Source organism: [Mycobacterium] stephanolepidis, from assembly GCF_002356335.1.
Taxonomy (GTDB): Bacteria; Actinomycetota; Actinomycetes; order Mycobacteriales; family Mycobacteriaceae; genus Mycobacterium; species Mycobacterium stephanolepidis.
The window spans coordinates 3,773,966-4,001,747 of the sequence record NZ_AP018165.1 but is presented as its reverse complement, the minus strand read 5'-3'; the positions used below and the strand labels follow the sequence as shown (position 1 = coordinate 4,001,747).

Below are 227,782 nucleotides of genomic sequence, written 5' to 3'. Positions count from 1 at the left end.
TGTTGATCTTGCTGCGCACCGTGAGCTCGGTGGTCTTTGACGAGGAGCAGCTCGATATGGCGGCCTCCTTCGCGGGGCAAGCGGCGCTGGCGCTGGAACAGGCCGAGGTCCGTCTGGCCAAACATGAACTCGACGTGCTGGCCGATCGCGATCGTATTGCCCGTGACTTGCACGATCACGTCATTCAGCGGTTGTTCGCGGTCGGCCTGGCGATGCAGAGCACGCATCGCCGATCTGCGGATCCGGCGGTGGCGGCTCGCCTCGCCGACCATATCGACCAGCTACACGAGGTGATTCAGGAGATCAGGACCGCAATCTTCGATTTGCACACCAACGACGAATCCTTGCGTGCCACATTGCGTTCCACCATCAACGAGCTCACTGCTGATTCCGGCCTGAGGGTATCGGTGCGCATGAGTGGGCCGCTGGACGTGGTGCCCGCGAGCACTTCCGGTGATGCCGAGGCGGTGGTGCGCGAGGCCGTGAGCAATGTGGTCCGGCATGCGCGCGCCAAGGAGTTGTCGGTGACGGTTTCGGTGGACGATGAGTTGGTCGTCCAGGTGGTGGATGACGGCATCGGGATCCCGGAGGTGGTTGCGCGCAGCGGCCTGAGCGGGCTTGCCAACCGGGCCGCGGAATCGGGTGGCACGTTCAGCGTCTCGGCGATGGACACCGGCGGCACTCGGTTGGTGTGGTCGGCTCCGCTGCCCTAGCTTTCGCACTCGGCTATCCGCCGGCGCAGGAATGCACGTCCTGGGTCGGAACCATTGGTGGACAACGCTGTTCGGTACCACTGTGCGGCGTCGGCGTTTCGTCCGGCGCGCCGAAGCAGATCGGCGCGGACGGTGGCCGCCAGATTCGATCGCGCCAAACGCGGATCGTGGGCCACCTTCTCCAGCGCGGCCAGTCCTGCGTCGGGGGTATCGCGCAGGCCGATCGCCAACGCCCGATTCACCAGTACCACCGGTGAACCCGTCATCTGGGCGAGCCGGTCGTAGGCCTGGCAGATGGCATGCCAATCGGTGTCTTCCCAGGAGGGTGCGGTGGCGTGCAGGGCGGCGATCACCGCTTGTGGAAGATAGGGGCCGGTCGAGCCGGCGGCCCGCCGCAACTGGCTCAATCCACGGGCGATGCGCTCGCCATCCCACCGGGTACGGTCCTGTTCGTCCAGGGGTACCAGCGCGCCATCGCGATCCATGCGTTCCAGGCGTCGTGAATCATGAAGCAGTACCAGTGCGGCCAGTGCGTTGGCCTCTCGTTCCTGCGGCATGAGCTTGCTCAGCTCGCCGGACAGGCGCACACCTTCGTCGCAGAGCTCGTCGCGAATCGCCGACGGGCCGCCCGTGGACCAGTAGCCCTCGGTGAAGACCGAATAGATGCAGCTGAGTACATGCGGGGTGCGTTCGGGCAACAGCTGGGCGGGCGGAACCCGCAGGGGAATGTTGGCCGTGCGAATCTTGGCCTTGGCGCGGGTAATTCGCTGACCAATCGCGGCCTCGCTGTGCAGGAGTGCGCGGGCGATCTCCGCGACCGTCAGACCCGACACCAGCCGCAGCGTGAGGGCCAGCTGGGAGACTCGTTCGAGCGCGGGATGAGCGCAGGTGAACATCATCCGCAGCTCGTCATCGGGCACGTGCTGGGGATCGGAGACGTCGGTGCGGGCGGTGATGTCGTCTACCACGGCGGCCAATTCCTTTCCCGGACGCAGCGTCTCGCGCCGTAATCGGTCGCGTGCCCTGTTCCGTGCGGCCGTGAGCAGCCACCCGCCGGGATTGTCGGGTACACCGTCGCGCGGCCAGGTGCGCACAGCATCGGTGCATGCTTCCTGAACGGCGTCCTCGGCGACGGTGAGGTCTCCCGACCACCGTGCGATGGCGGCGACCGTTGGCCCCCACTCCCGCCGAAAGACGCCGTCCAGGCCGGTCATTCGATGCTAGAAACCCGAGACGCCGGTGAGCTGCCGCAAGTGCACTGCCGACGCCGGCAGCTGCGAGGCCAACTGGATGGCTTGGTCGCGGTCATCGGTGGCGAGCACGTAGAAACCGTTTGCGATCTCGGTTCCCTCGACGTATGGGCCGTCTGTGAGCACAGTCTCTCCGTCGCGCACTCGGACCGTGGTGGCCGTGGACGGGGGATGCAGCGGTCCCGCGATCTTGATGTGCCCACTGGCCTTCTCACCGAACACCCCATGCTTGGCCGCCACTTCCTCCCATTCGGGGCTGCCCGGCACATGTGCGCGTTCTCCGGGCTCCAACAGCAGTGCGAGCCAACTTGTGGACCCCTGCCCTCCGAATTCCTGGGAGCAGTGCACCAGCGGCCACACCTCGACCGCGCCGCGCTTGGCCTCCGGGATGTCCCGGGCCAGGGCAAGGGCGTCATCGAGGTTGTCCGCCTCCAGTACGTAGTAGCCGTTCGCGACCTCGGCACCCTCGGCGAACGGACCGTCGGTGATGACGGGGGCATCGGGTCCGCCGGTGATCCGGACGCTGTCGGCTTCGGGATACAGCGCATCGCCCGCGCGGATGACTGATGCCGCCTTGGCCTGAAAGTTCAAGTAATCCGTCAGTTCCTGAGCAGCCTCGTCGGGGGTGCGTTCCTGCTGTGGACCTATGAGTAGCGCGAGGTAGTGCATGGTGGAGCCCTCCGTCGGTATCAGTGAGCGGAACTCTGCGATCCACTCTCTACCTGTATGACGAACCGCGCATCACCGATCAGACACCTCACGCGAAAAAATTCTGGATTCGGCGCAACGGTTAGGCGAAGACGGTCAGAGCTCCGGGGACCACATCGATATCGACCGGCAGGGGCGCCACCGGATCGCCATCGGCATACGCGGTGATATCGGCGGCGGATAGCCGGACTCGCCGTGACCGGAAGGTACTCACCTCGGGCAGGTCGACATGGGTGCCCTTGTAGACCGTGGGGGACAGCCGCAGCAAGCGCAGCCGCCCGCCCGCGGCCACCACCGTCACATCCAGCAGTCCGTCGTCCAGAACGGCATTGGGACAGATGCGCATTCCGCCGCCGTACGAGGTTCCGTTTCCGACCGCGACCAGGGTGACATCGGTCTCGATGACCTGATCATCCAGTTCGATGCGGAACGGTAACGGCCTCAGCTTCGCGGCCTCCAACGCCATCGCGATGTCATAACGGCGACGGCCACGGGGCCAGCTCATCCGATTGGCGCGATCATTGACCAACGAGTCGAATCCCGATGCCACCACGGTGGCGAACCAGGTTGTGTGTCCGTTGTATTGCACACGCCCGCAGTCGATCACCCGGGTGCTGCCGGTCGCGATCACGTCGGCTGCGGCAACCGGGTCGCCCAGTGGGATGTCCAACATGCGGGCGCAATCGTTTCCGGTGCCGATGGGGATTACGCCCAGCGCCACCGGGGTGGACGCGACCGCCTGCAGTGCGATGCTCACCAGACCGTCTCCGCCCGCGGCGACGATCCCGCGGGCACCCGTGCGGGCGGCTTCCCGGGCGAGTGCGTGCGATTCCGATGCCGACGACGCGGCGTGATGCGTGACCGTCAGCCCGCGCGCTCGCAGATGGGCGATGGCGGCTTCGGCTGCCTGCACTGCGCCGTGACCGGCTGCCGGATTCGTCAGGACGGTGAGGTGAGTCATCGGCATTACTCGCTAACAGGAATGAGCTTGCCAGGGTTGAGAATTCCCCGTGGATCGACGGTTCGCTTCACCGCCTGCAATATCTCGATACCGAGCTCACCGACCTCGTCGGCAAGCCACGGCTGATGATCGCGCCCTACTGCGTGATGGTGGGTGATGGTGCCGCCCGCGGCGACGATAGCGTCACCCGCAGCCTTCTTCGCCTTGCCCCATTGGGTCATCGGGTCCTCAGCGGCCGCGCACACCACGGTGAAGTAGAGCGAGGCGCCGGTGCGATAGGTATGCGAGATATGGCACAAAACCAATGGTGGGGTGCCTTGGGCGCCAAGGGCTTCGGCGAGTGCTGTGGTGACCGCCGTACGCAGGGTCGCGAGGTTGCGCCATGAGGTCGCGGTCTCCAACGTCTCCACCACCGCGCCGGCGTCGATGAGGGCATCGCGCAGGTACGGTGCATCGAAACGGCCGTGATCCCAGGCCTTGCCGGGCTCATCGCCGAGAGCGGTGCCACCGGCGGCGGTGAGAACGGCCGCTACCTCGGCCGAACGGGCCGCAACATGTCCGTGGGTGCCCTCCACCGTGGTGATGGCCAACACTCCGGTGGCGGGGTTCTTCCCGCCGATGTCCTTGGCCAGCGCGAGATTAAGCCCGCTTTCTGCCTCATCGGACAGCCGCAGCACGGTGGGTGCGGCATCGGACTGAACGAGCGTGCGCAGCGCCTGAGCCCCGGCATCGAAGGAAGGGAAGGACCAGCCCTGGTACCAGGTGTCCTCGGGGAGCCGGTGTACGCGCACCGTCACCTCGGTGATGATGCCGAGGGCCCCTTCCGATCCCAGGAAGAGCTGTCGCAGGTCGGGCCCGGCTGCCGACGCGGGCGCCTTGCCCAGGGCCAGATCACCACGCGGGGTGGCGATCCGGACCGCGTCCACCATCGCGTCGAAGCGCCCGTAACCGCTGGAGGCCTGCCCGGAGGATCGGGTGGCGGCGAAACCGCCGATGCTCGCGAACCGGAAACTCTGGGGGAAGTGCCCGAGTGAGAAGCCCTTGGCGCCAAGGAGTTCCTCGGCTTCGGGGCCCGTCGTTCCGGGCAGCAGCACGGCGGTTCCCGATTCCTCGTCGAGGGAGACCAGGCCGGACATTCTTCGCAGATCCACTGTGATGACTGCGGTGAATCCGCCGCGCTCGGGATCCAGCCCGCCGACCACGCTGGTGCCGCCGCCGAACGGTACGACCGCAATGGCCTGCTCGCCACACAGCGCGAGGAGTGCGGATACCTCCTCATGCGATGCCGGGTAGACGATGGCGTCGGGGGCTTCCTGGACATCGGTGGAGCGTCGGCGCAACAGGTCCGGGGTGCTCTTGCCGCCCGCATGTCGCAGCCGCGCGCCGTGATCGGTGCGCACATGCTCCGTGCCGAGCAGTTCGGACAGGGCGGCCAGTTGCTCTTCGGTGAGTGAGCTGGGGGACAGCGTGACACTCGACTCATCGCGGCTGGCCGGATCCCGTTCGGGAATGCCCAGCGCCGACGCCAAGAGCGCCTTCACCTGAGGTGAGAGAGTCTGTCGTTTTTCGGCCACGCCCCAGGCGTCCCACTCCATCATGCGTTACAGTATTACATAGGATGGCAAGTTGTAACGAAGATTTCTGGGAGAAGGTGAGGTGGCATGACGGTCGAGACGACTGACATCGCCGGGGTCGAGGAGATTCCGGCGGATGCCGTCACCGAACGCATCCTGGATGCCGCGTTGTCGTGCGTCACCGAGTTCGGGGTGCGCCGCACCACGCTGGTTGAGGTCGCCAAACGTGCTGGTGTCAGCCGTCCGTCGGTGTACCGGCGCTGGCCCGATGTGCGCTCCCTGGTCGCCGATCTGCTGACGCGGGAAATGGCGTCAATCCTGCCCGCGACCGGACAGGGGCACGCACGCGATCGCCTGGTCCAGTCGGTGACAGGTCTGGTCACCCAGGTACGCGAGCATTCGATTTTCGCGGCGATCCTGCGATCGGACCCCGAACTTCTGCTGACCTACATCGTGCGGCGATTGGGGACCAGCCAGCGTGCGCTCATCGGCTGGACCGCGATGCTCATCGCCGAGGGTCAGGGCGACGGATCGATTCGTGGCGGTACCCCGGAGCAGATGGCGGCGATGGTGCTGCTGATCGGCCAATCGGTTCTCCAGTCGGCGCGCATCGTCACCGACATCATGTCGCCGGACGAACTTGTACACGAATTGGCCACTGCCATCGACGGATATCTCAAGGCTTGATCTGCCCCCTAGGAGAATTCATGACAACCCAGCTCAACAGCACGCGACGCGGCGCCGATCTTGCGGCGCTGGCCGGTGGCGCTCCGGTTGACGTCCTCGTCATCGGCGGCGGTATCACCGGTGTCGGGGTGGCACTGGACGCAGCGAGCCGGGGCCTGCGGGTCACCCTGGTCGAAAAGCATGATCTGGCCTTCGGGACAAGCAGATTCAGTTCGAAGCTGGTCCACGGGGGATTGCGCTACCTTGCTTCGGGCCAGGTGGGTATTGCCCGGGAGAGCGCGATCGAGCGGCACATCCTGATGACGCGTACCGCCCCGCACCTCATTCACCCTCTCGCGCAGGTTGTTCCGTTACACCCGGCGGTGAGCATGTTCAGCCGGACGCTGGTGCGGGTGGGATTCGTGGCGGGGGATGGGCTACGCAAACTCGCGCACACCTCGGCCGACGTGCTGCCGCGCTCACGCGCCATCGACGCGGGCGAAGTGATCCGCCGTGCCCCAACTGTGCGGCGCAATGGGCTTCGCGGTGGCCTGATGGCATTCGACGGGCAGCTCGTCGACGATGCGCGGTTGGTGGTGTCGATCGCGCGCACCGCAGCCGGACTGGGCGCCCGGATCCTCACCCGTGTCTCCGCCGAGGAGGTCACCGGCGACGGTGCGGTGCTTCGCGACCGGCTGACCGGCAATACCACCCGGGTGCAGGCTGGTTTGGTTATCAACGCCGCCGGGGTATGGGCCGGCCAAGTCGATCATGACATCAAGCTGCGTCCTAGCCGCGGCACACACCTGGTCTTCCGGGCCGCCGGCTTCGGCGGACTTACCGCGGCCCTCACCGTTCCGGTGCCCGGGACGATCAACCGTTTCGTGTTCGCGCTACCCGCCATTCACGATCGGGTATACCTCGGCCTCACCGACGAACCGGCACCCGGCCCGGTACCGGATGTGGCCGAACCGTCGGCGGCCGAAGAGCAATTCCTCCTCGACACCGTGAACACGGTGCTGCAGACATCACTGTCCGAATCCGACGTGGCGGGGCGGTTCGCGGGGCTGCGGCCACTGCTTGACGGGGATGACTCCGCGACCGCCGACCTGTCCCGTAAGCACGCGGTCCGGGTATCGGATTCGGGTGTCGTCAGCGTGGTGGGCGGCAAGCTGACCACCTATCGCAAGATGGCCCAGGACGCGTTGGACGCGGGCCTGGAACGCCGGCCGCTTGCGGCTTCGGAGTGTGTGACACAGAACCTGGCGGTGGTCGATGACTGGCCGGGTTCTGTTGGTACGCCGTTGGTTAACGGTGTCGACATCACCCGCGAACAGGTTGAGTTCGCGCTCACCCATGAGGGTGCACTCGATACCGATGACATTCTTGATCGTCGCACCCGTATCGGGCTGGTGCCCGTCGACAAGGAGCTGGCGGTCGGCGCGGTCCAGGGACTCGTCGACTCCTACTTCTCGCAGGTGAACTGAACGACGTCGATCCAGCCTTCCCGGAAGGCATCGGCACAACCCGTGAGGTACTTGATGTACCTATCGTAAACCTCTTGTGACTGAAGGGAAATCGCTTCATCCTTATGCGCGACGAGGTTGTCGGCCCAGCAGTCCAGGGTGCGCGCATAGTGCGGTTGCAGGCACTGGTGGCGCGTTATGCGGAAGTCCGCGAGTGCGGCATGCTGATCCACCATCGGGACGGAAGGTAAACGGCCACCGGGAATATCTCGGTCATCATGAAGTGCATGAATCGGACCCGCGACATCAATAGCGGAATGCCCATCCGCTTCAATTCCTCGGGGTGATAGCTGACGATGGTGTGTAGCAACATCTTTCCGTCATCCGGCAGTATCTGATGGGCCATCGAGAAGAAGCTGTCGTACCGTTCGTGGCCGAAATGCTCGAAGGCGCCGATGCTGACTATTCGGTCTACGGCGCCGTCGAACTCCTCCCACCCGGCCAGTCGCACCTCGTGGGTACGCGAACTCTCGACGGAGTCGAGAAGGTTGGTGACATGCGTGAATTGATTTTTACTGAGGGTGAGGCCGATGACGTTGACGTCGTAGTGTTCGAGGGCGCGTCTCAGCGTGGCGCCCCATCCACAGCCCACGTCCAGCAGGGTCATCCCGGGTTCCAGGCCCAACTTTCCCAGTGCGAGGTCGATCTTGGCCTGCTGTGCCTGTTCGAGTGTCAGGGTCTCGGGCTCGAAGTGTATGCGCAGCTGTAGGTTCTGCTGGGGTCGAGGAACAGTGCGAAGAAGTCGTCGGATAGGTCGTAATGCGCTTGTACATCGGAGAACTTTGGAGTCAATTTCGACATAGGGCGACCTCCCATGAGGATGGCGCGATGCCCCGAACGGCGCGCGGCTGTTGATGGACGTTGGTGCTGGCTGATGTCCCGTGCCGAGGCTAGAGCAAGATTGTTGCAGGTACAAGGGATATGGGCATATTTAGCAAGGGGTTTGATCTGCGCGAGATCGTTCCCTACGGGTGCTAATTAGCGACCCGCCGCCTCAGATTCCGTCTCATCCTGCGCAGGTTCCGATCGGGCGAAGTTCTCGGTGAGCTTGGCGATGACGTGGCCCCATAGTGGTTCGGGCAGATCGTGGCCCATTCCTTCGATCAGTGCCAAACGTGCGCCGGGAATGGCCCGGGCGATGGCCCGCGCGCCCGAAGGACGCATCAGCTTGTCGGCCCTGCCGTGCAAAACCAGTGCGGGAGAGGTGATTCGGTTGTCGAAAGGCGCCAGGTTGCCGGTTCCCATGATGGCCGCGAACTGCCGGGCAAACCCCTTGGGGTAGTAGCTGCGGTCATAGTACTCGGCAGCGTGCAGATACGACTTCGATTGGGACTGCCGGTATTTCGGACTACCAATGGTCCGACCCACCCGCACGCTGTTGGCGATGATCTCCTCGCGGGTGGCGCCGGCCGGCGGGGGCGTCAGCAACGCCATCAGCTGACGTGGCCCGGGCGGGGGCAGGAAGGGCTGGTTGTTGCTCGACATGATGATGGTGACCGTTTGTGTCCGGTCGGGATGTTCGGCGGCGAAAACCTGGGCGATCATGCCGCCCATCGAGGCGCCCACGACGTGTGCCTGCTCGATGCCGAGATGATCGAGCAGACCGGCCGCGTCAGCCGCCATATCCTCCAGGGTGTAGGCGGTATCGGTGATCTTCACGCCGGCAAGGAATTTCGCCATGGTTGGCAGGAGTGCGCCGCCACCGGCGCGCACCCCGTCCAGCTTGGTGGACAGGCCGCAGTCGCGATTGTCGAAGCGGATGACGCGGTAACCCTGGCCGGCGAGCTGCTGGCAGAATTCGGTACGCCAGAACACCATCTGCGCGCCGATGCCCATGATGAGCAGTACCGCGGGGTCGGCCGGGTTGCCGAACTCCTCGAAACACAGTTCGATATCGCCGACCTTGGCGGTGCTGGCTGTCATCTCAGATATCTCCCTCGCGGTTGTGCTCACGGCTGATATCGACAATGAAATTGCCGAAGTAGCCCTTGAGTTCCGGGTCTTCCATCATCTGCCAGCGCGGCGCCAGCAGCTTCATGTACCGCTCGACGTACAGGAATTGCTTGCCGATGAGCACCAACTCACGGGGAAGCTTCACGTCGTATTGCTCGGCGAGCGCCGATAGCTGCTTGCCGATCTCCGAATATGACATGTCGCCAAGGGATTTCACCGTGAGCGGGGTCGTGAAGGCCTGGATATCCCGAGTGCCCTTGTCGGCGTCGCCGGGATTGCCGACGGCGCCCAGCAGCACCACGATCTTGCCCGCGGCGCGATGATCCTTCTTGACCAGTAGCGCGTGAATCAGCTCCCGCAACAGCCAGCGGGTCCGTGGGTCGATGAAGCCGACGATGCCGAAGTCCAGGAAGACGATCCGGCCCTCTTCGTCCACCAGAAGATTTCCCGCATGCAGGTCGCCATGGAACAAGCCCTGACGCAGTCCGGATTCGAACACCGAGAACAGCAGCGACTTCACCAGTTCGGTGCCGTCGAATCCCGCCTTGCGAATGGCCGGAGCATCGTCGATGCGGATGCCGTGCACCCGCTCCATGGTGAGCACTCTGGAGGTTGTGTAATGCCAGTGCACATCGGGCACGCGGATGTTCTTGCCGAGTGACGAGGTGTGCAGGTGCTCCACCCAGGTCTGCATGGCCTGGCCCTCGGCGAGGAAGTCCAGCTCCTCGGACAGGTTCCCAGAGAAATCGTCCACCACATCGCGGGCCGAAAGCATCCGGCCTACCTTGCCCAGTTCCAGTAGTGCCGCGCCGCGTTTCATGATCTGCAGGTCGGCGGCCACCCGGCGCCGGATTCCCGGACGTTGGATCTTGACCACCACGTCTTCGCCGGAATGCAATGTCGCGTAATGCACCTGGGCGATCGACGCGGATGCGAACGGCTCGGTGTCAAAGCTGGCGAAGAGCTTTTCGGGTTCATCTCCGAGCTCGGAGATGATGAGTTCACGGACCTGGACGGAGTCGGCGGGCGGCACGCGGTCCAGCAGCCCGCGGAATTCACGAGAGAGCGGCTCGCCGAACGCGCCAGGGCTGGACGCGATGATCTGGCCGAGCTTGACGTACGTGGGGCCGAGGTCGGAGAAGGTCTGGGGGAGCTCGGCGATGAGCTTCTGCTCGAGGCTGCCCTTTGTGGTGATCTTGCCCAGTACTCGTCCCGCGGTGCGGGCGACCTGCCAGCCGGTCGTGCCCAGTCGGGCGGCCTCGGAGAGCAACGCCACGCGCCCGAGCGGTGCAACCTGACGTCCACGGCCTTCACCTACGCTCCGGCCGGAACGTTCTTGGGCAGTCATGAAATGCAAGTGTGCCGCATCGGGCCCGTGCAGCCCTAGTCAGTCCTGCACGCGGTTCCCCGCGAGCGGGAGGCGCCCCGATCAAAAGTCGCCAACAACTCTGAGGTCACCGGCTCCCACACGGGCTCGGGCAGATCGTGGCCCATCCCTTCGATGAGCGCGAATCGCGAGTTCCGGATGTTCTTGGCCACCACCCGGCCGTTCTGATAGGGCACCAGCGGGTCGTTGCGGCCATGGATCACCACCGTCGGAGCGGCGATGGCTCGTGTGAAGCGCAGCAGACTGCCGGTGCCCAAAATGGCATCGAATTGGCGCACGGTGCCCACCTTGTAGTCACTGCGGGCCCGGTGGGCGAGGATGCGCTGCCGCAGCTCCTGGGGGGGGGGGGGGGGGGGGGGCAGGTTGTCGGGCCCGTTGTAGACGATGCCGTTGTTCACCTCGAACTCGAGCCATTCCTCGGCAGTCGCGTTCTTACCGGGGGCGATCATGGCGGTTTTGATCAATTCCCAGGATGGCAATCGGGAGAACGGGCGGCCGGTCGCCGAATAGATGATGCCGACGGAATTGACGCGCTCGGGGTAGGTGCCCGCGAAGACCTGCACGATCATGCCGCCCATCGAGGCGCCCGCGATATGCACTGTGTCCAGTTCAAGGTGGTCTATGAGGGTGCGGACATCCTCGGCCATGTCGATAAGGGTGTACGGCACCTCGCTGCCCAGGCCGAAGGCATAGCGCACCACCCGGCGCTGAACCGATCCCGGCGCTTTGTGGCCGTCGAGTTTCGTCGACAGCCCGCAGTCGCGATTGTCGAAGCGGATGACCCGATAGCCGCGGTCCAGGAGTTGCCGACAGAACCCGTCCGGCCACATCGGGAGCTGCGCCGCCACTCCCATCACCAGGATCACCGCCGGATCGGCGGGGTTCCCCAGGTCTTCGTAGAAGAGCTCGATATCGCCGTTACGTGCGACGCCGGATCGGGTGGGGACTTCGGAGGACAGCGGCACCATTCCTGGATACCACGCCGTTTTGGATGATCGCCCTCATCTGCGGTAATCTGGCCCAGCTCCACCGAAGACCGTCGGTCACCTCTCACGAGGTTGAAGGTCCAGGACTCGTCCTGGCGGCCCACGCAGGAGGACGAGGTTAAACCCGCGGACCAAAAGTCTGTGGATTTTCACGCCCCGACCTGTCTGCGTCGGGGCGTTCGTCATTTCCATTGCGTGCGAAATGCGGAAAGCCTTCTCGATCTCGGACCGTCTTGTCTTAGGTGCAGCGACCGAAACGAGATGAGGAGGCAATACATGGCCAAGACTGAAAAGGTCACCGCCGTTGCCGAGATCACCGAGCAGTTCAAGGATTCGACTGCGACCGTGATCACCGAGTACCGCGGCCTGTCGGTGTCCGCTCTGGCCACCCTGCGTCGCTCTCTCGGAGCTTCCGCCACCTACTCCGTCGCCAAGAACACGCTGGTCAAGCGTGCGGCTTCGGAAGCTGGCGTGGAGGGCCTGGACGAACTGTTCACCGGCCCAACGGCAATCGCGTTCATCAAGGGTGAGCCCGTGGACGCTGCGAAGGCCATCAAGACCTTCGCGAAAGATAACAAGGCCCTGATCATCAAGGGCGGCTACATGGATGGCCGCGCTTTGTCAGTCGCCGAGGTTGAGCGCATCGCCGATCTGGAATCGCGCGAGGTGCTGCTGGCCAAGCTGGCCGGCGCAATGAAGGGCAACCTGGCCAAGGCCGCCGGGCTGTTCAACGCCCCGGCGTCCCAGGTTGCACGCCTGGCCGCCGCCCTGCAGGAAAAGAAGGCCGGCGAAGAGGCAGCGTAGAAACGCCCCTTCGATCCGCCAGTACCAACCAAACCTGTTGTAAATCAAGGAAGGAACCAACATCATGGCAAAGCTGAGCACCGAGGAACTGATCGATGCTTTCAAGGAGCTGACGCTGCTTGAGCTGTCCGAGTTCGTCAAGACCTTCGAAGAGGTCTTCGAGGTCACCGCTGCCGCTCCGGTCGCCGTCGCCGCTGTCGGTGGCGCTGCCCCGGCCGCCGAGGCTGCCGAAGAGCAGAGCGAGTTCGACGTCATCCTGGAGAGCGCCGGCGACAAGAAGATCGGCGTTATCAAGGTTGTGCGCGAGATCGTCTCCGGCCTGGGTCTGAAGGAAGCCAAGGACCTGGTCGACAGCGCCCCCAAGCCGCTGCTCGAGAAGGTTGCCAAGGAGGCCGCCGAGGACGCCAAGGCCAAGCTCGAGGCCGCCGGCGCGACGATCACCGTCAAGTAGTTCGCAGTACGTTTCGAATCCCGGCCCCTGGGAGTCTTCGGACTTCCAGGGGCCGGTTTCGTTTTCAACCCGCACACTCGGGGTGTGGCCATCTACCTGCTGATCGCCCTGGGCGCTCTGTTGCTGCTCCTGATGGTGGTTCGTGCTCGGCGTCCACGTGCGCCGGAGGCGCCCGCACCCGCACCACGAACGACGGCGCGCACCGATGACCAACTGCGCAGGCAACTGCTGGCGCGTCTGGCCCGGGACATGCGCGCTCCAGCGGCACGGGCCGTCCGCACCGTGGCAGCGCTGCGGGACACCGCGGCGTCGTGTCCGGCGCCGCCCGCAATCCCGCCGCCCCTAGGGATCCGGACGAGGTGTCCTGGGCGCCCCTCTAGATCAGCGCGGCAATCCGGGTGGCGGCGGTAGCGGCGGAGCTGTTCACCTGTTCGGGGGAGTCGCCCAGTGCGATAAGCAGATCCGTGGTCATGGAGCCCAACACCGGGCCAACGGCCTCACCGTTCTCGCCCCAGAACCCGGCCAGTTCCAGCATGACGAACCCGTGCATGACGGTCCAGAACTTGGCGGCGGTCGCGGCGACCTTCGCGGCGTCGTCGGGGGAGCCGTCGATCCGGCCCGCGGCCATCGAACGTTGCACACTGCGATAGAGCTGCGTGGCGCTGGCGTGCTGTGGTGTCAGGTGCACGGTGTTGAACATGTTCCGGCTGGGCGCGTTGATGCCGTGTGCGCTGGTGACGCCGAACATCAGCCGGTACATGTGGGGGTGGTCGATGACGAACTGGCGGTAGACCATGCCCGTCACCATGAAATCGGCGATGGGGTCGTCAGTCTGGGGTACGTCGGCCTGTGCGCCGGAGAACTGACGTAGACCTTCCTCTGCCACCTCTGCGATGAGCTCGCGCATGCCGCCGAAGTAGGTGTAGACCGCCATGGTGGAGGTGCCGGCGGCAGCGGCGATCTTGCGTGTCTGCAGTGCATCGGGTCCTTGTTCGTTCAGAAGCCGTACGGCCGCTGCGACAAGATCGACCCGGGGATTGCGGGCGACTGCCCGGTCGTTTCCCTGACTGTTTCGCGGAATAGATGCGCTCATTGTCTTGCCATGTTCGCACAACGGGAGTAGGTTCACCATAACGGCGTAATAACGATGTTATGCCAGCCAGTCAGCCCTGGAGGACACGATGACCGCCACAGTCCAGCCCACCGCCACGGAGAGTGTGTATCTGACCGGAGTCTGGGAACCGGTTCAGCAGGAAGTCACCAGTACCGACCTGTTGGTCGAGGGGACAATTCCGGACTATTTGGACGGGCGCTACCTGCGCAACGGCCCCAACCCCGCCGCCGAGGTGGACCCCGCGACCTACCACCTGTTCAGCGGCGATGCGATGGTGCACGGCCTGTCGCTCCGGGATGGGAAGGCACAGTGGTACCGCAACCGCTGGGTGCGTACCGCGGCGGTACGCAAGGCTCTTGGTGAGCCCACGGTCGCCGTCGGCACCTCGGCCGGCACCTCGTTGATCGGACCCAATACCAATACGCTCAGTCACGCGGGTCGCACCCTGGCGTTGGTAGAGGGTGGTATCGCCAACTACGAGCTCAGCGACGAGCTCGACACGTTGGGGGCCTGTGACTTCCAGGGCACTCTGCACGGTGGCTACACCGCGCACCCGAAGATCGATCCCGACACCGGCGAAATGCATGCCGTGTCATACTCTTTCGCCCGCGGCAACACCGTTCAATACTCGGTCATCGATGCCTCGGGGCGGGCCCGCCGTACGGTCGACGTCAAGGTCCAGGGCTCCCCGATGATGCACGACTTCACGCTCACCGAGAAGTACGTCGTCTTCTATGACCTGCCGGTCACCCTCGATACCGCGATGATCACCAAATCGGTACCGATGCCGCCGATTCTGCGTAAGCCCGCCCAGCTGGTCATGCAATCTCTCATCGGCAAGATCAAGATCCCGGGCCCGATCGCGGCCAGGGCAAGTCAACTGTCCGGCAAGTCTCCTTCGATTCCCTACTCGTGGAATCCCAAGTACCCAGCCAGAATTGGTGTGATGCCGCGTGAGGGCGGCAATGCGGACGTGCGCTGGTTCGAGATCGAGCCGTGCTACGTATTCCACCCGCTCAACGGGTACTCCGAGATGCGTGACGGTCAGGAAGTTGTGGTGATTGATTTAGTCCGCTATGACTCCATGTTCTCCGCCGACGTACTCGGCCCCAGCGATGCACGTGGCCTGCTCGACCGCTGGGTCATCAACTTGACCAAGGGCACGGTCACCATGGAGCGCCGAGATGATCGCCATCTCGAGTTCCCCCGCATCAACGAGGAGCTGACCGGTAAGAAGCACCGCTATGGGTACCTGCCCTGCATCGCGGGGGCATTCGAGTCCGACGGCAAGGTAGACGGCAGCCTGGTCAAGTTCGATTACCAGACGGGTGCCGACAGCCGGACCACACTTGATTCGCTTGCGGTGGGTGAGATGTCGTTTGTGCCGAATCCTTCGGGAACCGCCGAGGACGACGGTGTGCTCGTCGGGTTTGGTCTGAGCGCCGGGACGTCTGAGGGCAAGTTCGTGGTCCTGGACGCACAGACGCTGGAACTCGCGGCGACGGTGGATCTGCCGCAGCGCGTTCCGGCGGGCTTCCACGGCAACTGGGCTCCCCGCTGACATCATGAACGGCCCGCTGCCGGAGTCGTTGCGCTACACGGACGGACGGTACGTCTTCGAGCGAAGGCCGGGGCTGGACACGACGAAGGCGCCGCTGGCTGAGCGCCGTCGTTTCGCCGGTGCGCTACATGCGATGCATCGGCCCTGGTTCGCGATCCGAGTGCCGCGCGGTGTCGGCGTACTGACCACCATCGGAAGAAAGTCGGGGAGCCCGCGCGTCACCTATGTCAAGGCGGTGCGCGACGGGAACAGGGCCTACTTGGCTGCGATTACCGGCCGGCACACCCTGTGGGTCAAGAACATTCAGGCCAACCCGTCGGTGAGCCTGCGGCTCACCGACGGGACATACACCGGTACGGCTCGAGCGATCGCGTCCGGCGATCCGACGTACGAGAAGGCTTGCGAGCGATTCTGTGGTGTCGTACACCCCTTCGACTACCTGGAGAATGTGTTTCACCGCAAGGGGTTGCCCTCGCACCGCAAGATTGTCGAATTGCATCGCGCCTGGTTCGAGGGTGGGACACCACTGGTCGTCGAACTCGACACACGAGTGTGACGGCGCCGGGAAATCGCCGCTGAATCCGCGTGACGGCGTCACACTCGTGACATGGAGATCACCTCGGCCATCAGTGCCATCCTCGGGGCGTTCGGGCTCTCGGGTGCTGCCGGACTGAACGCCTGGCTGCCGCTGCTCGCGGTGGGCGCCGCCGACCGGCTCGGGTGGATCGAACTCGGCCCGTCGTACGGCTGGCTGTCCTCCACCCCGGCGCTCATCGTCCTCGCGGTCATTTTTGTGCTCGATCTCATAGGAGACAAGATCCCGGCCCTGGACTCGGTCCTGCACGCGGTCGGCACGTTCATCGCGCCGGCATCGGGTGCCATTTTGTTCACCGCCGAGACAAGCCTTTCCTCGCACCTGCCCCCGGCAGTGGCCGCGATTCTTGGGGCCATCACCGCCGGCAGCGTCCACGCCGGCCGGACAGTCGCACGCCCTTTCGTCACCGGCACCACTGCGGGAGTGGGGAATCCACTGGTCTCGACCGCCGAGGACGGCACTTCGTTGGTCTTGACCGTCCTCGCGCTGGCGCTGCCGATTCTCGCGTTTGTCGTGGTGTTGGTGCTCATGGTCGCACTCGGTTCGTTGACCTTCCGGGCGATTCGGTGGGCACGCGGTAGGCGTAGAACCGACACCGCCGGCCCGTAGGTAGCCCTGGTGATAACGGCTATCGCAGGACGAATGTGGCTGGGGCTCATAGAGTGATGGGGACGAGAGAATGAAGGTGACATGAATCTGGCCGTACGGCACGTCTTTATCGCTTGCGCCGCACTACTCGTAGCGCGGCTGACCATGCTGGACCACGGTCTGGCGGCGGTGTGGGGAGTAGACCGGGGTGACGATGCCCTCGGCACGATCGAGTGGGCGACCGTCGCCGGTGACGTCGTGGCAGTGGTGACATTGCTCGTGTTCGCCCGATTGGGCAATCACATTCGCCCGACGACCTTCCTGGCCGCGGGCCTGGTGATTCTGGGCCTGTCGACAGCCGGATCGTTGATACCGGGGTCGGCGACGCTGCTTGCCTGGGTGATGCTGGTTTCGGCACTGGGTGCGGGTCTGACCATGGTGGCGTCCATGCTGATCGTCCTGCATTCGACCCCCAGAAAGGGCAGAGGTCTGTCCCTGGGCTTCTGGGTGGCGATGTACCCGGTGGCGATGCTGGCGGGCCAGGTCCTGGACATCAACTCGCCGCAGAACTGGCGCCCGATCACCTACGGAATTCTTGCGGCAACCGTCGTGGTGCTGATCGTGGTGCTCACCCAGCCGCACCGCGAGTTCGTCGGCACCTTCGATACCTTCGACCTTGTCGGAGCTCTGCTGTGGCTGGTCGGGGTGTCCGCGCTCGCCTGGCTGCTGATCGACGAGGCGTCGCCGGTGCGCGCGGTGATTCTCGCGATCATCGCGCTGGCGGCCTTCGGTGCGCTCTTCGCGCAGACTCGGCGCCGTGGGTCGGCGGCGTTGATCGCGGCCGAGGTGCTCACCCGCCCGGTGGTGCTGGCAGCACTGCTGGCGATCACCGTGCTCACGTTCCTGGTGCGGTTCGCCGACTTCGACCATGCGGCGATGTGGTGGTCGCTCGATCGTGAGCAGACGCCCTCGGATACGCCGGCGTTCGCACTCTTCGCCTCCGGACTGGTCCTGGCCCCGGCGGCCGGATATCTCATCGATACCGGCAAGCGCACCCTCGTCGCGGCTCTCGGTGTGGCGCTGCTGGCGGCCGGAGTGGTGGCGACCGTGATCGAACTGCGGTCCGTGACGACCGAGGGGGGATTGGTACTGGGACTGCTGCTGTCGGGGGCCGGTATCGCGACGCTGGCCGTCTACCTTTTCTACGCGGTCTTCCACGGGGTCTCGCCCGTGCAGCTGACCGTGGTCGGAGGCTTGGCCGTCACTGCGTCCGCGCTGGGGGTCGTCCTCGGTGAGTTCGTTCGGCAGCGTGCCGAGATCGATCTGCTGACCGGATATGGCCTCACGCATCCGAGCGTCTTCGCCGATATCGTCGGGTTGATCGTCGTGCTCATCGCGGTGCTGGCCGGGGCGCTGCTCATCGTGGAGCGTCGGCGCCATGGTGCGGCTGATAAGGAATCCGCGGACAAGTAGTAGGCAGGACCTCCGGGACGGACTTGCGCATGTTCGCGGGGCGGCGCGTACTAAACGTGTAGTGGCTGGTTATCACAGTTAGCCAGTCGACGGACTCGTATGGACGCAAACGCGATGCAGCTCCTGGGCATACGCTAAAGTGATCCGAACCACAGCCTGGCCGGGTTGGTGGCGAAGTGTGCGTGTCGCGGAAGGATCGCCTGGTGGGTGCAGAAGTCTCCGTTGAGGGTTTGACGAAGTCCTTTGGTTCACAACGAATCTGGGGGAACGTCAGCCTGTCCCTGCCGCCGGGTGAAGTGAGCGTGCTGCTGGGACCGTCCGGTACCGGCAAGTCGGTGTTCCTGAAGTCGCTGATCGGCCTGTTGCGCCCGGAAGAGGGCGCCATCTATATCGACGGCACCAACATCATGGAGTGCTCCTCCAAGGAGCTCTACGAAATCCGCAAGCTGTTCGGCGTGATGTTCCAGGACGGCGCGCTGTTCGGCTCCATGAACCTGTACGACAACACCGCCTTCCCCTTGCGTGAGCACACCAAGAAGAAGGAATCCGAGATCCGCGACATCGTCATGCAGAAGCTTGACGTGGTGGGTCTGACGGGCCACGAGACCAAGTTCCCGGGTGAAATCTCCGGTGGTATGCGTAAGCGTGCCGGCCTGGCCCGCTCGTTGGTGCTGGACCCGCAGATCATCCTCTGTGACGAGCCGGACTCCGGTCTGGACCCGGTGCGTACCGCCTACCTGAGCCAGCTGCTCATCGACATCAACGCGCAGATCGACGCCACGATCCTGATCGTGACGCACAACATCAACATCGCCCGTACGGTGCCAGACAACATGGGCATGCTGTACCGGCGCGAGCTCGTCATGTTCGGCCCCCGTGAGGTGCTGCTGACCAGTGATGAGCCGGTGATCAAGCAGTTCCTCAACGGCCGCCGTATCGGGCCCATCGGTATGTCCGAGGAGAAGGACGAGGCCACCATGGCCGAGGAGCAGGCGCACCTGGACGCCGGGCACCACGACGGTGGCGTCGAGGAGATCGAGGGCGTGCCGCCGCAGATCCAGGCCACCCCGGGTATGCCCGAGCGTGCGGCGGTTGGGCGCCGCCAGGCGCGGGTGCGCGAGATCATGCACCAGCTGCCTCCGAATGCGCAGGCCGCGATCCAGGACAGCTTCTCCGACACTCACCAGTTCCCCGTGCACACCTTCGGTGACGAGCCGACCCGTGCCACCACTGCCACGCTGGCGCCGCCGCACGCCGAGCAGGCCACGCAGGCCATCGACACGAGCGACGACGACGCTCCCACGGGCCAGATCCCGCCCGTACGCGGTTAGTAGGAACCCGGCGCGAATGCCGGGTTCATCGAGTGAGTGCGAGCCGTCGAGCTGGGAGACCGCGACGGCCGCATCGTGATGGTGCGAGGCAGGCTGCCGATAGGGCGCCGGCGTCGTTGCCGAGGGCATACCGGATGCACGTCATCGCGGTCTTCTGCCTGCGCCCGGTATGCGCTCGGCGTTGCGAAGAAAGAAACGCCGAAAATACTGGCGCTATCTCTTGACGGGCGGCGTGCGACGAGTCACTCTGTTTGGCAGCACGGACGTATGCGAATGCAGTGAGGCCGCCAGCCAGCACTGATCCGCATAATTGACCGGGCAGTTGAAGGCTGCGCGATAGTACGCTATTGTTAGACGTTGCGCTGGCTGCCTCCTGCCCACCTTCCCTCGCCACGACGGTGTTGATTCTTGTTGTGACCGATCGGGTGTGTGTTTGGTCGTTGCTTGCGCAAAACAACGCAGATGCGCGGCAACACTGGAGGACCGATCTTGGCAGTCTCTCGCCAGACTAAGACCGATAACGCAACTACTAACTCCGTACCCGGGGCCCCTAGCCGACTTTCCTTCGCCAAGCTGCGTGAACCGCTCGCGGTTCCCGGCCTGCTGGATGTGCAGACGGATTCTTTTGAATGGCTGGTTGGTTCACCCCGTTGGCGTGAGGTTGCGACTGCTCGCGGTGAGGTGAACCCGACCGGCGGCCTTGAGGAGATCCTCACGGAGCTCTCGCCGATCGAGGACTTCTCCGGCTCGATGTCGCTGTCCTTCAGCGACCCGCGCTTCGACGAGGTCAAGGCACCCGTCGACGAGTGCAAAGACAAGGACATGACGTACGCGGCTCCGCTGTTCGTCACGGCCGAGTTCATCAACAACAACACCGGCGAGATCAAGAGCCAGACGGTCTTCATGGGTGATTTCCCGATGATGACCGAGATGGGCACCTTCATCATCAACGGCACCGAGCGCGTCGTCGTGTCGCAGCTCGTCCGTTCGCCCGGCGTCTACTTCGACGAGAACATCGACAAGTCGACCGAGAAGACCCTGCACAGCGTCAAGGTCATCCCCGGCCGTGGTGCATGGCTCGAGTTCGATGTCGACAAGCGCGACACCGTGGGTGTGCGCATCGATCGCAAGCGTCGTCAGCCCGTCACCGTGCTGCTGAAGGCGCTCGGCTGGACGAACGAGCAGATCGTCGAGCGTTTCGGGTTCTCCGAGATCATGATGGGGACCCTGGAGAAGGACAACATCGCCGGTCCCGATGAGGCGCTGCTGGACATCTACCGCAAGCTGCGTCCGGGCGAGCCGCCGACCAAGGAGTCCGCGCAGGCCCTGCTGGAGAACCTGTTCTTCAAGGAGAAGCGCTACGACCTGGCCCGCGTGGGCCGGTACAAGGTGAATAAGAAGCTGGGTCTTGGCGGTGCCAACCCGGCCCTGGTGACTGCCACCACGCTCACCGAGGAAGACGTCGTCGCCACCATCGAGTACCTGGTGCGTCTGCACGAGGGTCAGACCACGATGACCGCCCCCGGCGGTCTCGAGGTCCCCGTCGAGGTCGACGACATCGACCACTTCGGTAACCGTCGTCTGCGTACTGTCGGCGAGCTGATCCAGAACCAGATCCGGGTCGGCCTGTCGCGTATGGAGCGCGTCGTGCGCGAGCGCATGACCACTCAGGACGTCGAGGCGATCACTCCGCAGACCCTGATCAACATCCGTCCCGTCGTGGCGGCGATCAAGGAGTTCTTCGGAACCAGCCAGCTCTCGCAGTTCATGGACCAGAACAACCCGCTGTCGGGTCTGACCCACAAGCGTCGTCTGTCGGCGCTGGGCCCGGGTGGTCTGACCCGTGACCGCGCTGGTCTTGAGGTCCGCGACGTGCACCCCTCGCACTACGGCCGCATGTGCCCGATCGAGACCCCGGAAGGCCCGAACATCGGCCTGATCGGCTCGCTGTCGGTGTACGCGCGGGTTAACCCGTTCGGCTTCATCGAGACGCCGTACCGCAAGGTGGTCGAGGGTGTCGTCACCGACGAGATCCGCTACCTGACCGCCGACGAAGAGGACCGCCACGTGGTGGCGCAGGCCAACTCGCCGACCGATGAGAAGGGCCGCTTCACCGAGGAGCGCGTCCTGGTGCGCCGTAAGGGTGGCGAGGTCGAGTTCGTGCCGTCGACGGGCGTCGACTACATGGACGTCTCGCCGCGCCAGATGGTGTCGGTCGCGACCGCGATGATCCCGTTCCTGGAGCACGACGACGCCAACCGTGCCCTGATGGGTGCCAACATGCAGCGCCAGGCGGTTCCGCTGGTGCGTAGCGAGGCCCCGCTGGTCGGTACCGGTATGGAGCTGCGCGCTGCCATCGACGCCGGCGACGTCGTCGTCGCGGAGAAGGCCGGTGTCATCGAAGAGGTGTCCGCCGACTACGTCACCGTGATGGCAGACGACGCCACCCGGCAGAGCTACCGGTTGCGCAAGTTCGCCCGTTCCAACCACGGCACCTGTGCCAATCAGCGCCCGATTGTGGACGAAGGTCAGCGGGTCGAGATCGGTCAGGTCATCGCCGACGGTCCTTGCACCGAGAACGGCGAAATGGCCCTCGGTAAGAACCTGCTTGTGGCGATCATGCCGTGGGAAGGCCACAACTACGAGGACGCCATCATCCTGTCCAACCGTCTGGTGGAAGAGGACGTGCTCACCTCGATTCACATCGAAGAGCACGAAATCGATGCGCGCGACACCAAGCTGGGCGCCGAGGAGATCACTCGGGATATCCCGAACGTCTCCGATGAGGTGCTGGCAGACCTCGACGAGCGCGGCATCGTCCGCATCGGCGCCGAGGTTCGCGACGGCGACATCCTCGTCGGCAAGGTCACCCCGAAGGGCGAGACCGAGCTGACCCCCGAGGAGCGCCTGCTGCGTGCCATCTTCGGTGAGAAGGCCCGCGAGGTTCGCGACACCTCCTTGAAGGTGCCCCACGGTGAGTCCGGCAAGGTCATCGGTATCCGTGTCTTCTCGCGTGATGACGACGACGATCTGCCCGCCGGCGTGAACGAGCTCGTTCGCGTGTACGTCGCGCAGAAGCGCAAGATCTCCGACGGTGACAAGCTGGCCGGACGCCACGGCAACAAGGGCGTCATCGGCAAGATCCTGCCCGTCGAGGACATGCCGTTCCTGCCCGATGGCACCCCAGTCGACGTCATCCTGAACACGCACGGTGTGCCGCGTCGTATGAACATCGGCCAGATCCTGGAGACCCACCTGGGGTGGGTGGCCAAGACCGGCTGGAACATCGAGGGCAACCCCGAGTGGGCGCAGAACCTCCCCGAGGATCTGCAGTCGGCCCCGGCCGACACCCGCACGGCCACCCCGGTGTTCGACGGTGCCCGCGAGGAGGAGCTGACCGGACTGCTGTCCTCGACGCTGCCCAACCGGGACGGCGAGGTCATGGTGGACGGTGACGGCAAGGCACGGCTGTTCGACGGCCGTAGCGGCGAGCCGTTCCCGTACCCGGTGACAGTCGGCTACATGTACATCCTGAAGCTGCACCACTTGGTCGACGACAAGATTCACGCGCGTTCGACCGGGCCGTACTCGATGATCACCCAGCAGCCGCTCGGTGGTAAGGCGCAGTTCGGTGGTCAGCGATTCGGTGAGATGGAGTGCTGGGCCATGCAGGCCTACGGTGCGGCATACACGCTGCAGGAGCTGTTGACCATCAAGTCCGACGACACCGTCGGTCGTGTGAAGGTCTACGAGGCGATCGTCAAGGGCGAGAACATCCCCGAGCCGGGGATCCCGGAGTCGTTCAAGGTTCTGCTCAAGGAACTCCAGTCGCTGTGCCTGAACGTGGAGGTGCTTTCCAAGGAAGGCACCACCATCGAAATGCGCGATGGCGATGACGAGGACCTGGAGCGCGCTGCCGCGAACCTGGGAATCAACCTGTCCCGCAACGAATCTGCGTCCATTGAGGACTTCGCCTAACCGAATTCTATCCCGCAAGGGGAAAGGGAGTTTACGTGCTCGACGTCAACTTCTTCGATGAACTCCGTATCGGCCTCGCGTCGGCGGATGACATCCGTAACTGGTCCTTTGGCGAAGTCAAGAAGCCGGAGACCATCAACTACCGCACGCTCAAGCCTGAGAAGGACGGCCTGTTCTGCGAGAAGATCTTCGGACCTACTCGCGACTGGGAGTGCTACTGCGGCAAGTACAAGCGCGTGCGCTTCAAGGGCATCATCTGCGAGCGCTGCGGCGTCGAGGTAACTCGCGCCAAGGTGCGCCGTGAGCGGATGGGCCACATCGAACTGGCCGCCCCGGTCACGCACATCTGGTACTTCAAGGGTGTTCCGTCGCGTCTCGGATACCTGCTCGACCTGGCGCCGAAGGATCTGGAAAAGATCATCTACTTCGCCGCCTACGTCATCACCGCCGTCGACGACGAGCTGCGCCACAACGAGCTCTCGACGCTCGAGGCCGAGATGGAGGTCGAGAAGAAGGCTGTCGCAGATCAACGCGATGCCGACCTGGAGGCCCGCGCCCAGAAGCTCGAAGCCGACCTGGCCGAGCTCGAGGCCGAGGGTGCCAAGTCCGACGTGCGCCGCAAGGTGCGCGACGGCGGCGAGCGCGAGATGCGTCAGCTTCGCGATCGGTCGCAGCGTGAGCTGGACCGGCTCGACGAAATCTGGACCACCTTCACCAAGCTGGCTCCCAAGCAGCTGATCGTCGATGAGGTGCTCTACCGCGAGATCGTCGACCGTTACGGCGAGTACTTCACCGGTGCCATGGGTGCCGAGGCCGTGCAGAAGCTCATTCAGACCTTCGATCTCGATGCCGAGGCCGAGAACCTGCGCGAGACCATCCGCAGTGGCAAGGGGCAGAAGAAGCTTCGCGCCCTCAAGCGCCTGAAGGTGGTGGCAGCGTTCCAGAACTCCACCAACAGCCCCGGTGGCATGGTGCTCGACGCGGTACCGGTGATCCCGCCGGAGCTGCGTCCGATGGTTCAGCTCGACGGTGGCCGTTTCGCGACCTCCGACCTGAACGACCTGTACCGCCGCGTGATCAACCGCAACAACCGCCTCAAGCGACTGATCGATCTGGGTGCGCCCGAGATCATCGTCAACAACGAGAAGCGGATGCTGCAGGAGTCCGTGGATGCGCTGTTCGACAACGGCCGTCGTGGACGTCCGGTCACCGGACCGGGTAACCGTCCGCTGAAGTCGCTGTCGGATCTGCTCAAGGGTAAGCAGGGTCGGTTCCGTCAGAACCTGCTCGGTAAGCGCGTCGACTACTCGGGCCGTTCGGTCATCGTGGTCGGCCCGCAGCTCAAGCTGCATCAGTGTGGTCTGCCGAAGCTGATGGCTCTTGAGCTGTTCAAGCCCTTCGTGATGAAGCGTCTGGTCGACCTGAACCACGCGCAGAACATCAAGAGCGCCAAGCGCATGGTGGAGCGTCAGCGCGCTCAGGTGTGGGATGTCCTCGAAGAGGTCATCGCCGAGCATCCGGTGCTGCTGAACCGTGCACCAACGCTGCACCGCCTGGGTATCCAGGCCTTCGAGCCGCAGCTGGTGGAAGGCAAGGCAATTCAGCTGCACCCGCTGGTGTGTGAGGCGTTCAACGCCGACTTCGACGGTGACCAGATGGCCGTGCACCTGCCGCTGTCGGCAGAGGCGCAGGCCGAGGCTCGCATCCTGATGCTGTCCTCGAACAACATCCTGTCGCCCGCGTCGGGCCGCCCGCTGGCCATGCCGCGTCTGGACATGGTGACCGGTCTGTACTTCCTGACCACCGAGGTCCCCGGCGATACCGGTGCGCATGCCCCGGCCGCCAAGGACCAGCCGGAGACCGGTGTGTACAGCTCGCCCGCCGAGGCCATCATGGCCCTGGACCGTGGCGCGCTGAGCGTGCGTGCGCCGATCCGGGTCCGGCTGACGCAGCAGCGTCCGCCGGCCGAGGTTGAGGCCGCGCTGTTCGAAAACGGTTGGCAGCCAGGCGATGCCTGGGTCGCCGAGACCACGCTGGGCCGCGTGCTGTTCAACGAGCTGCTGCCCCACGGGTACCCGTTCGTGAACAAGCAGATGCACAAGAAGGTGCAGTCGGCGATCATCAACGACCTCGCCGAGCGGTTCCCGATGATCGTGGTTGCGCAGACCGTCGACAAGCTCAAGGACGCCGGTTTCCACTGGGCCACGCGCTCGGGTGTCACGGTCTCGATGGCCGACGTGCTGGTGCCGCCGCAGAAGGCGGAGATTCTGGACCGCTACGAGAAGGAAGCGGAGCGGATCGAAAAGCAGTACCAGCGTGGTGCTTTGAACAACCAGGAGCGTCGCGACGCGCTGGTCAAGATCTGGCAGGAAGCCACCGACGAGGTCGGTAAGGCGCTGGAGGAGCACTACCCGGCCGACAACCCGATCACCTTGCTGCCCAAGTCCGGCGCGACCGGAAACATGACTCAGGTGCGCAACCTGGCGGGCATGAAGGGTCTGGTGACCAACCCGAAGGGTGAGTACATCCCGCGGCCGATCAAGTCCTCGTTCCGTGAGGGCCTGACCGTTCTGGAGTACTTCATCAACACGCACGGCGCCCGTAAGGGTCTGGCGGACACCGCGCTTCGTACCGCTGACTCGGGTTACCTGACCCGTCGTCTGGTGGACGTCTCGCAGGACGTCATCGTCCGCGAGCACGACTGCGGTACCGAGCGTGGCATCAACGTGACCATCGCCGAGAAGCAGGACGACGGCACGCTGATCCGCGACGCGCACATCGAAACCTCTGCGTACGCACGGACTCTCGCCGCTGACGCGGTAGATGCCGATGGCAACGTGCTGGTGGAGCGTGGACACGACCTGGGTGACCCGGCGATCGAGAAGCTTCTCGCCGCGGGTGTTACCACGGTCAAGGTGCGGTCGGTGCTCACCTGCACCACCGGCACCGGGGTCTGCGCGATGTGCTACGGCCGCTCGATGGCGACCGGCAAGCTCGTCGACATCGGTGAGGCGGCGGGCATCGTGGCCGCACAGTCCATCGGTGAGCCCGGTACGCAGCTGACCATGCGTACCTTCCACCAGGGTGGCGTCGGTGACGACATCACCGGTGGTTTGCCGCGTGTCACCGAGCTGTTCGAGGCGCGAGTTCCTAAGGGCAAGGCGCCGATTGCCGATGTCACCGGACGGGTTCGCCTGGAAGAGGGCGAGCGCTTCTACAAGATCACCATCATCCCGGATGACGGTGGCGAGGAAGTTGTCTACGACAAGCTCTCCAAGCGTCAGCGCCTGCGCGTCTTCAAGCACGAGGACGGTTCGGAGCGTCCACTGGCCGACGGCGACCACGTCGAGGTCGGCCAGCAGCTCATGGAGGGTGCGGCCGATCCGCACGAGGTGCTCCGTGTCATGGGTCCGCGTCAGGTGCAGGTGCACCTGGTCAACGAGGTCCAGGAGGTGTACCGCAGCCAGGGTGTGTCGATCCACGACAAGCACATCGAGGTCATCGTGCGCCAGATGCTGCGCCGCGTGACGATCATCGACTCGGGCGCAACGGAATTCCTGCCCGGCTCGCTGACCGAGCGTGGCGAGTTCGAGACCGCGAACCGTCGCGTGGTGGCCGAGGGCAACGAGCCCGCGGCCGGCCGTCCGGTGCTGATGGGTATCACCAAGGCATCGCTGGCCACCGACTCGTGGCTGTCGGCTGCGTCCTTCCAGGAGACCACTCGCGTGCTGACCGATGCGGCTATCAACTGCCGCAGCGACAGACTGAATGGTCTGAAGGAGAACGTCATCATCGGTAAGTTGATCCCGGCTGGTACCGGTATCAACCGCTACCGCAACATTTCGGTGCAACCGACCGAAGAGGCGCGGGCCGCCGCGTACACGATCCCGTCGTACGAGGATCAGTACTACAGCCCCGACTTCGGTTCCAACACCGGTGCTGCGGTGCCGCTGGACGACTACGGATACAGCGACTACCGCTAGATCGCAAGCACGAGAAGGGCCCCCGGGTTACACCCCGGGGGCCTTTCCATTTCGCCGCGCGGCGGTCCACGCGCGCCGGAATGCACTCCCGGCCACGACGACGAGAACCACGGGTGCGATGAGCCATTCGAGGAACGCGTCGATCGCGATGATCGGCCCGGCTACCGGGCACTGATGACGGAACTGCGCGTAGAAGAAGCCCTGCACCGCGGTGAGCACCGCCAGGCTTATCCAAAAGAGCGCCCAGGGCCGACTGACCGCGACCCCAGGGCCGTTGGAATTGCACATGCCGAACGTGGTGATGCCCATCAGGGCAGCCGCCATGGTTGCGGTGCCGTAGACGATCCACCAGCGACAAATGCCCAGACCGAGTTGTCCGGCGATGATCATGAACGGAAGCGCCGCGGCGAATATCGGCAATGCCACGCGTCCGATGAACTGTTGGTTGAGCATGCCAGAAGCCTATGGACGTAAGAGAAGTCGGTTCAGCGCATAAATACCTAGCCAGGCCACGCAATTCCACGCGAGTTGTGGACGGTGTGTCCGAGTTTCCCGTGCAATAAGTGTCTACTCACGCAATGATGTCCGGATGACCGTTGCCAATTCCGAATCCGAGACGCCCGACGCCGGTTACTCACGTGGCCTATCCGCACGCACGGTGCAGATGATCGCGATCGGCGGTGCGATCGGCACCGGCCTCTTCTATGGCGCCGGTGGTGCTATCGAGAAGGCCGGTCCGGCGCTCATCTTGGCGTACCTGGTGGCAGGCCTGGCCATCTTCGTGATCATGCGGGCACTCGGTGAACTGTTGGTCTATCGGCCTGTGTCGGGCAGTATCTCCGAATACGCCGAAGAGTTCATGGGACGCTTCGCCGGATTCGCCAACGGCTGGACGTACTGGGCGGTGTGGGCCACCACGTGTATGGCGGAGATTACCGTCGCCGGGGTCTACATCCAGAGGTGGTGGCCCGGCATCCCGCAATGGGTCACCGCGCTGGCTGTTCTGCTGATCCTGTTCGCGGCCAACCTGATATCGGTGAAGATCTTCGGCGAGGCCGAGTTCTGGTTCTCGATGATCAAGGTGACGGCGATCGTCGGCATGATCATCATCGGTATCGGTGTGCTGCTTCCCATTGCGGGCCTCGGACCGGAATCGGGCCCCACTGTCGCCAATCTGTGGAACGACGGCGGGTTCTTCCCGACCGGATTCAGCCAGGCGCTACTGAGCTTGCAGATCGTCGTGTTCGCCTATGTCGGTGTTGAGCTCGTGGGTGTGACGGCGGGGGAGGCCGAGAACCCGAAAGTCACCCTGCGCAAGGCGATTAATACGCTGCCGTTCCGCATCGGGCTGTTTTACGTGGGCGCGCTGATTGTCATCCTGTCGATTCAGGGCTGGCGGAACTACCACAAGGGCGAGAGCCCCTTCGTCGCGGTGTTCGAGTACCTGAACATTCCGCAGGCGGCGAACATCGTGAACTTCATCCTGCTCACGGCCGCCCTGTCCTCCTGCAACTCGGGTATCTACTCCACGGGCCGGATGGTGCGCAGCCTGGCGCAACGCGGCGACGCCCCGGTGGGTTTGCAGTCGCTGAGTTCACGGCACGTCCCGATGTTGGCCATCTGCTTCTCCGCTCTGGCCATGGGCATCGGCGTATTCGTCAACTGGCTATCACCGGACAAGGCGTTTGCCTACATCACGTCGGTATCGACCATTGGCATCATCTTCGTCTGGGGCTCAATCTTGGTGTCCCACTTGATTTACCGGAAGCGGGTCGCGGCGGGAGAACTGCCTGCCTCGGATTACAGGCTGCCGGGGGCGCCGGTGACGAATTTCTTGGCGCTGGCCTTCCTTGCGCTGGTCGTGGTGCTGCTGTTCTTCACGGAGGACGGCCGTACCGCGATCCTGGTGGGCCTGGTGTGGTTCGCGATCGTGGTGCTCGGGTACTTCGTACACCACGGAGAGCCGGTACAGCGCGAAAAACAAGACGCTTAAGCGCGGTCGGTGTCGAGTCTGACCTCGACGCGCACTCGGTCTCCGGGCCCCTTGTTCAGCTGTTTCTGAATGTCCTTGCGCACCCCGAGCAGGTGCCTGCCGCCATACGGTGCCAGCGAGCCCGTGTAGGTCACCGAGCCGTCGAACACGACGCACACCGGCACCCTGACCTTCACTCCGAAGGTGTCGACGGCGGAGAGTGGGAACTCGACGTAGGCGCCGGGGCCCTCGGGCTGCTCGATCGTCGCCTCGAAGGTGATGGTGCCCGGGTCGCGGTAGTGCACCATGGCGCTTACGAACCGATGAGGTCGTCGATTTGGTTGATCGCCGACGAGGCACCTTCGATGACGCCCATGTCCAGCACCTGTTGCAGCGCCTCGGCAGTCTCAAACGTGCTGACGTAGGTCGCCAAGGTGCGGCCGTCCTTTTCGACGAAGGTGTAGACGTTCGTCGAGACAGGCATGTTGTCCACCGGATTCAGATCTTCGTCGGAGAAGCCATCCCTGAACGCGAAGCTGTTCGGTTCATCGATTGTCGTGAGCTCCCACCAGCCCGCATACCGTGCGCCATCCGGTCCGGTCATGTAGTAATTCACCCGGCCGCCCGGCGTGAAGTCATGGTCGACGAACGTGGCCGGATGGCTTGGTGGGCCCCATACCTTTTCGAGTTGACGCGGGTCGGCGTAGATCTGCCAGATCCGGCTGATCGGCGCTTCGAACTCCGCGTCGATGGTGATGGTCAGGGTGTCGATATCATGAGTGACGTTGGTGACGGGCATGATTCAGTCCTTATGTGGTGTCTCGAGCGTCGGTGATGGGAATGCAATGAGTTCGTCGATGCGGGCGATCCTGCCGCGCCAGAACTGCTCAAGCTCGGTGAGCATGCTGCCGACCGAGCGAACCGCTTCCACATCGCCGCTGGCCAGCTGCTCGCGACCGTTACGTCTTTTTGTGAGCAGTCCGGCTTTTTCCAGCACGGCGACGTGCTTCTGCACTGCGGCAAAACTCATGTCGTAGTTCGCCGCAAGCGTCGAGACCGAGTGCTCACCGGCCAGTACTCGCCGCAGGATGTCGCGTCGGGTGCGGTCGGAGAGTGCATGGAACATGGCGTCAGCCCTGTCCTCATCCGAGTCGGTCACGATCTCCAATCTACAACCGTTTGGTTGTATGTCAATAGTTTGATGGCGCCGGAGTTGCGACGGCTGTCAGGAGAACGGGCGAATCACGTCGTATCGACTGGTGGCTACGGTGTCGATATTGATATGGGCTCCAAAGGCTTTGACACTTTCCAGCATGGCCATCGCGCGTTGGCCCAGCTGTTGTTGATCCGTGGCGCCGTACCAGGCCAGCGGGTCGGTGAGGGCTGCCGCGGGGAACTGCTCGAAGACCACGGCCGAGATCGCGGGTGCGTCGGCGGTGACGGCGCGTACGACCAGGTTCTGTTCGTAGCCGATGGTCGACTGCAGCTCGAGTGCGTTGTGGGTATGCGCGCCCTGCCATTGTTGGCGCCAGGCGTCGAAGGGCATATCGGTGGGCTTGCGCAGCAATGCGATGTTGGTGAAACCCGTTGACCGCGATCCCGGTTCGGGCTCGGGAGCCGGCAGCGGCACCGACTCCGTCACCAGATATCCGTGCGCATAGGCCGACGCCGCGGCGAGGATTGTCTCGATCTCGCGTATCGCGGGACCGTATGACTGCTGAACCCACACGCTGACGGCGGCGGCGAAGGGTGGGTCCAGGGTTACCAGGCGCAGGCTCGCGGCACGCACCGCGGCGTCATGCACGCACACGGTCAGGCCATGCACGCCCGCGGCCCGGATCTTGTCGACAACGGCCGTGCGTAGCTGCTCGGACCACTCATCGGTGGCGACGTCGGACGGTTGGCGCAGCACGAAGACGACCTTCTCCACGCTCTTCTTTCTAGCGCACCAGAGGCGGGCCGAACGGCATGTGAACAAATCTTGTGCGGTTGTCGTAGAAATGTAACACTGGATGCATGGCCGATACGCATGTCGTCACCAATCAGGTCCCCGCTCTGCGCGACTACAACGCCGCGACCAGCCCCGTGCTGATGGAAGCCCTTATTCGAGAGGGCGGTCAGTGGGGTGTCGACGAGGTTCTCGAGGTCGGTGCCCTCAACGGCACCGACCGCATGCAGCGCGCCGGCGAGCTGGCGAACCGGAATCGTCCGGTGCTGCACACCCACGACCGTTGGGGCCATCGCGTCGATGAAATCGAGTTCGACCCGGCCTATCACGAGCTCATGCGCGAGGCTGTCGCCCACGGACTACATGGGGCACCGTGGGCCGACGAGCGGCCGGGCACCCACGTCGTGCGCGCCGCGAAGACCGGCGTATGGACTGCCGATCCAGGCCACATGTGCCCCATCTCCATGACGTACGCAGTGGTTCCGGCCCTGCGTGCCAACCCCGAGCTGGCGGCCGTTTACGAGCCGCTGCTGTCCAGTCGCGTCTACGACCCGGTGCTTTCGGTGCCCGCCACCAAGGCGGGGCTGACGGCGGGTATGTCGATGACCGAGAAGCAGGGCGGCTCGGATGTGCGTGCGGGCACCACCACAGCCACATCGAACGCCGACGGCAGCTACACGCTGGTGGGGCACAAGTGGTTCACCTCGGCGCCGATGTGCGACGTGTTCCTGGTGCTCGCCCAGGCGCCCGGCGGCCTGTCATGTTTCTTCTTGCCGCGGATACTGCCGGACGGCACCCGCAACCGGATGCGGTTGCAGCGCTTGAAGGACAAGCTCGGCAACCATTCCAACGCATCCTCGGAGGTCGAGTACGACGGCGCCACGGCATGGCTTGTCGGTGAGGAAGGCAAGGGCGTCAAGACCATCATCGAGATGGTGAACATGACGCGGCTGGACTGCACCCTGGGATCGGCCACCAGCATGCGCACCGGTGTGGCGTTGGCCATGCACCATGCTCAGCACCGCAAGGCCTTTGGTGAGTACCTCATCGATCAGCCACTCATGCGCAACGTGCTCGCGGACCTCGCCATCGAAGCGGAGGCCGCCACCATGGTCGCGATGCGGATGGCGGGTGCCACGGACCGAGCCGCCCGCGGTGATGAGACCGAGTCTCTGTTGCGCCGAATCGGCTTGGCCGCCAGCAAGTATTGGGTGTGTAAGCGGGCAACCCCACATGCCGGTGAGGCGATGGAATGTCTGGGTGGCAACGGGTATGTCGAGGATTCAGGACTGCCGCGTCTTTATCGTGAAGCACCGCTGATGGGAATCTGGGAAGGGTCGGGGAACGTCAGCGCTCTGGACACGTTGCGCGCCATGGCCACCAAGCCCGAGTGCATCGAGGTGCTGTTCAAGGAGCTTGCGCTCGCCCAGGGGCAGGACGAGCGCCTGGACCGTCATATCAACGGATTGCATTCGCAGCTCGGTGATCTGGATTCGGTCACCTACCGTGCCCGCAAGGTCGCCGAGGACATCTGCCTCGCCCTGCAGGGGGCGCTGCTGGTCCGCCATGGACATCCGGCGGTCGCCCAGGCATTCCTAGCGACCCGGCTTGCCGGTGACTGGGGTGGTGCGTTCGGCACTCTTCCCACCGGACTGGACCTATCGCCGATCCTGGAGCGGGCGACCGTCAAGTCGGGTAGCTAGCCGGTGGACACACTCAAGACGATGACCTATGAGGTCACCGACCGCGTCGCGCGCATTACCTTCAACCGGCCCGAACAGGGCAACGCCATCATCGCCGAGACCCCACTGGAGCTGGCGGCACTGGTGGAGCGTGCCGACCTGGACCCGCAGGTTCACGTCATCCTGGTGTCGGGGCGGGGAGATGGATTCTGCGGGGGCTTCGACCTCAGTGCCTATGCTGAGGCGAACGACGAAGGCACAGTACAGTATTCAGGCACGGCGCTAGATGGTGAGGTGCAGCTGCGCAACCATCTGCCGAACATCAACTGGGACCCCATGCTCGACTATCAGATGATGAGCCGATTCACCCGCGGTTTCTCCTCGCTGTTGCACGCCAACAAGCCGACCGTGGTGAAGGTGCACGGGTATTGCGTGGCCGGTGGTACCGACATCGCCTTGCATGCCGACCAGTTGATCGTCGCTGCCGATGCCAAGATCGGATACCCGCCCACCCGGGTATGGGGTGTACCGGCTACCGGGCTGTGGGCGCACAAGCTCGGCGATCAGCGGGCGAAACGTCTTATGCTGACCGGAGATTGCCTATCGGGCAAGCAGGCCTACGAGTGGGGTCTGGCGGTCGAGGCGCCGGAGCCCGATGACCTGGACGAGCGCACCGAGCGACTGGTAGCGCGTATTGCCGCGATGCCGTTGAACCAGTTGATGATGGTCAAGCTCGCATGCAACTCGGTGCTCATCAACCAGGGGATCGCCAACAGTGCCATGGTGGGCACCGTCTTCGACGGCATATCCCGGCACACCGCGGAGGCTCACGCGTTCACGCTCGATGCCATGACGAACGGTTACCGGCAAGCGGTCCGGCATCGTGATGAACCCTTCGGTGATTACGGCCGCAGGCCCACCGACCTGTAGCGATGACTAACCCGGTCGAGCACCACCCGATGACCGCTCGTTCGGTCATCCTGAGCCTGTTGCTGGGCGCACACCCGGCCGAGCTGTCGGTACGGGAAATACGTTCACTGACAACCTTGTTCGGAATCAGCGATACCACGGTAAGGGTGGCGCTGACCCGGATGGTCTCCGCGGGAGATCTTGCGCGAACCACATCGGGATATCGGCTCGCCGAGCGTCTACAGGCGCGTCAGCTTCGGCAGGACGAGGCCTGCGATCCGCATCGACGCTCCTGGAACGGAGACTGGACACAACTGGTGATCACCAGCGTGGGGCGCGATGCTCGTGACCGCAATGACCTGCGAACCACGTTGCGTCAAAGCCGTTTCGGAGAACTACGCGAGGGTGTGTGGCTGCGTCCAGACAATCTGGACATCGAGCTGCCGCCGTCGGTTACCGACCACGTCTGGGTGTTGCAGACCCGGACCGCAACCCCCGAGGCGTTGTCCGACCAGCTGTGGGATCTGCCCGGATGGTCGCTCTATGCGACGGCCCTGCTGCGGTGGTGGGATCAGGCGGAGGCAATTCCTGCGCGATTCGTGCTGGCTGCGGCGATGGTGCGGCACCTGCTGGCCGACCCGGTGCTGCCGGATGAGTTGTTGCCGACGGACTGGCCGGCCGACGACATACGTTCCCGTTACCGGGAGTTCAAGGATGAACTGGTGACACTGCGCGACAACGCCGAGATGGAGGAGGCTTCCCTATGAGTGAGAATGCTGTTCGCGTAGAGAAGGCAGGGCCGGTGACTACGGTCATCCTCAACCGCCCCCACGCCCGTAACGCCGTTGACGGCCCTACCGCCGCGGCGCTGCTCGCGGCGTTCGTCGAGTTCGACGCGGACCCGGAGGCCTCCGTGGCGGTGCTCTGGGGTGATGGTGGAACATTCTGCGCCGGAGCAGATCTCAAGGCCATGGGCACCGACAGTGGAAATGAACTGCACCCGCACGGTCCCGGCCCGATGGGCCCGTCACGGCTGCGGTTGTCCAAACCGGTGATCGCGGCGATATCGGGGCATGCTGTCGCCGGCGGGATCGAGCTCGCGTTGTGGTGTGATCTTCGGGTGGTGGAGGAGGACGCCGTCTTGGGTGTGTTCTGCAGGCGCTGGGGTGTGCCGCTCATCGATGGCGGGACGATCAGATTGCCACGGTTGATCGGGCACTCACGTGCCATGGACCTCATCCTCACGGGGCGTCCGGTTGCCGCACCTGAGGCTCTGGATATCGGTCTGGCCAATCGCGTGGTACCTCGTGGGCGCGCGCGTGCGGCAGCGGAGGCGTTGGCGGCGGAGATCGCGGCATTCCCTCAGCAATGCGTGCGGGCAGACCGCGATTCGGCCATCGCGCAGTGGGGGATGGCGGAGGAAGCAGCATTGGACAACGAGTTCGTCAGCATCGAGCGGGTGGCAGCCGAGGCGCTGGAGGGTGCCGGTCGTTTCGCCTCGGGTGCCGGCCGCCACGGCGCCGGGGTCTGAGCGGTCTGAGCCCCGGGGGTAGCGCCGACACACTCAGACTTCCGGGAGACCCACGGGATGCGGACGTACTGTGGACACCGTGAGTGTGCGGATGGTTCCGGTATCGGCCCTGGTTATTGCCGCCGTGCTGCTGGCCGGCTGCTCGCCCCGGTCCTCCGGCGGTGACGACGACGGTGGCGGATCGCCCGATGTGCAGGTGACCACGGTTCCCGAGGTGAACAACGGGCCCGGTAAGGGTTTCAAACTCGGCGATTGCGGCGGCATGACGGACGCGGAAGTCACTGCGGCGGTGGGTAATCCAGCACTCAAGCGCGATGTGGACAGCCTGCTGGGCTGCCGGTGGTCCACCGGCCCCGGAACTGGAGACACGTCTCTGTCGCTGTACTGGTATCGGGGCAGCTCGGCGCAGAAGGAGGCGTCGGTCGCGCGAAACCTGGGGCACACGGTGGAATCGGTGACCACCAAGTCCTACCCCGGTTACCGCGTGAGCAATGTCGGGTTGTGTGAGCTGTCCGCGGGATCCGGGCCCGATTTCCTGCATTGGTCCCTGCAATCGGGAGACGTCAAGAACGACCCGTGCAAGGCCGTGGAGACCCTGATGGACTCACTGCTCAGCAAGGTAGGCAAGCAATGAAAAGGACTGTCGGCGCGCTTGCCGCAGCGGCGCTGCTCCTCGTCGGACCCACCGGGTGTGCGCGCACCGTCGACGGTTCCGCCGTCGCTCCGGGAGAGTCGCTGAACTCCAACGAGCGAGGCGAGAACGACAAACTGGACCCGTACGGTTTCGCCAACGGTCAGTGTGGTCCGCTCGATGAGAAAACGATCGTGGAGACCGTCAAGGCTGCCCAGATCTACCAGAATTTCTTTGGGGCACTGTGTTATTGGGTCGCGGCCGATGATGCGGGAAATCTCATCGACCTCTTATACGCCTACTACGAGGGTGGTGACGTCGACCGCGATCGCACCGCTGCCGACGGCATGGGGCAAAAGACCGCCGACATTACGATCAACGGCCGCAAGGGGTTCACCAGCACCGGTCCCGGTGGGGGCTGCGGGGTAACGGTTCCGGCCGGTACCGGTTCGTTGACCTGGTGGGTTCAGTACCGCAAGGGCGGCGATAGCTGCGCGGCGGCGCGCCAACTGGTCGAACACATCGTGCAGACGGTGTTGTGAGCGGTGGCTAGGAAGCCTTCTGAATGGTGTTGTTGCTTCCGTAGTTGTTGACCTTGGGCTCGCCCGTCTTGTAGGTCAGCTTGTTCCCGTATCCGGTGACCGTCACTTCGGTCTTCAGCTCGTCGAACGTGACGGTGTTCGAGAAACCCGAGACGGTGACCTTGTCGCAGGCGCCGGTGATGGTGAGTGTGTTGTTGGCGCCCGTGATGTTCAGGCGCTTGCCCCCGTCACACGCAGCGGTCGTGGTTTGGCCGAAGTACCCGATCACGGTCTCATCCCCGATATCGACCTTGGCAGAGGTCGGTGTGGAGGGGCTGGACGAAGCCGAGGTGGACGGGGGAGTCCAGGTGCCGGGCGTCGGATTACTCGAACCCGGTTTGATGGCGCCGCAGCCCGTCAGTCCGAGGGTGACGAGGGCCAGGGCCAGGACCAGATGATGGCGGGACATGACGTCGATTATCCGGAGATGTGGATGACGGCAGGGGGTCAGCCGGGAATGCGGTCGATGAAATTCATCATCCCCAGTTCGCGCCCACGATCGATGACCGCCGGCTCACCGGACTTGTAGAGCACCTTCTGGTTGAAGCCATAGACAGTGATGTCGTTGACCACGTTGTCGGCGATGATCGTGTTGGAGGACCCCTGCACCGAGATCGCGTAGCAGCTGCCGAGAACGGTGATGACGTTCTGCGATCCGTTCACAAAGACCGTGGCGTCGCTGCAATCGATGGTGGTGACGAGCCCGTACTGGGTGATGTGCGTGTCGCCGTTCTTGGCCAGGCGAATGTTGTCGGCGAGGCTTGAACGACCCCCGGGCGAGCTCGTCATCGCGACGATGCCGCCCGTCACCAGGACCCCGACCAGTACGCGTCGCCCAGCGGAAACTAGAACGTGTGTCATTTCAGCGTCCAGATCACGTGATGAGAATAAGCCACGGCGCGCCACGGCAGGCTCGGTAGGCTGACAAACGCAAAGGTGGCGGTGGGGAGAGATAGGGTCATATCAGGCCATCTGCCCAGGCGGCCGCACCAGAGAGCGCCAAACTAGAACGACTCACCCTAAGGTGGCCAGACGTGACGAGCGAGCCCGCAACCGCGCACCGCAGAAATCCTGCGCGGGCGACACGGCTCAACCGCGACACCGTTGTCAACGCCGCGCTGTCTTTTCTCGACCGCGCCGGCTGGGACGCGCTGACGATCAACGCGTTGGCTGTCGAGCTGGGGACAAAGGGGCCATCGCTCTACAACCATGTGGACAGCCTCGATGATCTGCGTCATGAGGTGCGCGATCGGGTGCTGGTCGAGATTGTCGGCATGCTGCACACCGTGAGCGCGGGTCGTACCAGTGAGGACGCAATCCTGGCCATGGCCGGTGCATATCGCAGTTACGCGCATCATCACCCGGGCAGATACGCCGCCTTGACCCGGATGCCGTTCCTGGACGATGTGAACCGGCCGACGATCGACGCACGCGAATTGGCCAAGCCCGCTACCGAGGCCATCGGCGTGTACGGGCTCGACGAGAACACGGCCTTTCATGCGGGCGTCGAGCTGTGGGCGGCGATGCACGGGTTCGTCATGCTGGAGATGACGGGCTTCATGGCGGGCATTGAAATGGATCCCGACATCGCATTTACGGAGATGGTGCACCGCTTCGCGTCGGGTCTTGCCGAGCGCAGGTAGGCAAGTTGCCCGCGTAGCGGCGAGTTGTCGATGACCTGCGCTTTGTCGCTGGTAGGCGAGTTTGTCTCACCGTGATCAGCCCTGGTATGGTAGGGCGCTGTGCCTGGCCAATGGCCACCACTGGGTTACTCAGCGGGGGTCAGATAGGGCGCCAGGTCAATTCGCATGCCCAGAGGGTGAAGGAGTTTTTCTTCGCGGCCGCGGTGCGTGCGACACGCCCGGCCTCGGGATACCGATACGGGCGAAAACCGCAGGACAACAGGGCCTTCATACGGGCTCGCAGTGCTAGAGCCCAGTAGTAGCTAGAGACAGAAAGCCGGTACATGCCAACCATCAACCAGCTGGTCCGTAAGGGTCGCCGGGACAAGATCGCCAAGGTGAAGACCGCGGCCCTTAAGGGCAGCCCGCAGCGCCGTGGCGTGTGCACCCGCGTTTACACCACCACCCCGAAGAAGCCGAACTCGGCGCTGCGGAAGGTGGCCCGTGTGCGGCTGACCAGCGCGGTGGAGGTCACCGCTTACATCCCAGGTGAGGGTCACAACCTGCAGGAGCACTCGATGGTGCTCGTGCGCGGTGGTCGTGTGAAGGACCTCCCCGGTGTGCGCTACAAGATCATCCGCGGCTCGCTGGACACCCAGGGAGTCAAGAACCGCAAGCAGGCTCGCAGCCGCTACGGCGCCAAGAAGGAGAAGAGCTAATGCCGCGTAAGGGACCCGCGCCGTCGCGCCCCCTGGTCAACGACCCGGTTTACAGTTCGCAGCTGGTCACCCAGCTGGTCAACAAGGTGCTGCTCGATGGCAAGAAGTCCATCGCCGAGCGCATCGTGTACGGCGCCCTGGAGCAGGCCCGGGACAAGACCGGCACCGACCCGGTCGTCACCCTCAAGCGCGCCATGGACAACGTCAAGCCCGCCCTCGAGGTGCGCAGCCGCCGCGTCGGTGGTGCCACCTACCAGGTGCCGGTCGAGGTACGTCCCGATCGCTCCACCACTCTGGCGCTGCGCTGGCTGGTGAGCTTCTCGCGCGCTCGTCGTGAGAAGACCATGGTCGAGCGGCTCGCCAACGAGATCCTGGATGCCAGCAATGGCCTGGGCGCATCGGTGAAGCGCCGCGAGGATGTCCACAAGATGGCCGAGGCCAACCGGGCGTTCGCGCACTACCGCTGGTGATCTGACGGGCCTCACCTCACGGCGAGGCCCGCCCAGTTCGTCCATCCCCAATTCGAAGCGAAAGAGCGGAAACTTCTGTGGCACAGGAAGTGCTGACCGACCTGAACAAGGTCCGCAACTTCGGCATCATGGCCCACATCGATGCCGGCAAGACCACCACGACCGAGCGCATCCTCTTCTACACCGGTATCACGTACAAGATCGGTGAGGTCCACGACGGCGCAGCCACCATGGACTGGATGGAGCAGGAGCAGGAGCGCGGCATCACCATCACGTCCGCCGCGACGACCGCTTACTGGAAAGAAAACCAGCTCAACATCATCGACACCCCCGGGCACGTCGACTTCACCGTTGAGGTGGAGCGCAACCTGCGCGTCCTCGATGGTGCCGTTGCGGTTTTCGATGGCAAAGAGGGCGTGGAGCCGCAGTCCGAGCAGGTGTGGCGTCAGGCCGACCGCTACGACGTGCCGCGCATCTGTTTCGTCAACAAGATGGACAAGCTGGGCGCCGACTTCTACTACACGGTAAAGACCATCGAGGATCGCCTCGGTGCGCGCGCGCTGCCCATCCAGCTGCCGATCGGTGCCGAGAACGACTTCGAAGGCATCATCGACCTGGTCGAGATGAACGCCAAGGTGTGGCGTGGCGAGACCAAGATGGGCGAGCAGTACGAGGTTGTCGAGATCCCCGCAGATCTGGCAGAAAAGGCAGCCGAGTACCGCACTGCTCTGCTCGAAGCCGTCGCCGAGACCGATGAGGCGCTGCTCGAGAAGTTTTTTGCCGGCGAAGAGCTGACCATCGACGAGATCAAGGGAGCAATTCGCAAGCTCGTGATCACGTCCGAGGCCTACCCGGTGCTGTGCGGTAGTGCGTTCAAGAACAAGGGTGTGCAGCCCATGCTTGACGCCGTCATCGACTACCTGCCGTCCCCGCTGGACGTCGGCGCCACCACCGGCCACGTGCCCGGCAAAGAGGACGAGCTCATCACCCGTGAGCCCAACACCGACGAGCCGTTCAGCGCGTTGGCGTTCAAGGTGGCCACCCACCCGTTCTTCGGCAAGCTGATCTACATCCGCGTGTACTCGGGCAAGGTCGACTCCGGCACCCAGGTGGTCAACTCCACCAAGGGTAAGAAGGAGCGTCTGGGCAAGCTGTTCCAGATGCACTCCAACAAGGAGAACCCGGTCGAGTCCGCATCCGCCGGCCACATCTACGCTGCGATCGGCCTCAAGGACACCACCACCGGTGACACCCTGTGCGACCCGAGCAACCAGATCGTGCTGGAGTCCATGACATTCCCGGATCCGGTGATCCAGGTGGCCATCGAGCCGAAGACCAAGAGTGACCAGGAGAAACTGGGCACCGCGATCCAGAAGCTGGCCGAGGAAGACCCCACCTTCAAGGTCAAGCAGGACGACGAGACCGGCCAGACCATCATCGGCGGCATGGGCGAGCTGCACCTGGACATCCTGGTGGACCGCATGCGTCGCGAATTCAAGGTCGAGGCGAATGTCGGTAAGCCGCAGGTGGCCTACCGCGAGACCATCCGCCGCGCGGTGGAGAAGGTCGAGTTCACCCATAAGAAGCAGACGGGTGGTTCGGGCCAGTTCGCGAAGGTGATTATCTCCGTCGAACCGCTGGTGGATGCCGAGGACGGCGCCACCTACGAGTTCGCGAACAAGGTCACCGGTGGCCGCGTTCCGCGTGAGTACATCCCGTCGGTGGATGCCGGTGCGCAGGACGCCATGCAGTACGGCATCTTGGCCGGCTATCCGCTGGTGAACGTCAAGGTCACGCTGCTCGACGGCGCGTACCACGATGTTGACTCGTCGGAAATGGCCTTCAAGATTGCGGGTTCCCAGGCATTCAAAAAGGCTGCCGGACAAGCACAGCCGGTCATCCTGGAGCCCATCATGGCTGTCGAGGTCACCACACCCGAGGACTACATGGGTGACGTGATCGGCGACCTGAACTCCCGCCGTGGCCAGATCCAGGCTATGGAGGAGCGCAGCGGCGCACGTGTCGTCAAGGCACAGGTTCCGCTGTCGGAGATGTTCGGCTACGTCGGCGACCTTCGGTCGAAGACCCAGGGCCGGGCTAACTACTCCATGGTGTTTGACTCGTACGCCGAAGTTCCGGCGAACGTGTCGAAGGAGATCATCGCGAAGGCGACTGGGGAGTAGCGAAAGCTCACAACCCATTCGGACTTGCGCGAGTGAGTCCGCTAGGCAAATGAAAACCCTTGCCTCTGAGAAAGTCTCAGAGACAACCGAAAAGTCCAGGAGGACACAACAGTGGCGAAGGCGAAGTTCGAGCGGACGAAGCCGCACGTCAACATCGGGACCATCGGTCACGTTGACCACGGCAAGACCACTCTCACTGCGGCAATCACCAAGGTGCTGCACGACAAGTACCCCACTCTGAACGAGGCATCAGCCTTCGACCAGATCGACAACGCTCCCGAAGAGAAGGCTCGTGGTATCACGATCAACATCTCGCACGTGGAGTACCAGACCGAGAAGCGTCACTACGCGCACGTCGACGCCCCCGGCCACGCCGACTACATCAAGAACATGATCACCGGTGCCGCCCAGATGGACGGCGCGATCCTGGTAGTCGCCGCGACCGACGGCCCGATGCCGCAGACGCGCGAGCACGTGCTGCTCGCTCGCCAGGTGGGTGTGCCCTACATCCTCGTCGCGCTGAACAAGTCCGACATGGTGGATGACGAGGAGCTCCTCGAGCTCGTCGAGCTGGAGGTCCGGGAGCTGCTGAGCAGCCAGGACTTCGACGGTGACAACGCTCCCGTGGTTCGCGTCTCCGCGCTCAAGGCGCTCGAGGGCGACGCCGAGTGGGCCAAGACCGTTGGCGATCTGATGGACGCTGTCGACGAGTCGATCCCGGACCCGGTTCGCGAGACCGACAAGCCGTTCCTGATGCCCGTCGAAGACGTGTTCACCATCACCGGTCGTGGCACCGTGGTGACCGGCCGCGTCGAGCGCGGCGTGATCAACGTGAACGAGGACGTCGAGATCGTCGGCATCAAGGACACCGTCACCAAGACCACCGTCACCGGTGTCGAGATGTTCCGCAAGCTGCTCGATCAGGGCCAGGCCGGCGACAACGTCGGTCTGCTGGTCCGTGGTGTGAAGCGTGAGGATGTCGAGCGTGGCCAGGTTGTGGTCAAGCCCGGCACCACCACCCCGCACACCGAGTTCGACGGCAGCGTCTACATCCTGTCCAAGGACGAGGGCGGCCGTCACACGCCGTTCTTCAACAACTACCGCCCGCAGTTCTACTTCCGTACCACGGACGTGACCGGCGTGGTGACACTGCCCGAGGGCACCGAGATGGTTATGCCCGGTGACAACACCGACATCTCCGTCAAGCTGATCCAGCCGGTGGCCATGGACGAGGGTCTGCGTTTCGCGATTCGTGAAGGTGGCCGTACCGTCGGCGCCGGTCGCGTGACCAAGATCCACAAGTGATCTAAAAACGCCAAGAAAACGGCGCTCACCCTTCGGGGTGGGCGCCGTTTTCGTTGTGGGCACTGTGGCGAATGTCGACCTGCTGCGCCGTTTCTCGTGCTTTCGCGCGACAAGTCGACAGTCGGCGGGATTGGCTAGCGGGCGAAGGCGTGCCCGGAGGTGTTGTTGTCATGCATCGTGTACGTCGAGGCCACCTTGGCGCGTTTCTCGATCAACTCCGAGAAAAGGTTGTTCACCGCACTGGGATTGGGGTTGAACGCGTCCAACTGCCGGCGCATCAGCCCGATACCGGGCAGCCGATCGAGAACCGCGGACGCATTGGCATTGACGGCCGCCGCCGTGCTGAACAGCCGGCCCGACAGGCGATGGTTGATCCCTTCGAAGGTTGTGCCCTGGAAGAATTCGTCCATTGCGGCCGGTCCCATCAGCATGCTGCCCGGGCCCGCGAGCACTTCCGCGAAAATGCGCCGAACGGGTCCGGTCCGCGTGCCGGATATGCCCGTGGCCAGCGCTTCGATCAGCTCGACGCGCCAACGCGAGGCATCCCCGGAACGGGCCAGCAGGTAGTCCAGATTGCGCATGGCGTCGATGCCGGTGCGTGGCAACAGGTCTTCGGTGACCCCGAACATCAGTGCCCACCGCAGCAGGTAATGCCATACGTCATCGATTTCCCTGAGCGTGCAAGATCTTCCGAGTCGATAGTCGACAAGGAGCGCTCCGAGCATCGCCTCGATGAACCCGCACATGGACGCGTTGGAGATGGGAGCGCCGTACTGGGCGAAGTTGTCTTCACCCCAGGCGCTGCGCAGGCCCCGCCGGGCCAGTGCGTGCACCAGACGAACGCGCATCGTCAGCTTGATCTGTTCGGAGCCGGGTGCCAACCCATCACGGTCGAAGATCATGGAGAAGAACCGGTTCGTCTCCGCCAGTCGTTGGGCACTCTGATAACGGAACCTGCCGGTGGCCCCGGTGGCCGCCGACACATCTGAGTTCATGACGGTGTCGAACACCGCGAAGGTCGCCATGACAGCGGTGGTTGCGGTGGTCACTTGGCGCGCGCGTAGCCGACCCCGTTCCGCCTTGGCCGGATCCCACCATTGCGGCACGCGGTAGGCATCCGCGAACAGTGCGCGCAGCGCCTCGGGAGGATCATCCAGGCTGTCGACGCCATGCTCTACGGCCTGTTCGAACAGCGCTCGGGCCTGGGCGGACCCGAGCTCGTGAAACAGCTCGGCGACGGCGTCCATCGGCTCGTCGCCCTGCCACATGTGGTCGTCGAACAGGCGGGTCGCCGGTGTGGGGGTCACCTCGTCCTCGACATCGAACCAGGGATCGAACAAATAATGTCGGCAGTGGCGCCAGATCCACCCGAATTCGTTCTTGCCCTCGGGGATTGGTCGTAGATCCATGTCCGGGCGGAAGTAGTAGTCGAATGGGTGCGGATCGCCGGACAGTGGTGTGTCGACCACGGTGAGTTCGGGCATCCGGGCGCCTCCTGGTGTTGACGTCGACGTCATTGACAACGCGTATTGTCAATATTAGGCCGCGTGGGCGGAGCCCACAAGAGCTGGCATTACCACTAGCGGGCGAAGGCGTGCCCGGAGGTGTTGGAGTCGTGCATCGTGTACGTGGAGCTGACCTTGTGGAGCTTCTCGAGAACGTCGAAGACCGGCTTGAGGAGAACGCTGGGGTTCGGTATCAGCCTTCCGTACGTGATGCGGCGGACCCAGTTGATTCCTGGCACTCGATCGCGGATGGCGGCGGTATGGCCGCCTGCTGTCGCGACGGCTTTGACGATCGTGCCGGGGAGTCGATGAGGTATCCGTTCGAACTGGGTGTCGCGTAAGAACTCATCCATCGCTTGAGATCCCATGAGAACCGAACCGGGACCGCCAATGACGGTCGAATACAGCAGGTCTCCTATTCGGTTCTGGAACCCGCCGGTGGTCAGCGAGGACAGGACTTCCACAAGTTCCACTCGCCACTTCGATGCTTCGCCGGATCGCGCTAGCAGGTAGTCGAGGTTGTGCATCGCCTCGATGCCAGACTTGGGGCACAACGTCTCTGTCACGCCGAATAGCAACGCCCATCGAGACATGTAATGCCACACGTCATCGATCTCCTTGAGTGTGCACGGTCGGCCGAATCGTTGGTCGAGCACCAGTCCGCCCAACGCCCCGGCCTCGATGAATCCGCACATTGATGAGTTGGGAATCGGCGCCCCGAATCTCGCATAGTTGTCTGGGCCCCATGCGGACCGAAGGCCCTTGCGGGCCAAGGAATGTACGAGGCGTACGCGTAGGGTCAGCCTCATCTGTGGCGACCCGGGCTGCATGGCATCCCGATCGAACAGAGTGGCGAAGAACCTGCCGGTCTCGATCTGTCGTTGCGGACCCTGGTCGCGGAATCTTCCGGTGGCGCCCGTCGATGTCGAAACATCGGAGTTCATGACGGTATCGAATACACCGAATGTCGCCATGATGAGGAAGGTGGGGACAGTGGTTCGATACAGCCGTTGCCGTCCACGCTCCGCCTTGGCCGGATCCCACCATTCGGGCACACGGTATGCGTCCTCCAGGAGGGCGCGGAGTTCGTCCGGCGGGTCTTCCAGGGAATCAATGCCATCGGTGATGGCCTGTTCGAACAAGGGGCGTGCGCGTGCCGAACCCATCCGCTCGAACATGGCCACCACGGCATCCATCAACTCGTCGCCCTGCCACATGTGGTCGTCGAACAGGCGGGTCAGTGGCGTGGGGGTGACGTCGTCTTCGACATCGAACCAGTTGTCGAACAGCACGTGCCGACAGTGACGCCAGATCCAGCCGAATTCGTTCTTGCCCTCGGGAATTGGACGTAGATCCATACCCGGTCGGTGGTAGTAGTCGTACGGGTGGGGATCGCGGGCCGAAGGGCTGTCGACGGCGGTGAGCTTGGGCATGGTGCATGCCTCCTGTTCGGCGATGTCGGCATTGTTGACAACATGTATTGCCAATATTAGAGGCTGGTCGGATCCCACACAAGATGCCGTGCAGGTGGAGGATGATGAGCGCCATGAACGTGGTCGCACGCTTTCTGAAAATCCTGGCCTTCTCGCTGATCTGCGGGATCGTCGGGCCGATATTCATCGTGATGTATTACGTGATCGACCAACCCGCGACGAGTTGGATGCTGTACAGCGGAGTCGGTATCACCATCGGGATCGTGGTGTTGGCATTCGTGTTGACGTTGGTCTTCACTCGAACCGATGAGGCACGCAAGCTGTTGGAGGCCAACGGCATTCTCGCGCTTGCCGACGTCGTCGCGGCCAACGAGACCGGCATGAGGGTTAACGATCAGCCGGTCATCAAGCTGACGCTTCAGGTGCACGGAGACGGGATCAGTCCGTTCCGTGCCGAGACGAGGACGCGGGTGTCGGTGCTGCAGGTACCTGCTCTCTCGCGCGGCAAGCTCGTTGTGCTGGTCGCGCCCGGCACCGAGCAGTTTCAGATCGATTGGCAGCGCACCGCGTTGCTCAGCGGTCAGGTGCCGGCCAAGTTCACCAGCTCGTCGCAAGGTCGTGAGTACGACCTGACCGGGCAGGCCGGCCCACTCTTCGAGATTATGAAGGTTCTCAAGGCCAACGGCATCGGCACCGATGGGGTGGTGGACATCCGCTCCAATCCGGTTGTCCGCCAACAGATTGATGCCATTCTGCGCAAGACGGAGGCGGCTGAGCGGGCATCGTCGGCCGACCCTGGCCCCGGTGGCTCAGCGTCCGAGCGGCTTGCCGAGCTCGATCGGTTGAAGTTGGCATCACTGGTGTCCGAGGCGGAGTACAACACCAAACGCGCGGAGATTCTCGGCGATCTCTAGGCGGAAGGCGCGGCTCAGGGGTGATGGCGCACGCCTCGGGTGAGGCTTGATCGCCTTGCGGTGGTTCACCCTTCCTGATGGCAGTGTTCGTTTTTGTCCGCTGAGCGGTCCTCAATCTGGAACACGTTCTAGTACTGCTGCTAGCCTGGCCTCAAGTGCAAAGGAGCAGACATGGCGGATCAGTCCTTGGCTGGAAAAGTGGCCTTCGTAACCGGTGCGGCTCGTGGGCAGGGACGTCAGCACGCCGTCCGGCTGGCCGAGGCCGGCGCGGACATCGTTGCGATTGATGCCTGTGCCCCCGTGTCGGAGTATGCGGGGTACGAGGCCGCGACACCGGAAGACCTCAAGGAAACGGTGCGGCTCGTAGAGGCGGCTGGGCGCAAGATCATCGCCGAGCAGGCCGACGTTCGCAACGGTGCCGCCTTGCAGAGTGTGGTCGAGGAGGCCGTCGCCCAGTTCGGGCACATTGACATCCTCATCGCCAATGCCGGAGTGCTCAGCTGGGGCCGGTTGTGGGAGATGCCCGACCAGCAGTGGGAAGATGTCATCGACACCAACCTCACCGGCACCTGGAAGACCGTGAAAGCCGTTGTGCCGACGATGATAGAGGCCGGCAACGGCGGTTCGATCGTGATCGTCAGCTCGGTGTCCGGACTCAAGGGGACTCCGGGTAACGGCGCCTATGTCGCCTCGAAGTTCGGCCTGACCGGGCTTACCAAGTCGTTGACGATCGAACTGGCCGAGTACGGCATCCGGGTCAACTCGATCCACCCGTACGGGGTGACCACGCCGATGATCACCGGCGACGCCATGATGAAGCTGCTGGCCGAACACCCCAATTATCTGCCGAGCATTGCACCGATGCCGTTGTCGCCCACCAAGATGCTCGAGCCAGATGAGATCTCCGATGTGGTGTTATGGCTGGCGGGCGATGCGTCGGGCACGTTGGCCGGTGCTCAGGTGCCCGTCGACAAGGGGCACCTGACCTACTGAGGCGGCTCTAGCCCGGCATCACCACGACGGGCACCGGGCTGTGCCTGACGATCTTGGTCGCGCGGGACCCCAGGAAGACACGGGCGACCGTGCTGTGGGGGCGGCTGCCGAGCACCAGTAGCTCGCCGTCGAGCCATTCGGCATTGTCCAAGGCGTCGTCCCAGCTGTCCCCGGTGACAACCTTCAGCTCCACCTCGGATTCGATCACTCCGTCGCGACGCAGTCCTGCCAGCGCCTCCTCAGACTGGGCGACCCAGCTGGCGAGCACCGCGTCCTCTGCCTCGGGGCCCACCCCGGCGGTGAGCATGGTGCGGCCGCGTACGGCGAAGGTGACCACGCGTAGTGGCGCGTGTAGGCGTTGTGTCAGCCGAACCGCTTGGTGTACAACGTCAACCGCATCTTCTGTGCCGGGGTATCCGCAGGTGACACGGCTGACGGTGCCAGCCTTCGAACCGCGGTAACCGCGGGGGCTGATGGCCAGTGGAACGGGGGAGGAATGCAACAGCCGGTCCCCGGTGGAGCCCAGCACCACTTGCCCAAGGCTTCCCTCCGAGGCAGAACCGACGACGAGTACATCCGCGTCAGATGCCTCGACTGCTTCCAGGAGCCCGCCGGACACCGAGCGATGAGCCACGTTATGGAATGTGACATCGATTCCGGCGCTGATCTTTTCGAGATACGCAGCGGCCTCGGACTTTGAATCGTCGGAGAGCTTCTGAGCCCATTGTGCGTACTCTGCGTCGATCTTGGCCTTCGACAGTGTGGTCCATGGCTTCGGTACCACGGTGGTGACCGTCAGCGAGGTTCCCAGAACGCGGGCAGATTCGACAGCCAGGTGCAGGGCGCCCTTGCCGCCCTTGCCCGAGAGATATCCGACGACGACGGTCATATCTGACGCTCTTCACGCAAGCGGCTCATCGCACCGGCTCCTCAATCAATTCGGCTGGGTCGCTGGGTAAGTCGTTTAGCGCGCTGTGGTGCCGGCCCCACACCAGGTAAAACGCCAGTACCACCACAACCCAGGATCCGAACGCGATCCACGTGACCCAGGGCAGGCTGAACAGAATGTAACCGCAGGCAATCACGGAAAGAACCGGGGTGACCGGGTAGCCGGGAACACGGAAGGCGCGCGGCAGCTCGGGTTCTCGGACCCGCAGGATGATGACGCCGATGGACACCACGATGAACGCAGTCAGGGTTCCGATCGAGACCATGTTCGCGAGGCTGTTCAGGGGTACGAAGGCCGCCATGAGACCCACGACGATCGCGACGATGATCGTGTTGTTCACCGGTGTCAGCGTGCGGGGATTGACCTGTGCGAAGACCGAGGGCAGCAGGCCATCGCGGCCGATGGCGAACAGGATGCGGGTCTGGCCGTACATCGAGACCAGGGTGATCGAGAAGATCGAAATGACCGCGCCGACTGCGAGGAAGGTACTGGCAGAGGTACTTCCGGTGACTTTGTCCAGAATCAGGGCCAGGCCGGCGGACTGCCCCTCGAACTCCCGCCACGGCTGCGCGCCGAGTGCGGCAAGGGCGACTACGAGATAGAAGGCGGTGACGATGAGGAGTGCGGCGATGAGCGCGCGCGGCATCGTGCGTTGCGGATCCTTCACTTCCTCGCCCGCGGTGGATACCGTGTCCAATCCGACATAGGTGAAGAAGATCGTTCCGGCCGCGGCGCCGATGCCGCTGACGCCGAACGGCGCGAAGTCCGAGAAGTTGCCCGCCTGAAACGCGGTGAACGCGATGATTGCGAAGACCGTCAGAACGGCGAGTTTGAGCAGCACCATGACCGTGTTCACGAGTGCGGACTCGCTGGTTCCGCGGATGAGCAGGATCGCGCACATGACGATCAGGACCACCGCCGGCAGATTGAGCCAGGCATGCGGTACTCCAGGATCGACGTTGTCCCAGGGGGCGGCGCTGATCGCGTGCGGCAGATGCGATCCGAAGACGTTGAGTAGAAGCTTGTCGAGATACTGGCTCCAGCCCACCGCGACCGCGGCCGCTGATACGCCGTACTCCAGCAGCAGACAGGCGGCCACCACCATCGCCGCCAGCTCGCCCAGGGTGGTGTACGCGTAGGAGAACGAGGAGCCCGATACCGGTACCGCGGAGGCCAACTCGGCGTAACAGAGCGCTGCCAGTCCCGCGGCGAGACCGGCGACCAGGAACGAGGCCATCACCGCCGGGCCTGCCTTGGGCACCGATTCGGCCAAGATGAAGAAGATTCCGGTGCCCACCGTGGCGCCGACGCCGATCATGGTGAGTTGGAATGTCCCCATCGATTGCCTCAGATGCCCGCCTGCGCCGTGGGCCGTGGGAGCCCCCGACGTAGGACGGCGCCGCAGCAGCTGCTGGGCAAGGCTGGGTGACGAGGGTGCCATTGTGCCTCCTGGGGCCGGGCGAAACCTACCGGCTTTTGGCCAGCGCATCAGCGAACTGGTCTACTGCCCAATCGATTTCGTCCTCGGTGATGACAAGGGGTGGTGCAAACCGGAGAGTCGCGCCATGCGTGTCCTTCACTAAGACGCCACACTCTGCCATGCGCAGACTGATTTGTCTTCCGGTTGCCAGATTCGGATCGATGTCGACCCCGGCCCAGAGCCCCAGCGAACGCACCTCGGTGACGCCATGGCCGATCAGGGCGTCGAGGCGCCGTCGCAGGTGCCCGCCGAGAACGGCAGCCCGCCGCTGGAACTCACCGCGCTCGAGGATTGCCACGACCGTCGATCCGATGGCTGCGGCCAACGGATTTCCACCGAAGGTGGAGCCGTGTTCGCCTGGATGCAGCACGCCGAGCACATCGACATCGGCGACCACGGCGGAGACCGGGACCACGCCGCCGCCCAGCGCCTTGCCCAGGAGGTAGACGTCCGGGACCACGTTCCAGTGGTCGCACGCAAACATTCTGCCGGTGCGCGCGAGCCCGGCCTGAATCTCGTCGGCGATGAACAGCACATTGTTCTCGGTGCACATCGCACGGACCGCGGGCAGGTAGTCGTCGGGCGGAATGATGATGCCGGCCTCACCCTGAATGGGTTCGAGGAGAACGGCGACGGTGTTGTCGTCGATAGCCCGTGCCAGCGCGGTGATGTCGCCGAACGGCACCATGCGGAAGCCTGGAGTGAACGGGCCAAATCCGCCGCGCGCCGTCTCGTCGGAGGAGAAGCTTACGATGCTGATGGTCCGGCCGTGGAAGTTGTTGTGAGCCACCACGATGTTGGCTTGACCGACGGGCACTCCCTTGACGTCGGTACCCCATTTGCGGGCGACCTTTATGCCACTTTCCACCGCCTCGGCCCCGGTATTCATCGGCAGCACCATGCCCTTGCCGCAGAGTCGGGCGAGGTCTCGACAGAACCTGCCGAGGCGATCCGAATGAAACGCCCGGCTTACCAGGGTCACCGTGTCCAGCTGCGCGTGGGCGGCCGCGAGAATCTCGGGGTTCCCGTGGCCGAAGTTCACCGCCGAGTAGGCGGCCAGACAATCCAGATAGCGCTTGCCGTCCACGTCTTCGATCCACGCGCCCTCGGCGCGGTGGGCGACGACCGGTAGCGGCGCATAGTTGTGTGCGCCGTACTGCTCGGCCAACTCGATGTATTCGGCGCTCTTGTATGAGTCGGGTGACATGCCGGGGGCCTCCGTGACGGTCACGAGTGCAGCTCCAGCGTGCAGCATTTCACGGAACCGCCACCCTTGAGAAGTTCGGAGAGATCGATACCGATCGGTTCGAATCCGGCAGCGCGGAGCTGTTCGGCGAATCCGGTTGCCGCGGCGGGCAGCATGACGTGACGACCGTCGGAGACCGCATTCATCCCGAGGACGTAGGCATCGGTGGAGCTGGCGATGATCGCGTTGGGGTACATGGACTGCAGCCGGGCCTGCGAGGTTTCACCGAACGCCTGCGGGTAGTACGCCACGGTCTGCTGATCCAGCACGGCCAGGGCGGTATCCAGGTGATAGAACCGCGGATCGACGAGCTCCAGTGTTACGACGGGAATGTCGAGCATTCGTGCCACTTCCACATGAGACCGGACGTCGGTGCGGAAACCCGTACCGGCCAGCATGACATCGCCCGCCAGCAGGAAGTCGCCCTGACCCTCATTGGTGTACCGGGTATGCAGGGCGCGCAGCCCGTGCACACGCATCCAGTCGGCATGTGCCGCGGATTCGCCGGCGCGCTCGGCGTGTGTGAACCGTGCGACAACGGCGTTGCCCCGCAGCACGACTCCGCCGTTGGCTGCGTAGACCATGTCCGGTAGGCCGGCCACGGGAGGCAGGAGGTCCACCATGTGGCCGAGACGTTCGTAGGTGGCGCGCAACGCATCCCACTGGGCGGTGGCCAATGTCGGATCGACCGGATTGGATATGTCCATCCAGGGATTGATCGCGTATTCGACGGTGTAGTACGTCGGCGGCACCATCACGTAGTGACGCGTCGTCGGTGTTCTGTCTGGTTGTTGGATGGGGGAGCCGGCCGGGTGTCCACCCTCGTGCACAACGGTCATGCGCTGAGCGTATGAGAGGTAATTCCTGCAATCAATCTCTATGCGTTGTCCGGATGGCCGCGATTCATTGCGTCCAGATGGCAAATTTGGCATTCTATTGCAGTATGGAGTGGGATCGCTGGAGGAGGAACGTGAATGGCCGAGCTCGATGCCACCGATGAGCGGATAGTGACGCTGTTGATGCGCAACGCTCGAGCGACGTTCACCGAGATCGGTGAGGAGGTCAACCTGTCGGCTCCCGCGGTCAAGCGTCGTGTCGACCGGCTGGTTGCGACGGGGGTGATCAAGGGCTTCACCACCGTAGTGGATCGCGCTGCCGTCGGCTGGAACACCGAGGCCTATGTACAGGTCTACTGTCAGGGCACGATCACGCCGGAAGCCTTGCGGCGAGCGTGGATCGACATCCCCGAGGTAGTCAGCGCCGCGACGGTGACCGGAACCTCCGACGCGATGCTGCGGGTACTGGCACGCGATATCCAGCACCTCGAGCGTGCGCTGGAACGCATCCGAGCCAGTGGGGACATCGACCGCACCGAGAGCATCGTGGTGCTTTCCAACCTGGTGGACCGCGCGCAGGTCCAGGGGTAAGAGGCAGGGGCGATAGGCCTGACAGCGCGCGTGTCCAGTCGTGTAAGAAGAAACCCATGAGCGATGCGGATCGAGGGGTACTGATCATCGGCGGCGGACTGGGGGCGGTGCGAACTGCCGAACAGTTGCGTCGCGCCGAGTTCTCCGGGCCGATCACCATCGTGAGCAGCGAGGCGCACTTGCCCTACGATCGTCCGCCGCTGTCCAAAGACGTCCTGCGGGATGCAGAGAAGACAATCGATGCGGTAGTGCTCAAACCGCGAGAGTTTTACGACGAGAAGCAGATTGAGCTGCGACTCGGTGCCAAGGTGGTCGCGCTGGACCCTGCTGCCCGGACGGCTACGCTGGATGATGGCAGCACCCTGGAGTACGGAGAGGCCGTCATCGCGACCGGCCTCGTTCCCCGGCGTATCGCTGCCTTCCCCGAGCTGGACGGCATCCACGTCCTGCGTACCGCCGATGACAGCTTCGCGCTGCGAGGCGACGCTGCGAAGGCGCGGCGAGCGGTGGTGGTCGGGGCCGGATTCATCGGGTGTGAGGTCGCATCCACATTGCGTGCCAACGGAGTTGACGTGGTTCTCGTCGAACCGCAACCCGCTCCGCTGCTGGCGGCGATCGGACAGCAGCTCGGCGACCTGGTTGCCCGGCTGCATCGCAATGAGGGCGTCGACGTTCGGGTGGGAGTGGGCGTAGACGCGGTCGAGGGAGACGGGCGGGTTCAGTCCGTCACCTTGTCCGACGGCACGCGCCTGGACTCCGATCTCGTCGTGCTGGGTATCGGGAGCCGGCCCGCCACGGACTGGTTGGACGGGTCGGGTGTCGAGGTGAACAACGGCGTGGTGTGCGATGCGGTGGGCCGTACCGGCACCCCGCATGTCTGGGCGTTGGGCGATGTCGCCGCGTGGGCGGATGCTGACGGCCGCCCCAGCCGGGTGGAGCATTGGAGCAATGTCGCCGATCAAGTCCGCGCGCTCGTACCCGCCTTACTCGGTCAGGAGCCGGCGGCGAATGCGGCTGCCGTGCCGTACTTTTGGAGCGATCAGTACGACGTGAAGATCCAGTCGCTCGGACATCTCGGCGACGCGGATACCGTGCATCTCATTTCCGATGACGGCCGGAAATTCCTGGCATATCTGGAACGCGATGGTGTGCTCACCGGGGTCGTCGGCTGCGGGATGGCCGGCCCGGTGATGAAGATGCGGGCCAAGATCGCCGCAGGAACGCCCATCGCCGACGTGCTGGAGTAGCGCCTGTTCCTTCCGCCCGCGAGCTCAGCCCAGCCCGCGCAGGCCCACCTCGGCGGCATCGAGGCCCTTGCCGAGCAGTGTGGTGAGCGTGGCGGACTCGTCGGCGAGCCATTGTTCGTACGCCGCGAGTGCCACTCCGAGCAGGGTCCAGGCAACGGTCTGCGGTAAGAGGGTGCCGGGATCGGTGCCGGTGCGTGTGGCCACGAACTGCGCGATGACATCGCGCCAGCCGGTGTACATCAGCATCGAGTACGCCTGTAACGCAGGGATTTCCAAGATCAGCCGCATCCGCATGCGGTGGCGCGGGGTCTCGTCGGCCGGAAAGTCGTTGAATGTCAGCAATGCCTGGCGCAGGGCGGTACTGATGTCCACCGTGTCCGGCGTCTGTTCCAGCAATGCACGCATCACCTCAAGGTGGGAGTCGAAGTCTCCCCACACGATTGCGTTCTTGGAGCTGTAGTACCGAAACACCGTACGCCGGGCGATACCGGCCGCGGCGGCGATGTCGTCGACGCTCACATCGTCGAAGTTGCGCTGCGCGAACAGCGCCATGGCAACTGCGGTGATCTCATCCCGGGTTGTCGAAGGGCGCCGTCCCACGCGCGCCGGCTGCGCACTCATGAGAACTGTGCCATTTTCTGCCACCCTCTTCCCTTTCTGCACTCGATGCCATTATTATCGTGATCGTTGCCACAGTCCAGACTCACAAGGGAGTGAACAGATGGCCGAGCCCACCACTGTCGCCGGACAGACCACCGACACCGAGTTGGTACAGGAATCGCTGGTCGAAGAGGTCTCGATCGACGGGATGTGCGGCGTCTACTGAGACGCCCCACCTCGATGAGCGCCATGATTGACGAGGCGCCCGCCGGCTTTGATTGGACCCGGCCCTGGCAGTTGCACCCCCAGGTGTCGTTGCGCCCGGAGCCGTTTGGGGCGCTGCTCTACCACTTCGGCACCCGCAAGCTGTCCTTCCTGAAAAACCGCACGCTGCTGCAGATCGTGCAATCACTTCCCGACCACACCAGCGCTGAGAGTGCTTGGCGCGCCGCCGGTGTCGAGGACAGTCAGGCTGCTGCGTACCAGCGGGCCCTGGCCGTGCTGGCGGATTCGACGATGATCGTGACCCGAGAGGACGCTTGATGAGCGCTCCCGCTGTACCCCGCCTGGTGGATCAGTTCGAACAGGGACTGGATGCTCCCATCTGCCTCACCTGGGAACTGACCTACGCCTGCAACCTGTCGTGTGTGCACTGCCTGTCATCGTCGGGCAAGCGTGACCCGCGCGAGTTGTCCACCGCGCAGTGTAAGGGCATCATCGACGAGCTCGAACGCATGCAGGTGTTCTACGTCAACATCGGTGGCGGCGAACCCACTGTGCGCTCAGACTTTTGGGAGCTCGTGGACTATGCGACAGAGCACCACGTGGGGGTCAAGTTCTCGACCAATGGCGTACGTATCACCGAGGAGGTGGCGGCGCGGCTGGCCGCGAGCGATTACGTCGATGTGCAGATCTCGCTAGATGGTGCGACCGCAGAGGTGAACGACGCCGTGCGTGGCGCGGGATCGTTCGCCATGGCGGTGCGCGCGCTGGAGAATCTGGCTGCCGCAGGCTTCAAGGACGCCAAGATCTCGGTGGTGGTCACCCGTCACAACGTGGACCAACTCGACGAGTTCGCGGATCTGGCTGCAAAATACGGTGCGACACTGCGGATTACGCGGCTGCGGCCCTCCGGACGGGGCGCCGACGTGTGGGACGAGCTGCACCCCACCCCGGCGCAGCAGCGTCAGTTGTACGACTGGCTGGTGCTCAACGGTGAGCGGGTGCTCACGGGTGATTCCTTCTTCCATCTGTCGGCATACGGCGATGGCTCCGGCGGTTTGCCAGGTCTGAACATGTGCGGTGCCGGCCGGGTGGTGTGCCTGATCGATCCGGTGGGTGATGTATACGCATGCCCATTCGCCATCCACGACCGGTTCATGGCCGGAAATGTGGTGTCGGATGGCGGATTTGACGAGGTGTGGAAGCACTCACGGTTGTTCAACGAGCTACGCGAACCGCAGTCCGCGGGTGCGTGCGGCAGCTGTGGACATTACGACAGCTGCCGGGGTGGCTGCATGGCGGCGAAGTTCTTCACCGGGTTGCCGATGGATGGACCCGACCCGGAATGCGTACAGGGTTACGGCGAGGCGGCCCTGGCCGCAGATCGCATCGTGCCCAAACCCATTGGGGACCACTCGCATTCGAAGGGCAAGCGCGGCCCGGCCTCGGGCCCTGTTGTGTTGACCCTGACACGCCGGCCCCCCTCGCGCGCGTGCGACGAGAACCCCCTTTCCAACGTACGAGCAGGACGGTAGATGGCGCGCAACGCATGGTTCGAGACGGTCGCGATTGCCCAGCAGCGGGCCAAGAAGCGGCTGCCGAAATCCGTCTACAGCTCGCTGATCTCGGCCAGTGAAAAGGGGCTGACGGTCAGCGACAACGTCGAGGCGTTCGGGGAGCTTGGATTCGAGCCCCACGTTGTTGGCATTCAGCCGGACCGTGAACTGTCGACAACAGTTTTGGGGCAAGAGATTTCACTGCCGGTGATGATCTCGCCGACCGGTGTTCAGGCGGTGGACCCCGATGGCGAGGTGGCTGTGGCGCGGGCGGCCGCCGCGCGAGGGACCGCCATGGGGTTGTCATCCTTTGCGAGCAAGCCCATCGAGGACGTGGTCGCCGCCAATCCGAAGACGCACTTCCAGATCTACTGGCTGGGTGGACGCGACGATGTGGCTCAGCGTATTCAGCGTGCGAAAGATGCTGGAGCCGTAGGACTTATCGCTACCCTGGACTGGAGCTTCTCGCACGGTCGCGACTGGGGCAGCCCGTCCATACCCGAGAAGATGAACCTGCGGTCGATGATCCGGCTGGCGCCGGAAGTGGTCACCAAGCCGGGCTGGCTGTGGTCCTTCGGTAAGAACATGAACATTCCGGACCTGCGGGTGCCTAATCAGGCGGCCCGCGGCGAGGACGGCCCGCCGTTCTTCGACGCATATGGACAGTGGATGGGCACTCCGGCGCCGACATGGGACGACGTTCGATGGATGCGTGAGCAATGGGACGGCCCGTTCATGCTCAAGGGTGTCATGCGCATCGATGACGCGAAACGTGCTGTGGATTGCGGAGTTTCGGCTATCTCAGTGTCCAATCACGGTGGTAACAATCTCGACGGAACACCTGCGTCGATCCGCGCATTGCCGGGCATCGCGGCGGCCGTCGGTGGTGACCTCGAGGTGCTGCTGGATGGTGGCATCCGGCGGGGCAGCGACGTCGTCAAGGCATTGGCCCTCGGTGCGCGCGCGGTGATGATCGGGCGGGCGTATCTCTGGGGTCTGGCGGCCTCCGGCCAGGCCGGTGTCGAGAACGTCCTGGACATCATGCGCGGCGGCATCGACTCGGCGCTGATGGGGCTCGGGAAGAAATCTGTGCACGAACTATCGCCAGATGATCTTTTGATCCCCGAGGGATTTGCCCGGGGCCTCGGGCGGCACTAGTTCGGCGCAGCGCGAATCGAACACGGCGACGGCGACGTCGATGTGGCGGCAGGGACTGGCGTGACAATCGGTGCGAAATAGCGCCTAGCTCATAAGCCGACGGCCAGCAAGGATGTAAAGACCTCGATCGTGTGCGCCAACTTTGGATGCATTTGACGTGAATTCGGCCTACCATCGGCGGGTGGCTGTTCCGACTGTCTTGAGCACCGCAATCTCTCCGGAGCTCGCAGACGAGGCCATTACGCTGTTCACTCCGCTGGGCTCAACCGAACAACACGGGCCGCACTTGCCGCTGGACACCGACACCCGCATTGCCGATGCTGTGGCTACCGCTGCGGCCGGGGAGCTGGCCGCCGATACCGGCGACGGTCGGACCGCCCTCGCCCCGGCCATCGCGTACGGATCCAGCGGAGAGCATCAATCCTTCGCTGGAACGATCTCGATCGGTACTGCGGCGCTGACTCAGGTCCTCGTTGAGTACGGCCGGTCGGCCACACAGTGGTGCAGGCGCATCGTCTTCGTGAACGGTCACGGCGGCAATATCGAGGCGACGGTCACCGCGGTGCGACTGCTGCGTTCAGAGGGGCGCGACGTCGCATGGTGGGCGTGTGCGGTCGAAGGCGGGGACGCTCATGCCGGACATGTGGAAACCTCTCTGCTGCTGCATATTTCACCGGAGAGCGTGCGTCGTGAGGAAGTGCTCGCCGGAAATTCGGCACCGCTGCGCGAACTGATGGCGCCCATGCGCGCGGGCGGGGTGGCGGCGGTGAGCGCGATCGGTGTGCTCGGAGATCCGACCACCGCCAGCAGCCAGGAAGGCGCACGGATGCTTGCGACGATGACTCGACAATGCGCCGACGCGGTGCGCCGTTGGACACCTGGCACGGACGGGCGGCTGGTATGACCACCGGCGACGAACCGGCGCAAGAGGCGTCCGTGCCACAGGGGCGGTTGCCCGACGGATTCGCGGTACAGGTCGATCGACGGGTTCGTGTTCTCGACGAGGGCTCGGCGCTACTGGGCGGCTCTCCGACCCGGCTGCTGCGATTGGCTCCGGCCGCGCGGACCCTGCTTTCCGGCGGACGGCTAGAAGTCCGTGACGCGACCAGTGCGCAGCTCGCTCGGACGCTGTTGGATGCGACCGTCGCTCACCCCCGACCAACGGGTGGCCCCGGATATCGGGACGTCACCGTCGTTATTCCATGCCTTAACAATGGATTTGGTCTTCGCAGGCTGCTACGGGCACTGCGCGGAATGCGTGTGATCGTCATCGACGACGGTTCCGCCATTCCCATCCTGGAGTGCGATCTGGAGGGCATGCACTGTGACGTGCGGGTGGTACGTCACGACGAGAGTCAGGGTCCGGCGGCGGCCCGCAATACCGGGCTGAAGCTGGCGACCACGGATTTCGTCGCCTTCCTTGACTCTGATGTGGTGCCCAGGCGCGGCTGGCTGGAGGCACTGCTGGGGCATTTCAGTGATCCGGCGGTCGCCCTGGTCGCCCCGCGGATTGTGGGATTGGTGTTGAGCGACAACGCGATTGCTCGCTATGAGGCGGTCAGGTCCTCGTTGGACCTTGGCCTTCGCGAGGCGCCCGTGGTTCCGTACGGCCCGGTGTCGTACGTCCCCAGTGCGGCGATCGTGGTTCGCCGGGCCGCGATAGACGAGATCGGTGGGTTCGACGAATCACTGCGATGCGGTGAAGACGTGGATCTGTGCTGGCGGCTGATCGAGGCAGGGTCTCGGCTTCGGTACGAACCGGTCTCCCATGTGGCTCATGATCATCGACTGACCCTTCGAGAATGGTTCGCGCGCAAAGCATTTTATGGAATGAGCGCGGCGCCGCTGTCGACACGCCACCCCGACAAGGTGGCACCGATGGTCATCTCGCGATGGACACTGCTGGTGTGGATTCTGGCGGCGGTGGGCTCGGGGATGGGCTATCTGGCCGCGGCGGGTATGGCCGCGCTCGCCGCCGGGCGAGTCGCGCGGACATTGCGGGGAGTGGACACCCCGCCACGTGACGTCCTTCGGGTGGCCACCCAGGGTGTGGGCGGTGCCGCGTTGCAGATCGCGTCCGCGTTGTGCCGCCACTACTGGCCATTGGCATTGGTGGCTGCCGCACTATCGCGGCGCAGTCGCCACGTGCTCGTCGTGGCTGCCATCGTCGACGGCGTGGTGGATTGGATGAAGCGCAACGACAACTCGGCGTCTCCCGATGATCGCATCGGTCTGCTCGAGTACGTGTTGCTGAAGCGTCTGGACGACATCGCCTACGGGATTGGCTTGTGGTCGGGGATCGTGCAGGAGTGCGATCTCGGGGCGCTTCGACCGGAATTACGGCCCTGAGTAGGCCGATCCACGCGGATGCGCTCATTGTCGGCGCGGGCAGCGCGGGTTCGATTCTGGCCAGCCGCCTTTCCGAGGATCCATCGTTTCGTGTGGTGCTTGTCGAGGCCGGTCCGGCGTCATCCGCAGACGAGGAGGGGGTACGTGATGGGTACCGCCTGCCGATCGGCCCGGGCAGTCAGATAGCCACCTACTACTGGGCCACGTTGACGTCGACCGGTGATCAGGCCGAGTTGGTGCGCGGATCGGTGGTGGGTGGCTCCGGCGCGATCAACGGCGGCTATTTCGTGCGGGGACGGCCCGCAGATTTCGATGGATGGTCGGTGCCGGGATGGGCCTGGGTGGATGTGCGTGATCACTTCCGTGAGATGGAGACCGATCGTGACTTTCGGGATGATCCGCTACACGGCTCATCGGGACCCATACCGATTGGACGTAGGAGCGAACAGAGCACCGCTGGAAGGGAATTGGCGGATCGTGCCATCAAAGCCGGTTACCCGGCGGTGGCAGATCTCAACGGCAAGGCCGGTGTCGGGGTGGGATTGGTGCCGCTCAACATCGACAGCGGCATGCGGATTGGGCCCGCGCGTGCGTACCTTGAGGGAGCGGGCTGGCGCCCCAATCTCGCGGTGTACTCCAGTACTCGTGTATTGCGGGTGTTGTGCGGTGGCGGGCGTGCCACCGGGGTCCAGGTGGCGGTGGGGAGCTCGGTGCGGACTCTGACTGCCGATCGAATCATATTGAGCGCGGGTGCGATTGAGAGCGCCAAGCTGCTGCTGCTCTCCGGGCTGGGGCCCGCCGATGATCTGCGCGCGGTGGGGGTCGATCCCATCGTCGACCTACCCGGTGTGGGGACCCGCGTGATGGACCACGCGGAGTGGGTGCTCGATACCGGCGATGGTGGGCAGTCGGGCTATCCCGTACTGGATACCGTGTTGCATACCGACCGCCAGATGGGCGTCGAGGTACGGCCGTACACAACGGGATTCGCCGCCATGGCAGGCGCGCAGGTAAATGGCGCCGATGCCAGGCAGATCGGTGTTGCGTTGATGACTCCGCGGTGTCGGGGTCGAGTCGAACTACGTTCGACCGATCCTGCGGTGCCGGCGTACATCGACTTGAGATATGACAGTGAGACCGCCGATATGGATCGCTTGCGGGACGGAGTACGTCTGGTGTCCGAACTGTACGGCCGGCGGTTCGGCGGTCCGCGGTGGTCCACGTCGCAACATCTGTGCGCAACCGCACCCATGGGTAATGACGAGGACAAGTACGCGGTCGTCGACAAGTACTGTCGTGTCAGGGGAGTCGATGGACTCTTTGTCATCGACGGGTCGATCATGCCGACCATTCCGAGCCGCGGCCCGGCGGCCACGATCGCGATGATCGGGCACCGAGCGGCCCGGTTTGTTGCGTGGTCGTAACGAGAGTGCGAATCTTGGCGTCTACCGCACACGCGCACGCCATCGGTCGCACAATTGGACGATGTCAACTCCCGATGACACCGTCAGTCCACATCCGGAGGCCGCGCATGACCATGCGGGCGTCCAATCGCATCTCGAGGACGCCGACTATCTCGCGCGGCGGCAGCTGAGGTCGGGGACCGCCGGCTGGGTGCTACTGGCCGGGCTTGGCGTGAGCTACGTGATCTCCGGCGATTACGCGGGCTGGAACACCGGTCTGAGCAAGGGTGGTTTCGGCGGTATGGCCATCGCGGCGGTCGTCATCGCCGCGATGTATCTGTCGATGGTGCTCAGCATGGCAGAGATGTCGTCGGCATTACCCACCGCGGGAGGCGGGTACACCTTCGCCCGGCGTGCTCTGGGCCCGTGGGGTGGATTCGCAACCGGGACCGCGATTCTCATCGAGTACGCGATAGCTCCGGCCGCCATCGCCACCTTCATCGGAAGTTACGTCCAATCGCTGCATCTGTTCGGGCTCAAGGACGGATGGTGGATCTATCTCGCTGTGTACGCGATCTTCATAGGTATCCATCTCAGTGGTGCGGGCGAGGCGCTCAGGACGATGTTCATCATCACCGGGATCGCGCTCGTAGGCCTGATCACCTTTGCGGTCGGCGCCGTCGGCCGCTTCGACGTGAACAACCTGACCAACATTTCGATCGATGAAACGGCAACGGGTGCATCGGCATTCCTGCCCTACGGGTATTTGGGAATCTGGGCGGCGGTGCCGTTCGCGATCTGGCTGTTCCTGGCGATCGAGGGAGTGCCGCTCGCGGCCGAGGAGGCCCGAGATCCCGCTAAGAACATCCCACGCGGCATCGTGATGGCGATGCTGGTGCTCGTTGTCACCGGGGCGGCCGTGCTGTTCCTGGTGCCCGGCGCGGGCGGTGCCGAGGCCATGGGGCAGTCGGGCAATCCCTTGGTCGAGGCGCTCGGAAACACCACCGTCGCCAAGGCCGTCAACTACATCGGGCTGGCCGGACTCATCGCCAGCTTCTTCTCGATCGTGTACGCCTACAGTCGGCAGACCTTTGCGTTGTCCCGTGCCGGTTATCTGCCGACCCGGCTGTCGGTCACCAACAGCCGGAAGGCTCCCGTGCTGGCCTTGATTGTGCCGGGAATCGTCGGATTCCTGTTGTCGCTCAGTGGCAAAGGCGCGATGTTGCTCAACATGGCGGTTTTCGGGGCGGCGCTGAGCTATGTGCTGATGATGGTGAGTCACATCGTGCTGCGTGTTCGCGAGCCCGAGATGCAGCGGCCGTATCGAACCCCGGGGGGCATCGCCACCAGCGGGTTCGCACTGGTGATCGCGTGTGCGGCGGTAGTGGCGACTTTCATTGTCGATACCACCGCGGCTTTTGCCACGTTCGGGGTGTTCATCCTGTTTATGGCGTACTTTGGGCTGTACAGCCGACACCACTTGGTCGCAAACTCCCCGGACGAAGAGTTCGCGGCGCTTGCGGAAGCCGAGAACGAATTGAAATAGGCACATTATGAGCACTTTTCGCCACACAGCAGGGCCGGTCACCTACCAGTTCGGATCGCTCGCCGAGGTTCTCGCGAAGGCCTCGCCACCCCGATCGGGCGACGAACTCGCGGGCTGTGCTGCGCAGTCGGATGCTGAGCGGGCCGCCGCACGCTGGGCGCTTGCCGAAGTGCCGCTGGCGGCGTTCCTCTCCGAGGAGATCGTCCCGTACGACACCGACGAGGTCACCCGGCTCATCATCGACAGTCATGATGTGGAGGCCTTTGCCGTCATCTCACACCTCACTGTCGGCGATTTCCGCGACTGGCTATTGGAGACGATCACCAAACCGCATGGGGCACAGTCGCTCAAGGATATTTCCGCGGGGCTGACCCCCGAGATGGTGGCGGCCGTCAGCAAGCTGATGCGTAACCAGGACCTCATCGCCGTCGGCGCCGCGGTGCGTAACCACAGCGCCTTTCGTACGACCATCGGCCTACCGGGCACCCTGGCGACTCGATTGCAGCCCAACCATCCCACCGACGATGCACGGGGTATTGCCGCCGCCACCCTCGACGGCCTGCTGCTGGGGTGCGGTGACGCCGTCATCGGTATCAATCCCGCGACAGATTCCCCGCATGCCGCGGCCGATCTACTGCGCCTCATCGACGACATCCGATTGCGATTCGATATCCCCACACAATCGTGTGTGCTCGCACACGTGACCACCACGATGGAACTGATCGAACGAAATCTACCGGTGGACTTGGTATTCCAGTCGATCGCGGGGACCGAAGGCGCCAATGAGAGCTTCGGGGTCAACCTTGCGCTGCTCCGTGAGGCGAATGAGGCCGGACGTTCGTTGGGCCGCGGCACCGTGGGCAACAACGTCATGTACCTGGAGACCGGTCAGGGATCGGCGCTCTCTGCCGGAGCGCATATCGGGGTGGGCGGCGTTGCCGTTGATCAGCAGACACTGGAGGCCAGGGCCTACGCGGTCGCGCGCGAGGTAGAGCCGCTCCTGGTCAATACCGTCGTGGGATTCATTGGGCCGGAATATCTTTACGATGGCAAGCAGATAATCAGGGCCGGCCTGGAGGATCACTTCTGCGGCAAGCTGCTGGGACTTCCGATGGGGGTGGACGTCTGCTATACCAATCACGCCGAGGCCGATTCCGATGACATGGATGTGCTGCTGACGGTGCTCACCGCTGCGGGGGTTGCGTTCGTCATCGCCGTGCCCGGAGCCGATGACGTCATGCTGGGATATCAGAGCCTGTCCTTCCACGATGCGCTGTTCGCGCGCCGCACATTCGGCCTGCGACCGGCGCCGGAGTTCAACGAATGGCTTGAGCGCATGGGGATGCTGGAGCGTGACGGTGGGCTGCGTGAAATCGCGGTCAGCGACTCGCCGTTGCGGGCGCTGCTATGAGCGATATCGCGAACAACGGTGCTGCACACGATATCTGGGATACGCTGCGTCGATCCACCCAGTCTCGAATCGGGTTGGGGCGTAGCGGTGATGCGTTGCCCACCACTCGAGTGCTGGAGTTCGGGACCGCGCACGCGGCCGCCCGGGACGCGGTGCACACGCCCCTGGATGCGCGTGCCTTGGCGGGACGGATCGACGGGCTTGGGTTGGGTACCCCGCTGCTGGTGACCAGCCGGGCGGGCGATCGTTCCGAGTACCTGCGCCGCCCCGACCTGGGGCGGGCGCCCGCCGATGGCGCACTGGATGTGCTCTCCGATTCCAATGCCGATATCGGCATTGTGCTGGCCGACGGCCTATCGCCGAGAGCCCTGGACGACCACGGGGTGCAGCTATTACAAGCGTTGCACCAGCGGCTTCGCGGGTACTCGATCGCGCCACTCGTCATCGCGACGCAGGCGCGGGTGGCGCTGGGGGATCACATCGGTGCCGCGCTGGGCGTCGATACGGTGCTGGTGCTCATCGGCGAACGCCCTGGGCTGTCGGTGGCCGACAGCGTCGGGATCTATCTCACGCACAATCCCATGGTGGGATGCACTGATGCACAACGTAATTGCGTATCCAATATTCATCCTCCGGAGGGGCTGGGTTATGACCAGGCGGCCCAGGTCGTCGCCGCTCTGGTGGCGGGGGCGCGGGAGATCGGCCGTTCCGGCGTCGACCTCAAGGACATGACGGGCGCGGGTAACCAGATCGAGGGGGCCGGTCCCGCACTGCCCACTTAGCGGGAGGCCCTCCGGGGCCAACCGGGTGGTTGGTTACCATCGGCTGATGGCCCTCGACCCTCGCACGCCGGTCCTCGTCGGTACCGGACAGGTCAACCAGCGGACAGACGCCGACAGTCCGTTCTCCGAGATCCCCGAGCCCGTCGATCTCATGGAGCGGGCGGCGCGGCTGGCCGCCGAGGACGCAGGGGCGTTGGACCTGCTCACTGCCGTCGACACGGTGTCGGTGGCGAACATCTTCTCGTGGAAGTACCGCGACCCCGGCGCGCTCCTGGGCGAACGTCTGGGTGCGGCGCCCAAGCGCACGTTCTATACCGGACCCAGCGGTAACTCACCGCAGCTGTTGGTCAACCACGCAGCCGCCGACATTCTGGCCGGGGACGCCGATGTGGTTCTCATCGGCGGGGCGGAGATGTGGCGCTCACGCAACAAGATGATGGCCACGGGAGTGCAACCGTCGTGGACGACTCAAGACGAATCCATCGCCGAACCAACCATTCTCGGCGGCCGGATGGATCAGGTCGGCGGCGCCGAGACCACCATCGGCCTCATCTCTCCCGGACACGTGTACCCACTGTTCGAGCAGGCGATCCGGGTTGCCAATGGTGCGTCCATCGCGGAACATCGGACGGCCATCTCTCAACTGTGGCAGCGATTCAACGCGGTAGCCGTGCACAACGCACACGCCTGGTCCAACGATGCGTACACCGCCGAGGAGATCGCCACACCGGGTCCCGACAATCGGTGGATCAGCTCGCCGTACACCAAGCTGATGAACTCCAACAACATGGTCGAGCAGGGTGCGGTGCTGCTGCTGACCTCCGTGGAAACAGCGCGACGGCTCCGAATTCCGGAGGACCGCTGGATATTTCCGCTCGCGGGCAGCCAGGCCAACGACACCTTCGCGCTCAGTGAACGCAATGAGCTGCATCGGTCCCCGGCCATCCGCCTCGCGGGAAGGCGTGCGTTCGACATCGCCGGGCTGAGCACCGATGACGTGGACCTGATCGACATCTATTCATGTTTCCCCTCGGCGGTGCAGGTTGCGGCCACCGAGTTGGGGCTGGCGCTCGATGACCCCGCACGGCCGCTGACGGTCACCGGTGGGCTCACGTTCGCCGGTGGCCCCTGGTGCAATTACGTCACCCACTCCATCGCCACCATGGCAGAACGGCTTCGCGAACTCCCGGGGGCGAAGGGGCTGATCACGGCGAACGGCGGATACCTGACCAAACACGCGTTCGGAATCTATGGAACCGAGCCGCCCGCATCTGGGTTCAGGTACGAGGACGTGCAGTCAGAGGTCGATCAAGAGCCCAAAACTGATGCCGCCGAAGGGTATTCGGGTACGGCGACCATTGAGGCCTGGACCGTCAACTATGGGCGAGACGGATCCCCATTCCAGACATTCGTGAGCGTCCGCACGCCGACGGGGGCCCGTACCTTCGCCAAGATCGAAGACAGGGATGCGGCGGCGCAGATCGCGGATGCCGATATCGCAGGCGCGTCAATCGAAGTCGCGGCCGACGGTTCCGCCCGGCTCAGTTAGTACGGCCGTCACCGCAAGGTGTAGCGGATGGGCAGGTGTTTGATGCCCCCGACGAATATGGTGGACATCCGCTCGATATCCCCGTCGATCTCGATGGATTCCAGCCGGGGCAGCAGTGCCGAGAAGAAACTGTTGACTTCCATCCGCGCCAGCGCGGCACCCAGGCAGAAGTGCACGCCGAACCCGAACGCCAAGTGTTTGTTGGGATCTCGACCCACATCGAAGGCGAACGGATTGCCGAAGGTGTCTTCATCGCGATTACCCGAGGGGTAGGACAGCAGCACCGAATCGCCCTCGGCGATGGGGACGCCGCGAATCTCGGTATCGGCGGTCGCCGTCCGCATGAACTCCTTGACCGGCGTCACCCATCGGATCATCTCGTCGACCGCCAACGGCATGAGATCGGGATTTTCGCGCAGCCGCGCCAGCTGGTCCGGATGCTGCAGGAGGGCTTCGAGCCCACCGGCGATGGTGGCGCTGGTGGTGTCATGCCCGGCGGTGGCGATGATCGTGTAGTACGAGGCGGTGTCGACGTCGCTGAGCAGCTCACCGTCGACCTTCGCGTTGGCGATCGTCGATGCCAGGTCATCGGTGGGGCTCTCGCGGCGGGACGCGGTGAGGCCGCTGAAGTATCCGAAGAAGTCCAGCAGGGCGAGCAGCTGCTCCTCCGGAGTGGCGCCGCGCTGGAACTCGGTGTCGTCGCCGCCGAAGAGTTCCTGGGTGAGTTTGAGCATCCGATCGAAGTCCGATTCGGTAATGCCGAGCAGAGACATGATGACGTACAGCGGGAAGTGCACCGCGACGTCCTGCGCGAAATCGCAGGTGCCGCCGGCCTCCAACAGTTTGTTCACATATCTGGTGGCCAGTTCGTCGGTGCGGAGTTTCATGTCCCGCATGGCCTTTGGCCGGAACCAGTCGGCCCCGATGGCCCGCAGCACACGATGCTTGGGATCGTCGATATGCACCAGGGTCTTGAGCTCGATCCCCATGGCCGCCTGCTTGTCCAGCTCGGCCTCTTGCTCGAGGTTCATCAGCAGCGGACGCGGCTCATTGATCCAGAGCGTGTTATCGCGCTCGACGTCCATGATGTCGTCGTGCTTGGTGATCGCCCAGAACGGTCGATAGTTCTCGGCGACGACTCGTGCCACGGGTTGTTCACGCCGTAACAGGGTCAGCGCATCGTGCAGACGGGGCTCGTCGGCATAGGCGGTCGGATCGGCCAATACTCGGCCGGCTTCCTCGATTTCAGACAGTGCGGTGGCCATAGCCGGAGTGTGCGCGCGGCACACCATAGATTTGTCTATAACGGCAAAATTCGGCCGCCGAAGGTGTCTAAGCGGGGGTCACCCAGGTGGTGATCTCTGCCTTCACCACTTCCTTGCCGTCACGATCGGTGATGCTGATCGGCACAACCACATCGGTGCCCTCGGTGATCGAGGCGAAGTCGAGGCCCTCCAGCTTGGCGACGGCCCGCAGCGAGGTGGTGGCCTTACCGAGGTACTGCACATTCATCGCTTTGGGGATCCATCGATGTGAGGACGGGGTGGTGGCCTCCATCAGCATGCCCATCGCCACCTCGGCCAAGTTGCATGCGGCGATCGCATGGAATGTCTTGAGATGGTTGTAGACGAAGTACCACTTGGGGGCGGTCACCTCGCAGTAGCCCGGCTCCATCCGGTGCACGTGCGGCACCACCGAGGCGAAGTAGGGGACGCGGGCCATCATGGCGGCGGAGAACAGGGCGGAGCCGCCGGGCTTGTTCTGCAGACGCTGCCAGGCCTTATAGGTCGGAGATGCACTCACGGTACGTACCTTACTCGAAAGTAAGATGGCTGCGAACTCGGATGCCCACTGCTCGTCGATTCACGGCCAGAGCCGTGTGCGCTCCCATCCGTCATCGGTGCGCTGATAACTGAGCCGCAGGTGCTTCCGATCGGGGGAGCCCTGCCAGAACTCCACCTGCGTGGGGCGTACCGAATATGACACCCACTCAACCGGCGTCAGTTCCGGGTTGTCCGCCAACTTCCGGTGGGCCTTGTCGAGCTCGGCGTCGATTTCCGCGGCGTCCGCCAGCGGCTGGCTCTGCCGCAGCGTCAACGCCATGGCCCGGGATCCGATGGGCCTGCCCAGGAAGTCGGCAGCGCTCGCCTGCGCACCGTCGTCGACAACGGTGCCCACCACTCGTACCTGCCGGACCACCGCAGGCCAGTGGAAGGTCAGCGCGGCGACAGGATGCGACGACAGATCGCGTCCCTTCTGGCTTACCGAGCTCGCCGCGAAATGCCAGCCGTCCTCATCGATGGCCTTCACGATCAGCACCCGTGCGCGCGGTGCACCCTGCGCATCGACCGTCGAGATCGTCATGGCGTGTGGCTCGGGAACGCCCGCCAGCACCGCATGCTCTATCCATTCGGCGAACAAGGGGAGCGGTTCGGCGGGGCGCCGTCGATGTTGAACGGCGGGGCACTGCCGCAGAGGACGGGCAGTGCCCGCAGAAATGAACGCCCTCCGTCGGCTTCTGACCAGTGCACGTCGCAACCTCCTGAACGGATCTTGTACTAGCGTTCCAGGCGTCCCCGGATTCGCAGGTCAGGGGTGCGCAGTTGCCGCTGCCGGGTGGGTGCACCAGGGATTTGGCCGCAGCCGCGGGATAAGGCATACTGTTCGGGTTGCCGTGAACCGGTTGTAGTGCCTTGGGTCCGCCCATAGTGCGCTGCGAACGGGGACGGCGAACCACAAGCGCCCTTACGGGCGCGTCGGCCCAGTCCAAGCGACGAGAATTTTCGACGCGGAGGACTGCGCGCGAGGGCGACACGCCCGACCGCGGGGGTCGGTGAACTACGACAGGTAAACAGCGGCGGTATCGGGTGGTGCGCTTCGGCGCGCTCCGGACCAGTGATAGTAGAGGTAGGAAGCGTGGCGGGACAGAAGATCCGCATCAGGCTCAAGGCCTACGACCATGAGGCCATTGATGCCTCTGCGCGCAAGATTGTTGAGACGGTGACCCGTACCGGCGCGAGTGTCGTTGGACCTGTGCCGCTGCCAACCGAGAAGAACGTGTATTGCGTTATCCGGTCGCCGCACAAGTACAAGGATTCGCGCGAGCATTTCGAGATGCGCACCCACAAGCGGCTCATCGACATCCTCGACCCGACGCCCAAGACGGTTGACGCGCTCATGCGCATCGATCTGCCGGCCAGCGTCGACGTGAACATCCAGTAGGAGAACCAGAAACCATGGCAAGAAAAGGAATTCTGGGCACCAAGCTGGGTATGACACAGGTGTTCGACGACAACAACCGGGTTGTCCCGGTGACCGTCGTCAAGGCCGGACCCAATGTGGTGACCCGCATCCGCACCCCCGAGCAGGACGGCTACAGCGCCGTTCAGCTGGCGTTCGGTGAGATCAGCCCGCGCAAGGTGACCAAGCCGGTCACCGGTCAGTTCGCTGCCGCGGGTATCAACCCCCGTCGCCACCTGGCCGAGCTGCGTCTGGACGACGAGGCTGCTGCCGCCGAGTACGAGGTCGGCCAGGAGCTGACCGCCGAGATCTTCAGTGACGGCGCATATGTGGACGTCACCGGAACCTCGAAGGGCAAGGGCTTCGCCGGAACCATGAAGCGTCACGGCTTCAGTGGTCAGGGCGCAAGCCACGGTGCACAGGCCGTGCACCGTCGTCCCGGCTCGATCGGTGGCTGCGCCACCCCGGGTCGTGTCTTCAAGGGCACACGGATGTCCGGACGTATGGGTAGCGATCGCGTCACCACACAGAACCTGGTGGTGCACAAGGTTGATGCTGAGAACGGCGTACTGCTGATCAAGGGTGCCATCCCCGGACGTAAGGGTGGCCTGGTTGTGGTCCGCACCGCTGTCAAGCGAGGTGAGAAGTAGTGTCTGAGGATTTTTTGAAGATCGCAGTCAAGGCTCCGGGCGGCAAGACGGACGGCTCCATCGAGCTGCCAGCCGAATTGTTCGACGCCCCAGCCAATATCGCGCTGCTGCACCAGGTGGTGACCGCTCAGTTGGCCGCAGGCCGTCAGGGCACCCACTCCACCAAGACGCGTGGCCTGGTGTCCGGTGGTGGCAAGAAGCCTTACCGCCAGAAGGGAACCGGCCGTGCCCGTCAGGGCTCGACCCGCGCACCGCAGTTCACCGGTGGTGGCGTCGTCCACGGCCCGCAGCCGCGTGACTACAGCCAGCGCACGCCCAAGAAGATGATCGCCGCCGCCCTGCGCGGTGCGCTGTCTGACCGGGCTCGCAACGGCCGGATCCACGCGATCACCGAACTGGTTGCCGGACAAGAGCCTTCGACCAAGAGCGCCAAGTCGTTCCTGGCCGAGATCAGCGACCGCAAGCAGGTGCTGGTGGTGCTGGGCCGCGACGATCTGACTTCGGTCAAGAGCGTCCGGAACCTGCCGAACGTGCATGTGCTGGCCTACGACCAGCTCAACACCTATGACGTGCTGAAGGCCGATGACGTGGTGTTCAGCGTCGAGGCCCTCAACGGCTTCATCAACGCCAAGAAGAAAGAGGAGGTGTCGGCCTGATGGCAACCATCGCTGACCCCCGCGACATCATCCTGGCCCCGGTGATCTCGGAGAAGTCGTACTCGTTGATCGAAGACAACGTGTACACCTTCATCGTCCACCCGGACTCGAACAAGACGCAGATCAAGATCGCCATCGAGCAGATCTTCAGCGTCAAGGTCTCCTCGGTGAACACCGCCAACCGGCAGGGCAAGCGCAAGCGCACCCGCACCGGTTTCGGACAGCGCAAGAGCACCAAGCGCGCCATCGTCACCCTGGCACCGGGTAGCAAGCCGATCGACCTGTTTGGAGCCCCCGCGTAGTCGGGGAGTAGAGGACTAGAGAAGACATGGCTATTCGCAAGTACAAGCCGACGACCCCCGGTCGCCGCGGCTCGAGCGTCGCCGATTTCTCGGAGATCACTCGCTCGACTCCCGAGAAGTCGCTGGTTCGCCCGCTGCACGGCACCGGTGGCCGTAACGCCCACGGCCGCATCACCACTCGTCACAAGGGTGGCGGCCACAAGCGTGCCTACCGGTTGATTGATTTCCGTCGCCACGACAAGGACGGCGTCAACGCCAAGGTCGCGCACATCGAGTACGACCCCAACCGCACCGCGCGTATCGCGCTGCTGCACTTCCTGGACGGCGAGAAGCGTTACATCATCGCGCCGGTCGGACTGTCGCAGGGTGACGTGGTGGAGTCGGGCGCCAACGCCGACATCAAGCCGGGTAACAACCTGCCGCTGCGCAACATCCCGACGGGTACCACCGTGCACGCCGTCGAGCTGCGTCCCGGTGGTGGAGCCAAGATGGCCCGCTCTGCCGGTGCCGGTATCCAGCTGCTGGGCAAGGAAGGCGCTTACGCCTCCCTGCGTATGCCCAGTGGTGAAATCCGCCGCGTCGACGTGCGCTGCCGCGCCACCGTCGGTGAGGTCGGCAACGCCGAGCAGGCCAACATCAACTGGGGTAAGGCCGGCCGTATGCGGTGGAAGGGCAAGCGCCCCACCGTCCGTGGTGTCGTGATGAACCCGGTCGACCACCCGCACGGTGGTGGTGAAGGTAAGACCTCCGGTGGTCGTCACCCGGTGAGCCCGTGGGGCAAGCCCGAAGGCCGCACCCGCAAGCCCAACAAGGCGAGCGACAAGCTCATCGTCCGTCGCCGGCGCACCGGCAAGAAGCGCTAGGAGTAAGCGATGCCACGCAGCCTCAAGAAGGGCCCGTTCATCGACGACCATCTGCTCAAGAAGGTCGACGTACAGAACGAGAAGAACACCAAGCAGGTCATCAAGACCTGGTCGCGTCGGTCGACCATCATCCCCGACTTCATCGGCCACACCTTCGCGGTGCACGACGGGCGCAAGCACGTCCCCGTCTTCGTCACCGAAGCGATGGTCGGTCACAAGCTGGGTGAGTTCGCCCCGACGCGGACCTTCAAGGGTCACATCAAGGACGACCGAAAGAGCAAGCGGCGCTAATGACTACAACGACTGAATACCCATCGGCCAAGGCCGTTGCACGGTTCGTGCGGGTCTCGCCGACCAAGGCACGCCGGGTCATCGACCTGGTGCGCGGCAAGTCGGTAACCGACGCCATCGACATCCTGCGGTGGGCGCCGCAGGCAGCCAGCGAGCCGGTTTCCAAGGTCATCGCCAGCGCTGCCGCCAACGCGCAGAACAACGACGGCCTGGATCCCTCCACCCTTGTGGTGTCGGAGATCTTCGCCGACGAGGGCCCGACCGCTAAGCGCATCCGTCCCCGCGCGCAGGGTCGTGCATTCCGGATCCGCAAGCGCACCAGCCACATCACCGTGGTGGTGGAGAGCCGTCCCAAGTCCGAGAAGGGTGGTAAGGGCGGAACCTCACAGGCCGCCGCTCGCGCCCGCCGGGCCGAGGGCTCGAAGGCTGCCGCCAACAAGACCACCGCTGAGGCGAAGGGAGGCTCGCGCTAGTGGGCCAGAAGATCAATCCGCACGGTTTCCGGCTCGGCATCACCACCGACTGGAAGTCCCGTTGGTACGCCGACAAGCAGTACGCGGACTACGTGAAGGAAGACGTGGCGATCCGCCGCCTCCTGGCCACTGGCCTGGAGCGCGCCGGCATTGCCAAGGTGGAGATCGAGCGCACCCGTGACCGGGTTCGCGTTGACATCCACACCGCGCGTCCCGGCATCGTCATCGGCCGTCGTGGCACTGAGGCCGACCGCATCCGCGCCGACCTGGAGAAGCTGACCAAGAAGCAGGTGCAGCTGAACATCCTCGAGGTGAAGAACCCCGAGGCCGAGGCGCAGCTGGTTGCCCAGGGTGTCGCCGAGCAGCTCTCGAATCGTGTGGCGTTCCGTCGCGCGATGCGCAAGGCCATCCAGTCGGCCATGCGTCAGCCGAACGTCAAGGGCATCCGGGTGCAGTGCTCCGGTCGTCTTGGCGGTGCTGAGATGAGCCGCTCGGAGTTCTACCGCGAAGGTCGCGTGCCACTGCACACGCTGCGCGCCGACATCGACTACGGCCTGTACGAGGCCAAGACGACCTTCGGCCGTATCGGTGTGAAGGTCTGGATCTACAAGGGCGACATCGTCGGTGGTAAGCGCGAGCTCGCCGCCTCGGTGGCCGCGCCTGCCGGTGACCGTCCGCGCCGTGAGCGTCCGGCCGGTGCCCGTCCGCGTCGTAGCGGCGCCTCGGGTACCACCGCGACGAGCACCGAGGCCGGCCGTGCCGCCGCAGAGACCCCTGCCTCGGACGGTGCTAGCGCGCCGTCCGCAGAAACCACGGAGAGCTGAACATGCTGATTCCCCGTAAGGTCAAGCACCGCAAGCAGCATCACCCGAAGAAGAAGGGCACCGCCTCGGGCGGTACCACCGTTGCCTTCGGTGACTACGGCATCCAGGCGCTGGGCCATGCATACATCACGAACCGGCAGATCGAGTCCGCTCGTATCGCCATCAACCGGCACATCAAGCGTGGCGGCAAGGTGTGGATCAACATCTTCCCGGACCGCCCGCTGACCAAGAAGCCCGCCGAAACCCGCATGGGTTCCGGTAAGGGTTCGCCGGAGTGGTGGGTTGCGAACGTCAAGCCCGGTCGTGTGCTGTTCGAGTTGAGCTACCCGAACGAGGAGACCGCGCGCGAGGCGCTGACGCGCGCGATCCACAAGCTGCCGATCAAGGCGCGCATCATCACACGAGAGGAGCAGTTCTGATGGCAGTGGGAATTTCCGCTGGCGAGCTGCGGGAAAGCACCGAAGACGAGCTGATCACCAAGCTGCGTGAGTCCAAGGAAGAGCTGTTCAACCTGCGCTTCCAGATGGCCACCGGTCAGCTCGCCAACAACCGTCGGCTGCGTGCGGTGCGCCAGGAGATCGCGCGTATCTACACGGTGATGCGTGAGCGCGAGCTCGGATTGGCCGCAGGACCCGATAGCGAGGACAGCAAGTGAGCGAGACCAAGAAGGCCGCCGGGCCTAAGCACACCCCGGCCACCGAACAGCCGCGTGGGCGTCGTAAGACCGCCATCGGTTATGTCGTGTCGGACAAGATGCAGAAGACCATCGTGGTCGAGCTCGAGTCCCGTAACCGGCACTCGCTGTACGGCAAGATCATCCGCACCACGTCGAAGGTCAAGGCCCACGACGAGAACGGTGACGCCGGTGTCGGCGACCGCGTCTCGCTGATGGAGACCCGTCCGACCTCGGCCACCAAGCGGTGGCGCCTGGTCGAGGTTCTCGAGAAGGCCAAGTAAGCAGATACGCATAAAGCGCGCCGCTCCCGAAAGGGGCGGCGCGCTTTTGTATTGGGGGGGAGTGGGAGCCCGGCATGGCGCCGAGTGCATACCGCACACAGCTGAATCGGGTGATCTGTCTGCGTGCGGTATGCGCTCGATGAGTGCTTAGCGCCGCAGGAAGTCCACGACCGTCTGCTCGAACGCCTGCTTGGCCTCGATCATCACCCAGTGGCCGCTGTTGGGGAAGATATGCAGCTCGGCGTTGGGGATGAGTCGCATCGGCACGATCGCCATGTCCGGGGGGCTGACCCTGTCGTCGCGGCCCCAGGTGAGCAGGGTCGGGCACTTGATCTTGTGCATCATCGCCCAGTACGGCGCGATGTCGGCGTTCGCGAGGAACTGCTGTTGCATCGCAAAGGCTTTGGAGCCGTACATCAGCTGCGCGGTTTTGTGCGCGTCCGGGTTGATCGCCGCTTCCCAACGCTCCTCGATGAGTTCCTCGGTGACCACGGCGGGATTCCACACCATCGAGTTGAGCCAGCGGACCAACTTGTCGCGATCGGGGTTGTCGGTGAACTCCTGCAGCAGGCGCAGTCCCTCGCTGGGGCTCGGGCTGAAGATGTTCGGTCCGACGCCACCGATGGTGACGAGTTTGGTGATGCGATCGGGGTGCTTGATCGCCAGGTTGATGCCGACGACTCCGCCCATCGAGTTCCCGACAATGGCGGCGGACTCGATGCCCAGGCCGTCCATGAACCGAATCACCGAGGCGCCGGCTGTCAGCACCGGGTGCCCCTGCACGGCGTCGCTGACCCCGAACCCGGGGAACTCCAAGACGTAGGTGTGGAAATGCTTCGCGAAAACCTCGAGGTTCCCGCGGTAATTGCGCCACCCGGTCACGCCGGGCCCGGAGCCGTGCAGCAGGATCAGCGGCTCACCCTCCCCGGCCTCGTGGTAGCGCAGCACACCCTCATCGGTGGCCAGTTCCTTCTTGGTGCCCTCGTATGTCACGTCCACGCCATAAGAGTAGAACGTGTTTCAGTTTCGGGTGACGGCGGTGCCCGCTGAGTGGGTAATCCGCGCACGAGCTTTCCGGACGTGGATTGGGCGTGAATAAGGGCCCGGTAAGAGTCATTTCGGATGGCGCCAACCTCTGTAAATGTGCGGGCCGACCTGTCTACGCTGGATGAATGAACCGATACGTCAAGCGTGGATCGGTCGGGGTTTCGATTTTCGCGGTATCCGCGGCAGCCGCCGCGGTGCTCACCGCACACACGGAGAGCTCTCCCATCGCCAGGGCGGCGGGCTGTCCGGATGTGGATGTGTCCTTTGCGCGCGGGACCAACGATTCGCCGGGCCTCGGTGATGTCGGCAAGGCCGTCACCGACGAAATCGTCGATCGGCTCCCGGGCAAGAGCGTCGACATCTATGCGGTCAACTACCCGGCCAGTTTTGATTGGGTCCGTGCCGGCGACGGCGCCAACGACATGAGCTTCCATGTCCAGGAGGTCGCGCGAAACTGTCCGAACACTCAGTTCGTGCTTGGGGGGTTCTCCCAGGGCGCGGCCGTCGTGGATGTGCTGTTCGGCAAGAATGGAACGGGGCTCACCTTCAACAACCCGCTCCCGGCCGACCTCGAAAAGCGCGTCCCGGCAATCGTATTGATCGGGAACCCGAAAAACTGGCAGGTTGCCGGAATGAATCTGGACCTGGAGATCCGGGACGATCTGCGTAGCAAAGTCATCGACATCTGCAACCCCGGTGACGGGATCTGCGATCCCGCCGGCGGCGGCCTCGGCCCGCACATGCAGTACAAGTCCGACGGATCGGCCGACCGGGCCGCCGACTTCGTCGTCGGCCGGCTCAACGCCGTGGCCGCCGGCAGTAGCGCTGTGACTCCCAGCAGCAGTTCGACGAGCGCCCCGGCGTCGACCTCCAAGAGTGCCAATCCGTTGAGCGCGACGACATCGCCTGCCACCACGGCGCCATCGCCCACTACATCGGGACCGCAACCCTCGTCGTCCACGCCGAAGCCGGTGGCGGTGTCGCCGACGCGCAAGGCTCCGGCGTGGATGATGCCGTCGACCGACGGTCCGGCAGCCGACGCTCCCGCCGCGGTGGCATCGACCAGCAGCATCACCGCGCCCGATCCTGCCCGGCACGGCCCACCGCCGGGTCCGTCATCCGGTGGTCAGTAAGCCTGCATGACCGTTTCGACTACCAACACGCCAACTCCATCGGGCCGGGCCGACACTCGCCGCGCCATCTGGAACACCATCAGAGGGTCCTCCGGGAACCTCGTCGAGTGGTACGACGTCTACGTCTACACCGTCTTCGCGATGTATTTCGAGAAGCAGTTCTTCGATGAGACCGACGAGAACTCGACGATCTACGTGTACGCGATCTTCGCGGTCACCTTCATCACCCGGCCTTTGGGATCGTGGTTCTTCGGCAGGTTCGCCGACCGGCACGGTCGCCGTGCCGCGTTGACCATCAGCGTCTCGCTGATGGCGGCGTGCTCCATGGTCATCGCGCTGGTGCCCTCGCGCACCAGCATCGGAATGGCCGCACCCATCGTGCTGATCCTGTGCAGACTCGTCCAGGGCTTCGCGACGGGAGGCGAGTACGGCACCTCGGCCACCTATATGTCCGAGGCGGCCACCCGTGAACGACGCGGATTCTTCTCGTCGTTCCAGTACGTGACTTTGGTGGGCGGTCATGTGCTTGCCCAGTTCACACTGCTGATCATTCTGACCGTCTTCGACAAGGATCAGGTTCACGAATTCGGTTGGCGTATAGCCTTTGCCGTCGGAGGTGTGGCCGCGATCGTCGTGTACTGGCTGCGGCGCACCATGGACGAATCGCTCAGCGAGGAGCAGCTGGCGGCCATCAAGGCCGGTGCCGACACCAGCTCCGGGTCGATGCGCGAGCTGCTCACCCGGTACTGGAAACCGCTGCTGCTGTGCTTCCTCATCACCATGGGCGGCACTCTCGCGTTCTACACCTACAGCGTCAACGCACCGGCAATCGTCAAGACCGCCTACAAGGACCAGGCCATGACCGCCACCTGGATCAACTTGGCGGGGCTGATCTTCCTGATGCTGCTGCAACCCATCGGCGGACTCATCAGCGACAAGGTGGGCCGCAAGCCGCTGCTGCTGTGGTTCGGCTTCGGGGGAGTCGTCTACACATACGTCCTCATCACGTATCTGCCGCAGACGCGGTCGCCGATCGCATCGTTTCTGTTGGTCGCCGGGGCCTACGTCATCTTGACCGGATACACCTCGATCAATGCGCTGGTCAAATCCGAACTCTTTCCGTCTCATGTGCGCGCTCTCGGAGTGGGGGTGGGCTACGCGCTGGCGAATTCGGTCTTCGGCGGGACCGCACCACTGATCTATCAGGCCCTCAAGGAGCACGGTCAGGTGCCGCTATTCATCGCCTACGTCACGGTGTGCATCGCGATGTCCCTGGTGGTGTACCTGGTCTTCCTGAAGAACAAGGGCGATACCTATCTGGACCGCGAGCAAGGCTCGGCCTTCAATCGGTAACGGCCCGTCGAGACCGAGGTTGTGGCGAGAATGTGCGAGACGAATCCGCCAGAACCAAGGTTTCGGCGAGGGGGGGCGGGTGCAGCGGCTCGGATTTGTATCCGACCTGCGGGTTCACCTACACTAGGGCGGTTGTCTTGTGGGTGCCGTGCGCCCCGGGGCAGGTAGGCATTCCCACCAGGTGAAAACCCGGGGATGACGCGTGCCCTGAAGACAACATGACCGCGTGTGTCGGGTCGGAATCCGGCACACATCCACTTCCAGGTCACGTAGGAGAGACCAGTGATTCAGCAGGAGTCACGGCTGAAGGTCGCCGACAACACCGGTGCCAAGGAAATCTTGTGCATCCGCGTGCTCGGTGGCTCGTCGCGACGCTACGCCGGGATCGGGGACATCATTGTGGCGACCGTCAAGGACGCCATCCCCGGAGGCACCGTCAAGCGTGGTGACGTCGTCAAGGCCGTCATAGTCCGTACCGTCAAAGAGCGTCGCCGCCCGGATGGCAGCTACATCAAGTTCGATGAGAACGCCGCCGTCATCATCAAGGCCGACAATGACCCGCGTGGTACCCGCATCTTCGGGCCCGTCGGTCGCGAGCTTCGCGACAAGAAGTTCATGAAGATCGTTTCGCTCGCCCCGGAGGTGCTGTAAATGAAGGTGCACAAGGGCGACACCGTTCTCGTCATCGCAGGCAAGGACAAGGGCGCCAAGGGCAAGGTCATCGCGGCCTACCCGGAGCGCAATCGTGTCCTCGTCGAGGGCGTGAACCGTATCAAGAAGCACACCGCACAGTCGGCAAATGAGCGTGGCGCGCAGTCCGGTGGGATTGTCACCCAGGAGGCCGCCATCCACGTGTCGAACGTGATGGTGATCGACTCCGACGGCAAGCCCACTCGTATCGGCTACCGCATCGACGAAGAGACCGGCAAGAAGGTCCGCATCTCCCGCCGCAACGGGAAGGACATCTGATGACCACCACCGAAAACGCTCAGCCCCGTCTGAAGACTCGCTACCGCGAAGAGATCAAGACCGCGCTGAACGACGAGTTCAAGTACGCCAACGTGATGCAGATCCCCGGCGTCGTGAAGGTTGTCGTCAACATGGGTGTCGGCGACGCCGCGCGTGACGCCAAGCTCATCAACGGCGCTGTCACCGACCTGGCCGCGATCACCGGCCAGAAGCCGGAGATCCGTAAGGCTCGCAAGTCCATCGCACAGTTCAAGCTGCGTGAAGGCATGCCGATCGGTGCCCGCGTCACGCTGCGCGGTGACCGTATGTGGGAGTTCCTGGACCGCCTCGTGTCCATCGCACTGCCGCGTATCCGCGACTTCCGCGGCCTGTCGCCCAAGCAGTTCGACGGCAAGGGCAACTACACCTTCGGTCTCACCGAGCAGTCGATGTTCCACGAGATCGACGTGGACTCCATCGACCGCCCGCGGGGAATGGACATCACCGTCGTCACCTCGGCGACCAACGACGACGAGGGACGGGCCCTGCTGCGCCAGCTCGGCTTCCCCTTCAAGGAGAACTGATATGGCAAAGAAGGCTCTGGTCAACAAGGCCGCCAAGAAGCCCAAGTTCGCCGTGCGCGCGTACACCCGGTGCAACCGGTGTGGCCGTCCGCATGCCGTGTTCCGCAAGTTCGGCCTGTGCCGAATCTGCCTGCGGGAGATGGCACACGCCGGCGAGCTGCCAGGCATCCACAAGAGCAGCTGGTAAGCCACTGATCAATAGGCCGGGACTCATCGAGTCCCGGCCTATTGTCGTCTCTCCAGCGGTCCGGACCTTCAGGCCATTACGCTTGCGCCCGTGCCCGATAAGCGAGACATGACGCGGTTGCTATTGGCTGTGCTGGTGGTGCTGGCAGCCGTTGCGGCATGCAGTCCCACCACGGCTGCGGACCCGGCGATCGTCAACACCCGTGCGGGCGCGGTGCGCGGACACATCGACGACGAGGTGCGTGTCTTCACCGCTATTCCGTACGCGGCGCCGCCGGTTGGCGCGCGACGATTCACCGAGCCAGAACCCGTGGTGCCGTGGTCGGACACCCGTGATGCGACGGGCCCGGGCGTCGAATGCCCGCAGCCGGGGGCCGAGAGCGATCTGACCCAGAACGAGGACTGCCTGGTCCTCAACGTCACGATGCCGCGGCACACCCAGGGGAAGGTGCCGGTGCTGGTCTGGATTCACGGCGGCGCCTTCATCGCCGGCAACGGTGTCGGCTACAACGCGCGAAAACTGGCCGCCGAGGGCGGAATCGCCGTCGTCACCATCAATTACCGGTTGGGGACGCTGGGGTTCCTGGCCGCGCCGGGCCTGTCCGATGTGATCGGCAACTACGGGTTGCTGGATCAGGAGGCGGCGCTGCGCTGGGTGCATGACAACATCGCCGCGTTCGGTGGTGATCCCGGCCGGGTAACCATCGGTGGTCAATCGGCGGGCGGCGTATCGGTATGCGATCTGATGGTGGCGCCGAAGGCCTCCGGGCTGTTCCGGTCGGCCATCATGGAGAGCGCTCCGTGCCAGGCGCAGGCCCCCGTATCGTCTGCCGTCCGTGACAGCACGGCCTATGCGGCCGAGGTGGGTTGCCCGGCCGGTCCCGGCGCCGCCGGATGCTTGCGCGCACTATCGGTTGACGCCCTGCGGGATTCGCCGCAGTTCACCGGCATCGGACTGCCGGTGAGCCCGGTGACCGGGACACCGGAGCTTCCGGCGCCGCCACTGGACGCCTTCACCAGCGGTCTGGCTTCTCCCGTCCCCGTCCTCATCGGCAGTAACGCCAACGAGGCCACAGTGTTTGAGGCCCAGCAGTACCAGCACAAGCCGGTGCCCGGGACCGAGGAGTATCAACGTGCATTGGAAAACAAGTACGCGGACCGGGCCACCGAACTAGGACGTCGATACCCCTTGTCCGCGTACGGCGGAAACGTGCTCGCCGCACTCGCGGCGATCGATACCGACAACAGCTACGCGTGCCCGACGCTCGATATGGCCGAGGCCCTGGTAAAAAAGGCGCCGGTGTATGCCTACGAATTCGCTGACCCCGCCGCGCCGGTAGAGCAGCAGTACCAGGGCGCGCCGTTGCCGTTGGGTGCCTCGCACGGTTCGGAATTGGGTTACCTGTTCGACCTGTCCAGACCGTTGAACCAGGAATCTGCGGCCCTGTCCGCGCAGATGATCGCGTACTGGACACAGTTCGTGAAGACCGGGAATCCGAACGGCGGCGGTCTACCGGAATGGCCCAAATATGTGCCCGGAGGAGCATTCCTGCGTCTCGCGCCACCGGCGCCGAAACCGATGGCGGGCTTTGTCGACAGCCATCAGTGCGGTTACTGGCGGTAGCCGCCGCTGCCCGCCGATCTGGGAACGCTTGTCATCTAGACTCAGCCGGTGGTTGACCGCCGTCGAGATATTCAAGGTTTGCGGGCGGTAGCCGTTCTGCTGGTGGTCGCCTATCACAGCGGCTTGCCCGTTCCGGGCGGATTCATCGGCGTCGATGTCTTCTTCGTCATCTCCGGATTCGTGATCACCCGACTGCTGTTGCGCGAGACCGACCGGGCGGGCCGCATCGACTTGCGTCGCTTCTATGCGCGCCGGGTACGCCGTCTGCTGCCCGCGCTTGCCCTGTTGATTGTCGTAGTACTGCCGGTAACCGCAGTCATCCAAAGCCCGCTGGGCTCAATGCAGGTCGCGGCGCGAACGGCCGCCGCCGCGGCCCTGTTCATCTCGAACGCGGTGCTTTTCCTGGAGCCCTCCGGATACTTCGCGGCGCCGGCGGCGATGAATCCTTTCCTGCACACCTGGTCGTTGGCGGTGGAGGAGCAGTTCTATCTCATCTTCCCGGCGGTGATGGCGTTCGCCGCCTATGTGGCGACCTGTCGGCGGGCACGTCGCTTGATGGTGACCTTCTCGCTGCTTCTGGCGCTGTCGGTGGCATCGCTGCTGCTCGCGATCTACCTGACGGCCGGCGATGGTCTCCCGTTCCATGCGCACAATGCGGCCTTCTCGTTCTACAGCTCGCCCACGCGCGCGTGGGAGTTCGGTGTCGGTGCGCTGATCGCAGTGGAGGAGAGCCGGATACGCCGATGGGGTGCTCGAGCCGCCTTACCGACAGCGGTGCTCGGCGCGGTCGGTGTCACCTGGGGGGCCGTTGCGATATCGGCGGCAGACCCGTTTCCGGGAATCAATGCGCTGGTCCCGGTGCTGGGCTCAGGCCTGCTGATCATCGCGGGGACCGTGCCGTCGCGCCAGCCCATCGGCCGGCTGCTGTCATCGGCGCCGATGCAGTGGATCGGCGATCTGTCCTACAGCTGGTACCTGTGGCACTGGCCGCTCATCGTTTTCGCCAACAACCTGCTCGGCGCCGAGCATCGGTGGCTGGTGCCCTGCGTGGGCGTGCTGTCGTTGCTTCCGGCCTGGTTGTCGAAAAGGTATGTCGAAGACCCGATCCGAACGGGGCGGAAGTTCGCGGATCTTCGCGCGCCGCGGCTCGCGGTGGCGTCGGTCGGCGTGGCGGTCTTCGTTTCGGCCGTGACATTCGGCGCCGCGCAGATAGCCACACCGGCGATTCGCGACGCGCGTGCGCAGCGGGCCGCCCATCTGGATGTCGGCAGAGGGTGCGTCGGCAACATGCCGGATGCCGAAAAGACCCGTCTGGACTGTCTGTGGCCCCAAGGCGCGGATGTCGATTCGCGGTCGGTCGTCCTCGTCGGCGATTCCAATGCCGGACAGTTCGCCGAGGCACTCGTCCCGGCGGCGACGCAGCAAAACCGGTCGATGCTTCTCGCGACAAACGCCGCCTGCCCTTTCGTGGAGCTCGTGCTGGATCCTTCGCCGCCCGGCTGCACCGACTTCGTACAGCGTTGGACGAGTGCGTTGGCAGACGTCCAGCCGGGCCTGGTGGTGATCGCTTCCGCCTCCAGTGACTACTTCCTGGCCGATCAACATGTGCGGTTCCGGCTTCCGGATACACAGGAGTGGATTGAGGACGACGCCGGTAAGGGCCGGTTGTGGCAGGTGGGCATGGCCGCGGTGTTGCAGAAGCTGTCGGCGGCGCGTGTCCCCGTCGTGGTGGTGAATACCCTGCCGCATTTCGTGAACTGGGATCTGTACAAGTGCCCGGGGTACGAGGTCTGGTTGTCGCCCTCCCGCTGCGGTCGCTCCGAGGCGCTGGCAGAAGTTCAGCGCCAGCAGAACACGGCTGCCGTCGCCGAGCAGCGAGCCGCCGTTGGGCTCTTGGGGGTGTCCACCATCGACCTGGGGCCGGCGGTCTGTCCGGATGGCGTATGTCGCACCAACATCGATTCTCGGTGGGTGGCGCGCGACGGCGGACATATCACCGTGGGCGAAGCTCAACGGCTGCAGCCGGAATTCGCGCGTCTCATCGCTGAACGCGCCCGCCCGTGAGTGACGCGCGCGCCGTCACCGGTGGTGTCCCGGAGCGCCTTCGGCGGTGCGTCCGATTCCGGCTCAGCAACCTTCGCTGCTGTGCCAGCGAGTTCCGATGAACCGGCGCTCCCGCCCCTGCTGATTCCGGTCCGGGTAGCCGGACACTTTGCTATCGATTCAGCGCCTGGTGTGTGTCAGCGGGTCGGGAACCTTGCGGGGCTGTGGCCTGTGCTGGAGTTCTCTGCGCAGTGTTGCGCATCTCCCAACGAATGGCTGAGTTAGCGGCGGCGGTCCAGCTGGTATACCTTTGTGAGGCCACATTGCTGATAGTCCGGCAGTGGCTCGACAAACTCGCTGATCTGGAGGGTTGGTTAGCGAGAGGGGTCGAAGAAATCATGTCTGAGCAAATATGACGAATGGACACACCGATGCAGGTCTCGCAGGGTCGACGAGAAATCAGCAAGGTGCGGTTGCGCACCACCGGCGTCGCGGCGCTCGCAGCGCTGGCGCTTGTGGCGCTTCCCGGTGTGGCCGGCGCGGATCCCGGGGTACTGCAGTCCACTGATCAGCTGGGGCTGCGCTTCGAGACGAGCAGCACACCTCAGCCCGAAGGGGCAACCACCACCGTCACAGTGCGTGCTGCGGATGGGAAGGTCGTGCAGACGATCTCCGAGCCCTTCAAGGGCTTCCTCGGCAACGCCGATGTCGAGCTGCTCGACATCGACCAGGACGGGCGTGACGATCTGCTGGTTCAGGTGGATGCGCGCGTCAAGGACGGAAAATGGGCGATCTGGCACGCGGTGGGCACCAACCCCAAGTTGTCGCGTGTCGGCGTGGTCGACGGGCATCCTGAGGCTGCCGGACCGGGCCTGATCAGGGCGCAGACCGAACAGGGCACGCTCTTCTATGTCATCAAGGGCAATGCCCTGGCGGTCGCGCCGGCACCTGCGGCCTAGCCTCGCGGTCTTATGCCGCCTGGTTAGCCAAATGCGCTGTGGTGCACTCTATTAGGTATGCCTGAGGCTCTGCACCCCGTCTTCCAGCCGCGTTTCCAGACCGTCCTCGCACGTAACGCGGGGGAGGCGGAATTTCAGCAGGCTGTCTACGAGGTGATGGCCAGTCTTACCCCGTTGGTCGGCAAGACACCGGACTATGACCGCTGGTCGATTCTGGAACGCATCTGCGAGCCGGAGCGGCAGATCATCTTTCGGGTCCCATGGATCAGGGATGACGGCGCCGTCGAGATCAACCGCGGCTACCGGGTGGAGTTCAACTCCGCGCTGGGCCCGTACAAGGGCGGTCTGCGTTTCCATCCGAGCGTGAACCTGTCGATCGTCAAGTTCCTCGGCTTCGAGCAGATGTTCAAGAATGCGCTCACCGGGCTCCCCATCGGCGGCGGCAAGGGCGGATCGGATTTCGATCCCAAGGGCCGTTCCGACGCCGAGATCATGCGCTTTTGTCAGTCCTTCATGACCGAGCTGTACCAGCACATCGGCGAATACACGGACGTGCCGGCCGGTGATATCGGCGTGGGCCAGCGCGAGATCGGGTATCTGTTCGGGCAGTACAAGCGCATCACCAATCGCTACGAATCTGGCGTGCTGACCGGTAAGGGGCTGCCCTGGGGCGGATCTCAGGTGCGTACCGAGGCCACCGGTTACGGCGTGGTGCTTTTCGCCCAGGAGATGCTCGCGATGCGTGCTCAGTCTTTGGCCGGCAAGACGGTCGTGGTGTCCGGCGCGGGGAACGTCGCAATCTACGCCGTCGAGAAGGCCCAGCAGTTGGGCGCAAAGGTCATCGCCTGCTCCGATAGCGACGGTTACCTCGTCGACGAACGTGGCCTGAATCTCGAACTCCTCAAAGAGATCAAGGAGATTCGGCGGGGCCGGCTCTCCGAGTACGTCGAGGAGCACGGCGGCGGAGCGCGCCAGGTCATCGACGGCACTATCTGGGAGGTGCCCTGCCAGGTCGCGCTGCCATGCGCCACGCAGAACGAACTCGACGGCACGGACGCCCGCAGGCTCATCGAGAACGGGGTGCAGCTGGTCGCCGAGGGCGCCAACATGCCGTGCACTCCCGAGGCGGTGAAGCACTTCCAGGACGCGGCGGTGCTGTACGCCCCCGGCAAGGCGTCGAACGCCGGCGGAGTGGCCACCAGTGCGTTGGAAATGCAACAGAACGCCAGCCGTGACTCGTGGTCGTTCGAGCAGACCGAAAGCCGCCTGCAGTCGATCATGCGGTCCATCCACAGCACCTGCGTTGAAACGGCGGACCACTACGGCGACCCGGGGAACTATGTGACGGGCGCCAACCTCGCCGGATACACACGCGTCGCCGATGCGATGGTTGCCCTGGGCGTCATCTGAGGACCGTGTTCGGCGGTTCGGCTCCGGTCGTGCATGTGCTGTGTTATCAGTGACATATGCGCAGGTACGGCGGGCTGGTGCTCGCGGTCGTCACGGCATTCGCGGGGGCCGGTGTGGCGCGCGCCGACCGGCCCGAGCCGGTGCCGCTGTATGGCACATACGACACGTATCTGGACCATTCGCGGCAGACGTTCGAGGGCAGGCCCGACGCCTCGGAGCCCTCGACCCAGGCGGCGAGCTTCACCACCACCTGCGGTGCGCAGGGCTGCGTGGCGCATTGGTTGCGGCTGGCCGAGCTTGCCGACAATCCCCATGCCCCCGCACTGTTCGACTACCGGTGGAACGGCGATCGATGGGAATCGGCCTCGGACTATCCGTTTCACTGTGGTGACGGCGGCGCGGTGATCGCGGCCCGGTCCGACTTCCTGGTGCCGAATGGCGATGGCAGCTTTTCGGGGGAGCGCACGTTCACCGTGGGAGCACCGGGATGTCCCGACGACGGACCGGGCACCTACTGGCTGCCGTTCACGCTGACGCCGACCGGCTGACCTGCTGCCGTCACCGATTTGGTCGGTAGGTCCAGGTCACCTACACTTGACCGGTTGCCTGGGCTGTGTCTCGCCCATGGCCGGTCGGTACGTGCTTTCAGACTCCATGGATCGCACTACCGATGCACGACCCCTGACCGAACCCGGTCAGATACGGAAGATCACTTCGCAGTAGGCCCACCGCGGGATGTGCCAGGCCCTTTACGGGAACCGGTACGAGCGTGCTGTATGGGAACCGCGGCGAGAAAGGTTGATGGACTCTGTCATGACTATGACTGATCCGATCGCAGACTTTCTGACACGTCTGCGCAATGCCAACTCGGCATACCACGATGAGGTGACCCTGCCGCACTCGAAGATCAAGGCCAATATCGCCGAGATCCTCAAGCGCGAGGGCTACATCACCGATTACCGCACCGAGGACGCCCGCGTGGGCAAGAGCCTGGTTGTCTCGCTCAAGTACGGCCCCAGCCGTGAGCGCAGCATCGCCGGTCTGCGTCGCGTGTCGAAGCCCGGTCTGCGTGTATACGCAAAATCCACAAATCTGCCCAAGGTTCTCGGTGGCCTCGGCGTGGCTATCATCTCCACGTCCACTGGCCTGCTTACCGACCGCCAGGCGGCCCGACAGGGCGTGGGCGGCGAAGTCCTCGCGTACGTCTGGTAGGGGAGGACTAGAAACATGTCGCGTATTGGAAAGCAGCCAGTGCTGGTTCCCGCCGGAGTGGACGTCAACATCGACGGCCAGAACATCTCCGTCAAGGGTTCCAAGGGCACTCTGGAACTGACAGTGAGCGAGCCGATTGCGGTCTCGCGCAACGACGATGGCGCCATCGTGGTGACCCGTCCCGATGACGAGCGTCGTAACCGCTCGCTCCACGGGTTGTCCCGCACCCTGATCGCCAACCTGGTGACCGGTGTGACGCAGGGTTACACCACCAAGATGGAGATCTTCGGCGTGGGTTACCGCGTCGTCGCCAAGGGATCGAACCTGGAGTTCGCGCTCGGTTACAGCCATCCGGTGCTGATCGAGGCGCCTGAGGGCATCACGTTCGCGGTCGAGACCCCCACCAAGTTCTCGGTCAGCGGAATCGACAAGCAGAAGGTTGGCCAGATCTCGGCCAACATCCGCCGCCTGCGTCGCCCCGACCCGTACAAGGGCAAGGGCATTCGCTACGAGGGTGAGCAGATCCGCCGCAAGGTCGGAAAGACAGGTAAGTGACCATGGCTCAAACGAAGACAGAAGCGAAGCAGCACGAGCCCGTGGGCAAGAGTGTCTCGGAGGTGCGCCGCACCTCGCGTCTGCGCCGCCACGCACGTCTGCGCAAGAAGGTGTCCGGCACGGACGCGCGGCCACGTCTGGTCGTCAACCGTTCGGCCCGCCACATCCATGTGCAGCTGGTCAACGATCTCACCGGCACCACTCTGGCGGCGGCCTCGTCCATCGAGCCCGACGTGCAGGCAGTGGACGGCGACAAGAAGGCACGCAGTGCTCGGGTCGGTCAGCTGATCGCCGAGCGTGCGAAGGCTGCAGGCGTGGACACCGTGGTGTTCGACCGCGGTGGCTACACCTACGGTGGCCGGATTGCCGCACTCGCAGACGCCGCCCGCGAGAACGGGCTGGTGTTCTGATGTTCGTGACTTTCAACGGAAGGAATGCATGATGGCGCAGCGCAATTCGGGCGCTCCCGACAATGCGGGCGGCGCCAACGAGGGTCGCGACGGCGGCCGTGGACGCCGTGACAACCGCGACGACCGTCGTGGTGGGCGTGACAACGCCGAGAAGAGCAACTACCTGGAGCGCGTTGTCACCATCAACCGCGTCTCCAAGGTCGTCAAGGGTGGTCGCCGGTTCAGCTTCACCGCACTGGTGATCGTCGGAGACGGCAACGGCCTGGTGGGCGTTGGCTACGGCAAGGCCAAGGAAGTTCCGGCCGCCATCGCCAAGGGTGTGGACGAGGCTCGCAAGAACTTCTTCCGCGTTCCGCTCATCGGTGGCACCATCGTCCACCCGGTTCAGGGCGAGGATTCCGCCGGAGTCGTCATGCTGCGTCCGGCCTCGGCCGGTACCGGTGTGATCGCCGGTGGTGCTGCCCGCGCAGTGCTGGAATGCGCCGGTGTGCACGACATCCTGGCCAAGTCGCTGGGTAGCGACAACGCCATCAACGTGGTCCATGCAACCGTCGCGGCGCTTAAGCAGCTGCAGCGCCCCGAAGAGGTTGCGGCCCGGCGCGGTCTGCCCATCGAGGACGTGGCACCGGCCGGCATGCTCCGGGCCCGCGCCGAGTTCGCAGCTGCGGCAGCACAGGGAGGCAGCCATGGCTGATCTGAAGATCACCCAGGTGCGCAGCACCATCGGATCCCGGTGGAAGCAGCGCGAATCGTTGAAGACACTGGGCCTGCGCAAGATTCGCCAGACCGTTGTCCGTGAGGACAACGCGCAGACCCGCGGCCTGCTCCAGGTGGTTCGCCACCTGGTCACCGTCGAGGACGTGAAGTAATGACCATCAAACTGCATCATCTACGCCCGGCCCCGGGCTCCAAGACCGAGCGCACCCGCGTCGGTCGTGGTGAGGGTTCCAAGGGTAAGACCGCGGGTCGCGGTACCAAGGGCACCAAGGCACGTAAGAACGTGCCGGTGACCTTCGAAGGTGGGCAGATGCCCATCCACATGCGGCTCCCGAAGCTCAAGGGCTTCAAGAACCGCTTCCGCACCGAATACCAGGTGGTGAACGTTGCCGACATCGAGCGGCTGTTCCCCGAGGGTGGCGACGTCACCATCGAGGCCCTGGTTGCCAAGGGTGCGGTGCGCAAGAACGAGCTGGTGAAGGTGCTCGGCAACGGAGACCTCAAGGTCAAGGTGTCGGTGACTGCCAACAAGTTCAGCGACTCGGCCCGCGAGAAGATCACCGCCGCAGGCGGATCGGTCAACGAGGCCTAGTAACCGCTTTCCAGAAAGGGCGTCCACCTTCGGGTGGGCGCCCTTTCTGCTTCGCCGAGTGCATACCAGGTGCAGAGCTATCGCGGGAACTGCCTGCGTGCGGTATGCACTCGGCGTCACGGAGGGCTTATGTCTGCGGACGTGTGCCCAGCACATCCCGAAACAGTGCCTGACGTAGCGCGAGTTCGCGGGGATCGCTGAACAGGTGAAAGCCCAATCGATTCATCACGTAGGCGAATCCGACACCGGTGTCAGGGTCGGCAAAGCCGAACGAGCCTCCGAGCCCGGGGGTTCCGAACGCCTTGCCGGACGACCCGAAGATGCAGTCCCGGAACGGTTTGCAGTACCCCAGCGAGAACACCGAGTCGACATGTAGCACCTTGTCGCGGATGCCTCTGCTGGGGGGAACGGCGGGTTCTGTCACTGTTTCGAGGGTCGCCGGTGTCAGACCGAGTTCGGCCCCACCGGTTGCCGCGCAACCGTATGCGCGAGCCACCGAGCGGGCCGAGCCGATCCCATTGGCGGCGGGCATCTCGACGGTGCGCACCTTCTCTTGGTTGAAGTCGGTCATCGCGTCGATATCGTTGGGCAGGTTGGCGCTTCGGCCGGTCAGGCCGCGAGGGTTCAGAAGTCCCAGTACAAATCGGGGCGGCATGGTGTTGAGGTGTAGCAGCGCTTCCCGCCGCTTCCAGCCATGCAGTTCGGCCACCCGGCCGCGGTCCACCGAGGCGGGTAATCCGATGTGTAGGTCCAGGCTCAGAGGAGCGGCGATCTCGTCGGCGAAGAACCGTCCGATGGTGCGGCCGGCAGGGTCGGTGCGACGGATGAGCTCGGATTCGTACCAGCCCAGGGTGAGTGCGTGATAGCCATGTCGGGTTCCCGGTGTCCACGCTGGTTTTTGGGCGGCAAGCACCGCGGACACCTTGATCGGGTCGGTCAGGTCTGCCAGTTTCAGCGGCGCGTCGAGTGCGGGCAACCCGGCTTGGTGGGACAGCAGTTGACGTACTGTGACATTGGCCTTGCCGGCCTGCGCGAACTCCGGCCAGTAGTCCGCGACCTTTGCGTCGTAGTCGACCAGCCCGCGCGATGCCGCGACGGAAACAGTAAGAGATGCAACACCTTTGGTAGTAGAAAACATATTGACTATGGTGTCTTCACGCCACGGGTCCTTGGTGAGGCCGTTACGGTAGCCACCCCACATGTCGACGACCTTCACACCGTCGCGGTATACCGAGAATGCGGCACCGATCTCGTCTCCGCGCGCGAAGTTGGCGCGGAATGCATCGGCGATCTTGCCGTACCCCTCATCGACACCGCCGCCGATCAGAGCAGGTGACACCGTCATCTTGAGCGTCATCTGACAGTCATACCATCGGGCATGCGGGCCGGACGGTGATTCAGCCGTCTAGGTCAGTTGGGTGATGACTTCGGCGGCAAGACGTTCCATCTGCTCGCGATCGTCCGCCACGCCGTCGCCGACGGGATTGAGCAGGATCATCTCCGCACCTGCCTCGGCTACCTCACGCAGGCCGGCGGCGACCTCGTCGGGAGTGCCCCACACCGGCACCGCGTCGATGCCCTTCATCTCGCCATAGATCCGGCGCAACCCTTTCTCGACGCGGGTGCGGGCGAGGTCCCGGTCGTCGTCGACCATCAGGTAGACGCGCTTGCCGATCGGGAATTGAGCAGCGTCCCTTCCCTGAGCACCTAACAAGCCGCGAAGCTGGGTGACCGACTGCGCGAAGGCGGCCGTGGTGGAAGACCCCGCGCCGAGGAACGCGTCGCCGTGGCGCACCGCCCGGGCCAGTGCAGCGGGAGCATGCCCGCCGAACCAGATAGGTGGATGCGGCCGTTGAACGGGCTTGGGCTCGATCGCCAGATCCTCGACATCCCGGAAGCGCCCGTGAAAGGTGATGCGTTCCCGGTCCGACCACGCCAGTTTCATCAGATCGAGCCCCTCGGTGAAGCTCGCGATGAAGGTCGTCTTGTCCACACCGAATGCGGCGAAGTTGCGGAAGCCGCCACCGGGGGCGACTCCGACGTCCAGGCGTCCGTGACTGAGACGGTCCACCGCGGTGACGGCGGAGGCCAGCTGTAGCGGATCATGTTGCGAGGCAACGAGCACCGCGACACCAAGGCGCAAGCGTGTGGTACATGCCGCCGCATATGCCAGTAATTCCAGGGGCGCGATGATCGGTGAAGAACCGATGGTCTGTTCCAGAGTCCAGCCGCCCTCGAAGCCAAGCTCCTCGGCGCGCTTCAGATAGGAGCGGACGCCCTCGGCATCGAAGCTGCCGGTATCGAACTGGGGAATGGAGATCGAGAACCGCATCCCACCACGGTACGTCCGGTTAACGCTTCCGGTAGATGTCGGCGACCCAGGCCTGCTTGCAGAATCGGTCCTGTGCGGAGGGTGGGTCGACGCCCGCTTCCGTCAAGGCCTGGTTGGTCTTCTCGGCTTGCCCTGGGGGAACGTCGTCGTAGTTGAAGGAACACAGCGTGTTTCCGTCGGTGTACCAGGTACGGGCGGGCTCGGGTGGATCCGGCCAGTCCGCTGCCTGCACGAAGAGCGAGCCGAGTCCGACGACCTTGTCGTTGACGAACCGGTAGAGGGAAACCCTGCCCGAACCGGCGCCGGTACTGGCGTAGAACGCGGTGAAGTGTTCATCGGTGGTCCGGAAATCCGGATAGCCGATCACCTGTCCCGCGTGAGCGAACTTCCCATCTTTGTTGACCCGCCACACATTCAGGACATCGCCGTCGGAGCCCACGGTGTCCACCACGATCAGCTCATCGCGGCCGTCGCGATCCAGATCGGCCAGAAGCGGCGGAGTTCGTTCCGGTTTGTTGACGGGAACGGTAAAGGTCTGCCGCTCAGTTCCGTTGGGCTCGTACACCTTGACGGTGATGGGCGGCGTGCCCAGCACCTCGAATGTCAGCTTCGCCGAATCTTTGGACCTCAGCACGCAATCCAGTGCAGGGTCTGGATCGGGTTCGATGGCCTGCGGCTTGATCGACGAGCACAGCGGTAGAGAGTCCAGCCGACTCGGCACCGAGCTCGTCGGTGTTCCGGAGTGATGGATGCCACCATGTGTGCACGCCGCGAGGGCCAACCCTGCGGCGAGAAGTACGGTGGCGTGCCGCTGTGTCATGCGCACCTCATCGTGTGCCCTGCCGGTACAGCGTGGGCACCCACGGCTGCAGGCAGAAATGTTCCGCGGCCGTGGCTGGGTCGACGCCGGCTGCGCGTAACGCATCCATCCGTGCCCCCAGCGCTCCCGGCGGGTCATCGGAGACGTTCATCGCGCATTTGACGTTGGCGTTGAGGCGCCACTTCGGATCGTCGAGTGGCTTGTTGTCGACGCGCCTCTCGGTGTCCAGCAGTGCCAGCACCGCCAGCTTGTTGTCGACGAACCGGAACAGCGCTGCCACCCCGGCGTCGGCGCCGTTGCGCGAGAAGATTCCGATGAATCGATCGGATGTCAGCCAGAACCTCGGGACGCCGAAAATCGTTCCGGTCATGTCGAATTGATCGGAGTTGGGCCGCGACCGCCATACATCCATGAGGTCGCCCGCGGGGTCGCCGGTCGCCCTGACCACCAGCAGTTCCTCGCGCTTGTCCTGATCCAGGTCCTGCAGGAAGGGCACGCGTTGCTGGAAGATCGAATTGGGGACACGAATGGATTGCAGCTGTGCGCCGCTGCCGTTGAACACACGGATGGTTCCTGCTGGAGTGCCGAGCACCTCGAAGATCACCCCGCTGCCATCCGAGGTGCGAATTGTGCAGTCCAGCGCCGGATCGGGTTGCGGATTTCCGGGTTGGGCCGCGACGGTGTCGCAGGTCGGCAGCCCGGCCAATCGTCCGGCGTTCTGGTCGGCGGGCGGCGGCGCATGCTTGGCGTTGGCGTTGGCGATGGTGGTGGCCATCAGCTGGTCCAGCAGGCCCGCGTCCATCGGATCGGTGCCTTCCACCTCGAACACGACCGAGCGCACCCTGGCGAGCAGGATGCGTTGTCCGCGCACCCCCGACGACTGTTTGTCGGCGGAGGTGTCATCGAGGTCGGTGCCGGCGCTGGTGTAGACGTAGGTCTGCACTCCGTCGACGATCGGTCCGGGCGCGAAGGTATCGGTGACGTGCCGATTACGCACCTCCGGCTTGGCGAATGTCGGGAACGCCTTGTCGTACTGACCGCATTTCTTGATCCAGTCGGTGGTCAACGCGAATACATCGGTGTCTTCGCGTTCACGATTCACCGTGACGACGATGCGGCCACCGGCAGGATCCGCTTCGTGCAGCGTCGAGGCCGCGTAATAGAGGTTCCAGTCCGAACCGTCCGGCGCCCTCGAAAAGGATTTACCGAACGGTGTGTACAGGCATTCGGGCGGCCGCGTCTCACCATCCGTCTGGCCATGCATGCCCAGCCCGGAGCCGTCATCGGAGGCGATGTCAGGTGTGCGCGTGTCCCCTTGTCCGGGAAAGTCCGCAGCCACAGGCAGTAGACCGGCAAGCTCGGCATTGTTCCGCCCGCCCAGATCGGTGTGGTTGGGGTGAAACTTGCCGCGATACTCGGGAAACAAACCCGGATAGCTGCGGGCGGGGGCGGCCGTCGTCGATGACGTCGATTGTGATGGGGTGAGTTCGCGTGACCCGGACGTATCGATACACCCCGATACCGTGGTGACCGCGAGTACCGCAGCGACCCGGGCCAACAATTTCTTGGCCGTTGTCTTCTGTGCACGTGTCATCGTTGCCCCTCCGCCAGCGAATGGTTCAGACCCTACGCGCCGAGCAGAACGGCAGCACGGATTTGTAGCTGGGAGCGTGGCCGCATTCGTCGGTACGCTCAAGGCATGTTCGCCTTCACCACGCCCACGGACGTCAACGACCTGCTGGCCAAGGTCGACACCGCGCGTCACCGGGGAGTACCCCGGGACTGCATCCTGGAGCTCGACCTGCTCGAGGTGCCGCCGGAAACCGCCAACTTCGATCCACTGGGCCTGGTCTTCTCCGGGGCGAGCAGGCCACTGTCGCTGCGGCACACCATCGCCGCCATCCACCGTGCGATCGACGATCCGCGGGTGGCCGGTCTCATCGCCCGGGTGCAGATCCCGCCCGCCGCAGCCGGAGCCGTCCAAGAGCTCCGGGCCGCCATCGAGGCGTTCAGCGCGGTCAAGCCGAGCGTGGCGTGGTCCGAAACCTATCCGGGCACCCTGGCCTACTACTTGGCGTCGGCCTTCGGCGAGGTGTGGATGCAACCCTCCGGCACCGTTGGACTCATCGGATTCGCGGCCAGCGGAACCTTCCTGCGCGGTGCTCTCGACAAGGCCGGGGTTGAGGCGGAGTTTCTCACTCGCGGTCAGTACAAATCGGCGGCCAACCTGTTCACCGAGGACGGCTACACCGAGGCGCAGAGGGAAGCCGATGGGCGGCTGCTGGAGAGTCTGTCCGAACAGGTTCGCGACGGTGTCGCCGTATCACGCAAGCTCGACCCGGCCGAGGTGGACGCCCTGGCAGACCGGGCGCCGTTGCGGCGTACCGATGCGGTGGCGGCCGGTCTGGTCGACCGCATCGGATATCGCGATGAGGCGTATGCGCGCATCGGTGAATTGACCGGTGTGCAGGCCGAGAAGGAACCCCCGCTGCTGTATCTGGCGCGCTATGCCCGAGCCACCCGGCCACAGGTGCCGAGCCTGCCCGCCCTGCCCGGGCGGGCGTCGCGGCGGACCATCGGCGTGGTCACCCTGGCAGGTCCGATCGTGAGTGGCCGCAGCGGGCCTCGGCTCTTTCCGCCGGGTCCGGCCAGCGGGGGTGACGTGATCGCCGAGGCGCTGCGTGACGCCGTCGCCGACGATTCGGTGGCCGCCATCGTGTTGCGTGTGGACAGCCCCGGCGGCTCGGTCAACGGGTCGGAAACCATTTGGCGAGAAGTGATGCGGGCGCGTGAGGCGGGCAAGCCGGTGGTGGCGTCCATGGGTGCGGTCGCCGGATCCGGCGGCTACTACGTGGCCATGGGTGCCGACGCGATCCTCGCCAACCCGGGCACCATCACCGGATCCATCGGGGTGATTACCGGAAAGTTCATCACCCGGGGACTCAAGGAGAAGCTTGGGGTCGCCTCGGACACCTTGCGTACCAACGCCAATGCGGATGCGTGGTCGAGTAACGAACCGTTCACCGATGAGCAGCGTGATCTCGTCGAGGCCGAGATCGACATGCACTACGAAGATTTCGTGCAACGTGTCGCCGACGGGCGAAACCTCAGTGTCGACGCCGTGAAAGCGGTTGCGCAGGGCCGGATCTGGTCCGGCAGGGATGCGCTGGAGCACGGCCTGGTCGATGAGCTCGGTGGGTTCCGCGACGCGGTGGCCAAGGCCAAGAAGCTCGCGGACATAGATGCCGACGACGATGTTCGGATCGCGAACTTCCCGAGTTCACCGCTGACCGCGATGCTGCGGCAGCGGGCGTCCTCGCAGCCCGCCGCCGCAGCCGTCACCGATGCGGTGCTCGGGCGGGTGGCGCAGCTGGCACTGGAAACGGTGCAGCGCGCCCAGCGGTCCATCGGCGGAGCACAGACCATGATGTTGGGCGACTACCGCTTCTAGTCGCACCGCACCAGCATGTTTCGCCGGGGCCGGAGCTGACACCGACTAACGTGTCGAGTGCAGCTGCCGGCGGAAGGGCGTGGTGTGAACACCGAACTGACCGTATTTCAGAGACGTGTGCTCGCTGTCCTCACCGCGGTGGGTATCGCGGTGGGTATCTATTTTCTGCGCGGCTACTTCATCTTGATCGTCGTCGCTGCGGTAGCCGCGTATCTGTTCACACCGGTGTATCGGCGCCTGGGCCGGCGATTCGGCTCGGGTGTGGCCGCTACCCTGACGCTGCTATGCGCACTGGGATCGGTGGTGGTCCCGGTCGGTGCGCTGGTTTACGTTGCGACCGTGCAGATCACCCGCATGGTCGACAGTGTCTCTAACTGGGTGGACGACACCGACATGACCGCACTCGGGCAGCGGGCGTTCGCGGTGGTCAACGACGTCTTGGCCCGGATCCCATTCGTGCACGTGCAGTTGACCCCGGACAGCCTGCGACAGTCGATCGCATCGTTGGCGGAGAACGTCGGGCAAGGGGTGCTGCAGGTGCTGCAGAGCGCGGTCGGCAGCGTCGCATCGGCGGTCGCGGCGTGCATCATCTTCCTGTACGTGTTCGTCTCGCTCCTGGTCAAGCAGGACGCGGTGCTTACCCTGCTGCGGCGGCTCAATCCGTTGGGGGAGGAGATCACCGACCTGTACCTCGACAAGATCGGCGCCATGGTGCGCGGAACGGTCAAGGGGCAGTTTGTGATTGCGATGGCGCAGGGTGTCGCGGGTGCCGCTTCGATCTATGTCGCCGGATTTCGGCAGGGTTTCTTCTTCTTCGCGATACTGCTCACCGCGTTGTCGATCATCCCGCTCGGGGGCGGCATCGTGACGATTCCGTTCGGTATCGGCATGATTCTCTTCGGCCACCCGATCGGCGGACTGTTCGTCATCGCCTGGCACCTGCTGGTGGTCTCCAACATCGACAATGTGCTGCGCCCCTTCCTGGTACCGCGCGGAGCACGGTTGGATCCCGCCTTGATGCTCTTGGCGGTCTTCTCGGGTATCGCGGCGTTCGGATTCTGGGGAATCGTGCTGGGGCCGGTGCTGATGATCGTCATCGTGACCACGATCGACATGTATCTCGCCGTCTATAAAGGGGTTCCATTTGAGAACTCCGATACCGACGAGCCCGAGGCGCCGAGGCGGACCTGGTGGAAATTGCTGCGTTCGCGTGTGGCGAGCTAGCCCAGGGTGGCGTCGACGTACACGATGTTCGGGAATATGGAGCGCAGCAATGGGTTCGGCGGCTCCAGGTTGAGCCGTGCGTAGAGCGCCTCGTTCTCCTCGGTGATGACTGACCATCCGTTTTCGGCCAGCCAGTCCGCCGCCATTTGGCGCTCTTCGGCGTAGACGAGCGACTCCAAATCCAAATCCAATGTGTCCCCCGCGAATTGACGAGTCAGCTCGCGTGCCTTGGAAAAATCGGCGGTCTCCAGACCGGGCACCTGCTCACAGACAAGGCGACTACCCGGCGCGCTGAGCTCGGTGATCGACGCGAACAACCGATCCTGTGCCTCCGGTGGCAGATAGATCAGCAGTCCCTCGGCAGACCACACCGTGGGTTGTTCGGGATCGAAGCCGGCCGCCTTCAAAGCCGATGGCCAATCGTCGCGTAGGTCGATCGCCACGGTCCGCCGCTCGGCGCTGGGCGACGCCCCCAATGCTGCCAGGTTGTCGGTCTTGAACGCGATCACATCCGGCTGATCGAGCTCGTACACGGTGGTGCCCGCCGGCCAATTCAGGCGGTAGGCCCGGGTGTCCAGTCCGGATGCGAGGATGACTGCCTGACGCACTCCCGCCGCCGTGGCGGACTCGAAGGCGGTGTCGTAGTACCAGGTGCGACTTGCCATTCCGTTGGCCATGCCGTCCGCGGTGATGCCCAACTGCACCAGACCCGCCATCTGCTCGGGGTCGAAATCACCCGAGGCCAGCTTGGTGAAGTACTCGATGCCGACGGCGCGCACCAGCGGCTCCGCGTAGGGATCGTTGATCAGTGCGTTGGGTACGCGACTGGCCAGCGCACGCTGCGCTGCCACCATCGTCGCCGTCGCCCCGACGCTTGAGGCCAGATCCCAGCTGTCGTCATCGGTCCGCGTCATCGAGGCTCCTTAGAGGTTGTCGGGGTGCCCCGACCATAGTGCGCTGCGGTCTGGGATTGCGCACCCTCGGGTCCGTGGCCTGCGCAAATTCGGTTGCGTGCGACCCGGACCGAGGTGTTTGCTGTTCCGGCACAGTGGGCGGCCGAGACATCAGGAGGTGAAGGTGGCCGATACAGCGGTGCGGCCACCCGCGGCCGCGACACCGGACAGCGTGATGAAGCTGCACCGGCATTCCATGGCGCTCGACGGAAGGTCCTACACGATCATCACCCTGCGCGCCGATGTCGATGTGCGCTTCTCCACCAACCGGTTTCATGAAACGTGGCACGTGCTATCCGATGAGTCCGGCGCCAAGATGCTGGCGCGGCTGCTGTGGGGCCTGGCCTATCAGCGGCAGCCCGGCACGCTGGTCCTCATCGACCGTGCGCATCTCGATCCGAATCCGTTCGATGCCGAGCCCGCGGACCCGATCGTGCTGCTGCCGTCGCATCTGACCGTGCTCACCCGGCAGGCGGCCAGGGCATTGCGTCGGCGGCCGCCGACCACACCCGACGGGACCGTGCGCTGGCGCACCCATGGGCTCGACAGCCGGGCAGCTGAGTTCCGGGCGTGGCGGCAGATGCCCGCGGGGCAACGGGAGTACCCGCACACGCCGGCACCCACCGGGTGGGAGAGCGCCGAACGAATCGGCGGAGTACTGGTGTTGGCGGGTGGGCCGCAGACATTGCGACAGTGGGCCACCCATGCCGAATTGATGCGCATCACGGAGCCGTGGCATACGGACTATGAGTACCTGGCCGACCGCGACGGCGAGATTCAGATCTTCCTGAACTATCGCCGCGAGGTTGCCATCGCGGAACAGGCGCGAGCCGACGTTCTGTCGGAGCCGTATCCGGCGGATATCGAGCAACTGCGAGAACGTATTTGGCAGCGGGCCGCGCAGATTCGGTCTCACCACGTGGGAAATACCGGTGAACGTTCGGTGACCAGCCCCGAATCACGGACGCGCGGTGGTAATTTCGGCCGGTGAATGCCATGAGGTGGATTGCTGCCGTCGTATTGTCCGTTGCGGCATGCAATGTGGGCGCTCCCACCGCGTCCGCAGCGCCGGGATGCCGCCAGTTGGACCCCACCTTGCCCTGGTATGGCGATGTCAGGGAACGGCTACAGGTGGCGATCGACGCCAACAGCACCTGCACCGGGACCTGGAAGCGTCCCACCAAGGCGATCGCGCTTTTCGACTGGGACAACACCGAAGTCAAGAACGACATATCCGACGCGACCCTGGCCTGGATGCTGCGGCACGACAAGATCCGCCAACCGGGGGACTGGCACTCCACCAGCCGCCACATCACCGAGGTCGCGGCCACCGCACTGCGTGAGGCATGCGGCACCGCAACCCCCGCGGGCCGGCCGCTGGCCACTTCGACCAACGCGGCATGCGCCGACGAGATCCTGGCGATCCGCGAAGGCAAGACCCATGACGAACAGGAAGCCTTTACCGGATACAACCAGCGCTGGAGCAACGGCGCGTACGTGTGGACAGTCGCACTGACCGCCGGCTACACCGCCGACGAGGTGGCCCAATTCGCGCAGGCGGCCAAACGCGAGAACCTGGATGCGCCGATCGGAGCCACTCAGACCATCGGCACCACCACCGTGCCGGGGTATGTGCGGGTCTACCCGCAGATCAAGGATCTCATTGCCACCCTGCAGGCCCATGGCGTCAGCACCTGGGTGATCTCGGCGTCCTCGGAGGTCGTCGCCAAGGTGTGGTCACCGGAAATCGGCATTCCGGCAAACCAGGTGATCGGCGTGCGCAGCGTCTACGACGCCAACGGACGGCAGACACCGCACGTCAAGGGCTGCGGCGGACAACCCGATGGTGCCGACACGGTGATCACCTACGTCGACGGCAAACGCTGCTGGGCCAACCAGGTGGTCTTCGGTGTGCAGGGCCCCGCAGCCTTTGAGCCCTACGACGTCGACAAACGGCAGATTCTTGCGGCCGGGGACTCGACCACCGACGTCACCTTCGTCGACGACGCCACCGCCGCGCACCTCGTCATCAACCGGAACAAGACCGAACTCATGTGCCGGGCCTATGACAACGCCGACGGCAAATGGTTGATCAATCCGATGTTTATCGACCCCTATCCGCAGCGTATGGAGCCGTACCTGTGCGCGACGGACGGCCGGACCAATCCGGATGGCAGTACGGGGCCGCTGCTGCGTACCGATGGCACGGCCATCCCCGACCAGAAGGACACCGTCTTCTCCACCGGTATGTAGCGAACTGTTAGTCTCGTATCCGGCCCGGGCGTGCCCTGACGGCCGCCGAAACGGTTACCCAACGCTGGGATCACCAGCTGATTCATCTAGCAGATCACATGGCGAGCTGCAGGATGCGCAGGAGGATGTGTGCTTTCCGCTTTTGTCTCTGCTCTCAGGACAGCTGACCTGAGGCGGAAGATCCTCTTCACGATCGGGATCGTGATCATTTATCGGCTGGGCGCGACCCTGCCGTCTCCCGGCGTGAACTACGCCAACGTCAAGTACTGCGTCGAACAGGTCAGCAGTGGCGACTCGGCGCAGATCTACTCGCTGATCAACCTCTTCTCGGGTGGCGCGCTGCTACAGCTGTCGGTTTTCGCCGTCGGCGTGATGCCGTACATCACCGCCAGCATCATCGTTCAGCTGCTCACCGTGGTCATTCCCCGGTTCGAGCAGCTGCGCAAGGAAGGCCAGTCCGGCCAGGCCAAGATGACGCAGTACACCCGCTACCTGTCGGTCGCGCTGGCTCTGCTGCAGTCCACCTCGATCGTCGCGCTCGGTGCCAGCGGAAACCTGCTGCAGGGCTGTGACCGCAAGGACGAGATCGTCTCGGACCAGTCGATCTTCTCGCTGAGCGTGATGGTTCTGGTCATGACCGCCGGTTCCACCTTGGTGATGTGGCTCGGTGAGATGGTCACCGAACGCGGAGTCGGCAACGGTATGTCGCTGCTGATCTTCGCCGGCATCGCGGCTCGGATTCCTGCCGAGGGCAAGACCATCCTCGACAGCCGCGGCGGCGTCACCTTCGCCGCCGTATGCGTGGCGGCGCTCCTCATCGTGGTCGGTGTCGTGTTCGTCGAACAGGGTCAGCGCCGCATTCCCGTCCAGTACGCCAAGCGCATGGTCGGTAGGCGCATGTACGGCGGCACCTCCACGTACTTGCCGCTGAAGGTCAACCAGGCCGGTGTTATCCCGGTCATCTTCGCCTCCTCACTGTTGTACATCCCGGGTCTGATCACGCAGCTCGTGCGCAGCGGCGGGAAAGACAAGACCGGCTGGTGGGATCGATTTGTCAGCACCTACCTGACCGATCCCAGCAACTACTGGTACATCGCGATCTACTTCACGCTGATCGTGTTCTTCACGTTCTTCTACGTGTCGATCACCTTCAACCCCGACGAGCGTGCCGACGAGATGAACAAGTTCGGTGGCTTCATCCCCGGTATTCGCCCCGGCCGTGCGACCGCTGACTACCTGCGCTACGTGCTCAACCGCATCACGTGGCCGGGCTCGATCTACCTGGGTGTCATTGCGATCTTGCCGAACCTGTTCCTGCAGATCGGGAACTCCGGTGGTATGCAGAACCTGCCATTTGGTGGAACTGCGGTACTGATCATGATCGGCGTCGGCCTCGATACCGTGAAGCAGATCGAAAGCCAGTTGATGCAGCGTAACTACGAAGGGTTCCTGAAGTGAGAGTGGTGTTACTCGGCCCGCCAGGGGCAGGCAAAGGTACGCAGGCGCAACTGATTTCGGAGAAGTTCGGCATTCCGCAGATCTCCACCGGCGACCTGTTCCGGTCGAACATCAGCGAAGGCACCGAGCTGGGAATCCAGGCCAAGCAATACCTGGACGCCGGTGACCTGGTGCCCAGTGAGGTCACCAACAAGATGGTCGAAGCGCGCCTCGACGAGGCCGACGCCGCCGACGGCTTCATTCTCGACGGGTTCCCGCGCACCGTGGACCAGGCTGATGCGCTGGCCGCGATGGAAGAGGCTCGCGGGGTCAAGATCGACGCCGTGCTGGAGTTCCGGGTGCCGGTGGAAGAGCTCGTGCAGCGGCTGCTGGGCCGCGGCCGCGCCGACGACACCGAGGACATCATCCGCAACCGACTCAACGTGTACCGCGCCGAGACCGCACCGCTGCTGGAGTACTACCAGAACGTGCTGCAGACCATCGATGCCGTCGGCACCGTGGACGAGGTGTTCGCGCGGACATCGCAGGCTCTGGGCCGGTAGCAGGCGAGTCAGTAGTGGGTCGTTAGTGGGTCTCTTCGGCCGCAAGAAGACGGTGGAGCAGCGCACCGCCGGGGAACTCGATGCCATGGCTGCCGCGGGCGCCATCGTGGGCGCCGCATTGGTCGCCGTGCGTGATGCCGCGAAGCCGGGCGTTTCGACGCTGGAGCTTGATCAGGTCGCCGAGTCGGTGATCCGGGATGCCGGCGCGGTGCCGTCATTCCTGGGCTACCACGGCTTCCCGGCCTCGATCTGCTCCTCGGTCAATGATCAGGTGGTCCACGGAATACCTTCGGCGACAGCGGTCTTGGCGGACGGTGACCTGGTCTCCATCGACTGTGGCGCGATCCTGGACGGCTGGCACGGGGATTCCGCATGGACCTTTGCGGTGGGCACGGTCATTCCCGTCGACGAGGCGCTGTCGGAAGCCACCCGCCTATCCATGGAGGCCGGCATCGCGGCGATGATTCCGGGAAACCGGCTGACCGATGTCTCCCACGCGATCGAGCTGGGCACCCGGGCGGCCGAGAAGCAGTTTGACCGGGCATTCGGAATCGTGGATGGCTATGGCGGCCACGGCATCGGTCGCTCGATGCACCTGGACCCGTTCCTGCCCAATGAGGGAGCCCCCGGCAAGGGGCCTCTTCTCGCGGTGGGGTCGGTGCTCGCCATTGAACCGATGCTCACGCTGGGCACCACTCAGACCCGGGTGCTGGCCGACGATTGGACCGTCGTCACCACCGACGGATCGCGGGCCGCGCACTGGGAGCACACGGTGGCCGTCACCGAGGACGGCCCCCGCATCCTGACACTGCGCCCCTAGCTACTTGCCCTTGATGGACGCCGTGCGCTCCGTGGTGAAGACGGCCACGCAGGCGATCGAGTGGTCACCCTGCGCCCATGAACGTTTGGTGGGATAGAGGTAGGTGATCTCGACTCCGTCGTCCTCGAATGCACTGGGGGAGTAGCTTTCCAGCGCGGTGCTGCAGCCCTCGTTGCCCTTCTCGTCCAGCACGGACTGTGGGGGTACGGAAGTTCCGGACAGCGGCAACAGCGCGTACACCTCTGCCTTGTGGGGCTGCGCACACGGGATGGCCTTGGTCGTCGTGTAGAAGTCTTTGTCACCCAGATCGGCCACGCAGTCACCCACGCGCAATTGGGTCACGTCCATATCGCCGGACTGGGTGACGTGTCCGGAATCGTCACGCTTGGGCTTGTCGTTGATGCCCACCGCGATGACGACAATCGACGCGATCACCCATATGGAGCCGAGCACTATGCCCGCGATGGCCAACCCGCGGCCGTTCTGGCCGGTTCGCTTGATCTGGTTCAGACCCAGGATGCCGAAGATGATGCCCAGGATTCCGCCGAGGCAGGGGATGATGCCGAAGATCAGCGCCGTGATGGCAAATCCATTGGTGCTCCGTGCGCTTTCCACGGGGGGATAGGCGCCCGCCGCGGGATAGCTGTAGGGCGCCGACGGGTAACCCGGAGGTGGCGGTGGGTACCCACCCGCCGGGTTCGTCTGGGGATAGGGCGGATAAGGCTAGACACCCGCAGGCCCGGCCGGGGGAACGGGTGGATATCCGCCTGTCGGTGGTGGTCCGACCGGCGGGTATCCGGGGACCGTCGGCGTCGGATACGGCGGAAACTCCGGTGGCCCGGGATCCGAGGGCGGCGGCCCCGAAGGCGGTTGCGTCATGTACGGACTTTAGCAAACACGCGGTGGCGTGGGAAGATTCGCCGATCAGTCGGAAAGATCCGCCAGGAAGGTTTGCACCTCGGATGCGATGGGAAGCAGACCCAACTCCCGTGCATCGAGTAATGATGGTGCGGCACTGTCCTTTTCGGAAACTACTAGCGAAAGCTCGGTGCCGTCGGGCCTGCTGGTCGGCCATTGGATCGCGACAGTGGGATCTAGCGGATCGATGCCATGTTCGCGGCCGGGGGCATACCCGGCGGAGCACAGGTAGACCACCGTTGAGGCGTCCTCGAGCGCGAGGAAACCGTGGCCGACACCCTCGGGCACGTAGACCGCCCGGCGGTCTCGGGGGTCCAGCAGCACCGCATCCCACGCGCCGAATGTCGGTGAACCAACGCGGATATCGACCACGACGTCATATACGGAACCGGTCAGACAGGTGACGTACTTGGCTTGCCCGGGTGGCACGTCGGCGAAGTGGATCCCACGCAGCGACCCGGCCGCCGATACCGAGCAGTTGGCCTGTTGCAGATCGAACGGGTGGCCGATGGCCTCGGCAAGCGCTGCGCCCTTGAACAATTCGAGGAACACCCCACGGCTGTCGTGATGCTGCACCGGGGTGATCTCGAAGGCGCCGGGCACCGATAACTCACGAATCTGCACGTCACTGCCCCTGTTTCGCGTAGCGGGCTTCCACACCATCCTTGATGGGACGCCACCAATCCTCGTTGTCCTGGTACCACGAGATTGTCTCGGTCAGCCCGCTGGTGAAGTCGAGATGTTTTGGCTTCCAGCCCAATTCATCCCGCAGCGGGGTGGGGTCAATGGCGTAACGCAGGTCGTGGCCCGCGCGGTCGGTGACATGGTCGAAGTCGTCCGGCGACTTGCCCATGAGTTCGAGAATGGTGCGCAACACCGATAGGTTGTCTCGTTCTCCGTCGGCACCGATGAGATAGGTGCGTCCGATGGCGCCGTCCTCGATGATGCGCCATACCGCACTGTTGTGATCGTCGACGTGAATCCAGTCCCGGACGTTGGCCCCGGCCCCGTACAGGCGCGGACGACGGCCCGTCAGGATGTTGGTGATCTGCCGTGGAATGAACTTCTCCACATGCTGATATGGCCCGTAGTTGTTGGAGCAGTTGGAGATCGTCGCGCGCACTCCAAACGATCTCATCCAGGCGCGTACCAACAGATCCGCCGAGGCCTTGGTCGCCGAGTACGGGCTCGACGGGTTGTATGGGGTGGTGTCGGTGAACCGATTCGGGTCATCGAGCTCGAGATCGCCGAACACTTCGTCGGTGGAGATGTGGTGCAGCCGCACATCATGGCGGCGCACTGCTTCCAGCAATGTGTAGGTGCCAATGATGTTGCTGTGCAAGAACGGTGACGGGTCCGCGAGCGAGTTGTCGTTATGCGTTTCTGCGGCGAAATGCACCACCACATCGTGGGCAGAGACCAGCCGATCCACCGTCTCGGTGTCGCAGATGTCGCCCTGCACCAGCTCGACAGACGCAGCGACCGGGCCCAACGACTCACGGGTACCGGCGTAGGTCAGAGCGTCGAGAACGGTCACCGAGACGTCGGGACGCTCACGGACGGTCGCATGTACGAAGTTGGCTCCGATGAAACCGGCGCCGCCGGTCACCAAGATTCGCATGCACTAACCCTAGTGGGGGATCACCGAAGCGTGTCCGCCAACGAGGTCAATGTGTCGACCAACCCCTTATCGCCCAGGACCTGAATGAGTACCTGGTCTGCGCCGGCGTCCAGGTGTTCGTGCAATCGCGCGGCGATTTCCTCGGCCGTTCCGTGTGCCACCACGGCGTCGATGAAGGCATCACTTCCCGGCGAGGTGACGTCTTCGTCGCTGAAACCAAGTCTCTTCCAGTTGTTTACGTAGTTGCTCAACTGAAGATAGAAGTCGACGGTGCGTCGGCCGATCTCACGTGCGCTCTGTGCGTCGGTGCTGAGAACCACCTTGTGTTCGGGAATGAGCAGCGCGTCAGGGCCGATAATCTCCCGGGCTCCCCGGGTGTGCTCGGGCGTCGTCAGATAGGGGTGGGCACCGGCGGTGCGATCCGCCGAGAGCTTCAGCACCTTGGGCCCCAGTGCGGCCAACGCCCGGCGTTCCTTGGGTACGCCCGCGGCATCCAACCCGTCGAGGTACTCGACAAGGGCGTCGTACGGCTTGCGGTACTCGGCCGATGCCTCCGGATGCCCGGCGCCCACCCCCAGGAAGAACCGTCCCGGGTGGGCCGCCTCGATCCGGTGGAACGAGGCCGCTATCTCGTCGACGGGAGACGTCCAGATGTTCACGATGCCGCTCGCGACCGTGAGATTCTGGGTCGCTTCCAGCAGAGGCTCTACATACGCAAGATCTGAGGTGAACACGCCCCCGATCCACACCGAGCCGTAGCCGAGATCCTCGATGGCCTTGGCCTGCTCCGGTGTGACCGGACCGCCGTTCCATATTCCATACCGGCTGAGGTTCGATTCGCCCATGTCGCGTCCCAACTTCGCAGGAGGTGTCGCTATTCCTCCACTGATCCTTCCGGATGCGCCGCGGGCGCGGGGGCAGGGGGCGTGGATTCTTTGACCTGCTGGGTGCGGTTCAGTAGGTCGGCCACATCGATGCCTGAAACCTTTAGGCTCTCAATCACTTTCGCTACTGCCTGCGGACTCACTCCTAAAAGGGTGCCCAGCGCGTCCTGGGTATCCCCGGAGCCACCGATGATGGACAGCCTTTCAATCTCGCCGATCGGTTTCGACGCGGCCTCGGTTGCCTGCACCACCGACGCCAGGATGTCCGGCAGTGTGAGCAGTCGCGCGGCCTCCGGCGTGTAGGCATTGAGTGCGGCGGCGACCTCCTTCTTGCCGTCGGCCTCGGCCAGCAGCTTGGCCTTGATGCCGTCCGCTTCGGCGATCAGCTTGGCCTTGGTGCCGTCGGCGGCAGCCTGCTGCTCGATGCGGAAGGCGTCCGCGGCCGCCTTGCGGGCGTCGGCTTCCGCGGAACCCTTCTGCCGCTCGGCTTCGGCATCAGCCTGCGCCTTCAGGATCGCGGCCTGCCGACTGCCTTCCGCGATCGCGATGTCGGCCTGCCGGCGTGCCTCGGCCGGGGCTATGACGTCGGCCTGTAACGCGGCCTGGGCCTGCTCGGTACGACGCTGCTCCACCTCGGTGCGGGCCTGCATGCGCGCGGCTTCCGCCTGCTCGCGGGCGATACCCACGTCCTTTTCGGCCCGGGCCTGGGCCAACGGGCCCGCCTGATCTGCCTGGGCGTTCTCCGCCTCCGTCTGCGCGCGCAGGCGGGCCAGTTCCACATCGCGCTTCTGGTTGGCGGAGGCGATCGCGGTATCGGCCTCGGCCTGTGCGATGGAGCCGGCCTGCCGGGCTTGAGCCGACTGAATCTGCGCGTCCCGCTCGGCCTGGGCAGTGCCGACTGTCGCATCGCGACGCACCTCGGCGATACGGCGCTGGCCGAGCGACTCCAGGTACCCATTGCGGTCGGAGATGCCCGCGATCTTCAAGACATCGACCTCCATGCCGATGCGGGCGAGATCACCACCGGCCTCCTCGACGACGCTGCGCGCCAGCGAGTCGCGATTGGAGTTCAGGTCCTCGACGGTCATCGTGGCGGTGATGCCACGCAGACTGCCCGCCAGGATCTCGTTGATCTGCCGCTGCAACTCGCTGAGATCCGCGGTGAGGAAGCGCTGGACGGCGGTCTGGACGGCCTCGTCGTTCGAGCCGATCCGCACCAGGCCTACGGCCTCGACGTTGACCGGAACACCGTTGTTGGACAACGCATTCTGCAGGTTGATGTTGACGTTGAACGGTTCGAGCGACATGATGTCCACCCGCTCGATGCCGGGCATCTTGAAGCGGGCGCCACCGCGCACCACCTTGGGCTGACCGCGCCCCGTGAACACCGCGACCTCGTTCGGCGGCACCTTGATGTAGTTGCGTACGTAGACCAGCGGCAGCGCCACGAAAAGCACCAGCGCCGCAATGGCGATGGCGACGATGATCAGAAGTGAGCTCATGCGGGGTCCTTAGAGGTTTGATGTGGAATGCCGACTACGTGCAGGTATTCGTGGTCCACATCAGCGATGTAGACCGCGGCGTTCTTGGCCAGCCCATCGGGTTCGTCGGTGATCGCGCGCGAGCGCACCCGATTGCCGTCGGCGTCGGTGAACGCGACTTCGCCCCAGCCGCCGCCGGAAGGCACTTCCAGGGTGATGGTGCCGAGCCTTCCGATGTAGGACGCGCGCCCCGAATGCGAGTTCGCCTGCTGGCGTCGCAGGTACGTCAGGAAAAGTTGCAGGATCGATACCAGCGCGACCGCGCACACGGCGGCAATGATTGCTGTCGGCAGTGTTGCGATGCCCAGGGCCGAGCCGATGAATCCGCCGGCGCCCGCGCCCGTCAGGGCGGCGGAAATCGAGGTCAGGCTCAGAAACGGCATCCCGTCGCCGTGGCCGATGTCGGTCAGCAGCAGTGCCGACAGCACCGCGATTCCGCCGACGGCAAAGGCCGCCAGGTACCCGATCGTCAGACCGTCCACTCGACCCCCTCCCCGTTGCCGACGGCGATGTTCGCCACTACCGACATAGGTACCACGTATCCGCCCCGCTGGCTATGTCTCTCGCGTGGTCAGGAGTGCGCCGCACGAGTGTGCAGAGGGATCGGGATAGCGGTCCAGGTGTGGCCGAGCCGGCAGTGGTTACCTACTGTCGTCGTTGATGACTCTCATCCCGATCGACGACAGCGACATTCCCGCCAGCCGCGCCCTACGCGTTGAGTTCGCCCGATTTTGGTCGACCGAGCGGGGCGAGCCTCGCGACATCTACGACCGGTTCGTCGGTGCAACCCCGGTCGCAGAAGGCGTCAGCGTTCAGAAGGTGACGGACGATCCTGCGCCCGGTGTCTGGGTGCGCCCCGCCGACGCGGTGTCCGACCGAGTCCTTCTGTACATCCACGGCGGCGGTTATGTGCAGGGAAGTGCGGAGGCCTACATCGGCCTCGTCAGCCAGATCGCTACGCGTGCCCGCGTGAACGCCTTCGTGCTCGAGTATCCGCTGGCGCCCGAATCGCACCTGCCCGATGCGCACGACCTGGCTGTGGCGACAGTGAAGTCTCTGCTCGGCCAGTATTCGGCCATCGCGATCGCCGGTGATTCCGCCGGCGGTGGACTCTCGCTCGCGGCCACCATTCAGGTGCACCGGCAGAACGCGAAAGTGGCTGCTGTCGTGGTGTTCTCGCCCTGGACCGACCTCAGCCTGAGCGGAGACAGCGTTCGTGATCTTGCCGTCGGTGACCAGTTGCTCGATCCGGCATATCTCCGGGACTGTTCAGCGGCCTACCGCGACTTGGCAGCACCCGACGATCCGCGTGCGTCGCCCTTGTTCGGCGCGGTCGACACGTTGCCGCCGCTATTGATCCAAACCGGTACCGACGAGATTCTGCTCGACGACTCCAGGCGCCTCGCCGAACGCGTGACGGCTGCCGGTGGCACGGTCGGCCTCGAGGTGTGGCAGGGGATGCACCACGTGTTCCAGCTGAATGTCGAGCAGCTCGTGGGCGCCAGAAAGGCGTTGGATAGCGTGGCCGACTTCTTGACGACTCATCTACACAGCTGACCGGGTAAGGCCGTGGACTGCGACCGTCCCCGGCAGTTGCGGCATCGTCATCTGCCACCCCCACAGCCGGTAGGCAATGGCCCCGGTACTGGCCGCAATACATCGACCGAAATCTCGATGGGCGCCCAGTTGCCCTGGCGCGGTACCGTCAGTGGGTGCCTCACCTAGCTGCAGTGTCGGCGGACACGCATCGGGACATCACCGACGACGCCGTCGTGATCGTCGGTGGCGGTCCCGTGGGGTTGCTGGCTGCCACGCTATTGGCGCGCCGGGGAATTCGCGTCGTTGTGCTGGAGGCGGCAGGCTCGAAAGATCGCCAGCGCCATCGGAACTGTGCGACCTTCGTCGGACACTCGACGTTGCGGCGATACGACCGGGTAGCACCCGAGCTGGGTGCCCGTCTGCGCAAATCCGCGCTCGCGGTCCATGGCGTCCAGACCTTCTACCAGGGTCGCCCGGTGTTCGTCATGTCCTCCTACGCCCCCTCGCGGATGCCCGGTCCATGGAACCCCGCGGCATGGGGAATGAGCTTGTCGCAGCGCACCATTGAAGACGAGAGCCTGGCCGAGGCGCTGAATCTGGGAGTGGAGTACCACTGCGGTATCGCTGTCACCGACATCAGCACCGACCACACCGGCGCACGGCTGACGCTCTCCAGTGGCGATCGGCTGCGTGCGAGCTACGTCATCGCCGCCGACGGCTCCAGGTCGGCCATTCGGCAGGCGCTGGGCATCGGTATGTCCGAGCGCCCGCCGTCACCCCCTTCTGCGGTGATCGACGTCGAACCGCACCCGGACGGTGTCACGCTCGATCTGCCGGTACAGATCCAGTACCACCACCCCGATCTGGGCGGGCGCCACGCCATCCGGCTGCCCTACCCGGACGGTCTGCGCCTCGATGTTCAGTTCCTGCCCAACGATGAGGCCACACCGTCGACCGAACTGGTCCGTTCCTGGGTCACGGCGCTCACCGGCGATGTTTGGTATGCCGACCACATCAGGTCGGTCGAGGTGCATCAGACCGTGCAGGGCGTGGCCAGCAGCTACACCGACGTGAACCGTCGGGTACTGCTCGCGGGTGAGGCGGCCCATCAGTTCGCGCCGCTGGGGGGACGCAGCCTCAACTCGGGCGTGGCCGACGCGGCCGCGGCCGCCGAGGCCATCGCCGAAGCGCTGGGCGAGTCCAGCGATCTCGCCGCCGCCTGGCTGGCGATCAACCGCAGCGCGCGCGAGCGGCGCCGCTCTGGCGTGCGTAACCGGATACTGTCCGTCCGGGCGCAGCGAGTCCTGGATGGTTCGGACGTATCGATGCGGGCCAGACGGACGATGGCCGCCAAATCCGCACCCCATATCTGGATCGCGGGCGCCTGGCTGACAGCGGGCCTGGTACGACCCACGGCGATCCCGCATATCAGCAGGTCGGGAGTCACCTGGTCGTAAGACCTCCGGGAGGTCCTGACCGCCCGTTCGCCGGTTTGGTTTGGGGACGTTACGCGGGTATCCTTGACCAACGGTGCGGCTTACGTGCCGACTGTCTGCGTGCCCTGTCCTGGATTTTCCTGTCACCGGCTCACGTTCGAGGTCGGTGAGTGTTGCCGTGTCATGCCGGCGATAGCCGGAGCAGGCAATAAGAATCGCGGAGGATATGGCTAAGAAAGACGGAGCCATCGAGGTCGAGGGCCGGGTGGTCGAACCCCTGCCCAATGCGATGTTTCGCATTGAGCTGGAGAACGGACACAAGGTGCTTGCCCACATCAGCGGCAAGATGCGGCAGCACTACATCCGCATCCTGCCTGAGGACAGAGTGGTAGTGGAGTTATCTCCCTATGACCTGTCCCGCGGTCGGATCGTTTACCGGTACAAGTAACGACAAGAACAGGATTGGAAACGTGAAGGTCAACCCGAGCGTCAAGCCGATCTGCGACAAGTGCCGCGTTATTCGCCGGCACGGGCGGGTCATGGTGATCTGCCAGGACCCTCGCCACAAGCAGAGGCAGGGCTAGTCAGAACGTCCGCAAGGATCTGGCTGACCAACTACATAACTGAATGATGACCTCCCAGAACCACTGACCGGGTACGCCGGACAGACACCCCCGGAACGAAGGCCGGGGCCCCAACCTAGAGGGGACGGACTGGGATCAGACCTTCGTTGAATGAAAGAGGAACTGCCGCATGGCACGTCTCGTAGGCGTCGACCTACCGCGCGATAAGCGTATGGAAATCGCGCTCACCTATATCTATGGCATTGGCCGGACCCGCTCCAAGGAGATCCTGGCCGCCACGGGCATCAGCCCCGAGCAGCGCAGCAAGGACCTGACCGATGATCAGGTGACGCAGCTGCGTGAATACATCGAAGCCTCTCTCAAGGTGGAGGGTGACCTGCGCCGCGAGGTGCAGGCCGACATCCGCCGCAAGATCGAGATCGGCTGCTACCAGGGCCTGCGCCACCGCCGCGGTCTGCCGGTGCGCGGTCAGCGGACCAAGACCAATGCGCGTACCCGCAAGGGACCGAAGCGCACCATCGCCGGCAAGAAGAAGGCCAGGTAACCCCAAATGGCACCAACGAAAAAGGGCGCTGCGGGCCCCAAGAAGGCGCAGAAGACTCGTCGCCGGGAAAAGAAGAACATCCCGCTCGGCGCCGCTCATATCAAGAGCACGTTCAACAACACCATCGTGTCGATCACCGATCCGCAGGGCAACGTGATCGCGTGGGCGTCGTCCGGTCACGTCGGCTTCAAGGGCTCGCGCAAGTCGACCCCGTTCGCCGCACAGCTCGCCGCCGAGAACGCGGCGCGCAAGGCTCAGGAACACGGCGTCAAGAAGGTCGACGTGTTCGTCAAGGGTCCCGGCTCCGGCCGTGAGACCGCCATCCGTTCACTGCAGGCCGCGGGCCTGGAAGTGGGCGCGATTTCCGATGTCACTCCGCAGCCGCACAACGGTTGCCGTCCGCCCAAGCGGCGCCGGGTCTAGGTAGAGGAAGGCTTAAAAAAATGGCTCGTTATACCGGACCCGTCACTCGCAAGTCCCGTCGTCTAGGTGTCGACCTCGTCGGTGGCTCCAGCGCGTACGAGAAGCGTCCTTACCCTCCCGGCCAGCACGGCCGCGCGCGGATCAAGGAGAGCGAATACCGCCAGCAGCTGCAGGAGAAGCAGAAGGCCCGCTTCACCTACGGCGTCATGGAGAAGCAGTTCCGCCGCTACTACGCCGAGGCCGTGCGGTCCTCCGGCAAGACCGGTGAGCAGCTGCTGCAGATCCTGGAGACCCGTCTCGACAACGTCGTGTACCGGGCCGGCCTGGCCCGTACCCGCCGGATGGCCCGCCAGCTGGTGTCGCACGGTCACTTCACGGTCAACAACGTGAAGGTCGATGTGCCCAGCTACCGGGTGTCGCAGTACGACATCATCGACGTCAAGGAAAAGTCGCTGAACACCTTGCCGTTCGAGGTCGCACGCGAGACCGCCGGCGATCGGCCCATCCCGGGCTGGCTGCAGGTTGTCGGCGAGCGCCAGCGCATTCTGGTGCACCAGCTCCCCGAGCGTGCGCAGATCGATGTGCCGCTCACCGAGCAGCTGATCGTCGAGTTCTACTCGAAGTAAGAAGTCGGGCCGCCCAACCGGGCTGCCTCCACTGACCGGCATCAAATAGCGGGTGCCGAGAAGGAGATAGAAGAAGAATGCTGATTTCTCAGCGACCGACACTGTCCGAAGAATCGCTGGCCGAGAACCGGTCGCGCTTCGTCATCGAGCCCCTGGAGCCGGGATTCGGCTACACCCTGGGCAACTCGCTGCGGCGCACCTTGCTGTCGTCCATCCCGGGCGCGGCAGTCACCAGCATCCGGATCGACGGCGTGCTGCATGAGTTCACCACCGTTCCCGGGGTGAAGGAAGACGTCACCGACATCATCCTGAACCTCAAGAGCCTCGTGGTGTCCTCGGAAGAGGACGAGCCCGTCACCATGTACCTGCGTAAGCAGGGACCGGGAGCCGTCACCGCCGGTGACATCGTGCCGCCCGCCGGTGTGACCGTGCACAACCCCGATATGCACATCGCGACCCTGAACGACAAGGGCAAGCTGGAGATCGAGCTCGTCGTCGAGCGCGGTCGCGGCTACGTCCCGGCCGTGCAGAACAAGGCCTCGGGTGCCGAGATCGGCCGTATCCCCGTCGATTCCATCTACTCGCCGGTGCTCAAGGTGACGTACAACGTCGACGCGACCCGTGTCGAGCAGCGCACCGACTTCGACAAGCTGGTGCTGGACGTCGAGACCAAGAACTCGATCACCCCGCGTGACGCGCTGGCCTCGGCCGGTAAGACGCTGGTTGAGCTGTTCGGGCTGGCCCGTGAGCTCAACGTCGAGGCCGAGGGCATCGAGATCGGGCCGTCGCCTGCCGAGGCAGACCACATCGCCTCGTTCGCGCTCCCCATCGAGGATCTGGATCTGACCGTCCGGTCGTACAACTGCCTCAAGCGCGAGGGTGTGCACACCGTCGGTGAGCTGGTTGCCCGCACCGAGTCGGACCTGCTGGACATCCGCAACTTCGGTCAGAAGTCCATCGACGAGGTGAAGATCAAGCTGCATCAGCTCGGCCTGTCGCTCAAGGACAGCCCGACCAGCTTCGATCCTTCCGAGGTCGCCGGGTACGACGTCGCCACCGGCACGTGGTCGGACACCGGTTCGTATGACTTCGAGGGCGATCAGGACTTCGCCGAAACCGAACAGCTCTAACTGGGCATATAACCCCGGGGCTTCGCCCGCCCGGATCCGTCCCGGCCCTACCTGATACGGGGGCCGGCCCCGAATAGGAGATAGTTGCAATGCCCAAGCCCAAAAAGGGTCAGCGGCTCGGTGGATCGTCTTCGCATCAGAAGGCGCTCCTGGCCAACCTGGCCACCGCGCTGTTCGAGCACGGCCGGATCAAGACTACCGAGACGAAGGCCCGCGTGCTGCGGCCCTACGCCGAGAAGCTGATCACCCACGCCAAGAAGGGTGATCTGCACAACCGGCGCGAGGTGCTCAAGAAGATCCGCGACAAGGATGTTGTCCACGCCCTTTTCGACGAGATCGGTCCGTTCTACGCCGATCGCAACGGTGGCTACACCCGCATCATCAAGGTCGAGAACCGTAAGGGCGATAACGCGCCCATGGCGGTCATCGAGCTGGTGAAGGAGAAGACGGTCACCTCTGAGGCCGACCGGGCTCGCCGCGTCGCTTCGACCAAGAAGGCTGACGTCGACGAGGCCAAGGTCGAGGAGACTCCTGCCGAGGAAGTTGTCGAGGTCGAGACCGACACTGCTGACGACGCGGCTGCCGAGGCGGAAGGCGCGGCGGACGCCGCAGCTGACACGGCTGAGGCTCCCGAGGCCGAGGACGCAGACAAGAAGGATTGACCTTTGGTCACACCTGAGAACCAGCCCGCTACCGGAGACGGTGGCGGGCTGGTTCGTTTACGGCTCGATATTGCTTATGACGGAACCGATTTCGCAGGGTGGGCCACTCAAGTCAACCAACGTACGGTCGCGGGGGTGCTGGGTGAGGCATTCACGACCATCGTGGGCGAGCCCGTCTCGCTGTACGCCGCCGGGCGCACCGACGCGGGTGTGCATGCCACGGGCCAGGTAGCGCATATCGACATCCCGTCTGCTCGGCTGCCGGAAATCCTCGGTAGATCACGCTCCGCAGACGCGCCCGAGTTCGGCAGGCTGATCCGGCGGCTGTCACGTTTCTTGCCCAAAGACGTGCGTGTGCTCGACATGCGGCGCGCCCCCGAGCACTTCGATGCACGGTTCTCCGCCCTGCGACGGCACTACGAGTACCGGTTCTCCACGGCGCCGTTCGGTGTGCTGCCTCTCGCACGGCATGACGTCGTTGGGTGGCACCGGCCGCTGGATGTCGATGCCATGGCCGAGGCTTCGCGGAAACTATTGGGGCTGAATGATTTCGCGGCCTTCTGCCGCCATCGTGACGGCGCCACAACGATCCGTGAATTGCAGCGGTTCGATTGGACGGTCGATGGGCATCGGCTGGCCGCGCACGTGAGTGCCGACGCGTTCTGTTGGTCGATGGTGCGATCGTTGGTGGGTGCGGTGCTGGTAGTGGGGGAGGGTAGGCGGCCGGTGCAGTGGTGCGCCGACTTGCTCAAGAAGGAAAGGCGTTCAAGCGATTTCGCGGCGGCGCCGGCGCGTGGTCTGACGCTGGTCGGTGTGGACTACCCGCCCGACGACGAGATGGCGGCTCGCGTGTTGATCACCCGTGATGTTCGAGTCCGAAAGGACTGACTACTCGCCGGACTCGGCTTCGCCGTGGCGGTTGAGTTTCGAGGCAACGAACGCCGCGGCCTCAGCGGGAAGTCCGGTGCGTTCGTAGGAGGTGTGGGCATCCCAGCTGTTGTTCGGACCGGCCATGCAGATCGGGTCTCCTTGATTACAGAGATCGATTGCCCGCGAGCCGAATACGCCCGCGATACCGCTCAGCGGGCCCCCGGTGCGGTGGGTGGCGTTGCCGAACGTCGCGATCGCCACGATGCGGTCGCCCACTGCGGCGGGCAGGGGGCGGTTGAACCCGATGCCCACGTTCGGAACACCGATGATCGTGTCGATTACCTCGGCACCCATGGAGTACCCGCCGATGACGAGCTTGGTCCGAGGGCAGCTGGCTGCCACAGCTTGCAGGTGATTGCTCAGATCATTGGCCCCGCCGCCGGCCGAGAAGATGCCGGCGTCGTAGTTGACGGGGTAGACGTTCATACTGGCCCCGGTGGCCTCGATGCGTGGGGTCAGCGAGTCCACGAACTCGCCGCCCACGCGGCCCAATCCGACTGGCTCCTTGCGACCCCGTGCAAATGAGACGTCTACGTCCGAACACGGATCTGCCGACGCGTGAGGCACCGCATAGACAAGCCCGACAACATTCACCGCCGACAGCGCGAAGACCGTCAGGGCGACAAGATAACTCAGGACAACGCCGACCCTCGTGCCCCGCTGATGCGTGGTCACCCCACGATGCTACGGGTCAGCGAGGCCTCGCGTGCGCTTTCTCTACAGCTTGCCCGCCACGAAAGACGCAGCCTGCGCGGGCAGATTGGTCTGCTCGTAGGTCTGATGCGCGGTCCACGAGCGGCCGCCCTCCTGGCAGACCGGGTCTCCGGGATTGCACTGATCGATCCACCGTCCGGCGAGGGGGCCGGTCATGCCGCCACCGCGCCGGTCGATGTTCCCGAAGGTCGCGATTCCCCTGATCCGGCCCGCGACGTCCGGTGGCGGGTTGTTGGCGACGTCATCCACGACGGTTGCGCCCATCGAGTATCCGCCGATCACCAACTTGGTGTTCGGGCAGGACGACGCGACGTCGCTGAGGTGTCCGCGCAGGTCATCGGCGCCCTCTCCGGTTGAGAGCAGTCCGGCGCTGTAGTTGACGGGGTAGACGTTCATACTGCCGACCTTGGGGCCGAGGGCGTCGACGAATGCCTGGCCTACGCGGCCGAGGCCGGGCGGCTCATCACGGCCGCGAGCGAAGGAGACATCCACGGCGGCGCACGGGTCGGCGGTCGCGGGTGCCGGCTGCGAAATGGTCACCAGACTGATGAACATGAGCAGAGCGGCGAGCGGAAATCCCCACCGGCGGACGTGCGCGATTGCAGGTGAAACAGCACTGTACGTCGTCACACGGGAATGCTACGGGTAAGTCAATCTAGTTGTCATATCGGTGCGGTATGGGCCATGTCACCTGGGCGGAAGTGAACCCAGGAACTCCACCATCGCGGTGTTGACGGCGTCCGGTCGCTCCATTTGCACGAAGTGTCCGGCCCCCTCGACGATCAGCACCGACCGCAAACCGGGAACGAGATCCGCCATGGCCGTCATGGGGTCGCGGCCCAGCATTTCCAGGACCGGATCGGCCGATCCGGCGATGAAGGCCACCGGTACGCCGATGGGTCTGTCATGCAGGTACTCGTTTTGGGCCCACACCACATCCTCGGCCCGGTACCAGTTGAGGCCGCCGGTGAATCCCGTACGCGTGAATTCGGCCGCGTAGTAGTCGAGATCTTGCTCGGAAAGCCAATTCCACGGCAGGGGAGGAGGGCTCGGAAGGACATCTAGGTAGCCATTACGTTTGCCATCAACCTGCGCCGGGTGGTCCCAACAGTCGAGATAGCGATTCGCGCCGCTGAGAGCGTGGAACAGCGCGGCCAGGAACATCTTTGGCTGCGTATCCAGCTCGGACTCCGCCACGCCCGGCTCCTGGAAGTACTCCAGATGCGTGAAGTGCTGGGAGGCAAGGTAATTGAATCCAACGCTCGGGGTGACCGGGAGTCGCCGGGTGCGCGGTACCGACAGCTGGATCAGTGCTCGAACTCGATCTCCCGCCCAGGCGGGCATGTCCCACACCAGATGTGCCCCAAAATCGTGTCCGCAGAACACCGCATCGCGCAGATCGAGGGCGTCCAACAGGCCGACGAGGTCGTTGACCGTGGTGCTGCGGTCATAGGCGGTTGCGTCCCGCGGTGCCGTCGTGCGCCCATATCCGCGCATATCCGGTGCGATGGCCCGATATCCGGCGGCAGACAGCGCCGCCAGCTGGTGGCGCCAGGTGTACCAGAGCCCGGGAAATCCGTGGCACAGAACAACCGCCGGGCCTTCGCCCTGTTCGGCCACGTGGATGTCGATTCCATTGACCGGCAGCTGACGGTGGGTGATCTGGGAAACAGTCACCCGGGCGAGGCTAGTTCACTCGAGCGGCAGCGAAGTCCGCAGCCTGCGCGAACAGTGCCGGTGGGTATGTGGTGTGGGACTTCCAGCTCTCGTTGTCGCCCGCCATGCAGACGGGGTCGCCGTCATTGCACAGGTCAAGGACGCGATCGGAATAGGCACCCGCGAGATTCTGGATCGGGGCGAAGCGGTTGACGATGTTGCCGAAGGTGACGATCGCCCGAATACGGTCACCGACCTCCGGGGGAACCGGATTGGTGAAGTTGAAGAAGTCTCCGATCGAGACGGGACCCTGGAAACCCAGCGCGGTGTCGACGACACCGGCGCCGAGGGAGTAACCGCCGACCACCAGCTTGGTGTTGGGGCATGAGTTGGCCACCGATTGCAGGTGGGCGCTCAGGTCGTTGGCTCCGCCGCTGACGTCGGTATTGGCGTCGTACCGGACTGCGTACACACCAACATCTTTGACGCGGTTTCGCAGCGCGCTGATGAATCCGTCGCCGATGTTTCCGACGCCTGGCGGCTGGGAACGCCCGCGGGCGAAGGAAACCTCGACGTTGGGACATGCCGCCGAGGCGGTGGCGGGGAGGATGACCGCGAGACCAGTGGTCAACATGATTGCCGCAACCGAAACAACCGCCGCGCGCGCGGCGGCGGCGAACAACTTACTGGCTGGGCGTGGATTCGGCTGTAGCGTCACACACTGAGGTTACGGATAATTCGCTGTCACTGCCATGTGATTTAAATCCCGCAGGTAAAGAAGCTGATAGCCCGGCCGCGCTGGATTCGGAATCCGCCGAGGTATCCGCACCCCGATGTGCCAGAACCAGTCCCGCGAGAATGACCGCGGCGCCCACGTACTGGATGGGTGCGATGGTTTCCCCGAGCAGGACCCAGCCCGCGATCACCGCGCACAGTACTTCGGTGAGCGCGATCAACGACGCATAGCTCGGCTTGAGTCGGGCGATGGCGGCGATACCGGTGAGATAGGCGATCGCGGTGGTGACCACTCCGAGAATGAGAATGGGCACATAGACCGGTGTGTGCCAGCCCGCGACCTGCACATCCTGAGCGGAAAAGGTCATCGGCATGATCCCGGTCAGCCCGAAGCCGCCGACCGCGATGGTGCCGACGAGTAGCCCACTGGTGGTCAACGTGATCGGTTGCAGCCCTTGTGCCTTGCCGCCCGCACGGTGTGACGAGATGAAGTAGTACGCGGCGCAGACCGCTGCCCCCAAACCCCACAGCACCCCCACCGGCTCTACGCGGGATCCGCTGAAGATGTTGAGCACCAACAGCATCCCCACCAGTGCGAGCGCCGCGCCGGCAAGCACCCGGGTGTGCGGACGGTGCCGGGTGGACAGCCAGGTCCACGCGATAACCAGGATGGGGCTCAGGAACTCCAAGAGCATCGCCACGCCCACCGACATGTGCCTGACGGCGCCGAAGTAGCAGAACTGGGCACCGGCCACGGGAATGATCCCGTACAGCACAACGACTCTGGTGTGGCGCCTGGCTTCGGAGAACCATCCGGGCGCCGCGATACATGCGGCTACCACCATCACCGCGGCGCCGGTGGCCAGGCGCGCGGTGACGACGGCGGTCAGGGACCATCCGGCCGCCATGAGCGACTTGGCGAAGGGGCCGGAAAACCCGAAGGTGGCGGCCGAGACGAGGGCGAGAATCACGCCCGCCCGGAAAGTGGCCCTGTCGTTCACCGCACCTCCCGCGTGTCATGAGTAAAATCGAATACGGTCATGACGGTATAAGTGAAGGATGTCAGGTGTCAAATGCTTTTCACTCATGACACGGAGCAGGGGCTGAAATCGGCGGCTGAGCTGATCAACACCGCCCGCAACGATCGGGAACTGCTCCCTGATCTGGACGCGCTGCCGCCGCTGCTGGATCGGTACGGCTGGACGGGCAGGCGTGACGGTGATGAGGCCGAGCTGCAGGCCGTGAAGACGCTACGGACCCGGTTGGGCGATATCTGGGCGCACATCAACGACGAGGAGTACGTGGTCCGGCGGGTCAATGCCTTGCTGGCCGACACCCACGCCTCGCCGTGGCTCACCCGGCATGTCGAGGAACCCGATTGGCACCTGCATATGGCTGCCAGTGACGCGCCGCTCGCGGACCGCCTCGGCGCCGAGACCGCCATGGTGTTCGCGGACCTGGTGCGCACCGGTGAACAGCGCCGGCTGAAGACCTGCGCGGCCCCGGACTGTGACGCCGTCCTGATCGATTTGTCGCGCAACAGGTCCAGGATGTTCTGCGACACCGGAAACTGCGGTAACCGGCAGCATGTGGCTGCCTACCGGGAACGTATGCGCGACGAGCCCTGAAGCCGCGAAACTTCTACTGCGCGAAGGCTTGTATCGGCCGGCCCAGATATGCCAACTCATCGCTGACCGTCACGAGGCGAACCTGGATGGTCTCGCCACCGGCGGTCAAGAGGATGTGGTCGCCGTAGCCGTTGGGCTGGTCGATGATGACATCCGGCCGGGCCGGAAGCGCGTCGTATTCGCTGCTGATGATGTGCAGTGCCGTGCAGTTGCTGGGTAGTGCGGTCGGCTGCATGCCATCCACCACGGCCAGGGTGCATCGGGGGTCGATAAAGCCCGGGCCACTGGCGAATTGGACGCGGTTGGCGTCGCCGATCGAGGTCACCATGACGTCCCACATGTGGGGGCGGTCGGTGTAGACGACCACAAGCGCACCGATCGCCACCGCTCTGAGCACCACCTGCTGGCATACGTAGAGTTCGGCGCGGACGACCACGGTGTGAACGCCCTGTCCGGACAACCGCGCGGCGATCGCGCGACCGGACATATCCGAGCCGATCAACTGTCCGCAGCCCGATGTCGGCAGATGAATACCGTCCAGTTCCTCGTTGCTCATCTCGATGCTGCGAGTCAGGTACTCCAACCCGATGGCGCCCACGGGAAGTCCGGCGAAGAACGCGTCGCGCTGGCTGCCGTTGAGTGAGGTCATTCCTGTGGAATGGCGTATCGGAAGTTGCTCATCGGTTGCCCACCGAACCAGTGCGCCAACCGATGTGCGGCCCTTCGCGGCCGGGCGCAGTCGAACCGTCACGGTGGTCTCCAGCGTGGGCCGCGCCCACAGTCCCGTGAGGGTGGCATCGGTGATGTACCACGGGTCAATTCCCATGGCGACGTTGTAGGAGTCGATGAGCATGAGGCCGCTCCACTCCTCGTGCATGGGTGCGCCCGCGTACTGCCGGAGCATTTCGGCGCTGATTCGGTGAATCTGGCCCGCTTGCAGGATGGTGCTGGCGCAGTGGGCCGCTGCCAATGCCCGGCGGACTCGCGCGGTGGCGATGACGGCACATCGTTCCGCGCCGCGCCGGCTGCCTCCGCGTCGGAACACCGCGTCGACGTTGGCGCCGGGATCGAATCTCAGCACCACCCAGACGGTGCGAATGGCGACGGCGGGTAGTGGGCCCACCAGCCGGTCATATCCACCGCGCAGGACCGTGCCCTGCGCGGTGCGTTGGCCGTTGCTGATGACGTCGATGCTCTCCAGCTCGATGTCGTTCTGATGCATGCACTCCCGCAGCACCCGTAGGGGCACCAGTGAGTCGGTGGCGCAGTGGTCCGGAGTGATGACCGAGGGGTGGAGTTGGGTTGCGCTGACCTCCAGCACCGTGATGAGTTTGCCGTTCTCCCAACGAGTTCCGGTCCAGCTGTCCTGGCTGCTGGGGGTGTCGGCGATGCTGCCCGAGCTTCGGTAGGTGCGGCCCGTCAAATACTTGAATCCGGTAACCGCCCAATGCCTGACCGTCTGACCGCCCCAACGGCCGAGAACGAGTGCCAAGGCCACGATCGCGATCAACAGCGCGGCCCACCAAGGCCAGTCGAACAGCAGGGAAACCAGTACCGCGGCGAGAATCAGCAGCTGCGAGATCACCATGATCTGGATCGGCATCGTGGCCCGACGCACCTGTTCCGGAGCCGCCCCGCTCGAGGTCACCGTTCCCCCTTCTGTCCCACCGTCATGCCGCGCCGACCCGACTCGGGCGTCGCGGTTGCCACCCGCAACCTATCGTGGTTGCCCAGTATTGCAATAGGCTGCATGGCCGTGTGGCCCGTACGTAGGATCTGACAAGATCCGGGGGCAGGCCTAGAGGCATCGTTAGGTCGTAGATCCGAGTTTCGCAGATTTCCTGGAGGGGGGACGATGGCGCGACAACCGACAACCCGGCTGCAGGTCAGCGGGTACCGGTTCCTGGTGCGGCGTATGGAGCACGCACTGGTTCGCCGTGACGTCCGAATGATCCACGACCCGATGCGGTCGCAGTCCAGTTCGCTCATGGTCGGCATCGTGCTGGCCACCGTGGTCGTTGCCGGTTGTGCGATCTTGGCATTTTTCAGGCCCAACATGCCGTTGGGGGATCAGCCCATCGTCATGGCCAAGGACACCGGTGCCGTCTATGTCCGGATCCAGGACACACTTCACCCCGCGCTCAATTTGGCATCAGCCCGGTTGATCTCCGGAAACAACGAGAATCCCAAGCCGGTCAAGGACTCGGAACTGGCCAAGGCGCGTCGCGGCCCGCTCGTCGGGATTCCCGGTGCGCCGGCCTCTATTCCGGGACCACTGACCGGGGACGACACCATCTGGACGGTGTGCGATGTCGCGACGCCCCCGCCGAGCTCCACCGTCACCTCCACGGTGATCGCGGGCGCAGTGACCCTTGAGAACGGCAACCAGGAGATGCCTAAGGACAGGTACGCCCTGGTGACGGTGAACAGCCAGATGTATCTGCTCTACGACGGCAAGCGCGCCGCGGTGGACCTGACGAACCCCGCGGTGACCCGCGCGCTGCGTCTCGAAGGTGTGACGCCCCGGCCGATCTCGATGAACGTGCTCAACGCCATTCCCGAGGTTCCGGCCATCGCTCCGCCGCCCATCCCCGATGCCGGAGGGCCTTCGCCGATCACCACCGGTGGTGTTCGCGTGGGGTCTGTCATCAAGATGAGCCGGGCGGACTCTGCCGAGTACTACGTGGTGCTCTCGGGCGGGGTGCAACGTGTCAACGAGGTCACCGCCGACCTGATCAGATTCTCCGACTCTCAGGGCGCGCAAGACATCGTCACCGTCGCCCCGGATGTGATCTCGGGGCACCAGAGTCTCAATGTACTTGCGGTACAGACATTTCCGGACCGCGCGGGCAAGATCGTGGACGTCCCCGAGAAGTCGGTGCTGTGCAGCAGCTGGAAGCCCGGTCAGGAGAAGACGCAGGAACACGCTTCGACCAAGCTGTTGATGGGTAACTCGTTGCCGTTGAAGACTGATCAGGTACCGGTGGTGTTGGCGCAGGCCGACAAGGAGGGCCCCAACATCGACACGGCCTACATTCCGCCCGCGCGCAGCGCATTCGTCCGGTCCACCGGCCTGGGTGGCGATACCGGTCGTGCCGAGTCTCTGTACCTCATCCTCGATACCGGCGTGCGCTTTGGCATCGGGAATCTGGAGGCCGCCAAATCTCTGGGGCTCACGGTGGAGCCCGTTCCGGCCCCGTGGCCTGTCGTCGGGCTGCTGCCGCCGGGGCCACGACTGAGCAAGGAAGACGCACTCGTCGTGCACGACGGAATGCCGCCTGACAAGACAGGTTTGGCGATCAATCCGTCGACATCGAGCGCACCGCCTGCTTGATCGGCGTGCCACCGCCGCTATTCGGTGGAGTTGCCCCGGCCCTGCCGCAACTTGCGAACGGGCGCGAGCATCGCCAGCGCCGCGGCGAGAAATGCCGCGCAGACCGCTATTCCGATCAGCGCGACACGTCGTGGTCGTGGGTCGGGCGGCGCCGGTGCAGGCGGCAGCTGCAACTTCTTGGCCGCGTTGGCCCGGGCGAGATCACTGGTGGTGCCCAGGTCGTCGCTGACCGCCGCCAGCGCGTCCACCACGCCGTAGCCCAGATAAGGGTCCCAGCCGCCGGGCGGGCGGTGTGCCGTGTTCTTGATGCGGTCCATCACCTCGCGTGCGCTGAGCTGAGGGAAGCGTGAACGCACCAGCGCGACAACGCCACTGACCGCCGGCGCGGAGAAGCTGGTGCCCTGAATGGGTACCGGGCCCTGCTCACCCATGTAGGCGTTGGTCAGCGCATCGCGGTTGGGGTCCAGCGAAACGATGTCTTCACCGGGAGCCGAGACATCGACCCAGGGGCCGCCGAGACTGAACTTCGAGGGCTGCCCGTCCGGGCCGATCGAGCCCACGGTCAGGACGAGGTCGTTGTACCAAGCCGGACTCACCGTTTCCAGGACGGCATCCCAGTCCGGGGTGTTGGGCCGCGCCGGATCCGGCGGTGGGTTCTGGTTCTTGCACTGGCCGTCGCCGACATTTCCCGCGGCAACGACTACCACGACGTTCTTGACGTCCACGGCGTATTGCAGGGCGGCGCCCAGCGGTCTGTCATCTAAGAATTGTTTGGCGGAGGCGCATGCCACCTCGGAGATGTTGATGACGGTCGCGCCGAGGTCGGCCGCGGTGCGCACCGCCATGGCCAGGGTGTCGACGTTTCCGACGCCACTGATCTTCGAGGGATCGTCCCTGTCGCCTCCGCCGCCCTTGTTCTTCACCGCGAACTTCGCGCTGGACTGGCGAATGGTGATGAGGCTGACGTCGGGTGCGATACCGCTGAATGCGCTTGCCCCGGTGGGATCCGGTGCCGCGGCGATGATTCCGGCCACGATGGTGCCGTGCGCATCGCAGTCCTGGGTGCCGTTACCGCCCTCGAAGACGTAGTCGCCGCCCGGGATCAGCGGTGGCAGCCGCGGGCTACGCGCCACCCCGGTATCGATCACCGCGACCGTCTGGCCCGCGCCGCGCGACAGCTGCCAGACCAACGGCAGATCCAGCCCGCGCTGCTGCGTGGGCACCTTGTTGAGGTCGCGCTTGGGGTCGATACCGGGGAATCGGCACAGTTCCTTCTGCTCCGTGGGCTCTATGGGAGCGGCTGGACGCGGGCCGGGAAGCATGCTCGGATCGACGGGAAGTGGTGCGTAGGCATGTGCGGTCGCGAGCACGTGCATCGAACCGGTCGCCAGCTGCGATGCCATCGCCAACATCACGACGGCTGCAGCGGTGGCGACACGGCGGGCCACGCCGAGGTTCATGGCAGGTTCAATCCCCGCACGGCGCTGTACACGCCACACACCCAGACGGCGATCGGAACGATCAGCGATAGCGCGATGTATTCGATGATCTCCACCGTGCGGCGGGCCACCGGTGAGTACTTGCGGGCCGACACCAGGAAGCCGAGGGCGATGGCCGAACCGGCCGCGATCGCCGTCAGCACGGTGGTGAAAACAGCCGCTGTCGGGTACGCGACCGCGATGAACGCGAATGCCGCCGCCGGAATGGCCAAGCCGCCCAGGTTGATAGCGACCGTCTGCGCGAGGTCGGCGTGCGAGCGTGCCCGAAGCATCATCGCCAGCGCGATCAATCCGGCCAGCACCACACCACTGAATCGGTGTGCACCGGTGGGGTGATGATCACCCGCTCCGGGGAAGGTCAGCGCCGCCAGCATCGCGCCCACCGCGGTGACGGCGGATGTCCCGCACACCAATCCGGTCAGTACGGCGTGCGCCCGCAGCGCCTTCTCGCGAAGGTCGGGCAGCGGCGGTAGGGCCGTGGCGTCCTCGACGTCATCACCTTCGGTATCGAGTCCGTCGAGACCTTCGATGGCTTCGATCGGCGCCGTCGAATGTTCAGGGCGCGAGGGTGCACCCTGGGTGGGTACCGGGGGAAGCGGTAGTCGGGCGAGCGCCATGGCCACGCGCGGCGACAGCGCCACCGCGCAGATGCCGACCGAGCCGAGCACGGCGCCGAGGCTGTAGATCGGTGGTTCGAAAAGCACGTAACCCAGGGCTGCTCCGAACCCGAGTAGCGATGCCGAAGCGACTGCGACAAGGGACATCGTTCCGGTGCCGGTCGCACGCATGGCGAGGATGGAAACGACCATCGCCACCATGAGCGCCAGCATCACGTGTGGGGCGCCGTACTTTCCCGGTACGAACAGCGCTCCGGCCACCGCCGAGAAGCCGACGGCGCAATGGCTCAGCATTACGGAGGCCAGGGAATCGTCATAGACGCGGTTGGCGAACACCGCAGCGGTGATGGCCACCAATGCGATCGCCACCGCGATGATGGGAAGAAGCAGGCCGGGGTTTGTGGCGCCTGCGCGTAGCAGCGCCGTCGCACCGAGCACCGCGGCGAGTCCGCACGCGGAGGCGCCGAGTATGCGAGCGGCGGTCCGGCTCCACGGATGCGCCGACACGGTCCGGAAGGTGGAGACAGCAAGGAAGACGTCGTCGAACAGCGGATCAGGTGCGGCCACATCGGACGCGGTGAGAATCAGTTGATCGCCGTCGCGGACCTCCAGCTCCCCGAGGGTGCTGGACATCTGCAGCGGCGGCTGACCGGGTCGGGACAAACGCCAATGCGTTTCCACGGCATCCTCCGGGCTGGTCAGCTCGGGGACACCTACATGTTGGTTGATGATGTCGACGATCGAGCCGACCAAAAGGGCCAGCGGAACGCTCGTCGGCAGCGCCAGGTCGACCTGGGTGCGCTCAGCCTGAATGGAAACGCGGCACAGTTCGAGTACCGCCGAACGTTGCTCGGCGCCCGACTGCGCATGTGTCATGCTGTGCCCCCTACCTGCCCCCACGGTCATTGATCTTTGCGCATGCACACTAGCCGAACGCTGCTCAGCGCCGCCAGCGGTTCGGTGCATCCGGGCGAACGCCAACCATGCGACCAGCGGCTGCAGCGATCTTGTGAGCGAATTCGTTGCGGCACCGGATATAACGGCCCTATCCTGTAGCCCGCCGTGGGCTGGGCGGTAGCGTGGGTGCGACAGATTGCCACGAGATGTGACGCGGGGGAACCGGAGGGCCATGGTGAGCACGGGGTGAACACCACAATATTCATTCGTCGGCCTCGGCTTGCGGTGCCTCGTGTCCCGGGTGGCGAGGTCAATGTTCAGCCGCCGCCGGAGATTCCGCGGCCGGTGCCGTCGCCGATCATCGCGAAGATCATGCCGCTGGTCATGGTGGTGGCGATGGTGGGCATGATCGCCTTCTTCGTCACCTCGGGGAGCTTCGGTGGTGGCGCGGGCGGCGGGATGATGCGCAGCCCGATGTTCATGCTGTTTCCGATCATGATGATGGTCTCGATGGTCAGCATGGTGTCCAACAGCGGCGGCAAGGGAGCCAAGACCAGCGAGATCAACGAGGATCGCAAGGATTACCTGCGGTACCTCGAAGTGGTGCGTAAGAACGTCACCGATACCGGTGCGGCCCAGCGCAAGGCCCTGCTCTGGAACAACCCGGACCCGTCCGCGCTGTGGACATTGGCCGGTGGCCGCCGCATGTGGGAGCGGCGTCCCGGAGACAGTGATTACTGCCATGTGCGTGTCGGAGTAGGGGATCAGCGTCTGGCAGCCCAGTTGGTGGCGCCGGAGATCGGTCCGGTCGAGGAGCTGGAGCCGGTCGCGTCAGTGGCGTTGCGGCGGTTCGTGCGGACGCACTCGCTGGTGCCCGAGCTGCCTATCGCGTTGAACCTGAGAGGTTTTGCGGCTGTCACCATCGACGGTTCGCCGGAGGTGGCGCGAGGCATGTTGCGCGCCATGATCTGCCAGCTCGCGATGTTCCACGGGCCCGACCAGTTCCTGGTGGCGGCGGTGGTCAATCGGCATGCCGCCCCACACTGGGACTGGCTCAAATGGCTTCCGCACTCTCAGCATCCGAGCGCCTTCGACGGCGTCGGCTCATCTCGACTCGTCTACCACTCACTGGGTGAGGTCGAGGAATCGCTGGCATCGCTCATCACCGAGCGGGAACGGTTCTCGCGGACCGCGCAGCCTTCCCCCGACCGGCCGCAGATTCTCATCATCGTCGACAGCGGCACACTGATCGGATCCGAACGCCTCATCGTCGACCACGGCATCGACTCGGTGACCCTCGTGGAGATCGGCACCAGGGTGGACCCGCTCGCGGCCCGTCGCGGAATGCAACTGGAGCTGACCGAGCGTGGGCTGGGCGCCAAAGGCAACGTCGGTTCCGAGGTCTTCGCCCACCCGGATCACCTCACCGTCACTGAGGCCATGGCCTGTGCGCGCCGCCTGGCGCCCTACCGGGTGCTGACGGGCAGCGGCGACGAGGTTCAGATCCAGACCGAGGTCAGCACACGCTGGTCCGACATCGTGGGTATCGGTGATCCCGGGTTGCTCAACCCGGAAGTAGTGTGGCGCAACAGGGTTGGCCGTGACAGGCTGCGGGTTCCGATCGGCATCGCGGTCGACGGCACTCCGATGGAGCTGGATATCAAGGAAGCCGCCGAGAACGGCATGGGTCCACACGGGCTCTGCATCGGTGCGACCGGTTCGGGTAAGTCGGAGTTCCTGCGCACGTTGACACTCGGCATGATCGCAACCCATTCGCCGGATGCGCTCAACCTCGTGCTCGTCGACTTCAAGGGTGGCGCGACGTTCCTCGGTCTGGACCGGGCGCAGCACGTCGCGGCCATCATCACCAACCTCGCCGAAGAGGCGAACCTGGTGTCCCGTATGAAGGACGCGCTCGCCGGCGAGATGAATCGGCGCCAGGAGCTGTTGCGTGCCGCGGGTAACTTCGCCAACGTCACCGAGTACGAGCGCGCCCGCGCTGCCGGTGCATCCCTCGCGCCACTGCCGGCACTGTTCATCATCGTCGACGAGTTCTCCGAATTGCTGAGTCAGCACCCGGATTTCGCAGAGTTGTTCGTCGCAATCGGCCGTCTGGGCCGGTCGCTGCACGTGCATTTGCTACTCGCTTCGCAGCGTCTGGATGAGGGCCGTCTACGCGGGTTGGAATCGCACCTGTCTTATCGACTCTGCCTGAAGACGTTCTCTGCCAACGAATCCCGTGCCGCCATCGGCGTGCCGGACGCCTATCATCTGCCCAACACTCCCGGTTCCTGTTACCTCAAGGACGACTCGGGCGAGTTGACGCGATTCCAAACCTCCTATGTGTCGGGCGCCTATGTGCCGTACGGGCCGGCGCGTCGGGCCGTCTCTTCGGGAGGCGGAGGTGCGGCGCCGCGCCTCTTCACCGCGGCGCCGGTGGCACTGCAGATGCGTCCCGTGGAAGTGGTCGAAGATGACACTCCGGCCGCGTCCGAAGGGGCAATGGGAAGGTCGGTCATCGACACGATCCTCGATCGCGTTGAGGGACATGGCAATCCGGCTCACGAGGTGTGGCTTCCGCCTTTGGACGATTCGCCCACGTTGGGCGACTTGATTCCTCGTCATGGTCGTGCCGGTTTCGACGCGGTGGGCAGCCTGACCGTTCCGATCGGAATCGTGGACCGGCCGTACGAGCAGCGGCGCGACCCGTACATCGTCGATCTGTCCGCTGCGGCGGGCAACGTCGCCATTGTCGGTGCACCCCAGTCCGGGAAGTCGATGGCTATCCGCACTCTGGTGACATCACTCGCGGTGACACACAGTCCCGCACAGGTGCAGTTCTACTGCCTGGACTTCGGTGGTGGCACGCTCACCTCGTTGGCGCAGCTACCGCATGTTGGTTCGGTGGCCAGCCGACTGGAATCAGACCTGATCCGGCGCACGTTCGCCGAAATGCTGACGATTGTCAGATCACGTGAGAATGCCTTCCGCGCCTACGGAATCGACTCGATGGCGGAGTATCGGCGGCGCAAGGGTGCCGGTGACCCGCAGCTTGCGAACGATCCTTTCGGCGACGTGTTCTTCATCATCGATGGCTGGTCGACCGTGCGTCAGGAGTTCGAGGCTCTCGAGCCACAGGTCACCGCGCTTGCGGCACAGGGGCTCGGTTTCGGAGTGCACACCGTGGTCACGGCGTCACGCTGGGCCGAGATCCGCCCGGCCCTGAAGGACCAGATCGGCACGCGCGTCGAGCTTCGTCTCGGTGATCCGCTGGACTCGGACTTCGATCGCAAGCTGGCACAGCTTGTTCCGGATGGCAGGCCGGGCCGCGGTATCACCCGCGACCGTCGGCACATGCTCATCGGATTGCCGCGCGTCGACAGTGTCTCGTCGAATCAGGACCTCGGTGAGGCGATCAGCGCAGCCGCGGCGAGCATGCGCCAACGCAGTTCGGCGGAAGCGCCGAAGGTTCGCATGCTGCCGCACAAGATCGATTACGCAGCATTGGTTCCGCAGGCGCCCCAAAACGATCAGCCGAACCTGCGCATCCTCGTCGGTATCAACGAAACCGAGCTGGCTCCGACGTTCCTGGAGTTCGGCGAGCAGCCGCACATGATGATCTTCGGCGACAGCGAGTGCGGTAAGACCGGATTGTTGCGCACCATATGCCGCGAGATCGTCCGCACCACCACCCCGCAACAAGTGCAGCTGTTCATCGTGGACTATCGGCGCACCCTGCTCGGTGTCGTCGAGACCGAGCATCTGGCCAAGTACGCGATGTCGAGCAACACCTTGGTGGACGAGGTGCCGGCGCTGATCGAGCTCCTCAAGTCGCGCATGCCGGGACCCGATGTGACTCAACAGGAATTGCGCGACAGGTCCTGGTGGTCCGGCCCGGAAATCTACATCCTGGTCGACGACTACGATCTGGTGGCGTTGGCAAGTGGAAACCCGCTGCTGCCGCTGGCGGAGTACCTACCGCATTCGAAGGACATCGGCCTGCACGTGGTGATCGCGCGCCGCACCAGCGGTGCCTCGCGGGCGATGTTCGAGCCGATGATGGCGCGCATGAAGGACTTGTCCTGCATCGGTTTACAGATGAGTGGCAACAAAGATGAGGGTGTTCTGCTAGGGACAGTGAGGCCGAGTGAGCAGCCTGCGGGCCGCGGCACCCTGGTCATGCGCTCGGGCGGTCAACAACTGATCCAAGTCGCCTGGAGCGATCCGCAGTGATCCTGGATCGCGACCCGCAGATAGGGACGCGGGTAGCGATCGAGGTGACCGAGACCGCAGTCCGGGCGCGAACCGACTCCGGCATCCACGAGGCCGGGCATTCCGATGTTCGGTCGGCAGTCGCCGCACTCGATGACGAGATGGCCCTGCTACCCGGTCGCGTGGTTCCGTCCCGTGCGCTTTGGGCGGCCCTGTTCGAGTCGTTGCTCACTGATCAGAATGCCCCGGTGCGCCTGGATTCCATGCAGCTGATCCATCCGACGGCGTGGAGTCCTGGACGGCGCACCGTGCTGTCGAATGCCGCGCGGATGATGGCCGCGACACTGACCGTGCGTTCGCGCGCTATCGCACTGGCCGAGCGCGGTGTCCGCACCGACTTGTCGGGGCGCTCACTGGTGGTGGTCGAGGTGTCACCCGGTGAGGTCGCAGTCACCGTCGTGGGGCACGGTTCCGCCGGTGAGCCGGAGGCGACGGTTCGGCATCTCGAAGAACGGTCCTGGGAAACCAAGAACGCCGCAGATGTTGCACGCGCCGTGGCGGGTGCCGTCGAGGAGGCGGTCCGAAGCGAACCGACGGGAGTCGCCGCGATCCTCGTCGACTCGGCCGAGAGCGAGATGGGGGAGGCGATTGTCGACGCGGTCGATCGGATCGGCTTGACTCCCGGGGTATCGCAGGTCGCCGGGGATTCGGTGTTCCGCGACGTCGGTCAGGCTCCACGTGTCTCGGCGTTCATCGATGAGTCGGCCGAAGAGCCCATTGTCGCCAGAAGGCCCGACTGGACACCCGCATCGCCCGCGAGATCCGCCCCGCGGCTTCCCGCGTGGTGGCCGCTTGCCGTGATTGGTCTGGCCGCCGCCGTGGTCGTCACCGGTGTTGTATTGACCGTGGCCTCCGCGCGGGAGCGGCGAGCGTCGCCGACAGCTCCCGTGGTGGCGACATCGCTGCTGGTAGAGGGGCATGTGCAGTTCATGGTGCCCGCCGAGTGGGCGGTACGGCGCATCCCTGCGGGCGGTGCCGGCTCAGCGAGGGTCGAGGTGATCTCACCCGCGGACCCCGAGGCGGTCGTGCATGTGACCCAGGTGCGGGTGAAGTCGACAGAAACCTTGGCCTCAACAGCCGAGACACTGCGAGCTGCCATGACGAAAGAGTCACCGGGGGTATTCATCGATTTCAAGGCCGACGACCACAAGGCGGACCGGCCAGCTGTCACCTACACCGAGGTTCGTGAGGGCCACGACATCGCGTGGACAGTGCTTCTGGACGACGACCTGAGAATAGGAGTTGGCTGCCAGTTCAAGAAGAATAGCTATGCTGATGTCGAACAGGCTTGTGATCTGGCAATCCGAACTGCACATGCGGTAAAGTCGGGTAACTAGCAAGATTGCTGAAAAAATCTTTCAAAAAGATGGAACCGATCTGGCGGTCAGGCCATCGTATGTAGTTGTAAGGACAAAACCGGCCAGAAACCGGAAGTCACACCCGTGACTGGCCGGGCCTGGGGACAAGGGAGGACACGAAGTGGCTAGCGTATTTCAGAATGACCTGGGGCTACTCGATGCAACGTCGAAGAAGATCCAGAACAAGCACCAGGAGTTCGCCGCGATTCAGAACCAGCTGCGCGACCGTGTAGCGGTGGGCACCAGCACGTGGCAGGGTTCGGCACGACGCGCCTTTGACGAGGCTATGGCTCGTTTCGATCAGGAGATGGGCGACATCCAGAAGGTGCTCCTGCAGATCTCCGACACCATGGAGTCGAACAAGCGTCGCATCCAGGAGATGGACGAGGGTCAGACCTTCTAACGTCCGTCAATAGTCATCACAGACATCACACTTAGCAAAGGGGAGTAAACATGCAGATTACCTATAACCACGGTGAGATTGATGCGTTGGTTGCGGACGTCAAGGGCGTCATCGGCAAGATCCAGGCTCATCTCGAGGAGCTACAACATGACGTGGATCCTCTGATTCAGCAAGCTGAAGGTCAGGAAGCGAGTGCGTACCAGGAGTACCAGAAGGCTTGGCACCAGTCCGCGGATGATCTCAACCAGATCCTGACCCAGCTCAACTCCAAGGTTGACCAGGGCAACCAGGACGCAATTTCGACCGACAACAGCGCTGCTGGCGCCTGGGGCTGATCGCCCGGTTGGTTTTGAAGACACTGTGGGGCCTTGGTGGAGGAGAGCCACCAAGGCCCCACAGTTTTATATGTCAGCAGTAATTGATGTGCGGCAACATATCGTGGGTCGACACTGGTTCACGAGTTCGTGATTGACATACACTTCGATCGGCCTGGTAGCGGGCCAATTCGGTGTCATTCGAAGTGAGGGGGCGGTGTGATCAAACAGGCTCTCATATGGCTTCGTGGGCAATTTCAACGTGCTCAGCTCAAGCACCTATGGCAAGCGGGAACTGTCGCTGTTTTGTCAGCCGCAGCAGCGTTTGGAGGGTTGGGCGCCGCGGCAACTATGAAACCGGTGTCGATAGGGCACGAGTATGACAATGGTCCGCTGCGTATTCTGGCGCGATCCTTAGCCGTTGAGTGTAACGAGGCCGAGCTACCTCCACTCATGGGATATGACATCAGACAAGGGAAGGTGGCTCTGGTTTTTCGGGTAGCGATCGAGAATCTGGTCGGCGAAGATGTCTCATTCGGAGGCGGAGATAACACCAGAGTTTTCGAACTGCAACCCACTGAGCCCGAGGGTTCATACGGTGGCGTATTTCCGGACGGCGCGACGCAGAATGCTGCGAACATCGCCGCACGTATGACGATTAATGCGTCTGTCATTTGGATGCTCTCCCCGAAGGTTCTGGCGGAAAGATCAACGATGCAGGTTGTGATCCGTGACCTCGAGAAGAGCGTCCGAACCCTGATCCCTGCATCGACCTGGTTCCCCACTGTGAGGGAAACGGGTGGGCTGCTGACAGTTCCGTCGAGGAGCTGCTAAATGCGGTGGTTCGCGCAAACGGAGATAGGCCGTACGCTTGTAGCGGTCGGATTAATATTGGTGGCGATTCTCTTCTGGTCACGTATCCCTAATCGCCCAGAATCATATGTTGCGTTGCCGGTTTCGGGACAGTTGGGTGAGCAGCTGATCGGGCGAAACATCTCGACAACAGTTCATGGCGTGTATAGCACAAAGAAGATTTCCGTTGAATCGAAATATGAGTACACCGCCCCATCTGATTACACTTCGACAGGTATCTGGATAGTCGTGGATCTGACCTGTATGACCTTGGTTGAGTCCTCGAAAGTAGTTGCCTACCTACAGGCAGGAGATGTACGCACGGCATTCCGTAGCGGATTTTCCAGCCCGCTCGGCATTCCGGACTCCCTTCAGCCCGGTTTGCAATATCGATTCGTGCTTGTGTTCGATATTCTGGAAGGCGGCGACAACATGATGTTGTCTGTCATGAACGCGTTCAAGGATATCAAAACTGGGTTGACAATGGATCCTCCTCTAGATTCTCGGCTTGATATCAAAATTCCGTCACGCGATATTGAGTCTCGACCAGTGGTGACTATCAATGGCGCAGAGGTTCGCACATGAGGTTACGGTGCAGAAAGGGAGATGTGTTGGCGGCCGTCGCTATTATGGCGGCGCTTGGAATTATTTGCCAACTAATCTGGATTCCGAGCATTGCGCGATCCATAGATGCAGACCCGGTTGACAGGGCCGTCGCATCGGGCCAAAGCGCGGAGCTGTACGGAGTGGTTTGGAGAATTCAAGAACTGCGTGTTCCAGATGCTCCGTCAAAAGCCGACTTGAAAATGCCTTCGAACGGAAGGATGGTTGGGTTCTTGTTCGAGCGGTCGCGAGACGGCGCTCTCATAGAGAGCTGGAATCGCGATCATTACCCGCCCTGCATGGCCCACATATACGACACTCATATGCGGAGATGGAACAGCGGCACCACGCCCGTCGAGGCGGGAAGATGGGCGGACAGAAACGGTTACGCACAGTCGTGCATGTCGACCAAAGGTGCGGGAAAGTATGCGCTTATCGCTATCGTGCCGCGCGACGCTCAGCTGTCTGGAGTTGAAGTACTGTTCAAGGAGTCGTCCGACAAGATAGTTGCTGTTCGGTTCGATATTGGTTGATCCGGCGCGCCAATGCAGTACCAGAACGTCCCGGCGACCAGACAGATACGAAGAGGTTCGACCGCCGTCCCGATCGCAAGTCGAATTGTTGCTTCGCGGCTTGTCCACCACGAAAACTCGTGTGGGCCGAACAGATGTGCCAGTACTCGCCATGCGATCCCATCGCTGACTGAGTAGTCAAAGAAGACTCCGGTCGGATAGAGGAGAACCAATACCGCGAACGAGACTATGTACACGGCGATGGGGACTGGGCCTTTCTGAAGTGCCAGTCTCAACGCGTCTTTCACGTGGTCAAACGTTCCGAGGATGCTGGAACGCACCTCGTCGGTGCGTGAGCGGATTGCCTTCGGAAGCTTTTGCCACCTAGATTTCACCGCATTCAGTGGCTTTCTCGTGGCTTGTGTGAGTTGCTCAAAACGTCTCTGTCCGAATAGGGCTTGCGAGGCGCCACCCCAAGTGGACGTGTTCTCATTTGCGTAGGCCAGCCCGGCGATTACAAACCACGACAATGGCGCAAGGATTGCTCGGGTAGTGCCGGCGGTGTGCTCGGTGATCCAAGTTACTGCATCTGCTATGGGTCCGAGGTGCTCGAACACGGCCTGTTTCTGCTCCTGATACCAGACGACGATCGTCCGTTCTTTGATCCACCGAGGTGACCCGAACACGACCGCGGCTGATGCAGAAAAAAGAATATAAACCCAGGCCGACTCAACGTAGAGGCGAGGAAGAATCATCCAGTTCGGCAACCGTTCGGCGATGAGCGAGAGCACTCGACGGATTGCGAGGAGGATCACCAAAATTATGGATAAGGTGGTGGTGTCCGCACGAAGGAGTCGGGTTACCTCCGATTGTGCGGTGTTGTCAATTTGTTGATTCTCGGTGAGGTGAATCGACGTTTGGCGTTCAAACTCCCATACGTCGTACATGTGAAGTTTCCACAGCACAATTACTGCGAATACCGGCAGTAGGATTTTCAAAGTAGTTCTGAGAAACGCATCAACCCCGCCATCTGTCGAGCCTGGGAAGATATACGGCCGGAGCACCCAGAACATGCCTAGGTACGTCAGCAGCATCGTCAGGGGCGACAGCGGCAGAAGGAAGTTTCCCCAGATCAGGCCATGTTTGACGGCTATTGCTACCGCCAGCTGAACGATGCCGTATCGCACCAGCCATCCGACGAGATAGATGGCGATCAACTGCAGGAAGCATCGTCGATACAGAAAGAATGTGTTCTTCAGGATCTCCACGCCTGGGCCTCCCCTTTGCCGTTGAGCAAGATAGTCCCATGCGCGAGGCTCGGTCGCGTTTTGACCTGCGGTGACGTGGCCCGGTAAGCTGCTCCGTTGGCGTGCGGTACGTCATCGCACATGAGGCTCGGGTCACCACTGGTCGCCGAGATCAACCTCCACCGCCCGCCATGACCAGCTCTCCGAACGGCAACAGCCGTCCGGGGATCCACCCGAGTAGACAAGGAAAGACTGTGCCTACCTACACGCCGAAGGCGGGTGACATCACCACGAGCTGGTATGTCATCGACGCCACGGATGTAGTGCTCGGCCGTCTTGCCGTTCAAGCAGCCACCCTGCTGCGCGGCAAGCACAAGCCGACCTACGCCCCCCATGCTGATGGTGGCGATTTCGTCGTCATCATCAACGCAGAGAAGATTGCCCTCAGCGGCAAGAAGCTCACCGACAAGTTCGCCTACCGTCACTCGGGCTTCCCGGGCGGTCTGCGCAAGCGCAGCATCGGCGAGCAGCTGGAGAAGTTCCCCACTCGCACGGTGGAGAAGGCAATCATCGGCATGCTGCCCAAGAACAAGCTTGGCCGCCAGATCGAGCGCAAGCTCAAGGTGTACGCAGGTCCCGAGCACCCGCACGCCGCGCAGCAGCCGATCCCGTTCGAGATTAAGCAGGTGGCTCAGTGACCGATATCGCCGAAGAGCAGACCCCCGAAGAGAACGCGGACGTCGCAGTGGACAGCGGCGACCAGGCGGTCGTCGAGGTTGTTGTTGAGGACTCCGCCGAAGAGACTGCCGTCAAGGCCGCTCCTCGTGGGCCCGTCGTCATCGACAAGCCCATCCAGACCGTCGGCCGCCGTAAGGAGGCCGTGGTCCGCGTGCGCCTCGTCCCCGGTACCGGCAAGTTCCACCTGGATGGCCGCACCCTGGAGGAGTACTTCCCGAACAAGGTGCACCAGCAGCTCATCAAGGCGCCGCTGGTTTCCGTCAACCGTGTGGACAGCGTGGACATCTACGCTCACCTCTCCGGCGGCGGCCCCTCGGGTCAGGCCGGCGCGCTGCGTCTCGCCATCGCCCGTGCGCTCATCATCGTGGAGCCCGAGGACCGTCCGGTGCTGAAGAAGGCCGGCTTCCTCACTCGTGACCCGCGTGCGATCGAGCGTAAGAAGTACGGTCTCAAGAAGGCCCGTAAGGCGCCTCAGTACTCGAAGCGCTGATCGACTCTGTTCGTCCGCGTATTGCGCCGGCACACAACCTGTGTGTCGGCGCAATCGCGTTATTGGGCCAGTTTGGTATGACTGGTTATGGAAGGTTTACTGCATGGGCTCACTATTCGGCACTGACGGTGTGCGCGGTGTCGCGAATGCCGAGCTGACGGCCGAGCTCGCGGTCGCGCTGGGCTCCGCCGCGGCACGGTCGTTGGCCAGTGGTCACGCCACCGCGGTCGTGGGTCGAGACCCGCGCGCCAGTGGTGAGATGTTGGAGGCTGCGGTTGTCGCGGGTATCGCGGCAGAAGGTGTCGACGTGCTTCGGGTCGGTGTGCTGCCCACTCCTGCGGTGGCATACCTGACGGGCGCCTACGGCGCGGCCTTCGGCGTCATGATCTCGGCCTCGCACAATCCCATGCCCGACAACGGCATCAAGATCTTCGGCGCCGGCGGTCACAAGCTCGATGACTCCGCCGAGGACGCCATCGAGGCGCAATTGGATGCACCTGCGGCACGTCCGACCGGCGCGGGTATCGGTCGCGTGCGTGACGCCGTAGACGCTCTCGACCGGTATCTGCATCATGTCGATAATGCCGCCACCCATCCGCTGAGCGGAGTCACCGTGGTGGTCGACTGTGCGCACGGCGCGGCGTCCGACGCGGCGCCCTTGGCGTACCGCGCCGCCGGCGCCCACGTGATAGACATCAATGCCGATCCCGACGGCCTCAATATCAACGATGGTTGTGGGTCAACACATCTCGGTCCACTACAGGCCGCCGTGAAGGCGCACGACGCCCACCTAGGGCTTGCGCATGACGGCGACGCCGACAGATGCCTTGCGGTAGATGCGGACGGGAACGTCATCGATGGCGACGCCATCATGGTCGTGCTCGCCGCGGCGATGGCGGAAGCCGGTGAGCTCACCGACAACACGCTGGTCACCACGGTGATGAGCAATCAGGGATTGCATATCGCCATGCGTTCGGTGGGCATCGATGTCAAGGTGACCGGCGTCGGCGACCGCTATGTGCTGGAAGAGTTACGCGCGGGCCAATTCGCGCTGGGCGGTGAGCAATCCGGTCATATCGTGTTGCCCTCACTGGCCACTACCGGGGACGGAATCGTCACCGGTCTGCGCCTCATGTCCCGGATGGCTCAAACAGGTAAGTCTTTGGCCGATCTTGCGTCGGCGATGCGCAGCCTGCCTCAAACGCTCATCAACGTGCGGGTCTCGGACAAGCACACAGTGGCGAAGGCGCCTGAGGTGCTTGCGGCCGTTGCCGCTGTGGAGTCCGAGCTCGCGGGCAATGGCCGAATCCTGTTGCGTCCTTCTGGAACCGAGCAACTGGTTCGCGTCATGGTGGAGGCCGACGAGCAGTCTACCGCGCAGCGCCTCGCTGAGCGGGTGGCCGAGGTGGTCGGCGCGGTTTAGGCGCGTGCCAGGCTGCGGGTGTACAGCGCGGAACCGGCAGCGTCGCACAGTGTGACGGTGAGATCGCCGCTTGCGCCGTCTATGTCGACCTGCCCGAAATGCTGGTAACCATCCAGCGGTGACTGCTGATCTGGCGGCGCCGCGTGGACGTAATCCGCACGCGGTCCGAAGGTTCCGTCGAGCGGCTTCTCCTGGCCTGCGCCGGCGTGCAGCGGACCCGACACGAACTCCCAGAACGGGTCGAAGTCTGTGAATGCGGCACGCGCAGGCGAGTATTCATGCGCAGCGGTGTAGTGCACGTCGGCCGTCAGCCACACCACATTGCGGACCTGTCGCGCTTTCAGTTGCGAGAGTATGTGTGCCAGTTCGGTTTCTCGCCCCAGCGGGGGGCCGTTGTCGCCGTTGGCGACGGCCTCGAAGTTCGTCTTGCCGTCGGGTACCACCAGCGCCAGTGGCAGGTCATTGGCGACGATCTTCCATACGGCCCTGGATGAGGCCATGGCGTTGATCAGCCATTCGGTTTGGCGGGCACCGAAGATGGCGCCGTGCTGCTGCCGGTTGGTGGAGTTGGGGTCCTTGTAGCTGCGCATGTCGAGAATGAACACGTCCAATAGCGGGCCGTATGAGACTCGTTGGTACACAAGGCCGTCAACGGCTTCGCGGGGTTCAGTCGGTTGCCATTCATGGAATGCCCGGTGTCCGTGCTGTGCAAGCACATCGACTCGCTTTTCGGTGTACTTGTCGTTCTCCAGAACCTCGCCGGGATACCAGTTGTTGAGCACCTCGTGGTCATCCCACTGCACGAGTTGCGGAACGCGTGCGTTGAAGTATCGGTAGTTGGCATCGGTGAGGTTGTATGCGTGTTGACCGCGGTATTGGTCGAGCGTCTGTGCCACAGCGCTTTTCGCCTCGGATACCTCGTTGCGCCAGATCCGCCCGTCGGGCAGGGTCAACGTTTCCTGAATCGGAACATCCGCGTACACCGTGTCCCCGCTGTGGAGGAAGAACTGCGGATTTCGGTCCGCCATGGTGCGGAAGATTCTCATCCCGCCGACGTCTGGATTGATGCCGAACCCTTGTCCCGCGACATCGCCGGACCAGATCAGTCGCACATTTCGTGCGGCGGTCGGCGCTGTCCGGAAGACACCGGTGACAGGCTCACTCAGGGCTCCATCGGAGTCCAGTGTCACCCGATAGTGCACCTCGGCGTCCGCGGGCAGGCCGGTGAGGCGCAGCCTGCCGGTACCGTCCGACTCCGGCGTGAGTACCGGACCGGTGAAACGTCGCACCTCCGAGAAGCTCTCGGTGGCAGCTGTTTCGACGAGCATGGTGGCGGGGCGATCCGAGCGTGCCCAGATCAACGCCCCGTCGGCGCGGGGGAATCCGCTTGCGACTCCATGCGTCAGTCTCGGACGAGTCGTCACCAACGCCGGCCCGCATGCCGCCGCCGGAGCAATGGCGAGCCCAAGCAGAGCGGCGCGCAGGACTGTGCGGCGCGGAATGGCTGTCATTCCACCACCTTCGGGGTGGCAGGCAAACGTACGCCGAACGCTACGCGAACGGCGTACGAATCACAGCAGCTCGCGCAGGGCCTCGACATGCTTGATCCGGCCTGCCGCATCGGCGGCGAGCGGGGCGACATTGAGAGTCGTCACACCTGCCTCCTTGAAGGCCGCAACCCGTTCGGCGACAAAACTCTTGGGCCCGATGAGCGAGATGTTCCTGACCAGCTCGTCAGGCACCGCATCGGTCGCTTCGGCCTTCTTACCCGCCAGGTAAAGCTCCTGGATGGTGTCGGCTTCCTTGCCGAAACCGTATGCGGTCGCGAGGTTGTGGTAGAAGTTCTTACCCTTGGCTCCCATGCCGCCGATGTAGAGCGCCAGGCTCGGCTTGACGAATCCGTACAGCGCCTCGACGTCGTCACCGATCGCGAGCGCCGGCCCGGCGTAGACCTCGAGATCGCCGAGCGACGGGTCGCGCTTGGCCTTGCCCTCGGCCAGGGCGGCACCCCAAACGTCATTGGCCTTCTCGGGAAGGAAGAAGATGGGCTGCCAGCCCTCGGCGATCTCGGCGGTCAGTGCCACGTTCTTGGGGCCAAGAGCGGCGATGAGTACCGGAATGCGGTCGCGCACTGGGTGATTGATCAGCTTCAGCGCCTTGCCCAAGCCGGTGCCCTGTTCGGGAGGCAGCGGCACGGTGAAGTACTTGCCCTCGAACTCCAGGCGTTCCCGACGCCACACCTTTCGGCAGATCTCGACGGTTTCACGGGTGCGGCCCAGTGGAGCGTCGTACTTCACGCCGTGGAATCCCTCGATGACCTGCGGGCCCGAGGCGCCGATGCCCAGGACGAACCGACCGTTGGAGACGTAATCCAGGCCGGCCGCCGTCATCGCCAGCAGGGTGGGGGTACGGGTGTACAGCTGGAAGATGCCCGACGCGAGCTTTACGGTGGACGTCTTGGCAGCGAGAAACCCGAGCTGGCTCGCGGCGTCATACGAGTAGGCCTCGGCGACGAACGCGATGTCCAACCCGACTTTCTCCAGCTCAGCGAGCTCGTCAACGACTTCGGTGAATCCGCCGGCATAGCTCAGCGTGGTTCCAATGCGCATGCGGCGACCCTACCCGACCAAGCGGTTGAACGGGAAGACGCATGATCCACAGATCGGTGAAAAAAGATGGAACCGGAAGTGGCATGCACCCGTCGTAGTCAATATGGGAGAAACCTCGATCAACGTCGCTGGTGTCCGGGGGGTCGCTGGAGAGTTTGACAGTGTGGCCGAAGAGCTGCAAAAAGCCATTCAGCAGCTGCGCGGGTTGTCTTTCGGTGGGGCATCGGCCGGACGGTGGCATACGACCAAGGGCGACGCGGTCAGGGATGGACTGCGCGAGGTGGTGACTCATCTCGAGAACTGGCAGCGCACCAACACCGCGATCGCCGAACAACTCCGCGCGACCGCGCAGCGTTATGCCGATCGGGATGCCAAGAACAAGGCAAGGGTGGCTGCAGTCAATGGCAGGTAAGTACGACATCGAGTCGCTGCGCAGCGAGGGGATCCAGGCGATCGCGAACTCGCAGAACTACACCACCACCGCGATCCGGGGTAACGGTAAGTCTCCGGTCACCATCACCAACCCGGACCTCACCGCCAACGAGCGCCAGCTGTTCGATTGGTACGACATGGACGCCGGCATGGATCTGAACAAGCTCGGTGCGGATCTTGAGCTCTTCAAGAGCGCGGTGACCACCATGAAGTCCGCCGCCGAGCGCCAGCACGGCCAGCTGCAGCAGCTCATGGGAATGTGGGAAGGCAAAGGCTCGGAGGCCGCTAATCAGTTCTTGCGGACGCACAACTCCACCGCCGACGCGGTGACCAAGGAATTCGGGCAGGTATCCACCGGTCTGGACGGGTTGCGTGAAACGTTATGGAACATCGTCGATCTCAAGAAGCAGGCATCGACCATGGTCGATGGGTTGGTGACCGATCGCGCGTCTTTCGACAGCGCCGTCGCCACCTACAAGACCGGGACCGGTGACAGGTCGGTGGCAGACGAGACCAACGCCACGAAGATCGGCCCCCATGTCCAACAGAACATCGAGGGCAAATGGCTTCCCGCGATGAAGGCGGCGTGGGGCAAGGGTGGCGAGGCGTACGACACGTTCACCAGTGCGCTGAAGCAGGAGCTGCCCGCGGAGTTCAAGAACCCGCCCGGTCAGCTCGGACCGGAGTACGACTCGGACACCGAATCCCCGCAGAACTCCACGGACAGGGACAAAGACAAAGGCGGCAAGCAGGAGTCAGGTGCTACCGGGGGTGGCCAGAGCAGCGGAAACAGCGGGTCCGCCGGCGATAGCGCGGGCGGCGGGATGCAGGGCACGGCCACCCCGGCCTCAGCGATGGGTAATCAGGGCGGGCAGATGTCCGGCGGTGGGCAGCAGAGTGCCGGGCAGGGGCAAGGGCAGCAGGGCATGGACCCGAGCCAGATTGTCAGCGGGTTGACCGGGGCCATGACGGGCGCTCTCGGATCTATCGGCCAGGCCGCCAGCGGCATTGTCAGCGCGATCACCGAGGGCCTCTCCAGCATCCCGTTCGACCAGTTGGGGCAGGGCGGCGAGGCCGGTGCGGGCGACGAGAGGCCCGAGGACAAGATCGACGGGAAGGCCGACGAGGCCGCCGACAAGAAGGACCCGGACGCCAAGATGGCGGCGGCCAAGGACGCGGCGATCCAGGAAGCCCGCTCGGATGCGGGCGCGACGTTCGCCACGGATGGCAAGCCTATGCAGGGCCCGGGCGTTCAGCTGGCGGGAGCAGGGGGTGTGGAGGCCACTCCGGCCCCCGCAGGCCAGACCACCCCGGGTGCACCGCTCGGGACCACGACGCCGCCGGGGGGTGCGATTCCGCCGTCCACCGGTGGGCTGTCCGCGGCGCAGCCCGCTGGATCGATGTCGCCGGTGACCCCACCGCCGGTCCACACACAGCAGCCGAACGCGGTCCAGCATCCCGAGCCCGCGCAACAGCCCTCACCCGTGCCCTCGGTGGGGCCCAGCGGTCGGCAGGCGCAGCCCCAGGCCGCAGGGACGGATGCCGGGGAGACGCCGTGTGAAATCGCCGCCGATGAACTGCCCAAGGCCGGACGATGATCGACATCACCGACGCCCTCGCGGGCATCGTGTCGGATTTCGAGAGCACCCTGGATCAGCTGCGGGATGACGCCGATGCGGCGCGCAGTGACGTGGTGCTCGATGAGTCCACCCATATCGGTGAACTTCAGATGCCCGTGCAGATCCATATGACCGAATCCGACTTCGATGAGGACGACCTCTACCGCTGGCAGCGGTGGAGGCGCTGACTACCTCAGTAGCGATTGCACGCGATCGATCTGGCTGATCTCCAGCGCGGTGGATTCCGGCACCGAGGTGTTCGGCAGTTCAGCCGCCGGGTCGGCGAAGTCGCGGTAGCGCTTGTCGCCGACGAGCTGGAAGAGCAAGTATCCGGTCAACAAGGCGCGAGTATTGCGCTGGGTTGCCCGATTCGATCCGCCGAGACCGACGAATCTACGCAGCCAGCTGTGTTCCGGTAGCCCGCTGGACTTCGCCTTCGCGATGTTCCGCAGCTCGGCACCCGGCCACGCCTGCGAGAGCGCCAGGGCATTCGATCGCAGCGATTGCGCGTCGTCGGTGCTCGTCACAACAAGTCCGGGGATGGTCAACGCGGTGGCACTGTTCTCCACGGGCGGCTGCGTTGCGCTGGGAAACAGCGCGGCGACGGCCTTGGCGCCGATCGGCCGATTCTTCTTGTCCACCGGCGCTGAGGACCGCGTGGCCGCGAACACCGCCGCCGAGGCGCCCAGTCCATGACCGGCCAGCGCGAGCTTGGTCGGATGCACGCTGATCTTGCCGTCGCCGAGGCGCACCCGGGTCACGATCTCGAGTGTTGTGGCCAAGTCGGCTGCCAGATTCAGGTGTGACGGGATCAACCCCTTCTCGGTGTCCGGGGCCGCCGCGACGATTCCCCAGGACGCGAGATGTTCCAGGGTCGCCCGATACTTGTCGGTACCGGTCAGCCAGTCGTGTCCGAAGGCCACCGCAGGCAGATTGAAGCCGGAATCCGGGGTGTAGACGACGCCGGTCACCCCGGCGAAGGCCAGGTCGCCACGCAGAACCTTGTGCGGACCACGACGGGTCAGGGCTTTGAATAGCGTGCGGGTACTCGCCATGGGATGACCGTAGCTGATCGTTGTCGTTGCGGACCGCGGCGGGAACTGAACTACCCTGGTGGGCTATGTGCGGAATCGTCGGGTACGTCGGCCACCGGGACGCTCTTGGTGTCGTCCTCGAGGCGCTGCGGCGGCTCGAGTACCGGGGCTATGACTCGGCGGGGGTTGCGCTGGCCGACGGAAGCGGCGGGCTGCTGGTGCAGCGCAAGGCGGGCCGGTTGGCCAACCTGGAATCCGCGATCGCGGAATCGGGTGAATCCTTCGGCGCGACCACCGGCATGGGGCACACCCGCTGGGCCACCCACGGCGCCCCCACCGACCGCAACGCGCACCCGCATCGGGATACGACCGGCAAGGTCGCGGTGGTCCACAACGGGATCATCGAGAACTTCCCGGCATTGCGGGCCGAACTGGAGGCCGCCGGCGTCGAGTTCGCCAGCGACACCGACTCCGAGGTGGCCGTGCACCTGGTGGCGCGCCAGTACGAATCGGGAGACACCGCCGGCGACTTCGTGGCCTCGGTGCAGGCCGTGGTGCGGCGGCTCGAGGGTCACTTCACCCTCGTTTTCTCCCACGCCGACGACCCGGGCACCATCGTGGCCGCGCGCCGTTCCACCCCGCTGGTGGTCGGTATCGGTGACGGCGAGATGTTCCTCGGGTCCGACGTCGCCGCGTTCATCGAATACACCAGGGAAGCCGTCGAATTAGGGCAGGACCAGGTCGTGGTCATCACCGCGGACGGCTACCGCATCACCGACTTCGCGGGTAACGACGACGCCGACAACGCCCGGGTCTTCACGATCGACTGGGACCTGTCGGCCGCGGAAAAGGGCGGCTACGAGTACTTCATGCTCAAGGAGATCGCCGAACAGCCGGCGGCGGTGTCCGACACCTTGTTGGGGCACTTCGACCTCGGCCGGATAATTCTCGACGAGCAGCGGCTCTCCGATCAGGAACTGCGCGATATCGACAAGGTGTTCGTGGTCGCCTGCGGTACGGCATTCCATTCGGGTCTGCTGGCCAAGTACGCCATCGAGCATTGGACGCGGCTGCCCGTGGAGATCGAGCTCGCGAGCGAATTCCGCTACCGGGACCCGGTTTTGGATCGCAGCACGCTCGTCGTCGCCATTTCGCAATCGGGTGAGACCGCGGACACCCTGGAAGCGGTGCGGCACGCCAAGGAGCAGAAGGCCAAGGTGTTGGCCGTCTGTAATACCAACGGTTCGCAGATTCCCCGTGAATGCGATGCGGTGCTCTACACGCGGGCCGGGCCGGAGATCGGTGTCGCCGCGACGAAGACATTCCTGGCCCAGGTGACTGCCAATTACATTGTGGGCCTGGCCTTGGCGCAGGCTCGCGGCACCAAATACCCGGATGAGGTGGCTCGTGAGTACCACGAGCTGGAGGCCATGCCGGAGTTGATCGAGCGCGTCATCGCCACCATGGATCCGGTCGCCGAGCTTGCGCGGCAGTACGCGCAGTCCTCCAGCATCCTGTTCCTGGGGCGCCACGTCGGATACCCGGTGGCGCTGGAGGGTGCGCTCAAGCTCAAGGAGCTGGCGTACATGCACGCCGAGGGATTCGCGGCCGGAGAGCTCAAACACGGGCCGATCGCGCTGATCGAAGAGGGACTGCCGGTCATCGTGGTGATGCCGTCCCCCAAGGGCATGGGATTGCTGCATTCGAAGCTGCTCAGCAACATTCGTGAGATTCAGGCCCGTGGGGCACGGACGATCGTGATCGCCGAAGAGGGCGATGAGACGATTCGGCCGTACGCGGACCACCTCATCGAGATTCCGGCGGTGTCGACGTTGTACCAGCCGTTGCTGTCCACGATTCCGATGCAGGTGTTCGCCGCGGCGGTGGCGCAGGCCCGTGGGTACGACGTGGACAAGCCGCGGAACCTGGCCAAGTCGGTAACCGTCGAATAGCGGCGTCTATGTCCTGTGGCGCGGCAACCCGACGTCGCTGACCCCGCGGCGTACCGTCTGCATCGCACACCCACCAGTTCCTCGATGTCGATGAGCGAGCGAGGGGAGCCCACGATTCATGAAGTACTACTACAGCCCCGAGCAGATTCGGGAGGCCGAGGCACCGCTACTGGCGGCCCCGCCCGAGGGCGCCTTGATGCGGCGTGCGGCATACGGATTGGCCACGATCGTCGCTGACGAGTTGTCGCGGCGGGCCGGCGTGGTGGTCGGGCGGCGTGTGTGCGCGATCGTTGGTTCTGGAGACAACGGGGGAGACGCCTTGTGGGCGTTGACCATCCTGCGCCGACGCGGCGTATCGGCCAGTGCGTTACTGCTGAATCCCGAGCGGGCCCACCGCGCGGGTCTTGCCGCCTTCCGTAAGGCCGGCGGCCGGGTGGTGTCCGCGGTGCCCGGCGATACGGATCTCGTTCTGGATGGCGTTGTAGGAATTTCGGGGACCGGTCCGCTGAGGCCGGGAGCCGCCGAGATCGCCGAACAGATCAATGCCGAGGGCATTCCGGTGATCGCGGTGGACATTCCCAGTGGCATAGACGTGCACACCGGCACAGTGGACGGCCCGGCCTTCCGCGCCGCGGTCACGGTGACATTCGGTGGCTACAAACCCGTTCATGTTCTTGGTGATTGCGGTGAGGTCCGGTTGGTCGACATCGGGCTTGACCTGCCCGCCACGACGATCCGGGAACTCGACGCCCATGATGTCGCCCTCGCCTGGCCAGTTCCCGGACCGGCCGATGACAAGTACACGCAAGGCGTGACGGGTGTGCTGGCGGGATCGCACACCTATCCCGGGGCCGCCATCTTGTGCGCGGGTGCCGCCGTCGCGGCGACGGCCGGGATGGTTCGATACGCCGGATCGGCTGCCGCCGAGGTGGTCTCGCATTGGCCGGAAGTGATTGCCACCCAGACGGAAGAGGCCGCCGGCCGCGTGCAGGCCTGGGTGATCGGTCCCGGATATGGAACCGGTGAGCGCCAGACGCGAACCCTGCGGCGGGTGCTTTCGGGCGGCCTGCCGGTACTCGTCGATGCCGACGCCCTGACGATCCTCGCCGAGCACCCCGAGTTGGCCGATCTCGTGGCAGCGCGCGATGCCCCCACGATCCTGACCCCGCACGCCGGTGAGTACCGCAGGCTCGCAGGTGAACCTCCGGGCCCCGATCGGGTCGGCGCCGCGCGGTCGTTGGCGGTGCGGCTGGGTGCCACGGTGCTCCTCAAGGGCAACGTCACCGTCATCGCGCAGCCGGACGGAACCGCGTACGTGAATAGGGCACACGGGTCGTGGGCCGCGACCGCGGGCTCGGGCGATGTGCTCTCGGGTGTGATCGGCGCGCTGCTGGCCGCCGGAGTTCCCGCCGACAAGGCCGCGGCGATGGGGGCCCACGTGCATGCTCGAGCGGCGTCTGCCGCCGCGGCGGATCCCGGTCCGGGTAAAGCTCCCATTTCGGCTTCCCGTCTTCTTGGGCATCTGCGTTGGGCGGTCGCCGAAATAGGGTGAGAATCGGCTTATGTCGAATCCCCGCGATCAGTTCAGCCTTTCGGCGCACGCCGGAAAGATCAACGCCTCGTCCTTTAGCCCCGCCTATACCGGCCGGTTGTCGACCGCGCCCATCCCGGCCTTACGCCTCCCCGATGAGCCGATGGATCCGCAGGCCGCCTACCGGTTCATTCACGACGAACTGATGCTCGACGGCAGTTCGCGGCTGAACCTCGCCACCTTCGTCACGACCTGGATGGATCCCGAGGCCGAGAAGCTGATGGCCGAGACGTTCGACAAGAACATGATCGACAAGGACGAGTACCCGGCGACCGCAGCGATCGAGTCGCGGTGCGTGGCCATGGTGGCCGATCTGTTCCACGCCGATGATCTATCCGCCGAGGACCCGTCATCGGCGATCGGGGTATCGACCATCGGGTCCAGCGAGGCGGTGATGCTTGCCGGGCTGGCCCTCAAGTGGCGCTGGCGCGCCAAAATCGGTGACGGCTGGAAGGGCCGCACACCGAACCTGGTGATGGGGTCCAACGTGCAGGTGGTGTGGGAGAAGTTCTGCCGGTACTTCGACGTCGAGCCGCGGTACCTGCCGATGGCGAAGGACCGGTACGTCATCACTCCCGAGCAGGTGCTCGATGCGGTGGACGAGGACACCATCGGGGTGGTGGGCATCCTGGGCACCACCTTCACCGGTGAGCTGGAGCCGATTGCCGAGATCTGCGCGGCGCTGGACACTTTGGCGGCCATGCCCGGCAAGCCGGATGTCCCGGTACACGTAGACGCCGCCAGCGGCGGTTTCGTGGTGCCGTTCCTGCACCCCGAACTGCGCTGGGACTTCCGGCTGCTCCGGGTGGTGTCGATCAACGTCAGCGGGCACAAGTACGGCCTGACCTATCCCGGAATCGGCTTCGTGGTGTGGCGCAGCAAGGAACACCTGCCCGAAGATCTGGTGTTCCGGGTCAACTATCTCGGCGGAGATATGCCGACGTTCACCCTGAACTTCTCCCGCCCGGGTAATCAGGTGGTCGGGCAGTACTACAACTTCCTGCGGTTGGGGCGGGCCGGTTACGCACAGGTGATGCGCTGTTTGTCGGAGACCGCCCGCTGGTTCGGCGACGAGCTGAACAAGAGCGAGCACTTCGAGGTGATCACCGACGGCTCGGCGATCCCGGTGGTGTCGTTCCGGCTCAAGGGCGACCGCCCGTATACCGAGTTCGACATCTCGCATTCTTTGCGGGCCTTTGGCTGGCAGGTGCCGGCCTACACGATGCCCGAGGACGTCACCGATGTCGCGGTGCTGCGGGTGGTGGTACGCGAAGGCTTCTCGGGTGATCTTGCCCGTGCGCTGCGCGATGACCTCATCACCGTGTTGAAGGGGCTTGACGAGCTGAAACCGAACGGGCACTTCGACGCGGTGCAGCCGTTCGCGCACTGATTCGGCGGGCTGGAGCGCAGCGACTCGGGGATCTGATGCGGATGGGACAATGGAGCCGGTGACGACAACTTCGACGACAACGGACGGCCTCCCGCCGAACACGGGTGAGACGACCGCACAGGCGGTCGTCGACCTGGGTGCCATTGCGCACAACGTCCGGTTGCTGCGTGAGTACGCCGGCGAGGCCAGGCTCATGGTGGTCGTCAAGGCCGACGGCTACGGGCACGGAGCGTTGCCGGTGGCACGTGCCGCGATCGCCGCCGGGGCCGACGAGCTCGGTGTCGCCACCATTGGTGAGGCACTGCAGATCCGTGCGGGCGGGATCGACGCGCCACTGCTCGCCTGGCTGCATGCCCCGGGCGCCGACTACGCCGCCGCGTTGAATGCCGATGTCCAGGTCGCGGTGTCCTCGCTCGATCAGCTCAGTGAGCTGCTTGACGCTGCGCAGTCCACCGGGCGTCAGGCGATCACGACCGTCAAGGTGGATACGGGGCTCAATCGCAATGGGGTACCGGCCGAGTACACCCGTGACCTTTTCGAGGCGTTGGCGAAGGCGCAGGCCGAGCAGTCAATTCGGGTGCGCGGCATCATGTCTCATTTTGCATATGCCGATCAGCTCGGTAATCCCACCATCGACATGCAGAAAGGCCGGTTCGACGAGGCGCTCGAGCTGGCACGTGACCTGGGGCTGCGTTACGAGGTGGCACACCTGTCGAACTCGGCGGCCACGCTGACTCGTCCCGATGTTCGATATGGCATGGTGCGCGCGGGAATTGCGCTGTACGGCATCAACCCGATGCCGGGTGAGATACGGACCGGTCTGATTCCGGCGATGTCGCTCACGTGTGCGGTGTCGTCGGTGAAGCCGGTGCGGGTCGGTGAAGGGGTGTCCTACGGACACGTATGGACGGCTCCGCGCGATACCAATGCGGCGCTCATCGGGATCGGCTACGCCGATGGCGTGGTCCGTGGACTGGGTAACCGCTTCGAGGTGGCCATCGGAGGGCGCCGCTACCCGAACATCGGCCGTGTCTGCATGGACCAGTTCGTGGTCGATGTGGGCGACAACGAGGCCGGGGTGCGGGCCGGCGATGTCGCAACGCTTTTCGGCTCGGGTGTGGCGGGAGAGCCCACCGCGCAGGACTGGGCGGAGCTGCTCGACACCATCGCCTACGAGGTGGTCACCTGCCCACGCGGCAGGGTGGTGCGAACGTACCGGGATTCCAGGACCGTTGAGCAGTAAGTCGAACGCCTGGTTGGCCGGCGTGGCGGGGCTCGGTGCGGTGGTGACGGTGGCCGGTGTCGGCACCGCACGCTCGATCGGTAGACGCAGGTTCGACGATCCCTACCGCGATGAGGATTTCGACCTCTTGGAGACCGATCGCGGCAGCATCGTGATGACCGACGACGGTGTACCGCTGGCGGTTCGGGAGGTGGGTCCGTCGAACGCGCCGTTGACCGTCGTGTTCGTACACGGCTTCTGTCTGCAGATGGCTTCCTTTCATTTCCAGCGCCGCGAGCTCGCGAGCCGCTGGGGAGACAACGTTCGCATGGTTTTCTATGACCAACGCGGACACGGACGCTCGGGCCTGCCGGCTCCGAAGTCATGCACCATCCGTCAGCTCGGCGACGATCTCGAATCGGTGCTGCGCGTGTTGGTACCCCGGGGTAACGCTGTCCTGGTGGGGCATTCGATGGGCGGCATGACCATCCTTGCCCACGCCGGACGTCACCCCGAGCAGTACGGCCGCAGGATTGTCGGGGTCGGATTGATCGCCAGTGCGGCCGAAGGTCTGTCGCACACCGCCATCGGTGAGGGGTTGCGCAATCCGGCGCTGCGCGTGCTGCGGACGGCCGTGCACTACGCGCCGAGGCCTGCTCATCACGGCCGCGGTGCGGTCAAGTCGCTCGTCGGTCCGGTGCTACAGGCCGCTTCCTACGGAGGTCAGCGGGTGAGTCCCACGCTGGTGAGGTTCAGTGAGCGCATGATTCATCAGACACCCGTCACGACCATCGTGGATTTTCTGCGGGCACTCGAGGAGCACGACGAGACGGCGGCGCTGCCGACCATCGCGCCGCTGCCGAGCCTGGTGGTGTGCGGTGATACCGACATGCTCACCCCGCTGGTTCAATCGGAGTCCATGGCAGCGCAATTGGGGTCGAAGGGACACAACGAGTTGATCCTGGTGCGCGAATCGGGGCATCTGGTGCAGCTGGAACATCCGGGAATCGTCAACGACGGCATCGATCGTCTTGTGAGGCGCTCGACCCCAACACTTTTCGCTGCTATCAAACAGCGTCTGCGTGATCGGACCGGACTGTGATCGACGACTCGGGACGCATCGCGTTGCCCACGCTGCAGGACACACTGGATTTCGGGGCGCGGATCGGCAGGGACCTCGCCGCGGGCGACGTCGTCGTGCTCGATGGGCCCCTGGGTGCGGGAAAGACCGCATTGACCAAGGGGATTGCGCTGGGCATGGATGTCGACGGCCCCATCACCTCGCCGTCATATGTGCTGGCCCGCGTCCACGAGGCGCGGCGCCCGGGTGCACCGGCACTGGTGCATGTGGACGTCTACCGGCTGCTGGAACATCAAAGTGCCGACCTGCTCGGCGAGCTCGACTCACTGGATCTCGATACCGATCTGGACGATTCGGTGGTTGTCGTGGAGTGGGGCGAGGGGCTGGCGGAGCGGTTGTCGGAACACCATCTGGACATCCGACTGCAACGTGCACCCGACTCCGATGAACGCACCGCAACCTGGCATTGGAGCCGTAAGCCGTGAGCGTGATACTTGCCCTGGACACCGCCACGCCCGCCATCACAGCGGGGCTTGTGAGGCGGGCACCAGATGGATCGGTGCAGGCCTTGTCCGAACGAATCACCATGGGTGCCAAGGGGCATGCCGAGGCGCTTACCCCGAACATCGGTGCGGCGTGTGCCGACGCCGGTGTCGCGGTCGGTGAACTCGACGCGATAGTGGTGGGTTGCGGCCCGGGTCCGTTCACCGGACTGCGCGTCGGGATGGCGACCGCCGCGGCGATGGGACTGGCGCTGGACATCCCGGTGTACCCGGTATGCACGCTCGACGCGATCGGCTATGACACCACCGGCAACGTGCTCGTCGTCACGGACGCGCGCCGGCGTGAGGTGTACTGGGCCGGCTACCGCGACGGAACGCGCATCGGCGGCCCGGCCGTCGACGCGCCCGCAGACGTCTCGATGCAGGACTACACCCTGGTGGCTGGATCACCGGATCACACAGTGCTTTTCGATCTCCCGGTGCTTGACCGCCAGTTTCCGTCATCGTTGCGGCTGGTGCAGGTGGCCGACTGGGATCAGCCTCCAGGTGCCCTGACGCCGCTGTATCTGCGTCGCCCCGATGCCAAAGAACCCCGTCGATGACGGTCGAGCTGAAGCCTCTTCGCCGGCGCGACGCCCGTCGGTGCGCCGAACTTGAGGCGATTCTGTTCGCAGGTGATGACCCGTGGCCGGAGTCGGCCTTTCGCGCGGAGCTCGCGTCCGCTCACATTCATTACCTGGCGGCCAGGGACGGGCACACGCTGGTGGGATACGGCGGCATCTCCCGGTTGGGGCATCACGAACCCGAATATGAGATTCACACCATCGGCGTGGATCCCGCCTATCAGAAACAGGGCATCGGACGGCTTCTGTTGGACGAGCTGCTCGCGCGTGCGGATCGCGATCCGGGGCCGGTGTTCCTAGAGGTCCGCACCGACAACGTGGCGGCGATCGCGCTGTACCACGGCACAGGATTCGAGACCGTCGGCGTGCGCAAGCGGTATTACCCAGGCAGTGGAGCCGATGCGTTCACCATGAAACGCCCTGCGCAGGGCATCGTGAAATAGGCTGGTGCGGCCATGACAGTCATCCTTGCCATCGAAAGCTCCTGCGACGAAACCGGAGTGGGTATCGCCGAGCTGACCCCCGACGGGTCGGTGGTGCTGTTGGCCGACGAGGTGGCCTCCAGCGTCGACGAGCACGCACGTTTCGGTGGGGTGGTACCCGAGATCGCCTCCCGCGCGCATCTGGAGGCACTCGGCGTCACCGCGCGGCGCGCGTTGGACACCGCCGGCGTGCAGAAGCCCGACGTGGTCGCCGCGACCATCGGTCCGGGTCTTGCGGGTGCGCTCCTGGTCGGGGTATCGGCCGCCAAGGGGCTGGCGCTGGCCTGGGGTGTGCCCTTCTATGGGGTGAACCATCTGGGCGGGCACATTGCCGCCGACGTCTACGAGAACGGGCCGCTGCCCGAATGCGTGGCGCTGTTGGTCTCGGGCGGGCACACCAGCCTGCTGCATGTGCGCTCGCTGGCCGAGCCCATCGAGGAACTCGGTGCCACAGTGGATGATGCCGCCGGTGAGGCCTACGACAAGGTCGCGCGGTTACTCGGCCTGGGGTACCCGGGCGGTAGGGTGCTCGACGAGCTTGCGCAACAAGGAGATTCATCGGCTGTCCCGTTTCCGCGAGGCATGACGGGGCCGCGCGACGACAGGCACAGTTTCAGCTTCTCGGGGCTTAAGACGGCCGTTGCGCGCTACATGGAAAAACACCGCGAAGACTCGGATTTCTCTGCCGCCGATGTGGCTGCGGGCTTTCAGGAGGCGGTCGCCGACGTGCTGACCATGAAGGCGGTGCGCGCGGCGACGGACCTGGGGGTCTCGACGCTGCTGATTGCCGGTGGTGTGGCCGCCAACTCGCGGGTGCGCGTACTTGCCGAGCAGCGGTGTGCCGAGGCCGGTCTGACGCTTCGCGTGCCACCGCTGCGGTTGTGCACCGACAACGGCGCCATGATCGCTTCCTTCGCGGCGCATCTGGTGGCTGCGGGCGCCGAGCCCTCCTCGCTGCAGGCCGCGGCGGATCCTGGGCTGCCGGTGGTGAAGGGGCAGGTGCGGTGACGGGCCCCAGCGACGGCGTGGCCGACCGCCTTGCCATCACCGATCTGTTGTATCGATACGCCGAACTGATGGACGCAGGGGACTTCGACGGAGTCGGGGAACTCCTCGGCCGCGGCTCCTTCGGCGGCGAGCAGGGCAGTGTGTCCGGCGCCTCGGCGATCACCAAGCTCTTCTTCACCACCACCCGTCGCTACCGCGAGACCGGTGGCACTCCGCGTACCAGGCATCTGGTGCTCAACCCGATCGTCGAGGTCGCGGGCGCCCACACGGCCTCGGCGCGGTCGACGTTTTGCGTGGTGCAGGCCACCGAGCAGCTGCCGCTGCAGCCGATTGTGGTGGGTCGATACCGGGATACGTTCGGTCGTGACGGGCACGGGTGGTATTTCAGCTCGCGCCGGGTGGATGTGGAGATGGTCGGCGATGTGTCGGCCCACCTGCTCATGGATCCGGGGGCCCTGAGCGGGTAACGACAACCCAGCCTTGAGCGCTAGCACTCTCATGTATAGAGTGCTAGATGGCGATCGGTTGACGTCGTGTCGGCACCCGCGACGACGGCGCGACACTCATCCGGCCGCCGAAGCATCTGTTGACAATCCGGCTCATGGGCATCAGGCCCACCGAGCCACCCTGAGAGGGAAAGGGATCACTGTGGCCGTGAACATCAAGCCACTCGAGGACAAGATCCTCGTTCAGGCCAATGAGGCCGAGACCACGACCGCGTCCGGTCTGGTCATCCCGGACACCGCCAAGGAGAAGCCGCAAGAAGGCACCGTCGTCGCAGTTGGCCCCGGCCGCTGGGATGAGGATGGCGAAAAGCGGATCCCCCTGGACGTGTCCGAGGGTGACGTCGTCATCTACAGCAAGTACGGCGGCACCGAGATCAAGTACAACGGCGAGGAGTACTTGATCCTGTCGGCTCGCGACGTGCTGGCTGTCGTTAGCAAGTAACACCGTGTGACCGCCCCGGAAACCACCTGCGTTGCAGGCGTTTTCCGGGGCGGCACGCGTTTTACCCATTCCTGTCGGTGCTGAATCAGCCGAATAGAGAGAACACATGAGCAAGCTGATCGAATTCAATGAGACCGCGCGCCGCGCCCTGGAAGCCGGGGTCAACAAGCTGGCCGACGCGGTCAAGGTCACGCTCGGTCCCCGCGGTCGGCACGTGGTGCTGGCCAAGGCATTCGGCGGTCCCGCCGTGACCAACGACGGTGTCACCATCGCCCGCGACATCGACCTGGAAGACCCCTTCGAAAACCTGGGTGCCCAGCTGGTCAAGGCAGTGGCGACCAAGACCAACGACGTCGCCGGTGACGGCACCACCACCGCCACGGTGTTGGCCCAGGCGCTGGTCAAGGCCGGTCTGCGCAATGTGGCCGCTGGTGCCAACCCGATTGCGCTCGGCGCCGGTATAGCCCGCGCCGCCGACGCGGTGTCCGAGCGTCTGCTGACGGTGGCCGCGCCGGTATCCGGTGAGCACGCCATCGCCCAGGTGGCCACGGTCTCCTCACGCGATCCGGAGATCGGCGAACTGGTCGGCGAGGCCATGACCAAGGTTGGCGGCGACGGTGTGGTCAGCGTCGAGGAATCGTCGACCATCAACACCGAGCTGGTCATCACCGACGGTGTGCAGTTCGACAAGGGCTATCTGTCGCAATACTTCGTGACCGACTTCGATGAGCAGAAGGCGATCCTGGAAGACGCGCTGGTGCTGCTGCACCGCGACAAGATCAGCTCGCTGCCCGACCTGCTGCCGCTGCTGGAGTTGGTGGCCAAGGAGGGCAAGCCGCTGCTGATCGTGGCCGAGGACGTGGAGGGTGAGCCGCTGTCCACTCTGGTCGTCAACGCGATCCGCAAGACTCTCAAGGCCGCCGCGGTGAAGGCGCCGTTCTTCGGCGACCGCCGCAAGGCGTTCCTGGAGGACCTGGCGATCGTCACCAACGCTCAGGTGGTCAACCCCGACGTGGGTCTGTCGCTGCGCGAGGCCGGCATCGAGGTGCTCGGCACCGCGCGCCGCATTGTGGTGAGCAAGGACGAGACGGTCATCGTCGAGGGCGGCGGCGCCGAGGACGCCATCAAGGCGCGTGTCGCTCAGCTGAAGGCGGAGATCGAGACCACCGACTCGGACTGGGACCGCGAGAAGCTGCAGGAGCGCCTGGCCAAGCTGGCCGGCGGTGTCGCGGTGATCAAGGTGGGTGCTGCCACCGACACCGCACTCAAGGAGCGCAAGCACCGTGTCGAGGACGCCGTCTCGGCGGCCAAGGCCGCCGTGGAGGAGGGCATCGTCGCCGGTGGCGGCAGTGCTCTGGTGCAGGCTCGTTCGGCCCTGGACGGTTTGCGTGTCGAGCTCAAGGGTGACGAGGCCAAGGGTGTCGACGTGTTCGAGGCCGCGTTGTCCGCGCCCCTGTTCTGGATCGCGACTAACGCCGGGCTGGACGGCGCCGTTGTGGTGAGCAAGGTGGCCGAGCTGGACGCGGGGCATGGCTTCAATGCGGCCACGCTGGAGTACGGCGACCTGATCGCCGATGGCGTCATCGATCCGGTGAAGGTGACCCGTTCGGCCGTCATCAACGCGGCATCCGCCGCACGGATGATCCTGACCACCGAGACCAGCATCGTCGAGAAGCCGGCCGAGGAAGCAGATCACGGGCACGGCCACCACGGCCACGCTCACTAGGCATACACACGAAAACACCCCCGGCCCAACAGGACCGGGGGTGTTTTCGTTTCTGTGAACTGCCTGTGTGGGTAAGTTTTCGGAATGCGTATTGCTTCGCTAATTCTGAGCTTCGTTGTTCTCGCTGGAGGTGTGGCCACGTGCTTCGTCGCCCCGGTCGCTCGTGCAGATTGTCGAGACGGAGCGATCAGCCCCGGACCTAACGGGACGTGTTCACTCTGTAGCGCTGGCCAGTGGACACACATAGACCGCCAGCTGTGCGTTGATTACCCGGAGTCGGAGCACTGCGCGGTGGCGACTTCTTCGCCCACTACGTCTGCCCCCGCCCCTGTTGTGCCACCCGCTGTCTCGCCTCCGCCTGTCGGTATCGGTGTTGGTGTCGGCACTCCGAACGTCCCTAATGTCGGCAGTCCGAACATCCCCAATGCCGGTTGCACCTGGGTCAACGGTTATACGAAGAGGAATGGCACCCGGGTAAGTGGTTATTGGCGGTGCTAGTCCGGGGTTGGGTTGCATAGGCGTCAGTCCATGCGGGCGGCCGAGGTTTACTGGACGGATGTCCACTCAGATGTCACGACTGACGGTGCTTGCCCTGGCCGGGCTGTTGCTCTCGGGCTGCGAGGCGAACGTCAGCTTGGGGTCATCGTCACCCGAGCTCGCCAAGGCGAAGCTGGAGCAGGGGCTTACGGACGGCATCAGGGACAAGACCGGGGTCACGCTCACCGGCGCCACGTGTGACGGGCCGTTGAAGGGTCAGAAGGGCGCAACTCAGCGGTGCGCGGTCGTCGATGCGGAGGGAAGGACGATCGACGTCACAGTCATGGCGACCGACGTCCAGGGATCGCAGATCGCTTTCAACTGGAAGGTCGATGACCGGCCGGCGGGCTCCGCCGCTTAGGTCGATCTCCGCAAACGTTGGGCCCCCGCCACCATCAGGTCGCGGGGGCCCAACGCATGCTGCACGTATTACGCGGAGCGACGTATCCCGCGGCGCAGGATCAGTTCGCGCTCGGACTCCGAAAGTCCACCCCAGATTCCGTAGGGCTCGGCGACGGCCAACGCATGTGCGCGGCACTGCACCAGCACCGGGCACGCCCGGCACATCTCCTTGGCCTTCATCTCGCGTTGAGCGCGGGCGCGGCCGCGTTCACCGTCGGGATGAAAGAACACTGACGAATCGACCCCTCGGCAAAGGCCCTTCATCTGCCAATCCCAAATATCTGCGTTGGGCCCAGGCAATTGCTGTGGCTGCGGCATGTGGTTAACCCTCTCGCTGCGCGCGCAGTCGACCTGCGCGTGAGTGAAGTAGCACCAGACGTGTCGCCGATGACAAGCGGTGTACACAAAGTAGGTGCGCGGTCGAAATCCAGTCAATAGGCGATGATCATGGCAACATCACGCCATTAGGTCCAGAATTAACATCACGTTCATCGTCTTTGCTCTTCGTTGGTACGTAACGCTCGCTCACCTGCGTGGTCAGCCCGTTTTGGCCGTGGGTTTTCCGTTTCCTTAACGTGGCGTTCGGCAACTGTTTACGCCATCCGTTGACGTGGATTTAACATCCGCTGCATCAACTGTTAACTCCATTTCTTGGGGAATTGGTACCGTGACCGCGCCCATGGTGACTTTCCGATCGTCCGCAGCAGCGGTGCTTACCGACGCCGCCTTCGGGCCGCTCCCAGCAATCTGGCCGCTTCCTCACGCTGCCACGCCCGAGGATGTGTGGCTGCGTGCCGTGGCCCTGGGGGGAGCAGGACGCTATGCCGCCGCGCATGCAGAGCTGGACGCCATCGCGGTGTCACGTCCCGGTGCGTTGGTCTCGCGCGCGCTGAGTACGCGCGCATCCCTGGTGCGTCAGCTTGGTTGGCATGCACAGGCACGCGGTTTGGACGGCCGAGCATTGGCGCTGGCCGATGGAGATGCCGAGGCGCGGTCCGATGCGCTCATCGGGCTGGCGGCGGATGCGCTGGGGCTGGCGCGGTTCCCGCTTGCTCACGCGTTACTGGAGCAGGCCGAGCCGTTGTCTGCGCACGGTGATGTTCGTTGGCCGTGGCGCCTGCCTTTGCGACTGGCCTGGGTGCGTGCAGAGCTGGCGATGGTCTCCGGGGACGGTGCGCGATCGCTGCGGTACGCCCGCGCCGCCGAAGGTCTCGCGCTCGACGTGCCCTCGGTAAGACACCAGGTCAAGACGGAAATGGTGCTCGCGGCGGCGCTCAGTAGTGCTGGTGATTTCGATGAGTCCGCGGCCGTCGCCGCCCGCGGATTAGAGGCCGCTACGGCGAACGCGCTGGTGCCGCTGCGCTGGGCGCTGTCCGCGATGTTGGCGAGTCTGCCTACTTCCGGGGAGGCGGGACAGGGCCACGAAGACCTTGTTGCTGTTCGCCGCGACTGTGCCGCCTGGATAGCCCATGCGGGCGGCCGTTGGCGTCTTGAGGCGGTGGACTAAATGCGTTCCCCGTCTGCAGCCAACGCTATTGTCCTAGGTAACAGCACCACCACGGTGCATCACACGTAACGCTGGGGAATGCGCAGTCGATGACAAGTACGGAGAGCGGGCTCGACGACGTCGTTGCTGCTGCCGTCAAAGGCGATCGCGACGCGCTCTCCGAGGTACTTAGTGCCATCAGGCCCGTCGTGGTGCGATATTGCCGCGCGCGGGTCGGCACGGCGGAAAGAAGTGGTCTCTCCGCAGACGACGTTGCGCAGGAGGTGTGTCTCGCGGTGATCGCAGCGCTGCCTCGCTATCAGGATCAGGGACGCCCGTTCCTGGCGTTTGTGTACGGCATTGCCGCGCACAAGGTGGCCGATGCGCATCGTGCGATGGCTCGAGACAAGTCCGATCCGGCCGAGAGCCTTCCGGAGCAGTTCGACCGCCATGCGGGGCCCGAGCAGGAGGCGTTGAACTCCGAGTCGGCGCGGCGGATGCAGGCACTGCTGGAGGTGTTGCCCGAGAAGCAACGCGAGATCCTGATCCTTCGGGTCGTCGTCGGCCTGTCGGCAGAGGAGACGGCCGATGCGGTGGGTAGTAGTGCGGGCGCGGTGCGGGTGGCGCAGCACCGGGCGTTGCAGAGACTGAAGGCAGAGATGACGCGGGCGGGCGGTGATCACCGTGGCTGATGGACGCGGATGGTTCCCCGGCGGCCAGGGCTGGCAGGAGAACGAGGGTCCCGAGGACCTGGCGGCATTGCGGCGCACCAATCGGATGATCGACGCCATCGCGGCGGATCTGCCGGTGGCGACTTCCGATTCCGACGAGTACGCCGTGGCGATGATGTTGGCGGCGTGGCGCGAGGATGTCGGGCGTGAACCGATGCCGGACAAACCCACTCTCGGGCAGGCGCGTAACGCATTGCGCGACCGTGGTGGTCGTTCCCGGCTGCTGGCCACGACGGTGGGTTCGGCCGCCGCCGTGACGTTGCTGTTCGGTGGATTCGGTGCGGCGGTATACCAATCGCACCCCGGTGACGCGTTGTACGGGCTGCGTACCTCGTTGTTCGGTGCGGGCCCGACGGTGCGCACCGATCCCGTGGTGCTCTCGGCGCAGACCGAACTCGCTCAGGTGGAAAAGCTTATTTCCCAAGGTGATTGGGAAGGGGCGCAGCAGCAGCTCGGGGTGGCGGCCGCGCGCGTCAACGAGGTCGGCGATGCCCAGCAGAAGGCCGAACTGGCCAGCCGGGTGCAGCAGGCGGAGGTCAGGATCGACGCCAAGGACCCCGTGGCGACGGTCCCGCCGGAGATGGTGACCGAGACTCCGCGAATCATGCTGTCACCTCCGGTGATTGCGGCCACCACGACCTCGACGACTTCCACGACGTCAACATCGACCTCGACGTCGGATACGACGTCCACGTCCACGACGCCGTCCACATCGACCTCGGAGACGACCGCCACGACCTCATCGCCAGCGGAGACCACCGGCTCGTCCGGTTCGACATCGACGAGCACTTCCGGCTCGACCTCGACCTCTGTGCCGGTGACGTCGACACCGTCGGTATCGACATCAACGGCGACGTCGACTCCGTCCATCGTGACGGAGACGTCGACGGCACCCTCGACGCTCGTGACATCCACCTCCGTCCCCGGGGTGACGACGTCGGTGCCGAGCGTGACGGTCAGCACCGTGGTGCCGTCAACGGCGCCGATCGTGACCGTCCCGACAACTCCCGGTGGGGTGACCATCGTCACGACCCCGCGCGGAGCCGTTGACACTCCGGTCATCACCGCGCCGACGACGATTCAGGCGCCGTCGCCGATCACCCGTACCCCTGACAACCCGGTGCCGATCTTCCAGGCACCCGTGAACAACCCCGGCTCCATCAACAGCCCGGGCTCCGGGAGCATCAATGGATTCCCCGGCGGTGCCGGGAGTGCGGGTTCGGGTGCAGACGGTCCGTCGCGGCACGCGCCGCCGATGACCTCGGTGCCGGTGGCGCCGGCCAATCCCGGGGGTGGATCGTCGAGCCACGGTAGTGGCTCGGGTGCGAGCGCGGGCGAGTAAGCCGAAAGCGGCTAAATCAGCGGAATCCGTCGCGGTCCGTCGCCGCCTCGTTGAGTGAGGCATCGGCATATCCGCGGCAGTAATCCCAGGTCACATAGGCTTCGGGCTCGGGATCGAAGGCAGGTTCGTGTGGACGGACGGTTCCGTCGACGAGCAACTGCAGCAGATTCGCGCGGAGCATGTCCCAGTCGTGATAGTGATCCTGCTGGCATTCGTCACAGCAAACGACCAGGCCGCGGATTCCCTTGTGGGCGAGCAGCGCCTCGTAGACCGCGAGGTCCGCGAGATCTTCCTCGACCGCGATCCGTTCCTGCGGGTCGAGCGGCTGGCCCGGCTCGATCGCATCGAGCGCGGCCGACGGATCATGGGGATCGTCGGCGAAGGGGTCAGGTGGCAATCCCGGCGGAAAGTGGTCGCGCACTCTCTTAGAGTACGCAATTCGCGGGTTCGCGCGCCAGCTCACCTGGGGCATGTCCGGGGATATCGAGTACGAGGCGAGCCGATAGGATGGTCATAATCCGCTCTATTGCGCATCCGTTGCGCACTGGGGATGTATACGACGGCTATCTGGCATGGAGGCTTGAATGACCATTGCGGCAGGGTCCGTCCACACCGGCGGCGACGATCCGCACAAGGTCGCCATGCTCGGTCTGACCTTCGATGATGTGCTGTTGCTGCCCGCGGCATCGGATGTGTTGCCGAACGGCGCGGACACCTCGTCTCAGCTGACCAAGCGGATCAGGCTCAATGTCCCGCTTGTCAGCTCGGCGATGGACACCGTGACCGAGGCCAGGATGGCTATCGCTATGGCGCGTGCCGGCGGAATGGGCGTGCTGCACCGCAACCTGTCTCTGGAGGATCAAGCCGGCCAGGTGGAGACCGTCAAGCGGTCCGAGGCCGGCATGGTGACCAACCCGGTGACGTGCTCGCCCGAGAACACCCTCGCCGAGGTCGACGCGCTCTGTGCGCGGTTCCGGATATCGGGTCTGCCGGTGGTGAATCCTCAGGGTGCACTCGTGGGGATCATCACCAACCGGGACATGCGGTTCGAGGCCGATCTGTCCAAGCCGGTCGCCGAGGTGATGACCAAGCCGCCGCTGATCACCGCGCGCCAGGGAGTGACTGCGGACGCCGCGCTGGGGCTGTTGCGGCGAAACAAGATCGAGAAGCTCCCGATCGTCGACGGTGACGGCCGTCTGACCGGCCTCATCACGGTCAAGGATTTCGCGAAGACCGAGCAGCATCCCAATGCCACCAAGGACAGCGACGGACGGCTTCTCGTCGGTGCGGCGGTCGGTGTGGGCGATGACGCGTGGACGCGGGCCATGGCGCTCGTGGACGCCGGCGTCGATGTGCTGATCGTGGACACCGCGCACGCGCACAACCGCAAGGTGCTGGACATGGTCGGCAAGCTCAAGGCCGAGGTGGGTGAGCGCGTCGACGTGGTCGGCGGAAACGTCGCCACCCGGTCGGGTGCCGCGGCGCTCATCGAGGCGGGCGCCGATGCGGTGAAGGTCGGCGTGGGTCCGGGCTCCATCTGCACCACCCGTGTGGTGGCCGGTGTGGGTGCACCGCAGATCACCGCGATCCTGGAGGCCTCGGCGGTCTGCCACCTGGCCGGTGTCCCGGTGATCGCCGACGGCGGCATGCAGTATTCGGGCGATATCGCCAAGGCGCTTGCCGCCGGTGCGTCCACGACGATGCTCGGGTCGCTGCTGGCGGGTACTGCCGAGTCGCCCGGTGAATTGATCTTCGTCAACGGCAAGCAGTTCAAGAGCTACCGCGGCATGGGGTCCATGGGGGCCATGCAGGGACGCGGTGCGGCCGGGAACACCGGACGGAGCTACTCGAAGGACCGCTACTTCCAGGACGACGTGTTGTCCGAGGACAAGCTGGTGCCCGAAGGTATCGAGGGCCGGGTCCCGTTCCGCGGCCCGTTGTCGACGGTCATGCATCAATTGACGGGTGGCCTGCGTGCTGCCATGGGGTACACCGGGGCGTCGAGCATCGAAGAGCTGCAGCGTGCCCAGTTTGTACAGATCACCGCGGCCGGGCTCAAGGAGAGCCATCCGCATGACATCACCATGACGGCCGAAGCGCCGAACTACTACGTGCGTTAACAGTCGGCACCGCAAAGGAAGTCAACATGCGTGACCTCGTCGAAATCGGCATGGGCAGAACAGCTCGTCGTACCTATGAACTCGATGACGTGAACATTGTCCCGTCGCGCCGCACGCGTTCCTCGCAGGACGTGTCGACGGCGTGGCAGCTCGATGCCTACCGCTTCGAGATTCCGGTGGTGGCACACCCCACCGACGCACTGGTTTCGCCGCGATTCGCCGTAGAGCTCGGGCGGGCCGGTGGGCTGGGTGTCATCAACGGTGAGGGATTGTGGGGTCGGCACGCAGATGTCGAGGCCCGCATCGCCGAGGTGGTCGAGGTCGCCCAGAAGGAGCCGGAGCCTTCCTCCGCGATTCGGTTGTTGCAGCAGTTGCATTCGGCGCCAATCGATCCCGAGTTACTGGCAGCGGCCATCGCCGAGGTTCGCGGTGCCGGAGTGACCACCGCCGTGCGGGTGAGCCCGCAGAATGCACAGCTGCTCACCCCGCACTTGATCTCTGCCGGTATCGACCTGCTGGTCATCCACGGCACCATCGTCTCGGCCGAGCGGGTGGCCCGTGACGGTGAGCCGCTCAACTTGAAAACCTTTATCTCCGAGCTGGATATCCCCGTCGTCGCCGGTGGCGTTATCGATCACCGCACGGCGCTGCATCTGATGCGCACGGGTGCCGCGGGTGTCATCGTCGGGTACGGGCAGACTGCGGGTGCGACGACCAGCGGCGAGGTACTGGGTATCAGCGTCGCGATGGCCACCGCCATCGCGGACGCCGCTGCGGCCCGCCGTGAATATCTCGACGAGACCGGCGGCCGCTATGTGCATGTGCTGGCCGACGGCGATATCCACACCTCGGGTGACCTCGCGAAGTCGATCGCCTGCGGTGCCGACGCCGTCGTGCTGGGGACGCCGCTGGCCGCCGCCCAGGAGGCCGCCGGTGACGGGTGGTTCTGGCCGAATGCTGCCGCGCATCCCTCGCTGCCTCGTGGCGCGCTGCTGCAGGTGGCCGTGGGGGAGCGGCCGCCGCTGAGCGAGGTGCTTGCCGGGCCTTCCGATGACCCGTTTGGCACGCTGAATCTTGTTGGTGGGCTCCGTCGTTCGATGGCGAAGTCCGGATACTGCGATCTGAAGGAATTTCAGAAGGTCGGGCTGACCGTCAACTCTTAGACATGTGTCTACTTAGGGTGACCTAATTTACATTACCCCCCTCGTTGTATTCCATACTGGGCAGTAACGTGACCATGCGGAGGTAGCCAACGATGTCATCACCGGCAGCAGTCCCTGTGAAAGCTCAAGCAGATACCGACTTTGACGTCCTTATCGTCGGATCCGGATTCGGCGGGAGCGTCACCGCCATGCGATTGACCGAAAAGGGTTACCGCGTGGGCGTCCTGGAGGCCGGCCGCCGGTTCTCGGACGAGGAGTTCGCCGAGACGTCGTGGAATCTGCGCAAGTTCCTGTGGGCGCCGATGTTCAAGTGCTTCGGGATTCAGCGGATCCACCTGCTGAGCAACTGCATGATCCTGGCGGGTGCCGGGGTGGGCGGTGGCTCGCTGAACTACGCCAACACCCTGTACGTGCCGCCGGAGCCCTTCTTCAGCGATCCGCAGTGGAGGGGCATCACCGACTGGCGTTCCGAGCTCTCGCCGCACTACGAGCAGGCGCAGCGGATGCTCGGCGTGGTGAAGAACCCCACCTTCACCGATGCGGACCGGCTCATCAAGGAAGTCGCCGACGATATGGGTGCCGGTGACACCTTCGTCGCCACGCCGGTGGGTGTGTACTTCGGGCCCGAGGGCGCCAAGGCGCCTGGAGTCAAGGTGGCCGATCCCTACTTCGGCGGTGCCGGACCCGACCGGGTGGGCTGCACCGAGTGCGGTTCCTGCATGACCGGTTGCCGGGTCGGCGCCAAGAACACCCTCGTCAAGAACTATCTGGGACTGGCCGAATCCTCTGGTGCCCAGGTTGTTCCGCTCACCACCGTCACCGCTGTGGAGGAGGGTGCCGACGGGATATGGCGAGTCTCCACCAAGACCACCGGTCGCTGGGTGCGCAAGCGGCGCAAGACCTACACGGCCAAGTACGTGGTGCTGGCCGCCGGAACCTGGGGCACCCAGAACCTGCTGTTCAAGATGAAGGACAAGGGTCTGCTGCCCAGGTTGTCGCAGCGCCTCGGTGTGCTGACCCGGACCAACTCCGAATCCATCGTCGGTGCAGGCCGATTGGAGTACAAGGACGATCTGGACCTCACTCACGGGGTGGCCATCACGTCCTCGTTCCACCCGACTAGTGACACGCATATCGAGCCGGTGCGCTACGGCAAGGGTTCCAACGCGATGGGCCTACTGCAGACCCTGATGACCGATGGAGACGGCGGGAAGTCACGGTGGCGTCAGCTCATCGAGGCCGCCCGTGCCGATCCGAGGGGCACCTTGCGCATGCTCAACGTGACGCAGTGGAGCGAGCGCACCGTGATCGCCCTCGTCATGCAGCACCTGGACAACTCGATCACCACGTTCACCAAGAAGACGTTGTTCTGGCGGCGCCTCGACAGCAAGCAGGGCCACGGCGAGCCCAACCCCACCTGGATTCCCGCGGGCAACGAGGCCACCAGGCGACTGGCCGCCAAGATCGACGGTGTGGCCGGTGGCACCTGGGGCGAGCTGTTCAACATCCCGCTGACCGCGCACTTCCTGGGTGGGGCTGTGATCGGAACAAGCCCGGAAGACGGCGTCATCGATCCGTATCACCGGGTGTATGGCTACCCGACCATGTACGTCGTGGACGGTGCGGCCATCTCGGCCAACCTGGGCGTCAACCCGTCGCTGAGCATCACCGCACAGGCGGAGCGAGCGGCGTCGTTGTGGCCCAACAAGGGCGAGACGGATCTGCGACCGGAGCAGGGTCTGCCGTATCAGCGGATGGCGGCGGTGCCTCCGTCGCACCCCGTCGTCCCGGCAGGTGCGCCCGGTGCATTGCGGAGTCTGCCGATCGAACCGGTGCGGTCGGTCAGCTAGTCCCCCGCAAGCGGGAAGTAGCCCCAGCGCCACTAAGCTAAGCCGGTGGCGCAAACGGAGCAGCATGGCGACCGACCGGTTCTGGTCATTGACTTCGGGGCACAGTACGCGCAGCTGATCGCACGGCGCGTGCGTGAAGCGCGGGTGTTCTCCGAGGTGATCCCGCACTCGGCGAGCATCGATGAGATCAAGGAACGCAACCCTCGGGCCATCGTCCTGTCCGGTGGTCCGTCGAGCGTCTACGAAGAGGGTGCACCTCAACTCGACCCCGCCGTATTCGATTTGGATGTTCCGGTTTTCGGTATCTGCTACGGCTTTCAGGCGATGGCGCAGGTGCTCGGCGGAACCGTCGCACACACCGGCACCAGTGAGTACGGCCGCACCGAGCTCAAGGTCGTGGGCGGAGATCTGCACGAGGGGCTGCCCGACGTCCAACCCGTGTGGATGAGCCACGGCGATGCGGTCACCGAAGCGCCCCAAGGTTTTACCGTGGTCGCTAGCAGCGAGGGTGCTCCCGTGGCGGCGTTCGAGGATCGGGCGCGGCGCCTGGCCGGGGTGCAGTACCACCCAGAGGTGCTGCATTCGCCGCACGGACAGCAGGTGCTCAGCCGCTTTCTGCATGAGTTCGCGGGCATCGAATCGGCATGGACGGCAGCCAATATCGCCGAATCGCTGGTCGAGCAGGTACGTGCGCAGATCGGGGACGGGCGTGCGCTGTGTGGGCTGTCCGGCGGGGTGGACTCGGCGGTGGCGGCGGCCCTGGTGCAACGCGCCATCGGCGACAAGCTGACCTGTGTGTTCGTTGACCACGGACTGCTGCGCAGCGGCGAGCGGGCGCAGGTGGAGCACGACTTCGTGGCGGCCACGGGCGCCAAGCTGGTGACTGTCGATGTCGCGGAGACGTTCTTGGGTGAGCTGGCCGGTGTCAGCGATCCGGAGACCAAGCGCAAGATCATTGGCCGTGAATTCATCCGGGCGTTCGAGGGCGCTGTCTCCGATGCGATCGGTAACTCGGAGGACGGTATCGAGTTCCTGGTGCAGGGCACGCTGTACCCCGATGTCGTCGAATCCGGGGGTGGCAGTGGCACCGCCAACATCAAGAGCCACCACAACGTGGGCGGACTCCCCGAAGATCTGACCTTCACCCTGGTGGAGCCGCTGCGGCTGCTGTTCAAGGACGAGGTCCGCGCGGTGGGCCGTGAACTGGGTCTACCCGAGGAAATCGTTGGCCGGCAACCGTTCCCGGGGCCGGGGCTGGCCATCAGGATCGTCGGTGAGGTTACTTCCGATCGGTTGGATACCCTGCGCCGTGCCGATGCCATTGCGCGCGAGGAACTTACTGCCGCTGGTCAGGACCGCAATATCTGGCAGTGCCCGGTGGTGCTGTTGGCCGATGTGCGCTCGGTCGGTGTGCAGGGCGACGGACGTACCTACGGGCACCCGATCGTGTTGCGGCCGGTGTCCAGTGAGGACGCGATGACCGCTGACTGGACCCGCCTGCCGTATGAGGTGCTGGAGCGGATCTCGACGCGGATCACCAACGAGGTTCCCGAGGTGAACCGGGTGGTGCTGGATATCACCAGCAAGCCGCCCGGCACCATTGAATGGGAGTGAGCTACCTAGGTTCGGTTACGGCGGGTCGGAACTGCCACCAGCGCAACGCCGATGGCGATCGCCACGGCAATCGCGACCCAGCCGAGCAGATTGCTGTGCACCAGCGCTCCGAAGTCCTGGCCGGTCAGGGCCCAGCCTCCGACGAGCAGGGCGACCAGTCCGGACAGTGCCAGCAGGATTGATGGTCTGCCCTTCTCATCGGCGTCGGTCTCTGATGTCGACTCCACGGGGGTTTCCGCGGCGAGCTCATTGTCGGTGCCGGTCGTTGGTTCGTCGATGTTCTCAGACACGTTGCACCTCAATGCTTCCTATATTTGCCGTTGCGTTGATTGTCAGGACGGGGCCGACACCCTTGGGCGAGGGCAGGCAATCGAAGCTGCCCATGCCCACCTCGCATGAGGTGCGTACATTCATCGAGGGGGGAACCAGCACCTGGATATCGCCCATCCCGACGTCGAGGTAGACCGTTTTATCGTTGGTGAGCGTGACCTGCGTGAGGTCAAGGGTGATGGTGCCGACGCCGACCTCGTAGTAGTCCTCGATATCGGAAGCCTCTGTGACACGGTAACTTTGGTCGCCGACGTTGAGTGATACCTCAAGCGGACCGATGGAGGATGCCACGACGACGAATCCTGCCAGCGGAATCGCCAGGAAGAGCAGTGAGTAGCCGCTGCGAAGCCATGCACCTACCAGCAGGCCCACCCCGAGGACGACCAGTGCCGCTGCCGCGACCACGACGGGTGTCACCCAGTCGGCGCCCAATAGTCCGATGGCCACCAGCAGAGCGCTGACGATGAGTGCCGCACCGATGGTTACCTTGGGCACGGGCGACTTGGGTTTGGCCGGAGGCGCCGGCAGGGGAGCCGGATCGGGCAGATCCCAGGCGAAAGGGGCCGCCCGCAGTGGATCCCAGTTGGGCGGTGGAGGCGGTAAGAGGAGGCCGGTGGCCGCGGTGTGGCTGTTCGATTCGTCATCTTCGGCCGGGCCGGGCTGCGTCGTCGAACTCGCCGGAGGTGGCGGAGTTTGGGTTTGGCGCTGATAGAGCAGATACCAGCCGCCGAGCAGGACAACGGCACTGACGAATCCCCAGGGGTCGCGGTCGGGGTCGATGAACGGTCCGCCGACAAGCAGCAGGACGATGATCCAGAAGACCATCTTCACCTTGGACTCGTGGTACGGGGTGGTGTAGCGGGCGGTGGGCATCAGCAACCAGCACGCCACATACATGATGGCGCCCGCGCCACCGAAAATTGTTGTGACCACGAAGATTACGCGCACCAGCAGCGGGTCCACGTTGTACCGGTAGCCGATTCCCGCGGCAATACCGGCGAGCTTGCCGTGCCCGGGCAGCCGCAACGGCCGCGTCCGCCACATGTCTCCAAGCGTGGAGGACGGCGTCCGTTTGGTGGTGGTATCCGTGTCCATGACAGCTATGTTGCCCAGTCGGGGGCATGTCCGCCATCAGGATTCACCCTGATCTTTGCAAGGTAGGGGTTCAGGGATAAGCCCGATGCCCTATGGAGCTTTGCCATGGCAGTATCGCAGAGGTGAGTCCCACGTTTCGGAATGCCTTCGCCAGCGGGAATCGGCTGACTGCTGCCCCGCCGTTGCGTCGGCGTACCGGTGGGCGGGTGATCGCCGGGGTCGCCGGGGGGCTCGCCGATCATCTCGACGTTCCGGTGTTTCGGGTGCGGTTGGCCTTTGCAGTGCTTGGTGCGGCCAGCGGGATGGGCATCGCGGCGTACGGGCTGTTGTGGCTGCTGATGCCGCCGGGCGACGATGTCGCCGCTGTCAGCGCAACGGACCGCCGACGGGCGACGGGGCTGCTGTTGTTGAGTCTTGCCGCGCTGATCATCTTGATGTCGACTGTCAGCGGTTCGACGGCGGCACTGGTTTTCCCCATCGTGCTGGCGCTGGTCGGGCTCGCCGTGGTGTGGCGCGAATTCGATTCGCAGGGGCCGAGTTCGGCCGTGCTCGGGGAGTCGGGCAAATCGTCGCTATTGACCGTGGTTCGGGTGATCGCCGGTGCCGCACTGGTCTTCGGCGGGATCGCGGTGGTGGTCTTGCGCAATGTAGATCTGTCCTCGCTGCGCGACTCGTTGGTGGCGATCGCGGCCACCCTGGTGGGCGCAATACTGCTGACAGTGCCGTTGTGGTTGCGGTTGTGGCGTGCTCTCGGTGCCGAGCGTGCTGCTCGCATCCGTACCGAGGAGCGTGAAGAGATCGCCTCGCATCTACACGATTCGGTGCTGCAGACGCTGGCGCTGATCCAGAAGCGGACAGATAACCCCAGCGAGGTGCTGCGGCTGGCTCGCAGCCAGGAACGGGAACTGCGCAGCTGGTTGTTCTCTGCGGGGGTGTCCTCCGACTCGTCTCTGGCGCAGGAGCTACGCACCGTTGCCGGAGAGGTGGAGGATGCGCACACCGTGGTGGTCAGTTCGGTGATCGTCGGTGATGCCGACCTATCTCTGGAACCCGAGACCAGACGGGCGCTGATCGGGGCAACCCGCGAGGCACTCGTCAACGCTGCCAAGCATTCCGGGCAATCGGATATCAACCTGTACGCCGAGGTGGAACCCGGCCAGATCAGTGTTTTCGTCAGGGATCGGGGCAAGGGGTTTGATCTGGAGACGGTGCCGCAGGACCGGCAGGGCATCGTGCGCTCCATCAAAGCCAGGGTGATGCGCCGGGGTGGGCAGGTGCAGATCAAGTCGGAGATCGGCAAGGGCACCGAGGTGCGAATGACCATGCCGTACAAGCTCTACGACGTCGACGAGAAAGAAGAGTGATGCTGCGGGTATTCCTGGTCGACGATCATGGGGTGTTCCGGTCCGGGGTGCGGGCCGAACTGGCCGGTGAATCGGATATCGAGATCGTGGGCGAGGCGGGTTCGGTTGTCGAGGCGGTCGCCGGAATACGCTCCAGTGCACCGGATGTGGTGTTGCTCGATGTGCACATGCCCTCTGGCGGTGGGGTCGCCGTCATCAACGGAGTAGGCGGCTCGGGACCGGTCTTTCTTGCCCTCAGTGTGTCGGATGCCGCCGAGGACGTCATCGCGGTGATTCGTGCGGGAGCCAGAGGCTATGTCACCAAGACGATTTCGGGGAGTGAGCTCGCCGAGGCCGTGCGCCGGGTGGCTGGTGGGGATGCGGTGTTCAGTCCTCGGCTTGCCGGATTCGTGCTCGATTCGTTCACCGGGCGGTCGAATACCCCGGAGCCGGCATTGGATCCGGAGCTGGATTCGCTGACCCCACGCGAGCTTGAGGTGCTGCGGCTCCTCGCTCGCGGGTACACCTACCGGGAGATCGCCGAGGATCTGGTGATCTCGGTCAAGACGGTGGAGACGCACGCCTCTAACGTGCTGCGTAAGACTCAGCAGTCCAATCGCAACGCGTTGACCCGCTGGGCGCACACTCGCCAGCTCGACTAGGTCTCGTCGATACTCCGCCTCATGGCGGATATGTGCGATACGAATCCGCTGCGACACGGCGTGTCGGCAGAGCGGCCCAGTCTCTACCTCCTGCCTTGACGGTTGTCGGTGGCGAGGTGTTTACTCCAGACATCGAACATATGTTCTATTCGAATGTGTCTGGAGGTGCGGTTGTGACGGCAGTGGCGGCCGCCGATGAGATGCTGGTCAACCGTGCTGACCAGCTACAAAAGCTCCGGCAGCAGATGGCTGCGATATCGGGAAAGGTTGGCGGAGACAGGTCATCGGCGGGGCGGTTTCACGAGGTGCTGCCGGATGCTCAATCTTTGCTGCCGGTATCCGATGCGCTGGCCAGCTCGATAGGTCACGTGTTGCGGCGCGGCACGGTTGCGGTGGCCAGCGGAGCCCGGTCGTTGCCCTTGGACGTGGTGGCTTCGGTGACCGCGTCGGGCGGGTACGCCGCGATTGTGGGCATGCCGGAGGTGAGTGTGTTGGCAGCGGTGGAAAGAGGAGCAGACCTGAGCCGCCTGGCATTGATTCCTCGCCCGGGCCTGAGTGCGGTGGAGGTGGCCTCGGTACTCATGGACGGGATGGATCTGGTGGTGCTGGGTCTGGGAGGGCGAAAGGTGACCTCGACGTCGGCGCGCGCGATAGTGGCCCGGGCGCACAGCAACGGATGCACGCTGTTGGTTGCCGATGGGGACTGGGAAGGCGCCGCGGTGCGGTTGCAGGCGCGGGTAACCGGCTATGACGGGGTGTCCGCCTGTGGTCTGGGCCGAATTCGTGGGGTGCGGACGGCGGTCCGGGCGACGGGGCGCAGGGCACCCAGAGTGGCCGGGTCGGCCACATCCGGCTCCAGAGCTGCCGGGGAGGTGTGTGGCAGCCGTGGCTCGATCAGGTCCGCCTAAACGACAGCGTAAAGCTCCACGGGTGCTGGCGATTTGGTGCCCGGATTGGCCGGCGGTCGCCGCCGCGGCGATGGCCGACCTTCCTGCCACCCGGCCCGTGGCGGTGACTGTGGCCAACAGGGTCACTGCGTGCACTGCCGCCGCGCGGGCGCTGGGAGTCCGTCGGGGCATGCGGCGCCGCGAGTCCCAGGCCCGTTGTCCGCAATTGCATATCGCGGTGGCCGATGTCGATCGCGATGCACGGTTTTTCGAGCCGATGATCGCCGCGGTGGATGATCTGGTGCCGGGGGCCGAGATCTTGCGCCCGGGGCTGATGGCGCTTCCGGTGACTGGTGCGGCCCGGTACTTCGGCAACGAGCAGACCGCGGCCGAGCGGCTGGCCGATGCGGTGTCGGTGGCCGGGGCCGAATGTCAGGTGGGCATCGCCGATCAGATGTCCACGGCGGTGTACGCCGCGCGACATGCGGCACTGGTACCACCCGGTGGGGACGCGGAGTTCCTGGCACCCTTGTCGATCAAAGAGATGGCCGCCGAACCCAGCCTGTGTCACCCGCAGCGGGAAGACTTGGTCGATCTGCTGTGGCGCATGGGAATACGCACCATGGGTGCCTTCGCGGAACTAGCGCGGTCGGATGTCGCCTCACGGTTCGACGATGACGCGGTGCAGGCGCACCGCCATGCGCGAGCCGAATCGCAGCGCCCTCCCTCGGGGCATGCGGTCCCGGCCGAGCTGGGGGTCGCGCTGCCGTGCGATCCGCCGATCGACCGGGTCGATGCGGCGGCCTTCGCGGGACGCACACTGGCGATGAGCCTGCACGAGGCGCTGTCCTCGGCAGGAGTTGCCTGCTCCCGGTTGGCCATTCACGCGGTGACGGTGGACGGCCAGGAGCTGTCGCGGGTGTGGCGGTGTGCAGAGCCGCTCACCGAGGAGGCGACGGCCGACCGGGTGCGCTGGCAGCTTGACGGCTGGCTTGCCCGGCGCCGGTCTCTGGATGGGCCGGTGGCGATGTTGCGGTTGGAGCCGGTCGAAGTGGTGGCCGCCGAAGCGCTGCAGTTGACGTTGTGGGGAGCGGTGGGCGCCGAGGAACGCCAGCGGGCCCGCCGCGCATTGACACGAGTTCAGGATCTGTTGGGAGAGGAGTCGGTACAGGTGGGAGTGGTCAGCGGTGGGCGGGGGCCCGCCGAACGAATTACTTTGGTGCCCTTGGGGGATGAGTTGCGACCGCGGGCCGATCCTGATGCGCCGTGGCCCGGTAGGCTGCCGGATCCGGCTCCTACGGTGCTGCTCGGTGAGGACGGCGAACCGGTGGAGCTGTTGGATGTCGATGGAGCGCCGGTGACGGTGACCGGACGGGGAATGTTCTCCGGGGAACCGGCCAGGGTCCGGCGGGGCGATGGCCGTTGGGAGTTGAGTTGGTGGGCAGGGCCATGGCCGATCGATGAGCGATGGTGGGAGGAACGGGAGCCGACTCCTACCCGGGCATCGGTGGCCGCCAGGGCCCAGGTGCTGTTGGAAGGCAAGGGTGGCGGTCAGGCGCTGCTCCTGCATTTTCGCCGGCAGCGGTGGTATGTGGAGGGTGTTTATGAATGACGCTCTCGCCAGAATTAGCGTGCGCCGTCAAACCTTCGCGCGAAGACGCTCACTCGTTCGATGAATCGCTCGAAGAACACCTCGGGGTTGGTCTCCACCGCGATCTGCGCATTGGGTTTCTGGCCCCACTGCCCCTTCCAGTCCGCGATGGTCATGGCCCGGGTCAGATCACCGGTCAGCTCGACATCGACTGTAGCGGAGCGGGTTTGGACTAATGCTGGATCCAGCGCGACTGCGGCGGCGAACGGGTCGTGCATGTGCGCCAAGAAGCCTTCGTCTTGCTTCATGTGGAACTCGAAATAGAAACGTACGGCGTCTTCGATGAACCGCAGCAGCGAGTTGTTCGCCGACGAACGGCTGGACGGAAGGTCGAGCACCGACAGTGGGGTGGTGGTGGCGCCCGCCGCGTCGGCCAGTCTGACCAGATGCTCCGGTGTCATGGCGATGGTCTCGGTGAGATTCAGGCCGCACACGATCGGAAGTTGTTGTACGCCAGCTGCTCCCCAGGCGGCGTACACCTCCGCCGTCGCGCCCGGGTCGACCACGACATTCCATTCCGCCACCGGTGTGGTGTTGCCCGGGTAGTCGAAGGAGCCGCCCATGATCACGAGCCGTTTGAGGAGGTTGGGCAACTCAGGTTCGGTGCGCAGGGCCAGCGCCAGGTTGGTGAGCGGTCCGGTCGCCAGGCCCACGAGCTCGCCTGGGTGTGCGCGTGCCGCCCGCACCCAGGCCTCTGCCGCGTCGTAATCGGTGAGTGTGCGGGTGGAGTCCGGCAGTGCGGCATACCCGAGGCCGGTGGGCCCGTGGGTGTCTTCGGCGGTCCGCAGTGCAGCGCTCAATGGCTCGGCGACGCCCTTGGATACCGGGATCTGCGGGGCCTTGCATAGCTCCAGCAGGCCCAGGTTGTTCGCGCAAACATGGTCCACCGAGACATTGCCCGCAGTAGAGGCGATACCGACAATCTCCACATCCTCGCTAGCGAGGAGAAAGATCAATCCCAGTGCGTCATCGACTCCGGTATCAACGTCGGCAAAAACGGGAACCATGGACGTCAACCTACCGTCAGTTAGCTCCGTGTACGGATGCGACAAGCGGTAGAGCACGCCTAATCGTCAAAGTCGTACGACTGACTGAATCCATGGCTAGTATTGCTTCCAGGGCGTCCGGTCTATCGCCGGGCGGTCGGTCAGGAAGGAGCGTGGGATGCATCGGGACGAGTTACCGCAGACGGTCACCACTGTGGCGGTGGTGGGTGCCGGGCTGTCGGGTCTGACGGCTGCCCGCGCACTGCACCGGCAGGGCGTCGACGTGATCGTGCTGGAGGCGGCGGAGCGTATCGGTGGACGGGTCATGGGAGAGACCACCGTGCTGGGCTCGCGGCTGGACTTGGGCGGGCAGTGGATTGGCCATGATCACCACCGCGTCATGGAGCTTGCCGCCGAACTCGGCCTTACTCAGTTCCCCATGCATACGGGTCTGCTGCCCGCGGTGATCGACGGTCCCCGCCGCGTGAAGTTGCCGCCCCTACTGCCGAGCGTGCTCATTCTCACCGGCCTGGAGGTGTTCTCGCGTCTCAGCACACCGGAGCGCTGGAACGCGACCAGCACGGCCGAGTGGCTGGGCAAGGTGCCCGGCCGCACCACCCGGCGGCTGCTTGAGGTCATTGCTTTGATCTCTTGGACGGCAGACCTGGACCGGATGCCCATTCCCGCGATGATCTCGATGATCCGGCATCAAGGTGGTCTGCGGACCATGCTCTCGACCAAGGGCGGCGCGCAGGACTCTCTACTCGTCGAAGGGGCGGGTGCACGCGCGGAAAGTCTGGCCGCCGAACTGGGTCCGCGAGTGAAGCTGGGACACCGCGTCACCTCGGTCAGCAGGGACGAACGCGGAGTCATCCTCGACACAGCCTCGGGTCAGGTACATGCCGCGAAGGTCATTGTCACCGCGCCGCCGCCCACGGCGGCCCGCATCACCTTCAGCCCGCAGCTTCCGGCCGAGCGTGCCCAGATGCAGCAGAACATGTACATGGGATCGGTGTACAAGGCGATCGCCGTGTACGAGAAGCCTTTCTGGAGAGAGCGAAATGGCGGCGAGTTCATGGTTCTCGACGGGCCCGGCCGTGCAGTCTTCGATACCACCGCTCCGGGCGGGCCGGGCCACCTGTGCGTGCTCGGCTCACTCACCGAGCATGTCGGTCCGGAGATTCTCGAACCGGCGGGCTGGCACGAGAGGTCCTGGCACCTCGACGAACATGCCGGAGGCGGATACATGGCCCTGCCCGATATCGGTTTCACCGAACAGTTGCCGCTGCCGTCGGCGCCCCTGGGCGATATCCATTGGGCGGGTACCGAAACGGCGCATGACCACCCGGGTTATCTGGACGGCGCCATTGAGGCGGGCACCCGGGCGGCCCGGGAGGTCACCAATGCACTCCGGGGATGAGGCGTACCGCCTTCATCACGGGGCCCGGAACACGCAGCTTTGACACGGCCGCAACACGTTTGGCTGCCCTGGGGCGACGGCGCGAGGTCGACACGTCCTGGCGTTCGTCGACCGGCTCGAGGCCGCGAGCGGCCCGAGAATCGGGGTACGCCAGATACATCTGGTGCATGATCCGGCGGGTCAACTTCGGTGTCATGTACCTGCCGATGTCGGCATAGGTGCCCATCGGATGATCGATGCGAGTCGGCTTTTCGACAAGGCCGCGAATCACCATGGCAGCGGCATGTTCCGGGGTGAGTCCCGGCACCACATTCAGTTTGTGGGAGGGCTGAATCATCGGCGTCTTCACCAATGGCATATGGATGTTGGTGAAGGTGATGTGATCCGACACCGTCTCGGTCGCGACCACATCGGAGAAGGCGTCCAGTGCCGCCTTGGTAGGGATGTACGACGCGTACTTGGGGTTACGGGTCTGCACACCGGCAGTCGACACATTGACGACATGGCCGAATTTCCTTTCCCGCCAATGGGGGAGAAGCGCCAGCACCAGCCGCACGGCGCCAAAGTAGTTGATCGCCATGACCCGTTCGTAGTCATGGAACCGATCGACTGTGTTTATCGCCGAGCGGCGAATGGAGCGGCCGGCGTTGTTCACCAGGTAGTCCACATGCCCGAACTGGCCGAGGATGCTCTTGACGGTGTCGTCCACGGCTGAGTAGTCGGTCAGATCGCAGGGGAATGAATAGGCCTTCCCGCCGTCCTCTCGGATCTCCGTGACCAGGCTGTCGAGTGCCTCGACGTCGCGCGCCACCGCGAAAACGGTGCCGCCGCGCTGGGCGACGGCGATGGCCGCGGCACGTCCGATACCGCTGGATGCGCCGGTGATGATGACGTGCCGGCCCACCAATGGCCCGGCGGGATCGTCGCGGCGGTATCGCTCGGGGTCGAGGTTCTTGCGCCAGTACTGGTAGAGCTTGCCGGCGTAGCTGCCGAATGAGGGAACCGTAATTCCGCTAGGGCGCAAGGCTTCCCGTGTGGATTCGGATATGAAGGTGGGCATGATCTCGGTGATGTCGATGACCTCGGGCGGGATGCCGAGCTGAGTGACCACCATGTTGCGCCAGACCTTGAGCGTGCCGCGTGCATTCAGGAACGGGGTGGCGATGGCGTGGGGAAGTGACCCGCGTACGGGCGGCAGACCCGCGGCGGAGGCAATGCCGGAGTAGATGTCCCGCAGGTAGGTCACCTCGGGGTTGGTCAGGTGGAAGGCCTGCCCGTCGCGGCCCTCCTGGTGCATCAGCTCGACGGTCGCATCGACGACGTAGTCGACCGGAACGATGTTGGAGCGTCCCGCCTTGGGCAGCATCATCGGGGTGAACCGGGGCAGGCGCGCGAGCTTGGCCAGAATTCCGAAGAAGTAGTACGGACCGTCGATCTTGTCCATCTCGCCGGTCTTCGAATCGCCGACAACGACGGCGGGCCGGTAGATCCGGTAGTGCAGGCCGGGTTCTGAGCGCACCAGCAGTTCGGCCTCGAACTTGGTCTGGTGATACGGCGTCGGTAGGTCCTGGTTGACGTCGAAATCTTCCTCGGTGAACTCGCCCTCGTAACTTCCCGCGACCGCGATGGAGGAGATGTGGTGCAGGGTGGCGCCCGTGCGTTTGGCCAGTCCGATGACCGAGCGCGTGCCCTCGACGTTCGCGGCGCGCTGTGCCTTGTCGTCCACGGTGATGTCGTAGATCGCGGCACAGTGCACGATGTGATCGGCGATGACCGGATCTCCCTCGGTGGGCAGGCCGAGATCGGGCTGGGTGAGGTCACCCACCAGCGGCTGCACGCGGTCATCCCATTGTTCGGCGAGTTTCTCGAACCGTGACAGTGACTCACGCCGCACCAAAACGGCGACTTCGGCATCGCGCTGGGTCTCCAGGATTCGGGTCACAATCCGCCGTCCGATGAATCCGGTGCCGCCGGTAACGATGTATTTCACGTGCTACCCCTGAGACTGTTAGGCCGCTTATCGGCCCGTTTGGAGTCATCGTTGCCGTTTGGGGGTGTTTCGTCAACGTTGTGTGACAAGTTCGTCATTGGGTAGTTAGCCATGGGGGATACTCCTGGAATGTCACGCGTCCAGGTCTTCCGTGCTGCGCGCGTCACGGGCAATGCTGCCTGGTGGACGTTCGTGGTAGCCGCCTTGGTGAACAGGGGGTTGAACCTGCGGGGCTGGGATTACGGGTGGACTACCTATACCCCGCTCACCGACGGCATGCCACGCCGATACGCCGACTATGTGCCGTTTAATCCTGCTGCCGTGCAGTTGGTGGGCGTGGTCGTGTGGATCGCCTTTGGTGTCGTGGTGGTCGCGGCCATCGCCGAATTGGCCGTCGTTCGGAGGTGGACGGCCGTGGTGTCGGTCGCCGTGCCGTTCCTTTCGTTGTGCCTGATCACCTATGCGTTCGGTGGACTCGACAGTGCGATCGCCTGGTCGCCGACCGCGGTGTTGGTGTTCGTGCTTGCGGCCATTGCGATACGGCAGATATGGATGCGCCGGTTCGCTCCAGCAGTGGGGGAGTAGCGGTGATCGACACGGCCCCTACGACTTCCGTAATGCCGGTGGGAGTCGGTGCCAGCAGGTCGGCTCCCGTGCTCTGGGCCATCCAGTACGCATTGGCATGCAGTCCGCTGGTTGTCGCGGTGGCGGCGGTGTGGGCGCTGACGGCTCCGCCTGCCTACGCCAGCACGCCGCTGGAGCATGTCACGGGCGTGTTGGGGCTGCTGTGCATCTCCTGCGCGCTGGCATGGGTGGTGCTTCGGCCACTGCAGCGTTACCGCGCGTATCGGTGGGGCGTCCTGGATGACAATCTGCTGTATATCTCATCGAAGACGCTGTGGCTCAGGTCTTTCTGGGTCATCCCGTTCGCACTGGTGCGAACGGTGGAACTGCGGCAAGACCCGCTGTCACGTGTGTTGGGGTTGGCGATGGTGGTGGTGCGCGCAGATCAGGGCGAGCTGCGGATCGTAGGGCTGGATGCGGCGAACGCGCATGACGTCGTCGAGAAGCTGTTCGGGCTGGTGGACGAGGCTTCGGTCTACCAATGATGTGACGTTGTTCCAGGCCCACTGCGTGGTCGTGAGTGTTAGCATCGCCTCGCTGTCGTGAACTAAATATGTTCTCCGACAATAATTCTGGTTGCTAACTGGGCTCAGGCAGGGAGCAGGCTGATGGAACGGAAATACGGCTGGGCCCGAGGTGCAATGGCTATCGCCTGTTCTGTGCTACTTGTTGTCGCGGGCTGCGGTAAGCAGACCGCGCACCCACCGGAATCGGGCGCGGCATCCGGGGGTGCCAAGGCCGACGGGCCCGCGCGCAATCCGTACCTCTCGGTGGAGAAGTACGGCATCACACATATCGATTCGGCGCAGACCGATAGCTTTGCCGACCCCATTCCGCGGGGTACCTTCCACGTCGATCCGGCCGCGATGCCCCGCGTGCCCGGCGGCCCGGTCAACATCATCACGATGGCCTCTACGTCGCCGCGATACATGTGGGTGAGCTCGTCATCGGGTGTCCGCTATGTGGATGTATCCGATGGCGGGTTCCGTCAGGTGGCGTCGCTGGAAACCCCAGGGGTGCCGCCGATCTCGGCGCAGGATCTCGATCTGGTGCTCAATCAGAAGTTCGGCGGCGTCGAGCAGATCGAGGCCGCGATTCGGGACCACTGGGCAGGGGCGACGTGGCAGCGGCTCATCAACGGTGTGTATGGCGCGGTCGACAAGGACAACGAGCTGTATTACGTGACACAGAACGCCGAGATCCTCAAATTCGGGCTTGAGAACAACGATGACCCGGCCGCAGGCATCAAAGTCCAGAAGACCTATGACTTCAAGCCCTACCTGGGCAAGGGCATGACGACCCTCGGAGCTCCGGAGACCATCGTCGGCGTGTCGATGACCTACGACGGACACCTACTGGTGCAAGCTAACCGATCCCTGGCGATTCTCGACCGTGGGCTCGATTCCCCTCCGATCCAGCAGATCCGGTTCGGCGACGACGAGACCGTGTCGAATTCGGTTGCGGTGGATGATCACAACGGCATCTACGTGGCTTCGGACAAGCTCATGCGCAAGATCGTGTGGACCGGGTCGACACTGTCGAGCGACGAGTCCGACGGCGCGTGGTCGTCGCCCTATGATTTCGGGCGCCAGCCTCCGGCGGTGAAATTCGGTATCGGTACGGGGTCTACTCCGACCTTGATGGGGTTCGGCAAGGATTCCGACGAGCTTGTCGTTATCACCGACGGCAGCGACAGGATGAAATTGGTTGCGTTCTGGCGCAACAAGATCCCGGATAGTTTCCAGCAGAAGCCAGGAACCAAGTCCAGCCGGATCGCCGACCAGAGCCAGGTCACCGCAGGCCTGAAGGACCCGCTGCCGGAATTCATCCAGAGTGAGCAGTCCGTGGTGGTAAACGGTTATGGGGCCTTCGTGGTGCAGAACATCGGCACCGGGGGTGCACCGGATCGGTTGGTGGACGTGCTGGCCAACGGACCGGTGTCACCGGCGCCGCAGGGCGTGGAGCGATTCGAATGGGATCCCAAGGGGCACCGTTGGGCCTCGGCGTGGGCGAGGGGCGACGTGGTGTCGACATCCATGGTGCCCGCGGTATCCACCAGCTCGGGCGTCGTCTTCCTCAACGGGTACACCAAGGCCGAAGGCTGGGAAGTTACCGGTTTGGACTGGAAGACCGGAGAAACGGTGCATCGCAACATATTTGGTCAGTCAAATCTGGGGAACGGTGCGTACGCGTTGATCGAGGGTCTGCCCAACGGGGATCTGCTCTTCAACAGTGTGGGCGGCCCGTTCCGCGCGAAGATTGCAGGCTAGCCACCGACGAGCTTCTCGACGGTGGCGATGAGCATGGCACGGTGCGTAGCCAGGCGCTCGGGTGAGAAGGGTTCGGAAGTCGCAAGACCGCGCAGGGCCGGCGATGCGCCGAGCCACGCTGTGGTCAGCCCGAGCGTGAGGGCCAGGATGTCGGCCGGTTCCCCATGCTCTGAAGGAGGCCGGGTTTCGGCGATCGCTTCGACCTTGGCCGCGTAGGCCGCGGTTTCAGCTGGGCCCGCGACGGGGCGTTCCAGCTGTGCCCAGGTGGCAAGCCTCAGGTGCTCAGGATGCTTGATCAGGTGGTCGAACAGCGCGCCCGCGTAGCCCGGCAGATCGTTCGGAGTGAACGGAACGGCGTCCGACATTCGCTGGATGGAATGCGCGACCACGGTGTCGAACAGCGTTTCCTTGTTGGTGAAGTAGACGTAGAGCAGCCGTTTGTTGGCATCGGCCATGGCGCCGATCCGGTCGACGCGGGCGCCGGCCAGTCCGTGCTCGGCGAACTCCGCGTACGCGGCATCGAGCAGCCGCTTCTTGGTGGCGGAGGCGTCGGGCGGCATCCCAAGAGCCTAGAGGCACGCCGCCGAGCGATTTCGGCAGCGCACCGGCTGGGGCAGCGGTTATGCCCGCCAACCCAGCCGGTGCGCCCCCCGTCAGGCCAGGTGGCTGTTGAACCAGTCGGCGATGTGGCCGACGGTGCGGTCGACGATGTCGGGCTGGTCGTAGTACTGGAAGTGGTTGGTGCCGTTCTCCCAGATGAGCTTCTTGTCGTCGGAGGGGATCGACTCGAAGTGCCGGCGGGCCGCCGCCGGGTTCATGCAGGTATAGGAGTGGATCACCAATGCGGGTTTGTCGAGCTTGGCGGCACCGGGCACGGTGCTGTAGTCGAAGTGGTCGAGGTCGCTCATGATGGCGTAGCGGTTCTCCCAACCCTTGAGCGTCCACGATCCGTACCAGCTCCACACCAGTGGGCCGGGCAGCCCGGCATCAGACCCGGCGACGGGGTCGCCCAGATCGGGAGAGACCAGGGGTGCGTAGATGACTTCGCCGGTCTGCTCGTACCTGGCCTTGGCATCGCGTGCCCGCTCGAGCCGAGCATCCAGGAGTGCTTCCAGTTGTTCGGTGGTGGGTGCGGTAGCCGGATCGAAGGGATTTTCGCTGACACCCGCGGCGATCATGAACAGGTCGGTCTCGCGGTCACGGTAGTAACCGGTTACCGAGGCAACGGCCTTGATCCGGTCGTCGTATGAGGCGATGTCGAGCATTTCTGGTCCGCCTTGGCAGACGCCGGCCCCGAAGATGCGCGATGCGTCGACGTCATCGCGCGTGAGCAGGTAGTCGATGGCCGCTACCGCGTCCTCGTTCTTCATCTTCGGGTTCTCGAGGCGACGCGGTGTGCCGCCGCTCTCGCCCACGGTGCGCGGGTCGAAAGCCAGCGCCAGGAAGCCCTCGTCGGCCAGCCGGGTGGCGTAGTGAATCGGGGCCTGTTCCTTCTCGAACGAGTACGGGCCCAGCAGGACCACCGCGGGGAAGGGGCCGTCACCGGAAGGGCGGTGGACGACACCGACGATGTCCTCGCCATGCGAGGGGAAGGTGACCTTCTCGGGCGTGTAATTGCCGTGGTGTGGCATGCGCTTCTCCAGATTCTCGCTAGGTGCTTGCCGCCGCGCCTGGTGCGGGTGGCCTCGCCAGCATACATGTATATATCTAGTTAGTTACTTTGCCAAGGGGAATCCGAACGGGCGATGGAACTTAGAACATATGTTCGATAAACTGTTCGAATGGGCTGGTCGCAAGGTCCCCCGACATGGGCGGAAATGGAACGGGTGCTCGATGGTCGCCCAAACCGTCATGCGCCCCCGGGGGATGGTGGGGACGGCCCGGCGTGGAGCCGGAAACGCCCGCCCTATGAGCCGTCCACTCGTGAGCGTGGGCGGTCGGCGGTGTCCTACGCGGAGCTGCACGCGCATTCGGCGTTCAGCTTTCTGGACGGAGCCAGCCTGCCCGAGGAGATGGCGCAGGAGGCGGCGCGGCTTGACCTCAGGGCGCTGGCCATCACCGACCACAATGGTTTCTACGGAGTTGTCCGTTTCGCGGAAGCGGCCAAGGAGCTCGGCCTGCCCACCGTGTTCGGTGCGGAACTATCTCTTGGCGGGCAGGGCAATACGGAGGATTCGGTACACCTGCTGGTGCTGGCGCGGGGCCAGGAGGGGTATCGGCGGTTATCGCGGCAGATGGCCACCGCGCACCTGTCGGGCGGAACGCCCAAAGATCGAAAGGGTAAGCCGCGCTATGACCTTGATGCACTTACCGAGGCGGCGGGAGGACACTGGCACATCCTGACCGGGTGCCGTAAGGGGCATGTGCGACGAGCACTTGCCTCCGGTGGCGCCGTTGCGGGCGAGGCGGCACTGGCCGATCTGGTCGGCCGATTCGGTGCCGACCGTGTCAGCATCGAGCTCAGTAGGCATGGGCATCCGGATGAGGATGACCGCAACGCGGAGCTTGCCGCGTTGGCCCCGCGATTCGGTGTCGGCGTCATCGCCACCACCGCAGCGCATTTCGCCACACCCGAGAGCGGGCGCCTGGCCATGGCGATGGCGGCGGTGCGCGCACGTAAGGGCCTCGATGACGCGGCGGGGTGGCTGGATCCGGTCGGGGGTGCGCATCTGCGTTCGGGAGACGAGATGGCGCGGCTGTTCTCGCACTGCCCGGAGGTGGTGACGGCGGCCGCCGAGCTGGGGGAGGCGTGCGCCTTCGATCTGCGACTCATCGCCCCACAACTGCCGCCGTTCGGCGTCCCGTCCGGCCATACCGAGGACAGCTGGTTGCGGCACCTGGCCCTCGAAGGCGCAGCGCGTCGGTACGGCCCCCGTGCGGGGGCGCAGAAGGCTTACGCTCAAATCGAGCGTGAGCTGGAAATTATTGCGCAGCTGAACTTTCCGGGCTACTTCCTGGTCGTGCACGACATCACCCAGTTCTGCCGTCGCAGCGACATCCTGTGTCAGGGGCGCGGCTCTGCCGCCAACTCGGCGGTCTGCTACGCGCTCGGGGTCACCAATGTCGACCCGGTGGCCAATGGTCTTCTATTCGAACGATTCCTGTCACCGGCCCGCGACGGCCCGCCGGATATCGACATCGATATCGAGTCGGACGAACGGGAACAGGCCATCCAGTACGTCTATAACAAATACGGCCGCGAGTATGCGGCGCAGGTGGCCAATGTCATCACCTACCGTGGCCGAATGGCCGTGCGGGACATGGCCAAGGCTCTGGGGTTCGCGCAGGGGCGGCAGGACGCCTGGAGTAAGCAGCTCGGGCACTGGGGCGGCTTGGCCGATGCGGCGGAGGTTGACGGCATTCCGTCGCAGGTGATCGACCTGGCTCAGCAGATCAAGAATTTCCCCCGGCACATGGGCATCCACTCCGGCGGCATGGTCATCTGTGATCGCCCACTGGCCGATGTGGTGCCCGTCGAATGGGCGCGTATGGAGAACCGCAGCGTGCTGCAGTGGGACAAGGATGATTGTGCGGCAGTGGGTTTGGTGAAATTCGATCTGCTCGGTCTCGGTATGCTCTCGGCGCTGCACTATTGCATCGACCTGGTCCGCGAACACAAGGGCATCGAGGTGGACCTGGCCCATATCGACCTCTCCGAGGCGGCGGTCTACGAGATGTTGGCCCGTGCGGATTCGGTGGGGGTCTTTCAGGTGGAGTCGCGCGCTCAGATGGCCACGCTGCCCCGCCTGAAACCCAAGTGTTTCTACGACTTGGTGGTGGAGGTGGCCCTGATCCGTCCGGGACCCATCCAGGGTGGCTCGGTACACCCGTATATCCGGCGATACAACAAGATTGACAAAGATTGGCAACACGACCATCCCTCGATGGCGGCTGCGTTGGACAAGACTCTGGGAGTGCCGCTGTTTCAGGAGCAGCTGATGCAACTCGCCGTCGATGTTGCCGGGTTCAGCCCCGCAGAATCCGATCAGCTGCGGCGGGCCATGGGATCCAAGCGGTCACCGGAACGGATGGAAAGGCTGCGCAGCAGGTTCTACGAGGGCATGCAGAACCTGCATGGCATCACCGGAGAGCTGGCCGATCGCATCTACGAAAAGCTCTATGCCTTTGCCAATTTCGGCTTCCCGGAAAGTCACGCGCAGAGCTTCGCCTCGTTGGTGTTCTATTCGTCCTGGTTCAAGCTGCATCATCCGGCCGCATTCTGCGCGGCGCTGCTGCGTGCACAACCCATGGGTTTCTATTCGCCACAGTCCCTGGTGGCCGATGCTCGTCGCCACGGTGTCACCGTGCACGGCCCGGATGTGAACGCCAGCCTGTCGTATGCCGCGTTGGAGAACGCGGGCCTGGAGGTGCGGATCGGGCTGGGTGCCGTCCGCCGCATCGGAGGCGACCTGGCTCAGGCGATTGTCGAGGAACGAAAAACGCATGGCCCGTTCACCTCTCTGCTCGATCTGACCGGCCGTATCCAGTTGAGTACGGCACAGGTCGAGGCCCTGGCAACCGGAGGCGCGCTGGGTTGCTTCGGCATGTCCCGGCGTGAGGCGCTGTGGGTGGCTGGTGCGGCGGCCGCGCAGCGTCCCGACCGGTTGCCCGGAGTCGGGGTGTCCTCCCGGGTTCCGGTGCTGCCGCCGATGGGGGAGGTGACCCGGGCCGCCGCCGATGTGTGGGCCACCGGAGTCACCCCCGACGCCTATCCCACCCAGTTCCTACGGAAACAGCTCGACGAGCTGGGTGTCGTTCCGGCTAAAGGGCTCTTCGATGTGCCGGACGGGGCACGGGTGTTGGTGGCGGGGGCGGTCACCCATCGTCAGCGGCCTGCCACCGCAGCCGGGGTCACGTTCATCAATCTTGAGGACGAGACGGGAATGGTGAATGTGGTGTGCTCGGTGGGTCTGTGGGCGCGGTACCGCAAGCTGGCGGTGACCGCGCAGGCGCTGATCATTCGTGGCCAGGTGCAGAATGCCAGCGGGGCCATTACCGTGGTGGCCGATCAGCTGCGACCACTGGACCTGCGTATCAGATCCGCCTCGCGGGACTTCCGTTAGACGCTGCCTTCGAAACCATGCTGACGCCAGGCCTCATATGCGGCGATGGCTGCGGCATTGGACAGGTTGAGTGATCTGCGGCCGGGTAGCAGCGGGATGCGCACCTTCTCGGTGATGTGCGGATCGGCCAGCACTTTGGGGTCCAACCCGGTGGGCTCGGGACCGAACAGCAGCACATCCCCCGGCTGGTAGGCGATATCGGTGTAGCTGACGGTCGCATGAGCGGTGAAGGCGTAGACCTGTTGCGGCTGCAGCGATTCCCAAGCAGCGGAAAGATTCTCGTGGACCGTTACCGACGCCATGTCGTGATAGTCCAGGCCGGCGCGGCGCACCTTCGCCTCCGACAGGTCGAACAGCGGCTGCACCAGATGCAGCTCGCACCCGGTGCCCGCCACCATCCGGATCGCGTTCCCGGTGTTGGGGGCGATCCGTGGCTCATGGAAAACGATGCGGAACACGGATCACAGTATCCCTGCTCCCGGTTTTGGGGCACGATGGAGCCATGGGAAGCCCGGCGATATTTGAGTGCGGGACCCCCGGCGAAGCCGCATGGGAGTCGGTGACTCGATCGGCCGACGCAACGTTGACCGGGATTGCGCACGGATATACCGAGTTTCGTGAGTACTCGGACAAACCCGTCGACCGCCGCGAGGTAGCCGGTGTCGACCCGGTGCTCATCGTGGAGTTCGGTGATCCGCTACTTGTGACCGACGCCGCAGACACACAGTCTCCACGGATGTGGCAATCGTTCGGTGCCGGTGCGTGTCAAGGGCCCACCGCTACCCTGCATTCGGGAAGGCAGCACTGCCTTGAAGTGCAGTTGACGCCGCTGGGGATGTACCGGCTGACCGGGCTGTCGATGAACGACATCAGCAATCGCGCTGTCAGTCTCGAAGACTTGTTCGGCGACGAGGGTCGTCACCTGCCGGAACGCCTTGCCGCTGAACCCGATTGGGCCCACCGATTCGACCTGCTGGATTCGATGTTGGCGCGTGCGGCGGCCAATGGCCCAGAACCCGACCCCGAGGTGGCCTGGGCATGGAGCCTGCTGAGCCAAACCCATGGAACGGTGTCCGTCGGCAAGATTGTGGCCGAGACCGGTTGGAGTCGCGCGCGATTGGCGAATCGCTTCCGCGGCCAGGTTGGCCTGACACCCAAGGCGGCCGCCCGTGTGCTTCGTTTTGGCCGGGCAATGACGCTGCTGGCCGCGCCGGGTCATCGATCGCTAGCCTCAATCGCGTTGGCGTGCGGCTACTTCGATCAGGCGCACTTCAACCGAGATTTCCGGATGTTCGCCGGGTGTTCTCCGGGGGAGCTGGCCGCATTGCGATACGAAGGCCTGCCCGGCATACAGGATCCGGGTATTCGCGAAACATTTGTACAAGACGAGGGTGCATCGCGGGCCTAACGTCTCTGCCGTCAAGCACGTCCGGCAGAGAGGAATTCACGATGACTGGCGAACCGACCTTCTTTGAGATCGGGGTGCCCGACGCGGTGCGCGCGCAGAAGTTCTACCAGGGACTCCTGGGCTGGGCGCCGCACGCGATGGGCGAGCGTGGGCAGGCCTGGCTAGAAACGGGTGGTGTCAACGGCGGACTGCACAGCGATGACGAAGACCGCCGGATCGACATATTTTTCGGTGTCCCGGACATCGACGCAGCCGTCCTGACTGTTCGCGAACTCGGTGGTGAGGCCGAAGACCCCGGACCTGACGAGCCGGGCTTCGGACGTTTTGCCTTCTGCAGAGACGACCAGGGTGTGCGATTCGGGCTGCACCAGCCTTCCGGCAGCTTCGTCTAAGCGGGTCGCACTAGCGTGATCCGGATGAGAAATCCGTTGGCGGTGTAGTCCCGTCGTGTGATGATCCACGGCATGCCCAGTTCAGTGGTCGAGGTCCGGCGGCGATACACCGAGGCCGACGAGGTGGCGATCATCGATGCGGTCCACGGCGCGCTGGTCGCTGCCTTTCAGATACCGGAAGGGGACAAGCATGTGCGCCTCGTCGTGCATGAACCCCACAGGTTTTCGCACGCGCCAAGCCTGGCCCGGCCGGAGCTGTACACCTTCGTTTCCATCGACTGCTTCGCGGGCCGATCGATAGGGGCGAAACGTAATCTCTATGCCGAGATTGTGAAACGGCTTTCCTTACTGGGGATACCGCCGGATCACGTCACCATTGTGCTGCGCGAGAGTGCGACCGAGAACTGGGGAATCCGTGGAGGTCAGGCGGCCTGCGATGTCGACCTGGGTTTCGATGTGAACGTCTGACGGACCCGCCCGGCATGATGTCAGTCATGGCCGAGCACTGGACTGACCGTGAGATCACCGGGGAGACCTTTTACGACGAGGACTTTCGTGAACTGCGCACCGAGCGTGTGGTTTTCACCGAGTGCGATTTCAGCGGCGCCAATCTCACCGAGTCGCTGCATATCGGCTCTGCCTTCCGGAACTGCACCTTCCGCCGCACATCGCTGTGGCATTCGGAGTTCCGCCAGTGCAGCATGCTCGGCTCCACCCTCACCGAGTGCCGGGTACGTCCGTCGAAGTTCACCGAGACCGATTTCACGCTGTCCTCGCTGGGCGGGCTCGATCTGCGTGAGATGGACCTGTCTGACTGTCGTTTCCGCGAGGCCAACCTGGTGGGCACCGATATGCGCAAAGCCAATCTGCACGGCGCCGACTTCACCGGTGCCCGCACGCAGAATCTCAAACTCGACGGCGCCGACCTGCGCGGTGCCCGCATTGACCCGACGTTGTGGACCACCGCAACCCTGACCGCCGCGAAAGTGGATCTGCCGCAGGCCGTCGCGTATGCCGCAGGGCACGGACTGGATGTGCACGGCGGCTAGGGCGGCCCCGTCTTCGAAAGAACTCAGCCCTTGAGGCGGATGCGCCAGCGCACGAATCCGGCCATCACCAGCGCGAGCAGCGCCAGGATGCCCATGTCGAACAGCCAGGTGCCGGCGTCGTGATTCCACAGCTCGTCCTGCGGCCCCACCGGCACCAGCTTGCGCAAGTCGGTGGTCGCGGCCGTCGCCGCGAATCCCCAACGCGACGGGAACAGGAATGAGAACTGTTCCAGCCCCGCACGTCCCGTCACCGGGATAAGACCGCCGCTGAACACGATCTGCGTCATGGTCGCGATCACCAGCATCGGCATCACCTGCTCGGCGGAGGTGGCCAGCGAGGACAGCACCAGGCCCAGCACGGTGGCCGCACATGCGGTGGCGGCAACGGCGACCCACAGTTCGAAGTTCGCGTTCCCGAGCAGCACCGCGCCCTGGGTCGGTCCACCGCGGACGATCACGATGACCGCTGTCATGATCGCGGACTGCACGATGGCGGCTCCGCAGTAGGTGATGATCTTGGCGAGCAGATATGCCGTGGCGGACAGGCCCACTGCCTGCTCACGCCGGAAGATCACCCGTTCACCGATCAGGTCGCGGATGGTCAGCGCCAGACCCAGGAAGCTGGCACCGAGGTTCGTCAGCGCCAGCAGTAGTCCGGGTTCATTCGGGTTATCGGGTAGCGCGACATTGAAACCGGCACTGCCGGGTACCGACAACACCAGTCCGGCAAGGACGAATGGCAGCAGTGCCAGGAAGATGAAGTACCCGCGGTCGGCCAGGATCAGCCGTCCCTGACGGCGTGCCACCGTGGAGACCTGCCGCAGCAGACTCGTCTTCGGGGGCTTGCCGAGGTCGCCGGGCTGCACCGGGGCGGTGACGGGTTTGTTCGCATCGGGATGCCGGGCCAGATAGGCCTGGTGCACGCCGTCCGGGTCGGCCGCGGCATTGGCGAAAATGTCGGCCCAGTCGGTGGTGCCCATCTCCTGGTTGATGCTGCGCGGAGGCCCGCAGTACGCGGTCTTGCCACCGGGGGCCAGCAGCAGCACCTGATCGCAGTAGCTCAGATAGGTCAGCGAATGCGTCACCACCACCACCACACGGCCGGCGTCGGCGAGCTGGCGCATCAGGCTCATCACCTGACGATCCAGTGCCGGGTCCAGACCCGAGGTGGGCTCGTCCAGGATCAGCAGCGACGGACCGGTCAGCAGCTCCATGGCCACCGAGGCGCGCTTACGCTGCCCACCGGAGAGCTTGTCGACGCGCGTCTCGGCGTGCTTGGTCATCTCGAGTTCCTCGAGAACCCGGGACACCACCTGTTCGCGGTCTTCTCTGGTGGTGTCCGGCGGCAATCGCAGCTCGGCGGCATAGTGCAGGGCCTGGCTCACGGTCAGCTGTGGGTGCACCACATCGTCCTGCGGCACCATGCCGATGCGGTTTCGCATCACGGCGTACTCGGCGTGCACCCCGTGACTTTCGAAGGACACCTTGCCCGCCGACGGTTGGGTGTTGCCGACGATCAGCCGGGCCAGGGTGGATTTGCCGGCACCCGAGGGACCGATGACAGCGGTGAGTGATCCGGGCCCCGCGGAGAAGCTGATGTTGTCGAGCAGCTTCTTGCCGCCCTCGACGGTGAAGTCGATGCCCTGCACCTCAAGCCCGCCGACGCGAGCGGCCGTCGTCGGTTTGACGAGCGTGCCGTCGTGAACGACGAGGTCGACGTTACCGATGGTGACGGTGTCACCCTCACGCACCGTCGCCTGCTCAACCTGGACACCGTTGACGAAGGTGCCGTTGATGGTGTGCAGGTCCTGGATCTCCAGGCCACCCGCGGACGGGAGCAGTAGGGCGTGGTGTCGCGAGGCCAGCACGTCGTTGACGACGATCGTGTTGTCGGGGGCACGCCCGACGGTGATGGCGCCGGGTGATGGTTTGGGCGCACCGCCGATGCCGAGCGCGCGCATCGCACGGGTGCCGAACGGCTCCACCGGCTCGTTGGCGTACGCGGCGGGCGCCGGGATGGGCTCGGACGGATACTGCTGGCGCGGGCGGGTGGGCCCTGAGGTCCCATACGTTTGGGGCCCCGAGGGCGGCGCGCCGTAGGGGTGCTGCTGGCTCGGCGGCTGCCCATAGGTCTGCGGCGCGGATTGGTAGCCGCCGGTGGGGTAGTGCTGCTGAGTGCCGGTGTAGGGGGCCGGCTGCAGACCCGAGGCCGGACCCCGCATGGTGGGGGGAGCGATTCCCAGCTGCGTTTCGCTGCCGAGTCCACCGAGCGCGAACGTCAGCCGCGGTCCGCCCGGGTCACCGAGGTTGACCACGGTGTCATCGCGCACTTCGACCCAACCGACCTGACGACCGTTGACGAAGATGCCGTTGAGGCTGCGTTGGTCCTCGGCGATCCATTTGCCGTCGACGAACCTGATTATCAGGTGTATACGCGACACCAACGGGTGCGTGATGCGTACATCGGCGTGGATATCGCGGCCGATATGAATGTCGTGCCCGGGTGCGAACTTTCGTTCGTCACCATCGAATACCACGGTGAGAGTGGGTGCTTCCCGACCAGTCATCGTTCCCGACTGTATCGGGTCGGGGCGTGAGGCCAGCCTTCCCGCGCCGGAGGTTCACAGGTACTGGGGTACGAATTCACAGGTTGTGCAGCAGAAACAGCGTTCTGGCGAGGACGGACACGCACAGCGCCGGCCAGTACCAAATGTGCCAATGGCGCCAGTGCCCGATGCCCATGGCGATCGTTGCGACCACGCACGTGAACAAGGTCAAAAAGGACCAGACGAACACCGTGGCCGCCGCGTCGGCCTGTTCGGGTGCGGCGCCACTGAATGCGAGCGGGAAGATCGAGGCGAACGCGACGATGCCTGCCGCCGCGGTCACCAGCACCCACAGCAGCCAGCTGACGACGGTCTCGGCAGTTCCCGGTCTCGGATGTTCGGGCGCTGCAGTCATGGCAGCGATGCTAGGTGAGCACGCAGTGGGTTCTGCTGAAAATTGTGGCCATGCACTGATTGCAGTGGGTGCATCGGGAATGAGTGGCCCGATCGGCCGCCACCTGATTCACCAGATCCGGATCGGCCAGCAAAGCGCGTCCCATGGCCACGAAATCGAAGCCCTCCGCCATCGCCAGGTCCATGGTGTCGCCGCCGGCGATTCCGCCCAACAGGATCAGGGGCATGTCCAATTCTTCGCGAAATTGGCGGGCATCGTCGAGCAGAAACGCGTCGCGGTACGGATAGGACCGGAAGAACTTCTTTCCGGTGAGCCGTACGCCCCACCCCATGGGTTTGGGGAAGCCGTTGGCGAGCTCACGGATCGGCACATCGCCGCGGAACAAGTACATGGGGTTCACCAGAGACGAGCCCGCGGTCAGTTCCAGGGCATCGAGCCCGCCATCTTCCTGCAGCCATTTCGCGGTTTGCAGAGACTCCTCGATGGGGATGCCGCCGCGGATGCCGTCGGTCATGGTGAGTTTCGCGGTCACGGCCAGCCGACTGCCGGCCACCTTGCGCACTGCTTGAACCACCGCGCGCGCCACCTTGGCGCGGTTGGCCAGCGATCCGCCGTACTCATCGCTACGCCTGTTGAACAGCGGGCTCAGGAAGGAGCTCACGAAATAGCCATGGCCTAGGTGGATTTCGACGGCATCGAAACCGGCCTCGATGGCGAGCCGGGCCGCGTTCGCGTGCGCGGCAATCACGCCCTCGATATCGGAGGTGCTGGCCCGGCGGGCGAATTTCATGCCCAACGGGTTGAAGAACCGGATCGGGGAGAGAGCACGGGACCCGTTCGATCGTGCATTGGCTACCGGACCGGCATGGCCGATCTGCGCCGAGACGGCGGCGCCGGTGTCGTGGATGGCATCGGTGAGCCGTCGCAGCCCGGGCAAGGCCTCTTCGCGCATCCAGACCTGGCCGTATTCGGTGCGTCCCTCGGGGGCGACGGCGCAATACGCGACCGTTGTCATACCGACCCCGCCGAGTGCGGGCCTGCGGTGATATTCGATGAGATCGTCGGTCACGAAGGCGTCGGGGGAGGCGGCCTCAAACGTCGCGGCCTTGATTGTCCGGTTGCGCAGTGTGATGGGGCCCAGTCGCGCGGGCGCCAACACATCGGGAACTCCAGCGGCGTCACTGCCCATGCGCGGGAGGTTACGCCGCGATCGCGGCCCGCGAATTCTGGATGTGGACTCCTACTTTTCGGTAAGTCCGGTGGATGTACGTTCGTCGTATGACCTCCCTGAATTTGTCAGCCGACGAAGTTCTGACCACCACCCGTTCGGTGCGCAAGCGCCTTGATTTCGACAAGCCCGTCGAGCGCGCCGTTGTCGAGGAATGTCTGGACATCGCGCTGCAGGCACCGACCGGCTCCAACCATCAGGGCTGGCACTGGGTGATCGTGGAGGACGCCGACAAGAAGAAGGCGATCGCCGACATCTACCGCGAGGGCTGGAACAAGTACGCCAAGGGTGCGGGCGCCACCTACGCCGAGGGCGATACCCGCGCCGAGCGCAAGGAAAAGGTTGTGGACTCGGCCGGCTACCTCGCCGAGAACTTCGAGCGGGCGCCACTGTTCCTGATTCCCTGCATCGAGGGACGCCTCGACAATCTGCCGGTGGTCGGTGCGGCGTCGTCGTGGGGATCGCTGCTGCCCGCGGTGTGGAGCTTCATGCTCGCCGCCCGTAACCGCGGTCTAGGGTCGGCCTGGACGACATTGCACCTGATGGACGACGGTGAGAAGCGCACCGCCGACATCCTGGGCATCCCGTTCGACAAGATCACCCAGGGCGGGCTGTTCCCCATCGCGTACACCGTGGGCACCGACTTCCGGCCCGCCAAGCGTCAGCCAGTCACCGACGTCCTGCACTGGGACACTTGGTGAGGGCTGGAATACTGGCCGTGTGACGGCGACTCGACTTGATGGCAAGGCCACCCGCGACGAGATCTTTGTGGAGCTGGCCACTCGTGCCGCGGCGCTGACCGCGGCGGGTAAGACTCCGGGCTTGGGCACCATCCTGGTAGGGGATGACCCGGGTTCGCACGCCTATGTTCGGGGCAAGCACGCTGACTGCGCCAAGGTGGGCATCAACTCGATCCGCCGTGATCTGCCCGCAGATATCGATCAAGCCACGCTGTGCGCCACCATCGACGAGTTGAACGCCAACCCGGACTGCACCGGCTACATCGTGCAGCTGCCGCTGCCCAAGCATCTCGATGAGAACGAGGCGCTGGAGCGCATCGATCCCGATAAGGACGCCGACGGGCTGCATCCGACGAACTTGGGGCGGCTGGTGCTGGGCAAGGAAGCGCCGCTTCCGTGCACGCCGCGGGGCATCGTCTATCTGCTGCGTCGCTATGACGTCAAGCTCGACGGCGCGCACGTGGTGGTGATCGGTCGCGGTGTCACGGTGGGCCGCCCCCTCGGGCTGCTGCTCACCCGCCGCTCCGAGAATGCGACAGTCACCCTGTGTCACACCGGAACCCGTGACCTGGCCGCCTTGACCCGGCAGGCCGACATCATCGTCGCCGCTGCCGGCGTGCCGCATATGGTGACGGCGGACATGGTCAAGCCGGGTGCCGCGGTGATCGACGTGGGCGTGAGCCGGGTCGACGACAAGCTGACCGGCGATGTGGCCGAGGATGTCTGGGATGTTGCCGGGTACGTCTCGCCCAATCCGGGCGGGGTCGGGCCGTTGACCCGAGCTTTCCTGCTTACCAATGTGATCGAGCGAGCGGAACGTTCGTGACGGCTACCCGGGACATGTTCGGGGCTGCTCTTGATGCCGTCCGCCGTTTCGCCCGTGAGCAGTGGCCGATCCTGGTGGTATCGGCGGTCTTTCTGGTGGCGTTGGGATTGGTGATCGCGGATCGTTGGCGGCGCGGTGCGCTGGTTGTGGGGATCGCTGTGGGGGTGGCCGCGGCGCTGCGGCTGGTGCTGACCGATGACACCGCGGGTCTGTTGGCGGTGCGCGGCAAGACCTTTGATGTCGGCGCTCTCAGCGCCGTCGCTGCGGTGATGGTCTACTTGGCGTTGACGATCGACCCACTGGGCACCGGATAGGCGCCTACTTGAGCAGTTGCACCGAGCGTGCGATGGCATCGGCCTGCTCGCCGAAGAACTGTTCGGACGGCTCGCCGCTGGGGCTGCCGGTATTGCTGGTGGCGATCTGCCAACGCTGATCACCCTGTCCGACAAACGCCACGTAGATCTTGGGCGTGATGGTGGCAGGCGGCTTGCCCTCGGCGGCCGGCGGCGTTTCCAGTTCCAGGCTTGCCGAGGCTCCGGGCAGGTTGGGGCCGTCCCATGAGTCGCGTTTATCCGCAGTGACTTTCGACTTGCGAGTCTTGACGAAGTCGCTCACCGCATCGGCGTTCGACGATTCGAGCCAGCGCTTTACTTCGGGGGCGGCCGTGTTCTCGTCCGAAGCCGTCAACTTGCGGATGCGTACGTATTGCGCGAATTCCGTTGACTCCCACTTGGGCCGGACCTGGAAGGTCACCTGCCCCTTGTTGTCGTGCACCCCATCGGCGAAGGCCACCCAGTCATGCGGGAGGGTGACGTAGATGCCCAGTTCGGGGATGAACTGCCGAGTGTGGCGGTCGGTGGGCGCGCTGCTGGCGCTGGATTCGGACTGATTCTTGGTGTCCGAAGGTGACCCCGCCGATCCACAGCCGGCGAGTGCCGGGGTCAGGAATGTGGTGGTGACAAAGAGGGCTGCCAGCAGGCGGCGATCCGTACGCACGGGTACACCGTAGCGGCACGCGGCGTATTCGTCTCTGTGAATTGGGGCACCCGATTCACAGATCTTCTACTGGTTGAGTGTCGCCCGGATGCTGACGGTGACGTACGGCAGCGCCAGGCCCGTCGACTGGGCAAGCGCAGGATGAGTGGACAGCAGCTCCCGAACCTGCTGCAGCGTCTTCTTCCGGGCGGCTTCGGGGGCGGTGATGCAGTAGCTGCGTGAGGCCACCATGTCCAGAAGTGCCTGAGGGGTAAGGTAACTCGTCCATTCGACCTGGTGTCGCTGCTGCCCGGTGAACGGTGCGGGCAGGCTGACCGTGTGGTTGAACGGATCGTCCTCGCTGCCGATGATCCTGCCGAGGTCGGCCACCCAACCCAGACGCTCGTCGCGGGTGTTCCACACCAGCCCTAGCCGCCCGCCCGGGCGCAGCACGCGAGCGACCTCGGGAATGGCGCGTTCGGGATCCACCCAGTGCCAGGCCTGCGCCACGAGCACCGCATCCACGCTGTTGTCGGGCAGCGGAATCTCCTCGGCGGTCCCCAACAGTGCGGGCGTCTCGGGAAGTGAATTGCTCAGTACCTCAAGCATTTCGGCGAGCGGATCCACCGCGATCACGTTGAGTCCGCGTTCCACCAGGCGGGTGGTGAGTTTCCCGGTACCGGCGCCCAGATCCAGGACGTCGTGTGCTCCGTCGGGCAGCAGCCAGTCGATGGCCTCGGGTGGGTAGGACGGGCGCCCCCGTTCGTAGGCGGCGGCCTGTGAACCGAACGACAGCGATGGCTCTGCTTGTGCGTCCGGCATTCGCGCTCCTCGGGTTCCGTTTACGAAGCCTGTGTTGACTTGGCCAGGGCGAGTGTCTCCCGAACCAGCTCGCTCACCGCGTCGAACTCGATGAGGAACGCGTCGTGGCCATGCAACGATTCGACTACTCGCAAGCCGGTACAACCGGGCAGCAGGTCGGCTAATTCCTCCTGCAGGCGCAGCGGGTACAGCCGATCGGACGTGATACCGCCGACGACGACGGGCACGGGGCAGCCACGCAGCGCTTTCTCGACGCCGCCACGGTTCCGGCCGACATCGTGCCGGTTGAGTGCCTCGGTCAGGATGACGTAGCTTCCGGCGTCGAAGCGCCGAACGAACTTGTTGCCCTGATGCTCCAGGTAGCTCTGCACCGCGTATCGGCCGTCGGCCCACGGATCCTCGGGCCCGTCCGGGCCGACCTGGGGATCATTGCCGAACCGGGTGTCCAGCTCGACCTCGCCGCGGTAGGTCAGGTGCGCGATGCGTCGGGCGAGGTTCAGTCCCCTCTGCGGGCTGCGTCCGCTGCCGTGATAGTCGCCGCCCTGCCAGTCCGGATCGGACCGAATGGCGGCGATCTGCGTGCTCTGGGTGCCGATCTGATCGCCGGTGGCGCGCGCACCAACCGCCAGCACCAGCGCTGCACGCACCGAATCCGGCTGCATGACAGCCCATTCCAGCGCGCGTGCACCGCCCATCGAACCGCCGACGACGGCGGCGACCTCGGTGATGCCGAGTTGTGCGAGTGCGGCGACGTCGGCGTTCACCTGGTCACGTACCGACACCTCGGGGAATCGTGACCCCCAGGGCTCTCCGTCGGCGGCAAGGGAAGTCGGGCCGGTGCTACCCCGGCAGCCACCCAACACGTTGGTGGCGATGGCGCACCACTGGTCGGTGTCGATCGCGGCGCCAGGGCCGATGATTCCTTGCCACCAGCCGCCGGTGATGTGGTCTGTACCGGCGGCTCCGATCACGTGTGAGTCGGCGGTCAGCGCATGACAGACGAACACCACGTTGTCGCGGCGTGGTGAGAGCTTTCCCCATGTCTGTACCGCGACGGTCGCGTCATCGATGACGGCACCGCTTTCCAGCGTGATCGAACCTATTGGTACGTAGGCGATCTCATCGCCCTGCGGAAGAGCGATGTTCGCCACGGGAAGCTGATGGTCGGCTGAGTCGCTTGCGCGAAGATCGTCGGTCAAGGTCATGATGATGCCACCGCCGCGGGCTGTTTGAGTCGCCGCACCGCGGCGAATCCGGTATCCAGATCGGCCAGGATGTCGTCGATACCCTCAATGCCGACCGCCAACCGCACCAGGCCGGGTGTGACACCGGAGGCCACCTGCTCTGCGGGCGAGAGCTGTGCGTGCGTCGTCGTGGCGGGGTGAATGACCAGCGATCGCACATCGCCGATGTTGGCCACCTGGCTGTGCAGCGTCAGGGAATCGATGAAGGTGGTCGCCGCCTCGACTCCTCCGTCCAGTTCGAATGCGAGCACCGCACCGGCGCCCTTGGGGGCCAATGACTTCGCGCGTTCGTACCAGGGGGAGGTGGGCAGCCCGGCGTAGTTGACGCCGGTGACCTCCGGCTGGGCGGCGAGGTACTCGGCCACCCGCTGTGCATTTTCGACGTGGCGTTGCACCCGCAGGCTCAACGTCTCCAGTCCCTGCGCGATGAGGAATGCGTTGAACGGGGAGATGGCGGGACCGAGGTCGCGCAACAGCTGCACACGCGCCTTGAGTGCGTAGGCCGGTGCGCCCAGGTCGGCGAACACCACCCCGTGGTAGCTCGGGTCCGGAGTGGTGAATCCGGGGTGGCGGCCCTGGGTCCAATCGAAGGTGCCGCCGTCGATGATCACGCCACCGATCGCATTGCCGTGTCCACCAAGGTATTTGGTGGCCGAGTGCACCACGATGTCGGCGCCGTGGGCCAGCGGCTGGATCAGATAGGGGGTGGCGACGGTGTTGTCGACGATGAGGGGGACGCCCGCTTCGTGCGCGATCTTCGAGATGCCGGGAATGTCGAGAATGTCGTTCTTGGGGTTGGAGATCGATTCGGCGAAGAGCGCCTTGGTCTGTGGCGTGATGGCGCGGCGCCAGGAGTCGAGGTCGTCGGGATCTTCGACGAAGGTGGTTGAGATGCCCAGGCGCGGCAACGTGTAGTGCAGCAGATTGTATGTGCCGCCGTACAGGCGCGGGCTCGACACGATGTTGTCACCGGCCTGCGCGATGTTGATGATGGCCAATGTCGCTGCCGCCTGCCCGGAAGCGAGCAGCAGCGCTGCCACTCCGCCTTCGAGGGCAGCGATGCGCTGCTCGACGACATTCTGAGTCGGGTTACCGATGCGGGTGTAGATGTTGCCCTCTTCGGACAGCCCGAACAGCGCCGCCGCGTGCGCGGTGTCGTTGAAGACGTAGGACGTGGTCTGGTAGATCGGCAGGGCTCGGGCATTGGTCGCCGGGTCGGCGGTCTGGCCTGCGTGGATCTGCTTGGTCTCAAACGCCCACTGGGCGGTGGGATCGATATCGGTCATGGGAACCTCCTGGTGGTCGGTGCGGGGCTGGCGGTTTAGGGCATGCGACAGCGACAACACCGATAACAGGAATGCAGGGACTCACCCCCGGGTGACGAACGCTTCATTGGGCCAACCTGTCTTCTCGGGGCCCGTCATCGGACCCGCGCTTGCCGTGTGGCCGACTGTCCTTTCATAACCCAGTCGGCTACTCAACCTGGTCATCACCCGGGGCACCCCACCGCGGTTGGAGGGTTGCCGACCAGCGAGCCGGGGCTTGACGCTGGTACTCATGACCGCTTAAAAGCGTATCGCAATGCACCGAATGGTTGCCACCAGGTATGCGAGGCACGGCTCGGTGGTGGCTCACGGCCACGATGGGAGCGCGATCACAGCCCGTCCGCCCGCCTAGGCTCGGAAGCGACGTGATACTGAATAGGTCAACCGTGTGACCCACGGGATGCCTGAGATTTGACCGACCAACAAGTCCGATCAACGATGCCGGGAGTGACCATGAGTGCGCAGCAGCCGACCATCATCTACACGCTGACAGACGAGGCGCCGCTGCTTGCGACGTACTCCTTCTTGCCGATCATCCGGGCCTTCGCGGGCCCCGCCGGTATCGACGTTCAAACCAGCGATATCTCCGTTGCCGCACGCATCCTGTCCGAGTTCACCGAGTACCTCCCCGAGGATCAGCGCGTTCCGGACAACCTGGCCGAGCTGGGCCGCCTGACGCAGTTGCCCGAGACGAACATCATCAAGCTGCCGAACATCAGCGCGTCGGTGCCCCAGCTGCTGGCCGCCATCAAGGAACTGCAGGGTAAGGGCTACAAGCTGCCGGACTACCCCGAGGACCCGAAGAACGACGAAGAGAAGGACATCTTGGTGCGGTACACCAAGTGTCTGGGCAGTGCCGTGAACCCCATTCTGCGTGAAGGTAACTCGGATCGGCGCGCACCGCGTGCGGTCAAGGAGTACGCACGCAAGCACCCGCACAGCATGGGCACGTGGTCGCAGGCGTCGCGCACCCACGTCGCAACCATGAAGGAAGGCGACTTCTACCACGGTGAGAAGTCGCTGACGCTGGATCGCGACCGCAAGGTCAAGATGGTGCTGACCACCAAGAGCGGCGAGACCATCGTGCTCAAGCCCGAGGTGACGCTGGGCGCGGGCGACATCATCGACAGCATGTTCATGAGCAAGAAGGCGCTCTGCGACTTCTACGAAGAGCAGATCGAGGACGCATATAAGACCGGCGTGATGCTCTCCCTGCACGTCAAGGCCACCATGATGCGGGTCAGCCACCCCATCGTGTTCGGGCACGCGGTGAAGATCTTCTACAAGGACGCCTTCGCCAAGCATCAGGAGCTGTTCGACGAGCTGGGCGTGAACGTCAACAACGGCATGTCCGACCTCTACAGCAAGATCGAGGCGCTGCCGGCATCGCAGCACGAGGAGATCATTCGCGACCTGCACGCCTGCCACGAGCACCGGCCCGAGCTGGCCATGGTGGATTCGGCCAAGGGCATCTCGAACTTCCATTCGCCCAGCGACGTGATCGTCGACGCCTCGATGCCCGCGATGATCCGGGCCGGCGGCAAGATGTACGGCGCGGACGGCAAGCTCAAGGACACCAAGGCCGTCAACCCGGAGTCGACCTTCTCCCGGATCTATCAGGAGATGATCAACTTCGTAAAGACCCACGGCCAGTTCGATCCGACCACCATGGGCACCGTTCCCAACGTGGGTCTCATGGCGCAGAAGGCCGAGGAGTACGGCAGCCACGACAAGACCTTCGAGATCGCCGAGGCGGGCGTCGCCGACATCGTCGATATCGACACCGGTGAGGTACTGCTGAGCCAGAACGTCGACGAGGGTGACATCTGGCGCATGCCGATCGTGCGGGACGCGGCGATCCAGGACTGGGTCAAGCTGGCGGTCACCCGTGGGCGGGAATCCGGGATGAACGTGGTGTTCTGGCTGGACACCGAGCGTCCGCACGAGGTGGAACTGCGCAAGAAGGTCAAGGAGTACCTGCAGGACCACGACACCGAAGGCCTCAAGATTCAGGTTGTGCCCCAGGTCTGGGCCATGCGCTACACGCTGGAACGGCTGATCCGCGGCAAGGACACCATCGCCGCGACCGGCAACATTCTGCGTGACTACCTGACCGACCTGTTCCCGATCCTGGAGCTGGGTACCAGCGCCAAGATGCTGTCCATCGTGCCGCTGATGGCGGGCGGCGGACTGTACGAGACCGGCGCCGGCGGTTCGGCACCCAAGCACGTCAGCCAGCTGGTCGAAGAGAACCACCTGCGGTGGGACTCTCTCGGTGAGTTCCTGGCGCTGGCCGTCAGCCTGGAGGACCTGGGCATCAAGACCGGGAACCCGCGGGCCAAGATTCTGGCCACCACGCTGGACGCGGCGACCGGGAAGCTGCTGGAGAACGACAAGAGCCCGTCGCGCAAGGTCGGGGAGCTCGACAACCGTGGCAGCCAGTTCTACCTGGCCCTGTACTGGGCGGCCGAGCTTGCCGCTCAGACCGAGGATGTGGAGCTGGCCGAGCTGTTCGCGCCGTTGGCCAAGCAGCTGGTCGAGAACGAGGACGAGATCGTCGCCGAGCTTGCCGCAGTGCAGGGCAGCCCGGCCGATATCGGCGGCTACTACTCTCCGGACCCGGATAAGACCGCCGCGGTGATGCGGCCGAGCCAGACCTTCAACGCCGTACTGGCATCCGTCGAGGTATAGCTCACTGCGTCGAGTGTGAAACCTGGGCGGCGAATCAGTCGAAACTCCGCCACAGGTTCACGCTCGACGTGATCTCTAGCCGACGTCGGAGGCCGCGGCACGCTTGGCGGCGACCAGCGGGTCGATCAGGTCGGCGATCACTTCGGTGACCTGACCGGGCGCTTCGAGCATGGGCACGTGCCCCATGCCCGCCAGGGTGATTCGCCGTGCATCGGCAGGCAGGCCCTGGCTGATGAGCTTCCCGAAACGACCCGGGGGCACGATCTCGTCCTTCTCACACAGCACCAGCTGTGCCGGCACCGAGATGGTGTTCAGGTTCTGCAGGCCCGGCGCCGGCAGAATCGACGACAGCGACGGCAAGTAGGCCGGGCAGTGTGTGATGTCCTCGAAAATGCTGTGGAAGTCCGGCAGGCTCAGCGCCTCTGTCTCCCCGCAGAGGGCGCGGGCGGTGGCGAACTTGACGAACGGCAGGCCCGCCACGCGGCGGCCCAACAGCCGGGAGAACGCCAGCCAGGGGAGCATGGCCGCGAACTTCACCACGATCTCCGCCTTCAGCGGCGAGTACTTGGTCCAGCCGCCGGCAGGCGCGATGGCGGTGACGCTGCGAGCCCGGCCGCGTAGCGCCAGACCCAGCGCGATCCAGCCGCCCAGCGAGTTGCCCACCAGATGGGCGGTCTCCCAGCCCTTCTCATCCATGATCTCTTCGACCTGGTCCAGGTAGGTATCGACCGAGCGCTGCGACAACGGAGGCAGCGCGGGCAACGGTCCGCCGCCGTTGTGTCCGGGGTAGGTGGGTGCGAACACCTCGTATCCGGCATCGGCGAGCTGCTCGGCCACGGTCTCCCACACCGACTGCGACAGCATGAACGGATGTAGCAGCAGGACCGGCTCGCCCTCGCCCATCTCGATGGGCGCTCGCTTGCTCGACGACTTCGACAAAATGGCTTCCAGCATGCGGTCCTCCTAGTGCGCCAACATCTGCGTTGACATTACTGTCTGTTGCGTCAACTTACCGTGCCCCGTGGTGCCCATCACTGTCGGCTGTTCTTCGCCCCGGCGGCTCATCACTGTCAGACCTCTCGACTATCGTCGGCGACCGATGAGCACCAAGAAGATCACCGTCACCACCATCAACGTCAACGGCATTCGTGCCGCGGTCAAAGAGCGGTCCACGGAGAACCGGGGGCTGTTGCCCTGGTTGGAGCAGACGACCGCCGACATCGTGTGTCTGCAAGAGGTGCGTGCGGAGAACGAGCAACTCCAGGAGGCGTTGGCTCCGGCGCTGGCCGCGGGGTGGCACGTGGTGAACGCCTCGTCGAGTGTGAAGGGACGCAACGGCGTGGGGATTCTCAGCCGCGTCCCGGCCACCTCGACCAAGGTGTCGCTCGACGCCGATGGTGGCGAGTTCGACGAAGCCGGGCGGTATCTGGAGGCCCAGGTCGGCGATCTCACGGTGGCGAGCATCTACCTGCCCACCGGGGAGGCGGGCACGGCGCGCCAGGACGAGAAGGAACGTTTCATGGCGGCGGTGGGCGCCAGGATGGCCAAACTGGTTGCGAGCGGGCGCGACACGGTGATCTGCGGTGATTGGAACATCGGGCATACCGAGCGAGACATCAAGGCCTGGAAGGCGAATCAGAAGAAGGCCGGGTTCCTGCCGGAGGAGCGGGCCTGGGTCGGCTCGCTGCTCGAGGCCGGGTGGGTCGATACCTTCCGGTTGCTGCACCCCGATGTCGACGGACCGTACAGCTGGTGGTCGTGGCGGGGTAAGGCCTTCGACAACGACGCGGGCTGGCGCATCGACTATCACCTGGCGACCGCCGATCTCGGGCAGCGCGCACACGCGGCGCGGGTCGAACGTGCCGACGCCTACGCACTGCGCTGGTCCGACCATGCGCCGGTGACGGTCGAGTACCGGCTGCACTAGCCGATTGAGCGGTCTGCTCGGGTAAATGGTTTTGACCGGTCATGCCAGGATGGATGCACTATGACTGCCGACAGGACCGCTGACACCGCCGCCCGGGGACGCCTGTTCTCCGGGATTCAACCCACCGCCGATTCTCTCCATCTCGGAAATGTGTTGGGCGCGGTGCAGCAGTGGGTGCGGTTGCAGCACGAGTACGAGGCGCTGTTCTGTGTCGTCGACCTGCATGCCATCACGGTCGCGCAGGACCCCGAGGAGCTACGCCGACGCACTCGCGCGGTGGTTGCCCAGTACGTGGCGCTGGGTGTCGACCCGGCCGAGAGCGCGATCTTCGTGCAAAGCCATGTCCCGGCGCACACCGAATTGGCTTGGGTGCTGGGATGTTTGACCGGCTACGGCGAGGCGTCTCGGATGACGCAGTTCAAGGACAAGTCCGCCAAGCAGGGTAATGACGCCACCACCGTCGGCCTGTTCACCTATCCGGTGTTGATGGCCGCCGACATCCTGTTGTACCAGACGAATGTGGTGCCGGTGGGCGATGATCAGCGTCAGCACCTCGAACTGACTCGCGATGTGGCGCAGCGGTTCAACGGCCGCTACGGCGAGACGTTCGTGCTGCCGGAGACATTCGTGCCGAAGAATGCGGCGCGGATCTACGACCTGCAGGACCCGACGGTGAAGATGAGCAAGTCCGCCTCGACGCCCGCCGGGTTGATCAATCTGCTCGACGATCCGGCGGTCTCGGCCAAGAAGATCAAGTCGGCGCAGACCGACAGCGACCGGGAGATTCGCTTCGACAGGGAAGCCAAGCCGGGTGTCTCGAACCTGCTGAGCATCCAGTCCGCGCTCAGCGGCGCCGATATCGACACGCTCGTCGACGGCTATGCCGGGCGGGGTTACGGTGACCTGAAGAAGGACACCGCCGAGGCGCTGGTCGAGTTCGTCACGCCGGTGCGTGACCGGACAAATGAGCTGCTCACCGATACCGCGGCGCTTGACGACATCCTGGCTGCAGGTGCGGCGCGCGCAGGGGAGCTGGCAGAGAAGACTCTCACCGAGGTCTATGACCGGATAGGGTTTGTCCGGCCCGCGAGGTAGCGAACAACAGAGGCGGTGAGTGGTGGCCGAAGACGATAAGCCCGGGATTCTCGACCGCTATCGCGCAAGGTTTCCCTGGTTCGACCACATCATGCGCATGCAGGAGCGCTACCAAAAGGTCAACGGCAACTTCTACGCCGCAGGAATCACGTATTTCACGGTCTTTGCGCTGTTTCCGCTGATGATGGTCGGATTCGCGGTCATGGGCTTCGTGTTGTCCAGGCGACCGGACACGATAGCGGAGTTACGGGGCCGGATCAGCGGGGCGATCTCCGGCGAAGTGGGCAATCAGCTAATCAATCTGATGGATACCGCCATTGCCTCGCGCACCAGCCTGGGCATCGCGGGTCTTGCGACCGCGGCCTGGGCCGGGCTGGGGTGGATGGCCAACGTGCGGGCGGCGCTTAGCGCCATGTGGGAGCAGCCCAACGACTCCGACGGGTTCGTGCGGGGCAAGCTGTCAGATCTGGTGGCATTGGGCTCGACGTTCGTGGCGCTGGCCCTCACCATCGCGGTCACCGTTGTCGGTAATGAGAAAACGATCCTGCGAATACTCGGCTGGGTGGGGCTACATGACGTCTCCATACCGGCGGTACTTCTCAAGGTCGTCACCATCGCCATAGCGACCGTGTTGTCGTGGGCGTTGTTCACCTGGATGATCTCGCGACTACCGAGAGAGCGGCTGCCATTCTCCAGTGCGGTGCGGGCCGGGCTCATCGCGGCGATCGGCTTCGAGCTGTTCAAACAGGTCGCGTCGATCTATCTGAGCGTGATCATGCATGGTCCTGCGGGCTCCACGTTCGGCCCGGTGCTCGGCATCATGGTGTTCGCCTACATCACCGCCCGTCTGCTGTTGTATGCCACCGCGTGGGCGGCCACCTCCGATGAGAACCAGCCCTTTGTGTATGTGCCGCCGCCCGAGCCGGTTGTCATCACTACGCGGATCGAGACCGTCGAGCGGCCCTCGAAGCTGGGTGTCCTCGCCGCCTTCGGCGCTGGAGCTCTTGGTGCCCTGGGTATTTCGTGGCTAGGCCGCGGCGGAGACTAGGGTTTAGGCCTGGCGGCGGTTGAGTGAGCGCGCCGCCAGGATGAGTCCGAAGACGATCATCGCGCCGATGATCGTCACACCCACCCGGACCGGCACGCTGTTGACCGCATCGGCCGTGAGGCCGGCGGCCTGGGGCGTGGCCGCGTTGTCGGCATGCGGCTTGGTCAGCAGCGATGGGTCCGGATCGACGAGCTTGCCGATCGAGGCATCGCGCGGCGTCGAGAACCCGTAGTCGAGCAGATGGGCGGCCTGTTCCCACGGCGCGATCGGAAGACGCGTACCGCGCAACATGGTGACGACCAACCGGCGGCCGTCACGCTCGGCGGCGCCGACAAAGGTCTGTTGCGCGTCATCGGTGTATCCGGTCTTCCCACCGAGCGCGCCGGGGTAGTTGTAGAGCAGCCGGTTGTCGTTCGTCATCTCGTAGGGCGGATGATCTTCGGGCTCACCGGGTTTGGCGGGATGGCCCGGGAAGGTTGCCTTCGGAGCCGACACCAGATCGGCGAAGGTGGGGTCCGCGAACGCGTACTTGTAGAACAAGCCCAGGTCGTAGGCCGAGGTGCTCATGCCGGGGCCGTCGAGACCGGAGGGGGTGGCAGCCCGCGTGTCCCGCGCACCGAGTTTCTGTGCCATGTCGTTGATCTTGGCGACGGTCTCGGCCATGCCTCCGAGCTGGACGGCCAGCGCGTGTGCGGCGTCGTTGCCCGAGTTCATGAGCAGACCGGTGAGTAGCTGCCGGACGGTGTAGGTGCCGCCGACGTCGACGCCGACCCTGGTGCCCTCGCTGTTCGCGTCGTCCTGGGTACCCACCACCGCCTGGTTGAGGTTCAGGTTGTTGATGGCCTCCATGGCGACCAGCACCTTGATGACACTGGCGGGCCGGTGTCGGGCGTGAGGGTCCTTGGCCGCGACCACATTTCCCGTGTTCAGGTCGGCGATGAGCCAGGACTCCGCAGAGACATCATTGGGGACGGGCCCGGCGCCGGCGGGGGTGATCACATCGCAGCTTCCGAGCATCTCGCCGCCGATGGGCTTGGCGGGCACCGGGAGTGGCGCGGGCGGATCGCCACCGGCCTTGGGGACCTCGGAGGTGTCGACTGCCGGTGGCGTGACGACCTTGTAGGGGCACCCGCTGGTATCCGGCGGCGTGAACCCGGGCTCGGCAGTAGCCAACGGTGTGCTGAGGGGGAGGGCGGCGACGATCAGCCCGGCGGCGGTGGCCGCGGCGAAGCGCGTCGCGGCTGCTCGCAGCGACGGACGGCGATCGGGCGCAGGAATCCAGGTGGTCATCGCCTTGCCACAGTAAGTGACCACCACCCTGAACTGGGGGATGTTACGCCTGTGTCGGATGTGACTTCTCGGTCGACTACCCGGACGACGCGATATCGGACAGGTTGATATGACCGACGGCCGACGATCCGATGCAGCCCAGCCAGAGGCGGCCGCCGGACTCCACGACACCGGTCGTGGTCTGCAGCAGTGGGTCGCGGCCGCGGATGTTCGCGACCGCCGCCCCGGTGTCCGGATTGAACGCGACAACCCAGGCGTCGGCCGTGACGGCAGGCTGAATCGATTCCGGAAGTTGCCAGAGAAGTTTGCGCAGCAGCGGTGCGCGCGGCACGAGCGTCTCCAGCGCGGCATTGCGCGGCCCCGCCATCGCGACCCATATCCGGCCATCGGAGCCGGTGCTGATGTTGTCGGGCATGCACGGCAATTCCTCGACGAGCCTCGAGGTCTGTCCCTGTGCCGAACCCGACAGCGCGATCGTGCTCAGGCGCCGCCCAATGGTTTCGGCGTATACCAAGCGGGACTCGTCGGCGGTCAGGGTGACGCCGTTGGTGAAGTACAACCCGTCGGCGATGGTGGTGACAGTGCCGTCGATATCGCGGCGAAACACCCGGCCGGTACCGCGGCCCTCGATGGCGGCGGCCCGATACTCCTCGAAGGGGAAACGTGCCGTCGACTCGCTGAAATAGATTGTCCCATCAGATGCTTCGGTGACATTCGAGCAGAAGATGAGTGGGGGGCCATCGACCTCGGTGACAAGTGGCTCGATATCTCCGGAGGCCGGATCGAGGGCCAGCAGCTTGTCGCGGCTGCAGATCAGTACGCGGCCATCGCGCGCGATATGCAGGCCCAGGGGTGGGTGCTCGGTGGTCGCGACGTGCGTAACCTCGGCACCGTCGGGCGAGATGCGGAGCATCTTTCCGTCCACCACGCCCGTCCAGATATTTCCCGCGGCGTCCGCCACGACATCCTCGGGTCCATGACCCGGCAGCGGCACCACCGCGAGCGGGGGAAGGGGCTGCGGGTTCAGGGATAGCGCCCGCACCCCGGGCGGCTGCCAGCGGACGGGGTCAATCGACGGCTTGGCCATGGGCTCACCTTATTGCAGGCCTAGGCTCAACATGTGGCAGTTCCGGTTCGTGATCGCACCGACGAGTTCGAGGCGCTGCGCCCTCGATTGCAGGCGGTGGCGTACCGCCTCACCGGCAGCGTCGCTGACGCCGAGGATATTGTCCAGGACGCCTGGTTGCGCCTGCACTCCGCGACCGTCGAGATCGAGGACCTAGCGGCCTGGCTGACTACCGTGGTGTCCCGGCTCGGCCTGGATCGGCTGAGGTCGGCGGTCTATCGCAGGGAAACCTATGTGGGGGAGTGGCTTCCGGAGCCGGTGGTCACCGGTCTGGATGGCAATGATCCGCTGGCGGTGCTGGTGGCCAGTGAGGACGCGCGTTTTGCGGCGATGGTGGTGCTGGACCGTCTGGCGCCCGATCAGCGCGTCGCCTTCGTTCTGCACGACGGATTCTCCGTGCCCTTCAAGCAGATTGCCGAGATCCTCGGCATCAATGACACGGCCGCGCGTCAACTTGCCACGCGTGCGCGTCGGACGGTGAGCGCAACGCCGGAGCCGGTGGCCGATGCCGAGCACAATGAGGTGGTCGGCAAGCTGCTCGAGGCTCTCATGTCGGGCAGCGTGGAAGCCGTTGTCCGACTGTTGCATCCGGATGTGACGATGACGGGAGATTCCGATGGCAAGGCACCGACCGCGGTGCGGGTCATCCGCGGCCCCGACAAGGTGGCGCGCTTCCTGCTCGGATTGCTGGATCGTTACGGCCCGGGGATGATCCGGGCCATCAATCCGGCGTTGGTGAATGGACAGTTCGGCATGTACCTGACCGAGACTCCGGCAGACGAGGCCATCGACTCTGCCTATTGGCCGGTGCTGCCCCGGGTCAGCGGATACACCGTGCGGGACGGCAAGGTGCTCGCGGTCTGGGATGTGAGCAATCCGGATAAGTTCAGCGGCACGCCGTTGTGCAGCGGCTAGGCGTCCGGGGAGTCGTGGGGGGTGGCCCACGGAACCCGGCATGCATCACCGGAATTGAAGCCCTGCTCGGTGATTCCGAGGGCGGCGTACGTCCGGGCGCGCATGTTCTCAACGCCGATCTGGTAGGTCAGCTCGATCACCCCGGCATCGCCGAACCGTCGACGTAAATCCTCGACCTGCTCGTCGGTGATGTCATGCGGATTGCCGGTCATCGCATCGGCATAGGCGATCGCGGCGCGCTCGTCATCGGTGTACAACGCGGAGGTCGCATAGTCGTCGATGGCCTTGAGGCGCTCGACGTCCAGGCCGTCGAGCCGCTGCAGCATGGAGCCGAAGTCGACGCACCATGAGCAACCCACCGTGCGGGCGGTCCAGAACACCGCGAGTTCTCGCACGCTGGGAGGTAAGACCTTGGACGCGCTGCCCAGCATCTGCTCGTGCATCGCGGCCGCCACCATCAGCTTGCGGTGGTGGGCGAGCACCGTAAATGGCTCGGGCACTTGGCCGTATCGCCGCTTGGCGACCCGATACATGATGCGGGTGAGCAAGGAGGCATGTTGCGGGGGGACGGGATTGATACGGGTTGTTTTGCGTGATTGTGCAGTCATATCCCTATGACGAGGCAGCCCTCAGATGTGTGACAGCGCGCGCCCCGGCATAGAAAAAACCGCCGGGCGTGAGCATTGGCGCTCACACCCGGCGGTGCAGAAGGGTCGATCGGCTAGCGCGCGAACATCAGTGCGCGCTTGACCTCCTGGATCGCCTTGGTGACCTCGATACCGCGCGGGCAGGCGTCGGTGCAGTTGAACGTGGTGCGGCAGCGCCACACCCCGTCCACGTCGTTGAGGATGTCCAGGCGCTCGGCTGCGGCCTCGTCGCGGCTGTCGAAGATGAACCGGTGCGCGTTCACGATCGCCGCGGGACCGAAGTAGCTTCCATCGCTCCAGAACACCGGGCAGCTGGTGGTGCAGCAGGCGCACAGGATGCACTTGGTGGTGTCGTCGAAGCGCGCGCGGTCGGTCTGGCTCTGGATGTGCTCACGCGTCGGCTGGTTGCCGCTGGTGATCATGTACGGCTTCACGGCGCGGAATGCGTCGAAGAAGGGCTCCATGTTGACCACCAGGTCCTTTTCCACAGGCAGACCGCGGATCGGCTCGATGGTGATGGTGAGCATCTTCTTGGGCTTCTTGGGCAGCAGGTCCCGCATCAGCACCTTGCAGGCCAGCCGGTTGACGCCGTTGATGCGCATGGCATCCGAACCACACACGCCGTGCGCGCAGGAGCGGCGGAAGGTCAGCGTGCCGTCCAGGTAGCCCTTCACGTACAGCAGCAGGTTCAGCAGCCGGTCCGTCGGTAGGCACGGCACGCGGAAGCTCTGCCATCCGGCGGCGTCCGGATCCTCGGGGTTGAAGCGCTGAATCTTGAGCTCCACCATGACCGCGCCCTCGGGGACCGGCGGCAGCGGCGGGTCGCCGGCTTCGGCTTTCTCGATAACCGCAGTCATCTCAGTACTTCCGTTCCATCGGCTCGTACCGGGTCTGGACGACGGGCTTGTAGTCCAGCCGGATATCGGACAGCAGCTCGGCACCCTGCTTGTACGCCATGGTGTGTCGCATGTAGTTGGTGTCGTCCCGGTTCGGGTAGTCCTCGCGGGCGTGTCCGCCGCGGGATTCCTTGCGGTTGAGCGCACCGACCACGGTCACCTCGGCGAGTTCGAGCAGGAAACCCAGCTCGATGGCCTCGAGCAGGTCGCTGTTGTAGCGCTTGCCCTTGTCGTGCACAGTGATTCGGCTGTACCGCTCCTTGAGCCGGTGGATGTCCTGTAGCGCCTGCTTGAGCGTCTCTTCGGTGCGGAACACCGCGGCGTTGTTGTCCATCGACTGCTGTAGCTCGGTGCGGATATCGGCCACCCGCTCGTCGCCGTGCTCGGAAAGCACGTCAGCCACCCACTTGGTGACCATCGTGGCCGGGTTCTCCGGTAGTTCGACGAAGTCGTGAGCGTCGGCGTACTCGGCGGCGGCGATACCCGCCCGGCGGCCGAACACGTTGATGTCCAGCAGCGAGTTGGTGCCCAGCCGGTTGGCGCCGTGCACCGAGACGCAGGCGCACTCGCCTGCGGCGTACAGACCGGGAACCACGTTGTCGTTGTCGCGCAGTACCTGTCCCTTGATGTTGGTCGGGATACCGCCCATCACGTAGTGGCAGGTGGGGTACACCGGAACCAGTTCGGTGACCGGATCGACACCCAGGTAGGTACGGGCGAATTCGGTGATATCCGGCAGCTTGGCTTCCAGCACGTCGGCGCCGAGGTGACGCACGTCGATGTAGACGTAGTCCTTGTTCGGTCCGGCGCCGCGGCCCTCCAGCACCTCGAGAACCATTGAGCGCGCGACGATGTCGCGCGGTGCCAGGTCGACGATGGTGGGGGCGTAGCGCTCCATGAACCGCTCGCCGTCGGCGTTGAGCAGACGACCGCCCTCACCGCGTACGGCTTCGGAGATCAGGATGCCCAGACCGGCTAGGCCCGTCGGGTGGAACTGGTGGAACTCCATGTCCTCCAACGGAAGTCCCTTGCGGAACACGATGCCCAGGCCGTCGCCGGTCAGGGTGTGCGCGTTGGAGGTGGTCTTGTACATGCGGCCCGAACCGCCGGTGGCGAAAACGATTGCCTTGGCGTGGAACACATGGATATCGCCGGTCGCGAGCTCGTAGGCGACCACACCGGTCGCCACCGGGCCGTTGGGCGTCTCGGTGAGTACGACATCCAGTGCGTAGAACTCGTTGAAGAACTCGACGTCGTGCTTGACGCAGTTTTGGTACAGCGTCTGCAGGATCATGTGCCCGGTGCGGTCCGCGGCGTAGCAGGCGCGGCGCACCGGCGCCTTACCGTGGTCGCGAGTGTGACCACCGAAGCGGCGCTGGTCGATTCGACCCTGGGGTGTCCGGTTGAACGGCATACCCATCTTTTCGAGGTCGAGGACGGCGTCGATGGCCTCCTTGCACATGATCTCCACGGCGTCCTGGTCGGCGAGATAGTCGCCGCCCTTGACGGTGTCGAAGGTGTGCCACTCCCAGTTGTCTTCCTCGACGTTGGCCAGCGCGGCGCACATGCCGCCCTGGGCGGCGCCGGTGTGACTGCGTGTCGGGTACAGCTTGGTCAGTACCGCAGTACGAACGCGAGGTCCGGCTTCCACTGCGGCGCGCATACCCGCGCCACCCGCGCCGACGATGACGACGTCGTACCGATGTTCCTGAATCATTGTGGAAATCGCCCCTAACCGATGTTCGGGTTGAAGGTCAGCAGGACGTACGTGCCGAGCACAACCGTAAAGATGATCGACAGTGCCAGCAGGCAATTGAGCCAGAACCGGGTCGAATCCTTGCGGGTGTAGTCGGCGATGATCGTGCGCATGCCATTGCCGCCGTGCAGCTGAGCCAGCCACAGCATCGTCAGGTCCCAGGTCTGCCAGAACGGGCTCGCCCAGCGTTGCGCCACGAAGTTGAAGTCGAGGCGGTACACGCCGTTGTCCCACATCAGCATGATGAACAGGTGGCCCAGTGCCAAGAAGATCAGGACGATGCCCGACAGACGCATGAAGATCCACGCGTACTTCTCGAAGTTGGGCATGCCCGATGCCCGCCGGGGTGCGCGTGGATTGTCCAGTGCGGCAGGGCGGTCGTAGTTGCGCTCCATCACGGGAGCGAGGCGGCCATTGGCGCGCGCGCTCGCGTTCGGACCGGTCTGAGGTGTTGTCATAGGAAACGCTCCGCCATGTGCATGAGAATCCGGGTTACCGCGGGAACCATCACCACAAACCAGACGCCGCCGATGATCCACAGCATGAGCCGCTGATAACGCGGGCCCTTGGACCAGAAATCGACGAGGATTACCCGGACGCCGTTGAGTGCGTGGTACAGCACCGCCGCGACCAGGCCGAGTTCCATCAGCCCGACGATCGGGGTCTTATAGGTCTCGATCACCGAGTTGTACGACTCGGGGCTCACCCTTACGAGTGCGGTATCCAAGACGTGAACAAAGAGGAAGAAGAAAATCGTGGCACCGGTAATGCGATGCAGGACCCAGGACCACATTCCTGGATCACCACGGTATAGCGATCGCTTGAGGCGATTACCTTCACGGCCAGATGTGGCCGTATCGGGCGTCGCAGTCGTCACGTGGGCCTCCAACACCAATGGTGGACTGGGGCCAAACGGCGCGGTAAATGGGGGCGTCCATGACGCGCAACCGATGGCCCAACGGTGGTCGGCGAACCGTCATCCGAACTCTAAACCCATCCCGAGGTGCCGCCGAAATCGCATGAGCACGGAAAAGCGCCGAAATGCACCGTACTCCAAAGTAAGTTAGGTAAACCTTGCACGAGCAAATGATGAGCCGACGCGACTCTCATGGGGTCGACAGGGAGGATTCCCGATCATGTTGATCGATTGGAATGAGTTGCGGGACAAGGCATATGCGATAACCAAGTACGCGTATGCGCCCTATTCGAAGTACCCGGTGGGTGCGGCGGCGCTCGTCGACGATGGTCGGGTCATCGTCGGCTGCAATGTGGAGAATGTCTCATATGGGCTAGGTCTCTGTGCGGAGTGTTCTGTGGTGTGTGCCCTGTTCTCCACCGGTGGAGGGCGGCTGGTGGCGCTGTCCTGTGTCGATTCGCGCGGTGAGGCCCTGATGCCCTGCGGACGGTGCCGTCAGCTACTTTTCGAACACGGCGGCCCTGACCTGCTGATCGATCACTCGGATGCGCCACGACGACTTGCGGAGCTGCTCCCGGAGGCTTTCGGCCCCGATGACCTGGAACGAGGCCGGATCTGATGGCAAACATGTACGCATTCGATATGCCGTCGATCATCGCCGCCAAGCGTGACGGTGGGGAACTGAGTCCGGGAGCGATCGACTGGCTGATCGGCGAGTACACCCGTGGCTCCATCGGTGAGGAGCAGGTCGCGGCGCTGCTGATGGCGATCTATCTGCGCGGGATGAACTCTGCCGAGACGACGGCATGGACCGCGGCGATTCTGGCCTCCGGTGAGCGGCTGAATCTGTCCGGTCTGTCTCGCCCGACCGTAGACAAGCACTCCACCGGTGGCGTGGGGGACAAGATCAGCCTGCCGTTGGTCGCGGTCGTGGCCGCCTGCGGGGCGGCGGTGCCTCAGCTGTCCGGACGCGGTCTCGGGCATACCGGCGGCACCCTGGACAAGCTTGAGTCCATCGCGGGCATCCGGGTGGACCTCACCAACGATGAGATACGTCAGCAGCTTTCCGATGTCGGGGCGGTGATCTGTGCGGCCGGGGCCTCGTTGGCTCCCGCCGATCGAAAGCTGTACGCGTTGCGGGATATCACCGGCACAGTGGAATCGATACCGCTCATCGCCGGGTCGATCATGAGTAAGAAGCTGGCCGAGGGCACCGCCGCGCTGGTCCTCGACGTCAAGGTGGGCGCGGGGGCATTCATGAAGTCCGAGCAGCAAGCGCGCGAATTGGCCTCGGCGATGGTCGATCTGGGCACTGCGCACGGGGTCGCCACCAGCGCACTGCTTACCGCGATGGATACGCCGCTCGGGGCCACCGCGGGAAACGCGGTCGAGGTGCAGGAATCACTTGACGTGCTGGCCGGGGGAGGCCCCGATGACGTTGTCGCACTCACGGTGGCTCTGGCCCGCGAGATGCTTGCCGCTGCCGGTATCGACGGCAAGGACCCGGCCGCGACGTTGACCGACGGCACCGCGATGGATGTGTTCCGGGCGATGATCAGCGCGCAGGGCGGGAATCTCTTGGTGCCGTTGCCGGTCGGCCAGTGCCAGGAGACTGTTCTCGCTCCGTCCAGCGGTGTGGTGCATCACATCGATGCGATGCCGGTCGGGGTCGCCGCGTGGCGGCTCGGGGCCGGGCGCAGCCGCCCGGGCGAGTCGGTGCAACATGGCGCGGGCGTGCGTATTCACCGGCGCCCGGGTGAGCCGGTGGTCGCCGGTGAACCGCTGTTCACGCTGTACACCGATACCCCCGAACGGATGCCCGCAGCGCTGGACGCGTTAGAAGGCGGGTGGGGTGTCGGTGCGGCACCCCCTGCGGCCGCCCTCATCATCGATAGACTTTCGGCGTGACGGCCGAACTTAATTTGGTGTCAATCACCCAGGCTCCCAAGGCGCTTCTTCATGACCATCTTGACGGGGGGCTGCGGCCCGGCACCGTCCTGGATCTTGCCCGGGAATCCGGGTACGAGAGCCTGCCTGCCGAGGACGAGACTGCCCTGGCTTCGTGGTTCCGCACCGCCGCAGACAGTGGCTCCCTGGAGCGGTATCTGGAGACCTTCGCGCACACCGTGGGAGTGATGCAGACGGCGGCGGCGCTGCACCGCGTGGCTGCCGAATGCGTCGAGGACCTTGCCGCCGATGGCGTGGTGTACGCCGAGGTGCGCTTTGCCCCGGAGCTGCACATCGATGCCGGCCTGACCCTCGACGACGTCATGGACGCCGTGTTGGCCGGTTTCGCCGACGGGGAACGGCAGGCGAGTGCGGCCGGCAAGCGCATCAAGGTGCGCACCCTGGTCACCGCGATGCGGCATGCCGCACGGTCGCGGGAGATCGCCGAGTTGGCCGTGAAGTTCCGCGATCGGGGTGCGGTCGGGTTCGACATCGCCGGAGCCGAGGCGGGTTATCCGCCGAGCCGCCACCTCGACGCCTTCGAGTACATGCGTAATGCCAACGCCCGGTTCACCATCCACGCCGGTGAGGGATTTGGATTGCCCTCGATCCATGAGGCGATCGCCTTCTGCGGTGCCGACCGGCTGGGCCACGGCGTGCGGATCGTCGACGATATCGACATCGATCCGGACGGCACGGCGCATCTGGGTCGGCTGTCATCGCTCCTGCGTGACACCCGCGTGCCGTTGGAGCTGTGCCCGAGCTCGAATGTGCAGACGGGAGCGGTCGCCAGCATTGCCGATCATCCCTTCGATCTGCTGGCACGGTTGCGATTCCGGGTGACCGTGAACACCGACAACCGGCTGATGAGCGATACCTCGATGAGCCGCGAGATGCTGCGACTTGTCGAGACGTTCGGGTATGGCTGGAGCGATCTTCAGCGATTCACCATCAACGCGATGAAATCAGCCTTTATCCCGTTCGATGAACGGCTGGCGATCATCGATGACGTGATCAAACCCGGATATGCGGTCCTGATCGGTTAACCGTCACGGTAGACGGGCCGGCCGCGCACTACTCGCGGCGCAGCCGTGCTTCCAAGGCCCGCTCCAGCGTCCGCCAACTCTCGGCCGCATCGGCGAAGGGGCCCTTTGGCTCGTCGTGCTTATCCGGTTCGAGCAGATGCCCGACCAACTTGCCCAGTGCGGTGTCGCCATCCAGTTCGGCGTCCACGCTGTCGTCCTCGGAGTACTCGGCGACATCGGTCAGCAGCTCCACCGCCAGCTCGAGCTGATCCCGGTCCACCTCGTCGATGCCGTCTTCCAGGTCGTCGGCGAGGCCGGTGAACACGTAGATGTTGTCATCGGTGATGTCGATCCGCAGCGAGCCGTCGGTGGCGGCGGTGCGGATGTCGTCATAGGTGCTCAGGTCGGACAGGTCGTGATCGTGCTCGTCGGCCAGATAACGGGCCAGCGCCCGCTCAGACCCGAACACACTGATTCTTCCGTTGCGTCCCAGGAAGATCGGCTCATCGTTGAGGTAGCAGCGCAGCGTGTAGAACGTTCCCGAGTTGGTGATCATCTGGATCGGGTCGATGCCGACTTCTAGCCAGAAGTCCTCATCGCCGCCCAGAACCGGGGCGTCTTCGTCGTCAGCGTCGTCGTCCTCGGTGTCTTCTTCGTCTTCGTCGTCAGCGTCGTCTTCGTCGTCCGAGCTCTCGGTGCTTGAGTCGGATTCCTCGTCGAGCAGTTCCAGCTCGTCGTCATCCTCGAGGTCATCGTCATTGTCGACCGCATTTTCCGCGGCTGCAAGCAGCTCGGCATCCGCGGCGGCAGAGAGCTCTTCATCGACATCCGGCGTGGCGGCGATCTCGTCGATGGCGTCGACCACCGAGTCCCACGACTTGCCGACAATGGCACCGATCTGGTTCCACCGCTTCAATCCGTCTTTACCGGTGAAGCTTTCGGCCCCGCTCGACAGCGTGCCCAGCACCGGGTTGCCGTTGATGAGCTTGTTGATGGGCGCCAACTCGCAGACCGCGCCGATGGAGGCCACGATCGCCAGCGTGGCGCGCAGCGTATCGACGGCGTCCTCGCTCGGCTTGTCGGCAACCAGCTCCGGCACCCCGATCAGGTCGAAGCGATTGTCGTCGTCGGGCTCGAGCTCGTCGGCCGACAGCGCACCCAGCGTTGACCAGGCCGGGTGATCTACCAGATCGTTGTCGTTGTCGGTCCGCACGAAGGCCACCAGATCGGCAACCGACTCGAACACGTACAGATCGTCGTCCTTGCCGAGAAACGCCTCCCACTCGTCCCCGGCGTCGCGCCACCGCGGGGCCCACAGGGTGACCACGTCACCCTCTGTGAGCCCGAGTTCGATGGGAACGATGTCAGCAGCCATGCGGCAAGCCTAGCCAGAACAGCTGAGTTGAGCGAAAGACCCACCGCCAGAACCGGCGCACGCGCGCCGAACAGAGCCGCTCGGGCCCCGGTGGTCTACGACTGAGCGTTCGGCCGCGGGGCCGCCGTCAGGGTGACAAGGGCCGCAAAAGCATTGTCACGCAACGCGAATCTGGTGGCCGAGGCGTGCAGTTGCAGCCATCCGCCGGACACGGCGCGCACCCGGAGCACCCCGGCGGTTGAGCCTGTCCGCAGTTCTTCCCGCATTTTTCTCGCCACCGCGGTGTCCTCGGGATGGATGCTCTCGGGCCGATCGGGGTCGTAGCGCCACGCCAGGTCGGGGTATGGCGTGTCGATCCATTTGAGGACGGCGAAGGTGTCGACGTTGATCAGCACCCGATGCGCTCCGGGGGTCGCGACCGCATCCAGGATCTGCTGTGCCAATCCCACCCGAGGTTCGGCGGGACTGTTCTCCACCCGTGTGCACACGATCCTGTTGATGCGCGCCACGGTTCCTGTCTCGTCGGTTTCCTTGGACGCTCGCCCGGCGTAGTGGACTTGAAGGGTGTTTCCCTGATGGTCGGCGGCCAGGCATGTCCCGCAGAAGGTCGATTCGAGTTCCGGGTTCACGGCGTTGGCCATCAACTCGATGTTGTGCGGACTCGGCAGGACGGGGGCAAGGCCTTCGGCGATGGCTTGTTTCTCGGATCTGTTGCTCGGATCGAAGCCCATCACGTCGAAGTAGCCTTCGGTGAGCGTTGTGACCGATGTGTCCAGATCGCCCAGGCACGCTCCCGCAACGGGCCGCGGCGGCGGCGCGAGGTCTGCCGGTCCAAACCACACCTGGACGCCGTGAACATGCGCCTGTCCCATGGCTATCGGGTGTACTCGCACGATGCGATCCCGTGCCGGAGTGAGGGCCTCTGCGGGATCACCCGTGCGACGGCATTCGGCGATCGCCGCCTCGATCAAGGGGCGGTGCCGGTTGCGGCCCAGCACCGATTCGAGCGGCGCCATGGTGCGGGCCTGCAATCCGATAGCTATGACCGTGGGTACCTCGCTCAGGGTCTCTAGCAGCATCCAATCGCCGGCCATGCCGGGATGTTAGCAATTCTCGAGCGAGGATCCGGTGCGTGCGTCCGGCCCGCTACCGGCGCCGATGGGTGATGAGTGCGACGGTCGCACTCTCGTTGAGCCGTACTAGTTGGGTAGAGCAGTGCAGCGGTTCCCAGCTGTCGTCGTGGCAGCGGAACCGGATAACCGCCTCGGTCACACCAAAGACGGCGTTATCGATCATGAAGTTCAGATTCGCCTGGTCGTCCGGGTGAATCTTGGGGCGACCCAGCGGATCGAACTCCCAATGCCATTCCGGGGCAGGAGGATCGATCCACTTGATCAATTTCCGTGAAGCAATCATGACCAACGCGCGATACATGCCGGGCTCAGCGGTGGCCTCGAGGATCTGTTGCTCCAGCAGCGGGACCGGCGGGGCCGGCCGACCGACTCGCAGGTTGATCGCGCGTCCCAGACGCTCGGGGACACCCTGGTGGTTGGGTTCCAGAACCAATCGGCTGGCGAAGTGGCACAGCGTGGGATTGCCGTCGCTGTCCACACCGGGCCAGGTGGCGCTATAGGTCATGCCTTCGGTCGCGGTCACGATGAGCCCCAGGACATCCGTTTCGCCCGGATTGGGCGCCAGGTAGCGATAGAGCTCGGGCATGCTGATGTGGGCATGCGGCTCGGCGGGAGCCATTCCCATGGCCAGGGCGGCACCGTCGCTGATGTGCAGGGCGCCGGTATCGGCGTTGAGGACCACCGCACCGCCCTCGCGCGGGGGATCGGAGGAGGGGGGTGCTGCTCCCGTCCACAGCCAGACCCCGTGCACGCGGCCGTCGGGCATGGCGATCGGTCGGATGTCGATCACCGATTCCGAGTCGGGTGGGCCGATGCGCGCGGCCTTGTTTGCCTTTGTCACCGCGGTGATGACTCGGCGAATCAGGCCGAGATTTCGATTGCGGCGCAGGAACGCGCCGAGCGGAATCATGTTCCGCGGCTGACTGCCGGAGGCGATGACCGTGGGCTCGTCGCCGAGTGTCTCCAGCAGAAGCCACTCACGCGCCACCTTCGGATGTTATCAGCGGAGCACGTGTCGGCAATCGATCAGCGCTCGGTGTAGAGCAGAGCCGCGAGTATTCCGAAAAGGTTGCGCTGGGCAGGTCAGACGCGATATTTTCTGCTGGCTCCCGCGATCGGCGGGCTAAGTGCGGACCCTGTCTCTTCGGGCCGTGCCCGCAGCGTGGATGTGCTCTGTGTGACGGCCATTCGGCCGGTCACGCACGTGCATTTTTGGTCGCCGCGAGCACCTACCGGTGCACATATGAGGGGTCGGTAGGTGTGACGGTGATCCCCTGCGCCTCATCAGGTCGGGTGAGGTGTGATTCCTTGGCGCAGATCCGCCTTCGTCTTTCCGCTAATGTGCCCACGTGAGCATGCCGGCGCTGAGGATGGCGCAAACCTATCTACCGTTTCTGCGGCCGCTCAAGTTCGGCGCGTACAACATGGGCACTCGACTGTTCGGATGGCGCATCGACCCCGAATTCCACCTTCTGAGTCGCTTGGGACCCATCTCGGAGGCGGTGGACATCGGCGGCAACTGGGGGCAGAGCATCTGTGCGCTGCAGCGCACGGCGTCGCCGGAGCGAATCGTTAGTTTCGAGCCCAATGCCGTTCTGGCTCAGCGACTTAGACGCCGATATGAAAGCAAGACCGTACACGTGCATGCCTGCGGACTCTCCGACGCGGACGGTACCTTCGATCTGTTCATTCCCCGATACCGGAACTTCGTCTACGACGGTCTGGCCTCCCTGGATGAAAACGAGGCGCGCGGCTGGCTCAATCCCGACACCCTGGCAGGGTTCGACGCATCCAAACTGACGATCGAGCGCCATCCCGTGCAGGTTCGGCGGCTGGACGACTTCGGCCTGGATCCTCAGGTGATCAAGATCGATGTACAGGGTCTGGAGGCCGCGGTCATTCGTGGTGGGTTGGCCACGATCGCTGCCTCGCGTCCGGTGATGATCATCGAGACACCCTCGGACGACGTGGTGTCCCTGCTGCAGCCGGCCGGGCTGACACCGTACGCCTATCGCGACGGACGGCTCAGTCAAGACTGGCGGGACGCCAAAAACACGGTCTTTCTGACCGATTCACACCGAGACCGCGCGGGTTTGTAGCTCGAAAACCGTTACGGCTGCGGATTCTTGAGATCCGCCAAGAGTTGCGCTAGCACGCGTTCACGGTGATCGAAGGCCTGGCCCGCGGCGGCTGCCGCGGTGGCTACCACGATCTGCCCGACGATCTTGGGCGAGAGCTTGGTGACCGAATCGTCGAGTCGCAGGTTGGTCAGCGCACCATTGCCATTGGCTTCCGCTTCGACATGCCCCTGCGCCGAACGAGCCCATCCGCGAAGGCCTTTGAGCTCCTCGACGGCGCTGTTCAGTATGTGGCCCCCGGCACGGGCCCGCGTCATGGTCTCCTGATACTGCTGTTCGAGTGCCCGGAAGAAGGTGAGGTCTGGCTCGGTCATCAGGATCTCCTTTCCAGCTGCTCTTCGGATTGGCGCAATTCCAGGTCGGCGACTTGAGCGGGCGTCGCCAGACCGATCTTGTCGAGGAGGTATTCGGGGATGCCGCTTTCGGCAAGCTCCTCGCGCCGTGCCGCACCGCAGCGCGCGGCACCGAGTTCGCACAGGTTTTTGATCTCCTGTGCTAGTGCCGACGCGCCACGACTGAGCATGTCGGGTTCGATCTGAACCTCAAGCGGCAGCCCGAATTCTGAGACCTTGACCCGCAGCGTGCGAGCACGGTTTGTCATGTCGATGCTCGCACGCGGCTCGGGTCGCGGCACTCCTGAACTAGGAAGTGGGTCGGTAGAATCCATGGAATCCCTGCCCGGCGTTGGTGGTGCGGATCGGGGAGATCTGCACCGGATCACCGGCCTCGACCATCATGCCGTTGCCGATCACCATGGCGACGTGGCCATCCCACACCGCCAGGTCACCTGGCATGACAGATCCTTGGTCGACCCGGACACCGACACCCTGCTCCTGCGCGAGGCGGGGGATGTCCACGCCAGACTCTCCGTAGGCCCACTGGGTCAGGCCACTGCAGTCCAGACCGACACCGGGCTTGGTGCCACCCCACTCGTAGGGCACACCGACCTGGCTGAGCGCCTTGCGCACGGCTTCCGCCGCCGCGGCGTTCGGGGCCTGGCTGGTGCTGCCATCGGGCAGGAACAACTGCGCGCCCTTACCCATGCTGCGCGGGTCAAGCAGCATCTTGGCCGCATTGGCGTTGGAACTGCCCAATCCGCTGCTGGTTCCACCAGCGGTGGACGAGGCGTGGCCGGCACCGGCACCGAACGGGTTGGCCAGTGCACCGGCAGCGATACCGCTCATGCCCGAGCCACCCGCCAGCGCGCTACTGGCGCCACCACCGCTGAGCATGCCGCTGAGAGCCTGCGGGATCTGGCCAAGGCCCTGACCCATGGAGCTCATGGTCTGGGTGACGCCGCTCGCGACGCCGGACATCGCCTGCGTCCCGGCCTGGAGGCCGCCCTGCATGGCCGACATGGCGGGCTGGACGCTCCCGGATGCGGGTGTGGCGGGGTTGCCCATGTCGGCACCCGCCATACCGGTGAGTTCACCGGCCTGTCCGGCCAGCTCGCCCTCGAGCTGTGCGGTGTGCTCGGCGACTCGCGCTGTGCATCGGCTGGCGGCTTCTGCCAACTCCGCGGCAACCCCCGGAACCCAGAGCAATGGTGTCAACGCCTCGGATGTGTGTTGGAACTCCTGGAGGGCTTCACCGATCAGGGCGCTGGCCCGGCCGGTGGATTCGGATGCCTGTCCGACATTGGCGCCCATGGCGCCGCTGCGGGTGGCCATGCTGCTCAACGCCTGACCGGCCATGCCGGCGAACTGCCCCAGAGCCTGGGCCGCCGCACCGGCGAAGGTGCCGATGAGCTGGCTTCCCGCCTGCATGCCCTGTTGCATGACCTGCTGCATGACCTGCATGCCGCCCTCCAGCATCTTGCTGGGGTCCTGGCCCTCCTTGAACTGGCCGTTACCGACGGTGCCCGCCATGTCCATGGCCGGCCCGATCAGCCCCGCGGAGAAGGGGTTGTTCTCGAAGCTCGGGTAGTTCGTGTTGACGGCCTCGGACAAACGGCTGGGCGAGATTGGACTTGTCTCAACCATGGTTACGCCTCGATTCCTTCGACGGTGGCGCTGATGTTCTGGCCGATGTTGTCGTCATCGTCGTCGTAGCCCTTGCTCGCCACATTGGTGGTGACACCGGACTCGGTGACGCCCATGGCGAGCTGACCGACGTCCAGCCCTTGCTTGGCGGAGGTTGCGGCGAATGCGCCCAGGTAGTGCGCGCCAATCGGACCGAAGATCGGCGCCAGTGCGGCGACCGGGAAAATGCTGACTGCGGTGCCTACCGCCGCGAGCGTTCCGCCCATCCCCAGCTGAGCTCCGCCAACGCCACGCAGAATGTCTGTGTCGGCTGCTAATCCGTCTGCCATGTCCCCTCCATCTCTCCGGTGGTTCGGCTACCGCCTATTTTCGGGCAGTTTTCGCCTTGTACTTGGATACGACGGGGGTGGTCGCGATTCGGTTCCATCTTTCTCAAACTTTTTGAAAGATTTTTTGGCAACGTGGCCACCCCGTTGTATTACCTGCTCAGCATAGCTGCCTTGGCTTTGCCAGGAACGATAAAGAGGCGCAGAGCCGCACTGTGCCGAAAGTGACGCCCGTCACATACCTCTCTCGTCTGGGATCGGCGGGATCGAAGCTTGCTGCTCTAGGGTCTGGGGCATGCATGTGCACGTAGTCGAGCACCCGCTTGCCGCGGCCCGGTTGACCACCCTTCGCGACGCCGGCACGGACAACGCGGCCTTCCGCGCTGCGCTGCGGGATCTGACCCTGATGCTGGTCTATGAGGCGACCCGCTCGGCGCCGGTGGAGTCCTCCGCGGTGCGCACACCGGTGGCGGTGACGACGGGGTTCCGTTTGGCCAATCCGCCGTTGCTGGTCCCGGTTCTGCGGGCGGGGTTGGGGATGGTGGATCAGGCACATGCCCTCATCCCCGAGGCGCGGGTCGGGTTCGTCGGCATGGCGCGCGACGAGCAGACCTGGCAACCCACCCCCTATCTGGAATCTCTTCCGGCCGACTTGTCGACACAACCGGTGTTCGTCCTGGATCCGATGCTGGCCACCGGCGGCTCGATGGTCCATACGCTCGATCTGTTGCACTCCCGCGGTGCCAACGACATCACGATGTTGTGTGTGGTTGCGGCGCCGCAGGGGGTGGAGGCGGTCCGGGAGGGTGTCGCACGCTACGGCGCGTCGACATCCGCGCGATTGTTCACGGCCACTATCGACGAGGGTCTTAACGACGCCGCGTACATCGTGCCGGGCCTGGGCGATGCGGGCGATCGTCAGTTCGGTCCCAGATAAGTCGGGCCGAGCTAGATGTTGCGGGCGTACGCCTCCAGCTCGGAGACCACCACGCCCGCCCAGATCCGCGCGACGGTCGCATCGGTGATCACGGGCTCGCGGACCTCGATGTAGCACTTGACCTTTGGTTCGGTTCCCGAGGGGCGGATCACCAGTCGGATGGACGACCCCCCGATCTCGCCGGAAAGTACCACCGCGTCGGTGCGCTGTTGACCCCGTCGTTCCAGTAGGTCCTCGACGGTGATCGGGAACCCGGACAGCGCGGTGGGCAGGTTCCCCCGCAGGCGCGTCATCATCGCTGTGATGTCGGCGAGGGAGTCCATGCGCAGCGAGACCTGCGAGGTGACATGGATACCGTGCCTGATCGCCAGGTTCTCGAGCTTTTCCTCCACACTCGATCCGAGCTCACGCAGATGTGTCACGAGGTCGCATGCGAGCACCGCCGCGGAGATACCGTCCTTGTCCCGCACGGCCGCCGGGTCCACGCAATGCCCGATGGCTTCCTCATACGCATAGACCAGGTCGAAATCTGCCGCCCGGACAAGCCATTTGAAACCGGTGAGGGTTTCCACGTGCCGCGCGCCGAGCGATGCCGCGATGCGCGCGAGCATGCGAGAAGAGACCACCGTGCTGGCCACCACCGGAGGAGTGGGCGATGGTGGCTGCGTCGAAAGGATGTAATCACCGAGCAGCCAACCGGTTTCATCGCCGGACAGCATGCGCCAACCGGTCGTGGTGGGGATCCCGATGGCGCACCGGTCGGCGTCCGGGTCCAGCGCGATGGCCAGATCCGCATCGATCTCGGCGGCCCGGGCCAGCACCGCGTCAGCGGCCCCCGGCTCTTCGGGATTCGGAAAGGCCACCGTCGGAAAGTCCGGATCCGGCTGGAACTGCTCGTCCACCACGTGAATATCGGTGATGCCCGCGGCATTCAGCACGGCCACGGCGGTGGCACCGCCGACTCCATGCAACGCGGTGAGGGCGATGCGGACACCGCCGGAGCCCCGGCGCACCGTGGCAGCACGTTGGACGTAGGCATCCACCAAGGTGTCATCGGCGGGGGTGACGGGGGTGCGGGGAATCTGATCAGCGAAAGGGGCTGCCTTTGTTGTTGATTCGATATCGCGATCGGTCGGGGAGATGATTTGCGCTCCCCCCGACCAGTACACCTTGTAGCCGTTGTCGGCGGGAGGGTTGTGGGATGCGGTGATCTGGATGCCTGCTGCCGCGTCCAGATGCCGTACCGCGAACGCCAGCACCGGAGTGGGCAGCGGGCGGGGGAGCAGTACGACCTTGAACCCTTCGGCAGCAAGGACTTCCGCCGCGCCCAGCGCGAATCGCTCGGATCCGTGTCGCGCGTCGCGACCCACGACGACGGTCGAGCCGCCGAGGCACCGATCCTTGAGAACCTTGGCCAGTGCGTAGGTGGTGCGCAACACCACCGCCAGGTTCATGCCGTTCGGGCCGCCCCGGACAGCGCCGCGCAGGCCTGCCGTGCCGAACTCCAATGGCTCCGAGAATCGTTGCGCGAGCTCCTCCTCGGAGCAGGCACGCAGCTCGGCTGCCGTCTCGGGGTCGGGGTCATGGTCGATCCAGTCCTGGATCGTCTGCGCCGCTCCGGTCATAACCGGCCAATCACCGAGCTGAGAAGTTGGCCCATCCGAGTGGCCGACGCGCGCCCGGCGGCCAGTACCTCGTCATGGTTGAGAGACTCTCCCGTCATGCCGGCCGCGAGGTTGGTCACCAGGGACACCCCCAGCACCTCGGCACCGGCCGCGCGGGCGGCGATGGTCTCGTGCACCGTCGACATGCCCACCAGGTCCGCCCCCAACGTGCGCAGCATGCGGATCTCCGCGGGGGTCTCATAGTGCGGGCCGGGAAGGCCCGCATACACCCCCTCGACGAGGCTCCCATCGATT

At 64.6% G+C, this 227,782-nt stretch carries 223 protein-coding genes, 3 pseudogenes and 1 riboswitch (2 of these 227 cut by a window edge); of the genes and pseudogenes, 143 read left to right on the top strand and 83 right to left on the bottom strand.

Annotated features, from left to right (window positions below):
* Nucleotides 1-713 carry the end of a sensor histidine kinase gene (locus MSTE_RS19910; protein ID WP_096503813.1) on the top strand. It extends 991 nt beyond the left edge of the window, so the window shows 713 of its 1,704 coding nt (coding positions 992-1,704); the start codon falls outside the window, past its left edge; it ends in the stop codon at nt 711-713.
* Here MSTE_RS19910 and MSTE_RS19905 read toward each other — a convergent pair.
* From MSTE_RS19905 to MSTE_RS19890, 4 genes are all read right to left on the bottom strand, one after another.
* Entirely contained in the window at nt 710-1,927 is a 1,218-nt protein-coding gene (locus MSTE_RS19905; RefSeq protein ID WP_096503811.1) for an RNA polymerase sigma factor, read from the bottom strand. The genes MSTE_RS19910 and MSTE_RS19905 overlap by 4 nt on opposite strands.
* 6 nt (nt 1,928-1,933) lie before the next feature.
* Nucleotides 1,934-2,632 carry a YciI family protein gene (locus MSTE_RS19900; RefSeq protein ID WP_096503809.1) on the bottom strand — a complete coding sequence of 233 codons (699 nt, stop codon included), beginning with the start codon at nt 2,630-2,632 and terminating at the stop codon, nt 1,934-1,936.
* Nucleotides 2,633-2,753: 121 nt separating this feature from the next.
* The gene (locus tag MSTE_RS19895) at nt 2,754-3,632 is read right to left on the bottom strand and encodes a diacylglycerol kinase (RefSeq protein ID WP_096506145.1); all 879 of its coding nucleotides are present in this window, start codon (nt 3,630-3,632) and stop codon (nt 2,754-2,756) included.
* 5 nt (nt 3,633-3,637) lie between these two features.
* A complete protein-coding gene (locus tag MSTE_RS19890; protein WP_096503807.1) occupies nt 3,638-5,230 on the bottom strand; it encodes an FAD-binding oxidoreductase in 1,593 nt (530 codons plus the stop codon).
* Nucleotides 5,231-5,293: 63 nt separating this feature from the next.
* Here MSTE_RS19890 and MSTE_RS19885 point away from each other — a divergent pair, with 63 nt between their 5' ends.
* Nucleotides 5,294-5,893, top strand: a complete 600-nt coding sequence (locus MSTE_RS19885; RefSeq protein ID WP_096503805.1) for a TetR/AcrR family transcriptional regulator — start codon at nt 5,294-5,296, stop codon at nt 5,891-5,893.
* A 20-nt stretch (nt 5,894-5,913) separates the two neighbouring features.
* Nucleotides 5,914-7,359 carry a glycerol-3-phosphate dehydrogenase/oxidase gene (locus tag MSTE_RS19880; protein ID WP_096503803.1) on the top strand — a complete coding sequence of 482 codons (1,446 nt, stop codon included), beginning with the start codon at nt 5,914-5,916 and terminating at the stop codon, nt 7,357-7,359.
* Here MSTE_RS19880 and MSTE_RS19875 read toward each other — a convergent pair.
* From MSTE_RS19875 to MSTE_RS19860, 4 genes and pseudogenes are all read right to left on the bottom strand, one after another.
* Nucleotides 7,338-8,199, bottom strand: a pseudogene (locus tag MSTE_RS19875) (cyclopropane mycolic acid synthase family methyltransferase). The gene MSTE_RS19880 and the pseudogene MSTE_RS19875 overlap by 22 nt on opposite strands.
* 177 nt (nt 8,200-8,376) lie before the next feature.
* Nucleotides 8,377-9,321, bottom strand: a complete 945-nt coding sequence (locus tag MSTE_RS19870; protein ID WP_162291471.1) for an alpha/beta fold hydrolase — start codon at nt 9,319-9,321, stop codon at nt 8,377-8,379.
* Between the two features lies 1 nt (nt 9,322).
* Nucleotides 9,323-10,627 carry an ABC1 kinase family protein gene (locus tag MSTE_RS19865; RefSeq protein WP_162291690.1) on the bottom strand — a complete coding sequence of 435 codons (1,305 nt, stop codon included), beginning with the start codon at nt 10,625-10,627 and terminating at the stop codon, nt 9,323-9,325.
* Nucleotides 10,628-10,734: 107 nt separating this feature from the next.
* Nucleotides 10,735-11,706 carry an alpha/beta fold hydrolase gene (locus tag MSTE_RS19860; RefSeq protein ID WP_096503797.1) on the bottom strand — a complete coding sequence of 324 codons (972 nt, stop codon included), beginning with the start codon at nt 11,704-11,706 and terminating at the stop codon, nt 10,735-10,737.
* Nucleotides 11,707-12,000: 294 nt separating this feature from the next.
* Between MSTE_RS19860 and rplJ the strand changes: the two genes are divergently transcribed.
* The gene (gene rplJ, locus MSTE_RS19850; RefSeq protein WP_096503795.1) at nt 12,001-12,528 is read left to right on the top strand and encodes a 50S ribosomal protein L10; all 528 of its coding nucleotides are present in this window, start codon (nt 12,001-12,003) and stop codon (nt 12,526-12,528) included.
* Between the two features lie 64 nt (nt 12,529-12,592).
* Entirely contained in the window at nt 12,593-12,979 is a 387-nt protein-coding gene (gene rplL / locus MSTE_RS19845) for a 50S ribosomal protein L7/L12 (RefSeq protein ID WP_057964799.1), read from the top strand.
* 376 nt (nt 12,980-13,355) lie between these two features.
* On the opposite strand, the gene MSTE_RS19840 is transcribed toward rplL, so the two are convergent.
* Entirely contained in the window at nt 13,356-14,111 is a 756-nt protein-coding gene (locus MSTE_RS19840) for a TetR/AcrR family transcriptional regulator (RefSeq protein ID WP_162291470.1), read from the bottom strand.
* Between the two features lie 49 nt (nt 14,112-14,160).
* Between MSTE_RS19840 and MSTE_RS19835 the strand changes: the two genes are divergently transcribed.
* The 7 genes from MSTE_RS19835 (at nt 14,161) to MSTE_RS19805 (ending at nt 27,602) form a co-directional block, all read left to right on the top strand.
* Nucleotides 14,161-15,654, top strand: coding sequence for a carotenoid oxygenase family protein (locus tag MSTE_RS19835; protein WP_096503792.1), 1,494 nt, complete (start codon nt 14,161-14,163; stop codon nt 15,652-15,654).
* A gap of 4 nt (nt 15,655-15,658) precedes the next feature.
* Entirely contained in the window at nt 15,659-16,210 is a 552-nt protein-coding gene (locus MSTE_RS19830) for a nitroreductase family deazaflavin-dependent oxidoreductase (RefSeq protein WP_096503790.1), read from the top strand.
* A 51-nt stretch (nt 16,211-16,261) separates the two neighbouring features.
* Nucleotides 16,262-16,858: a DUF4126 domain-containing protein gene (locus MSTE_RS19825; protein WP_096503788.1), complete on the top strand. Its 597-nt coding sequence runs from the start codon at nt 16,262-16,264 to the stop codon at nt 16,856-16,858.
* A gap of 81 nt (nt 16,859-16,939) precedes the next feature.
* Entirely contained in the window at nt 16,940-18,310 is a 1,371-nt protein-coding gene (locus MSTE_RS19820; protein ID WP_096503786.1) for an MFS transporter, read from the top strand.
* A 203-nt stretch (nt 18,311-18,513) separates the two neighbouring features.
* Complete coding sequence (locus tag MSTE_RS19815) at nt 18,514-19,641, top strand: ABC transporter ATP-binding protein (RefSeq protein WP_162291469.1); 1,128 nt, start codon at nt 18,514-18,516, stop codon at nt 19,639-19,641.
* 462 nt (nt 19,642-20,103) lie between these two features.
* Complete coding sequence (rpoB, locus tag MSTE_RS19810; RefSeq protein ID WP_096503783.1) at nt 20,104-23,619, top strand: DNA-directed RNA polymerase subunit beta; 3,516 nt, start codon at nt 20,104-20,106, stop codon at nt 23,617-23,619.
* A 35-nt stretch (nt 23,620-23,654) separates the two neighbouring features.
* Entirely contained in the window at nt 23,655-27,602 is a 3,948-nt protein-coding gene (locus MSTE_RS19805) for a DNA-directed RNA polymerase subunit beta' (protein WP_096503781.1), read from the top strand.
* 27 nt (nt 27,603-27,629) lie between these two features.
* On the opposite strand, the gene MSTE_RS19800 is transcribed toward MSTE_RS19805, so the two are convergent.
* On the bottom strand, nt 27,630-28,055 hold the full coding sequence (locus tag MSTE_RS19800) for a hypothetical protein (RefSeq protein ID WP_231896927.1): 426 nt from the start codon (nt 28,053-28,055) through the stop codon (nt 27,630-27,632).
* A 136-nt stretch (nt 28,056-28,191) separates the two neighbouring features.
* Here MSTE_RS19800 and MSTE_RS19795 point away from each other — a divergent pair, with 136 nt between their 5' ends.
* Nucleotides 28,192-29,595, top strand: coding sequence for an amino acid permease (locus MSTE_RS19795; protein WP_096503779.1), 1,404 nt, complete (start codon nt 28,192-28,194; stop codon nt 29,593-29,595).
* Here the strand turns inward: MSTE_RS19795 and MSTE_RS19790 are convergent.
* From MSTE_RS19790 to MSTE_RS19775, 4 genes are all read right to left on the bottom strand, one after another.
* On the bottom strand, nt 29,592-29,882 hold the full coding sequence (locus tag MSTE_RS19790) for a DUF1905 domain-containing protein (protein WP_096503777.1): 291 nt from the start codon (nt 29,880-29,882) through the stop codon (nt 29,592-29,594). The genes MSTE_RS19795 and MSTE_RS19790 overlap by 4 nt on opposite strands.
* 5 nt (nt 29,883-29,887) lie before the next feature.
* Nucleotides 29,888-30,373, bottom strand: a complete 486-nt coding sequence (locus MSTE_RS19785) for an SRPBCC family protein (protein ID WP_096503775.1) — start codon at nt 30,371-30,373, stop codon at nt 29,888-29,890.
* Nucleotides 30,374-30,376: 3 nt separating this feature from the next.
* Nucleotides 30,377-30,733 (bottom strand): ArsR/SmtB family transcription factor, encoded by a 357-nt coding sequence (locus MSTE_RS19780; protein WP_096506141.1) that lies wholly within the window; start codon nt 30,731-30,733, stop codon nt 30,377-30,379.
* Nucleotides 30,734-30,799: 66 nt separating this feature from the next.
* Nucleotides 30,800-31,504 carry a hypothetical protein gene (locus MSTE_RS19775; protein WP_096503773.1) on the bottom strand — a complete coding sequence of 235 codons (705 nt, stop codon included), beginning with the start codon at nt 31,502-31,504 and terminating at the stop codon, nt 30,800-30,802.
* Nucleotides 31,505-31,590: 86 nt separating this feature from the next.
* On the opposite strand from MSTE_RS19775, the gene MSTE_RS19770 reads away from it, so the two are divergent.
* The 6 genes from MSTE_RS19770 to MSTE_RS19745 all read left to right on the top strand — a co-directional run bounded on the left by MSTE_RS19770 (nt 31,591) and on the right by MSTE_RS19745 (nt 36,817).
* Nucleotides 31,591-33,225: an acyl-CoA dehydrogenase family protein gene (locus MSTE_RS19770; RefSeq protein ID WP_096503771.1), complete on the top strand. Its 1,635-nt coding sequence runs from the start codon at nt 31,591-31,593 to the stop codon at nt 33,223-33,225.
* A gap of 21 nt (nt 33,226-33,246) precedes the next feature.
* Nucleotides 33,247-34,134: a crotonase/enoyl-CoA hydratase family protein gene (locus MSTE_RS19765; protein ID WP_096506139.1), complete on the top strand. Its 888-nt coding sequence runs from the start codon at nt 33,247-33,249 to the stop codon at nt 34,132-34,134.
* Between the two features lie 2 nt (nt 34,135-34,136).
* A complete protein-coding gene (locus MSTE_RS19760; RefSeq protein WP_096503769.1) occupies nt 34,137-34,880 on the top strand; it encodes a PaaX family transcriptional regulator C-terminal domain-containing protein in 744 nt (247 codons plus the stop codon).
* Entirely contained in the window at nt 34,877-35,644 is a 768-nt protein-coding gene (locus tag MSTE_RS19755; protein WP_096503767.1) for a crotonase/enoyl-CoA hydratase family protein, read from the top strand. The genes MSTE_RS19760 and MSTE_RS19755 overlap by 4 nt, the downstream gene beginning before the upstream one ends.
* A 70-nt stretch (nt 35,645-35,714) precedes the next feature.
* Nucleotides 35,715-36,278 (top strand): DUF3558 domain-containing protein, encoded by a 564-nt coding sequence (locus MSTE_RS19750; protein WP_162291467.1) that lies wholly within the window; start codon nt 35,715-35,717, stop codon nt 36,276-36,278.
* Nucleotides 36,275-36,817 carry a DUF3558 domain-containing protein gene (locus tag MSTE_RS19745; protein WP_096503765.1) on the top strand — a complete coding sequence of 181 codons (543 nt, stop codon included), beginning with the start codon at nt 36,275-36,277 and terminating at the stop codon, nt 36,815-36,817. The genes MSTE_RS19750 and MSTE_RS19745 overlap by 4 nt, the downstream gene beginning before the upstream one ends.
* 7 nt (nt 36,818-36,824) lie before the next feature.
* On the opposite strand, the gene MSTE_RS19740 is transcribed toward MSTE_RS19745, so the two are convergent.
* Nucleotides 36,825-37,265, bottom strand: a complete 441-nt coding sequence (locus tag MSTE_RS19740) for a DUF3060 domain-containing protein (protein WP_096503763.1) — start codon at nt 37,263-37,265, stop codon at nt 36,825-36,827.
* A gap of 38 nt (nt 37,266-37,303) precedes the next feature.
* Nucleotides 37,304-37,717: a DUF3060 domain-containing protein gene (locus MSTE_RS19735; RefSeq protein WP_096503761.1), complete on the bottom strand. Its 414-nt coding sequence runs from the start codon at nt 37,715-37,717 to the stop codon at nt 37,304-37,306.
* Between the two features lie 173 nt (nt 37,718-37,890).
* On the opposite strand from MSTE_RS19735, the gene MSTE_RS19730 reads away from it, so the two are divergent.
* From MSTE_RS19730 to tuf, 5 genes are all read left to right on the top strand, one after another.
* Nucleotides 37,891-38,499, top strand: a complete 609-nt coding sequence (locus MSTE_RS19730) for a TetR/AcrR family transcriptional regulator (protein WP_078297737.1) — start codon at nt 37,891-37,893, stop codon at nt 38,497-38,499.
* 323 nt (nt 38,500-38,822) lie between these two features.
* Entirely contained in the window at nt 38,823-39,197 is a 375-nt protein-coding gene (gene rpsL, locus MSTE_RS19725) for a 30S ribosomal protein S12 (protein WP_003929602.1), read from the top strand.
* Nucleotides 39,197-39,667, top strand: a complete 471-nt coding sequence (gene rpsG, locus MSTE_RS19720) for a 30S ribosomal protein S7 (protein ID WP_030096665.1) — start codon at nt 39,197-39,199, stop codon at nt 39,665-39,667. The genes rpsL and rpsG overlap by 1 nt, the downstream gene beginning before the upstream one ends.
* A gap of 77 nt (nt 39,668-39,744) precedes the next feature.
* The gene (fusA, locus tag MSTE_RS19715; RefSeq protein ID WP_096503759.1) at nt 39,745-41,850 is read left to right on the top strand and encodes an elongation factor G; all 2,106 of its coding nucleotides are present in this window, start codon (nt 39,745-39,747) and stop codon (nt 41,848-41,850) included.
* 111 nt (nt 41,851-41,961) lie between these two features.
* The gene (gene tuf / locus MSTE_RS19710; protein WP_078288431.1) at nt 41,962-43,155 is read left to right on the top strand and encodes an elongation factor Tu; all 1,194 of its coding nucleotides are present in this window, start codon (nt 41,962-41,964) and stop codon (nt 43,153-43,155) included.
* Nucleotides 43,156-43,289: 134 nt separating this feature from the next.
* Here tuf and MSTE_RS19705 read toward each other — a convergent pair whose 3' ends face one another.
* Both MSTE_RS19705 and MSTE_RS19700 read right to left on the bottom strand, forming a co-directional pair.
* Nucleotides 43,290-44,639, bottom strand: a complete 1,350-nt coding sequence (locus tag MSTE_RS19705; protein WP_096503757.1) for an oxygenase MpaB family protein — start codon at nt 44,637-44,639, stop codon at nt 43,290-43,292.
* Between the two features lie 95 nt (nt 44,640-44,734).
* Nucleotides 44,735-46,093, bottom strand: coding sequence for an oxygenase MpaB family protein (locus MSTE_RS19700; protein WP_096506135.1), 1,359 nt, complete (start codon nt 46,091-46,093; stop codon nt 44,735-44,737).
* Nucleotides 46,094-46,206: 113 nt separating this feature from the next.
* On the opposite strand from MSTE_RS19700, the gene MSTE_RS19695 reads away from it, so the two are divergent.
* Both MSTE_RS19695 and MSTE_RS19690 read left to right on the top strand, forming a co-directional pair.
* Nucleotides 46,207-47,007 carry a hypothetical protein gene (locus MSTE_RS19695; protein WP_096503755.1) on the top strand — a complete coding sequence of 267 codons (801 nt, stop codon included), beginning with the start codon at nt 46,207-46,209 and terminating at the stop codon, nt 47,005-47,007.
* Nucleotides 47,008-47,178: 171 nt separating this feature from the next.
* Entirely contained in the window at nt 47,179-48,000 is an 822-nt protein-coding gene (locus MSTE_RS19690) for a mycofactocin-coupled SDR family oxidoreductase (RefSeq protein ID WP_096503753.1), read from the top strand.
* 7 nt (nt 48,001-48,007) lie between these two features.
* On the opposite strand, the gene MSTE_RS19685 is transcribed toward MSTE_RS19690, so the two are convergent.
* From MSTE_RS19685 to ddaH, 4 genes are read right to left on the bottom strand one after another with little or no spacing between them, the layout of a single operon-like run.
* On the bottom strand, nt 48,008-48,889 hold the full coding sequence (locus tag MSTE_RS19685; protein WP_096503751.1) for a universal stress protein: 882 nt from the start codon (nt 48,887-48,889) through the stop codon (nt 48,008-48,010).
* Nucleotides 48,890-48,914: 25 nt separating this feature from the next.
* Nucleotides 48,915-50,390, bottom strand: coding sequence for an APC family permease (locus MSTE_RS19680; RefSeq protein ID WP_096503749.1), 1,476 nt, complete (start codon nt 50,388-50,390; stop codon nt 48,915-48,917).
* 25 nt (nt 50,391-50,415) lie between these two features.
* On the bottom strand, nt 50,416-51,636 hold the full coding sequence (gene rocD / locus MSTE_RS19675; protein WP_162291688.1) for an ornithine--oxo-acid transaminase: 1,221 nt from the start codon (nt 51,634-51,636) through the stop codon (nt 50,416-50,418).
* A 20-nt stretch (nt 51,637-51,656) separates the two neighbouring features.
* A complete protein-coding gene (ddaH, locus tag MSTE_RS19670) occupies nt 51,657-52,514 on the bottom strand; it encodes a dimethylargininase (RefSeq protein WP_096503747.1) in 858 nt (285 codons plus the stop codon).
* A 135-nt stretch (nt 52,515-52,649) separates the two neighbouring features.
* On the opposite strand from ddaH, the gene MSTE_RS19665 reads away from it, so the two are divergent.
* On the top strand, nt 52,650-53,102 hold the full coding sequence (locus MSTE_RS19665; protein WP_096503745.1) for an Lrp/AsnC family transcriptional regulator: 453 nt from the start codon (nt 52,650-52,652) through the stop codon (nt 53,100-53,102).
* A 56-nt stretch (nt 53,103-53,158) separates the two neighbouring features.
* Nucleotides 53,159-54,349, top strand: a complete 1,191-nt coding sequence (locus tag MSTE_RS19660; RefSeq protein WP_096503743.1) for an NAD(P)/FAD-dependent oxidoreductase — start codon at nt 53,159-53,161, stop codon at nt 54,347-54,349.
* A gap of 24 nt (nt 54,350-54,373) precedes the next feature.
* On the opposite strand, the gene mftR is transcribed toward MSTE_RS19660, so the two are convergent.
* Nucleotides 54,374-54,970: a mycofactocin system transcriptional regulator gene (mftR, locus tag MSTE_RS19655; protein WP_096503741.1), complete on the bottom strand. Its 597-nt coding sequence runs from the start codon at nt 54,968-54,970 to the stop codon at nt 54,374-54,376.
* Nucleotides 54,971-55,070: 100 nt separating this feature from the next.
* Between mftR and mftA the strand changes: the two genes are divergently transcribed.
* The 11 genes from mftA to MSTE_RS19600 all read left to right on the top strand — a co-directional run bounded on the left by mftA (nt 55,071) and on the right by MSTE_RS19600 (nt 66,925).
* The gene (mftA, locus tag MSTE_RS19650) at nt 55,071-55,175 is read left to right on the top strand and encodes a mycofactocin precursor MftA (RefSeq protein WP_030096679.1); all 105 of its coding nucleotides are present in this window, start codon (nt 55,071-55,073) and stop codon (nt 55,173-55,175) included.
* A gap of 14 nt (nt 55,176-55,189) precedes the next feature.
* A complete protein-coding gene (mftB, locus tag MSTE_RS19645) occupies nt 55,190-55,492 on the top strand; it encodes a mycofactocin biosynthesis chaperone MftB (RefSeq protein ID WP_096503739.1) in 303 nt (100 codons plus the stop codon).
* The gene (mftC, locus tag MSTE_RS19640) at nt 55,492-56,706 is read left to right on the top strand and encodes a mycofactocin radical SAM maturase (protein ID WP_096503737.1); all 1,215 of its coding nucleotides are present in this window, start codon (nt 55,492-55,494) and stop codon (nt 56,704-56,706) included. The genes mftB and mftC overlap by 1 nt, the downstream gene beginning before the upstream one ends.
* Nucleotides 56,707-57,885: a pre-mycofactocin synthase MftD gene (gene mftD, locus MSTE_RS19635; protein ID WP_096503735.1), complete on the top strand. Its 1,179-nt coding sequence runs from the start codon at nt 56,707-56,709 to the stop codon at nt 57,883-57,885.
* A gap of 157 nt (nt 57,886-58,042) precedes the next feature.
* Complete coding sequence (gene mftE / locus MSTE_RS19630; protein WP_096503733.1) at nt 58,043-58,789, top strand: mycofactocin biosynthesis peptidyl-dipeptidase MftE; 747 nt, start codon at nt 58,043-58,045, stop codon at nt 58,787-58,789.
* The gene (gene mftF, locus MSTE_RS19625) at nt 58,786-60,234 is read left to right on the top strand and encodes a mycofactocin biosynthesis glycosyltransferase MftF (RefSeq protein ID WP_096506129.1); all 1,449 of its coding nucleotides are present in this window, start codon (nt 58,786-58,788) and stop codon (nt 60,232-60,234) included. The genes mftE and mftF overlap by 4 nt, the downstream gene beginning before the upstream one ends.
* Before the next feature lie 8 nt (nt 60,235-60,242).
* The gene (gene mftG, locus MSTE_RS19620; RefSeq protein ID WP_162291687.1) at nt 60,243-61,658 is read left to right on the top strand and encodes a mycofactocin dehydrogenase MftG; all 1,416 of its coding nucleotides are present in this window, start codon (nt 60,243-60,245) and stop codon (nt 61,656-61,658) included.
* Between the two features lie 61 nt (nt 61,659-61,719).
* A complete protein-coding gene (gene eat / locus MSTE_RS19615) occupies nt 61,720-63,183 on the top strand; it encodes an ethanolamine permease (RefSeq protein ID WP_096503731.1) in 1,464 nt (487 codons plus the stop codon).
* Nucleotides 63,184-63,190: 7 nt separating this feature from the next.
* Nucleotides 63,191-64,594, top strand: coding sequence for an ethanolamine ammonia-lyase subunit EutB (locus tag MSTE_RS19610; RefSeq protein ID WP_096503729.1), 1,404 nt, complete (start codon nt 63,191-63,193; stop codon nt 64,592-64,594).
* Entirely contained in the window at nt 64,591-65,376 is a 786-nt protein-coding gene (gene eutC, locus MSTE_RS19605) for an ethanolamine ammonia-lyase subunit EutC (protein WP_096503727.1), read from the top strand. The genes MSTE_RS19610 and eutC overlap by 4 nt, the downstream gene beginning before the upstream one ends.
* 46 nt (nt 65,377-65,422) lie before the next feature.
* On the top strand, nt 65,423-66,925 hold the full coding sequence (locus MSTE_RS19600; protein WP_096503725.1) for an acetyl-CoA acetyltransferase: 1,503 nt from the start codon (nt 65,423-65,425) through the stop codon (nt 66,923-66,925).
* Between the two features lie 8 nt (nt 66,926-66,933).
* Here the strand turns inward: MSTE_RS19600 and MSTE_RS19595 are convergent, their stop codons facing one another.
* From MSTE_RS19595 to MSTE_RS19585, 3 genes and pseudogenes are all read right to left on the bottom strand, one after another.
* The gene (locus MSTE_RS19595) at nt 66,934-68,190 is read right to left on the bottom strand and encodes a cytochrome P450 (RefSeq protein WP_096503723.1); all 1,257 of its coding nucleotides are present in this window, start codon (nt 68,188-68,190) and stop codon (nt 66,934-66,936) included.
* 67 nt (nt 68,191-68,257) lie between these two features.
* A complete protein-coding gene (locus MSTE_RS19590) occupies nt 68,258-68,728 on the bottom strand; it encodes a hotdog fold domain-containing protein (protein WP_057967467.1) in 471 nt (156 codons plus the stop codon).
* A gap of 60 nt (nt 68,729-68,788) precedes the next feature.
* Nucleotides 68,789-69,456, bottom strand: a pseudogene (locus tag MSTE_RS19585) (pyridoxine/pyridoxamine 5'-phosphate oxidase).
* Between the two features lie 385 nt (nt 69,457-69,841).
* Here MSTE_RS19585 and rpsJ point away from each other — a divergent pair.
* Genes rpsJ through rpsQ form a run of 11 tightly spaced genes read left to right on the top strand, consistent with a single transcriptional unit; the run spans nt 69,842 to nt 75,181 of the window.
* A complete protein-coding gene (gene rpsJ, locus MSTE_RS19580; protein ID WP_003883485.1) occupies nt 69,842-70,147 on the top strand; it encodes a 30S ribosomal protein S10 in 306 nt (101 codons plus the stop codon).
* A 14-nt stretch (nt 70,148-70,161) separates the two neighbouring features.
* Nucleotides 70,162-70,815: a 50S ribosomal protein L3 gene (rplC, locus tag MSTE_RS19575; protein WP_030096693.1), complete on the top strand. Its 654-nt coding sequence runs from the start codon at nt 70,162-70,164 to the stop codon at nt 70,813-70,815.
* A gap of 14 nt (nt 70,816-70,829) precedes the next feature.
* Complete coding sequence (gene rplD, locus MSTE_RS19570; protein WP_096506128.1) at nt 70,830-71,471, top strand: 50S ribosomal protein L4; 642 nt, start codon at nt 70,830-70,832, stop codon at nt 71,469-71,471.
* Entirely contained in the window at nt 71,471-71,773 is a 303-nt protein-coding gene (gene rplW / locus MSTE_RS19565; RefSeq protein WP_005055645.1) for a 50S ribosomal protein L23, read from the top strand. Before rplD ends, rplW begins: the two co-directional genes overlap by 1 nt.
* 26 nt (nt 71,774-71,799) lie before the next feature.
* Complete coding sequence (gene rplB, locus MSTE_RS19560) at nt 71,800-72,636, top strand: 50S ribosomal protein L2 (protein WP_030096695.1); 837 nt, start codon at nt 71,800-71,802, stop codon at nt 72,634-72,636.
* Between the two features lie 9 nt (nt 72,637-72,645).
* A complete protein-coding gene (gene rpsS, locus MSTE_RS19555) occupies nt 72,646-72,927 on the top strand; it encodes a 30S ribosomal protein S19 (protein WP_030096696.1) in 282 nt (93 codons plus the stop codon).
* Entirely contained in the window at nt 72,927-73,400 is a 474-nt protein-coding gene (gene rplV, locus MSTE_RS19550; protein ID WP_070915374.1) for a 50S ribosomal protein L22, read from the top strand. The genes rpsS and rplV overlap by 1 nt, the downstream gene beginning before the upstream one ends.
* On the top strand, nt 73,400-74,224 hold the full coding sequence (gene rpsC / locus MSTE_RS19545) for a 30S ribosomal protein S3 (RefSeq protein WP_046254659.1): 825 nt from the start codon (nt 73,400-73,402) through the stop codon (nt 74,222-74,224). The genes rplV and rpsC overlap by 1 nt, the downstream gene beginning before the upstream one ends.
* 2 nt (nt 74,225-74,226) lie before the next feature.
* Entirely contained in the window at nt 74,227-74,643 is a 417-nt protein-coding gene (gene rplP, locus MSTE_RS19540; protein WP_030096699.1) for a 50S ribosomal protein L16, read from the top strand.
* Nucleotides 74,643-74,879 (top strand): 50S ribosomal protein L29, encoded by a 237-nt coding sequence (gene rpmC, locus MSTE_RS19535; RefSeq protein WP_030096700.1) that lies wholly within the window; start codon nt 74,643-74,645, stop codon nt 74,877-74,879. The genes rplP and rpmC overlap by 1 nt, the downstream gene beginning before the upstream one ends.
* A complete protein-coding gene (rpsQ, locus tag MSTE_RS19530) occupies nt 74,876-75,181 on the top strand; it encodes a 30S ribosomal protein S17 (protein WP_030096701.1) in 306 nt (101 codons plus the stop codon). The genes rpmC and rpsQ overlap by 4 nt, the downstream gene beginning before the upstream one ends.
* Nucleotides 75,182-75,328: 147 nt before the next feature.
* Here rpsQ and MSTE_RS19525 read toward each other — a convergent pair whose 3' ends face one another.
* Nucleotides 75,329-76,180 carry an alpha/beta fold hydrolase gene (locus MSTE_RS19525; protein WP_030096702.1) on the bottom strand — a complete coding sequence of 284 codons (852 nt, stop codon included), beginning with the start codon at nt 76,178-76,180 and terminating at the stop codon, nt 75,329-75,331.
* Nucleotides 76,181-76,353: 173 nt separating this feature from the next.
* On the opposite strand from MSTE_RS19525, the gene MSTE_RS19520 reads away from it, so the two are divergent.
* From MSTE_RS19520 to rplO, 17 genes are all read left to right on the top strand, one after another.
* On the top strand, nt 76,354-77,361 hold the full coding sequence (locus MSTE_RS19520) for a cutinase family protein (RefSeq protein WP_096503721.1): 1,008 nt from the start codon (nt 76,354-76,356) through the stop codon (nt 77,359-77,361).
* A 6-nt stretch (nt 77,362-77,367) separates the two neighbouring features.
* Nucleotides 77,368-78,714, top strand: coding sequence for an MFS transporter (locus tag MSTE_RS19515; RefSeq protein ID WP_096503719.1), 1,347 nt, complete (start codon nt 77,368-77,370; stop codon nt 78,712-78,714).
* 282 nt (nt 78,715-78,996) lie between these two features.
* The gene (gene rplN / locus MSTE_RS19510; RefSeq protein ID WP_096503717.1) at nt 78,997-79,365 is read left to right on the top strand and encodes a 50S ribosomal protein L14; all 369 of its coding nucleotides are present in this window, start codon (nt 78,997-78,999) and stop codon (nt 79,363-79,365) included.
* Complete coding sequence (gene rplX, locus MSTE_RS19505) at nt 79,366-79,683, top strand: 50S ribosomal protein L24 (RefSeq protein WP_030096705.1); 318 nt, start codon at nt 79,366-79,368, stop codon at nt 79,681-79,683.
* Nucleotides 79,683-80,246 (top strand): 50S ribosomal protein L5, encoded by a 564-nt coding sequence (gene rplE, locus MSTE_RS19500; protein WP_030096706.1) that lies wholly within the window; start codon nt 79,683-79,685, stop codon nt 80,244-80,246. Before rplX ends, rplE begins: the two co-directional genes overlap by 1 nt.
* A gap of 1 nt (nt 80,247) precedes the next feature.
* The gene (locus MSTE_RS19495; protein WP_005055692.1) at nt 80,248-80,433 is read left to right on the top strand and encodes a type Z 30S ribosomal protein S14; all 186 of its coding nucleotides are present in this window, start codon (nt 80,248-80,250) and stop codon (nt 80,431-80,433) included.
* A 108-nt stretch (nt 80,434-80,541) separates the two neighbouring features.
* Nucleotides 80,542-82,056, top strand: coding sequence for a carboxylesterase/lipase family protein (locus MSTE_RS19490; protein WP_096503715.1), 1,515 nt, complete (start codon nt 80,542-80,544; stop codon nt 82,054-82,056).
* Between the two features lie 48 nt (nt 82,057-82,104).
* Nucleotides 82,105-84,120, top strand: a complete 2,016-nt coding sequence (locus MSTE_RS19485) for an acyltransferase family protein (RefSeq protein WP_096503713.1) — start codon at nt 82,105-82,107, stop codon at nt 84,118-84,120.
* A gap of 410 nt (nt 84,121-84,530) precedes the next feature.
* Entirely contained in the window at nt 84,531-85,058 is a 528-nt protein-coding gene (locus MSTE_RS19480; RefSeq protein WP_162291465.1) for a hypothetical protein, read from the top strand.
* A gap of 57 nt (nt 85,059-85,115) precedes the next feature.
* Nucleotides 85,116-86,468, top strand: coding sequence for an NADP-specific glutamate dehydrogenase (gene gdhA / locus MSTE_RS19475; protein ID WP_096503709.1), 1,353 nt, complete (start codon nt 85,116-85,118; stop codon nt 86,466-86,468).
* 56 nt (nt 86,469-86,524) lie between these two features.
* Nucleotides 86,525-87,016, top strand: coding sequence for an MBOE_33420 family protein (locus MSTE_RS19470; RefSeq protein ID WP_096503707.1), 492 nt, complete (start codon nt 86,525-86,527; stop codon nt 87,014-87,016).
* A gap of 265 nt (nt 87,017-87,281) precedes the next feature.
* Entirely contained in the window at nt 87,282-87,680 is a 399-nt protein-coding gene (gene rpsH / locus MSTE_RS19465; protein WP_030096712.1) for a 30S ribosomal protein S8, read from the top strand.
* A gap of 15 nt (nt 87,681-87,695) precedes the next feature.
* Complete coding sequence (rplF, locus tag MSTE_RS19460) at nt 87,696-88,235, top strand: 50S ribosomal protein L6 (protein WP_030096713.1); 540 nt, start codon at nt 87,696-87,698, stop codon at nt 88,233-88,235.
* 2 nt (nt 88,236-88,237) lie between these two features.
* Nucleotides 88,238-88,645 (top strand): 50S ribosomal protein L18, encoded by a 408-nt coding sequence (gene rplR, locus MSTE_RS19455; protein ID WP_030096714.1) that lies wholly within the window; start codon nt 88,238-88,240, stop codon nt 88,643-88,645.
* A gap of 28 nt (nt 88,646-88,673) precedes the next feature.
* On the top strand, nt 88,674-89,339 hold the full coding sequence (gene rpsE / locus MSTE_RS19450) for a 30S ribosomal protein S5 (RefSeq protein ID WP_030096715.1): 666 nt from the start codon (nt 88,674-88,676) through the stop codon (nt 89,337-89,339).
* Nucleotides 89,332-89,514: a 50S ribosomal protein L30 gene (gene rpmD, locus MSTE_RS19445; RefSeq protein WP_070938530.1), complete on the top strand. Its 183-nt coding sequence runs from the start codon at nt 89,332-89,334 to the stop codon at nt 89,512-89,514. The genes rpsE and rpmD overlap by 8 nt, the downstream gene beginning before the upstream one ends.
* Entirely contained in the window at nt 89,514-89,954 is a 441-nt protein-coding gene (gene rplO, locus MSTE_RS19440; protein WP_030096716.1) for a 50S ribosomal protein L15, read from the top strand. The genes rpmD and rplO overlap by 1 nt, the downstream gene beginning before the upstream one ends.
* A gap of 127 nt (nt 89,955-90,081) precedes the next feature.
* On the opposite strand, the gene MSTE_RS19435 is transcribed toward rplO, so the two are convergent.
* Genes MSTE_RS19435 through MSTE_RS19420 form a run of 4 tightly spaced genes read right to left on the bottom strand, consistent with a single transcriptional unit; the run spans nt 90,082 to nt 94,700 of the window.
* A complete protein-coding gene (locus MSTE_RS19435) occupies nt 90,082-91,311 on the bottom strand; it encodes a serine hydrolase domain-containing protein (RefSeq protein WP_096503703.1) in 1,230 nt (409 codons plus the stop codon).
* Nucleotides 91,312-91,359: 48 nt separating this feature from the next.
* Nucleotides 91,360-92,286 carry an LLM class flavin-dependent oxidoreductase gene (locus tag MSTE_RS19430; protein WP_096503701.1) on the bottom strand — a complete coding sequence of 309 codons (927 nt, stop codon included), beginning with the start codon at nt 92,284-92,286 and terminating at the stop codon, nt 91,360-91,362.
* A 19-nt stretch (nt 92,287-92,305) separates the two neighbouring features.
* The gene (locus MSTE_RS19425; protein ID WP_096506126.1) at nt 92,306-93,106 is read right to left on the bottom strand and encodes a hypothetical protein; all 801 of its coding nucleotides are present in this window, start codon (nt 93,104-93,106) and stop codon (nt 92,306-92,308) included.
* Between the two features lie 7 nt (nt 93,107-93,113).
* Complete coding sequence (locus tag MSTE_RS19420) at nt 93,114-94,700, bottom strand: sensor domain-containing protein (protein WP_096503699.1); 1,587 nt, start codon at nt 94,698-94,700, stop codon at nt 93,114-93,116.
* A 105-nt stretch (nt 94,701-94,805) separates the two neighbouring features.
* Here MSTE_RS19420 and sppA point away from each other — a divergent pair, with 105 nt between their 5' ends.
* Together sppA and MSTE_RS19410 are read left to right on the top strand one after the other, a co-directional pair.
* Nucleotides 94,806-96,557 carry a signal peptide peptidase SppA gene (gene sppA, locus MSTE_RS19415; protein WP_096503697.1) on the top strand — a complete coding sequence of 584 codons (1,752 nt, stop codon included), beginning with the start codon at nt 94,806-94,808 and terminating at the stop codon, nt 96,555-96,557.
* An 84-nt stretch (nt 96,558-96,641) separates the two neighbouring features.
* Complete coding sequence (locus MSTE_RS19410; protein WP_096506124.1) at nt 96,642-97,781, top strand: AI-2E family transporter; 1,140 nt, start codon at nt 96,642-96,644, stop codon at nt 97,779-97,781.
* Here MSTE_RS19410 and MSTE_RS19405 read toward each other — a convergent pair.
* Nucleotides 97,778-98,695 (bottom strand): class I SAM-dependent methyltransferase, encoded by a 918-nt coding sequence (locus tag MSTE_RS19405; protein ID WP_096503695.1) that lies wholly within the window; start codon nt 98,693-98,695, stop codon nt 97,778-97,780. The two genes, MSTE_RS19410 and MSTE_RS19405, sit on opposite strands and share 4 nt — an antisense overlap.
* A gap of 163 nt (nt 98,696-98,858) precedes the next feature.
* Here MSTE_RS19405 and MSTE_RS19400 point away from each other — a divergent pair, with 163 nt between their 5' ends.
* From MSTE_RS19400 to map, 5 genes are all read left to right on the top strand, one after another.
* Complete coding sequence (locus MSTE_RS19400) at nt 98,859-99,725, top strand: hypothetical protein (protein ID WP_096506122.1); 867 nt, start codon at nt 98,859-98,861, stop codon at nt 99,723-99,725.
* Between the two features lie 5 nt (nt 99,726-99,730).
* Nucleotides 99,731-100,987, top strand: coding sequence for an HAD family hydrolase (locus MSTE_RS19395; RefSeq protein ID WP_096506120.1), 1,257 nt, complete (start codon nt 99,731-99,733; stop codon nt 100,985-100,987).
* A gap of 129 nt (nt 100,988-101,116) precedes the next feature.
* Nucleotides 101,117-102,445 carry a preprotein translocase subunit SecY gene (gene secY, locus MSTE_RS19390; protein ID WP_030096726.1) on the top strand — a complete coding sequence of 443 codons (1,329 nt, stop codon included), beginning with the start codon at nt 101,117-101,119 and terminating at the stop codon, nt 102,443-102,445.
* Nucleotides 102,442-102,987: an adenylate kinase gene (locus MSTE_RS19385; protein ID WP_096503693.1), complete on the top strand. Its 546-nt coding sequence runs from the start codon at nt 102,442-102,444 to the stop codon at nt 102,985-102,987. Before secY ends, MSTE_RS19385 begins: the two co-directional genes overlap by 4 nt.
* Nucleotides 102,988-103,012: 25 nt before the next feature.
* Nucleotides 103,013-103,807 carry a type I methionyl aminopeptidase gene (map, locus tag MSTE_RS19380; RefSeq protein ID WP_096503691.1) on the top strand — a complete coding sequence of 265 codons (795 nt, stop codon included), beginning with the start codon at nt 103,013-103,015 and terminating at the stop codon, nt 103,805-103,807.
* On the opposite strand, the pseudogene MSTE_RS19375 reads toward map, so the two are convergent.
* The 6 genes and pseudogenes from MSTE_RS19375 to MSTE_RS19350 form a co-directional block, all read right to left on the bottom strand.
* Nucleotides 103,808-104,686 (bottom strand): annotated as a pseudogene (locus MSTE_RS19375) (DUF4190 domain-containing protein).
* A gap of 45 nt (nt 104,687-104,731) precedes the next feature.
* Nucleotides 104,732-105,349, bottom strand: coding sequence for a dTDP-4-dehydrorhamnose 3,5-epimerase family protein (locus MSTE_RS19370; RefSeq protein WP_096503687.1), 618 nt, complete (start codon nt 105,347-105,349; stop codon nt 104,732-104,734).
* 1 nt (nt 105,350) lies between these two features.
* Entirely contained in the window at nt 105,351-106,346 is a 996-nt protein-coding gene (gene rfbB, locus MSTE_RS19365; protein WP_096503685.1) for a dTDP-glucose 4,6-dehydratase, read from the bottom strand.
* Nucleotides 106,347-106,366: 20 nt separating this feature from the next.
* Nucleotides 106,367-107,191 carry an LLM class F420-dependent oxidoreductase gene (locus MSTE_RS19360; protein ID WP_096503682.1) on the bottom strand — a complete coding sequence of 275 codons (825 nt, stop codon included), beginning with the start codon at nt 107,189-107,191 and terminating at the stop codon, nt 106,367-106,369.
* Nucleotides 107,192-107,220: 29 nt separating this feature from the next.
* Nucleotides 107,221-108,732: a flotillin family protein gene (locus MSTE_RS19355; RefSeq protein WP_096503680.1), complete on the bottom strand. Its 1,512-nt coding sequence runs from the start codon at nt 108,730-108,732 to the stop codon at nt 107,221-107,223.
* Entirely contained in the window at nt 108,729-109,253 is a 525-nt protein-coding gene (locus MSTE_RS19350) for a hypothetical protein (protein WP_096503678.1), read from the bottom strand. Before MSTE_RS19350 ends, MSTE_RS19355 begins: the two co-directional genes overlap by 4 nt.
* A gap of 178 nt (nt 109,254-109,431) precedes the next feature.
* Between MSTE_RS19350 and MSTE_RS19345 the strand changes: the two genes are divergently transcribed.
* From MSTE_RS19345 to truA, 10 genes are all read left to right on the top strand, one after another.
* Nucleotides 109,432-110,328 carry an alpha/beta hydrolase gene (locus MSTE_RS19345; protein WP_096503676.1) on the top strand — a complete coding sequence of 299 codons (897 nt, stop codon included), beginning with the start codon at nt 109,432-109,434 and terminating at the stop codon, nt 110,326-110,328.
* A 155-nt stretch (nt 110,329-110,483) separates the two neighbouring features.
* The gene (locus tag MSTE_RS19340) at nt 110,484-111,767 is read left to right on the top strand and encodes an FAD-dependent oxidoreductase (protein ID WP_096503674.1); all 1,284 of its coding nucleotides are present in this window, start codon (nt 110,484-110,486) and stop codon (nt 111,765-111,767) included.
* Nucleotides 111,768-111,972: 205 nt separating this feature from the next.
* The gene (gene infA, locus MSTE_RS19335) at nt 111,973-112,194 is read left to right on the top strand and encodes a translation initiation factor IF-1 (protein WP_003418601.1); all 222 of its coding nucleotides are present in this window, start codon (nt 111,973-111,975) and stop codon (nt 112,192-112,194) included.
* A 22-nt stretch (nt 112,195-112,216) separates the two neighbouring features.
* Complete coding sequence (rpmJ, locus tag MSTE_RS19330) at nt 112,217-112,330, top strand: 50S ribosomal protein L36 (RefSeq protein WP_003886927.1); 114 nt, start codon at nt 112,217-112,219, stop codon at nt 112,328-112,330.
* A 169-nt stretch (nt 112,331-112,499) separates the two neighbouring features.
* The gene (gene rpsM, locus MSTE_RS19325) at nt 112,500-112,874 is read left to right on the top strand and encodes a 30S ribosomal protein S13 (protein WP_030096736.1); all 375 of its coding nucleotides are present in this window, start codon (nt 112,500-112,502) and stop codon (nt 112,872-112,874) included.
* 6 nt (nt 112,875-112,880) lie between these two features.
* A complete protein-coding gene (gene rpsK, locus MSTE_RS19320) occupies nt 112,881-113,297 on the top strand; it encodes a 30S ribosomal protein S11 (RefSeq protein WP_078288361.1) in 417 nt (138 codons plus the stop codon).
* Between the two features lie 20 nt (nt 113,298-113,317).
* Complete coding sequence (gene rpsD, locus MSTE_RS19315; RefSeq protein WP_096503672.1) at nt 113,318-113,923, top strand: 30S ribosomal protein S4; 606 nt, start codon at nt 113,318-113,320, stop codon at nt 113,921-113,923.
* Between the two features lie 77 nt (nt 113,924-114,000).
* Nucleotides 114,001-115,053, top strand: coding sequence for a DNA-directed RNA polymerase subunit alpha (locus MSTE_RS19310; protein ID WP_096503670.1), 1,053 nt, complete (start codon nt 114,001-114,003; stop codon nt 115,051-115,053).
* Between the two features lie 89 nt (nt 115,054-115,142).
* Nucleotides 115,143-115,715 carry a 50S ribosomal protein L17 gene (gene rplQ, locus MSTE_RS19305; protein WP_096503668.1) on the top strand — a complete coding sequence of 191 codons (573 nt, stop codon included), beginning with the start codon at nt 115,143-115,145 and terminating at the stop codon, nt 115,713-115,715.
* A 3-nt stretch (nt 115,716-115,718) separates the two neighbouring features.
* A complete protein-coding gene (gene truA / locus MSTE_RS19300; protein WP_096503666.1) occupies nt 115,719-116,603 on the top strand; it encodes a tRNA pseudouridine(38-40) synthase TruA in 885 nt (294 codons plus the stop codon).
* Here truA and MSTE_RS19295 read toward each other — a convergent pair whose 3' ends face one another.
* From MSTE_RS19295 to MSTE_RS19275, 5 genes are all read right to left on the bottom strand, one after another.
* Complete coding sequence (locus tag MSTE_RS19295; protein ID WP_096503664.1) at nt 116,604-117,320, bottom strand: cutinase family protein; 717 nt, start codon at nt 117,318-117,320, stop codon at nt 116,604-116,606.
* 42 nt (nt 117,321-117,362) lie between these two features.
* Entirely contained in the window at nt 117,363-117,914 is a 552-nt protein-coding gene (locus MSTE_RS19290; protein ID WP_162291685.1) for a cutinase family protein, read from the bottom strand.
* A 132-nt stretch (nt 117,915-118,046) separates the two neighbouring features.
* A complete protein-coding gene (locus tag MSTE_RS19285) occupies nt 118,047-119,036 on the bottom strand; it encodes an alpha/beta fold hydrolase (RefSeq protein WP_096503660.1) in 990 nt (329 codons plus the stop codon).
* Between the two features lie 10 nt (nt 119,037-119,046).
* On the bottom strand, nt 119,047-119,697 hold the full coding sequence (locus tag MSTE_RS19280; RefSeq protein WP_162291684.1) for a cutinase family protein: 651 nt from the start codon (nt 119,695-119,697) through the stop codon (nt 119,047-119,049).
* A 1-nt stretch (nt 119,698) separates the two neighbouring features.
* Complete coding sequence (locus MSTE_RS19275; RefSeq protein ID WP_096503656.1) at nt 119,699-120,751, bottom strand: EamA family transporter; 1,053 nt, start codon at nt 120,749-120,751, stop codon at nt 119,699-119,701.
* A 72-nt stretch (nt 120,752-120,823) separates the two neighbouring features.
* On the opposite strand from MSTE_RS19275, the gene MSTE_RS19270 reads away from it, so the two are divergent.
* On the top strand, nt 120,824-121,378 hold the full coding sequence (locus MSTE_RS19270; RefSeq protein ID WP_162291464.1) for a CGNR zinc finger domain-containing protein: 555 nt from the start codon (nt 120,824-120,826) through the stop codon (nt 121,376-121,378).
* Between the two features lie 13 nt (nt 121,379-121,391).
* Here MSTE_RS19270 and eccE read toward each other — a convergent pair whose 3' ends face one another.
* Nucleotides 121,392-123,026, bottom strand: a complete 1,635-nt coding sequence (eccE, locus tag MSTE_RS19265) for a type VII secretion protein EccE (protein ID WP_096503654.1) — start codon at nt 123,024-123,026, stop codon at nt 121,392-121,394.
* 207 nt (nt 123,027-123,233) lie between these two features.
* On the opposite strand from eccE, the gene eccB reads away from it, so the two are divergent.
* Entirely contained in the window at nt 123,234-124,712 is a 1,479-nt protein-coding gene (gene eccB, locus MSTE_RS19260; RefSeq protein ID WP_096503652.1) for a type VII secretion protein EccB, read from the top strand.
* Between the two features lie 17 nt (nt 124,713-124,729).
* On the opposite strand, the gene mycP is transcribed toward eccB, so the two are convergent.
* Together mycP and eccD are read right to left on the bottom strand one after the other, a co-directional pair.
* The gene (mycP, locus tag MSTE_RS19255; RefSeq protein ID WP_096503650.1) at nt 124,730-126,172 is read right to left on the bottom strand and encodes a type VII secretion-associated serine protease mycosin; all 1,443 of its coding nucleotides are present in this window, start codon (nt 126,170-126,172) and stop codon (nt 124,730-124,732) included.
* Nucleotides 126,169-127,704 carry a type VII secretion integral membrane protein EccD gene (eccD, locus tag MSTE_RS19250; protein ID WP_096503648.1) on the bottom strand — a complete coding sequence of 512 codons (1,536 nt, stop codon included), beginning with the start codon at nt 127,702-127,704 and terminating at the stop codon, nt 126,169-126,171. Before eccD ends, mycP begins: the two co-directional genes overlap by 4 nt.
* A gap of 267 nt (nt 127,705-127,971) precedes the next feature.
* Here eccD and eccCa point away from each other — a divergent pair, with 267 nt between their 5' ends.
* From eccCa to MSTE_RS25015, 5 genes are all read left to right on the top strand, one after another.
* The gene (gene eccCa, locus MSTE_RS19245) at nt 127,972-131,958 is read left to right on the top strand and encodes a type VII secretion protein EccCa (protein WP_162291463.1); all 3,987 of its coding nucleotides are present in this window, start codon (nt 127,972-127,974) and stop codon (nt 131,956-131,958) included.
* Nucleotides 131,955-133,334, top strand: a complete 1,380-nt coding sequence (locus MSTE_RS19240) for a type VII secretion-associated protein (protein ID WP_096503644.1) — start codon at nt 131,955-131,957, stop codon at nt 133,332-133,334. Before eccCa ends, MSTE_RS19240 begins: the two co-directional genes overlap by 4 nt.
* A gap of 142 nt (nt 133,335-133,476) precedes the next feature.
* Nucleotides 133,477-133,758, top strand: a complete 282-nt coding sequence (locus tag MSTE_RS19235; RefSeq protein WP_096503642.1) for a WXG100 family type VII secretion target — start codon at nt 133,477-133,479, stop codon at nt 133,756-133,758.
* Nucleotides 133,759-133,808: 50 nt separating this feature from the next.
* Nucleotides 133,809-134,093, top strand: coding sequence for a WXG100 family type VII secretion target (locus MSTE_RS19230; RefSeq protein ID WP_096503640.1), 285 nt, complete (start codon nt 133,809-133,811; stop codon nt 134,091-134,093).
* An 813-nt stretch (nt 134,094-134,906) separates the two neighbouring features.
* Nucleotides 134,907-135,509, top strand: coding sequence for a hypothetical protein (locus tag MSTE_RS25015; RefSeq protein WP_157997722.1), 603 nt, complete (start codon nt 134,907-134,909; stop codon nt 135,507-135,509).
* A 475-nt stretch (nt 135,510-135,984) separates the two neighbouring features.
* Here MSTE_RS25015 and MSTE_RS19215 read toward each other — a convergent pair whose 3' ends face one another.
* On the bottom strand, nt 135,985-137,307 hold the full coding sequence (locus MSTE_RS19215) for a hypothetical protein (protein WP_096503634.1): 1,323 nt from the start codon (nt 137,305-137,307) through the stop codon (nt 135,985-135,987).
* Nucleotides 137,308-137,540: 233 nt separating this feature from the next.
* Between MSTE_RS19215 and rplM the strand changes: the two genes are divergently transcribed.
* The 3 genes from rplM to glmM all read left to right on the top strand — a co-directional run bounded on the left by rplM (nt 137,541) and on the right by glmM (nt 139,937).
* The gene (gene rplM / locus MSTE_RS19210; protein WP_030096756.1) at nt 137,541-137,984 is read left to right on the top strand and encodes a 50S ribosomal protein L13; all 444 of its coding nucleotides are present in this window, start codon (nt 137,541-137,543) and stop codon (nt 137,982-137,984) included.
* Complete coding sequence (gene rpsI, locus MSTE_RS19205; RefSeq protein WP_096503632.1) at nt 137,981-138,514, top strand: 30S ribosomal protein S9; 534 nt, start codon at nt 137,981-137,983, stop codon at nt 138,512-138,514. The genes rplM and rpsI overlap by 4 nt, the downstream gene beginning before the upstream one ends.
* 103 nt (nt 138,515-138,617) lie before the next feature.
* Complete coding sequence (gene glmM, locus MSTE_RS19200; RefSeq protein ID WP_096503630.1) at nt 138,618-139,937, top strand: phosphoglucosamine mutase; 1,320 nt, start codon at nt 138,618-138,620, stop codon at nt 139,935-139,937.
* On the opposite strand, the gene MSTE_RS19195 is transcribed toward glmM, so the two are convergent.
* Nucleotides 139,934-141,448 carry an alkaline phosphatase D family protein gene (locus MSTE_RS19195; protein WP_096503628.1) on the bottom strand — a complete coding sequence of 505 codons (1,515 nt, stop codon included), beginning with the start codon at nt 141,446-141,448 and terminating at the stop codon, nt 139,934-139,936. The two genes, glmM and MSTE_RS19195, sit on opposite strands and share 4 nt — an antisense overlap.
* A gap of 60 nt (nt 141,449-141,508) precedes the next feature.
* Nucleotides 141,509-142,546, bottom strand: coding sequence for an LLM class F420-dependent oxidoreductase (locus tag MSTE_RS19190; RefSeq protein WP_096503626.1), 1,038 nt, complete (start codon nt 142,544-142,546; stop codon nt 141,509-141,511).
* 103 nt (nt 142,547-142,649) lie between these two features.
* On the opposite strand from MSTE_RS19190, the gene MSTE_RS19185 reads away from it, so the two are divergent.
* From MSTE_RS19185 to MSTE_RS19175, 3 genes are read left to right on the top strand one after another with little or no spacing between them, the layout of a single operon-like run.
* Nucleotides 142,650-142,958, top strand: a complete 309-nt coding sequence (locus MSTE_RS19185; protein ID WP_096506116.1) for a type VII secretion target — start codon at nt 142,650-142,652, stop codon at nt 142,956-142,958.
* Complete coding sequence (locus MSTE_RS19180) at nt 142,948-144,576, top strand: hypothetical protein (protein WP_096503624.1); 1,629 nt, start codon at nt 142,948-142,950, stop codon at nt 144,574-144,576. Before MSTE_RS19185 ends, MSTE_RS19180 begins: the two co-directional genes overlap by 11 nt.
* Nucleotides 144,573-144,785, top strand: a complete 213-nt coding sequence (locus tag MSTE_RS19175) for a hypothetical protein (protein WP_096503622.1) — start codon at nt 144,573-144,575, stop codon at nt 144,783-144,785. Before MSTE_RS19180 ends, MSTE_RS19175 begins: the two co-directional genes overlap by 4 nt.
* Here the strand turns inward: MSTE_RS19175 and MSTE_RS19170 are convergent, their stop codons facing one another.
* Nucleotides 144,786-145,652 carry a dienelactone hydrolase family protein gene (locus tag MSTE_RS19170; RefSeq protein ID WP_096503620.1) on the bottom strand — a complete coding sequence of 289 codons (867 nt, stop codon included), beginning with the start codon at nt 145,650-145,652 and terminating at the stop codon, nt 144,786-144,788. It lies immediately after the preceding gene.
* 65 nt (nt 145,653-145,717) lie between these two features.
* Here MSTE_RS19170 and glmS point away from each other — a divergent pair, with 65 nt between their 5' ends.
* From glmS to MSTE_RS19105, 13 genes are all read left to right on the top strand, one after another.
* On the top strand, nt 145,718-147,583 hold the full coding sequence (glmS, locus tag MSTE_RS19165; protein ID WP_096503618.1) for a glutamine--fructose-6-phosphate transaminase (isomerizing): 1,866 nt from the start codon (nt 145,718-145,720) through the stop codon (nt 147,581-147,583).
* 118 nt (nt 147,584-147,701) lie between these two features.
* Entirely contained in the window at nt 147,702-149,135 is a 1,434-nt protein-coding gene (locus tag MSTE_RS19160) for an NAD(P)H-hydrate dehydratase (protein WP_096503616.1), read from the top strand.
* Between the two features lie 10 nt (nt 149,136-149,145).
* Nucleotides 149,146-150,564, top strand: coding sequence for a glutamate decarboxylase (locus MSTE_RS19155; protein ID WP_096503614.1), 1,419 nt, complete (start codon nt 149,146-149,148; stop codon nt 150,562-150,564).
* Nucleotides 150,565-150,613: 49 nt separating this feature from the next.
* On the top strand, nt 150,614-151,807 hold the full coding sequence (gene alr, locus MSTE_RS19150; protein WP_096503612.1) for an alanine racemase: 1,194 nt from the start codon (nt 150,614-150,616) through the stop codon (nt 151,805-151,807).
* A complete protein-coding gene (locus MSTE_RS19145; RefSeq protein ID WP_096503610.1) occupies nt 151,797-152,888 on the top strand; it encodes an alpha/beta fold hydrolase in 1,092 nt (363 codons plus the stop codon). Before alr ends, MSTE_RS19145 begins: the two co-directional genes overlap by 11 nt.
* A complete protein-coding gene (tsaE, locus tag MSTE_RS19140) occupies nt 152,885-153,352 on the top strand; it encodes a tRNA (adenosine(37)-N6)-threonylcarbamoyltransferase complex ATPase subunit type 1 TsaE (RefSeq protein ID WP_096503608.1) in 468 nt (155 codons plus the stop codon). The genes MSTE_RS19145 and tsaE overlap by 4 nt, the downstream gene beginning before the upstream one ends.
* Entirely contained in the window at nt 153,349-153,972 is a 624-nt protein-coding gene (gene tsaB, locus MSTE_RS19135; protein WP_096503606.1) for a tRNA (adenosine(37)-N6)-threonylcarbamoyltransferase complex dimerization subunit type 1 TsaB, read from the top strand. Before tsaE ends, tsaB begins: the two co-directional genes overlap by 4 nt.
* Nucleotides 153,969-154,436 (top strand): ribosomal protein S18-alanine N-acetyltransferase, encoded by a 468-nt coding sequence (gene rimI, locus MSTE_RS19130; RefSeq protein ID WP_096503604.1) that lies wholly within the window; start codon nt 153,969-153,971, stop codon nt 154,434-154,436. Before tsaB ends, rimI begins: the two co-directional genes overlap by 4 nt.
* Before the next feature lie 12 nt (nt 154,437-154,448).
* Nucleotides 154,449-155,483, top strand: coding sequence for a tRNA (adenosine(37)-N6)-threonylcarbamoyltransferase complex transferase subunit TsaD (gene tsaD, locus MSTE_RS19125; protein ID WP_096503602.1), 1,035 nt, complete (start codon nt 154,449-154,451; stop codon nt 155,481-155,483).
* Nucleotides 155,480-155,950, top strand: coding sequence for a nuclear transport factor 2 family protein (locus tag MSTE_RS19120; protein WP_269458216.1), 471 nt, complete (start codon nt 155,480-155,482; stop codon nt 155,948-155,950). The genes tsaD and MSTE_RS19120 overlap by 4 nt, the downstream gene beginning before the upstream one ends.
* Nucleotides 155,951-156,131: 181 nt before the next feature.
* Nucleotides 156,132-156,431 (top strand): co-chaperone GroES, encoded by a 300-nt coding sequence (gene groES, locus MSTE_RS19115; protein ID WP_005056050.1) that lies wholly within the window; start codon nt 156,132-156,134, stop codon nt 156,429-156,431.
* A 106-nt stretch (nt 156,432-156,537) separates the two neighbouring features.
* Entirely contained in the window at nt 156,538-158,157 is a 1,620-nt protein-coding gene (groL, locus tag MSTE_RS19110) for a chaperonin GroEL (RefSeq protein WP_096503600.1), read from the top strand.
* A gap of 568 nt (nt 158,158-158,725) precedes the next feature.
* Nucleotides 158,726-159,055: a DUF4333 domain-containing protein gene (locus tag MSTE_RS19105; RefSeq protein WP_096506112.1), complete on the top strand. Its 330-nt coding sequence runs from the start codon at nt 158,726-158,728 to the stop codon at nt 159,053-159,055.
* 68 nt (nt 159,056-159,123) lie between these two features.
* On the opposite strand, the gene MSTE_RS19100 is transcribed toward MSTE_RS19105, so the two are convergent.
* A complete protein-coding gene (locus tag MSTE_RS19100; protein ID WP_030096777.1) occupies nt 159,124-159,414 on the bottom strand; it encodes a WhiB family transcriptional regulator in 291 nt (96 codons plus the stop codon).
* 361 nt (nt 159,415-159,775) lie between these two features.
* Here MSTE_RS19100 and MSTE_RS19095 point away from each other — a divergent pair, with 361 nt between their 5' ends.
* From MSTE_RS19095 to MSTE_RS19085, 3 genes are all read left to right on the top strand, one after another.
* Nucleotides 159,776-160,603: a hypothetical protein gene (locus tag MSTE_RS19095; RefSeq protein ID WP_096506110.1), complete on the top strand. Its 828-nt coding sequence runs from the start codon at nt 159,776-159,778 to the stop codon at nt 160,601-160,603.
* Nucleotides 160,604-160,692: 89 nt separating this feature from the next.
* Nucleotides 160,693-161,274: a sigma-70 family RNA polymerase sigma factor gene (locus MSTE_RS19090; protein WP_046254595.1), complete on the top strand. Its 582-nt coding sequence runs from the start codon at nt 160,693-160,695 to the stop codon at nt 161,272-161,274.
* Nucleotides 161,267-162,655, top strand: a complete 1,389-nt coding sequence (locus MSTE_RS19085; RefSeq protein ID WP_096506108.1) for an anti-sigma-D factor RsdA — start codon at nt 161,267-161,269, stop codon at nt 162,653-162,655. Before MSTE_RS19090 ends, MSTE_RS19085 begins: the two co-directional genes overlap by 8 nt.
* Nucleotides 162,656-162,671: 16 nt before the next feature.
* Here MSTE_RS19085 and MSTE_RS19080 read toward each other — a convergent pair whose 3' ends face one another.
* On the bottom strand, nt 162,672-163,076 hold the full coding sequence (locus MSTE_RS19080; RefSeq protein ID WP_005056069.1) for a DUF5319 domain-containing protein: 405 nt from the start codon (nt 163,074-163,076) through the stop codon (nt 162,672-162,674).
* A gap of 163 nt (nt 163,077-163,239) precedes the next feature.
* Here MSTE_RS19080 and guaB point away from each other — a divergent pair, with 163 nt between their 5' ends.
* The 4 genes from guaB (at nt 163,240) to guaA (ending at nt 169,402) form a co-directional block, all read left to right on the top strand.
* Nucleotides 163,240-164,775 (top strand): IMP dehydrogenase, encoded by a 1,536-nt coding sequence (gene guaB / locus MSTE_RS19075; protein WP_030096781.1) that lies wholly within the window; start codon nt 163,240-163,242, stop codon nt 164,773-164,775.
* A gap of 26 nt (nt 164,776-164,801) precedes the next feature.
* Nucleotides 164,802-165,938, top strand: coding sequence for a GuaB3 family IMP dehydrogenase-related protein (locus MSTE_RS19070; RefSeq protein ID WP_096503598.1), 1,137 nt, complete (start codon nt 164,802-164,804; stop codon nt 165,936-165,938).
* Between the two features lie 92 nt (nt 165,939-166,030).
* Nucleotides 166,031-167,788 (top strand): FAD-dependent oxidoreductase, encoded by a 1,758-nt coding sequence (locus MSTE_RS19065; RefSeq protein WP_096503596.1) that lies wholly within the window; start codon nt 166,031-166,033, stop codon nt 167,786-167,788.
* A 45-nt stretch (nt 167,789-167,833) separates the two neighbouring features.
* Complete coding sequence (guaA, locus tag MSTE_RS19060; protein WP_096503594.1) at nt 167,834-169,402, top strand: glutamine-hydrolyzing GMP synthase; 1,569 nt, start codon at nt 167,834-167,836, stop codon at nt 169,400-169,402.
* A 5-nt stretch (nt 169,403-169,407) separates the two neighbouring features.
* Here the strand turns inward: guaA and MSTE_RS19055 are convergent, their stop codons facing one another.
* Nucleotides 169,408-169,692: a tetraspanin family protein gene (locus MSTE_RS19055; protein ID WP_096503592.1), complete on the bottom strand. Its 285-nt coding sequence runs from the start codon at nt 169,690-169,692 to the stop codon at nt 169,408-169,410.
* The gene (locus MSTE_RS19050) at nt 169,685-170,827 is read right to left on the bottom strand and encodes a PspC domain-containing protein (RefSeq protein ID WP_096503590.1); all 1,143 of its coding nucleotides are present in this window, start codon (nt 170,825-170,827) and stop codon (nt 169,685-169,687) included. The genes MSTE_RS19055 and MSTE_RS19050 overlap by 8 nt, the downstream gene beginning before the upstream one ends.
* Before the next feature lie 92 nt (nt 170,828-170,919).
* On the opposite strand from MSTE_RS19050, the gene MSTE_RS19045 reads away from it, so the two are divergent.
* The 4 genes from MSTE_RS19045 (at nt 170,920) to MSTE_RS19030 (ending at nt 175,331) form a co-directional block, all read left to right on the top strand.
* Complete coding sequence (locus MSTE_RS19045) at nt 170,920-172,191, top strand: ATP-binding protein (RefSeq protein ID WP_269458215.1); 1,272 nt, start codon at nt 170,920-170,922, stop codon at nt 172,189-172,191.
* A 2-nt stretch (nt 172,192-172,193) separates the two neighbouring features.
* Nucleotides 172,194-172,832 (top strand): response regulator, encoded by a 639-nt coding sequence (locus MSTE_RS19040; protein ID WP_191985278.1) that lies wholly within the window; start codon nt 172,194-172,196, stop codon nt 172,830-172,832.
* Between the two features lie 173 nt (nt 172,833-173,005).
* The gene (locus MSTE_RS19035) at nt 173,006-173,740 is read left to right on the top strand and encodes a hypothetical protein (protein ID WP_231896926.1); all 735 of its coding nucleotides are present in this window, start codon (nt 173,006-173,008) and stop codon (nt 173,738-173,740) included.
* A gap of 70 nt (nt 173,741-173,810) precedes the next feature.
* A complete protein-coding gene (locus tag MSTE_RS19030) occupies nt 173,811-175,331 on the top strand; it encodes a DNA polymerase Y family protein (RefSeq protein WP_162291682.1) in 1,521 nt (506 codons plus the stop codon).
* A 14-nt stretch (nt 175,332-175,345) separates the two neighbouring features.
* Here MSTE_RS19030 and MSTE_RS19025 read toward each other — a convergent pair whose 3' ends face one another.
* Nucleotides 175,346-176,377, bottom strand: a complete 1,032-nt coding sequence (locus MSTE_RS19025; protein ID WP_096503586.1) for a nucleoside hydrolase — start codon at nt 176,375-176,377, stop codon at nt 175,346-175,348.
* Nucleotides 176,378-176,501: 124 nt separating this feature from the next.
* On the opposite strand from MSTE_RS19025, the gene MSTE_RS19020 reads away from it, so the two are divergent.
* Entirely contained in the window at nt 176,502-177,776 is a 1,275-nt protein-coding gene (locus MSTE_RS19020) for a flavin monoamine oxidase family protein (RefSeq protein ID WP_331712921.1), read from the top strand.
* On the opposite strand, the gene MSTE_RS19015 is transcribed toward MSTE_RS19020, so the two are convergent.
* Nucleotides 177,754-179,766 carry an SDR family oxidoreductase gene (locus MSTE_RS19015; protein WP_096503582.1) on the bottom strand — a complete coding sequence of 671 codons (2,013 nt, stop codon included), beginning with the start codon at nt 179,764-179,766 and terminating at the stop codon, nt 177,754-177,756. The genes MSTE_RS19020 and MSTE_RS19015 overlap by 23 nt on opposite strands.
* Nucleotides 179,767-179,895: 129 nt before the next feature.
* On the opposite strand from MSTE_RS19015, the gene MSTE_RS19010 reads away from it, so the two are divergent.
* The 3 genes from MSTE_RS19010 (at nt 179,896) to MSTE_RS19000 (ending at nt 182,660) form a co-directional block, all read left to right on the top strand.
* Nucleotides 179,896-180,351: a hypothetical protein gene (locus tag MSTE_RS19010; RefSeq protein WP_096503580.1), complete on the top strand. Its 456-nt coding sequence runs from the start codon at nt 179,896-179,898 to the stop codon at nt 180,349-180,351.
* A 2-nt stretch (nt 180,352-180,353) separates the two neighbouring features.
* Nucleotides 180,354-180,875, top strand: coding sequence for a PH domain-containing protein (locus MSTE_RS19005; protein WP_408645814.1), 522 nt, complete (start codon nt 180,354-180,356; stop codon nt 180,873-180,875).
* A 123-nt stretch (nt 180,876-180,998) separates the two neighbouring features.
* Nucleotides 180,999-182,660, top strand: a complete 1,662-nt coding sequence (locus MSTE_RS19000; protein WP_231896925.1) for a hypothetical protein — start codon at nt 180,999-181,001, stop codon at nt 182,658-182,660.
* Here MSTE_RS19000 and MSTE_RS18995 read toward each other — a convergent pair.
* On the bottom strand, nt 182,657-183,220 hold the full coding sequence (locus MSTE_RS18995) for a TetR family transcriptional regulator (protein ID WP_096503576.1): 564 nt from the start codon (nt 183,218-183,220) through the stop codon (nt 182,657-182,659). The two genes, MSTE_RS19000 and MSTE_RS18995, sit on opposite strands and share 4 nt — an antisense overlap.
* A 93-nt stretch (nt 183,221-183,313) precedes the next feature.
* Entirely contained in the window at nt 183,314-184,291 is a 978-nt protein-coding gene (locus MSTE_RS18990) for an alpha/beta hydrolase (protein ID WP_096503574.1), read from the bottom strand.
* Nucleotides 184,292-184,441: 150 nt separating this feature from the next.
* Here MSTE_RS18990 and MSTE_RS18985 point away from each other — a divergent pair, with 150 nt between their 5' ends.
* Nucleotides 184,442-187,723 carry an error-prone DNA polymerase gene (locus MSTE_RS18985; RefSeq protein WP_162291461.1) on the top strand — a complete coding sequence of 1,094 codons (3,282 nt, stop codon included), beginning with the start codon at nt 184,442-184,444 and terminating at the stop codon, nt 187,721-187,723.
* Here MSTE_RS18985 and MSTE_RS18980 read toward each other — a convergent pair.
* Nucleotides 187,720-188,181 (bottom strand): tRNA (cytidine(34)-2'-O)-methyltransferase, encoded by a 462-nt coding sequence (locus MSTE_RS18980; protein ID WP_096503572.1) that lies wholly within the window; start codon nt 188,179-188,181, stop codon nt 187,720-187,722. The genes MSTE_RS18985 and MSTE_RS18980 overlap by 4 nt on opposite strands.
* A gap of 44 nt (nt 188,182-188,225) precedes the next feature.
* Here MSTE_RS18980 and MSTE_RS18975 point away from each other — a divergent pair, with 44 nt between their 5' ends.
* The 4 genes from MSTE_RS18975 (at nt 188,226) to MSTE_RS18960 (ending at nt 190,572) form a co-directional block, all read left to right on the top strand.
* Nucleotides 188,226-189,131 carry an AraC family transcriptional regulator gene (locus tag MSTE_RS18975; RefSeq protein WP_231896924.1) on the top strand — a complete coding sequence of 302 codons (906 nt, stop codon included), beginning with the start codon at nt 188,226-188,228 and terminating at the stop codon, nt 189,129-189,131.
* Nucleotides 189,132-189,172: 41 nt separating this feature from the next.
* Complete coding sequence (locus MSTE_RS18970; protein WP_096503570.1) at nt 189,173-189,523, top strand: VOC family protein; 351 nt, start codon at nt 189,173-189,175, stop codon at nt 189,521-189,523.
* A gap of 72 nt (nt 189,524-189,595) precedes the next feature.
* Complete coding sequence (locus tag MSTE_RS18965) at nt 189,596-189,991, top strand: tautomerase family protein (RefSeq protein ID WP_096506097.1); 396 nt, start codon at nt 189,596-189,598, stop codon at nt 189,989-189,991.
* Nucleotides 189,992-190,017: 26 nt separating this feature from the next.
* Entirely contained in the window at nt 190,018-190,572 is a 555-nt protein-coding gene (locus MSTE_RS18960) for a pentapeptide repeat-containing protein (RefSeq protein WP_096506095.1), read from the top strand.
* 23 nt (nt 190,573-190,595) lie between these two features.
* Here the strand turns inward: MSTE_RS18960 and MSTE_RS18955 are convergent, their stop codons facing one another.
* The 3 genes from MSTE_RS18955 to MSTE_RS18945 all read right to left on the bottom strand — a co-directional run bounded on the left by MSTE_RS18955 (nt 190,596) and on the right by MSTE_RS18945 (nt 194,722).
* Nucleotides 190,596-193,139 carry an ATP-binding cassette domain-containing protein gene (locus tag MSTE_RS18955; protein ID WP_096503568.1) on the bottom strand — a complete coding sequence of 848 codons (2,544 nt, stop codon included), beginning with the start codon at nt 193,137-193,139 and terminating at the stop codon, nt 190,596-190,598.
* Between the two features lie 76 nt (nt 193,140-193,215).
* On the bottom strand, nt 193,216-193,533 hold the full coding sequence (locus MSTE_RS18950) for a hypothetical protein (RefSeq protein WP_096503566.1): 318 nt from the start codon (nt 193,531-193,533) through the stop codon (nt 193,216-193,218).
* Between the two features lie 10 nt (nt 193,534-193,543).
* On the bottom strand, nt 193,544-194,722 hold the full coding sequence (locus tag MSTE_RS18945) for an NADH:flavin oxidoreductase (RefSeq protein WP_096503564.1): 1,179 nt from the start codon (nt 194,720-194,722) through the stop codon (nt 193,544-193,546).
* An 89-nt stretch (nt 194,723-194,811) separates the two neighbouring features.
* Here MSTE_RS18945 and MSTE_RS18940 point away from each other — a divergent pair, with 89 nt between their 5' ends.
* The 3 genes from MSTE_RS18940 to MSTE_RS18930 are packed head-to-tail and all read left to right on the top strand — an operon-like array spanning nt 194,812 to nt 196,641.
* Complete coding sequence (locus MSTE_RS18940) at nt 194,812-195,462, top strand: nitroreductase family protein (RefSeq protein WP_096503562.1); 651 nt, start codon at nt 194,812-194,814, stop codon at nt 195,460-195,462.
* Nucleotides 195,463-195,481: 19 nt separating this feature from the next.
* The gene (locus MSTE_RS18935) at nt 195,482-196,327 is read left to right on the top strand and encodes a bifunctional methylenetetrahydrofolate dehydrogenase/methenyltetrahydrofolate cyclohydrolase (RefSeq protein WP_070941335.1); all 846 of its coding nucleotides are present in this window, start codon (nt 195,482-195,484) and stop codon (nt 196,325-196,327) included.
* A gap of 14 nt (nt 196,328-196,341) precedes the next feature.
* Nucleotides 196,342-196,641 (top strand): DUF3017 domain-containing protein, encoded by a 300-nt coding sequence (locus MSTE_RS18930; RefSeq protein ID WP_096503560.1) that lies wholly within the window; start codon nt 196,342-196,344, stop codon nt 196,639-196,641.
* Between the two features lie 4 nt (nt 196,642-196,645).
* Here the strand turns inward: MSTE_RS18930 and MSTE_RS18925 are convergent, their stop codons facing one another.
* The 4 genes from MSTE_RS18925 to MSTE_RS18910 form a co-directional block, all read right to left on the bottom strand.
* Nucleotides 196,646-197,323: a hypothetical protein gene (locus MSTE_RS18925; protein ID WP_096503558.1), complete on the bottom strand. Its 678-nt coding sequence runs from the start codon at nt 197,321-197,323 to the stop codon at nt 196,646-196,648.
* 66 nt (nt 197,324-197,389) lie between these two features.
* Nucleotides 197,390-198,124, bottom strand: a complete 735-nt coding sequence (locus MSTE_RS18920) for a class I SAM-dependent methyltransferase (protein ID WP_096503556.1) — start codon at nt 198,122-198,124, stop codon at nt 197,390-197,392.
* A 20-nt stretch (nt 198,125-198,144) separates the two neighbouring features.
* Nucleotides 198,145-199,329 carry a homoserine O-acetyltransferase MetX gene (gene metX, locus MSTE_RS18915; protein WP_096503555.1) on the bottom strand — a complete coding sequence of 395 codons (1,185 nt, stop codon included), beginning with the start codon at nt 199,327-199,329 and terminating at the stop codon, nt 198,145-198,147.
* Entirely contained in the window at nt 199,326-200,654 is a 1,329-nt protein-coding gene (locus tag MSTE_RS18910) for a bifunctional o-acetylhomoserine/o-acetylserine sulfhydrylase (protein WP_096506093.1), read from the bottom strand. The genes metX and MSTE_RS18910 overlap by 4 nt, the downstream gene beginning before the upstream one ends.
* A gap of 140 nt (nt 200,655-200,794) precedes the next feature.
* Nucleotides 200,795-200,931: riboswitch (SAM riboswitch) on the bottom strand.
* A gap of 215 nt (nt 200,932-201,146) precedes the next feature.
* Between MSTE_RS18910 and MSTE_RS18905 the strand changes: the two genes are divergently transcribed.
* Nucleotides 201,147-203,384, top strand: a complete 2,238-nt coding sequence (locus MSTE_RS18905; protein WP_096506091.1) for an NADP-dependent isocitrate dehydrogenase — start codon at nt 201,147-201,149, stop codon at nt 203,382-203,384.
* Nucleotides 203,385-203,459: 75 nt separating this feature from the next.
* Here MSTE_RS18905 and MSTE_RS18900 read toward each other — a convergent pair whose 3' ends face one another.
* Complete coding sequence (locus tag MSTE_RS18900) at nt 203,460-204,338, bottom strand: alpha/beta fold hydrolase (protein WP_096503553.1); 879 nt, start codon at nt 204,336-204,338, stop codon at nt 203,460-203,462.
* A 145-nt stretch (nt 204,339-204,483) separates the two neighbouring features.
* Here MSTE_RS18900 and MSTE_RS18895 point away from each other — a divergent pair, with 145 nt between their 5' ends.
* The 3 genes from MSTE_RS18895 to yhjD are packed head-to-tail and all read left to right on the top strand — an operon-like array spanning nt 204,484 to nt 207,454.
* Nucleotides 204,484-205,311 carry an exodeoxyribonuclease III gene (locus MSTE_RS18895; protein ID WP_096503551.1) on the top strand — a complete coding sequence of 276 codons (828 nt, stop codon included), beginning with the start codon at nt 204,484-204,486 and terminating at the stop codon, nt 205,309-205,311.
* A gap of 60 nt (nt 205,312-205,371) precedes the next feature.
* Nucleotides 205,372-206,406: a tryptophan--tRNA ligase gene (trpS, locus tag MSTE_RS18890; protein ID WP_096503550.1), complete on the top strand. Its 1,035-nt coding sequence runs from the start codon at nt 205,372-205,374 to the stop codon at nt 206,404-206,406.
* A gap of 19 nt (nt 206,407-206,425) precedes the next feature.
* The gene (yhjD, locus tag MSTE_RS18885; RefSeq protein WP_096503548.1) at nt 206,426-207,454 is read left to right on the top strand and encodes an inner membrane protein YhjD; all 1,029 of its coding nucleotides are present in this window, start codon (nt 206,426-206,428) and stop codon (nt 207,452-207,454) included.
* Between the two features lie 3 nt (nt 207,455-207,457).
* Here the strand turns inward: yhjD and MSTE_RS18880 are convergent, their stop codons facing one another.
* Nucleotides 207,458-208,744, bottom strand: a complete 1,287-nt coding sequence (locus MSTE_RS18880) for a D-alanyl-D-alanine carboxypeptidase family protein (protein WP_096506089.1) — start codon at nt 208,742-208,744, stop codon at nt 207,458-207,460.
* Between the two features lie 76 nt (nt 208,745-208,820).
* On the bottom strand, nt 208,821-209,831 hold the full coding sequence (locus MSTE_RS18875) for an SMP-30/gluconolactonase/LRE family protein (RefSeq protein ID WP_096503546.1): 1,011 nt from the start codon (nt 209,829-209,831) through the stop codon (nt 208,821-208,823).
* Between the two features lie 33 nt (nt 209,832-209,864).
* Here MSTE_RS18875 and MSTE_RS18870 point away from each other — a divergent pair, with 33 nt between their 5' ends.
* Complete coding sequence (locus MSTE_RS18870) at nt 209,865-210,785, top strand: sigma-70 family RNA polymerase sigma factor (RefSeq protein WP_096503544.1); 921 nt, start codon at nt 209,865-209,867, stop codon at nt 210,783-210,785.
* Here MSTE_RS18870 and MSTE_RS18865 read toward each other — a convergent pair.
* The 5 genes from MSTE_RS18865 to sdhC form a co-directional block, all read right to left on the bottom strand.
* Nucleotides 210,782-211,393 (bottom strand): carboxymuconolactone decarboxylase family protein, encoded by a 612-nt coding sequence (locus tag MSTE_RS18865; protein WP_096503542.1) that lies wholly within the window; start codon nt 211,391-211,393, stop codon nt 210,782-210,784. The genes MSTE_RS18870 and MSTE_RS18865 overlap by 4 nt on opposite strands.
* A gap of 113 nt (nt 211,394-211,506) precedes the next feature.
* Nucleotides 211,507-212,289: a succinate dehydrogenase iron-sulfur subunit gene (locus tag MSTE_RS18860; RefSeq protein WP_070915267.1), complete on the bottom strand. Its 783-nt coding sequence runs from the start codon at nt 212,287-212,289 to the stop codon at nt 211,507-211,509.
* Nucleotide 212,290: 1 nt separating this feature from the next.
* A complete protein-coding gene (gene sdhA / locus MSTE_RS18855; RefSeq protein ID WP_046254564.1) occupies nt 212,291-214,045 on the bottom strand; it encodes a succinate dehydrogenase flavoprotein subunit in 1,755 nt (584 codons plus the stop codon).
* A 14-nt stretch (nt 214,046-214,059) separates the two neighbouring features.
* Nucleotides 214,060-214,542 carry a succinate dehydrogenase hydrophobic membrane anchor subunit gene (locus tag MSTE_RS18850; protein ID WP_046254563.1) on the bottom strand — a complete coding sequence of 161 codons (483 nt, stop codon included), beginning with the start codon at nt 214,540-214,542 and terminating at the stop codon, nt 214,060-214,062.
* Nucleotides 214,539-214,877, bottom strand: coding sequence for a succinate dehydrogenase, cytochrome b556 subunit (gene sdhC, locus MSTE_RS18845; protein ID WP_030096828.1), 339 nt, complete (start codon nt 214,875-214,877; stop codon nt 214,539-214,541). Before sdhC ends, MSTE_RS18850 begins: the two co-directional genes overlap by 4 nt.
* 343 nt (nt 214,878-215,220) lie before the next feature.
* On the opposite strand from sdhC, the gene MSTE_RS18840 reads away from it, so the two are divergent.
* The 3 genes from MSTE_RS18840 to MSTE_RS18830 are packed head-to-tail and all read left to right on the top strand — an operon-like array spanning nt 215,221 to nt 217,993.
* A complete protein-coding gene (locus MSTE_RS18840; protein WP_096503540.1) occupies nt 215,221-215,619 on the top strand; it encodes a cytidine deaminase in 399 nt (132 codons plus the stop codon).
* Entirely contained in the window at nt 215,619-216,908 is a 1,290-nt protein-coding gene (locus MSTE_RS18835; protein WP_096503538.1) for a thymidine phosphorylase, read from the top strand. Before MSTE_RS18840 ends, MSTE_RS18835 begins: the two co-directional genes overlap by 1 nt.
* Nucleotides 216,905-217,993 (top strand): adenosine deaminase, encoded by a 1,089-nt coding sequence (locus tag MSTE_RS18830; protein ID WP_096503536.1) that lies wholly within the window; start codon nt 216,905-216,907, stop codon nt 217,991-217,993. The genes MSTE_RS18835 and MSTE_RS18830 overlap by 4 nt, the downstream gene beginning before the upstream one ends.
* A gap of 28 nt (nt 217,994-218,021) precedes the next feature.
* Here the strand turns inward: MSTE_RS18830 and MSTE_RS18825 are convergent, their stop codons facing one another.
* The 3 genes from MSTE_RS18825 to MSTE_RS18815 form a co-directional block, all read right to left on the bottom strand.
* The gene (locus tag MSTE_RS18825; protein ID WP_096503534.1) at nt 218,022-219,347 is read right to left on the bottom strand and encodes a primosomal protein; all 1,326 of its coding nucleotides are present in this window, start codon (nt 219,345-219,347) and stop codon (nt 218,022-218,024) included.
* 95 nt (nt 219,348-219,442) lie between these two features.
* Nucleotides 219,443-220,441, bottom strand: a complete 999-nt coding sequence (locus MSTE_RS18820; RefSeq protein WP_096503532.1) for a GAF domain-containing protein — start codon at nt 220,439-220,441, stop codon at nt 219,443-219,445.
* A gap of 52 nt (nt 220,442-220,493) precedes the next feature.
* Complete coding sequence (locus tag MSTE_RS18815) at nt 220,494-221,468, bottom strand: GAF domain-containing protein (protein WP_096503530.1); 975 nt, start codon at nt 221,466-221,468, stop codon at nt 220,494-220,496.
* 367 nt (nt 221,469-221,835) lie between these two features.
* Between MSTE_RS18815 and MSTE_RS18810 the strand changes: the two genes are divergently transcribed.
* On the top strand, nt 221,836-222,579 hold the full coding sequence (locus tag MSTE_RS18810) for an FkbM family methyltransferase (protein WP_096503528.1): 744 nt from the start codon (nt 221,836-221,838) through the stop codon (nt 222,577-222,579).
* A gap of 11 nt (nt 222,580-222,590) precedes the next feature.
* Here the strand turns inward: MSTE_RS18810 and MSTE_RS18805 are convergent, their stop codons facing one another.
* Genes MSTE_RS18805 through MSTE_RS18790 form a run of 4 tightly spaced genes read right to left on the bottom strand, consistent with a single transcriptional unit; the run spans nt 222,591 to nt 224,929 of the window.
* Nucleotides 222,591-222,932: a YbaB/EbfC family nucleoid-associated protein gene (locus tag MSTE_RS18805; protein ID WP_030096836.1), complete on the bottom strand. Its 342-nt coding sequence runs from the start codon at nt 222,930-222,932 to the stop codon at nt 222,591-222,593.
* On the bottom strand, nt 222,932-223,285 hold the full coding sequence (locus MSTE_RS18800) for a hypothetical protein (protein WP_193442040.1): 354 nt from the start codon (nt 223,283-223,285) through the stop codon (nt 222,932-222,934). Before MSTE_RS18800 ends, MSTE_RS18805 begins: the two co-directional genes overlap by 1 nt.
* Entirely contained in the window at nt 223,260-224,600 is a 1,341-nt protein-coding gene (locus MSTE_RS18795; protein ID WP_096503524.1) for a C40 family peptidase, read from the bottom strand. Before MSTE_RS18795 ends, MSTE_RS18800 begins: the two co-directional genes overlap by 26 nt.
* A gap of 2 nt (nt 224,601-224,602) precedes the next feature.
* The gene (locus MSTE_RS18790; protein WP_096503522.1) at nt 224,603-224,929 is read right to left on the bottom strand and encodes a hypothetical protein; all 327 of its coding nucleotides are present in this window, start codon (nt 224,927-224,929) and stop codon (nt 224,603-224,605) included.
* Nucleotides 224,930-225,221: 292 nt separating this feature from the next.
* Between MSTE_RS18790 and upp the strand changes: the two genes are divergently transcribed.
* Nucleotides 225,222-225,863: a uracil phosphoribosyltransferase gene (gene upp, locus MSTE_RS18785; RefSeq protein ID WP_096503520.1), complete on the top strand. Its 642-nt coding sequence runs from the start codon at nt 225,222-225,224 to the stop codon at nt 225,861-225,863.
* Between the two features lie 11 nt (nt 225,864-225,874).
* On the opposite strand, the gene MSTE_RS18780 is transcribed toward upp, so the two are convergent.
* Together MSTE_RS18780 and MSTE_RS18775 are read right to left on the bottom strand one after the other, a co-directional pair.
* Complete coding sequence (locus tag MSTE_RS18780; protein WP_096503518.1) at nt 225,875-227,488, bottom strand: phospho-sugar mutase; 1,614 nt, start codon at nt 227,486-227,488, stop codon at nt 225,875-225,877.
* On the bottom strand, nt 227,485-227,782 hold the final stretch of the coding sequence (locus MSTE_RS18775; RefSeq protein ID WP_096503516.1) for a purine-nucleoside phosphorylase. It continues 575 nt past the right edge of the window; 298 of the gene's 873 nt are visible here — the last part of the coding sequence; the start codon falls outside the window, past its right edge — the gene reads right to left on this strand; it ends in the stop codon at nt 227,485-227,487. The genes MSTE_RS18780 and MSTE_RS18775 overlap by 4 nt, the downstream gene beginning before the upstream one ends.

Excerpts from the sequence above, each read along its gene's own strand:
- MSTE_RS19905 (WP_096503811.1), bottom strand. The coding sequence starts at position 1,927 with ATGACCGGCCTGGACGGCGTCTTTCGGCGGGAGTGGGGGCCAACGGTC.
- MSTE_RS19900 (WP_096503809.1), bottom strand. The coding sequence starts at position 2,632 with ATGCACTACCTCGCGCTACTCATAGGTCCACAGCAGGAACGCACCCCC.
- MSTE_RS19895 (WP_096506145.1), bottom strand. The coding sequence starts at position 3,632 with ATGACTCACCTCACCGTCCTGACGAATCCGGCAGCCGGTCACGGCGCA.
- MSTE_RS19890 (WP_096503807.1), bottom strand. The coding sequence starts at position 5,230 with ATGATGGAGTGGGACGCCTGGGGCGTGGCCGAAAAACGACAGACTCTC.
- MSTE_RS19885 (WP_096503805.1), top strand. The coding sequence starts at position 5,294 with ATGACGGTCGAGACGACTGACATCGCCGGGGTCGAGGAGATTCCGGCG.
- MSTE_RS19880 (WP_096503803.1), top strand. The coding sequence starts at position 5,914 with ATGACAACCCAGCTCAACAGCACGCGACGCGGCGCCGATCTTGCGGCG.
- MSTE_RS19870 (WP_162291471.1), bottom strand. The coding sequence starts at position 9,321 with ATGACAGCCAGCACCGCCAAGGTCGGCGATATCGAACTGTGTTTCGAG.
- MSTE_RS19860 (WP_096503797.1), bottom strand. The coding sequence starts at position 11,706 with ATGGTGCCGCTGTCCTCCGAAGTCCCCACCCGATCCGGCGTCGCACGT.
- rplJ (WP_096503795.1), top strand. The coding sequence starts at position 12,001 with ATGGCCAAGACTGAAAAGGTCACCGCCGTTGCCGAGATCACCGAGCAG.
- rplL (WP_057964799.1), top strand. The coding sequence starts at position 12,593 with ATGGCAAAGCTGAGCACCGAGGAACTGATCGATGCTTTCAAGGAGCTG.
- MSTE_RS19840 (WP_162291470.1), bottom strand. The coding sequence starts at position 14,111 with ATGGTGAACCTACTCCCGTTGTGCGAACATGGCAAGACAATGAGCGCA.
- MSTE_RS19835 (WP_096503792.1), top strand. The coding sequence starts at position 14,161 with ATGACCGCCACAGTCCAGCCCACCGCCACGGAGAGTGTGTATCTGACC.
- MSTE_RS19830 (WP_096503790.1), top strand. The coding sequence starts at position 15,659 with ATGAACGGCCCGCTGCCGGAGTCGTTGCGCTACACGGACGGACGGTAC.
- MSTE_RS19825 (WP_096503788.1), top strand. The coding sequence starts at position 16,262 with ATGGAGATCACCTCGGCCATCAGTGCCATCCTCGGGGCGTTCGGGCTC.
- MSTE_RS19820 (WP_096503786.1), top strand. The coding sequence starts at position 16,940 with ATGAATCTGGCCGTACGGCACGTCTTTATCGCTTGCGCCGCACTACTC.
- rpoB (WP_096503783.1), top strand. The coding sequence starts at position 20,104 with ATGCGCGGCAACACTGGAGGACCGATCTTGGCAGTCTCTCGCCAGACT.
- MSTE_RS19800 (WP_231896927.1), bottom strand. The coding sequence starts at position 28,055 with ATGCTCAACCAACAGTTCATCGGACGCGTGGCATTGCCGATATTCGCC.
- MSTE_RS19795 (WP_096503779.1), top strand. The coding sequence starts at position 28,192 with ATGACCGTTGCCAATTCCGAATCCGAGACGCCCGACGCCGGTTACTCA.
- MSTE_RS19790 (WP_096503777.1), bottom strand. The coding sequence starts at position 29,882 with ATGGTGCACTACCGCGACCCGGGCACCATCACCTTCGAGGCGACGATC.
- MSTE_RS19785 (WP_096503775.1), bottom strand. The coding sequence starts at position 30,373 with ATGCCCGTCACCAACGTCACTCATGATATCGACACCCTGACCATCACC.
- MSTE_RS19770 (WP_096503771.1), top strand. The coding sequence starts at position 31,591 with ATGGCCGATACGCATGTCGTCACCAATCAGGTCCCCGCTCTGCGCGAC.
- MSTE_RS19765 (WP_096506139.1), top strand. The coding sequence starts at position 33,247 with ATGACCTATGAGGTCACCGACCGCGTCGCGCGCATTACCTTCAACCGG.
- MSTE_RS19760 (WP_096503769.1), top strand. The coding sequence starts at position 34,137 with ATGACTAACCCGGTCGAGCACCACCCGATGACCGCTCGTTCGGTCATC.
- MSTE_RS19755 (WP_096503767.1), top strand. The coding sequence starts at position 34,877 with ATGAGTGAGAATGCTGTTCGCGTAGAGAAGGCAGGGCCGGTGACTACG.
- MSTE_RS19745 (WP_096503765.1), top strand. The coding sequence starts at position 36,275 with ATGAAAAGGACTGTCGGCGCGCTTGCCGCAGCGGCGCTGCTCCTCGTC.
- MSTE_RS19740 (WP_096503763.1), bottom strand. The coding sequence starts at position 37,265 with ATGTCCCGCCATCATCTGGTCCTGGCCCTGGCCCTCGTCACCCTCGGA.
- MSTE_RS19735 (WP_096503761.1), bottom strand. The coding sequence starts at position 37,717 with ATGACACACGTTCTAGTTTCCGCTGGGCGACGCGTACTGGTCGGGGTC.
- rpsL (WP_003929602.1), top strand. The coding sequence starts at position 38,823 with ATGCCAACCATCAACCAGCTGGTCCGTAAGGGTCGCCGGGACAAGATC.
- rpsG (WP_030096665.1), top strand. The coding sequence starts at position 39,197 with ATGCCGCGTAAGGGACCCGCGCCGTCGCGCCCCCTGGTCAACGACCCG.
- MSTE_RS19705 (WP_096503757.1), bottom strand. The coding sequence starts at position 44,639 with ATGCCCGAACTCACCGTGGTCGACACACCACTGTCCGGCGATCCGCAC.
- MSTE_RS19700 (WP_096506135.1), bottom strand. The coding sequence starts at position 46,093 with ATGCCCAAGCTCACCGCCGTCGACAGCCCTTCGGCCCGCGATCCCCAC.
- MSTE_RS19695 (WP_096503755.1), top strand. The coding sequence starts at position 46,207 with ATGAACGTGGTCGCACGCTTTCTGAAAATCCTGGCCTTCTCGCTGATC.
- MSTE_RS19690 (WP_096503753.1), top strand. The coding sequence starts at position 47,179 with ATGGCGGATCAGTCCTTGGCTGGAAAAGTGGCCTTCGTAACCGGTGCG.
- MSTE_RS19685 (WP_096503751.1), bottom strand. The coding sequence starts at position 48,889 with ATGACCGTCGTCGTCGGATATCTCTCGGGCAAGGGCGGCAAGGGCGCC.
- MSTE_RS19680 (WP_096503749.1), bottom strand. The coding sequence starts at position 50,390 with ATGGCACCCTCGTCACCCAGCCTTGCCCAGCAGCTGCTGCGGCGCCGT.
- rocD (WP_162291688.1), bottom strand. The coding sequence starts at position 51,636 with ATGTCACCCGACTCATACAAGAGCGCCGAATACATCGAGTTGGCCGAG.
- ddaH (WP_096503747.1), bottom strand. The coding sequence starts at position 52,514 with ATGACCGTTGTGCACGAGGGTGGACACCCGGCCGGCTCCCCCATCCAA.
- MSTE_RS19665 (WP_096503745.1), top strand. The coding sequence starts at position 52,650 with ATGGCCGAGCTCGATGCCACCGATGAGCGGATAGTGACGCTGTTGATG.
- MSTE_RS19660 (WP_096503743.1), top strand. The coding sequence starts at position 53,159 with ATGAGCGATGCGGATCGAGGGGTACTGATCATCGGCGGCGGACTGGGG.
- mftR (WP_096503741.1), bottom strand. The coding sequence starts at position 54,970 with ATGAGTGCGCAGCCGGCGCGCGTGGGACGGCGCCCTTCGACAACCCGG.
- mftA (WP_030096679.1), top strand. The coding sequence starts at position 55,071 with ATGGCCGAGCCCACCACTGTCGCCGGACAGACCACCGACACCGAGTTG.
- mftB (WP_096503739.1), top strand. The coding sequence starts at position 55,190 with ATGAGCGCCATGATTGACGAGGCGCCCGCCGGCTTTGATTGGACCCGG.
- mftC (WP_096503737.1), top strand. The coding sequence starts at position 55,492 with ATGAGCGCTCCCGCTGTACCCCGCCTGGTGGATCAGTTCGAACAGGGA.
- mftD (WP_096503735.1), top strand. The coding sequence starts at position 56,707 with ATGGCGCGCAACGCATGGTTCGAGACGGTCGCGATTGCCCAGCAGCGG.
- mftF (WP_096506129.1), top strand. The coding sequence starts at position 58,786 with ATGACCACCGGCGACGAACCGGCGCAAGAGGCGTCCGTGCCACAGGGG.
- eat (WP_096503731.1), top strand. The coding sequence starts at position 61,720 with ATGTCAACTCCCGATGACACCGTCAGTCCACATCCGGAGGCCGCGCAT.
- MSTE_RS19610 (WP_096503729.1), top strand. The coding sequence starts at position 63,191 with ATGAGCACTTTTCGCCACACAGCAGGGCCGGTCACCTACCAGTTCGGA.
- eutC (WP_096503727.1), top strand. The coding sequence starts at position 64,591 with ATGAGCGATATCGCGAACAACGGTGCTGCACACGATATCTGGGATACG.
- MSTE_RS19600 (WP_096503725.1), top strand. The coding sequence starts at position 65,423 with ATGGCCCTCGACCCTCGCACGCCGGTCCTCGTCGGTACCGGACAGGTC.
- MSTE_RS19595 (WP_096503723.1), bottom strand. The coding sequence starts at position 68,190 with ATGGCCACCGCACTGTCTGAAATCGAGGAAGCCGGCCGAGTATTGGCC.
- rplC (WP_030096693.1), top strand. The coding sequence starts at position 70,162 with ATGGCAAGAAAAGGAATTCTGGGCACCAAGCTGGGTATGACACAGGTG.
- rplW (WP_005055645.1), top strand. The coding sequence starts at position 71,471 with ATGGCAACCATCGCTGACCCCCGCGACATCATCCTGGCCCCGGTGATC.
- rplB (WP_030096695.1), top strand. The coding sequence starts at position 71,800 with ATGGCTATTCGCAAGTACAAGCCGACGACCCCCGGTCGCCGCGGCTCG.
- rpsS (WP_030096696.1), top strand. The coding sequence starts at position 72,646 with ATGCCACGCAGCCTCAAGAAGGGCCCGTTCATCGACGACCATCTGCTC.
- rplV (WP_070915374.1), top strand. The coding sequence starts at position 72,927 with ATGACTACAACGACTGAATACCCATCGGCCAAGGCCGTTGCACGGTTC.
- rplP (WP_030096699.1), top strand. The coding sequence starts at position 74,227 with ATGCTGATTCCCCGTAAGGTCAAGCACCGCAAGCAGCATCACCCGAAG.
- rpmC (WP_030096700.1), top strand. The coding sequence starts at position 74,643 with ATGGCAGTGGGAATTTCCGCTGGCGAGCTGCGGGAAAGCACCGAAGAC.
- MSTE_RS19520 (WP_096503721.1), top strand. The coding sequence starts at position 76,354 with ATGAACCGATACGTCAAGCGTGGATCGGTCGGGGTTTCGATTTTCGCG.
- MSTE_RS19515 (WP_096503719.1), top strand. The coding sequence starts at position 77,368 with ATGACCGTTTCGACTACCAACACGCCAACTCCATCGGGCCGGGCCGAC.
- rplX (WP_030096705.1), top strand. The coding sequence starts at position 79,366 with ATGAAGGTGCACAAGGGCGACACCGTTCTCGTCATCGCAGGCAAGGAC.
- rplE (WP_030096706.1), top strand. The coding sequence starts at position 79,683 with ATGACCACCACCGAAAACGCTCAGCCCCGTCTGAAGACTCGCTACCGC.
- MSTE_RS19495 (WP_005055692.1), top strand. The coding sequence starts at position 80,248 with ATGGCAAAGAAGGCTCTGGTCAACAAGGCCGCCAAGAAGCCCAAGTTC.
- MSTE_RS19490 (WP_096503715.1), top strand. The coding sequence starts at position 80,542 with ATGACGCGGTTGCTATTGGCTGTGCTGGTGGTGCTGGCAGCCGTTGCG.
- MSTE_RS19480 (WP_162291465.1), top strand. The coding sequence starts at position 84,531 with ATGCAGGTCTCGCAGGGTCGACGAGAAATCAGCAAGGTGCGGTTGCGC.
- gdhA (WP_096503709.1), top strand. The coding sequence starts at position 85,116 with ATGCCTGAGGCTCTGCACCCCGTCTTCCAGCCGCGTTTCCAGACCGTC.
- MSTE_RS19470 (WP_096503707.1), top strand. The coding sequence starts at position 86,525 with ATGCGCAGGTACGGCGGGCTGGTGCTCGCGGTCGTCACGGCATTCGCG.
- rpsH (WP_030096712.1), top strand. The coding sequence starts at position 87,282 with ATGACTATGACTGATCCGATCGCAGACTTTCTGACACGTCTGCGCAAT.
- rplF (WP_030096713.1), top strand. The coding sequence starts at position 87,696 with ATGTCGCGTATTGGAAAGCAGCCAGTGCTGGTTCCCGCCGGAGTGGAC.
- rplR (WP_030096714.1), top strand. The coding sequence starts at position 88,238 with ATGGCTCAAACGAAGACAGAAGCGAAGCAGCACGAGCCCGTGGGCAAG.
- rpsE (WP_030096715.1), top strand. The coding sequence starts at position 88,674 with ATGATGGCGCAGCGCAATTCGGGCGCTCCCGACAATGCGGGCGGCGCC.
- rpmD (WP_070938530.1), top strand. The coding sequence starts at position 89,332 with ATGGCTGATCTGAAGATCACCCAGGTGCGCAGCACCATCGGATCCCGG.
- rplO (WP_030096716.1), top strand. The coding sequence starts at position 89,514 with ATGACCATCAAACTGCATCATCTACGCCCGGCCCCGGGCTCCAAGACC.
- MSTE_RS19435 (WP_096503703.1), bottom strand. The coding sequence starts at position 91,311 with ATGACGCTCAAGATGACGGTGTCACCTGCTCTGATCGGCGGCGGTGTC.
- MSTE_RS19430 (WP_096503701.1), bottom strand. The coding sequence starts at position 92,286 with ATGCGGTTCTCGATCTCCATTCCCCAGTTCGATACCGGCAGCTTCGAT.
- MSTE_RS19425 (WP_096506126.1), bottom strand. The coding sequence starts at position 93,106 with ATGACACAGCGGCACGCCACCGTACTTCTCGCCGCAGGGTTGGCCCTC.
- MSTE_RS19420 (WP_096503699.1), bottom strand. The coding sequence starts at position 94,700 with ATGACACGTGCACAGAAGACAACGGCCAAGAAATTGTTGGCCCGGGTC.
- sppA (WP_096503697.1), top strand. The coding sequence starts at position 94,806 with ATGTTCGCCTTCACCACGCCCACGGACGTCAACGACCTGCTGGCCAAG.
- MSTE_RS19405 (WP_096503695.1), bottom strand. The coding sequence starts at position 98,695 with ATGACGCGGACCGATGACGACAGCTGGGATCTGGCCTCAAGCGTCGGG.
- MSTE_RS19395 (WP_096506120.1), top strand. The coding sequence starts at position 99,731 with ATGAGGTGGATTGCTGCCGTCGTATTGTCCGTTGCGGCATGCAATGTG.
- rfbB (WP_096503685.1), bottom strand. The coding sequence starts at position 106,346 with ATGCGAATCTTGGTGACCGGCGGCGCCGGTTTCATCGGAGCCAACTTC.
- MSTE_RS19360 (WP_096503682.1), bottom strand. The coding sequence starts at position 107,191 with ATGGGCGAATCGAACCTCAGCCGGTATGGAATATGGAACGGCGGTCCG.
- MSTE_RS19355 (WP_096503680.1), bottom strand. The coding sequence starts at position 108,732 with ATGAGCTCACTTCTGATCATCGTCGCCATCGCCATTGCGGCGCTGGTG.
- MSTE_RS19345 (WP_096503676.1), top strand. The coding sequence starts at position 109,432 with ATGACTCTCATCCCGATCGACGACAGCGACATTCCCGCCAGCCGCGCC.
- infA (WP_003418601.1), top strand. The coding sequence starts at position 111,973 with ATGGCTAAGAAAGACGGAGCCATCGAGGTCGAGGGCCGGGTGGTCGAA.
- rpsM (WP_030096736.1), top strand. The coding sequence starts at position 112,500 with ATGGCACGTCTCGTAGGCGTCGACCTACCGCGCGATAAGCGTATGGAA.
- rpsK (WP_078288361.1), top strand. The coding sequence starts at position 112,881 with ATGGCACCAACGAAAAAGGGCGCTGCGGGCCCCAAGAAGGCGCAGAAG.
- rpsD (WP_096503672.1), top strand. The coding sequence starts at position 113,318 with ATGGCTCGTTATACCGGACCCGTCACTCGCAAGTCCCGTCGTCTAGGT.
- MSTE_RS19310 (WP_096503670.1), top strand. The coding sequence starts at position 114,001 with ATGCTGATTTCTCAGCGACCGACACTGTCCGAAGAATCGCTGGCCGAG.
- rplQ (WP_096503668.1), top strand. The coding sequence starts at position 115,143 with ATGCCCAAGCCCAAAAAGGGTCAGCGGCTCGGTGGATCGTCTTCGCAT.
- MSTE_RS19290 (WP_162291685.1), bottom strand. The coding sequence starts at position 117,914 with ATGTTCATCAGTCTGGTGACCATTTCGCAGCCGGCACCCGCGACCGCC.
- MSTE_RS19270 (WP_162291464.1), top strand. The coding sequence starts at position 120,824 with ATGCTTTTCACTCATGACACGGAGCAGGGGCTGAAATCGGCGGCTGAG.
- eccB (WP_096503652.1), top strand. The coding sequence starts at position 123,234 with ATGGCGCGACAACCGACAACCCGGCTGCAGGTCAGCGGGTACCGGTTC.
- mycP (WP_096503650.1), bottom strand. The coding sequence starts at position 126,172 with ATGAACCTCGGCGTGGCCCGCCGTGTCGCCACCGCTGCAGCCGTCGTG.
- eccD (WP_096503648.1), bottom strand. The coding sequence starts at position 127,704 with ATGACACATGCGCAGTCGGGCGCCGAGCAACGTTCGGCGGTACTCGAA.
- MSTE_RS19230 (WP_096503640.1), top strand. The coding sequence starts at position 133,809 with ATGCAGATTACCTATAACCACGGTGAGATTGATGCGTTGGTTGCGGAC.
- MSTE_RS25015 (WP_157997722.1), top strand. The coding sequence starts at position 134,907 with ATGCGGTGGTTCGCGCAAACGGAGATAGGCCGTACGCTTGTAGCGGTC.
- glmM (WP_096503630.1), top strand. The coding sequence starts at position 138,618 with ATGGGCTCACTATTCGGCACTGACGGTGTGCGCGGTGTCGCGAATGCC.
- MSTE_RS19195 (WP_096503628.1), bottom strand. The coding sequence starts at position 141,448 with ATGACAGCCATTCCGCGCCGCACAGTCCTGCGCGCCGCTCTGCTTGGG.
- MSTE_RS19190 (WP_096503626.1), bottom strand. The coding sequence starts at position 142,546 with ATGCGCATTGGAACCACGCTGAGCTATGCCGGCGGATTCACCGAAGTC.
- MSTE_RS19185 (WP_096506116.1), top strand. The coding sequence starts at position 142,650 with ATGGGAGAAACCTCGATCAACGTCGCTGGTGTCCGGGGGGTCGCTGGA.
- MSTE_RS19180 (WP_096503624.1), top strand. The coding sequence starts at position 142,948 with ATGGCAGGTAAGTACGACATCGAGTCGCTGCGCAGCGAGGGGATCCAG.
- MSTE_RS19175 (WP_096503622.1), top strand. The coding sequence starts at position 144,573 with ATGATCGACATCACCGACGCCCTCGCGGGCATCGTGTCGGATTTCGAG.
- MSTE_RS19170 (WP_096503620.1), bottom strand. The coding sequence starts at position 145,652 with ATGGCGAGTACCCGCACGCTATTCAAAGCCCTGACCCGTCGTGGTCCG.
- glmS (WP_096503618.1), top strand. The coding sequence starts at position 145,718 with ATGTGCGGAATCGTCGGGTACGTCGGCCACCGGGACGCTCTTGGTGTC.
- MSTE_RS19160 (WP_096503616.1), top strand. The coding sequence starts at position 147,702 with ATGAAGTACTACTACAGCCCCGAGCAGATTCGGGAGGCCGAGGCACCG.
- MSTE_RS19155 (WP_096503614.1), top strand. The coding sequence starts at position 149,146 with ATGTCGAATCCCCGCGATCAGTTCAGCCTTTCGGCGCACGCCGGAAAG.
- alr (WP_096503612.1), top strand. The coding sequence starts at position 150,614 with ATGGAGCCGGTGACGACAACTTCGACGACAACGGACGGCCTCCCGCCG.
- rimI (WP_096503604.1), top strand. The coding sequence starts at position 153,969 with ATGACGGTCGAGCTGAAGCCTCTTCGCCGGCGCGACGCCCGTCGGTGC.
- tsaD (WP_096503602.1), top strand. The coding sequence starts at position 154,449 with ATGACAGTCATCCTTGCCATCGAAAGCTCCTGCGACGAAACCGGAGTG.
- groL (WP_096503600.1), top strand. The coding sequence starts at position 156,538 with ATGAGCAAGCTGATCGAATTCAATGAGACCGCGCGCCGCGCCCTGGAA.
- MSTE_RS19105 (WP_096506112.1), top strand. The coding sequence starts at position 158,726 with ATGTCACGACTGACGGTGCTTGCCCTGGCCGGGCTGTTGCTCTCGGGC.
- MSTE_RS19100 (WP_030096777.1), bottom strand. The coding sequence starts at position 159,414 with ATGCCGCAGCCACAGCAATTGCCTGGGCCCAACGCAGATATTTGGGAT.
- MSTE_RS19095 (WP_096506110.1), top strand. The coding sequence starts at position 159,776 with ATGGTGACTTTCCGATCGTCCGCAGCAGCGGTGCTTACCGACGCCGCC.
- MSTE_RS19090 (WP_046254595.1), top strand. The coding sequence starts at position 160,693 with ATGACAAGTACGGAGAGCGGGCTCGACGACGTCGTTGCTGCTGCCGTC.
- guaB (WP_030096781.1), top strand. The coding sequence starts at position 163,240 with ATGACCATTGCGGCAGGGTCCGTCCACACCGGCGGCGACGATCCGCAC.
- MSTE_RS19070 (WP_096503598.1), top strand. The coding sequence starts at position 164,802 with ATGCGTGACCTCGTCGAAATCGGCATGGGCAGAACAGCTCGTCGTACC.
- MSTE_RS19065 (WP_096503596.1), top strand. The coding sequence starts at position 166,031 with ATGTCATCACCGGCAGCAGTCCCTGTGAAAGCTCAAGCAGATACCGAC.
- MSTE_RS19050 (WP_096503590.1), bottom strand. The coding sequence starts at position 170,827 with ATGGACACGGATACCACCACCAAACGGACGCCGTCCTCCACGCTTGGA.
- MSTE_RS19045 (WP_269458215.1), top strand. The coding sequence starts at position 170,920 with ATGGAGCTTTGCCATGGCAGTATCGCAGAGGTGAGTCCCACGTTTCGG.
- MSTE_RS19030 (WP_162291682.1), top strand. The coding sequence starts at position 173,811 with ATGGCCGACCTTCCTGCCACCCGGCCCGTGGCGGTGACTGTGGCCAAC.
- MSTE_RS19025 (WP_096503586.1), bottom strand. The coding sequence starts at position 176,377 with ATGGTTCCCGTTTTTGCCGACGTTGATACCGGAGTCGATGACGCACTG.
- MSTE_RS19010 (WP_096503580.1), top strand. The coding sequence starts at position 179,896 with ATGTCACGCGTCCAGGTCTTCCGTGCTGCGCGCGTCACGGGCAATGCT.
- MSTE_RS19000 (WP_231896925.1), top strand. The coding sequence starts at position 180,999 with ATGGAACGGAAATACGGCTGGGCCCGAGGTGCAATGGCTATCGCCTGT.
- MSTE_RS18995 (WP_096503576.1), bottom strand. The coding sequence starts at position 183,220 with ATGCCGCCCGACGCCTCCGCCACCAAGAAGCGGCTGCTCGATGCCGCG.
- MSTE_RS18990 (WP_096503574.1), bottom strand. The coding sequence starts at position 184,291 with ATGCCACACCACGGCAATTACACGCCCGAGAAGGTCACCTTCCCCTCG.
- MSTE_RS18985 (WP_162291461.1), top strand. The coding sequence starts at position 184,442 with ATGGGCTGGTCGCAAGGTCCCCCGACATGGGCGGAAATGGAACGGGTG.
- MSTE_RS18975 (WP_231896924.1), top strand. The coding sequence starts at position 188,226 with ATGGGAAGCCCGGCGATATTTGAGTGCGGGACCCCCGGCGAAGCCGCA.
- MSTE_RS18970 (WP_096503570.1), top strand. The coding sequence starts at position 189,173 with ATGACTGGCGAACCGACCTTCTTTGAGATCGGGGTGCCCGACGCGGTG.
- MSTE_RS18965 (WP_096506097.1), top strand. The coding sequence starts at position 189,596 with ATGCCCAGTTCAGTGGTCGAGGTCCGGCGGCGATACACCGAGGCCGAC.
- MSTE_RS18960 (WP_096506095.1), top strand. The coding sequence starts at position 190,018 with ATGGCCGAGCACTGGACTGACCGTGAGATCACCGGGGAGACCTTTTAC.
- MSTE_RS18955 (WP_096503568.1), bottom strand. The coding sequence starts at position 193,139 with ATGACTGGTCGGGAAGCACCCACTCTCACCGTGGTATTCGATGGTGAC.
- MSTE_RS18950 (WP_096503566.1), bottom strand. The coding sequence starts at position 193,533 with ATGACTGCAGCGCCCGAACATCCGAGACCGGGAACTGCCGAGACCGTC.
- MSTE_RS18945 (WP_096503564.1), bottom strand. The coding sequence starts at position 194,722 with ATGGGCAGTGACGCCGCTGGAGTTCCCGATGTGTTGGCGCCCGCGCGA.
- MSTE_RS18940 (WP_096503562.1), top strand. The coding sequence starts at position 194,812 with ATGACCTCCCTGAATTTGTCAGCCGACGAAGTTCTGACCACCACCCGT.
- MSTE_RS18930 (WP_096503560.1), top strand. The coding sequence starts at position 196,342 with ATGTTCGGGGCTGCTCTTGATGCCGTCCGCCGTTTCGCCCGTGAGCAG.
- MSTE_RS18920 (WP_096503556.1), bottom strand. The coding sequence starts at position 198,124 with ATGCCGGACGCACAAGCAGAGCCATCGCTGTCGTTCGGTTCACAGGCC.
- metX (WP_096503555.1), bottom strand. The coding sequence starts at position 199,329 with ATGACCTTGACCGACGATCTTCGCGCAAGCGACTCAGCCGACCATCAG.
- MSTE_RS18910 (WP_096506093.1), bottom strand. The coding sequence starts at position 200,654 with ATGACCGATATCGATCCCACCGCCCAGTGGGCGTTTGAGACCAAGCAG.
- MSTE_RS18905 (WP_096506091.1), top strand. The coding sequence starts at position 201,147 with ATGAGTGCGCAGCAGCCGACCATCATCTACACGCTGACAGACGAGGCG.
- MSTE_RS18900 (WP_096503553.1), bottom strand. The coding sequence starts at position 204,338 with ATGCTGGAAGCCATTTTGTCGAAGTCGTCGAGCAAGCGAGCGCCCATC.
- MSTE_RS18895 (WP_096503551.1), top strand. The coding sequence starts at position 204,484 with ATGAGCACCAAGAAGATCACCGTCACCACCATCAACGTCAACGGCATT.
- trpS (WP_096503550.1), top strand. The coding sequence starts at position 205,372 with ATGACTGCCGACAGGACCGCTGACACCGCCGCCCGGGGACGCCTGTTC.
- MSTE_RS18880 (WP_096506089.1), bottom strand. The coding sequence starts at position 208,744 with ATGACCACCTGGATTCCTGCGCCCGATCGCCGTCCGTCGCTGCGAGCA.
- MSTE_RS18875 (WP_096503546.1), bottom strand. The coding sequence starts at position 209,831 with ATGGCCAAGCCGTCGATTGACCCCGTCCGCTGGCAGCCGCCCGGGGTG.
- MSTE_RS18865 (WP_096503542.1), bottom strand. The coding sequence starts at position 211,393 with ATGACTGCACAATCACGCAAAACAACCCGTATCAATCCCGTCCCCCCG.
- MSTE_RS18860 (WP_070915267.1), bottom strand. The coding sequence starts at position 212,289 with ATGACTGCGGTTATCGAGAAAGCCGAAGCCGGCGACCCGCCGCTGCCG.
- sdhA (WP_046254564.1), bottom strand. The coding sequence starts at position 214,045 with ATGATTCAGGAACATCGGTACGACGTCGTCATCGTCGGCGCGGGTGGC.
- MSTE_RS18850 (WP_046254563.1), bottom strand. The coding sequence starts at position 214,542 with ATGACAACACCTCAGACCGGTCCGAACGCGAGCGCGCGCGCCAATGGC.
- sdhC (WP_030096828.1), bottom strand. The coding sequence starts at position 214,877 with ATGTGGTCCTGGGTCCTGCATCGCATTACCGGTGCCACGATTTTCTTC.
- MSTE_RS18840 (WP_096503540.1), top strand. The coding sequence starts at position 215,221 with ATGTTGATCGATTGGAATGAGTTGCGGGACAAGGCATATGCGATAACC.
- MSTE_RS18835 (WP_096503538.1), top strand. The coding sequence starts at position 215,619 with ATGGCAAACATGTACGCATTCGATATGCCGTCGATCATCGCCGCCAAG.
- MSTE_RS18825 (WP_096503534.1), bottom strand. The coding sequence starts at position 219,347 with ATGGCTGCTGACATCGTTCCCATCGAACTCGGGCTCACAGAGGGTGAC.
- MSTE_RS18820 (WP_096503532.1), bottom strand. The coding sequence starts at position 220,441 with ATGGCCGGCGATTGGATGCTGCTAGAGACCCTGAGCGAGGTACCCACG.
- MSTE_RS18810 (WP_096503528.1), top strand. The coding sequence starts at position 221,836 with ATGCCGGCGCTGAGGATGGCGCAAACCTATCTACCGTTTCTGCGGCCG.
- MSTE_RS18805 (WP_030096836.1), bottom strand. The coding sequence starts at position 222,932 with ATGACCGAGCCAGACCTCACCTTCTTCCGGGCACTCGAACAGCAGTAT.
- MSTE_RS18800 (WP_193442040.1), bottom strand. The coding sequence starts at position 223,285 with ATGGATTCTACCGACCCACTTCCTAGTTCAGGAGTGCCGCGACCCGAG.
- MSTE_RS18795 (WP_096503524.1), bottom strand. The coding sequence starts at position 224,600 with ATGGTTGAGACAAGTCCAATCTCGCCCAGCCGTTTGTCCGAGGCCGTC.
- MSTE_RS18790 (WP_096503522.1), bottom strand. The coding sequence starts at position 224,929 with ATGGCAGACGGATTAGCAGCCGACACAGACATTCTGCGTGGCGTTGGC.
- upp (WP_096503520.1), top strand. The coding sequence starts at position 225,222 with ATGCATGTGCACGTAGTCGAGCACCCGCTTGCCGCGGCCCGGTTGACC.
- MSTE_RS18780 (WP_096503518.1), bottom strand. The coding sequence starts at position 227,488 with ATGACCGGAGCGGCGCAGACGATCCAGGACTGGATCGACCATGACCCC.